This window comes from Mesorhizobium sp. B1-1-1, from assembly GCF_006442955.1.
Taxonomy (GTDB): Bacteria; Pseudomonadota; Alphaproteobacteria; order Rhizobiales; family Rhizobiaceae; genus Mesorhizobium.
Window position 1 is genome coordinate 57,672 of sequence record NZ_VFWW01000007.1, and the last position, 227,707, is coordinate 285,378.

The 227,707-nt window shown below is 63.3% G+C and carries 215 protein-coding genes, 1 tRNA gene, 2 pseudogenes and 1 riboswitch (1 of these 219 running past the window's edge); of the genes and pseudogenes, 107 read left to right on the plus strand and 111 right to left on the minus strand.

Features of this window, described 5'->3' with window-relative positions; genetic code table 11:
* Positions 1-709 carry the 5' portion of a glycosyltransferase family 2 protein gene (locus FJ986_RS15580; RefSeq protein ID WP_140675190.1) on the minus strand. Its footprint begins 323 nt before the window's first position, so 709 of the gene's 1,032 nt are visible here — the first part of the coding sequence; the start codon lies at positions 707-709; its stop codon lies beyond the left edge, outside the window.
* Positions 710-911: 202 nt separating this feature from the next.
* Between FJ986_RS15580 and FJ986_RS15585 the strand changes: the two genes are divergently transcribed.
* Both FJ986_RS15585 and FJ986_RS15590 read left to right on the plus strand, forming a co-directional pair.
* Positions 912-2,036, plus strand: coding sequence for a glycosyltransferase family 1 protein (locus FJ986_RS15585; protein ID WP_140674920.1), 1,125 nt, complete (start codon positions 912-914; stop codon positions 2,034-2,036).
* The gene (locus FJ986_RS15590) at positions 2,033-3,151 is read left to right on the plus strand and encodes a glycosyltransferase (RefSeq protein ID WP_140494864.1); all 1,119 of its coding nucleotides are present in this window, start codon (positions 2,033-2,035) and stop codon (positions 3,149-3,151) included. The genes FJ986_RS15585 and FJ986_RS15590 overlap by 4 nt, the downstream gene beginning before the upstream one ends.
* 75 nt (positions 3,152-3,226) lie before the next feature.
* On the opposite strand, the gene rfbD is transcribed toward FJ986_RS15590, so the two are convergent.
* The 6 genes from rfbD to FJ986_RS15620 are packed head-to-tail and all read right to left on the minus strand — an operon-like array spanning position 3,227 to position 8,944.
* Positions 3,227-4,105 carry a dTDP-4-dehydrorhamnose reductase gene (rfbD, locus tag FJ986_RS15595; protein WP_140674923.1) on the minus strand — a complete coding sequence of 293 codons (879 nt, stop codon included), beginning with the start codon at positions 4,103-4,105 and terminating at the stop codon, positions 3,227-3,229.
* Positions 4,102-5,172 carry a dTDP-glucose 4,6-dehydratase gene (gene rfbB / locus FJ986_RS15600; RefSeq protein WP_140564240.1) on the minus strand — a complete coding sequence of 357 codons (1,071 nt, stop codon included), beginning with the start codon at positions 5,170-5,172 and terminating at the stop codon, positions 4,102-4,104. Before rfbB ends, rfbD begins: the two co-directional genes overlap by 4 nt.
* A gap of 31 nt (positions 5,173-5,203) precedes the next feature.
* Positions 5,204-5,758, minus strand: coding sequence for a dTDP-4-dehydrorhamnose 3,5-epimerase (gene rfbC / locus FJ986_RS15605; RefSeq protein ID WP_140564241.1), 555 nt, complete (start codon positions 5,756-5,758; stop codon positions 5,204-5,206).
* Complete coding sequence (gene rfbA / locus FJ986_RS15610) at positions 5,759-6,640, minus strand: glucose-1-phosphate thymidylyltransferase RfbA (protein ID WP_140514965.1); 882 nt, start codon at positions 6,638-6,640, stop codon at positions 5,759-5,761. It abuts the gene before it with no gap.
* A 19-nt stretch (positions 6,641-6,659) separates the two neighbouring features.
* The gene (locus tag FJ986_RS15615; RefSeq protein ID WP_140674926.1) at positions 6,660-8,114 is read right to left on the minus strand and encodes an O-antigen ligase family protein; all 1,455 of its coding nucleotides are present in this window, start codon (positions 8,112-8,114) and stop codon (positions 6,660-6,662) included.
* The gene (locus FJ986_RS15620) at positions 8,111-8,944 is read right to left on the minus strand and encodes a hypothetical protein (protein WP_224680324.1); all 834 of its coding nucleotides are present in this window, start codon (positions 8,942-8,944) and stop codon (positions 8,111-8,113) included. Before FJ986_RS15620 ends, FJ986_RS15615 begins: the two co-directional genes overlap by 4 nt.
* Before the next feature lie 54 nt (positions 8,945-8,998).
* On the opposite strand from FJ986_RS15620, the gene FJ986_RS30830 reads away from it, so the two are divergent.
* A complete protein-coding gene (locus FJ986_RS30830) occupies positions 8,999-9,274 on the plus strand; it encodes a hypothetical protein (RefSeq protein ID WP_224646749.1) in 276 nt (91 codons plus the stop codon).
* Here the strand turns inward: FJ986_RS30830 and FJ986_RS15625 are convergent.
* From FJ986_RS15625 to FJ986_RS15695, 15 genes and pseudogenes are all read right to left on the minus strand, one after another.
* Positions 9,258-11,636 carry a polysaccharide biosynthesis tyrosine autokinase gene (locus tag FJ986_RS15625; protein ID WP_140674929.1) on the minus strand — a complete coding sequence of 793 codons (2,379 nt, stop codon included), beginning with the start codon at positions 11,634-11,636 and terminating at the stop codon, positions 9,258-9,260. The genes FJ986_RS30830 and FJ986_RS15625 overlap by 17 nt on opposite strands.
* Positions 11,637-11,683: 47 nt before the next feature.
* Entirely contained in the window at positions 11,684-12,574 is an 891-nt protein-coding gene (locus tag FJ986_RS15630; protein ID WP_224680325.1) for a polysaccharide biosynthesis/export family protein, read from the minus strand.
* Positions 12,575-12,595: 21 nt separating this feature from the next.
* Positions 12,596-12,964, minus strand: coding sequence for a hypothetical protein (locus FJ986_RS15635; RefSeq protein WP_140624474.1), 369 nt, complete (start codon positions 12,962-12,964; stop codon positions 12,596-12,598).
* Positions 12,965-13,201: 237 nt separating this feature from the next.
* Positions 13,202-13,687: a hypothetical protein gene (locus tag FJ986_RS15640; RefSeq protein ID WP_140494880.1), complete on the minus strand. Its 486-nt coding sequence runs from the start codon at positions 13,685-13,687 to the stop codon at positions 13,202-13,204.
* Between the two features lie 353 nt (positions 13,688-14,040).
* Complete coding sequence (locus tag FJ986_RS15645) at positions 14,041-15,195, minus strand: glycosyltransferase family 4 protein (protein WP_140624473.1); 1,155 nt, start codon at positions 15,193-15,195, stop codon at positions 14,041-14,043.
* A gap of 29 nt (positions 15,196-15,224) precedes the next feature.
* Positions 15,225-16,484 (minus strand): glycosyltransferase family 4 protein, encoded by a 1,260-nt coding sequence (locus FJ986_RS31085; RefSeq protein WP_281406979.1) that lies wholly within the window; start codon positions 16,482-16,484, stop codon positions 15,225-15,227.
* A gap of 320 nt (positions 16,485-16,804) precedes the next feature.
* Positions 16,805-17,692 (minus strand): annotated as a pseudogene (locus FJ986_RS31090) (oligosaccharide flippase family protein); the annotation flags it as partial.
* Positions 17,685-18,929 carry a hypothetical protein gene (locus FJ986_RS15660; protein ID WP_140674938.1) on the minus strand — a complete coding sequence of 415 codons (1,245 nt, stop codon included), beginning with the start codon at positions 18,927-18,929 and terminating at the stop codon, positions 17,685-17,687. The gene FJ986_RS15660 and the pseudogene FJ986_RS31090, both read right to left, overlap by 8 nt.
* Positions 18,930-18,972: 43 nt before the next feature.
* Positions 18,973-20,223: a glycosyltransferase gene (locus FJ986_RS30840; protein WP_224646759.1), complete on the minus strand. Its 1,251-nt coding sequence runs from the start codon at positions 20,221-20,223 to the stop codon at positions 18,973-18,975.
* Positions 20,105-21,355: a glycosyltransferase gene (locus FJ986_RS15670; RefSeq protein ID WP_348640447.1), complete on the minus strand. Its 1,251-nt coding sequence runs from the start codon at positions 21,353-21,355 to the stop codon at positions 20,105-20,107. Before FJ986_RS15670 ends, FJ986_RS30840 begins: the two co-directional genes overlap by 119 nt.
* 63 nt (positions 21,356-21,418) lie before the next feature.
* Complete coding sequence (locus FJ986_RS15675; protein ID WP_181168414.1) at positions 21,419-22,114, minus strand: methyltransferase domain-containing protein; 696 nt, start codon at positions 22,112-22,114, stop codon at positions 21,419-21,421.
* A 103-nt stretch (positions 22,115-22,217) separates the two neighbouring features.
* Complete coding sequence (locus FJ986_RS15680; RefSeq protein ID WP_140514855.1) at positions 22,218-23,243, minus strand: NAD-dependent epimerase; 1,026 nt, start codon at positions 23,241-23,243, stop codon at positions 22,218-22,220.
* Positions 23,243-24,517, minus strand: a complete 1,275-nt coding sequence (locus FJ986_RS15685; protein ID WP_140674944.1) for a nucleotide sugar dehydrogenase — start codon at positions 24,515-24,517, stop codon at positions 23,243-23,245. Before FJ986_RS15685 ends, FJ986_RS15680 begins: the two co-directional genes overlap by 1 nt.
* Positions 24,518-24,558: 41 nt before the next feature.
* Positions 24,559-25,836, minus strand: coding sequence for a sugar transferase (locus FJ986_RS15690; protein WP_181168415.1), 1,278 nt, complete (start codon positions 25,834-25,836; stop codon positions 24,559-24,561).
* Positions 25,837-26,230: 394 nt separating this feature from the next.
* Positions 26,231-26,821 (minus strand): biotin transporter BioY, encoded by a 591-nt coding sequence (locus tag FJ986_RS15695; protein WP_140520792.1) that lies wholly within the window; start codon positions 26,819-26,821, stop codon positions 26,231-26,233.
* Between the two features lie 117 nt (positions 26,822-26,938).
* Between FJ986_RS15695 and FJ986_RS15700 the strand changes: the two genes are divergently transcribed.
* Entirely contained in the window at positions 26,939-27,847 is a 909-nt protein-coding gene (locus tag FJ986_RS15700; RefSeq protein ID WP_140564248.1) for an MBL fold metallo-hydrolase, read from the plus strand.
* 10 nt (positions 27,848-27,857) lie between these two features.
* Here FJ986_RS15700 and FJ986_RS15705 read toward each other — a convergent pair whose 3' ends face one another.
* Both FJ986_RS15705 and FJ986_RS15710 read right to left on the minus strand, forming a co-directional pair.
* The gene (locus FJ986_RS15705) at positions 27,858-28,643 is read right to left on the minus strand and encodes a DUF1499 domain-containing protein (RefSeq protein ID WP_140494907.1); all 786 of its coding nucleotides are present in this window, start codon (positions 28,641-28,643) and stop codon (positions 27,858-27,860) included.
* Positions 28,644-28,818: 175 nt separating this feature from the next.
* Positions 28,819-30,447 carry a fatty-acid--CoA ligase gene (locus FJ986_RS15710; RefSeq protein WP_140559391.1) on the minus strand — a complete coding sequence of 543 codons (1,629 nt, stop codon included), beginning with the start codon at positions 30,445-30,447 and terminating at the stop codon, positions 28,819-28,821.
* Positions 30,448-30,752: 305 nt separating this feature from the next.
* Here FJ986_RS15710 and FJ986_RS15715 point away from each other — a divergent pair, with 305 nt between their 5' ends.
* Positions 30,753-31,109 carry a hypothetical protein gene (locus tag FJ986_RS15715; RefSeq protein ID WP_140494911.1) on the plus strand — a complete coding sequence of 119 codons (357 nt, stop codon included), beginning with the start codon at positions 30,753-30,755 and terminating at the stop codon, positions 31,107-31,109.
* 140 nt (positions 31,110-31,249) lie between these two features.
* Positions 31,250-31,639, plus strand: coding sequence for a DUF427 domain-containing protein (locus tag FJ986_RS15720; RefSeq protein WP_140520795.1), 390 nt, complete (start codon positions 31,250-31,252; stop codon positions 31,637-31,639).
* A gap of 38 nt (positions 31,640-31,677) precedes the next feature.
* Here the strand turns inward: FJ986_RS15720 and FJ986_RS15725 are convergent, their stop codons facing one another.
* Entirely contained in the window at positions 31,678-32,418 is a 741-nt protein-coding gene (locus FJ986_RS15725) for a polysaccharide deacetylase family protein (RefSeq protein WP_140559390.1), read from the minus strand.
* Positions 32,419-32,561: 143 nt separating this feature from the next.
* Entirely contained in the window at positions 32,562-35,240 is a 2,679-nt protein-coding gene (gene ppdK, locus FJ986_RS15730; RefSeq protein WP_140559389.1) for a pyruvate, phosphate dikinase, read from the minus strand.
* Positions 35,241-35,454: 214 nt separating this feature from the next.
* Between ppdK and FJ986_RS15735 the strand changes: the two genes are divergently transcribed.
* From FJ986_RS15735 to FJ986_RS15745, 3 genes are all read left to right on the plus strand, one after another.
* Positions 35,455-35,799, plus strand: a complete 345-nt coding sequence (locus FJ986_RS15735; protein ID WP_140494922.1) for a VOC family protein — start codon at positions 35,455-35,457, stop codon at positions 35,797-35,799.
* Positions 35,800-35,932: 133 nt separating this feature from the next.
* Positions 35,933-36,007 (plus strand) — tRNA-Gln (locus FJ986_RS15740).
* Between the two features lie 66 nt (positions 36,008-36,073).
* Complete coding sequence (locus tag FJ986_RS15745; RefSeq protein WP_140555925.1) at positions 36,074-36,442, plus strand: VanZ family protein; 369 nt, start codon at positions 36,074-36,076, stop codon at positions 36,440-36,442.
* 78 nt (positions 36,443-36,520) lie between these two features.
* On the opposite strand, the gene smc is transcribed toward FJ986_RS15745, so the two are convergent.
* The 3 genes from smc to FJ986_RS15760 form a co-directional block, all read right to left on the minus strand.
* Complete coding sequence (smc, locus tag FJ986_RS15750; RefSeq protein WP_140674950.1) at positions 36,521-39,979, minus strand: chromosome segregation protein SMC; 3,459 nt, start codon at positions 39,977-39,979, stop codon at positions 36,521-36,523.
* A 114-nt stretch (positions 39,980-40,093) separates the two neighbouring features.
* Positions 40,094-40,837 (minus strand): DsbA family protein, encoded by a 744-nt coding sequence (locus FJ986_RS15755; RefSeq protein ID WP_140494928.1) that lies wholly within the window; start codon positions 40,835-40,837, stop codon positions 40,094-40,096.
* A gap of 142 nt (positions 40,838-40,979) precedes the next feature.
* A complete protein-coding gene (locus FJ986_RS15760) occupies positions 40,980-41,480 on the minus strand; it encodes a DUF721 domain-containing protein (protein WP_140555929.1) in 501 nt (166 codons plus the stop codon).
* 55 nt (positions 41,481-41,535) lie between these two features.
* On the opposite strand from FJ986_RS15760, the gene mutY reads away from it, so the two are divergent.
* Both mutY and FJ986_RS15770 read left to right on the plus strand, forming a co-directional pair.
* Positions 41,536-42,777: an A/G-specific adenine glycosylase gene (gene mutY, locus FJ986_RS15765; protein ID WP_140671828.1), complete on the plus strand. Its 1,242-nt coding sequence runs from the start codon at positions 41,536-41,538 to the stop codon at positions 42,775-42,777.
* Positions 42,770-43,381, plus strand: a complete 612-nt coding sequence (locus FJ986_RS15770) for an HAD family phosphatase (RefSeq protein WP_140558189.1) — start codon at positions 42,770-42,772, stop codon at positions 43,379-43,381. Before mutY ends, FJ986_RS15770 begins: the two co-directional genes overlap by 8 nt.
* A gap of 66 nt (positions 43,382-43,447) precedes the next feature.
* On the opposite strand, the gene FJ986_RS15775 is transcribed toward FJ986_RS15770, so the two are convergent.
* Complete coding sequence (locus FJ986_RS15775; protein ID WP_140558191.1) at positions 43,448-44,581, minus strand: site-specific DNA-methyltransferase; 1,134 nt, start codon at positions 44,579-44,581, stop codon at positions 43,448-43,450.
* 165 nt (positions 44,582-44,746) lie between these two features.
* On the opposite strand from FJ986_RS15775, the gene FJ986_RS15780 reads away from it, so the two are divergent.
* Positions 44,747-45,436: an HAD family hydrolase gene (locus FJ986_RS15780; protein WP_140494937.1), complete on the plus strand. Its 690-nt coding sequence runs from the start codon at positions 44,747-44,749 to the stop codon at positions 45,434-45,436.
* Between the two features lie 34 nt (positions 45,437-45,470).
* Here the strand turns inward: FJ986_RS15780 and FJ986_RS15785 are convergent, their stop codons facing one another.
* Positions 45,471-46,196: a hypothetical protein gene (locus FJ986_RS15785; RefSeq protein WP_140494939.1), complete on the minus strand. Its 726-nt coding sequence runs from the start codon at positions 46,194-46,196 to the stop codon at positions 45,471-45,473.
* Positions 46,197-46,325: 129 nt separating this feature from the next.
* Between FJ986_RS15785 and thrC the strand changes: the two genes are divergently transcribed.
* The 4 genes from thrC to FJ986_RS15805 are packed head-to-tail and all read left to right on the plus strand — an operon-like array spanning position 46,326 to position 52,534.
* Positions 46,326-47,723 (plus strand): threonine synthase, encoded by a 1,398-nt coding sequence (gene thrC / locus FJ986_RS15790; protein ID WP_140674953.1) that lies wholly within the window; start codon positions 46,326-46,328, stop codon positions 47,721-47,723.
* Positions 47,724-47,737: 14 nt separating this feature from the next.
* The gene (locus FJ986_RS15795; protein WP_140494943.1) at positions 47,738-49,030 is read left to right on the plus strand and encodes a pitrilysin family protein; all 1,293 of its coding nucleotides are present in this window, start codon (positions 47,738-47,740) and stop codon (positions 49,028-49,030) included.
* 15 nt (positions 49,031-49,045) lie between these two features.
* The gene (locus FJ986_RS15800) at positions 49,046-49,642 is read left to right on the plus strand and encodes a GNAT family protein (RefSeq protein WP_140494945.1); all 597 of its coding nucleotides are present in this window, start codon (positions 49,046-49,048) and stop codon (positions 49,640-49,642) included.
* 3 nt (positions 49,643-49,645) lie between these two features.
* Positions 49,646-52,534: an EAL domain-containing protein gene (locus FJ986_RS15805; RefSeq protein WP_140514838.1), complete on the plus strand. Its 2,889-nt coding sequence runs from the start codon at positions 49,646-49,648 to the stop codon at positions 52,532-52,534.
* 22 nt (positions 52,535-52,556) lie between these two features.
* Here FJ986_RS15805 and FJ986_RS15810 read toward each other — a convergent pair whose 3' ends face one another.
* Entirely contained in the window at positions 52,557-53,165 is a 609-nt protein-coding gene (locus tag FJ986_RS15810) for a YqgE/AlgH family protein (protein ID WP_140494949.1), read from the minus strand.
* Between the two features lie 169 nt (positions 53,166-53,334).
* Here FJ986_RS15810 and FJ986_RS15815 point away from each other — a divergent pair, with 169 nt between their 5' ends.
* The 3 genes from FJ986_RS15815 (at position 53,335) to FJ986_RS15825 (ending at position 55,191) form a co-directional block, all read left to right on the plus strand.
* Complete coding sequence (locus tag FJ986_RS15815) at positions 53,335-54,141, plus strand: protein-disulfide reductase DsbD domain-containing protein (protein WP_140674956.1); 807 nt, start codon at positions 53,335-53,337, stop codon at positions 54,139-54,141.
* Positions 54,142-54,226: 85 nt separating this feature from the next.
* On the plus strand, positions 54,227-54,709 hold the full coding sequence (locus FJ986_RS15820) for a peroxiredoxin (RefSeq protein WP_140514835.1): 483 nt from the start codon (positions 54,227-54,229) through the stop codon (positions 54,707-54,709).
* A gap of 2 nt (positions 54,710-54,711) precedes the next feature.
* Positions 54,712-55,191: a DUF2938 domain-containing protein gene (locus tag FJ986_RS15825; protein WP_140674959.1), complete on the plus strand. Its 480-nt coding sequence runs from the start codon at positions 54,712-54,714 to the stop codon at positions 55,189-55,191.
* Between the two features lie 172 nt (positions 55,192-55,363).
* Here FJ986_RS15825 and rnhA read toward each other — a convergent pair whose 3' ends face one another.
* The 12 genes and pseudogenes from rnhA to coxB all read right to left on the minus strand — a co-directional run bounded on the left by rnhA (position 55,364) and on the right by coxB (position 64,769).
* A complete protein-coding gene (rnhA, locus tag FJ986_RS15830; RefSeq protein ID WP_140494956.1) occupies positions 55,364-55,897 on the minus strand; it encodes a ribonuclease HI in 534 nt (177 codons plus the stop codon).
* A complete protein-coding gene (locus FJ986_RS15835) occupies positions 55,894-56,856 on the minus strand; it encodes a homoserine kinase (protein WP_140520805.1) in 963 nt (320 codons plus the stop codon). Before FJ986_RS15835 ends, rnhA begins: the two co-directional genes overlap by 4 nt.
* A gap of 5 nt (positions 56,857-56,861) precedes the next feature.
* Positions 56,862-57,872: a 4-hydroxy-3-methylbut-2-enyl diphosphate reductase gene (gene ispH / locus FJ986_RS15840; protein WP_140494960.1), complete on the minus strand. Its 1,011-nt coding sequence runs from the start codon at positions 57,870-57,872 to the stop codon at positions 56,862-56,864.
* Between the two features lie 87 nt (positions 57,873-57,959).
* A complete protein-coding gene (locus tag FJ986_RS15845; RefSeq protein WP_181169779.1) occupies positions 57,960-58,712 on the minus strand; it encodes an SURF1 family protein in 753 nt (250 codons plus the stop codon).
* Entirely contained in the window at positions 58,709-59,095 is a 387-nt protein-coding gene (locus FJ986_RS15850) for a DUF983 domain-containing protein (RefSeq protein WP_140494962.1), read from the minus strand. Before FJ986_RS15850 ends, FJ986_RS15845 begins: the two co-directional genes overlap by 4 nt.
* Before the next feature lie 3 nt (positions 59,096-59,098).
* A pseudogene (locus FJ986_RS30845) lies at positions 59,099-59,283 on the minus strand (L,D-transpeptidase family protein); the annotation flags it as partial.
* Positions 59,284-59,359: 76 nt separating this feature from the next.
* Positions 59,360-60,238, minus strand: a complete 879-nt coding sequence (locus tag FJ986_RS15860; protein WP_140674962.1) for a cytochrome c oxidase subunit 3 — start codon at positions 60,236-60,238, stop codon at positions 59,360-59,362.
* A gap of 1 nt (position 60,239) precedes the next feature.
* Complete coding sequence (locus FJ986_RS15865) at positions 60,240-60,872, minus strand: cytochrome c oxidase assembly protein (RefSeq protein WP_140514826.1); 633 nt, start codon at positions 60,870-60,872, stop codon at positions 60,240-60,242.
* 8 nt (positions 60,873-60,880) lie between these two features.
* On the minus strand, positions 60,881-61,042 hold the full coding sequence (locus tag FJ986_RS15870) for a hypothetical protein (RefSeq protein WP_140494968.1): 162 nt from the start codon (positions 61,040-61,042) through the stop codon (positions 60,881-60,883).
* 2 nt (positions 61,043-61,044) lie between these two features.
* Positions 61,045-61,989: a heme o synthase gene (locus FJ986_RS15875; protein WP_140494970.1), complete on the minus strand. Its 945-nt coding sequence runs from the start codon at positions 61,987-61,989 to the stop codon at positions 61,045-61,047.
* Positions 61,990-62,061: 72 nt separating this feature from the next.
* Positions 62,062-63,714: a cytochrome c oxidase subunit I gene (gene ctaD, locus FJ986_RS15880; protein ID WP_140494972.1), complete on the minus strand. Its 1,653-nt coding sequence runs from the start codon at positions 63,712-63,714 to the stop codon at positions 62,062-62,064.
* 38 nt (positions 63,715-63,752) lie between these two features.
* On the minus strand, positions 63,753-64,769 hold the full coding sequence (gene coxB / locus FJ986_RS15885) for a cytochrome c oxidase subunit II (protein WP_181171573.1): 1,017 nt from the start codon (positions 64,767-64,769) through the stop codon (positions 63,753-63,755).
* 258 nt (positions 64,770-65,027) lie between these two features.
* Here coxB and FJ986_RS15890 point away from each other — a divergent pair, with 258 nt between their 5' ends.
* Complete coding sequence (locus FJ986_RS15890) at positions 65,028-65,573, plus strand: invasion associated locus B family protein (protein ID WP_140494976.1); 546 nt, start codon at positions 65,028-65,030, stop codon at positions 65,571-65,573.
* Positions 65,574-65,737: 164 nt separating this feature from the next.
* Positions 65,738-67,150, plus strand: a complete 1,413-nt coding sequence (tldD, locus tag FJ986_RS15895; RefSeq protein WP_140494978.1) for a metalloprotease TldD — start codon at positions 65,738-65,740, stop codon at positions 67,148-67,150.
* Between the two features lie 21 nt (positions 67,151-67,171).
* Here tldD and FJ986_RS15900 read toward each other — a convergent pair whose 3' ends face one another.
* From FJ986_RS15900 to FJ986_RS15910, 3 genes are all read right to left on the minus strand, one after another.
* Entirely contained in the window at positions 67,172-67,456 is a 285-nt protein-coding gene (locus tag FJ986_RS15900) for a hypothetical protein (RefSeq protein ID WP_140494980.1), read from the minus strand.
* Between the two features lie 150 nt (positions 67,457-67,606).
* Positions 67,607-68,842 carry a class I SAM-dependent RNA methyltransferase gene (locus FJ986_RS15905; RefSeq protein ID WP_140674965.1) on the minus strand — a complete coding sequence of 412 codons (1,236 nt, stop codon included), beginning with the start codon at positions 68,840-68,842 and terminating at the stop codon, positions 67,607-67,609.
* Entirely contained in the window at positions 68,839-69,603 is a 765-nt protein-coding gene (locus tag FJ986_RS15910) for a TlyA family RNA methyltransferase (protein WP_140674969.1), read from the minus strand. The genes FJ986_RS15905 and FJ986_RS15910 overlap by 4 nt, the downstream gene beginning before the upstream one ends.
* A gap of 174 nt (positions 69,604-69,777) precedes the next feature.
* On the opposite strand from FJ986_RS15910, the gene FJ986_RS15915 reads away from it, so the two are divergent.
* Complete coding sequence (locus tag FJ986_RS15915) at positions 69,778-70,179, plus strand: GFA family protein (protein ID WP_140674972.1); 402 nt, start codon at positions 69,778-69,780, stop codon at positions 70,177-70,179.
* A gap of 26 nt (positions 70,180-70,205) precedes the next feature.
* Here FJ986_RS15915 and FJ986_RS15920 read toward each other — a convergent pair whose 3' ends face one another.
* The 6 genes from FJ986_RS15920 to FJ986_RS15945 all read right to left on the minus strand — a co-directional run bounded on the left by FJ986_RS15920 (position 70,206) and on the right by FJ986_RS15945 (position 75,170).
* Positions 70,206-70,499: a hypothetical protein gene (locus FJ986_RS15920; protein WP_140674975.1), complete on the minus strand. Its 294-nt coding sequence runs from the start codon at positions 70,497-70,499 to the stop codon at positions 70,206-70,208.
* A gap of 148 nt (positions 70,500-70,647) precedes the next feature.
* Positions 70,648-72,585, minus strand: a complete 1,938-nt coding sequence (gene dxs / locus FJ986_RS15925; RefSeq protein ID WP_181167649.1) for a 1-deoxy-D-xylulose-5-phosphate synthase — start codon at positions 72,583-72,585, stop codon at positions 70,648-70,650.
* A 77-nt stretch (positions 72,586-72,662) separates the two neighbouring features.
* Positions 72,663-73,583, minus strand: a complete 921-nt coding sequence (locus FJ986_RS15930; RefSeq protein ID WP_140498066.1) for a pirin family protein — start codon at positions 73,581-73,583, stop codon at positions 72,663-72,665.
* Positions 73,584-73,623: 40 nt separating this feature from the next.
* Positions 73,624-73,890, minus strand: a complete 267-nt coding sequence (locus FJ986_RS15935; protein WP_010914875.1) for a DUF2277 domain-containing protein — start codon at positions 73,888-73,890, stop codon at positions 73,624-73,626.
* A 98-nt stretch (positions 73,891-73,988) separates the two neighbouring features.
* Positions 73,989-74,240, minus strand: a complete 252-nt coding sequence (locus FJ986_RS15940; RefSeq protein WP_140498064.1) for an exodeoxyribonuclease VII small subunit — start codon at positions 74,238-74,240, stop codon at positions 73,989-73,991.
* A gap of 3 nt (positions 74,241-74,243) precedes the next feature.
* Positions 74,244-75,170 (minus strand): histone deacetylase family protein, encoded by a 927-nt coding sequence (locus FJ986_RS15945; RefSeq protein ID WP_140514813.1) that lies wholly within the window; start codon positions 75,168-75,170, stop codon positions 74,244-74,246.
* 121 nt (positions 75,171-75,291) lie between these two features.
* Positions 75,292-75,472: riboswitch (cobalamin riboswitch) on the plus strand.
* A 48-nt stretch (positions 75,473-75,520) separates the two neighbouring features.
* Between FJ986_RS15945 and bluB the strand changes: the two genes are divergently transcribed.
* Entirely contained in the window at positions 75,521-76,273 is a 753-nt protein-coding gene (gene bluB, locus FJ986_RS15950) for a 5,6-dimethylbenzimidazole synthase (protein WP_140520811.1), read from the plus strand.
* A 45-nt stretch (positions 76,274-76,318) separates the two neighbouring features.
* On the opposite strand, the gene FJ986_RS15955 is transcribed toward bluB, so the two are convergent.
* Positions 76,319-76,924 (minus strand): TetR/AcrR family transcriptional regulator, encoded by a 606-nt coding sequence (locus FJ986_RS15955; protein WP_140498058.1) that lies wholly within the window; start codon positions 76,922-76,924, stop codon positions 76,319-76,321.
* Between the two features lie 120 nt (positions 76,925-77,044).
* Here FJ986_RS15955 and FJ986_RS15960 point away from each other — a divergent pair, with 120 nt between their 5' ends.
* Positions 77,045-78,268 (plus strand): MFS transporter, encoded by a 1,224-nt coding sequence (locus tag FJ986_RS15960; RefSeq protein WP_140674977.1) that lies wholly within the window; start codon positions 77,045-77,047, stop codon positions 78,266-78,268.
* Positions 78,269-78,318: 50 nt separating this feature from the next.
* On the opposite strand, the gene ribB is transcribed toward FJ986_RS15960, so the two are convergent.
* Together ribB and aroC are read right to left on the minus strand one after the other, a co-directional pair.
* Positions 78,319-79,419: a 3,4-dihydroxy-2-butanone-4-phosphate synthase gene (ribB, locus tag FJ986_RS15965; protein ID WP_140514808.1), complete on the minus strand. Its 1,101-nt coding sequence runs from the start codon at positions 79,417-79,419 to the stop codon at positions 78,319-78,321.
* Between the two features lie 125 nt (positions 79,420-79,544).
* Positions 79,545-80,666, minus strand: a complete 1,122-nt coding sequence (aroC, locus tag FJ986_RS15970) for a chorismate synthase (RefSeq protein WP_140514806.1) — start codon at positions 80,664-80,666, stop codon at positions 79,545-79,547.
* Positions 80,667-80,848: 182 nt separating this feature from the next.
* Here aroC and FJ986_RS15975 point away from each other — a divergent pair, with 182 nt between their 5' ends.
* On the plus strand, positions 80,849-81,109 hold the full coding sequence (locus FJ986_RS15975) for a DUF1344 domain-containing protein (RefSeq protein ID WP_140498049.1): 261 nt from the start codon (positions 80,849-80,851) through the stop codon (positions 81,107-81,109).
* Between the two features lie 106 nt (positions 81,110-81,215).
* On the opposite strand, the gene FJ986_RS15980 is transcribed toward FJ986_RS15975, so the two are convergent.
* The 4 genes from FJ986_RS15980 to FJ986_RS15995 form a co-directional block, all read right to left on the minus strand.
* Positions 81,216-81,803 carry a histidine phosphatase family protein gene (locus FJ986_RS15980; protein ID WP_140559375.1) on the minus strand — a complete coding sequence of 196 codons (588 nt, stop codon included), beginning with the start codon at positions 81,801-81,803 and terminating at the stop codon, positions 81,216-81,218.
* A 51-nt stretch (positions 81,804-81,854) separates the two neighbouring features.
* A complete protein-coding gene (fabI, locus tag FJ986_RS15985; RefSeq protein ID WP_140514802.1) occupies positions 81,855-82,673 on the minus strand; it encodes an enoyl-ACP reductase FabI in 819 nt (272 codons plus the stop codon).
* A gap of 105 nt (positions 82,674-82,778) precedes the next feature.
* Positions 82,779-83,726, minus strand: coding sequence for a DnaJ C-terminal domain-containing protein (locus tag FJ986_RS15990; protein WP_140580765.1), 948 nt, complete (start codon positions 83,724-83,726; stop codon positions 82,779-82,781).
* A 98-nt stretch (positions 83,727-83,824) separates the two neighbouring features.
* The gene (locus FJ986_RS15995; RefSeq protein ID WP_140514798.1) at positions 83,825-84,286 is read right to left on the minus strand and encodes an RT0821/Lpp0805 family surface protein; all 462 of its coding nucleotides are present in this window, start codon (positions 84,284-84,286) and stop codon (positions 83,825-83,827) included.
* A gap of 40 nt (positions 84,287-84,326) precedes the next feature.
* Between FJ986_RS15995 and pdxH the strand changes: the two genes are divergently transcribed.
* A complete protein-coding gene (pdxH, locus tag FJ986_RS16000; RefSeq protein ID WP_140498039.1) occupies positions 84,327-84,944 on the plus strand; it encodes a pyridoxamine 5'-phosphate oxidase in 618 nt (205 codons plus the stop codon).
* A gap of 135 nt (positions 84,945-85,079) precedes the next feature.
* Here pdxH and FJ986_RS16005 read toward each other — a convergent pair whose 3' ends face one another.
* Both FJ986_RS16005 and FJ986_RS16010 read right to left on the minus strand, forming a co-directional pair.
* Positions 85,080-85,829 (minus strand): crotonase/enoyl-CoA hydratase family protein, encoded by a 750-nt coding sequence (locus FJ986_RS16005; protein WP_140674980.1) that lies wholly within the window; start codon positions 85,827-85,829, stop codon positions 85,080-85,082.
* A gap of 19 nt (positions 85,830-85,848) precedes the next feature.
* Positions 85,849-87,618 carry an acyl-CoA dehydrogenase gene (locus FJ986_RS16010; protein WP_140559372.1) on the minus strand — a complete coding sequence of 590 codons (1,770 nt, stop codon included), beginning with the start codon at positions 87,616-87,618 and terminating at the stop codon, positions 85,849-85,851.
* 227 nt (positions 87,619-87,845) lie between these two features.
* Here FJ986_RS16010 and FJ986_RS16015 point away from each other — a divergent pair, with 227 nt between their 5' ends.
* From FJ986_RS16015 to FJ986_RS16030, 4 genes are all read left to right on the plus strand, one after another.
* Positions 87,846-88,082, plus strand: coding sequence for a hypothetical protein (locus FJ986_RS16015; RefSeq protein ID WP_140674983.1), 237 nt, complete (start codon positions 87,846-87,848; stop codon positions 88,080-88,082).
* 49 nt (positions 88,083-88,131) lie between these two features.
* Entirely contained in the window at positions 88,132-88,428 is a 297-nt protein-coding gene (locus tag FJ986_RS16020; RefSeq protein WP_348640448.1) for a DUF1778 domain-containing protein, read from the plus strand.
* An 8-nt stretch (positions 88,429-88,436) separates the two neighbouring features.
* The gene (locus FJ986_RS16025) at positions 88,437-88,928 is read left to right on the plus strand and encodes a GNAT family N-acetyltransferase (protein ID WP_246681805.1); all 492 of its coding nucleotides are present in this window, start codon (positions 88,437-88,439) and stop codon (positions 88,926-88,928) included.
* 127 nt (positions 88,929-89,055) lie between these two features.
* Positions 89,056-90,171 carry a glycoside hydrolase family 25 protein gene (locus FJ986_RS16030; RefSeq protein ID WP_140580949.1) on the plus strand — a complete coding sequence of 372 codons (1,116 nt, stop codon included), beginning with the start codon at positions 89,056-89,058 and terminating at the stop codon, positions 90,169-90,171.
* 24 nt (positions 90,172-90,195) lie between these two features.
* On the opposite strand, the gene purD is transcribed toward FJ986_RS16030, so the two are convergent.
* Positions 90,196-91,479 (minus strand): phosphoribosylamine--glycine ligase, encoded by a 1,284-nt coding sequence (gene purD, locus FJ986_RS16035; protein ID WP_140674989.1) that lies wholly within the window; start codon positions 91,477-91,479, stop codon positions 90,196-90,198.
* A 158-nt stretch (positions 91,480-91,637) separates the two neighbouring features.
* A complete protein-coding gene (locus tag FJ986_RS16040; RefSeq protein WP_140671809.1) occupies positions 91,638-92,459 on the minus strand; it encodes a phytanoyl-CoA dioxygenase family protein in 822 nt (273 codons plus the stop codon).
* A gap of 91 nt (positions 92,460-92,550) precedes the next feature.
* Here FJ986_RS16040 and FJ986_RS16045 point away from each other — a divergent pair, with 91 nt between their 5' ends.
* Together FJ986_RS16045 and ubiA are read left to right on the plus strand one after the other, a co-directional pair.
* Positions 92,551-93,462 (plus strand): LysR family transcriptional regulator, encoded by a 912-nt coding sequence (locus FJ986_RS16045; protein ID WP_140674992.1) that lies wholly within the window; start codon positions 92,551-92,553, stop codon positions 93,460-93,462.
* A 69-nt stretch (positions 93,463-93,531) separates the two neighbouring features.
* Positions 93,532-94,515 (plus strand): 4-hydroxybenzoate octaprenyltransferase, encoded by a 984-nt coding sequence (ubiA, locus tag FJ986_RS16050; protein WP_140674995.1) that lies wholly within the window; start codon positions 93,532-93,534, stop codon positions 94,513-94,515.
* Positions 94,516-94,590: 75 nt separating this feature from the next.
* On the opposite strand, the gene FJ986_RS16055 is transcribed toward ubiA, so the two are convergent.
* The 3 genes from FJ986_RS16055 to FJ986_RS16065 all read right to left on the minus strand — a co-directional run bounded on the left by FJ986_RS16055 (position 94,591) and on the right by FJ986_RS16065 (position 97,755).
* Complete coding sequence (locus FJ986_RS16055; protein WP_140498020.1) at positions 94,591-95,157, minus strand: DUF6101 family protein; 567 nt, start codon at positions 95,155-95,157, stop codon at positions 94,591-94,593.
* 182 nt (positions 95,158-95,339) lie between these two features.
* The gene (locus FJ986_RS16060; protein ID WP_140674998.1) at positions 95,340-96,770 is read right to left on the minus strand and encodes an FAD-binding oxidoreductase; all 1,431 of its coding nucleotides are present in this window, start codon (positions 96,768-96,770) and stop codon (positions 95,340-95,342) included.
* A gap of 10 nt (positions 96,771-96,780) precedes the next feature.
* Positions 96,781-97,755, minus strand: coding sequence for an L-threonylcarbamoyladenylate synthase (locus FJ986_RS16065; protein WP_181181894.1), 975 nt, complete (start codon positions 97,753-97,755; stop codon positions 96,781-96,783).
* A gap of 162 nt (positions 97,756-97,917) precedes the next feature.
* Here FJ986_RS16065 and FJ986_RS16070 point away from each other — a divergent pair, with 162 nt between their 5' ends.
* Positions 97,918-98,367, plus strand: a complete 450-nt coding sequence (locus FJ986_RS16070) for a hypothetical protein (protein ID WP_140559365.1) — start codon at positions 97,918-97,920, stop codon at positions 98,365-98,367.
* Positions 98,368-98,454: 87 nt separating this feature from the next.
* On the opposite strand, the gene glyS is transcribed toward FJ986_RS16070, so the two are convergent.
* Together glyS and FJ986_RS16080 are read right to left on the minus strand one after the other, a co-directional pair.
* The gene (gene glyS, locus FJ986_RS16075) at positions 98,455-100,755 is read right to left on the minus strand and encodes a glycine--tRNA ligase subunit beta (RefSeq protein ID WP_140558229.1); all 2,301 of its coding nucleotides are present in this window, start codon (positions 100,753-100,755) and stop codon (positions 98,455-98,457) included.
* A 338-nt stretch (positions 100,756-101,093) separates the two neighbouring features.
* Positions 101,094-101,579, minus strand: coding sequence for a DUF559 domain-containing protein (locus FJ986_RS16080; protein WP_140675004.1), 486 nt, complete (start codon positions 101,577-101,579; stop codon positions 101,094-101,096).
* Positions 101,580-101,809: 230 nt separating this feature from the next.
* On the opposite strand from FJ986_RS16080, the gene FJ986_RS16085 reads away from it, so the two are divergent.
* A complete protein-coding gene (locus FJ986_RS16085) occupies positions 101,810-101,989 on the plus strand; it encodes a hypothetical protein (RefSeq protein ID WP_140675007.1) in 180 nt (59 codons plus the stop codon).
* Positions 101,990-101,991: 2 nt separating this feature from the next.
* Here FJ986_RS16085 and FJ986_RS16090 read toward each other — a convergent pair whose 3' ends face one another.
* Positions 101,992-102,912, minus strand: a complete 921-nt coding sequence (locus FJ986_RS16090; RefSeq protein ID WP_181181898.1) for a glycine--tRNA ligase subunit alpha — start codon at positions 102,910-102,912, stop codon at positions 101,992-101,994.
* 210 nt (positions 102,913-103,122) lie between these two features.
* Here FJ986_RS16090 and FJ986_RS16095 point away from each other — a divergent pair, with 210 nt between their 5' ends.
* Positions 103,123-103,584, plus strand: a complete 462-nt coding sequence (locus FJ986_RS16095) for a GNAT family N-acetyltransferase (protein WP_140558231.1) — start codon at positions 103,123-103,125, stop codon at positions 103,582-103,584.
* A 62-nt stretch (positions 103,585-103,646) separates the two neighbouring features.
* On the opposite strand, the gene FJ986_RS16100 is transcribed toward FJ986_RS16095, so the two are convergent.
* The 5 genes from FJ986_RS16100 to FJ986_RS16120 all read right to left on the minus strand — a co-directional run bounded on the left by FJ986_RS16100 (position 103,647) and on the right by FJ986_RS16120 (position 108,533).
* On the minus strand, positions 103,647-105,419 hold the full coding sequence (locus FJ986_RS16100) for a tetratricopeptide repeat protein (protein WP_140559361.1): 1,773 nt from the start codon (positions 105,417-105,419) through the stop codon (positions 103,647-103,649).
* Positions 105,420-105,578: 159 nt separating this feature from the next.
* Positions 105,579-106,046, minus strand: a complete 468-nt coding sequence (locus FJ986_RS16105; protein ID WP_140675012.1) for a DUF1284 domain-containing protein — start codon at positions 106,044-106,046, stop codon at positions 105,579-105,581.
* Positions 106,047-106,054: 8 nt separating this feature from the next.
* On the minus strand, positions 106,055-106,636 hold the full coding sequence (locus FJ986_RS16110) for a biotin transporter BioY (RefSeq protein ID WP_140675015.1): 582 nt from the start codon (positions 106,634-106,636) through the stop codon (positions 106,055-106,057).
* 105 nt (positions 106,637-106,741) lie between these two features.
* A complete protein-coding gene (locus FJ986_RS16115; RefSeq protein ID WP_140497988.1) occupies positions 106,742-107,410 on the minus strand; it encodes a GntR family transcriptional regulator in 669 nt (222 codons plus the stop codon).
* Positions 107,411-107,516: 106 nt separating this feature from the next.
* Positions 107,517-108,533, minus strand: coding sequence for a polyprenyl synthetase family protein (locus FJ986_RS16120; RefSeq protein WP_140514769.1), 1,017 nt, complete (start codon positions 108,531-108,533; stop codon positions 107,517-107,519).
* 165 nt (positions 108,534-108,698) lie between these two features.
* Here FJ986_RS16120 and FJ986_RS16125 point away from each other — a divergent pair, with 165 nt between their 5' ends.
* From FJ986_RS16125 to FJ986_RS16155, 7 genes are all read left to right on the plus strand, one after another.
* The gene (locus FJ986_RS16125; protein ID WP_135901951.1) at positions 108,699-108,923 is read left to right on the plus strand and encodes a DUF2007 domain-containing protein; all 225 of its coding nucleotides are present in this window, start codon (positions 108,699-108,701) and stop codon (positions 108,921-108,923) included.
* On the plus strand, positions 108,923-109,723 hold the full coding sequence (locus tag FJ986_RS16130) for a methyltransferase (protein WP_140514767.1): 801 nt from the start codon (positions 108,923-108,925) through the stop codon (positions 109,721-109,723). Before FJ986_RS16125 ends, FJ986_RS16130 begins: the two co-directional genes overlap by 1 nt.
* Before the next feature lie 87 nt (positions 109,724-109,810).
* On the plus strand, positions 109,811-110,674 hold the full coding sequence (locus tag FJ986_RS16135) for a S49 family peptidase (protein ID WP_140675018.1): 864 nt from the start codon (positions 109,811-109,813) through the stop codon (positions 110,672-110,674).
* 137 nt (positions 110,675-110,811) lie between these two features.
* Positions 110,812-110,997, plus strand: coding sequence for a hypothetical protein (locus FJ986_RS16140; protein ID WP_140497980.1), 186 nt, complete (start codon positions 110,812-110,814; stop codon positions 110,995-110,997).
* A gap of 26 nt (positions 110,998-111,023) precedes the next feature.
* Entirely contained in the window at positions 111,024-111,926 is a 903-nt protein-coding gene (locus FJ986_RS16145; protein ID WP_140675021.1) for a 4-(cytidine 5'-diphospho)-2-C-methyl-D-erythritol kinase, read from the plus strand.
* Positions 111,913-112,467, plus strand: a complete 555-nt coding sequence (moaB, locus tag FJ986_RS16150) for a molybdenum cofactor biosynthesis protein B (RefSeq protein WP_140564282.1) — start codon at positions 111,913-111,915, stop codon at positions 112,465-112,467. The genes FJ986_RS16145 and moaB overlap by 14 nt, the downstream gene beginning before the upstream one ends.
* Positions 112,468-112,789: 322 nt before the next feature.
* Positions 112,790-113,035: a hypothetical protein gene (locus FJ986_RS16155; protein WP_140675024.1), complete on the plus strand. Its 246-nt coding sequence runs from the start codon at positions 112,790-112,792 to the stop codon at positions 113,033-113,035.
* Between the two features lie 148 nt (positions 113,036-113,183).
* Here the strand turns inward: FJ986_RS16155 and FJ986_RS16160 are convergent, their stop codons facing one another.
* A complete protein-coding gene (locus FJ986_RS16160) occupies positions 113,184-113,708 on the minus strand; it encodes a glycosyltransferase (RefSeq protein WP_140675199.1) in 525 nt (174 codons plus the stop codon).
* 150 nt (positions 113,709-113,858) lie between these two features.
* Here FJ986_RS16160 and FJ986_RS16165 point away from each other — a divergent pair, with 150 nt between their 5' ends.
* Together FJ986_RS16165 and FJ986_RS16170 are read left to right on the plus strand one after the other, a co-directional pair.
* Positions 113,859-115,013, plus strand: a complete 1,155-nt coding sequence (locus FJ986_RS16165; RefSeq protein WP_140514951.1) for a PA0069 family radical SAM protein — start codon at positions 113,859-113,861, stop codon at positions 115,011-115,013.
* A 142-nt stretch (positions 115,014-115,155) separates the two neighbouring features.
* Entirely contained in the window at positions 115,156-115,851 is a 696-nt protein-coding gene (locus FJ986_RS16170; protein WP_140675027.1) for a ribonuclease HII, read from the plus strand.
* Between the two features lie 321 nt (positions 115,852-116,172).
* Here FJ986_RS16170 and FJ986_RS16180 read toward each other — a convergent pair whose 3' ends face one another.
* The 7 genes from FJ986_RS16180 to FJ986_RS16210 form a co-directional block, all read right to left on the minus strand.
* Complete coding sequence (locus tag FJ986_RS16180; protein ID WP_140514758.1) at positions 116,173-116,664, minus strand: F0F1 ATP synthase subunit B; 492 nt, start codon at positions 116,662-116,664, stop codon at positions 116,173-116,175.
* A 10-nt stretch (positions 116,665-116,674) separates the two neighbouring features.
* Entirely contained in the window at positions 116,675-117,274 is a 600-nt protein-coding gene (locus FJ986_RS16185) for a F0F1 ATP synthase subunit B (RefSeq protein WP_140675030.1), read from the minus strand.
* Between the two features lie 94 nt (positions 117,275-117,368).
* On the minus strand, positions 117,369-117,593 hold the full coding sequence (locus tag FJ986_RS16190; protein WP_140497964.1) for a F0F1 ATP synthase subunit C: 225 nt from the start codon (positions 117,591-117,593) through the stop codon (positions 117,369-117,371).
* Positions 117,594-117,677: 84 nt separating this feature from the next.
* A complete protein-coding gene (locus FJ986_RS16195; RefSeq protein ID WP_140497962.1) occupies positions 117,678-118,436 on the minus strand; it encodes a F0F1 ATP synthase subunit A in 759 nt (252 codons plus the stop codon).
* 87 nt (positions 118,437-118,523) lie between these two features.
* Entirely contained in the window at positions 118,524-118,922 is a 399-nt protein-coding gene (locus FJ986_RS16200) for an AtpZ/AtpI family protein (RefSeq protein ID WP_140558291.1), read from the minus strand.
* Between the two features lie 256 nt (positions 118,923-119,178).
* Positions 119,179-120,360 (minus strand): cell wall hydrolase, encoded by a 1,182-nt coding sequence (locus tag FJ986_RS16205; protein WP_140671794.1) that lies wholly within the window; start codon positions 120,358-120,360, stop codon positions 119,179-119,181.
* A 100-nt stretch (positions 120,361-120,460) separates the two neighbouring features.
* Positions 120,461-121,789 (minus strand): MFS transporter, encoded by a 1,329-nt coding sequence (locus tag FJ986_RS16210; protein ID WP_140675033.1) that lies wholly within the window; start codon positions 121,787-121,789, stop codon positions 120,461-120,463.
* A gap of 116 nt (positions 121,790-121,905) precedes the next feature.
* Here FJ986_RS16210 and FJ986_RS16215 point away from each other — a divergent pair, with 116 nt between their 5' ends.
* A complete protein-coding gene (locus FJ986_RS16215; protein WP_140497956.1) occupies positions 121,906-122,826 on the plus strand; it encodes a LysR substrate-binding domain-containing protein in 921 nt (306 codons plus the stop codon).
* A gap of 74 nt (positions 122,827-122,900) precedes the next feature.
* On the opposite strand, the gene der is transcribed toward FJ986_RS16215, so the two are convergent.
* Entirely contained in the window at positions 122,901-124,334 is a 1,434-nt protein-coding gene (der, locus tag FJ986_RS16220; RefSeq protein ID WP_140497954.1) for a ribosome biogenesis GTPase Der, read from the minus strand.
* A 3-nt stretch (positions 124,335-124,337) separates the two neighbouring features.
* A complete protein-coding gene (locus FJ986_RS16225; protein WP_140675036.1) occupies positions 124,338-125,003 on the minus strand; it encodes a tetratricopeptide repeat protein in 666 nt (221 codons plus the stop codon).
* A gap of 191 nt (positions 125,004-125,194) precedes the next feature.
* Here FJ986_RS16225 and FJ986_RS16230 point away from each other — a divergent pair, with 191 nt between their 5' ends.
* Positions 125,195-126,208, plus strand: coding sequence for a polysaccharide deacetylase (locus FJ986_RS16230; protein ID WP_140675202.1), 1,014 nt, complete (start codon positions 125,195-125,197; stop codon positions 126,206-126,208).
* Between the two features lie 36 nt (positions 126,209-126,244).
* Here FJ986_RS16230 and sbmA read toward each other — a convergent pair whose 3' ends face one another.
* The 3 genes from sbmA to FJ986_RS16245 all read right to left on the minus strand — a co-directional run bounded on the left by sbmA (position 126,245) and on the right by FJ986_RS16245 (position 129,057).
* Positions 126,245-127,504, minus strand: a complete 1,260-nt coding sequence (sbmA, locus tag FJ986_RS16235) for a peptide antibiotic transporter SbmA (RefSeq protein ID WP_140675039.1) — start codon at positions 127,502-127,504, stop codon at positions 126,245-126,247.
* A gap of 115 nt (positions 127,505-127,619) precedes the next feature.
* Positions 127,620-128,780: a YbfB/YjiJ family MFS transporter gene (locus FJ986_RS16240; RefSeq protein ID WP_140514745.1), complete on the minus strand. Its 1,161-nt coding sequence runs from the start codon at positions 128,778-128,780 to the stop codon at positions 127,620-127,622.
* Between the two features lie 76 nt (positions 128,781-128,856).
* On the minus strand, positions 128,857-129,057 hold the full coding sequence (locus tag FJ986_RS16245; RefSeq protein ID WP_140520836.1) for a hypothetical protein: 201 nt from the start codon (positions 129,055-129,057) through the stop codon (positions 128,857-128,859).
* 93 nt (positions 129,058-129,150) lie between these two features.
* Here FJ986_RS16245 and FJ986_RS16250 point away from each other — a divergent pair, with 93 nt between their 5' ends.
* The 3 genes from FJ986_RS16250 to FJ986_RS16260 are packed head-to-tail and all read left to right on the plus strand — an operon-like array spanning position 129,151 to position 131,773.
* The gene (locus tag FJ986_RS16250) at positions 129,151-130,143 is read left to right on the plus strand and encodes a LysR substrate-binding domain-containing protein (protein WP_140675042.1); all 993 of its coding nucleotides are present in this window, start codon (positions 129,151-129,153) and stop codon (positions 130,141-130,143) included.
* Positions 130,140-131,396, plus strand: a complete 1,257-nt coding sequence (locus FJ986_RS16255; RefSeq protein ID WP_140514741.1) for an aminopeptidase — start codon at positions 130,140-130,142, stop codon at positions 131,394-131,396. The genes FJ986_RS16250 and FJ986_RS16255 overlap by 4 nt, the downstream gene beginning before the upstream one ends.
* Positions 131,397-131,419: 23 nt before the next feature.
* Positions 131,420-131,773 carry a DUF488 domain-containing protein gene (locus tag FJ986_RS16260; protein ID WP_140514740.1) on the plus strand — a complete coding sequence of 118 codons (354 nt, stop codon included), beginning with the start codon at positions 131,420-131,422 and terminating at the stop codon, positions 131,771-131,773.
* A gap of 186 nt (positions 131,774-131,959) precedes the next feature.
* Here the strand turns inward: FJ986_RS16260 and FJ986_RS16265 are convergent, their stop codons facing one another.
* The 3 genes from FJ986_RS16265 to FJ986_RS16275 form a co-directional block, all read right to left on the minus strand.
* Positions 131,960-132,313, minus strand: coding sequence for an ArsC family reductase (locus tag FJ986_RS16265; protein WP_140675045.1), 354 nt, complete (start codon positions 132,311-132,313; stop codon positions 131,960-131,962).
* Positions 132,314-132,530: 217 nt separating this feature from the next.
* Positions 132,531-132,884 (minus strand): nuclear transport factor 2 family protein, encoded by a 354-nt coding sequence (locus FJ986_RS16270; protein ID WP_140497937.1) that lies wholly within the window; start codon positions 132,882-132,884, stop codon positions 132,531-132,533.
* A gap of 131 nt (positions 132,885-133,015) precedes the next feature.
* The gene (locus FJ986_RS16275; RefSeq protein WP_140514736.1) at positions 133,016-133,648 is read right to left on the minus strand and encodes a 2'-5' RNA ligase family protein; all 633 of its coding nucleotides are present in this window, start codon (positions 133,646-133,648) and stop codon (positions 133,016-133,018) included.
* A 274-nt stretch (positions 133,649-133,922) separates the two neighbouring features.
* Here FJ986_RS16275 and FJ986_RS16280 point away from each other — a divergent pair, with 274 nt between their 5' ends.
* The 5 genes from FJ986_RS16280 (at position 133,923) to FJ986_RS16300 (ending at position 139,327) form a co-directional block, all read left to right on the plus strand.
* A complete protein-coding gene (locus tag FJ986_RS16280; protein WP_140520842.1) occupies positions 133,923-135,080 on the plus strand; it encodes a fumarylacetoacetate hydrolase family protein in 1,158 nt (385 codons plus the stop codon).
* A gap of 271 nt (positions 135,081-135,351) precedes the next feature.
* The gene (locus tag FJ986_RS16285; protein ID WP_140497931.1) at positions 135,352-136,287 is read left to right on the plus strand and encodes a substrate-binding domain-containing protein; all 936 of its coding nucleotides are present in this window, start codon (positions 135,352-135,354) and stop codon (positions 136,285-136,287) included.
* A 119-nt stretch (positions 136,288-136,406) separates the two neighbouring features.
* Positions 136,407-137,393, plus strand: a complete 987-nt coding sequence (locus FJ986_RS16290) for an ABC transporter permease (RefSeq protein ID WP_140497929.1) — start codon at positions 136,407-136,409, stop codon at positions 137,391-137,393.
* A 3-nt stretch (positions 137,394-137,396) separates the two neighbouring features.
* Positions 137,397-138,188 carry an ATP-binding cassette domain-containing protein gene (locus FJ986_RS16295; protein WP_140497927.1) on the plus strand — a complete coding sequence of 264 codons (792 nt, stop codon included), beginning with the start codon at positions 137,397-137,399 and terminating at the stop codon, positions 138,186-138,188.
* A 116-nt stretch (positions 138,189-138,304) separates the two neighbouring features.
* On the plus strand, positions 138,305-139,327 hold the full coding sequence (locus tag FJ986_RS16300) for a LacI family DNA-binding transcriptional regulator (RefSeq protein ID WP_140514733.1): 1,023 nt from the start codon (positions 138,305-138,307) through the stop codon (positions 139,325-139,327).
* Positions 139,328-139,659: 332 nt separating this feature from the next.
* Here the strand turns inward: FJ986_RS16300 and FJ986_RS16310 are convergent, their stop codons facing one another.
* A complete protein-coding gene (locus tag FJ986_RS16310; protein WP_140497923.1) occupies positions 139,660-140,253 on the minus strand; it encodes a TetR/AcrR family transcriptional regulator in 594 nt (197 codons plus the stop codon).
* A 245-nt stretch (positions 140,254-140,498) separates the two neighbouring features.
* On the opposite strand from FJ986_RS16310, the gene FJ986_RS16315 reads away from it, so the two are divergent.
* From FJ986_RS16315 to FJ986_RS16360, 10 genes are all read left to right on the plus strand, one after another.
* Positions 140,499-140,747: a hypothetical protein gene (locus FJ986_RS16315; protein WP_140497921.1), complete on the plus strand. Its 249-nt coding sequence runs from the start codon at positions 140,499-140,501 to the stop codon at positions 140,745-140,747.
* Entirely contained in the window at positions 140,741-143,917 is a 3,177-nt protein-coding gene (locus FJ986_RS16320; protein WP_140675205.1) for a multidrug efflux RND transporter permease subunit, read from the plus strand. The genes FJ986_RS16315 and FJ986_RS16320 overlap by 7 nt, the downstream gene beginning before the upstream one ends.
* Before the next feature lie 15 nt (positions 143,918-143,932).
* Complete coding sequence (locus FJ986_RS16325) at positions 143,933-145,087, plus strand: efflux RND transporter periplasmic adaptor subunit (RefSeq protein ID WP_140675047.1); 1,155 nt, start codon at positions 143,933-143,935, stop codon at positions 145,085-145,087.
* 176 nt (positions 145,088-145,263) lie between these two features.
* Positions 145,264-145,956: a GntR family transcriptional regulator gene (locus tag FJ986_RS16330; protein ID WP_140675050.1), complete on the plus strand. Its 693-nt coding sequence runs from the start codon at positions 145,264-145,266 to the stop codon at positions 145,954-145,956.
* 29 nt (positions 145,957-145,985) lie between these two features.
* A complete protein-coding gene (locus FJ986_RS16335) occupies positions 145,986-147,092 on the plus strand; it encodes a mandelate racemase/muconate lactonizing enzyme family protein (RefSeq protein ID WP_140520847.1) in 1,107 nt (368 codons plus the stop codon).
* The gene (locus tag FJ986_RS16340; protein WP_140520848.1) at positions 147,089-148,273 is read left to right on the plus strand and encodes a mandelate racemase/muconate lactonizing enzyme family protein; all 1,185 of its coding nucleotides are present in this window, start codon (positions 147,089-147,091) and stop codon (positions 148,271-148,273) included. Before FJ986_RS16335 ends, FJ986_RS16340 begins: the two co-directional genes overlap by 4 nt.
* A 233-nt stretch (positions 148,274-148,506) precedes the next feature.
* The gene (locus FJ986_RS16345; protein ID WP_140497911.1) at positions 148,507-150,171 is read left to right on the plus strand and encodes an ABC transporter substrate-binding protein; all 1,665 of its coding nucleotides are present in this window, start codon (positions 148,507-148,509) and stop codon (positions 150,169-150,171) included.
* A gap of 70 nt (positions 150,172-150,241) precedes the next feature.
* Positions 150,242-151,195 (plus strand): ABC transporter permease, encoded by a 954-nt coding sequence (locus FJ986_RS16350; RefSeq protein ID WP_140498118.1) that lies wholly within the window; start codon positions 150,242-150,244, stop codon positions 151,193-151,195.
* Complete coding sequence (locus FJ986_RS16355) at positions 151,192-152,070, plus strand: ABC transporter permease (RefSeq protein WP_140497909.1); 879 nt, start codon at positions 151,192-151,194, stop codon at positions 152,068-152,070. Before FJ986_RS16350 ends, FJ986_RS16355 begins: the two co-directional genes overlap by 4 nt.
* Positions 152,063-154,114 carry an ABC transporter ATP-binding protein gene (locus tag FJ986_RS16360; protein ID WP_140675053.1) on the plus strand — a complete coding sequence of 684 codons (2,052 nt, stop codon included), beginning with the start codon at positions 152,063-152,065 and terminating at the stop codon, positions 154,112-154,114. The genes FJ986_RS16355 and FJ986_RS16360 overlap by 8 nt, the downstream gene beginning before the upstream one ends.
* A gap of 22 nt (positions 154,115-154,136) precedes the next feature.
* Here the strand turns inward: FJ986_RS16360 and FJ986_RS16365 are convergent, their stop codons facing one another.
* Positions 154,137-155,039 (minus strand): LysR family transcriptional regulator, encoded by a 903-nt coding sequence (locus FJ986_RS16365; RefSeq protein ID WP_140520850.1) that lies wholly within the window; start codon positions 155,037-155,039, stop codon positions 154,137-154,139.
* A gap of 114 nt (positions 155,040-155,153) precedes the next feature.
* Between FJ986_RS16365 and FJ986_RS16370 the strand changes: the two genes are divergently transcribed.
* From FJ986_RS16370 to FJ986_RS16400, 7 genes are all read left to right on the plus strand, one after another.
* A complete protein-coding gene (locus FJ986_RS16370; protein WP_140520851.1) occupies positions 155,154-156,809 on the plus strand; it encodes an ABC transporter substrate-binding protein in 1,656 nt (551 codons plus the stop codon).
* Positions 156,810-156,982: 173 nt separating this feature from the next.
* Positions 156,983-157,852, plus strand: coding sequence for a DUF427 domain-containing protein (locus tag FJ986_RS16375; protein WP_140497901.1), 870 nt, complete (start codon positions 156,983-156,985; stop codon positions 157,850-157,852).
* A gap of 80 nt (positions 157,853-157,932) precedes the next feature.
* Positions 157,933-158,697 carry an SDR family oxidoreductase gene (locus FJ986_RS16380; protein WP_140514719.1) on the plus strand — a complete coding sequence of 255 codons (765 nt, stop codon included), beginning with the start codon at positions 157,933-157,935 and terminating at the stop codon, positions 158,695-158,697.
* 450 nt (positions 158,698-159,147) lie between these two features.
* Entirely contained in the window at positions 159,148-160,122 is a 975-nt protein-coding gene (locus tag FJ986_RS16385) for an ABC transporter substrate-binding protein (RefSeq protein WP_140520852.1), read from the plus strand.
* Positions 160,123-160,198: 76 nt separating this feature from the next.
* Positions 160,199-161,284 (plus strand): glycine betaine/L-proline ABC transporter ATP-binding protein, encoded by a 1,086-nt coding sequence (locus FJ986_RS16390; RefSeq protein WP_140497895.1) that lies wholly within the window; start codon positions 160,199-160,201, stop codon positions 161,282-161,284.
* The gene (locus FJ986_RS16395; protein ID WP_140663111.1) at positions 161,281-163,257 is read left to right on the plus strand and encodes an ABC transporter permease subunit; all 1,977 of its coding nucleotides are present in this window, start codon (positions 161,281-161,283) and stop codon (positions 163,255-163,257) included. Before FJ986_RS16390 ends, FJ986_RS16395 begins: the two co-directional genes overlap by 4 nt.
* Positions 163,258-163,291: 34 nt before the next feature.
* Positions 163,292-163,669 (plus strand): GFA family protein, encoded by a 378-nt coding sequence (locus tag FJ986_RS16400; RefSeq protein ID WP_140514715.1) that lies wholly within the window; start codon positions 163,292-163,294, stop codon positions 163,667-163,669.
* Positions 163,670-163,675: 6 nt separating this feature from the next.
* Here FJ986_RS16400 and FJ986_RS16405 read toward each other — a convergent pair whose 3' ends face one another.
* Complete coding sequence (locus FJ986_RS16405; protein ID WP_140558273.1) at positions 163,676-165,034, minus strand: NAD(P)/FAD-dependent oxidoreductase; 1,359 nt, start codon at positions 165,032-165,034, stop codon at positions 163,676-163,678.
* A gap of 261 nt (positions 165,035-165,295) precedes the next feature.
* Here FJ986_RS16405 and FJ986_RS16410 point away from each other — a divergent pair, with 261 nt between their 5' ends.
* Positions 165,296-166,018, plus strand: coding sequence for an XRE family transcriptional regulator (locus FJ986_RS16410; protein ID WP_140497887.1), 723 nt, complete (start codon positions 165,296-165,298; stop codon positions 166,016-166,018).
* Between the two features lie 112 nt (positions 166,019-166,130).
* The gene (locus FJ986_RS16415; RefSeq protein WP_140675056.1) at positions 166,131-166,499 is read left to right on the plus strand and encodes a DUF559 domain-containing protein; all 369 of its coding nucleotides are present in this window, start codon (positions 166,131-166,133) and stop codon (positions 166,497-166,499) included.
* A 129-nt stretch (positions 166,500-166,628) separates the two neighbouring features.
* On the opposite strand, the gene FJ986_RS16420 is transcribed toward FJ986_RS16415, so the two are convergent.
* The 4 genes from FJ986_RS16420 to FJ986_RS16435 are packed head-to-tail and all read right to left on the minus strand — an operon-like array spanning position 166,629 to position 170,410.
* Entirely contained in the window at positions 166,629-167,669 is a 1,041-nt protein-coding gene (locus tag FJ986_RS16420) for a DUF3445 domain-containing protein (protein WP_140675058.1), read from the minus strand.
* A gap of 9 nt (positions 167,670-167,678) precedes the next feature.
* A complete protein-coding gene (locus FJ986_RS16425) occupies positions 167,679-168,644 on the minus strand; it encodes a PDR/VanB family oxidoreductase (protein WP_140675061.1) in 966 nt (321 codons plus the stop codon).
* Positions 168,641-169,237 carry a dimethylamine monooxygenase subunit DmmA family protein gene (locus FJ986_RS16430; RefSeq protein WP_140675064.1) on the minus strand — a complete coding sequence of 199 codons (597 nt, stop codon included), beginning with the start codon at positions 169,235-169,237 and terminating at the stop codon, positions 168,641-168,643. Before FJ986_RS16430 ends, FJ986_RS16425 begins: the two co-directional genes overlap by 4 nt.
* A 39-nt stretch (positions 169,238-169,276) precedes the next feature.
* Entirely contained in the window at positions 169,277-170,410 is a 1,134-nt protein-coding gene (locus FJ986_RS16435) for an aminomethyltransferase family protein (protein ID WP_140675067.1), read from the minus strand.
* A 282-nt stretch (positions 170,411-170,692) separates the two neighbouring features.
* Here FJ986_RS16435 and FJ986_RS16440 point away from each other — a divergent pair, with 282 nt between their 5' ends.
* The 16 genes from FJ986_RS16440 (at position 170,693) to FJ986_RS16515 (ending at position 188,462) form a co-directional block, all read left to right on the plus strand.
* Positions 170,693-170,974 carry a hypothetical protein gene (locus FJ986_RS16440; RefSeq protein ID WP_140497875.1) on the plus strand — a complete coding sequence of 94 codons (282 nt, stop codon included), beginning with the start codon at positions 170,693-170,695 and terminating at the stop codon, positions 170,972-170,974.
* 15 nt (positions 170,975-170,989) lie between these two features.
* The gene (locus tag FJ986_RS16445) at positions 170,990-171,367 is read left to right on the plus strand and encodes a hypothetical protein (protein ID WP_140497873.1); all 378 of its coding nucleotides are present in this window, start codon (positions 170,990-170,992) and stop codon (positions 171,365-171,367) included.
* A 15-nt stretch (positions 171,368-171,382) separates the two neighbouring features.
* Entirely contained in the window at positions 171,383-171,544 is a 162-nt protein-coding gene (locus tag FJ986_RS16450) for a hypothetical protein (RefSeq protein WP_140551131.1), read from the plus strand.
* Positions 171,545-171,558: 14 nt separating this feature from the next.
* Entirely contained in the window at positions 171,559-172,962 is a 1,404-nt protein-coding gene (locus FJ986_RS16455; RefSeq protein ID WP_140497869.1) for an amino acid permease, read from the plus strand.
* Between the two features lie 43 nt (positions 172,963-173,005).
* Positions 173,006-173,695: a hypothetical protein gene (locus FJ986_RS16460; RefSeq protein WP_181165153.1), complete on the plus strand. Its 690-nt coding sequence runs from the start codon at positions 173,006-173,008 to the stop codon at positions 173,693-173,695.
* Entirely contained in the window at positions 173,692-174,021 is a 330-nt protein-coding gene (locus tag FJ986_RS16465) for a hypothetical protein (protein ID WP_140629160.1), read from the plus strand. The genes FJ986_RS16460 and FJ986_RS16465 overlap by 4 nt, the downstream gene beginning before the upstream one ends.
* 86 nt (positions 174,022-174,107) lie before the next feature.
* On the plus strand, positions 174,108-175,004 hold the full coding sequence (locus tag FJ986_RS16470; RefSeq protein WP_140497865.1) for a glutamine amidotransferase family protein: 897 nt from the start codon (positions 174,108-174,110) through the stop codon (positions 175,002-175,004).
* Between the two features lie 4 nt (positions 175,005-175,008).
* Positions 175,009-175,740 carry a GXGXG domain-containing protein gene (locus FJ986_RS16475; RefSeq protein WP_140497863.1) on the plus strand — a complete coding sequence of 244 codons (732 nt, stop codon included), beginning with the start codon at positions 175,009-175,011 and terminating at the stop codon, positions 175,738-175,740.
* Positions 175,741-175,746: 6 nt separating this feature from the next.
* Positions 175,747-177,075 carry an FMN-binding glutamate synthase family protein gene (locus FJ986_RS16480; RefSeq protein ID WP_095771140.1) on the plus strand — a complete coding sequence of 443 codons (1,329 nt, stop codon included), beginning with the start codon at positions 175,747-175,749 and terminating at the stop codon, positions 177,073-177,075.
* 63 nt (positions 177,076-177,138) lie between these two features.
* Entirely contained in the window at positions 177,139-178,446 is a 1,308-nt protein-coding gene (gene glnT / locus FJ986_RS16485) for a type III glutamate--ammonia ligase (RefSeq protein ID WP_140675070.1), read from the plus strand.
* Between the two features lie 35 nt (positions 178,447-178,481).
* Positions 178,482-179,735, plus strand: coding sequence for a sarcosine oxidase subunit beta family protein (locus FJ986_RS16490; protein WP_140497859.1), 1,254 nt, complete (start codon positions 178,482-178,484; stop codon positions 179,733-179,735).
* A gap of 10 nt (positions 179,736-179,745) precedes the next feature.
* On the plus strand, positions 179,746-180,021 hold the full coding sequence (locus tag FJ986_RS16495; protein WP_140520863.1) for a sarcosine oxidase subunit delta: 276 nt from the start codon (positions 179,746-179,748) through the stop codon (positions 180,019-180,021).
* Between the two features lie 202 nt (positions 180,022-180,223).
* Complete coding sequence (locus FJ986_RS16500) at positions 180,224-183,205, plus strand: sarcosine oxidase subunit alpha (RefSeq protein WP_140675073.1); 2,982 nt, start codon at positions 180,224-180,226, stop codon at positions 183,203-183,205.
* The gene (locus tag FJ986_RS16505) at positions 183,198-183,824 is read left to right on the plus strand and encodes a sarcosine oxidase subunit gamma family protein (protein ID WP_140675076.1); all 627 of its coding nucleotides are present in this window, start codon (positions 183,198-183,200) and stop codon (positions 183,822-183,824) included. The genes FJ986_RS16500 and FJ986_RS16505 overlap by 8 nt, the downstream gene beginning before the upstream one ends.
* Positions 183,825-184,131: 307 nt before the next feature.
* Positions 184,132-186,501: an aminomethyltransferase family protein gene (locus FJ986_RS16510; RefSeq protein WP_140675079.1), complete on the plus strand. Its 2,370-nt coding sequence runs from the start codon at positions 184,132-184,134 to the stop codon at positions 186,499-186,501.
* A gap of 251 nt (positions 186,502-186,752) precedes the next feature.
* Positions 186,753-188,462, plus strand: a complete 1,710-nt coding sequence (locus FJ986_RS16515) for an APC family permease (RefSeq protein ID WP_140564312.1) — start codon at positions 186,753-186,755, stop codon at positions 188,460-188,462.
* Between the two features lie 77 nt (positions 188,463-188,539).
* Here the strand turns inward: FJ986_RS16515 and FJ986_RS16520 are convergent, their stop codons facing one another.
* The 4 genes from FJ986_RS16520 to FJ986_RS16535 all read right to left on the minus strand — a co-directional run bounded on the left by FJ986_RS16520 (position 188,540) and on the right by FJ986_RS16535 (position 195,813).
* The gene (locus FJ986_RS16520) at positions 188,540-191,689 is read right to left on the minus strand and encodes an efflux RND transporter permease subunit (RefSeq protein WP_140520868.1); all 3,150 of its coding nucleotides are present in this window, start codon (positions 191,687-191,689) and stop codon (positions 188,540-188,542) included.
* A gap of 248 nt (positions 191,690-191,937) precedes the next feature.
* Entirely contained in the window at positions 191,938-193,083 is a 1,146-nt protein-coding gene (locus FJ986_RS16525; protein WP_140520869.1) for an efflux RND transporter periplasmic adaptor subunit, read from the minus strand.
* Positions 193,084-193,139: 56 nt separating this feature from the next.
* Complete coding sequence (locus FJ986_RS16530; protein ID WP_140497843.1) at positions 193,140-193,748, minus strand: TetR family transcriptional regulator; 609 nt, start codon at positions 193,746-193,748, stop codon at positions 193,140-193,142.
* 412 nt (positions 193,749-194,160) lie between these two features.
* Entirely contained in the window at positions 194,161-195,813 is a 1,653-nt protein-coding gene (locus FJ986_RS16535; protein ID WP_140520870.1) for an acyl-CoA synthetase, read from the minus strand.
* Between the two features lie 193 nt (positions 195,814-196,006).
* On the opposite strand from FJ986_RS16535, the gene FJ986_RS16540 reads away from it, so the two are divergent.
* The 4 genes from FJ986_RS16540 to FJ986_RS16555 all read left to right on the plus strand — a co-directional run bounded on the left by FJ986_RS16540 (position 196,007) and on the right by FJ986_RS16555 (position 199,722).
* A complete protein-coding gene (locus FJ986_RS16540) occupies positions 196,007-196,972 on the plus strand; it encodes a sugar-binding transcriptional regulator (protein ID WP_140497839.1) in 966 nt (321 codons plus the stop codon).
* 79 nt (positions 196,973-197,051) lie between these two features.
* Complete coding sequence (locus tag FJ986_RS16545; RefSeq protein WP_140559477.1) at positions 197,052-199,106, plus strand: bifunctional aldolase/short-chain dehydrogenase; 2,055 nt, start codon at positions 197,052-197,054, stop codon at positions 199,104-199,106.
* Positions 199,107-199,190: 84 nt separating this feature from the next.
* Positions 199,191-199,448 carry a type II toxin-antitoxin system RelB/DinJ family antitoxin gene (locus FJ986_RS16550; protein ID WP_140559323.1) on the plus strand — a complete coding sequence of 86 codons (258 nt, stop codon included), beginning with the start codon at positions 199,191-199,193 and terminating at the stop codon, positions 199,446-199,448.
* Between the two features lies 1 nt (position 199,449).
* Entirely contained in the window at positions 199,450-199,722 is a 273-nt protein-coding gene (locus FJ986_RS16555) for a type II toxin-antitoxin system YafQ family toxin (protein ID WP_140559322.1), read from the plus strand.
* A gap of 74 nt (positions 199,723-199,796) precedes the next feature.
* Here the strand turns inward: FJ986_RS16555 and FJ986_RS16560 are convergent, their stop codons facing one another.
* The 3 genes from FJ986_RS16560 to FJ986_RS16570 form a co-directional block, all read right to left on the minus strand.
* Positions 199,797-200,849 carry a substrate-binding domain-containing protein gene (locus tag FJ986_RS16560; RefSeq protein ID WP_140520874.1) on the minus strand — a complete coding sequence of 351 codons (1,053 nt, stop codon included), beginning with the start codon at positions 200,847-200,849 and terminating at the stop codon, positions 199,797-199,799.
* A gap of 40 nt (positions 200,850-200,889) precedes the next feature.
* Positions 200,890-201,885, minus strand: a complete 996-nt coding sequence (locus FJ986_RS16565) for an ABC transporter permease (protein ID WP_140520875.1) — start codon at positions 201,883-201,885, stop codon at positions 200,890-200,892.
* Positions 201,886-201,977: 92 nt separating this feature from the next.
* Positions 201,978-203,489, minus strand: a complete 1,512-nt coding sequence (locus tag FJ986_RS16570) for a sugar ABC transporter ATP-binding protein (RefSeq protein WP_140559476.1) — start codon at positions 203,487-203,489, stop codon at positions 201,978-201,980.
* A 134-nt stretch (positions 203,490-203,623) separates the two neighbouring features.
* Between FJ986_RS16570 and mtnK the strand changes: the two genes are divergently transcribed.
* Together mtnK and mtnA are read left to right on the plus strand one after the other, a co-directional pair.
* A complete protein-coding gene (gene mtnK / locus FJ986_RS16575; protein WP_140559321.1) occupies positions 203,624-204,895 on the plus strand; it encodes an S-methyl-5-thioribose kinase in 1,272 nt (423 codons plus the stop codon).
* Positions 204,892-205,986 carry an S-methyl-5-thioribose-1-phosphate isomerase gene (gene mtnA, locus FJ986_RS16580; protein WP_140559320.1) on the plus strand — a complete coding sequence of 365 codons (1,095 nt, stop codon included), beginning with the start codon at positions 204,892-204,894 and terminating at the stop codon, positions 205,984-205,986. The genes mtnK and mtnA overlap by 4 nt, the downstream gene beginning before the upstream one ends.
* A gap of 37 nt (positions 205,987-206,023) precedes the next feature.
* On the opposite strand, the gene FJ986_RS16585 is transcribed toward mtnA, so the two are convergent.
* The 4 genes from FJ986_RS16585 to nanR all read right to left on the minus strand — a co-directional run bounded on the left by FJ986_RS16585 (position 206,024) and on the right by nanR (position 209,858).
* A complete protein-coding gene (locus tag FJ986_RS16585; RefSeq protein WP_181172718.1) occupies positions 206,024-206,824 on the minus strand; it encodes a sugar phosphate isomerase/epimerase in 801 nt (266 codons plus the stop codon).
* Positions 206,825-206,884: 60 nt separating this feature from the next.
* On the minus strand, positions 206,885-207,730 hold the full coding sequence (locus tag FJ986_RS16590; protein ID WP_140559318.1) for a phosphogluconate dehydrogenase C-terminal domain-containing protein: 846 nt from the start codon (positions 207,728-207,730) through the stop codon (positions 206,885-206,887).
* 46 nt (positions 207,731-207,776) lie between these two features.
* Positions 207,777-209,039, minus strand: coding sequence for a ribulose-bisphosphate carboxylase large subunit family protein (locus FJ986_RS16595; RefSeq protein WP_181172717.1), 1,263 nt, complete (start codon positions 209,037-209,039; stop codon positions 207,777-207,779).
* 105 nt (positions 209,040-209,144) lie between these two features.
* On the minus strand, positions 209,145-209,858 hold the full coding sequence (gene nanR, locus FJ986_RS16600) for a transcriptional regulator NanR (RefSeq protein WP_140675082.1): 714 nt from the start codon (positions 209,856-209,858) through the stop codon (positions 209,145-209,147).
* Between the two features lie 359 nt (positions 209,859-210,217).
* Here nanR and FJ986_RS16605 point away from each other — a divergent pair, with 359 nt between their 5' ends.
* The 10 genes from FJ986_RS16605 to FJ986_RS16650 all read left to right on the plus strand — a co-directional run bounded on the left by FJ986_RS16605 (position 210,218) and on the right by FJ986_RS16650 (position 223,182).
* A complete protein-coding gene (locus tag FJ986_RS16605; protein WP_140520883.1) occupies positions 210,218-211,240 on the plus strand; it encodes an ABC transporter substrate-binding protein in 1,023 nt (340 codons plus the stop codon).
* Positions 211,241-211,314: 74 nt separating this feature from the next.
* On the plus strand, positions 211,315-213,795 hold the full coding sequence (locus tag FJ986_RS16610; protein ID WP_140514658.1) for an ATP-binding cassette domain-containing protein: 2,481 nt from the start codon (positions 211,315-211,317) through the stop codon (positions 213,793-213,795).
* A complete protein-coding gene (locus FJ986_RS16615) occupies positions 213,792-214,841 on the plus strand; it encodes an ABC transporter permease (RefSeq protein ID WP_140655654.1) in 1,050 nt (349 codons plus the stop codon). The genes FJ986_RS16610 and FJ986_RS16615 overlap by 4 nt, the downstream gene beginning before the upstream one ends.
* Before the next feature lie 95 nt (positions 214,842-214,936).
* Positions 214,937-215,764 carry a phosphogluconate dehydrogenase C-terminal domain-containing protein gene (locus tag FJ986_RS16620; protein ID WP_140655651.1) on the plus strand — a complete coding sequence of 276 codons (828 nt, stop codon included), beginning with the start codon at positions 214,937-214,939 and terminating at the stop codon, positions 215,762-215,764.
* 275 nt (positions 215,765-216,039) lie between these two features.
* The gene (locus tag FJ986_RS16625; RefSeq protein ID WP_140497809.1) at positions 216,040-216,981 is read left to right on the plus strand and encodes a D-ribose ABC transporter substrate-binding protein; all 942 of its coding nucleotides are present in this window, start codon (positions 216,040-216,042) and stop codon (positions 216,979-216,981) included.
* Between the two features lie 76 nt (positions 216,982-217,057).
* Complete coding sequence (locus FJ986_RS16630) at positions 217,058-217,702, plus strand: DUF2291 family protein (protein ID WP_140514654.1); 645 nt, start codon at positions 217,058-217,060, stop codon at positions 217,700-217,702.
* On the plus strand, positions 217,699-219,246 hold the full coding sequence (locus FJ986_RS16635) for a sugar ABC transporter ATP-binding protein (protein ID WP_140559313.1): 1,548 nt from the start codon (positions 217,699-217,701) through the stop codon (positions 219,244-219,246). Before FJ986_RS16630 ends, FJ986_RS16635 begins: the two co-directional genes overlap by 4 nt.
* Complete coding sequence (locus FJ986_RS16640) at positions 219,246-220,310, plus strand: ABC transporter permease (RefSeq protein ID WP_140675085.1); 1,065 nt, start codon at positions 219,246-219,248, stop codon at positions 220,308-220,310. The genes FJ986_RS16635 and FJ986_RS16640 overlap by 1 nt, the downstream gene beginning before the upstream one ends.
* A gap of 2 nt (positions 220,311-220,312) precedes the next feature.
* Positions 220,313-221,347: a Gfo/Idh/MocA family oxidoreductase gene (locus tag FJ986_RS16645; RefSeq protein ID WP_140675088.1), complete on the plus strand. Its 1,035-nt coding sequence runs from the start codon at positions 220,313-220,315 to the stop codon at positions 221,345-221,347.
* Entirely contained in the window at positions 221,344-223,182 is a 1,839-nt protein-coding gene (locus FJ986_RS16650) for a hypothetical protein (RefSeq protein ID WP_140675091.1), read from the plus strand. Before FJ986_RS16645 ends, FJ986_RS16650 begins: the two co-directional genes overlap by 4 nt.
* 2 nt (positions 223,183-223,184) lie before the next feature.
* Here the strand turns inward: FJ986_RS16650 and FJ986_RS16655 are convergent, their stop codons facing one another.
* Entirely contained in the window at positions 223,185-223,898 is a 714-nt protein-coding gene (locus FJ986_RS16655; protein ID WP_140514647.1) for a transcriptional regulator NanR, read from the minus strand.
* Between the two features lie 282 nt (positions 223,899-224,180).
* Here FJ986_RS16655 and oiaX point away from each other — a divergent pair, with 282 nt between their 5' ends.
* Together oiaX and FJ986_RS16665 are read left to right on the plus strand one after the other, a co-directional pair.
* Positions 224,181-225,431 (plus strand): 3-oxo-isoapionate-4-phosphate decarboxylase OiaX, encoded by a 1,251-nt coding sequence (gene oiaX / locus FJ986_RS16660; protein WP_140555486.1) that lies wholly within the window; start codon positions 224,181-224,183, stop codon positions 225,429-225,431.
* 8 nt (positions 225,432-225,439) lie between these two features.
* Positions 225,440-226,762 carry a four-carbon acid sugar kinase family protein gene (locus FJ986_RS16665; protein WP_140555488.1) on the plus strand — a complete coding sequence of 441 codons (1,323 nt, stop codon included), beginning with the start codon at positions 225,440-225,442 and terminating at the stop codon, positions 226,760-226,762.
* Here FJ986_RS16665 and FJ986_RS16670 read toward each other — a convergent pair.
* Positions 226,759-227,571 carry a class I SAM-dependent methyltransferase gene (locus FJ986_RS16670; protein WP_140555490.1) on the minus strand — a complete coding sequence of 271 codons (813 nt, stop codon included), beginning with the start codon at positions 227,569-227,571 and terminating at the stop codon, positions 226,759-226,761. The genes FJ986_RS16665 and FJ986_RS16670 overlap by 4 nt on opposite strands.
* Positions 227,572-227,707 lie beyond the last annotated feature (136 nt).

Sequence of the window (227,707 nt, forward strand, 5' to 3'; positions counted from 1 at the left end):
TGAAAATCGAGCGCTTCAGGTAAGATGGAATGCTCTTCACCAGTCTCGACGGCCGCAGGTCGTCGTTGACGCGGACCGGCACCGAAACCACGCGCATATTCTTGCGGCCTGCCTGAATGATGGTTTCCAGCGTGTAGGTGTAGTTGTTGAAGACGGCAAGACGCTGGGCCGCGTTTCGCGAGATCGCGCGAAATCCGCTTGGGGCGTCCTGGACATCGGTGCCGCTGCTGACGCGAACCACCCAGCTGCCAATCTTCTGCAGAAGCTTCTTGACCGGCGAGAAATGCTCTATCTCCGATATCGGTCGGGCGCCGATGACCATATCCGCACGCCCTTGCAGAACCGGCCGGGTCAACGCCGGCAGGTCGGCCGCGTTATACTGATTGTCGGCATCGGTGTTGACGATGACATCCGCGCCCCGCGCGAGGCAGGCTTCAATGCCAGTCATGAAAGCATAGGCGAGACCGCGATTGCTGGTATGGCGCACAATGTGGTCGACGCCGTTTTCCTCGGCAACCCTCACCGTCTCGTCGCTGCTTCCATCGTCGATGATCAACCATTCGACGCCGTCAAAACCAGCAACGGTCCGCGGCAGATCATTCAGCGCTATCGCGAGCGTTTCCGCCTCGTTATAGCAAGGGATCTGGATAATCAGCTTTGGCAGCGGCGTACTCTCGAATTGGGACCCTGATACGCATGCATCTACCATTCTCAGACTGAGGCGCAAGCAGTTTTCCCCTGGCAGAAACCTCACCCACTATTGAGCAACGGAGTCGGCGAAATGTGTATTGGCGTTTTTTCATAATGAGTTGTCGCCTGATCGCTCCTCGAAGCGTTGTCTCTGCTATCACCGCAAAAATGTCCGGAATCCTTTCCCCAATTCGCTGCTCAATTCGCTTCCGGAGAGAAGATTGAGAATCGGGATCGATGGCAGGAATTTAGGATCGGCCTCCGACGGAATTGGGCGGTTCGTCCACAATGCCGTGAAAGCGCTGACGGCTCTCGGCGCTGATGTCTTTCTGTACGCACCGGGCAAGATCAATGCAGATTACGATATTCCGCATGGCGTTTCCGTGCGGACCGCCAACTTCAAGGGTTCTGTCGCCCGAACCTATTGGGGACAGGCCGTGGTGCCCTCCTGGGCCGCGCGCGACAACGTCGAGATCTTCTGGGGCCCATCGCACCGCCTGCCCTTCCTGCTCGACCGCCACATCGGGCGGGTGGTCACCATCCATGACCTCGTCTGGTTGCACGCTGCGCAGACCATGCGAACCCGGACCTGGATGGGTGACCGCCTGCTGATGAAGCCGGCGTTGAAGACCGCTGATGTCGTGGTCGCGGATTCGATGGCCACCGCCACTGCCTTGACGAACGAATTCCCCTGGCTGAAATCACCGATCAAGACAGTTGCCCCCGGTACGGTGGCATTGCCGCCGCCCGGCGATGTCGGGAGCCTGGAACCGCTCGGCATCGTCAGGCCCTATGCGCTTTTTGTCGGCACAATCGAGCCACGCAAGAACCTCAGCAATCTGATAAAGGCCTACGGTCTGTTGCCGGCTACTGTCCAATCCGGCTGCGACCTGGTCGTGGTCGGCGCGAAGGGCTGGAAACAAACGGGCTTGGCCGACCAGGTCCGCAGTAGCGGCCTCGGGACAAATATCAAATTTACCGGTTTCGTCGACGACGCGACGCTCGCGACGATCTATGCGAATTGCCTGTTTCTCGTGATGCCATCGCTTTATGAGGGGTTTGGTTTTCCGATCGTCGAGGCCCAATCTTTCGGCAAGCCAGTGCTGACGTCGAACACCTCGTCAATGCCCGAAGTCGCGGGGAACAATGCCGTGCTCGTCGATCCGAAGAATCCCTCGGCAATTGCTGATGCATTTCACCGGCTCTGTGTCGATGCGAAATTTCGAGACGGGATCGCTGCGGACGCGAAGAAAAATGCCGCGCGTTTCACCTGGGAGAATTACGCCAAGGGTATGCTTCAGATTTTTGAACTGGCCATCGAGCGAAGACGGAAGACCAACATTTGAAAGTGCTGCATTTCTTCAAGACGTACTGGCCCGATACCTTTGGCGGGGTGGAGCGGACGATACATGCCATCGCTCAAAGCACCGCCAGCCGCGGCATTGAAACCGAAGTGCTCTCGTTGAGCCGTGCTCCGAACGAGAACACGCAGCATCTCGACGGGCACATGGCCCGAAAAGCCAGGCTGGATTTCGAACTGGCGTCGACCGGGTTTTCGCTCGAGGTCTTTCGGAAGTTCGGGGCGCTCGCCGGGAAAGCCGACCTCATACATTACCATTTCCCATGGCCATTCATGGACATGGTGCATTTTCAATCCCGTCATGGCAAACCGACCGTCGTCACCTACCATTCCGACATCGTCAAACAGCGGCTTTTGCTGCCTCTTTATCGGCCGCTGATGCTGCGCTTCCTCAGGGATGTGGACGCTATCGTCGCGACATCTCCGGACTATTTGAAATCGAGCCCCGTTCTCAGAGCCTTGGAGGGCAAATCGGCGATCATCCCAATCGGCATCAATGAAACCGATTATCCCACGCCGACCGAAGCCGACAACAGATGGTGCCAAGCGGCGGTGACGGAGCCTTTCGTGCTCTTCGTCGGCGTCTTGCGCTACTACAAGGGGCTGGACGTGCTGATTCAGGCGGCCGACAAAGTCAGGTGCAAGATCGTTATTGCCGGATCAGGGCCTATCGAAGAGCGCCTGAAGCTTCAGGCCAAGACGTTGCGTCGCAACAATGTGATATTCCTCGGCGAGGTGGCCGAGCGGCACAAGATGGCGCTCCTCCACAACTGCCTGGGGTTCGTTTTTCCGTCAAACCAGAGGTCGGAAGCCTACGGGCTTTCTCTCGTCGAGGCTGCGATGTGCGGTAAACCGATGATCTCCTGCGAGATCGGAACGGGAACAAGTTATGTGAACAAAGCCGGCGAGACCGGGTTGGTCGTACCGCCTTCCGATCCAGCACGCCTTGCCGAAGCCATCAACCAGGTCGTCGATTCGCCGGTCGAGGCAGCGAACTGGGGGCGAGCTGCTCGCGATCGCTACGTTCGCCTCTTTACAGCTGACAGGATGGGAAAAACATACGCCGATCTCTATCACCAACTCGATAACCGCCGACGCTGAATACGGTTTCGCACTGTGGCAGCCGGTGAATCCCCGCGATTTGTTGGTTGTTGATGCAGTCAAATCCCCGTCAGGTCACCTGCTCAGGAGACGACGGACCACCTCTCGCGCCGATTTCCGCAGTACCGGCGCACTCCATCCAAACACGGAGGCAAACTTCGCGCTCGACAGCCGGGAATTGACGGGGCGGCGCGCCTTGGTCGGATAGTCCGTCGCAGCAATATCGCGCACCCGCGCGGAGGGGCCACCGAGCCCACCGCTTATGTCCAGGATATGGCGGGCGAAGCCGCTCCAGTTGGTCTCGCCCGTGCCGGCCAGATGATAGATGCCCCACGCGGCGAAATCCTCGTTGCGGTGCAGCCGTGCTGCCGCATGCAGGATCGCGTCAGCGATATCAAGCGCGGAAGTGGGATTTCCCCATTGGTCGGCCACAACCGGTATCTCGTCGCGGTCGCTGGCCAGCCTCAGCATGGTTTTGGCGAAATTCTTGCCGAACGGGCTGTAGACCCACGCCGTGCGCAAGATCAGGTGGCGCGAATTGGCTGATGCCACCGCCTGTTCGCCGGCAAGCTTGGAGGCGCCGTAGACGCCAATCGGCGCGGTCGCGTCGGTTTCCAGATAGGGACCGTCCTTGGTGCCGTCGAAGACATAGTCGGTCGACAGATGGATGACGGGCACGCCGAGCCGAGCCGCCGCCTGCGCCACCTCGCCGGCGCCGGCGGCGTTCACCGCAAAGGCGAGCTCGGGTTCGTCCTCGGCCTGGTCCACCGCCGTGTAGGCGGCGGCCGACACGACGATATCGGGCTTAGCGGCGGTGATGGCCTCGATCACAGTCCCGCGCCGCGCGAGGTCGAGTTGCGGCCGGCCGATGGCGATGACCTTGACGTCTTCGCGCCCAGCCTCCAGAAGGCTTGCCGCAACCTGGCCCTCGCGTCCGGTGACAACGAGCCTCACACCGCCTCCTTGCGCGCTTCGCCCAGTCTTTCGCCGGCATAGCGCTGTTCGCGGATCGGTCCCCACCACCATTTGTTGTCCAGGTACCAGTCGACCGTCCTTGCCAGGCCGCTGTCGAAATTCTCCCTCGGCGTCCAGCCGAGCTCGCGGCCGATCTTGGACGCGTCGATGGCGTAGCGGCGATCATGGCCGGGACGGTCGGTGACGAAAGAGATCAGGTCGCGATAGCTTTTGCCGGCGGCCCGGGGGCGCCTGGCGTCGAGCAGATCGCAGATCGTCTCGACGACACCCAGATTGGTGCGTTCCGAATTGCCGCCGACATTGTAGCTCTCGCCCGGCTGCCCCTTGGTGGCGATCAGTTCCAGCGCGCGCGCATGGTCCTCGACGAACAGCCAGTCACGCACATTGGCGCCGGCGCCGTAGACCGGCAGCGGCTTCTCGTCGAGCGCGTTGAGGATGACCAGCGGGATCAGCTTTTCGGGAAAATGGTAGGGCCCGTAATTGTTCGAACAATTGGACAGCACCACCGGCAGGCCATAGGTCTCGTGCCAGGCGCGCACCAGATGGTCGGAGGCCGCTTTGGAGGCGGAATAGGGCGAGGACGGCGCGTAAGGCGTCTCTTCCACGAACATGCCGCCATCGAAGGGCAGGTCACCGAACACCTCGTCGGTCGAGACGTGATGGAAGCGGAAACGGCCCTTCCTGTCGTCGGAAAGGCCGCGCCAGTATTCCAGCGCTGCATTGAGGATCCGGTAGGTGCCGACGATGTTGGTCTCGATGAAGGCGCCCGGCCCATCGATCGAGCGGTCGACATGGCTCTCGGCGGCGAGGTTCATGACGATGTCGATATCGCCGCGGCGCAATATGTCGAGCACCGCCCGCTCGTCGCAGATGTCGGCCTGGGCGAAGCTGTAATTTCGTGCATTTTCGATCGGCCGCAGCGAGGCCAGATTGCCGGCATAGGTCAGCTTGTCGAGATTGGTCACCCGGTAGGCCGGGTTGGCGCACAGATGCCGGCACACCGCCGAACCGATGAAGCCGGCCCCGCCCGTCACCAGAAAATTCATGCCGCTATCCCCGCGCATCTGGCAATGTTCATCAGGCAAACACCTCGGCGGCGGCGAGCAGCGGCGCCTTGAGGTCCTTGTCAGAAAGCTGAAACCCGCCGGCCGGCGGCGGCCATTCGATGCCGATGGCCGGATCATCGAAACGGATCGAGCGGTCGTGTTCGGGCGAATAGGTGTCGGTCACCTTGTACAGCACCTCGGTATCGGGCACGAGCGTCATGAAGCCGTGGGCGAAGCCCTTGGGCACCAGGATCTGGTTGCCCTTCTCGGCCGAGACCTCGAGGGCAACCCATTTTCCGAATGTCGGCAAGGAGCGGCGGATATCGACCGCGACATCAAGGACACTGCCTCTGACAACGCGCAGCAGCTTGTCCTGGGCGCGTGGCGGCAACTGATAGTGCAGCCCCCTGACGACACCGGCCGCGGCGGAATAGGAGTGATTGTCCTGGACGAAGGCGAGTTCGAGGCCGGCCTCGGCGAAGCGTGCGGCGTTCCAGGTTTCGGTGAAGTAGCCACGGGCATCGCCGTGCCGCTTCGGAATGATTTCGAGCAGACCTTCGATGCCAAGGGGTCTCACCTCCAGCATCTAGTCCTCCGACAACTCGACCACCCGGCGGCGCAGATAGGCGGCATATTCATTTTTTCCCAATCGGGTTGCGCGCTGCAACACTTCGTCAGCCCGCAGCCAGCCCTGTTCGAAGGCGATTTCCTCCGGACAGGCGACCTTGATGCCTTGGCGACGTTCGATTGTACGCACGAACGAAGAAGCATCGTCCAGGCTGTCATGAGTGCCGGTATCGAGCCAGGCATAACCGCGCCCCAACCTATGCACCTGCAACTGGCCACGCTCGAGGTAGGCATTGTTGACCGCCGTGATTTCGAGCTCGCCTCGAGCCGAGGGCCGAATCCTTGAGGCGATATCGACAACCTGGTTGTCGTAGAAATAAAGGCCGGTGACGGCCCAGTTGGATTTCGGCTTCTGTGGTTTTTCCTCAATCGTGAGCGCGGTTCCAGTGGTCTTGTCGAAGGACACCACGCCATAGCGCTCCGGATCCTCGACATGGTAGGCGAACACCGAAGCGCCGCTTTCGCGCGATGCCGCGGTGCGGCAAAGCTTGGACAATCCGTCGCCAAAATAGATGTTGTCGCCCAGTATCATCGAAACGCTGTCCGCGCCGATGAAATCGCGGCCGATAATGAACGCTTCCGCAAGCCCGTTGGGCTGCGGCTGCTCGGCGTAGGACAACTCAAGCCCGAATTCCGATCCATCGCCCAACAGCTCGCGGAAAACCGGCAGGTCCCGCGGCGTGGATATGACCAGAATCTCTCGAATCCCCGCAAGCATCAAAACGCTCAGCGGGTAATAGATCATCGGTTTGTCGTATACCGGGAGGATTTGCTTGGAGACCGCCAACGTTAGCGGATAAAGGCGCGTTCCACTGCCCCCAGCAAGGATAATTCCTTTCAAGAAACTCTCCTTGACATGCCTAAGTCCCCTCCCCTGACACAAGCCGCCCGTGCTTAGGTTTCATGCCGTGGCTTGTCAATCTGGTGCCCGACGAAGGGGCCGAGCGAGTGTCCCCGGCCCCCGCCAACCGCCCTTGCCTTGCCGGGCCCGAGGTCCTGGCCGGGACAAGCAGATCGTCTTCATCGTGATGGCCTATCTCGCCCATCTCGCGCCTTTGGTTCAGCCGCTCGGCAAAACCCTTGTGAAAGACGATCGCATTCAAATAGGCAAACGTCATCGCGAGTGCTGCGGTTCGCAAGGGATAGTCGACAAGAGAGTGAACGAGCAAAAACGACACCGACAGAAATGCAGCCTTCTGTAACGGCTCCCGGCGAATCCGGACCGACGAGGCGAAAAGCAATATGGCATACACAATCATTAACAAAACGACCGGTATGCCGCCCTCAAGTGCCAATTCGAGGTAGTCATTGTGGGCATGATTTACATAAGTTCTGAAAATCATTCCGGCTTTTTCGTATATCTGATAGACCTTCGGAAAGCTGCCGAAACCAACGCCAGTCACCCAGTTCTCTTTCATTCCATCGATCGTGGTGCGAGCAAACTCCGCCCTGCCGAAAGCCGGATCGACCACTTTCGCATCGATCTTCGCCCATGCGCCGATCGTGTAGACGGAAAGCCCGATGAAAACCGCAAGAATGCCATATCCGCCCGCCCTTGAGCGAGCGGACAGGAAGACAACTGATATCGCGGTGATCACCAGTCCGATCAGAATGCCGGCGCGCGAGCCGGCTGCCAGAAGAAGCAGCAAGAGCATCGTCAGCCCAAGCGATCCGGACAGAAAATGTCCACGGAACAAGCCATAATAGACCACGAATGGGATGGAGACGAAGAGCAAGGCCGAAAAGTGATTTTGATTGGCAAACAGGCCCGCATTGATCGTAAACGGCAGCAATCCTCCTATGGCGACGGTATCGGAGAGCGAATACTGGATCGCTGCGGCCAGGCCATTGCAGATGACGCCCATGAAAAAGAAGGGAACAAGGCCGTAGACCTCCTCGGTGCGCAGGCGGGTGACGCCGAGGAAAAATGCCGCGGCGGCGGCGAAATACAACATGCACTCGATCGTGCGCCCGACGCCGACGCTGACGAAGCGCGATTGCGTTTCACCATCCAGCCAGGGTCTGACAAGCAGCACCTCGGGCCGCAAGCCGTCCAGCAAGGCCCCGGGCAGCGGAACGATCTGGAAGCAGAACACGGCTAGGCCGAGAGCAATCAGCCACAAGATCGCCCGGGGAATTGTTTGTCCGCTGGGCCGCGACAAGATGGCCGCGGCCGAGAGAATCGCCGCGATCTCGATCAGCGTTTCGGTGTAGAGGCCGCTCGCGGTGCCGCCGCCAATCAGCAGGGACAGGAAAAGAACCGACCCAAGCAGGTATTTGTCCCACTGCCCGGGCTGCCGTGACCGTGCTCTCACGACGACACCCTCTCGATGCTCAATCTGTGCATGACCAGCGTGCCGACGTATCGAAACCGCCAGCTCTCGGCAATTGCGGCTGTTTCCAGCCTCAGCAACTGTATCGGACACGCAGCCGGTCCGACGGTGAAATCCAGGCTCAGGCTTCGCCGGTTGAATGTACCTTCCGGTATGTTGAAGCGCGCTACCTCGCTTGACGGGTCCGCGCATCTGACGGACCAGAACAGCTGCTTTGGCAGTTTGAGATTTGTCGCGGACACGGTCATGGACATCCGGTAAGAACCGGGGGGCAATTCGACATATTGCTGAAGCGCAGCGTTCTTGACCGGCGTGTTTAGAAATCGAACCGTCGCCCCGCTGTCGCTTTCACTTTCACCCGCGCCCTGCGATCCGGCAAAGGTGATCTCCAGCCCAGATCGGTCGTGTATCACCCAGTCGAACGGCTTGCCGCTGAAGAGCGGCTCGAAGCCGCCATTGAAGATATAGCCGCCCAGCTTCCGCTCCCGATCGGACAGGCTGAAAAGAAACAGCCGATAGGCCGGGCCATAGTCCTTCTGCTTGATGTAACCGGTGATAACGGCGGACAATTCGCTGGATGTCGGCGGCGCACCCGTGCGCCCGAGATCGAGCAGCAGCTGGTTTGCAGGTCCCAGGCTTTGCGGGTTCTGGCCAAGGGCGAGAAAAAGCTTACCACGCCACGGCGCCTCTGCCTCCAGGGCTGCCAGCACGGCCTGATAGCCGTCGGAATTGGAAAGGATGGCAGGCCAGCCTGGGGCGATGGCCGAAAACTGGTCTGGCCACCGGCGCAGCAAGGTGTCGATCTCGCCCACGGCCCTCGCCAGATCGCCTGCCGCGATCGAGCGATCGATGGACCTCTGCAGCGCATGGATTTCAGTCTTGGACAGTTTTCGCGCCTGGTCGAAAAGTTCGAAAGCCTGGGCCTGTTCGCCTTGCCGATATCTGATCTCACCGATCAGGCTGTAGAGACGGGCGTCCGCGACATTGAAGCGAAGCGCATTCTTGGCCTTGGCGGCCAAGGCGCCGAGATCGACGCTCGTTTCGTTCAGCTCGCCGGCAATTTCGTCTATCAAGGCATCTGCGTTCAGCGGGTCCAGTGCCAGAGACACGCTCGGCGTTCCCTCCTCAAGGAGCCGACTTAGCCCGATCGACGAAGCCATCAACACCAGAACGGAGGCGACGAACCAAACGCTTGAACGCAGGAGATTTTGCATGAGAGGGCTGGCCTGCTCCGTCATCGACTTTGCCCTCAATCTTCGGCGTGCCCGCGCCATGTTCGTAATATTGGTAGTTCATGTATTTATAGGCGTAGTTGTAGTCGAACTTGTTCACCGCGAATTTCGACATTGCCGCCCCGATCACGTTCGCTCCGGCTGCGCGCAGGCGTTTCAGCGCCGTCTTGGCCGCCTTGCGCGTCACCTGGTTCGTGGAAATGACCACCAGTGTGCCCTCGGCAAGCCGGCTGAGAATGGGCGCATCGGACAGGCCGACGATCGGCGGAGCGTCGATGATGACGAGATCGAAACGCTTGCCGAGATTGGTGACGATCAGCGCCATCTTCGGCGATGAAAGCAGATCCGCAGGGTTGGGCGGGATCGTTCCGGACGTCAGCACGGTCACGTTGGGATATTTGGTCGTCCTGAATATGCCCGCCACATCTTCCTTGCGCACGGTATTCGTCAGGAGATTGCTCAACCCGATCGTGTTGTCGAGACCGAACAGCCGATGAAGATTCGGTTTGCGCAGATCGCCGTCGATAAGCAAGACCTTCGCACCGAGGGCGGCAAAATCCTGGCCGAGCTTGAACGAGGTCGTCGACTTGCCTTCGGAAGGCTCGGAGCTGGTCACCAGCAGCGAACGCGGCGCGCCCTCCGCGCCGGAGAATTGCAGCGACGTTCGCAGCGAACGATAAGCTTCCGATAGCCCGGACTTCTGGTCGGCGATGCTGGCCGTCAGTTCGCGGTCATCGACGAGCGGCAGGATACCGAGCATGGCCAGCCCCAGCTCCCTTTCGACCTGCTCGGGGTTGGTGAAGGTGTTGTTCAGCAACTCGATGATGTAGATGATCGATGCAGTGAGAGCCATGAACAGCGCTAGCGCGATCGCCAGATTGATGATCAGGCGCGGAGAATAGGGACTTACGGGCAGGGTCGCGAAATCGACGATGGCTGCGCTTTGCGTCTTGAGCTCGGAGCTGACGCCTACTTCATTCAGCTTGGTGATGAGGCTATCATATTGCGACCGGTTGGAATCGACCTCGCGCTTGAGGATGGTGTATTTTATATTCTTGTCATTGAAGACAACCTGCTGCTTTTCCATCTCGGCGAGCTTGGATTTGAGGTCGGCTTCCTTGTTCTGCGCTTCCTGGTACTTCAGGCGCAGCGAATCGGTTATCGCCAGGACGCCGTTGTTATAGAGCCGCGTCAGCTCCTTGATCTGCGACTGGAGCTGCTGCATCTCCGGAAAGCCTGGCTTCAGGATGCTCAGTTTCTGCTGGTATTGGCTCTTGAGGTCAGCGAGTTTTTCGCTGAGCTTTTGCAAGCCATCACTCTCCAGGACCGGCGACAGGCTGGAGCCCCGCCCTTTGTCTATCTGGTCCACGACACGACCGGCATCAAGACGATCCTGGATAGCGGTGGCGAGCGCTGTGTTCAGCGCCTCGATGTTCGATCCGATCAGCGATTTGTCGTCGCCGGTGACGGTGATGCCGGCATCCTTCGCATAGGCGACCAGTTCCTCCTCAGACTTCTGCAGCTTCTGCTTGACCTGCAGGACCTGTTCCTGGATGAACTGTCTCGCCAGATCCGACGTCTCGCTGGTCTGGTCGAGACGTTGATCGATAAAGCTCTGCGCGACCTGGTTGGCGACGTCACTTGCGTATCTGGGCTTCTGGTCGACGAAGGTGATCGACAGCAAGCTGGTGTTGGTCACAAGGTTGACCGTCAGATCCTTCAGAACGCGCTTGATCGCCATTGCCTCTCGCTCTTCGGGGGTCTTTTCCTGGATCGAAGGCGATTTGGAAATTCCAAATGCACGGTAGAAGATGTTGCTGAGCGAGAAGCTCGGGGTTGGGAACAGGAAATCCGGTTTTTCGGAGAGCCCCAGCTGAAACACGACGCGCTGGGCCAGCGCCCGGCTCTTCAGTTTCTCGCGAGCAGTCAGAAACGCGCGTAAGTCGCTGTTTTCGGAAACCACTTCGATGTCCTGAAAAACCTTTGCCGAAGGGACCAGGACTTCCAGCTGCGTCGTTGCCTGATATTTCGGCGTCTGCATCATTGTCACTATGATACCGGCAACTAGGCCAGCCACCGCCATCATGACGATCAGCCAGCGATATTGCACGACATAGAAAAGCAGCTTGAGCGGATTGAATCTCTCGTCGTGAGCGGCATAGTCTCGACCGTAAGGACTATAATTCTGCGCCCCGTCATAATAGAGGTCCGCGGATAAAGCCTGGTCATGTCGAGGACCGGCGATTTGGGACTGCCTGTTGCGATCGAGCATGCGCGAGGTGATCCTGGTTGTCCGTACCCTGGCCGGCCAGGCCTCCCTTACGGAATGACCGCAATTCGGGCCGCGCTCGACGCGAGGCCCAGGGCATCCTTCAAATTGTTCATTGCGATTTTCGACTTCGAAGCGAAAACCACGACCACGTCGCCGCCATAGATACGCGGGTTGCGATTCTTGCCGGCGCGGATTTCCTCGACATTGTAGTTTGCGACCAGCTTGTTTTGACCGACATTGCGGTAGACGAAGACCTTGCCGGCATCGCCGATGGCGTTGAAGCCTCCGGCAAGGGCGATCGCATCCAGCAAGGAGGCGCTGCTGGACACCGGATAGATGCCGGCCCTGTTGACCTCGCCGTCGACCGTGATGCGCTGGCCTATCGATTCCTTGACGAAAATCGTCACATCCGGCGATTGCAGATATTTTGCGCCATAGGCGGTCTCGATATCCTTTTCGAGCTGGCGGACCGTCTTGCCGGCCGCTGTCATCGTCCCGATAAGCGGAAGGGAAATCTGGCCGCCGGCATCCACCTGAACCGTCCTGTTCAGGTTGTCGACCTGGAATACGCTGACTTCGAGTACATCGTTGGCAGACAGCGGCTGCTCGCTGCCGTTTTGTGTATTCTGCGGTGCCGGCAGATCCGTCACCATCCGTAGCGCGCCGCCCCCGGCAAGCGCCGTTGAGGACGATGTCGGCTGCAGCGCATCGACAGAGCTCGTGGACGATGATGAACTGCTCGCGCAAGCAGAGAGGGCGAGCAATACAAGCAGTGCCGGCATTCCCGCGCCAGTTCCCTCAAGATCGAGAATGCCCATCACAGAGCCCCACTTTTGAACAGCTTGGGCAGTCCATCGAAATGGCCCGCACAGCTGGCCCGGCTTTTTTCCGATGGCGTGAGCAACTGGTTCTGCACTATCGCGCCCGAGCTTGCGCAAACCGGCGAGACCAGACCTTGGCTAGCGGCTGACTGCGTCGTCGTCATCCTGTAGTCCAATAGCCAGTGCGGCGCCGCCACCAACCGCGCCGGCGCCCAACAGCACCGGCAAAATGCCAGGTCCGGAATTGGCAGGTCCGATGGCAGCCTGCTGCGCATCAAGCGAGACGCACATACCGTCTTGCACTGGATCGATGCTGACGGTCGCGTTGGCCGGAACATCAAGCGCGCAATTGGCGCCGATGGCCAAGGAAGCCGATGCTTGCGGCCCGGTCATGATGCGCGCGCCTGGATAGATCGGCGCTCCCGCGTCCACCCCGGCGTAACCGCCGGCCTGCGACATCTGCACATCACCCTGGACTTGGGTGAACTGGCCGACAATGCCAGACACGGGCGCAGCGGCCAGACACGAACATGCCTGTGCCGACTGGGCAACAGCATCGGACGCTGCAAACAAGGCACCTCCCCCGGCGAGCGCGACAAAAGCGAAAACAATCCCAACCCGATGACGCCCGGTCATTTCTACCCCCCTTTCGAATCAACGACCCGCCCCCGGAACGAATCGCTTACGCACCCCTTCGATCAACAACACTCAAAGAACTCACCAGCACTCATGGTGGTCCGCCCCTCAGCGACTGACCGCTTTGTCGTCATCCTGCGTCGCCGCCAACACACCGCTGGTGACAAGCGCACCGGCGAAAATCCCTTCGGGCAGGCCAAACCCACTTGTGCCACCGGACGGCTGGATGGCCGCCGTCCGTTCTGAACCCACGAGTTTCAGACAGATGTTGCCGCCCACGCGTGAAACATCCAGACTGGAATTCGCCGGTACATTCATGTTGCAGCCGCCAACAAGTACGGATGCCGAACCCTTGGTACCGACTACCACCCGACTGCCAAGGCCGAGAGTGCTCCCCGCCTTTGCAGGACCATAGCCGACCGACTGCGAGACCATCACGTCGCCATCGGCGGAACGAATGGATCCAATCGCACTCGCCGGGCCGCGATAGGCGGCAGCGCAGCTGCAGGATACGTCCTGGGCGAAAGATGAAACCGAAGTGAAACCGCTCGCGGCAACCAACGCGCTCACTGCGGTTCTAATGATGACATTCATCCGTTTCGCCTTTCCTTCAAATCATCCCGGATATGCCAGATCAAAAGGTGGTGACATCAGCGCCTAACATTTTTTTGCCACAATTCCAACCCGTGTCGCACGATGCGGAGAAGTTTGACCTGAACAACGCGCCATTTTAGCAATTACGTATAAATAATCCCGAGCTGTCGGCGATGGATGTCTGGCCCTCCAAAGAGAAATTACGGTTCCCTTTTCATCCTGATTACACCGAGCCCAACTTGATCAAAGCCGAGCCCCCTCGAAAGCCGAGTCCCGATCTGCAATGCAGCAAGACAAGCTTAGCGCCTGCTTGAATGCCTGATCTCCTCGGCTCGAACTTCAACCGCGTTCAACTACACGCCGGCCGGTTCATCGCCTGGCGAGGCATTGAGCTTCCCTATCTGCGTCATGTAGCACTCTATGACGATCCGTTCCGAAAACTGCCGCTCCACTTTGCTTCGGCTCTCCATGCCCATCCTGTTCCTGGATGCGGCGTCCATCGTTGCGAATTCGAGCATCTTGCTTGCCAGGTCGCCTGCGTCTTTCACCTTGCACAGCAGGCCGTTGACGCCGTGGTCCACCACCTCCCTGCAGCCGGGCACATCTGACGCGATCAGCGGCTTGCCCATCGCGGCTGCTTCCAGCAGCGAGCGCGGCGTTCCTTCCCTGTAGGAGGGCAAGACGACGCAATCGGCCGCGTCCAGGAAGGGACGGACGTCGTCGGTGGTTCCGAGATACTCGACCAGGCCTTCGCCTGCCCATCGCTCGACCTGCGCACGGCTGACCGCTGTGCGGTTCTCGACATCGAGGAATCCAAGAAGCTGGAAGTGCGCGCCAGGCATGTTGCGGCGCATCTGACGAGCTGCCTCGACGAACTCGCCCACGCCCTTGTCCCAGAGAAGCCTGGCCACCAGCAGAAAGACGATCGCGCCGGACGATTGGCTTTGGCGGGGCGCCGGAGAGAAGCGAATAAGGTCGACCCCGGAGCCCGGCAGCAGCGCGGTCAGTTCCTTGCGGACCAGGCGCTCGCTGACGAACAGCATCCTGTCGTCGTCATTCTGAAAGAAGACTATTTTCGAACGGGCCAGCGCCAGCCGGTACAGGACCTTGGCAATTTTCTGGAGAAGGCCGCCACGGACGAAAACCGTGCCGAGCCCTGAAACATTGTTTATGACCGGGATGCCATTGAGGTTTGCCGCCAGCGATCCGAACACGTTGGGCTTGATGGTGAAGCCGACAAACGCCAGCGGCCTCTCGCGGCGCAGCAGGCGCCAGTAGCGCCACAGAAGCACCATGTCGCGAAACGGCGAGGTGCCGGAATTATCCATCTCGATTTCGACATACCGGCAGCCCATCGGCGGGATCAGGCGCGAATACTCGTCCCTGGGCGCCGCAACCACCACTTCATAGCCCCGCCCTTGCAGCGCCTCGATGAGGCCTTTGCGGAAATTGACGACATTCCAGGACGTGTTGATGGAGATGATTATCTTTCTTCCGATCCCAAGCATCGTCCCCGCCTCCCCCAATGCCGTTTCGCTCACTGTCTTGTATGCAGTCGTGCCCTGCCCGGCCCAAAGGTCTCGAACAGCCGCAAGATCTCGTCGTCACTGGCGAGCGATGAGATGCGGGCGAAGCAGGCGTCCCTTGCAGGCCCCAGATCCTGTGGCCGAGCGATCAGCCTCGCGACCGCGCGTGCGATGTCTTGCGGATCGTCGGGGTTGAAATCGAAAGCGGCCCCCTCGGGCATGTAGTACCTCGTGCCGCTGTCTCGCGACATCAGCACGGCACATCCCGCCCAGGCCGCCTCGATGGGAGACACCGCCGCGGGTTCAGCCCGCGAGGGCAGTATCAAGAGATCATGAACGGAGAAGACCGAGATCATGTCGTCATGCGCAATGTTGTTTTGAAACCGAAGCCTGTCCGCCACGCCAAGCGCCTGAGCCTCGCGCCGCAAGGCCTGACAGAAAGCCGTGTCGGCGTTCGTTGCCTCCTCGCCGCAGAATGTCAGGGAGAAGGGCATGGATGAAATCGCGGACAACGCCCTCAGAAGCAAACTGTGCCCCTTGCGCTCCCGGTATTTTGCCACCATCAGGATTCGAGGCGGCCACTGCAATGGCCTGCTTTCCAGGCCTTCAGTCCGGGCCGGCTCGAAAGGGCTCCCGAATGGCAGGGACATGGCATCGCCGAGCTTGGCCGGGCCAAGATTTGGCGAAAGCCGTGAGGTGAAATGCGGGATGCCTAGGCCATGAAAGACGGCTCTTCGAACCCATGTGCCACTCCATGCGCTGGGCTTGGCGTCCTCCTGGTCGTAGATGACCAGCCTGCGCCCTTGCAGAATTGAACAGAGTGCCGCGACCCTGCAAAACCATCGCGTCACTCCGCGGATGATCACCACGTCGGGGTCTTCGGCCTGCAAACGCTTCCAGTAGGAAAAGACGCCGGGAAAGGAAAAAGGCGAATTCGGAATGTTGCTCGAGCGCCGACGCATGATCATCCGGGACAGCGCGGATGGAGCCATCACGTTGGGAGAAACAAGAGCGTGATTCTCGGTGACGCTCGTTTCGACTACGTCGACCGCAACATGGTGCCCCGCCGAAGTCAGAATGCGAACCCAGGGTACCGCATTGGTGTGGTATCTTGGCAGGCAAAACAAGTATCTCAAAACATCCGCCTTCAGATATCTTCCGCCAGGCGGATTCGCCTTTTCAACAATAGATGCGAAACCACTATCATCGCCGCGTAGACCACCGCCGATACGAGCAAGCCGGCCCAGGCGATGCCTGAAATTCCGATCCATCCGGACAAAGCCAGGCAAAGCGGAACATAGATGGCGATCGCCAGCGCCGTGATTTTCAAAAGCGGCTTCGTCCCCGCCAGGACCTGGATCAACGGATTGAGATGCATTCCAGCCAGGCCGAAGCATTCTGAAGCGAACAAAATGGCAAAGAGCAGCGAAGCTTCGGCGTAGGCCGAACCGCCAGCCAGAAGGACGATGGGGTTTTCCAGCAACACCCCCCCAACCGCCATGCCGGCGGCGGCGCATGCCGAAACCACGGTGATGCGGGCGTTCAAGCGGTATAGACGAGAAGAAGGCTCTTGCTTCGACAGTTTCGCGATTTCGGGAAAGATCACCTGGTTCAAGGGACCGGTCAGCCGGGAAACCATCGTCGCCAGGCGCGATGCGAGCGAATAAGAGCCCGCGGCGACCTCTCCCAGCAGGCCCGCGACAAGGAACAATGCGAGATGCCGCCTGGCACTTATCATTGTCGAGAGCAGACTCGTCCCCGTGGCCATGGCAAGAAATGCCCAGAAGAAACGGCGTTTGGACCGGGAACGGAGCGGGTTGAACAATTCGATATCTTCCCGCCCGGCATAGAGAAGCAGGCGTACGAACAGCGTCAGGTTGTAGAATGCGCCGACCGCTGCCAGCACGATTACATAAGCCGGCAATGAGGTATCGAGGATCCAAAGGACGAGAGAGGCAACCACCACGGCAACCCCTTGCATGAGTTGATTGCCGGCAATGACGTCGTACCGGCCGTTCAGCCGAAGCACACCTTTCGGCGTACCCGAAAGACTCGCCAACAAGGTGAGGCTGTAGATAATCGCCAGAAGGCGATTATCCCGCGACACGCCAACAGCTTCTCCAAACAGCAAGATCCCGCCTATCGCCAGGACCGTGGCGAGAAGGGCGGCTGAAACATCGAGGGCAATTCCGCAAGATGCCGCCGGTCCCAGACGCAAAGGCGACCTCGCGCACAGCCTGATCACTAGCTGCCAGCTCTCGAACGTGCATAGGCCGGAAACGAACGCCACATAGGCCTGAATTACGGCGAGTGTGCCAAAATTCCCCGGACCCAGCGACCGTGCGTTGAGCGCCAGTGCAAGGATGGAGCACAACGCGGCCACTCCGCTTGCGGACGTCGTAAACGTAACGTCGCGGGCAATCCGCCGCGCGCGCATCCATCCGGAAGGCTTGGCGACCGCCGTCACGTCCTCAGCCATTGTCTCGGCGCAAGGCCCGCGCCCCCTGCGGCATCACCTCGGCGGAGGCCGGTGGAAAACACTTCCGGTGCACATAAACCAAGCCAAAAATGAAAAGCGCAACGAGAACGGCTCGCTTGGCGGAGATGAAGGCGCCAAGCAGCTCCTTGCGCTGGATGTAGAATGTGAGATGGACGATGGCCACGATCAGCCCGGCCTTGAGCGTCGCGCTGCGCACATTGCGGATTATCGCCTCGACGGCAACACACACGAGCGACAGAATGACAACGAGCAGCGGAAATCCGGCATACCCGAAATTGGCAAAGAACTCCGCCCAGATGTTTGCAGCGACGCCACCACTGTAACCCGGAAATAGGAACGGCTGAACCTGCTCGTTGTAGGTGCATCCGTCCTTGCCAAAGACCGTATCCGAGAACGGAAACAGAGAAAGAGGCACCAGCCAAAGATTCGAGCACGGCAAGGTGTAGTCATATTTCACGACCAGATCCAGGTGAGCCAATGTCACGAACTGCTCCAGCCCCACGAGAGCGGAATCGGACAATTGGTCGAATTGTATTTTCTGACCTACAAGTTCAAAATTTCCTGCTTTTATTGCTGCATATACTGCCTTGTACACTGCAAGAAAAAAGAATGCGCCAATTCCTCCAATTATGTATCTTTTCCTGATCAAAAGCAGGGAAATGTTCCTGTACCTTATGTACAAACAAGCTAAAATCGCGATGGCAACCGAAGAGCGATGCCCGATATAGAGCGTAAGCATCAGTCCCAGGCAGCTCAAGATGATGACCAGCCTGGATTTCTTCCACCCCGACAGGGCTCCGAACACCATGCCGATGATGCAGCTGTTGTAAAATACATACTGGATCCGCCCGGTAGATGACAAAACATCGGCCTTTGCGGCCGAAAAAAGTGCCGGATTTGCTATCGAAATCCCACCGAACACCACCAGCATCACAATTATTACGATCGACTCCCCCCGAACGTCGCCTTCGACTTCGAAATCTTGACGCCTTGGCATGAAGACCAGCATCGCGGCAGCAATGCAAGAAAGAGAAAGCGCAATGGCATATCCAGTGCCCGCGTGATATATGAAATCATACTTCCTTCTGCTGACATCAACATACTGAAATCTCCCGGTGACGAATGGCACAAAGTAGACCAAGCTCGACAAAAGCAACAACATTTGCGGCGTGAGCGCAAATGGCGAAACAAAATAATCTCGTTTGAGGTGCTTCACTTTCGTTCCATCGCCATCTGAATATTCGTATTGTTCTCACCCCTTAGCGGCCCAGGGACGATTTCTCCCACAGCAAGCCATACGAGTGCGCCATCCGCTCAAGCGAGAAATCCGCAGCGATGCGGTCGCGACATGCTTGCCGCCTGCTCGCCCAAGACCGGGTATCCTGAATTTCCGAAACCATAATCTCGATGGAACGCGATAACGCGTCAGGGTTCCGCGGCGGAACGATCAATCCCGTGTTGCCGACAAGCATCGCGATGTCCCCGACGTCCGTTGCCACGCATGGCGTGCCGCATGCCATCGCCTCAGCAACCACGTTCGGAAAGGCTTCGCTGCTGGAGGCCAGCACATGAATGTCGAATGCATTCATCAAACCGGCAATGTCGTCGCTCGGCCCAAGAAGCTTCACCTTGTGGCGAACATCGTAGCGCTCCAACAGCACGGCAAGCGCAGTGTTTTCAGCCGTCATACCCGGGCCGGCAAGAACACATTTGAAGGGAAGGCTCTTGTGCATCGACAGCCTGGACAGGGCAGCGAAGAGATTCTGGTGGTCCTTGTCGGGATGCCAGCGAGCGACGTTTCCGATCACGAACTGGCCATCACCTATCGACCAATCCCGACGGAGCCGCGCGCGCGCCCGGTCGTCCGGCTCGAACACGGCCAGATCGTAGCCATTCGGTATGATCGTCCAGTTCGAGCTCGAATATCCTGCATGGATGTGGCACCGCGATGCATTTTGCGAGCAACTGACAATCCGAGCCGGGATGATACCGGATATGAGAGCGCATATCCTGTCCACTGTCCTGGTCGTAAAGGAGGCCGCCCGCGGATCCAGTCCGCAATTGTGCATCCCCCAAAGAACCGGGCTGATGCCGCCAAGCCGCGCCAGGACGCCTCCGACGAGGTTGGCGTGATACATCCAGCACTGAACCACGTCCGGCCGATAGGTCGAGAACACGCGCCTGAGCGAGGCGAGCCCCTTGAGACTCAACCTTCCCTTTGGCATCGCCAGGCAGGCGAGCGGTATTTTGGCCGCGCGAAGCAACGGGCCATATTTTCCGTCACCCGAAAGCGAAACGACAAAATGGGAATGGCTGCGCTCGGCCGTGCACAGGCGGTATAGCGCTGCCTCGGCGCCGCCGTTCTCAAGTCCGGTGATGACGTGCAGGATCTTAATACGACCGCTCCTTCCCCACGGCGTTCGTGGGATCGACACCCATCGCGAGCAGGTAGGCGTCGGCCACCTTTTCGACACTGAAATCCCGCGCCCGACGCCTGACGTCTGGAGGATCAGCTTCATCAAGGGCGGCCATCACTTCTGCCGCAAAACCCTGGGCATCTCCGACCGCGGCGAGACGCCCCCACTTGCCGTCCTCGAGTATCTCGGCCGGACCGCTTTCGCAGTTGGTGCTCACCACGTTGGTCCCGCAAGCCATTGCTTCGATGATCGTGTTTGGAAATCCCTCCCTGCGGGAGGATTGAAGAAACAACGCTGCCCGCCGCATCCACGGATACGGATTCTTCGAAAAGCCGACCAGAGCGACCGAAGAATTCAGCTCGAGTTCGTCGATCAGGGTTTGAAGCGATCCCCGCAGCGGTCCTTCCCCGACAATGGCCAATTTGACGGGTCTCTTCCTCGCAATCCGCGCGAAGCTGCTTATGAGCGTGGCATGGTCTTTTGCGAAATCAAGCCGCCCAACGGCCACCAGCAAGATCCTGCCATCCTCGACCGCGAAGGGGTGATCGAGCGGTTCATCCGCCTGCTCTTCAACATGTTTGATGTCCAGCGGATTGTAGATCGTTTTGACGGAACTCCGGTGGACCCCGATGCTCTGGATCAGGTCTTCCGCGACGCCATGCGATACAGTGATGATCGTGCTGGCACGACCATAGGTCAGCCGCATGAGAAATGGCAGAAACTTCTCACGAACCAGCTTCGTATCCGCGACGGTCCTGGAAAGATTGCTCCTTTCGGATATCACGATCGGTATCCGGCGCAGCGACAGCATGGACGAGATGATGCCAACGATATTTGCATGGGGTAACGCCGTCAGCATCACCCGCGGCTGCTCCCGCCTCAAATACCGGATCAAGCCCAACACGGAAAACAGCAACCGCGAGGCTCGGAGGTCCTGTATCCTTATCGTCTTCGGAACCAAAGCGAGATACTCGCCCGTCGCACACCCAAGCACCAGATCGATCGGCAAGCCGCGCCGGCCAAATTCGCTGGCCAGGGTGAGCATTGCCCGCTCGGTGCCGCCAGCACGAAGAGAGGGAATGAAGATAGCAATCCGAGCGTCTGGGCTGCCTGGTGATCTCTTGTCTTGGCGCGTGCACGTCACTCGGTTCGCCACCTTTCCTGGCCGGTCACGGCGAAAGCTTTTTTGCTTGCGCCTGACCGTGCGCGATGAGCGATGCTCCACCCGGATACCGGGGAGACAGCCGTCGCACTCGGGTCCACGAAAGCGGAGAATATCTTCGGGTGATCAATGTCTTCGCCGAAAGACATAGGCGTAGGTTTCAGCCGCATCCTTCCCGATGAGAAGAGCCGAGAGACCTAGCCAGAGGCGCCAGACAAGGAAGGCCGGCACGAAAGCATAGAAGTATGAACTCCTCCAGAACAGATGACGCTGGACAAGCTCCAGGCCATTTTGCGCTGCGATCCTTTCCACCTCGCTCGGCAGGCATCTGTCATAGAAGGCTGGGAAGCCGTCGTGCCCCCTGCCCTTGTCCGGATAGACCGCAAACAGCAGGCGACGCTTGATCGCCTCGGGCAAGACCCGATTGAGCCTGGCGAAAACGGCGTTGCGTGAAGGCGAGAAAATGGCGACCGTGCCGCCCGGCCTTACGCAGCTGGCAATGCCGCGAAATGCGCCTTCGCCGTCGCGGACGTGCTCCAGAGTGGCCTGGCATATGACCAGATCGGCATCTCCCTTCCCCCTGAACGAAGTAAGGTCCGCCTCGATCCGCTCGTCATAGATCTCGCCCGGAGCCTTCGACAGTTCCTTGGCATCGCGGTCCACTCCGACGACAACCAGCCCCAGACGACGCTTCTCGGCTAGGCTTACAAGCGGCCTTGCTCCTCCGCCCAGATCATAGACCAGTGCGTTAGGTGTAAAGAGCACCGGTGCGATTTCCGCAGCAAAGGCGTGGTTGCCATCCACGCGCAGCCGTAGCGGCAAGGCTCGGTCCAGACACTCTGAGACCGCCACGTTCGTGCGAACAAAACCCCGCAGCAAAGACGCTATCCCGTCATCGATTTCGTGGACAAGACGTGACCTCCCCCTACCTCCGCTCAAAATAGGCCTGGTACCATTCGACGAACCGCCCGACGCCCTCCGTCACGGACGTGCCGGGACGATAGCCGACCGCCGCCTGCAGCGCCGAAGTATCGGCGAAAGTGTCAGGCACGTCGCCGGCCTGCAGCGGCAAGAGCTCCACGATGGCCTTGCGGCCAAGCGCGTTTTCAAGCGCCTCGACATAGGCGGTCAGCTTCACCGGGTTGTTGTTGCCGATGTTGAAAATGCGCCAAGGCGCGCTGCTCGTCGCAGGATCCGGATGACCGGAATCCCAGGCGGGGTTAGCCGCGGCGGGGCTGTCGCTGGTGCGGATCACGCCTTCGGCGATATCTTCGACATAGGTGAAGTCGCGTGTATGATTGCCGTTGTTGAACAGCTTGATCGGCTCGCCGGCCAGGATGTTCCTGGTGAACAGGAACAGCGCCATGTCGGGACGTCCCCAAGGGCCGTACACTGTGAAGAAACGCAAGCCCGTGGTCGGCAGCCCGAACAGGTGGCTGTAGCTGTGCGCCATCAGCTCGTTGGCGCGCTTGGTTGCGGCGTAGAACTGCAGCGGATGATCCGCCGGGCGATGCTCGGAAAACGGCATGTCGGTATTGGCGCCATAGACGCTCGACGTGCTGGCATAGGTCAGGTGGCCGACACGGCTATTGCGGCAGGCCTCCAGCATGTTGGCGTAGGCGATAATGTTGCTCTCGACATAGGCGTGCGGGTTTTCAAGGCTGTAGCGGACGCCGGCCTGGGCGGCGAGATGGATCACCCTGTCGAAGGCGTGATCGGCAAAGCAGCCGTCCACCACGTTTCGCTCTGCGAGATTACCGTGGATGAAATGGTAGCCCGCATTGGTGTTGCGGCTTGCTTCGGCCAGAAGCCGCAGCCGCGCCTGCTTGATCTGCGGATCATAGTAGTCGTTGATGCTGTCTATGCCGACGACCTCGTCGCCGCGTTCGAGCAGCCGCCTGGCGACGTGATAGCCTATGAAGCCGGCAGCGCCGGTGACCAGAACCTTCATCAGAACCGCCCGTCCGTAACATCCCTGGGGAACAGACCCTTGATGTCGTAGACGACGCTAGGGTCCTTGCAAAGCGCCCGAAGACCGGCAACGCCCAGGGTGTGAAACTGCCCGTGCCCCACGGCGACGACAACGCCATCGTAACGCGCGGCGGGCATCTCTTTAACGCTCGTTACGCCAAAGGCGCGCGCGCATTCCTGCGCATCAACCCAAGGATCCCAGATATCGATGCCGGCATTGTACTGCCTCAGCTGCGCGACAATGTCGGCGACCTTGGAGTTTCTCAGGTCCGGACAGTTTTCCTTGAAGGCCGCGCCCATGACCAGAATCCGGCTGCCAACGACAGGTATGCCCTTGCGCATCATAAGGCGGGCCGTCTGGTCCGCTGCATGCCGGCCCATGCCGTCGTTGATGCGGCGACCGGCAAGAATCACCTCAGGATGATAGCCGAGTTCTTGAGCCTTGTGGGTCAGATAATAGGGATCGACGCCTATGCAGTGGCCGCCGACGAGACCAGGGCTGAAGCGCAGGAAATTCCATTTGGTGCCGGCCGCTTCCAGCACCTCCGATGTGTCGATGCCCAGTTTGCCGAAGATCAGCGACAATTCGTTCATCAAGGCGATATTGAGATCGCGTTGCGTGTTCTCGATGACCTTGGCTGCCTCGGCGACCGCGATGCTCGAGGCACGGTGCGTGCCGGCGGGAACGATCGAGGCATAGAGCGCGTCGATAGCGTCCGCCACCTCCGGCGTGGAGCCGCTGGTGACCTTGACGATCGTCTGCAGCCGGTGCTCGCGGTCGCCGGGGTTGATGCGCTCAGGACTGTAGCCCAGGAAGAAGTCTTCGTTGTAGCGCAGACCGGAATGTTTCTCGATCAGCGGCGCACACACCTCTTGCGTACAGCCGGGATAGACGGTCGATTCAAAGATTACCACCGCACCGGGGGAGATCACCTCGCCGACCGTGGCGGACGCCATGACAAGGGGCTTCAGGTCCGGCCGGTTGGCCCTGTCGATCGGAGTGGGGACAGTGACGATGAAAACTCCGCAATCCCGCAGATCGGCCTTGTCGCTGGTGAACCGCAGCCGCGTGGCGGCGCCGATTTCATCTCTGCTGGCCTCAAGCGTGTGATCTTCGCCACGCCTCAGCGCATCCACGCGCGATTGGCTGATGTCGAAGCCGACGACGTCCCTGATCGCTCCGAGGGCCACCGCCAGCGGCAAACCCACATAGCCAAGCCCGATGACAGCTATTTTCCTGGAGCCGAGGTCCATTTGCTTCCTGTCCGGCAAGCCTTAATCAGCCACGGCCTCCGCTATCGCGCACCATGGCCGGTAATCATCGTCTTGATGGTTCTGAGGGTGATGAGAACATCAAGCCAAGGCGAGAAGTTCTTTATGTAGTAAAAATCGTAGTGTAATTTCTCCATCACATCGTCGACCGCCGCAACATGCCCCTGGTTTACTTGCGCCCACCCGCTCACACCTGGCCTGACGATGTGCCGGTAGCGATAGAACGGCAATTCCGCCTCATACCAGTGCGACAGGACGACAGCCTCGGGCCGTGGCCCGATCCAGCTCATTTCGCCGCGCAGGATGTTGATGGCCTGCGGCAGCTCGTCGATCCTGAACTTGCGTAAAAAACGCCCTATCCGGGTGATGCGATCGTCGTCACGTTTCGTGATCGCCTTGTCCTTGTCGCTGCCAATGCCGGCTTGCTGCCTCATCGAGCGAAACTTGTAGACCGTGTAGATCCGGCCCCTGTAGCCAATGCGGGGCTGGCGAAACAGCACCGGGCCCTCCGAGTCCAGCCGGATCAGCAGCGCGATCAGCACCACGAAAGGTGAAAGAGCCACGACCATGACAAGCGCGGAGATCCAGTCGATTGCCTGCTTGATCTTGAGATAGGCCTGGTTCGGATTGAGCGAGCCGAGCGTGTTTTCCGACAGGTGTTCGATCTCGACGCGGCCGGTCAGCGACTCGCTGACCTGCTTGACGTGGTAGACCGGCGTGCCCGAAAGAGCCCGGTCCGCGATGTATCGTTCCCATTCGGCGTCAAGGTCGGCCCGCAGATCGACAACCACGCCATTCGCCCGTTCGATGACGGTGCCAGGCGAAGTGATCCAGAACCAATGCACTCCCGGCAGTGTCCTTAGGCGCTCTACGTTCCCGCCGGGAATGACGACCAGCCGGTACGGTTCGAGATGCCGCGTTATGATGCTCAGGCCAAAATACCAGAGCGTGGACTGGGTGAAGCTGGCAGCCGCCTGAAACCGGCTGTACTCGAAACGAAAAAAGAAAATAGTCAGGAAAACAAGCCCGTAGGACAGCACAAACGTCGGCAGGATGTAGCTGGCAGCGGCCACGCCGGGGAAATTCCCGATACGCCGATAGGCAAGGAAGCCTGCTACATGCGCAATGACCGCGGCAGCGACGGTTACCTGGAGATTGGCGACGTAGACCGCATCGGGTTTGAAGGCGATCCGGATGAGGGCCGGCGCGACGATCGCGAACGTCAGTCCGCCAATAAGTTGAAAGCGAATTTTGAACAGGAAGTGCCGGCTTCCGACAAGAGTTGATGTTGCGACATTCAACTTCTTCCCCCCTCGAAGCTGCCATGTCGGCGATTGCCATTGCAATAATGCGCTTGGCTTGGCCGTTCATTCGCAAAGCGGAATCAGGCCTCTCGCTACTGGCTGTTCGACTCAGTCGAAGATCAAGAGCTACGACACTGTAACGATACCAGCAAGTATCTATTTACACTGTAGCAACCGGCAGGATTTTTTGATCAATCGCATCGCTGAATGCGGTTCAAAAGCTATCGCTAATAGATAGGCTTACTGCCGGCCGTCGAGAATGTCTGGACGCATGAAGGTAAATGGATGTTCGTATCACTGGTGACTGGCTGACTGCTTGGGCACGACCTGCCAGTCACATCTGTCCGACCCGGACCAATGACCAGGTACTTCCCCGGAACCTCGTTTAAATTCAGGAGCGCTTCAGCAGCGACCAGACGGCTGGCACCAGGCTTGCGGCCAGAGCAACCTTGATCAGATCACCGACGATGAACGGCACGACGCCGAACTGCCAGGATTTTTCCGGACCGATGAGCATCGCCAGCCAGGCAAAGCCCATGGCCATCATGACGAACTCGGCAACCAGCATCGCGTTGAAAAGCTTGATCGGATGGCGATCCCAGCCGCGATCGGCGGCCCAGCCGGCGATCGCCGCCATGACCACGAAGCCGGCGAGATAGCCGCCGGTCGAGCCGAGCATGTAGGCAATGCCAATTCCCTTTTCCGGCGTGCTCTGGAAGACCGGGAAGCCCATCGCGCCCTCGGCCATATAGAGCAGCAGGGTGGCGACGCCGAGCCGCAGGCCGAAAGCGGCCCCGATCAGCAGGACGGCGAGCGTCTGCATCGAAATATCGACTGGCCCCAGAACCACCTTGGTCTTGGCCGACAGGGTCAGGAGCAATGTCCCGGCTATCGCCAGGAAGAACTGCGTTGCCAGCCGCGCCGCGCCATCTTGCGGCAGAGCCAGAGAAACAAGCGGGCGCATCGTCGTTGCAGTTGCCATGGTCTTCCCCATCCGAGTGCCGCCATCCGATGATCGCGGTCTTGCGTTTTCCTATATTGGCTTGCGTGCTATGCGGCAATCGGTTTTGCCATTCCCGCAACAGGCATCGACACCGTCATGGCCCTCGAATTCGATACCAGCTTCGATCCCTGCTACGGCGGGGGCGTCAGCGTCGCGCCCGACGTGCAGCGCGTCACGGCCCGAAATCCAAGTCCCTTCACCTTTCACGGCACCAACAGCTACATCGTCGGACGCGATACGCTGGCAGTGATCGATCCGGGGCCGGATGACGAAGCTCACCTTCGCACCTTGCTCGACGTCATCGCCGGCAGGCCGGTCAGCCACATCTTCGTCAGCCACACGCATCGCGACCATTCACCGCTGGCGGCACGGCTGAAGCAGGAGACCGGAGCCCAGGTGATGGCGGAAGGGCCGCACCGGCCGGCAAGGCCATTGCATATTGGCGAGATCAACGCGCTCGATGCCAGCGCCGATACCGCTTTCGTTCCCGATCTCGCGCTGCCGGACGGCGCGCTGGTCGCCGGCGACGGCTGGGCAATCCGCACGGTCCTGACCCCCGGCCATACCGCCAACCACGCGGCATTCGCGCTGGAGGGCACCGGCATCCTGTTTTCGGCCGACCACGTCATGGCGTGGGCGACCTCCATCGTCGCGCCGCCGGACGGGGCGATGGCGGACTACATGGCCTCGCTGGACCGGCTGATCGAACGCGGTGACCGCCTGCTGCTGCCCGGCCACGGCGGGCCGGTGACGGCACCGCGAGGCTTCATGCGCGGATTGAAGACCCATCGCAAAATGCGCGAACGGGCCATATTGGAGCGGATCCGCGCGGGCGACCGCACGATCGCAGACATGGTCAAGGCGATCTACAGGGATACCGACCCGCGGCTGCATGGCGCCGCCGGGTTGTCGGTGCTTGCCCATCTGGAGGATCTGGTGGCGCGCGGCCTGGTCGCGACAGACGCCGCGCCGGCCATAGACGGCATTTTTAGGCCAGCCCCTTAGGCCCGAGCATCTATTCGGCCGGAGCCGCGCCGACCTGGCCGGCGACTTCCTGGTCCAACTCCGCCAGAAAGTCGGTGATGCGCGCAGCGTTGTCGCCGAGGTCGTAGCGGCCGTAGCGGGAAGCCGACCGCATGTCGACGAGAACCGTATCCCCGTCGTCCGTGATGCGAATTGCCACGTCTGCGGGGAGGCCCAACACGAAGCTCCTGGCGACAGCGGTAATCGTCACGTCGCTTTGCCCGGCGAGTTCGGGATAGGGTCCGGTAAGATCCCAATTGCGGCGGTCGAGCACGGTTTCAACGGCAGTGACGACGGTCTCGAACGGCAGGTCGTAGCTACGCGCGGTGACAAGCGGATAGCTGTCGGTCTGCAACCGCTGCTCGCCGGGCGTCGGGGGCGAGAGCACGTTCATGTCCTTCGTGCGACCGGTGACGTCGAGTGCCGGCGGTTCGTCGAAATCGGTCGAAATATCCCTGAGCGGCGGAAAGATTGTCGCCCAATAGGCGGCGATGCCATAGGGGGTCAGCACCAGCACTGCCAGCAAGACGCCGACCGTGATGTCGCGGCCGCCATAGTCGCCAAAATTCCACACCCTCGAGAAGGCAAATCCGGCGAACAGCAGCGCCAGCGCCGCCAACAGCGCGACGATAGCCAACACCCACAGGAACACCGGCGTTTCAACGAGGTTGAAATAATGGCCGACGAACACGGTCAGCAAAAGCACCGCCGAAAAAGCAGCGGTGCGCCGCGACCATCCGGCAGCCTTCGACGTTTGCCGTTCCGAAATGCTGACCATGTTTCTCTGCGTCATCCCAAGCCGAAGAAGACTTAGCGCATGGCCACCAAAATCGGAATCGATTTTCGAGGAGGATCGTGCGCCAGTTGGAAATGCTATCGTGCCCTGCCGGAAAGGTGCACGTCGCTGCACTGTCCTTTTACGACCGCATCAGGCCGAGACACGCAATATCCCGTCAATCCGTCGGCAAGCGATAGTCGCTGAATTGCTGGCGCAAGGTGATCTTCTGGATCTTGCCGGTGGCGGTGTGCGGAATTTCGCCGACGAAAGCGACGTCGTCGGGCATCCACCATTTGGCCACCTTACCGTCGAGAAAACCAAGGATATCGGTTTTGGTCGGTTCCTTCCCCGGCTTGCGGACAACCACCAGCAAAGGCCGCTCGCCCCATTTCGAATGAGGGACGCCAATGGCGGCTGCCTCGGCGACATCGGGATGGCCGACGGCCAGATTCTCCAGGTCGATGGTCGAAATCCATTCGCCGCCGGACTTGATGACGTCCTTGGCGCGATCGGTGATCTGCATATAGCCGCCAGCGTCGATGTGGGCGACATCCCCGGTATCGAACCAGCCGTCCTCGTCGAACTGCTCCGAGCCGGCGCCGCCGTAGTAGGCGCTGGCCACCGCGGGGCCGCGCACCTTCAGCCGCCCGAATGTCTTGCCGTCCCAAGGCAGCGCGTTGCCGTCGTCGTCCGTCACCTTCATCTCGACGCCGAAGGGCGGGTAACCCTGCTTGCCCTGGACATCGAGCCGGGCGTCACCCTGAAGGCTTTCATAGTCCGGCTTCAGCGTACACAGTGTGCCGAGCGGCGACATTTCGGTCATACCCCAAGCGTGGACGACCTGGACATCATAATTGTCCTGGAATTTCTTGGTGATGATCCGTGGGCATGACGAGCCGCCGATGACGACCTTGTTCAGGTAGGGCAGCTTCCTGTCGGTCTCCTCCAGATATTGCAGCAGCATCATCCACACGGTCGGCACGGCGGCACTGAAGGTTACTTTCTCAGTGTCGAGCAATTCATAGATGGAGGCGCCGTCCATCTTGCAGCCCGGCATGACAAGCTTGGCGCCGATCATCGGTGCGCTCTGGCCAAGGCCCCAGGCATTGGCGTGGAACATCGGAACCACCGGCAGGATCGTGTCGCGCGAAGACAGGCCCATCGCGTCGGGCATGGCGGCGATCATGGCGTGCAGGACATTCGAGCGGTGACTGTAGACGACGCCCTTTGGATCGCCAGTGGTTCCAGACGTATAGCACATGCCGGCGGCGGTGCCTTCGTCGAAGCTCTTCCAGGCGAAATCGCCATCGGCCTCGTCGAGCCATTCTTCGTAGGCGACGACGTTGGGCAGCGTGGTCTGCGGCAGATGCGCCCTGTCGGTCAGCACGATCACCTGTTTCAGGGACTTGACCGCGCCGGCGATCTTCTCGAGCAAAGGGAGGAAAGTCAGGTCGACAAAGACCGCCTTGTCTTCGGCATGGTTCATGATCCAGACGATCTGCTCGGGAAACAGCCGCGGGTTGAGCGTGTGATAGATCGCGCCGATGCCCATGATGCCATACCAGGCCTCGATGTGGCGCGCCGTGTTCCAGGCCAGCGTCGCAATGCGGTCGCCCAGCCGATAGCCGTCACGCTCCAGGCGCTGGGAGACCTTCAGGGCGCGACGATGGATGCTGGCGTAGGTTGTGCGCACAATCGGACCTTCGATCGAGCGTGATACGATCTCTCGCGCGCCATGCTGCCGCTCTGCGTTGTCGATAAGCTTATGGCAAAGAAGCGGCCATTCCTGCATCAGCCCCAGCATTCGTTCCTCCCTTACGCTCCTCGCTTTTGTTGCCATTGTGAAGCGAACCGGTGGATTGTCCAGCCACCGCCGGGTGGCGAAGCAAATCCGGATGCCGGTCGCGCAGGCAAGCGATCGAATCGCGTCTTTCTTGGAGGTCCGAATGCCTGGCGCTCATGTCATAGGACCGGCGGCCTTGAAATCCATTATATCAGAGAAGTCTAAATTACTCGACCGAGAGGAGAATCCGCCACAATCCGGCCATCGTCGGCATTAAGTTTCGTTAATGGGCAAAGGGGTGCGATTGGCGACTGAAAGAGGTTCGCATGGACACGCAGCTCGACGATAAGGCACTGGAAAGTACGCTTGCCGAAAGCCTGGGCGATCTGGTGCCGGACACAAAGACTGTTTCCGAAGACGAATTTGTTGAAGTTGTCGGCGGTGCGCTCGAAGCGGTGGGCGGCACGCTGCTGTTCAAGATGTGCGTCCAGAACGAAGGGGAAGGCGAGCACGTCGCCGCGGCGTCCGTGGGCGATGGCGGCAATCGTCAATTCCTGCTGCTCACTCTGCCGACCGGCGGCGGCCACTTGAAAGTCGAGACCGCATCCAGGAGCAGCAATCCCGTGGCCGGTATCGCGGCCGCCTATGCCGGGTTGATGGACGCGTTCAGAACCGCCGCCTGAGCCTCGCCGGACAAGGTCTTCGCTAAAAATGCCGTCGGTAGCGCCTACGGCTGGAGACCGATTGCGGAATTGCCGGCGACAGTCGCCCTTGCGCAAACCACCTCGTCGACACACTTAAAGTTGAGACGAGGAGAAACAGCATGGACAAGATCGCCAACCCGGCACCCGGCTTCCAGCGCAATCCCGATAAGGTCATCACCGTCGAACCGTATAAGGGCACCGTCACCGTGCGTGCAGGCGACACTGTTATCGCCTCCTCGACGAACGCCAAGGTGCTGACGGAAGCGCCCTATCCGGCCGCCTTTTACATCCCGTTCGCAGACATCGATTTCAACAAGCTGAGCGGCACGCAATCCTCCACCCATTGTCCCTACAAGGGCGACGCAAGCTACTGGAGCGTGCTGCCTGCCGGCGAGGCAGGCAAGGATGCGATGTGGGCCTATGAGCAGCCTTTCGACGAAATGGCTGAAATCCGCAACCACGGCGCGTTCTACGCAAGCAAGGTCAGCATCGAAGCCAAGCCAGGCTGAACGGACGAACGAGGAGGCCGGACCTGCCGTCCTGCCGGTCAGTCGGTGGTGCCGTTATTGCCGAAGCCTTCGGCATCGTCGAGCCGCACGAAGGTCAGACCCTTCTGCTTGAGCGCCAGCAGGCCCTGCACGACGCCCTCCCCGGCGGCATGGGTCGGCTGGTTGATATGGGCGATGATGACGTCGCCATCCTTGGCCGCTTCTATGCGCCTTGTGGTTTCCCTGGCGCCGAGCAGCGAACCGCCGTCGCCATTGATCGAGAAGCCGGCGATCTTGAAGCCCAGCTTGCGGATCATGGCGATCGCCGACGGACTATACTCCGCGGTCGCGCCACGAAACCATTTCGGCGCTGGCTCGCCAGTCCCGGCTAAGGCGACGGCGCCCGACTCGACCTCGGCCAGAACCGCTTCCGGACTGCCGGCGCTGCGTATGCCATAGATCTTCTGCGGCGTGTCGACGGCCGGGATGTGACGGCCGCCGTGGTTTTCCAGTTCGAACAGGTCGGGATGTGCCCGCATGATCTCGACGGCGGCGGCGTTCCGCTTCAGCCAGATGCCGGTGACGAAGATGGTCGCAGGTATCCTGTTTTCCACCAGCGCCGAGAGGATGCGGTTGTCGGTCCGTCCGCCGCAGGCGTCGAGGGTCAAGGCAATGCGCCCGGTTCCGCCTGCATCCGGCTTGATGTGCAGGATGGGTTCGACCAGCGATGCGGCATGGCCGCTGGACACGACGGCCAAAGACATGGCGACAATGCAGAGATTTTTTTGCAGCAGGCGCATCAAATCCAATTCCAATCGGGCGTTTCACGGAGGCATCCCAAGACCCGCATGAGGCGAAAATCGGAGCTGGATAGCAGAAAAGCACCAGACGCGACAATCTGACCGTCTTGCGGCAGTTCCTCGTTCCGATCGGCGGCAGGCGCTCAGCCGCGGCCCGCCTTTGCCACCTGAACGGCCGCCTGCGCGGCCGCCAACCTGGCGATCGGCACGCGGTAGGGCGAACAGGACACATAGTCCAGTCCGACCTCCTCGCAGAAGCGGATGGAGGCCGGATCGCCGCCATGCTCACCACAAATGCCGAGCTTGATCCCTGGCCGCGCCGCCCTGCCCTTCTCGGCGGCCATGCGCACCAGTTCGCCGACGCCATGGATGTCCAGCGATACGAACGGATCCTGTTCGATGATGCCTTTCTGGCGATAGGTTTCCAGGAACGAGGCCGCGTCGTCGCGCGAGATGCCGAATGTCGTCTGGGTCAGGTCGTTGGTGCCGAAAGAGAAGAACTCGGCCGATTCAGCGATGACATGGGCGCGGATCGCCGCGCGGGGGAGCTCGATCATGGTTCCGGTCAGGTAGTCGATCTTGACGCCGCTTTCGTCCATGACGCTCTTGGCCACCGCATCGATGCGCGCCTTGACATAGTCGAGTTCCTTCACAAGCCCGACCAGCGGCACCATGATCTCGGGTACCACCAGCGCGCCGGCCTTGCGGCCAGCCTCGACGGCGGCTTCGAAAATGGCGCGCGCCTGCATCTCGGCGATCTCGGGATAGGACACCGCAAGCCGGCAGCCGCGATGGCCGAGCATCGGGTTGAATTCGTGCAGCGCCTCGGTGCGCTGCCTGAGCTTGTCCGGCGCGACATTCATCGCCGCCGCGACTTCGGCTATCTCGGCCTCGGTCTTGGGCAGGAATTCGTGCAACGGCGGATCGAGCAGGCGGATGGTCACCGGCAGGCCGGCCATGATCTCGAACAGCTCCAGGAAATCCGCTCGCTGCATCGGCAGCAACTTGGCAAGCGCGGCGCGCCGGTCCTTTTCGGTGTCGGCCAGGATCATCTCGCGCATGGCGATAATGCGGGCGCCATCGAAGAACATGTGTTCGGTGCGGCACAAGCCGATGCCTTCGGCACCGAAGGAGCGCGCCATGCGCGCGTCGAGCGGGGTTTCGGCATTGGTGCGCACCTTCATGCGCCGCACCGCGTCCGCCCATTCCATGATCGCGGCGAAATCGCCGGAAAGCTCAGGCTGGAGCATCGCCACTGCGCCCTTGAGCACCTGCCCGTTGCCGCCGTCGATGGTGATGATGTCGCCCTTGCGGAAGGTCTGCCCCATCGACATCAGCGTAGCTGCCTTATAGTCGACGCGCAGCGAACCGGCGCCCGAAACGCACGGCTTGCCCATGCCGCGCGCCACGACCGCGGCATGGCTGGTCATGCCGCCGCGCGTGGTCAGGATGCCCTCCGCCGCATGCATGCCGTGGATGTCCTCGGGACTGGTCTCGACACGCACCAGGATAGCCTTGCGTCCTTGTGTCTTGAGATCCTCGGCGTCCGCGGAGGAAAAGACAATTTCGCCGGTGGCGGCGCCTGGAGACGCCGGCAGGCCGACGCCGATGACGTCGCGCGCGGCCTTCGGATCGATGGTGGGGTGCAGGAGCTGGTCGAGCGAGGCGGGATCGATGCGGGCGACCGCCTCCTCTTTCGAGATCAGGCCGTCCCTGGCCATCTCGACGGCAATCTTCAGCGCCGCCTTGGCGGTGCGCTTGCCGGACCTCGTCTGCAACATCCACAATTTGCCGCGCTCGATGGTGAATTCGAGGTCCTGCATGTCGCGGTAGTGCTTTTCCAGCCTGTCCGAGATGGTGACGAAGGACTGGAAGGCGTCCGGCATCAGTTTCTGCAATGACGGCTTGTCGGAGCCGGCGGCGATGCGGGCCGCCTCGGTGATGTTCTGCGGCGTGCGGATGCCGGCGACGACGTCCTCACCCTGCGCATTCACCAGGAACTCGCCATAGAGCTGCTTTTCGCCGGTCGACGGATTGCGAGTGAAGGCGACCCCGGTGGCCGAAGTTCCACCCATGTTGCCGAACACCATGGCCTGGACATTGACCGCCGTGCCCCAGCTTTCGGGAATATCGTGCAGGCGCCTGTAAGTGATGGCGCGGTTGTTCATCCAACTCGAGAACACGGCACCGATCGCCCCCCAGAGCTGTTCGTGCGGATCCTGCGGGAACGGCCTGCCGAGCTCCTCTTCGACCTTGGCCTTGTAGAGCGCGATGACGCCTTGCCACTCGATAGCCGTCAGTTCCGTGTCGAGTTCATGGCCGAGGCTGGCCTTCTGATCCTCGAGGATCTCCTCGAACACCTCGTGGTCGAGCCCCATGACGACATCGGAATACATCTGGATGAAGCGCCGGTAGCTGTCATAGGCAAAGCGCGCATCGCCGGAATCGGCGGCCAGCGCCTCGACGGTTTCGTCGTTGAGGCCGAGATTGAGCACGGTGTCCATCATGCCAGGCATCGAGGCGCGGGCGCCGGAGCGCACCGACACAAGCAGCAGTTTCGACGGATCGCCGAAACGGCGGCCGGTGAGCCGGCCGATATGGTCCAGCGCCACGGCGACGTCCGCTTCAAGCCCTGCCGGATAGGCGCGGCCGTTGGCATAGTAGGCGTTGCAGACCTCCGACGTGATGGTGAAGCCCGGCGGCACCGGCAGGCCAAGGCTACACATCTCGGCCAGATTGGCACCCTTGCCGCCCAACAGATTCTTGTCGCCAGCCCGGCCTTCGGCCGCACCATCGCCAAAGGTGAAAACCCACTTGGTCATGCTTTGCTCTCCGGTTGCAGGAGATTGGAAAGATTGACGAAACAGAAAGCCCCGCCATATCCCGACTTTGGACGGATATGATGCTGCAATGCGAAAGGCAAGGCGTCGGCAAAGCCGTTTGGCCGCTACAATCGATTAAGCAAAAGCTGCGGCAAAAGGACTTGCCAGTGCAACGGTCCAAGACTAGAACATACAGGGAACGAAGAGGTGCATCATGAAGCTCACCGGAAAACTCGACTATCTGGAACTGCCGGCAACCGGCGCGACGCTGGACAGTGTGAAAGCCTTCTACAGCGCCGCCTTCGCCTGGTCGTTCACCGACTATGGACCGACTTATTCGGCCTTTAGCGAGGGACTGGACGGCGGTTTCCAGGCCGACAGCGGCGACGCCACCGCCAAGCCGTTGCCGGTGCTCTACTCCCAGGATCTGGAAGAGACGCTGGCAGCCGTCGAGAATGCCGGCGGCACGATCATCAAACCGATCTTTTCGTTTCCGGGCGGCAGGCGGTTCCACTTTGCCGACCCGGCTGGAAACGAGATGGCGGTGTGGGGAGAATAGGCGGCGCGACCGGCGCATGAGGCGACCGTCGCCAATAGAGTGGTGGATCAGCAGGAAAGTCGCAATCTCCAGGCATTGAGCTTTCCACCGGCACAGCCTATAAGGCCGCGCGCAGTCGACGCATGTCAGCTGCTGGGGCGTCGCCAAGTGGTAAGGCATCGGTTTTTGGTACCGACATTCCCAGGTTCGAATCCTGGCGCCCCAGCCAAGCGCACAAGGTCCGTTCCGGACACATAGGTTACGGTTTATACCGGAGACATGTTGTTGGAGCAGAATGAGAATCTATTCCGTCGCCGAGCGGATTGCCTTTGTCGTCACGCTCCTGGCCGTCCTCGTTCTCGCGCTGCTGCCGGCACATCGCCTCAAGCAATTCGGAATCGATATCGGCTTCCATTATGACAAGCTCAATCACGCCAGCGCATTCGCCGTGCTGGCTTTCCTGGGCAGCCTCGGCTGGCCGCGGCACAAGCCGGCGCTGATCGTCTTCCTCGCCTTTGTCGGCGCTGCCATAGAAGTTCTCCAGGGCACCACGGCGATAGGCCGCGATTTCGACGTGCTCGACTGGGTTGCCGATTGCATTGGCATTGCATGCGGTCTGCTGGCCGCGATCTGGGCGACCTGGATCGTGCAACGCGCAAGGTGAGAAGAAGCCGAACCGACTGCCTTACCGCGAAAGACAACGCTCAAAATCAGGCTTCAGCACGGCACGTTGAAGGTGAAGTCAGCTTGCCTCGCGCATGGCTTCGGCTGCCTGCAGATCGACCGAAACGAGCTGGCTGACGCCCTGCTCGGCCATGGTCACCCCGAACAGCCGGTCCATGCGCGCCATGGTGATGGGATTATGGGTGATGATGACGAAGCGCGTCTCGGTGGTCTTGGCCATCTCGTCCATCAGATTGCAGAAGCGTTCGACATTGTGATCGTCGAGCGGCGCATCGACTTCGTCGAGCACGCAGATCGGCGCCGGGTTGGTGAGGAACACGGCGAAGATCAGCGACATCGCCGTCAGCGCCTGCTCGCCACCGGACAGCAGCGTCATGGTCTGCGGCTTCTTGCCGGGCGGACGGGCAAGGATTTCAAGTCCTGCCTCGAGCGGATCCTCGGATTCGATCAGCTGCAATTCCGCCGTGCCGCCGCCGAAGAGATGCGAGAATAGCCGCTGGAAATGACCGTTGACCACGTCGAAAGCGGCGAGAAGCCGCTCGCGGCCTTCGCGGTTGAGGCTCTGGATCGCTTGCCTGAGCTTGCGGATCGCCTCGATGATGTCCTCGCGCTCCGAGACGATGGTCTCCAGCCGGTCCGAAAGCTCCTTCTGCTCCTCCTCGGCGCGCAAATTGACGGCGCCGAGCCGCTCGCGCTCGATCTTCAGCCTGTCGAGCTGGCGCTCGATCTCGGCCATTTCGGGCATCGGATCGTCGGCCTCCAGCCCGGTATGGCGGATGACCAGATGTGGCGGCGTGTTCAGCGTCTCCTGGATGCGCGCCTCGACCTCCAGCCGGCGCTCGTCGGCCGCGGTCAAGCGCTCCTCGGCGCGGACACGGGTCTCGCGCGCCTCGGCCAGCGACTGGATGGCGCTGGTGGCCGCCTTGTCCAGTTCGGCCTGCCTGTTCTCCGCTTCCTGCAGACGGTCGGCCGCCGCCTTGCGCAAGGTCTCGGCCTCGGTGAGCTGTGACAGCAAGGCGCGCCGCTTGGCATCGATCTTGTCGGGTGCGTCGGCCAATCTCTCGCGTTCGGCCTCGGCCTCTGCCTTGCGTTCGCCCAGCGAGGCGATCTGCGTCGAAGCGTTCTCGCCGCGCTCCAGCCAGTTGCTGCGCTCGGCGCCGATCGCATCGAGCCGGCGCGACCGCGCCTCGGCCTCCCGCCGCAACCCTTCATGGACGGCACGCGCATCGGCGAGCGTGGCGCGGTCGCGGGCGACATTGGCCGAGGATTGCTCGAGCTGTATCTGCAGGTCGCCGAGATCGGGCGCGTCCTGCAGCAGCATTTCCGCCTCGGCAAAGGCGGCCGAAGTTTCTTGATGACTGTCGACAATACGGGCGCGGGCCTCGTCCAGGGCGGCGCGCCGGCTCGCCAACTCGCCGCCGGCCTTTTCGGCTTCGGCCAGCGCGTTGCGGGCGGCGTCCAGCCCGTGCTGGGCGTCGCGTCCGGCCTGACGCGCGGCGCGCTCGGCCTCGCTGGCCTCGCGAAGCGACTGTTCGGCCTGTGCGAGCACCGCCTCGGCCTCGCGCAGCATAAGCGTCGCCTGCACCGCTTCGGCATCGAGCTCGGCCAGCCGGTTCTTTTGCGCCAGGCGTTGCGCGGCCGCGGTCGGCGCGTCGGCGCTGGCGGTCAGCCCGTCCCACCGCCACAGCGCGCCCTCAGGGCTGACCAGCCTCTGGCCGGGCGCGAGCAGCCCTTGCAGGCGGCGGCCGTCGGCGGCTTCGACAATGCCGATCTGCGCCAGCCGGCGGGCAAGCTGCGCCGGGGCACGTACCACGCTGGCCAGGCTCTTGATGCCTTCGGGAAGCGTGGCGTCATCGGCCTGGATCGCGCTCTCGCCCCAATGCACCGGGGCGCTGCGGTCGAGCGGCACGTCAAGGTCCTCGCCGAGGGCGGCGCCCAAGGCCGTCTCATAGCCGCGCTCGACGCTGATCTGTTCCAGCACGGACGGGAAGAGATCGCCGCTGGCTGCGTTCAGGATCTTGGCCAGCGTGCGGGCTTCGGTTTCGATGCGCGCCAGTTCGGCCCTGGCGTCCTGTAATGGCGGGCGGGCGGCATTTTCGGCGGCGCGCGCCTCGGCGACCGCCTGTTCGGCGGCAATCGCGCCGGCCTCGCTCTCTTCGAGCCGCGCCAGCGCGTCCTCGACCAGAAGTCGCTTCTCGGCCGGGTCGGGCAAGCCCGCGACTTTGGAGAGTATTTCCGACAATTCGCGGTCGACATCGGCGAGTTGGCGGGCGAAACGGTCCCGACGCTCGGCGGTCTCGCGCAGCGTCCGCTCGACCTGATTGCGCGAAGCGGCGGCCTCGGCCCGCTCGGCGGTAAGTGCTGCAAGCCTGGCTTCGCTCTGCGAGAGCGTCGCGGCTGCCTGTTCGAAGGCGGCGCGGGTGGTTGCTTCACGCTCGGCCGCGCCGGCATTTTCGGAGTTGAGCGCTGCTTCCTCGGCGCGCAGGCGTTCGAGGATATCCGCATTGTCGCGCACCATGCGCTCCTCGCGGGCGATGTCACCGTCGAGCTGCTGGAGCCGGCGCTCGAGTTCCGCCTGACGGGCGCGGATGCGGCCGGCTTCTTCCTCGATCTGCGATCTGGCGATCGACAGGCGCTGGAAGGCCGCGGCCGCCGCAGCTTCGGCGTCACGCAAATCGGGCAGCCGATGCGCGCCGATACCTTGCTCCCTGGCGGCCGCCATCTGGGCGGCGGCGCGGTCGCCAACCAGGGCGGTGGCGACGGCCAGCGCCGAACGTGCCTCGCCTTCCTGGGCCTTGGCCAGCGTCCAGCGCAGATGGAGCAGCGTCGCCTCGGCCTTGCGGATGTCGGCCGACAGGTTCTTGAAGCGGGAGGCCTGGCGTGCCTGGCGCTTCAGGCTTTCGATCTGGCTTTCCAGCTCGCCAACGACGTCATCCAGGCGCTCGAGGTTCTGCTCGGCGGCCTTGAGCCTGAGTTCGGCCTCGTGGCGGCGCGTATGCAGGCCGGAAATGCCGGCCGCTTCTTCCAGCAGGGCGCGGCGCGCCTGGGGCTTGGCCTGGATCAGCTCGCCGATGCGACCCTGGCCAACCATCGAGGGCGAACGCGCGCCGGTCGACTGGTCGGCGAACAGAAGCTGCACGTCCTTGGCGCGCGCTTCCTTGCCGTTGATACGGTAGAGCGAGCCCGCCTCACGCTCGATGCGGCGCGAGACCTGCAATTCGTCGGCGTCGTTGAAGGCTGCCGGCGCCGAGCGATCGCTGTTGTCGAGGAACAACGTGACCTCGGCGGTATTGCGTGCCGGGCGCGTGCCCGAGCCGGAAAAGATCACGTCGTCCATGCCGGACGCGCGCATGTTCTTGTAGGAGCTTTCGCCCATCACCCAGCGCAGCGCCTCGACAAGGTTAGACTTGCCGCAGCCGTTCGGCCCGACAATGCCCGTCAGGCCGCGTTCGATCACGAACTCGCCTGGTTCGACGAAGGATTTGAAACCGAGGAGGCGAAGGCGCGAAAACTTCATTCACGCCGCCCTGAAAGCGACTTTTGCGAAAACGCGCCGCGGGTTTGCGGCGGCGCGCAGCACGGCCAAAGGCCACGCATGCCGAAGCGCTGCCGCTTCGGCATCGCCAAGACGTCAGAGCTGAGGGTCGATGATGGCCGACATTTCCTCAATCGACATCGCCCCTTTGTAGGTCTTTCCGTTGATGAAGAAGGTCGGCGTCGAGTCGACCTTGAATTCGTCGGCGCCGCGTTTCTGGACCGCCCTCACATCGTCCAGAAGTTTCTGGTCCGTCAAGCAGGCTTCGAAGGACTCCTGTGTAAAACCGGCGAGCTTGGAGATTTGCAGCAGCGCATCCTTGGTGTTGGACACGCCCACCCAGTTCGCCTGCTGCTTGAACAGGACATCCACCATCGGGAAGTAGTTGTCCTTGGCGCAGCGCGCCAGCATGAAACCGGCCTCGGCGCTCGGATCGAACGGGAATTCGCGCAGAATATAGCGCGCCTTGCCGGTATCGATGTATTTCTTCTTCAATTCCGGAAAGGTGGTTTCGGCAAAATGCGCGCAATGCGGGCAGGTCATCGAGGCGTATTCGACGATCGTGACCTTGGCGTCGTCCTTGCCGAGTTGCTTGTCGGGCAATGCGCCGGGCTTAAGCAGTTCGGCCATGTCGACGGTGCCTTGAGCCTCCGGCGCCTTGACGGCGGCCGGCGTGGCCGATGTCGCGGGTGCGGCGGGAGCGGCAGGCTTCACATCGGCCGCCTTGGCTTCCTCACCAGAGTCGCTGCATGCCGCAAGCACGGCCACCACCGGAATGGCGGCCAGCGAAGACAGCAGGTTTCTGCGGGACAAGCTTTTGCCGAACGGAGGACGGTTCATACGAATCACCTGACAGGGGTTGGATTTTGCAACGCAAAGGCACGAAAAGGCGAGAGTTGGCGCGAATTAAGGCATCGCCGTCCCCAATCCAATCGTGAAACTTGAAGCTTATAATCACGAAATCGCGAGATTGGCGACGGTGCTATGACTTTCTTTGTCCCAGAATAGTGGCGCCGAGCCGCTCCAGAGAGGCACGCAGGCCATCGTCTTCTATCTTGCCGACGATGTGCGACAGTCTTGATTTTTCCGCCTCATTGAGAGGCCTGACGGGTGGTTTCGGCCGCGCCTTTTCACTTAGAACCGGCTTCTGCACTATCCTGATGCGGCCGATGGCCGTGAAGCCGAGAAATGCATTGACGCGATTGATGATCTCGCCGGCCTCATGCTGCAGATGGAGCGCCGCCATGCCCTCGCAGGCGATCACCAGCACGGCCGGCTCGAACGGGTCGTCTTCGTGCAGCCGCCGAGGCCACTGGATCTTTTCAGGGCGCGAATGGCCGGCCAGGCGCGAACCGGCAATCTCTTCCCACGACTGGACCAGGCTGACCGAAATGCCCGCCCGCTTGCGCAGCACCGGGTCGAGGATCGCGGTGGCGAGATCGCTCACCGGAACGGGATTGCCGAAGGGCCTTTTCCCTGCCATGTGCGTTCTCCAGCCACCACCTCCACTCTTCCCGGCCGAGGCCGATACGAGATCAATGGCACCGCACGAGCAGACCCGCAAGGCCATATCAGAGGACAGCAGCAGCAAAGCTGCGTCTAGTGACAGCAGCAAAGCTGCGTCTAGTGACAGCAGCAAAGCTGCGTCTAGTGACAGCAGCAGAGCTGCGTCCGGGGACAGCAGCAAAGCTGGCGATACCGCATCCCGCCTGCTCGCATGGTACGACGTGCATCATCGCGAGTTGCCGTGGCGCGTGACCCCGCGCGACAATGCCCGTGGCGTGCGGCCCGATCCTTACCGGATCTGGCTGTCGGAGGTCATGCTGCAGCAGACCACGGTTGAAGCCGTGAAGGCCTATTTTCGCGCCTTTGTCGAGAAATGGCCTGATGTCGCGGCGCTGGCGGCGGCGCCCGTCGAGGACGTGATGAAAGCCTGGGCAGGGCTCGGCTACTATTCCCGTGCCCGCAACCTCAAGGCCTGCGCCGATCTGGTGGCCGGGCGCGACGGCCGGTTTCCGGATACGGAAGCCGGCTTGAAGGAATTGCCGGGCATCGGCGCCTATACTTCGGCGGCGATCGCGGCGATCGCTTTCGACCGGCCGGCTGCCGTCGTCGATGGCAATGTCGAACGTGTCGTGACCCGCCTGTTCTCCATTGCCACGCCGCTCAGCGAAGCCAAGGCCGACATTCGCGCCCGTGTCGAGCGCATGGTTCCCACGACGAGGCCCGGCGATTTCGCCCAGGCGATGATGGACCTCGGCGCCACGATCTGTACCCCGCGCCGACCGCGCTGCATGCTTTGCCCGCTGCGCGAGGGCTGCAGCGCGGTCGTTTCAGGCGATCCTGAACAATATCCCGTGCGCCTGCCCAAGGCCGACAAACCGCTGCGGCGCGGCGCAGCCTTCGTCGCCGTGCGAAGCGACGGTGCCATTCTTCTGCGCAAACGCGCCGACAAAGGGCTGCTCGGCGGCATGACCGAGGTGCCGACGACCGGCTGGACGGCGCGGCTGGACGGCGCGACCACAGCGGCGGCCGCACCCTTTCCCGGCGACTGGCGACAAGCCGGCCGGATCGCGCATGTCTTCACCCATTTTGCGCTCGAGCTCGAAATCTTCCTCGCCCGAAGCACCGGCGAGACGCCCGCCGGGCATTTCTGGTCGCTGCCATCGGACATTTCGGGTGAAGCGCTGCCCACTGTCATGAAAAAGGCAATCGAGGCTGCGATACCCGGCGCGACGAAAAAGCCGTCACCGAACAGTGCAGAGAGGCCCCATGACTGAAATCCGCCACATCGTGTTCGACATCGGCAAAGTGCTGATCCACTACGACCCGAACATCCCGTTCAGCCGGCTTATTCCCGATGCCGAGGAGAGAAAGTGGTTCTTCGACAATGTCTGCACGCATGACTGGAACATCGAGCAGGACCGCGGCCGGACATGGGAAGAGGCGGAAACGCTGCTGATCGCGGACCACCCGGATCACGCGGATAACATCCGCAATTTTCGCCGCCACTGGCACGACATGGTGCCGCATGCCTATGACGACAGCGTCGCCATCATGGTCGGCCTGATCGACAGCGGCCACGATGTCACCATGCTGACCAACTTCGCCGCCGATACGCTGGCCGAAGCGCGCAAACGCTTCGATTTTCTCAATCGTCCGCGCGGTGTCACCATTTCGGGTGAGATCGGCAAGATCAAGCCGGATCGCGACATCTACGACCATCACGTCGCCGCGTTCGAGCTCGAACCGTCCGCGACGCTGTTCATCGACGACAGCCAGAAGAATGTCGACGGCGCCAAAGCGGCCGGCTGGCAAGCAGTGCTGTTCACCGATGCCAAGACACTTCAAGCAGACCTTGAGCGGCTCGGAATCAAGGCGTGATTTGAATCGCTTCCAGTACTTCGTTGAGACTTTGAACCAACGCCAAAGCCGCGGCAATCGGCAGGGTCAGCCCCCTGCCCTTTCCATGCCGAGACGCGCGATGCGACGCAGTTCGTCGATCGGGGTCAGGCCGCCGCTGCGTTCATAGTGCCAGAAGGTCCAGCCGTTGCAGGCATCCAGGCCCTGAACTTCGGCGCCGATTTTGTGGATCGATCCGGCACTGTCGCCGATCGCCACCGTGCCATCGGCGCGAACCTTGGCCGCCCAGCGCTTCTTGGCGTCGTAGAGCGTAGCACCGGGCGTCACCAGCCCGGTGTCGATCAGGCTGACGAAGGCGACGCGAGGCTCGGCGCGCTTGCCAGTGAGCACGGTCAGGTCCGCGCCGTCGAGCGGCCGCACCGCGTCGATGCGTTCATTGGCGGCGTCGATATAGGCCTGCTCGCGCTCTATGCCGACAAAATGCCTGCCAAGGCGCTTGGCCACCGCGCCTGTCGTGCCGGAGCCGAAGAAGGGATCGAGCACGACGTCGCCCGGCTTGGTCGAGGCCATCATGATGCGGGCGAGCAGCGCCTCCGGCTTCTGCGTCGGGTGCAGTTTATCGCCATTGTCGTTCTTCAGCCGCTCGCCACCGGTGCAGATCGGGAACAGCCAGTCGGAACGCATCTGTATGTCGTCGTTCGACGCCTTCAACGCTTCGTAGTTGAAGGTATAGCCCTTGCCCTTCTGGTCGCGGGAGGCCCAGATCATCGTCTCATGCGCGTTCTGGAAGCGGCGACCGCGAAAATTCGGCATCGGATTGGTCTTGCGCCAGACGACGTCGTTGAGGATCCAGAAGCCGAGATCCTGCATCTTGGCGCCGACCCGGAAGATGTTGTGATAGGAGCCGATGACCCAGATGGTGCCGTTGGGCTTCAACACCCGGCGCGCGGCCAGCAGCCAGGCGCGCGTGAAGGCATCGTAGGCCTCGAAGCTCTCGAACCGGTCCCAGTCGTCGTCCACCGCATCGACCTTGGATTGGTCGGGCCGGTGCAGGTCGCCGTCGAGCTGCAGATTGTAGGGTGGATCGGCGAAGATGACGTCGATGCATTTTTCGGGCAGCCGGTCGAGCGCCGCGACGCAGTCGCCCTTCAGGATCGTGTCCAGCCATTCGGATTGCTGGGGAGCATGGGAAAGCTCGTCGACAAGACGCACGGCTGACATTTTTACACCCAAGGCACGCGTTACTGTTTACTCCCGGTTATGGTTACCGATCAGCGTAAATATTCGGTGAAGGGCAGCGATCGGACGCCGCCGGTTTGCGCCGACGTGCCCGTTGGTGTATGCCGCGCCGCCTGAAGCCTGCCCGTTCTCATTGCCCGGATCACCATGCCCCAGCCAGACCTTGTCATCTTCGATTGCGACGGCGTGCTCGTCGATTCCGAAATCATCGCCGCGCGCGTCGAGGCCGAGCTCCTGACCTTGTCCGGGTACGAAATCTCGGCCGAGGAGATTGCCGAGACTTATGCGGGGCTGACGTTCAAGGACATTCTGATGCGGGTTGAGGAGAAGTCCAACATCCCGTTCCAGGTTTCGCTGATCGATCGCGCCGAAGAGCTGGTCGACCGGAAACTGCGCAGCGACGTTCGTGCCATCGAGGGCGTGCGCGAAGCGGTCGCCTCGGTGACGGCGCAACGTTGCATCTGCTCCAACTCACGCTCGGAGCGGATAGAATTCATGCTGGAGAAGGTGCATCTGCTGCCATTCTTTGCCGGGCGCATCTTCTCCGCGATGGAGACGCCGACCGGAAAAACCAAACCGGCTCCGGACGTGTTCCTGTTCGCCGCCGAAAAGCTCGGCGCCCATCCGGCAAACACTTTCGTCATCGAGGATTCCGTGCACGGCGTGACCGGCGCAAGGTCGGCAGGAATGCGTGTCATCGGGTTCACGGGCGCCGCCCATAGCTATCCCGGCCATGCCGATGCGCTGACGGAGGCGGGCGCCGAGACGGTGATCCGCCGCTGGGCGGATCTGAGCGGCACGCTGGTCGCCCTATCAGAATGGTCGGCGGACGTGTGAGCGTCCGCTAGGCCCCGACGAGCACCCTGCGGATTTAGTTGGTCGCGGCGGCTTTCTTCCTGTTTTTCTTCGATTTGTCGGTCGCGGCCTTCGGCGCATTTTCATCATAGCCGGCATAGGCCTGATAATCCTGCGCCGTCGGCGCCGGCACGACGATGTTGGAATCGGTGAACACGAACTGCGTGGCGACCGAGGGGTCGGTAACCTGGACCTGATATTGGTGGATCTGCGAATAAAGCACCTCGGTGCCATGCATCACCGCGGTGCGGATCGGCATGGTGATGGTGCCGGGCGTGAATTTCGGCCCTGGCACGATCTTGCCGGCGACGGCGATCTTCATCGTCAGCTGTCCGTCGGCGCGGCTGCAATCGCGGGTCACGTCGCTGATCGAGGCCTGATAAATGACCCTCGCCGAATCGTCCGGCGGAGTAGCAGCGGCAGCATCGGCCGCAGCCTGGGCCGCGGCATCCTGCGCGGCGTCGCCGGTCTTCTTGAGCTTGGGCCTGGGCTTCCGGGCTTCGTTGGCGTAGGTGTTGAAGAATGCCGTGCCGTCGCGAAGCATCACCCTCGGGCAATAGGCATTCAACTGGCTGGCCAGAATCTTGGGGTCCTGCGGCGGCGGTGGCGCGGTCGGGTCCTTCTTGCCAAAACCCAGGTTCAGCATACCGTTGTCGCCTGATTGGCAGCCGGCGGCGGCAAGCATAAAGCCGGTGAGCGCAAGACCCGCGAAAAAGCGACCGCTGAATGTATGAAACGCCATGAAACTGCACTTCCCTCTCGCAAAGCTGGTGACGTATATCAACCGCGCGGCAAAAATGCGACTGAGCCAGCGTAGAAATTAACCACCTTGCGTGGGTCGAAAACCCAAGGCAGTAACGGAATTGTGACGATGCAATATGTGAGTACCCGCGGCGAGGCGCCCGCGCTTGGGTTTTGCGATGCCGTCCTGACAGGCCTGGCACGCGACGGCGGGCTCTATGTGCCGCGCCAGTGGCCGCAATTCTCGATGGCCGAGATCCGCGCCATGCGCGGCCTGGCCTATCCCGAACTGGCCATCCGGGTGCTGTCGCCGTTTCTTGGCGACGAAATCCCGGCCCCCGTGTTCGAGCGTCTGGTGCGGGAGGCCTATGCCACCTTCCGCCACGAGGCTGTCTGCCCGCTGGTCCAGACCGGCCCCAACGCTTTTATCCTCGAACTCTTCCATGGACCTACGCTCGCCTTCAAGGACGTCGCGATGCAGTTGCTCGCCCGGCTGATGGACCATGTGCTCGCCGAACGCAACCAGCATGCCACCATCGTCGGAGCCACATCGGGCGACACCGGCGGAGCAGCGATAGACGCCTTCGCCGGGCGCAGCCGCACCGACATCTTCATTCTCTTCCCGCATGGCCGCGTGTCGCCGGTGCAGCAACGGCAGATGACGACATCGAAGGCTGAGAACGTGCATGCCCTGGCGATCGAAGGCAATTTCGACGATTGCCAGGGCATGCTCAAGGACATGTTCAACGATCACGGCTTTCGCGACCGTGTCTCGCTGTCGGGGGTGAATTCAATCAACTGGGCCCGCATCATGGCCCAGATCGTCTATTATTTCTCCTCGGCCCTGTCGCTCGGCGCGCCCGATCGCCCCGTCTCCTTCACCGCGCCCACAGGGAATTTCGGCGATATCTTTGCCGGCTACGCCGCCAAAAAAATGGGCCTGCCGATCGATCGGCTGGTCATCGCCACCAACGACAACGACATACTGGCACGCACTTTCGCGACCGGCGAATACCGCACCAAGGGCGTGTTCGCGACCACCTCGCCTTCCATGGACATCCAGGTGTCGTCGAATTTCGAGCGCCTGCTGTTCGAGGCGTCGGGCCGCGACCCGGCGACCGTGCGGCGCTACATGGCCGGGCTCAAACAATCCGGCGCCTTCACCATAGAAGCCGCGGAAATCGCGGGGATGCGGGCCGAATTCGATGCCGGCCGCGCAGCTATGGACGAGGTCGCCGCGACGATCCGCTCGACGCTCGCGGCCAGCAACTACCTGCTTGATCCGCATACCGCGGCAGCCGTGCATGTCGCGGCCGGCAAGGCTTCGAATGCCGTGCCGATGGTGGTGCTGGGCACTGCGCACCCAGCAAAATTCCCGGCCGCCGTCGAGGCCGCCAGCGGCGTGTCACCCGCACTGCCCGCATGGCTAGGTGGATTGATGACATCGGAGGAAAAATACACGGTACTTCCATCCGACCTGAAAATGGTGGAAGATTACGTCAGCCGCCGTGCGCGAGCGGCGCGTTAAGGAGTACGAACCATATGGGTGTTGAGGTAAGCCGTCTGTCGAACGGCCTGACAGTCGCCACCGAAACCCTTCCAAGCATCGAATCGGTTGCCCTGGGTGCCTGGGTCAAGTCGGGTGCCCGCAATGAACGTGACGAAGAGCATGGCATGGCCCATCTGCTCGAGCACATGGCGTTCAAGGGCACAAAGCGGCGAACAGCCTTCGAGATCGCCTCGGAAATCGAGGACGTCGGCGGCGAGATCAACGCCGCCACCAGCGTTGAGACCACATCCTACTATGCCAGGGTGCTCTCCGACGACGTGCCGCTGGCCGTCGACATTCTTGCCGACATCCTGCAGGAATCGGAATTCGATCCGCAGGAGCTCGAACGCGAGCAGCACGTGATCCTGCAGGAAATCGGCGCCGCGCACGACACGCCCGATGACATCGTGTTCGACCGGTTCACCGAGACCGCCTTTCGCCACCAGACCATCGGCCGCTCGATTCTGGGCACGCCGGAAACCGTCAAATCCTTTACATCGAAGCAATTGCACGATTTCATCGAGCGCCAATACGGCGCCGAGCGCATGGTGATCGTGGCTGCCGGCGACATCAAGCACGACAATTTCGTGCGCGAAGTGGAAAAGCAGCTCGGCGGCTTCCGCACCAAGGCCGACAACACCATCCCGCAATATGCGCAATATGTTGGCGGCGATTTCCGCGAGGACCGCGACCTGATGGACGCGCAGATCGTGCTGGGCTTCGAAGGCCGCGCCTACCATGTGCGCGATTTCTACGCCTCGCAGGTGCTGTCGATGATCCTCGGCGGCGGCATGTCGTCCAGGCTGTTCCAGGAAGTCCGCGAAAAGCGTGGCCTGTGCTATTCGGTCTATGCCTTCCACTGGGGCTTTTCCGATACCGGCATATTCGGCGTCCATGCCGCGACCGGGCAGAGCGACATCGCCGAACTGGTGCCCGTCATCATCGAGGAATTGCAGAAGGCCGGCGAGAACATCCTGCAGGAAGAGCTCGACCGGGCGCGCGCGCAATACCGCGCAGGTCTGATCATGTCGGCGGAAAGCCCGGCCAGCCGCGCCTCGCAGATCGCGCGACAGCTGCTCTTGTTCGGCCGGCCGATCGCCAAGGAGGAACTGATGGAGCGGCTCTCGGCGCTGACGGTCGATCGTTTGACCGACCTGTCGTCACGGCTGTTCTCGACCAAACCGACGCTTACCGCTGTAGGGCCCGTGGGTACGCTGGCGCCATACGAAGCGATCCTCGATTCGCTTCCGGGCACGCCCACCACGGCCCGCAAGCTCGCCGTCTAAGCCCGCACAAGCGCCGTGTTCGCGCTCCCTTTCTTTCGCCGCGACCTGCCGGCACTGAAGGGCGACCGCGTGACGCTGCGCGTGCCGTTCACCAATGACTACCGGGAGTGGTCGACTGTGCGCGGCGAGAGCCGGGCATTCCTCGAACCATGGGAGCCGCGCTGGGCGCCGGACGAGCTTGATCGGGCGGCATGGCGACTGCGCATCAGCCGCTACCGCGAGGACTATGCGCAAGGGACGGCGATCGCCTTCTTCATATTCGAGAAATCGAGCGGCAGGTTGGCTGGCGGAATTACGCTCGGCAACATACGCCACGGGGTCTCGCAAAGCGGGCATGTCGGCTACTGGATCGGCGAGCGCTTCGGCGGCCGTGGCCTGATGACCGACGCCGTCAAGGTCGTGACCCGCTTCGCCTTCGATACGCTGAGGTTGCACCGGATCGAAGCGGCCTGTATTCCCGACAATATCAGGTCGATCCGTGTGCTTGAAAAAGCCGGATTCCGGCGCGAAGGACTTCTGCGATCCTACCTCAGGATCAATGGCATCTGGCAGGACCACTACCTCTACGCCCGGATCGCGGACGATCCGCCAGGCGCTGGAACGAAGGACTGATTTTTGACGAAATTCCTGCGCAACGGGCCGCTGTTCGCCTTTGTCCTCGCGACGATCCTGACGCTGTGCGCGGCGTCCTCGGCCTTTGCCGTCGAACCGATCAAGATCGCTCGCGACGATGTCGCGCTCGATCTGTCCGGCGCCGTGGAAATCTACCGCAACCAGGGCGAAAACTTCCAGGTTTCGACCGCGCCCGGGCCCGACGGCATCGTACGACGCATCGAGGTCGAGGCCAATGACGCCCGTTCCACCGGCGACTGGGCCGTGTTCGCGCTTGCCAACACCACCGACCAGCAACTCGATCGGCTGATCGTGGCGCCGCATTTCCGACTGGTCAATTCCGGCATCTTCTGGCCGGATCTCGGCTCGACCCGTATCGCCGCCATCACGCCCAGCGAAGGCTTTGCGCTCGACCGCCAGAGCAGCCCCGACGCCGACGTCTTCCGGGTGACGCTGAACCCGGGAACGGTGATCACCTTCATCGCCGAACTCGCCTCGCCCAAGCTGCCGCAGGTCTATCTCTGGGATCCAGAATCCTACAAGGACTCGGTCAATTCCTACACGCTGTTCCGCGGCATCGTCATCGGCATCGCCGGGCTTCTCGCGCTGTTCCTGACCATCCTGTTCGTGGTCAAGGGAACCTCCATGTTCCCTGCGACAGCGGCACTCGCCTGGGCCGTGCTTGCCTATATCTGCGTCGATTTCGGCTTCCTCAACAAAATCATCGAGATATCGCCCGGCAACGAGCAGATGTGGCGGGCGGGAACGGAGGTGGCCCTGGCGGCGACCTTCGTGGTGTTCCTGTTCGCCTATCTCAACCTCAACCGATGGCACGGCCATTTCAGCTATGGGGCGCTGGTCTGGATCCTCGGGCTGCTCTTGATCGCCGGCGTCGCCATCGTCGACCCGGCGGTCGCCGCGGGCATCGCCAGGCTGTCCTTCGCCGCCACCGCGCTGACCGGGCTCGGCCTGATCATCTTCCTCGGCATACGCGGCTATGACCGTGCCATCATGCTGGTGCCCAGTTGGGTGATGGTGCTGTTGTGGCTATGCGGATCGTGGATGGCGATAACCGGCATGCTCGACAACGACATCGCCCAGCCGGCGCTTGGCGGCGGTCTGATCCTCATCATCCTGCTGATCGGCTTCACCGTCATGCAGCATGCCTTTGCCGGCGGCGCGCTGCACCAGGGTCTGTTCTCCGACCTCGAGCGGCAGGCGCTGGCGGTGGCCGGCTCGGGCGACACGGTGTGGGACTGGGACGTGCTGCGCGACCGCGTCGTCACCAAGCCCGACGTCAGCATCCAGCTCGGCCTCGCCCCTAACAGCCTGGGGGGTGCAGCCCGCAACTGGCTGCCGGTGCTGCATGTCGATGACCGCGACACGTTCCGCACCACGCTCGACGTGGTGCTCGAGCACCGGCGCGGCAAGGTGGCGCAGAACTTCCGGCTGCGCGGCGCCGACGGCCATTATCACTGGTTTGCGCTGCGCGCGCGCCCGGTTATCGGATCGGACGGCGAGGTCATCCGCTGTGTCGGCACCATGGTAGACGTCACCGAGCAGAAAAAATCCGAGGAGAGGCTGCTGCACGACGCGGTGCACGACAACCTCACCGGCCTGCCCAATCGCGAATTGTTCATGAACCGCCTCGAGGCGATCATCTCGATCGCACGGACCGAAGAGAAGGTGCGCCCGACCGTCTTCGTCATCGACATCGACCGCTTCAAGCAGGTCAATGACGGGCTCGGCATCTCGGCCGGCGACACCATCCTGCTCACCATCGCGCGACGCCTGCACCGGCTCTTGAAGCCGAAGGACTCGCTGTCACGCTTCGCCGGCGACCAGTTCGCCTTGATGCTGCTTTCCGAGCAGGACCCGGCCCGCATCGCGGCGGTGGCGGACGCCATCAAGCATGCCATCAACGCCCCGATCACCTTTGCCAAGCGCGAGATCGTGCTGACCGCCTCGATCGGGCTGATCACCTGGACCTCGGCGCAGACCTCGGCCGAGGACATGGTCAAGGACGCCGAGCTTGCCATGCATCAGGCCAAGCGCTTCGGCGGCGACAGGATCGAACCGTTCCGCCCGGCCTTCCGCACCGTCGGCACCGATCGGCTGCAGTTCGAATCCGACCTGCGCCGTGCCATCGAACGGCGCGAATTCACGCTTGCCTACCAGCCGATCGTTCGGCTGGAAGATGGCAGCGTCGCCGGCTTCGAGGCATTGCTGCGCTGGGACCATCCGCGCCGCGGCATGATCCCGCCGGCGGATTTCATTCCGGTCGCCGAAAGCTGCGGGCTGATCGTACAGCTTGGGCTGTTCGCCATGCAGCAGGCCGCCGAGGATCTGGCGGCATGGCAAAAGCAGATCGGCGACGCGCCGCTGTCGGTTTCGGTCAACCTTTCCAGCCGCCAGCTCATCCGCCGCGACCTGGTCAGCGACGTCCGCTCCGTGATTGCGCGGGCCAATCTGAAGCCGCGCTGCTTCCGGCTCGAGCTCACGGAATCGCTGGTTATGGACAATCCCGAGCAGACTGCCCATGTGCTGACCAAGCTGAAGCAGCTCGGCATCGGCCTGTCGCTGGACGATTTCGGTACCGGCTATTCTTCGCTCGCCTATCTGACGCGCTTTCCCTTCGACACGATCAAGATCGACAAGAGTTTCGTGGACGACAGCACGCCCAAACGCGCCGTGCTGCTCAAATCCATGGTCAGCATGGCGCATGAGCTCGGCCTGTCGGTGGTCGCCGAAGGCATTTCGGACGAGCGCGACGCGCTAGAGCTGCGCCAGATGGGCTGCGAATATGTGCAGAGCTTCATGTTCGGCGCCCCGATGCCCGGGGATCAGGTGCTGAAGACGCTGAAGGAACAGTATCCGCTGACGCAGGCGTAGTTGGCTTTCACGCCGCTGGAGCTCAGGCGTGGCCGGCCGCTACACTCAAATGCGCGAGGTCGATGCCGATCGAGGCGAGAATCCGGTCGTATTTGCGCTCGATGTCGGTATCGAACAGAAGCTCCGGAGTGGCCGGACAGGTCAGCCAGCCGTTTTCGGCTATCTCGGTTTCCAACTGGCCGGCGCCCCAACCCGAATAGCCCAGCGCCATCAGCGCGTGACGGGGTCCCCGGCCCGACGATATGGCGCGCAATATGTCGACGGTCGCGGTCAGGCAGACATCGTCGGAAACGGTCAGCGAAGACTCCACCCGGTAATCGCCCGTATGCAGCACGAAGCCGCGGCTGCGGTCGACGGGCCCACCATTGCGAACGACGAAATCACGGGTACGGGCGGGCAACCGGATCGCCTCGTGCTCGTTCATGATGCCAAGTTGCACCAAAAGGTCCGGAAACAGCATCTGCTGCGTCTGGTTGATGATCAGGCCCATCGCGCCCTCATCGCTGTGGGCGCAGATGTAGATGACCGAGCGCGTGAAACGGTCGTCCTTCATGCCGGGCATGGCAATGAGGAACTGATCGTCGAGAAAGCCGCTGCCGGCGGCTGTCTTCTTGTGGCGCAACAAGTCCATAATCAGAGGGTAACGCGTTTCCCGGGCGCCGAAAAGATGTACCGCGCCGGTTTTCGACCAAGCCCGTGCCGCCGGCCGATCATTACCTGCGGCAAAGGTCACGCAAATATGATACCGGCAAGACCATGAAATCATTGCACGGCCATGAACGGACGATCAAATCATCACCATGCAAAGCTTGAAAATCCTGTTGCTCGGCGCCGCTGTCGGATCGGCAATCACACCCCCAGCCGCCGCCTCTTCGTCCGCCTGGTACAACAGCGAAGGCGGCAAGGTACGGCTGGTGACGAGCGGCAAGCCCGACGATGCCGGCCGCATCCGGGGCGTTCTCGACATAGCGCTCAAGCCTGGCTGGAAGACTTATTGGCGCGACCCGGGCGACGCGGGCGTGCCGCCGCAACTCGATATCTCGGCCAGCACCAACATTTCCGATGCCAGCCTCTCCTTCCCGGCGCCGAAGCGTCATGACGACGGCTACGGCAAATGGGCGGGCTACGACTATCCGGTCTCGCTGCCGGTGACGTTCACGCTGTCGGCCGCGAAGGATCCGTCCGTCATCGACGCCGACATTTTCCTTGGCATTTGCGAGACGATCTGCATCCCTGTGCAGACGCGGTTGACCGTCGACCCCGGCTCCGACCCGGACAATGCCGAGGACGCGGAGCTGGTCAAGGCGAGCTTCGCCGCCTTGCCCGCGCCGGCAAGATCCGACTTCGGCATCAACGTGCTGCCAGGCGACCATGAAACGCTGGTTGTGGAGGCGAGCTTTCCCGGCGATCCGGAAGCGGCGGACTTCTTCGTCGCAGGAGACCGCGACTACATGTTCGGTTCGCCGGCCCGCAGCCAGAAGGATGGCAAGCTGATCTTCACCGTGCCGATCCTCGACCGGCCCTCGACGACCCCCACGGATGGCGGACTTCACTATACACTGACGAGTTCGGCAGGCGCGGTCGAAGGGCTCTTGCCTTTCCCTTGATCCAGCCCTCCGCGATGGTTGCGGGAAACCGCATAGTTCGCTACCCAAGGCTACGTCCTTCCCCATTCTCCCAAGCGAGGAACTCATGACCATTTCCGCTGGCGACAGACTGCCCGATACGACGTTCAAGACGATGACTGCCGACGGTCCCAAGCCGATCACGACGGCCGAGATTTTTGCGGGAAAGAAAGTCGTGCTGTTTGCCGTGCCTGGCGCCTTCACGCCGACCTGCAGCAACAATCATTTGCCCGGCTACCTGGAGAACCGCGACGCCATCCTGGCGCGCGGTGTCGATACGGTCGCCGTGGTCTCGGTCAACGACGTCCATGTCATGGGCGCCTGGGCACGCTTCACCGGCGGTGAAGGCAAGATCCTGTTCCTCGCCGACGGCAATGGCGACTTCGCCAAGGCGATCGGCCTCGACGCCGACTTCTCCGGCGGAGGCATGGGTCTTCGGTCGAAGCGGTTTTCAATGATCGTCGATGACGGCAAGGTCACCGCCCTCAATGTCGAGACCAAGCCCGGCGTCGATGAATCCGGCGCCGCCAAGATCCTCGAACTGCTCTGACCATGACGTTCGACATCGTCTGGCGTAGCGTGGCGATCGGCGTCGGCGCCACGCTGCTGATGGATATCTGGGCCTTTCTTCTCTACAAGATGTTCGGTCAAGCACGGCCGAACTGGACCCCCGTTGGCCGCTGGGTCTGGCATTTACGGGAAAAAGTCTTTCACGACGATATTGGCGATGCGACGCCCTATGTACACGAATCGGCTTTGGGCTGGGCCTTTCACTATTTTGTCGGCATCGTCTACGGCATCATCCTTGTCGTGGTGGCCGGAGCGGGCTGGCTTGTCGCGCCGACTTTCCTGCCGGCTTTCATCCTCGGCATGGTCACGGTCGGCGCCGGCTGGTTCCTGCTGGCGCCCGGCATGGGCGCGGGCTGGGCAGCGTCGAAGCGGCCCAACCCGATGAAGGTACGGGCGCTGAATCTGGTGTCACACACAGTGTTCGCTTTCGGACTCTACGGTACGGCGCTGCTGATCCGCTGAGGATCTGCGGCTGTGCCGGCCTGCCGATCGGCCGCCACCCGTGGACAATTCGGCGCGCGTCGTCCCATTCCGGCACCGGAATCTTGGCGTCCACCTGAACCTGGGGATGCGTCACATAGTGCAGGCCCGGCATGACAGAGATCCCAGCCTGGGGATGGTGCCGCCCCGGAATTCAATAGCTTTGGGTCGAACGCCGCGCCTTTGCCACCGCCGGCTGCTTGGACTGCGAGACCGGCTTGGGTGGGGTAGAAACAAGCCTGACCGGGCCCTTCTTGAACGGCGCCATGCCCTCACGAGCGAGTTCGTCGGCGCGTTCGTTCTCGGTATGGCCGGCATGGCCCTTGACCCAGATCCAGGTGACCTTGTGACGCCGATTGGCTTCATCCAGCGCCTGCCAGAGTTCGCCGTTCTTGACGGGCTTCTTGTCGGCGGTCTTCCAGCCGTTCTTCTTCCAGCCATGGATCCACTTTGAAATGCCGTCCATGACATATTTGCTGTCGGTGTGAAGATCGACGGTGCAAGGCTCCTTGAGCGCATTCAGCGCCGAGATGGCGGCAAGCAATTCCATGCGGTTGTTGGTCGTCTCGGCCTCGCCACCCGATAGTTCCTTGGTGGCGCCGTTGAAGCGCAGGATCGCGCCCCAGCCGCCCGGGCCGGGATTGCCCGAACAGGCGCCATCGGTGAAGATCTCAACGTGTTTGCTCATGCCAGCCCATATTCCGAAGCAGATTTGATCGTCCGATGAAACCGCATTCTCCTGATGTATTCGGTCGGATCGCGTTTCATCACCAGCCCGCCATCGGGAACGGTCAGCCAGTCATACAGCCGGGTCAGCATGAAACGCAGCGCCGAGCCCCGTGCCAGCATCGGAAGTGCTGCCTTTTCCTGATTACTCAGAGGCCGCACATCCTGGTAGCCGGCAAGCAACGCCTTGCCCTTGGTGAGATTGAAGGAAAAATCCTTCTCGAAACACCAGGCGTTCAGGCATGTGGCGACGTCATAGGCGTAGAGGTCGTTGCAAGCGAAATAAAAATCAATCAAGCCGGAGAGCTTCTCGCCGAGAAAGAACACATTGTCCGGGAAAAGATCGGCATGGATGATGCCTTCCGGGAGACCCTTCGGCCAATTCCGCTCGAAGTCGGCGAAGTCGACGTCGACTTCGGCCGCAAGGCCCGGCTCGACCTCATCGGCACGGTCGCGAGCTGCCGACCAGAGCTTGCGCCAGCCGTCGATGGCGAGCGCATTGGGGCGGGTCATCGGAAAGTCGGCACCGGCCAGATGCAGGGAGGCCAGCGCCTTGCCGACCTCGGCGCAATGGACCGATGTCGGCCGCCGGAGCGAGAGACCCTCGAGGAAAGTGATGATGACGGCCGGCCGGCCCGCCAGCGTGCCGATGACGCTGCCGTCATGCGCGGTTACCGGCAGCGGGCAGGACACGCCCTTTTTGGCGAGATGGCCCATCAACCCGAGGAAAAACGGCAGATCCGCCTTTTCGACCCGTCTTTCATAGAGCGTCAGGATGTAGGAGCCGCTGGAGGTGTGCAGCAAAAAATTCGAGTTCTCGGTGCCCTCCGCGATCCCCTTGTAGGAGAGGAGATCGCCGACTGGGTAGTGCTTCAGGAATGCGCCGAGTTCGCCTTCCGCAACGTCGGTGTAGACCGCCATGTGCCTTACGGCGCCCCGTTGACGAAAGCCATGTCGGCCGCCGTCAGTTCGACATCGCGCAGTACCCGCATGACGGGAAAATCCTCCGTTTCGGTGGCCGTGATGGCCAGGTCGATCGTGACATCGAAGCGCTGGCGGAATGCATCGATGATCTCGTCGACGATGATCTCCGGGGCGGATGCCCCCGCCGACAGACCGAGCGTCGAGATGTCGCCGATGTCATCCCACGGAATCTCGGCGGCGCGCTGCACGAGAAGCGACATCGCAGCCCCCGCACGCTCAGCCACTTCGACAAGACGCCGCGAATTGGAGGAATTGGGCGCGCCGACGATCAGGTAGAGATCGGCGCCCGCGGCTGTATCCTTGACCGCTTCCTGACGGTTCGTGGTGGCATAGCAGATCGATTCCGCCGCCGGCGCCTTCAGGTCGGGAAAGCGGTCCTGCAGCGCGCGGATGATGCCGGCCGTGTCCTCGACCGATAGCGTGGTCTGGGTGACGAAGCCGAGCGCCTTCGGGTCCGCCGGCGCAAGCCTCGCGGCATCGGCTTCGGTCTCGATCAGCGTTACCGCACCCTCCGGCAATTGTCCCATCGTGCCGATCACCTCGGGATGTCCGGCATGGCCGATCAGGAGCACGTGGCGGCCGAGCCGCTGGTGGCGCATCGCTTGCTTGTGGACCTTGGAGACCAGCGGACAGGTGGCGTCGAGATAGAACAAATTGCGCGCCTGGGCATCCGCCGGTACCGACTTCGGCACGCCATGCGCGGAAAAGACGACCGGCGACTGCCGATGTTCGGCCGGAATCTCGGAAAGTTCCTCGATAAAGACGGCGCCAAGGCTTTGCAGACCCTCGACGACATAGCGGTTGTGCACGATCTCATGGCGGACATAGACCGGCGCGCCATATTTCTTCAGCGCCAGCACGACGATCTGGATAGCACGGTCGACGCCGGCGCAAAAACCGCGCGGCTGGCAGAGGCGGATCGTCAGAGAAGGCTTTGTCGTGGTCTGAAGCATGAATCCGGGCCGTTTGATCAGAGCCGAAATGAGGTGCCTACCCCCGTCCTGTCAAGGGCGATGGCCCTTCAAGCGGGTCGGTCGCGCTCATTCCTCTTTCGCTGGCCTGCGAAGCCGCAGGATGAGAACGGCGGCAAGTGCCGCGGCAAGCCCATACCAGGTCACGGCATATTGCAGATGGCTGTTCGGCAGGTCGATGATGGTGACACCGCCGATGGGCAAACCGCCCGGATTCGGCGTCTTGTCGGCGTCGATGAAGATTGGCACCAGCTTGGCGCTCGCCGGCAAGCCAGCGCTCGCCGCCATCACGTCACGGTCCTTCCAGTAAAAGATGTTCTTCGCCACGTCGTTGTCGGGAAGCATCATCGACGGCTTTGCCGGCAGCGGATTGCGAGCGAGGCCGGTGACCGTGACCTTGCCCGCGACCTGTCCCTTGGCGCGCTTGGCGGCATCCTTCAGATCGTATGGCACGAAACCGCGATTGATCAGGACGAAGCGGCCATCGTCGAGGGCCAGCGGCGTGTAGACGTTGAAGCCGGCTTCGCCTTCCCATGTTGCGTAGAAATGCCGCTCGCCGGAATGCAGGAACGTGCCGGTCACCGTCACCGGCGTGTAGTCGACGTCCCCAGTCGAGGCGAATTGTTTCTCCACCTCGGCCAGCGGGAGCGGCGGCGAGTGGGTGCGCTGGTCGATGGTCTGGATAAGACCTTCCTTCCAGTGCAGGCGCTGGACCTGCCAGGTGCCGAGCGCCAGCAGGATCAGGAGCAGGACGAGGCCAATGCCAAGCAGCAATACCGATCCTGGCCGCGAACGACCGCCCTTGGCGGACATGTCGGTCATTCGCCGCGATCCAGCCGGCCCTCGGCCGCCTTGTTGCGGTACTGCAGCGTAAGCAGCACCCCCTTGATCAGCCGGAGCGCCGTCAGGCACAGCACCAGCGCCAGCGGGATCCAGACCAGCAGATGCAGCCAGAGCGGCGGGCTCAGCGTCACTTCGACCCAGAGCGCCAGGCCGACGATGATGAAGCCGATGATCAGGATGACGAAAACCGCGGGCCCGTCGCCGGCATCGGCATAGGAATAATCAAGACCGCAATTGGTGCAGCGTTTGCCTACGGTGAGAAAGCCGGAAAACAGCCGCCCCTCGCCGCAGCGCGGGCAGCGTCCATGCAAGCCCGCGGAAATAGGGTCGATCGGAGGCCAGATCGCCTTGTCGTCGCTCATTGCTTACCGCTCAATCCTGATGGGTGTTCCATCGATCACCACCGCCCAGACTTCGTCCATGCCGGAGTCCGTAACGGCAATGCCGCCGTCGGTCCAGCCGACCAATTGAAGCAGCCGCCGAATCCGTTCGGCTGGCCGTGGATCATGATCATACCGCCGGCATCGACACTGTGCGCCCTCGCAACCGCCCGGATCGCATTGGACCGAAAAGAAGAAGGGCGGCCACGTTGCCGCAGCCGCCCCTTCAAAGTCATCAGACCGGTATCAGTGGGCTTCGATTACCGCGCCGATCGATCCCCAGACATAGATCGAGGCGAACAGGAACAACCAGACCACGTCGACGAAATGCCAGTACCATGCGGCAGCCTCGAAACCGAAATGCTGCTTGGGCGTGAAATCGCCCTTCATGGCCCGGATCAGGCAGACGGCCAAGAAGATGGTGCCGATGATGACATGGAAGCCGTGGAAGCCGGTCGCCATGAAGAAGGTGGCGCCGTAGATGGAATCCTTGAAGGCGAACGGAGCATGCATGTACTCGTAGGCCTGCACCATGGTGAACAGCATGCCGAGGCCGACGGTCAGCACCAGCCCGTTGATCAGCCCCTTGCGATCGCCGTGGATAAGGGAGTGGTGCGCCCAGGTGACCGTGGTGCCCGACAACAGCAGGATCACGGTGTTATAGAGCGGCAGGTGGAAAGGATCGAGAACCTCCATGCCCTTCGGCGGCCAGACACCGCCGGTGAACGCGGTGCGGGCATATTGGTGGGCTTCGCTCGGAAACAGGCTGGCATCGAAATAGGCCCAGAACCAAGCGACGAAGAACATCACCTCGGAGGCGATGAACATGATCATGCCATAGCGCAGATGCAACGACACGACCCGCGTGTGATGGCCCTCATGCGCTTCCTTGATCGTGTCCGACCACCAGGCGAACATGGTGTAGAGGACGATCGCGAGGCCGATGAAGAACAGCCACGGATTGGCGATGTTGAAGCCGAAGATCGGGAACGAGCCGCCCTTCAGGTATTCCATGAGGCAAACGCCGCCAAAGGCGGTGACGAGCGCCCCTATCGATCCCAGGAAAGGCCACGGGCTCGGGTCGACGAGATGATAGTCGTGATGTTTTGCGTGCGCGTCTGCCATATCAACCCCCGAGATTTCCTTCGGTATTTGAAATTGTCTTGCTGTTGCCCTGGACCGGCTCTGACGATGCGACCGGCTTGTTCTTCTCGACCGGAAACATCGTGTAGGACAGGGTGATCGTCTTCACGTCCTTCAGTTCCGGCACGTTGACGATATCGGGGTCCACGTAAAACAGGACCGGCATGTCAAGCGTTTCGCCGGGCTTCAGCGTGGTGTCGGTGAAGCAGAAGCATTCGACCTTGTTGAAATAGGGACCCGCCAGTTCAGGCTGGACATTGAAGGTGGCGCGGCCGGTGATGGGGCGATCGAACTTGTTGGTCGCCTGATAGTGCGCCTGCACCGTCTCGCCGATCTTCATGGTCATCGAGCGCTGGACCGGCTGGAAATCCCACGGCACGCCGGCGATATTGGCATCGAAGCGGACGGTGATCTCGCGATCGAGCACGCGGCCGGCATACTGCTTCTCGACGCGTTGCGTCGTGCCGCCATAGCCTGTCGCCTGGCAGAACATCTTGTACAGCGGCACCGCGGCATAGGCCATGCCGATCATGCCGGTGAAGAAGGCAAGGCAGACGGCCGCAACAAGGCGGTTGCTGTTGTGCCCGGCCGGTTTGGCGCTCGTGTCGACACCCATCTCCCGCCTCACATCGTGCCAGAGAGGTTATGACCGAACTTCACGATCGTCGCGATATAGAAGATAACGACCAGCACGGCCAAGGCTACGCCGATGGCGACCGAGCGGTTGCGCCGGGCCTTCCGCTGGCGTTCGGTCAAGGTGACCGTTTCGAGCTTGTCTTCGATCATGCTCATGCTCCACCCACCGCAAGTGCACGTTCGACGACGCTGTCGGCGAGATAGACGGCGAAGATGGCGAAGAGATAGAGCAGCGAATAGCCGAACAACGCCTTGGCTGGCTTCATCGCGCGATCGTCGTCGGACATGCCAAGCACTTTCCACGCATACCAGACAAAGCCGAGCCCGAGCAGCAGGGCAGCCACGCCATAGAACGGCGTGGTGTAGCCAAGCAGCCACGGCAGCACACCGACCGGGGCCAGCACCAGAGCATAGGCGAAGATCTGACGGCGGGTCGACGCCGGGCCGGCGACATTGGGCATCATCGGGATGCCGGCGCGTTCATAATCCTGCGACTTGAACAGCGCCAGCGCCCAGAAATGCGGCGGCGTCCACAGGAAGATGATGAGGAACAGGACGACGCTCTCCAGGCTGACCGTGCCGGTCACCGCGGCCCAGCCGATCACGGGCGGAATGGCGCCGGCAGCACCGCCGATGACGATGTTCTGCGGCGTCCAGCGCTTCAGCCACATTGTGTAGACGACGGCATAGAAGAAGATGGTGAAGGCCAGCAGCGCCGCCGACAGCCAGTTGACCAGCACGCCGAGCGTCATCACCGACAAAACCGAAAGCACCAACCCAAAGCTCAACGCCTCGTGGGGCTGGATGCGGCCGGCCGGCACCGGGCGGGTGGCGGTGCGTGTCATCACCGCGTCGATATCGGCATCGTACCACATATTGAGCGCGCCGGAGGCACCAGCCCCGATGGCAATAGCCAGGATCGCGATCACCGCCAGCAGCGGATTGATGGTCACGGGTGCCGCGACCAGTCCGACAAAGGCGGTGAACACCACCAGCGACATGACGCGCGGCTTCAGGAGGGCGAAGAAATCACCCGCCGTCGCTTCCGACATGCGGAAGCCCGCTTCGTCAATGCTGGTTTCGTCGACAAGGGCCATGCGTACTCAAATCCATATTCCGTTTGGCCGAAACCGCCGGCAGGCCGGCGGTTTCGATTCCGGGCTGCCGCCTTATTTGATCTTCGGCAGCTGCTCCCATTGGTGGAACGGCGGCGGCGACGGCAGCTGCCATTCCAGCGTCGTTGCGCCCTCGCCCCATGGATTGGCGCCAGCGATCCGCTTCTTCTGGAAGGCTTCGAACACGCCATAGAGGAAGATCACCACGCCGACGGCCGAAATGTACGAACCGTAGGACGACACCATGTTCCAGCCCGCAAACGCGTCCGGATAGTCGATGGTGCGGCGCGGCATGCCGGCAAGGCCGAGGAAGTGCTGCGGGAAGAAGACAAGGTTGACGCCGACGAACATGACCCAGAAATGGGTGTTGGCGATGACAGGCGAATACATGTAGCCGGTCATCTTCGGGAACCAGTAGTACCAGCCGGCGAAGATGGCGAACACCGCCCCCAGCGACAGCACGTAGTGGAAATGCGCGATCACGAAATAGGTGTCGTGCAGCGACCGGTCGAGACCGGCATTGGCCAGTTGAACCCCGGTGACGCCACCGATCGTGAACAGGAAGATGAAGCCCAGCGCCCACAGCATCGGCGGCTTGAACGATATCGATCCGCCCCACATCGTCGCGATCCAGGAGAAGATCTTTACGCCCGTCGGCACCGCGATGACCATGGTGGCGAAGACGAAGTAGCGCTGCGTGTCGAGCGACAGGCCGGTCGTGTACATGTGGTGCGCCCAGACGATGAAGCCGACCGCGCCGATCGCGACCATGGCGTAGGCCATGCCGAGATAGCCAAACACCGGCTTGCGCGAGAAGGTCGAGACGATATGGCTGATGATGCCGAAGCCCGGCAGGATCAGGATATACACTTCCGGATGGCCGAAGAACCAGAACAGGTGCTGGAACAGCAGCGGATCGCCGCCGCCGTCGGGAGCGAAAAAGGTCGTGCCGAAATTGCGGTCGGTAAGCAGCATGGTGATGCCGCCGGCAAGGACCGGAAGCGACAACAGCAGCAGGAATGCGGTGACCAGCACCGACCAGGCAAACAGCGGCATCTTGTGCAGCGTCATGCCTGGCGCGCGCATGTTGAAGATGGTGGTGATGAAGTTGATGGCACCCAGGATCGAGGACGCGCCGGCGATGTGGATCGACAGGATCGCCAGATCCATGGCCGGACCGGGCTGACCGGAGGTCGAAAGCGGCGGATAGAGCGTCCAGCCGCCGCCGACGCCGTAGGCGCCAGGCGCGCTCGGCACGAACATCGAGATAAGCAGCAGGATGAAAGCCGGCGGCAGCAGCCAGAACGAGATGTTGTTCATGCGCGGGAACGCCATGTCCGGGGCGCCGATCATGATCGGCACCATCCAGTTGGCAAAACCGCCGATCAGGGCCGGCATGACCATGAAGAAGATCATGATCAGCGCGTGCGCCGTGGCGAAGGCGTTGTACATGCTCTTGCCGCCGTCGATCGCGGCGTCACCGTTCATGCCGTAGACCATCTGCGCCAGACCGCTGAAGATCTGGATGCCAGGCTCCTGCAACTCCATGCGGATGGCGACCGACAGCGCGCCGCCGATGATGCCGGCCATGATCGCGAAGATCAGGTAGAGCGTACCGATGTCCTTGTGGTTGGTCGAATAAACCCAGCGCACCCAACCATGATAAGGCTTGTGGTCGTGCCCGTCGTGAGCTGCAGCGTCTGCCATGTTCCGCTCCGTTCCCTAAATCTTGCTAACCCGCGGCATCAGTTGCCGGCGGCCGCTACCTTGTTCTGGCCATCGACCTCGGCCATCAGCGTCTTGTTGGCGCCGGGCAGATCGGTCTTGGCCGCAGCCAGCCAGGTCTTGAACTGCGCGTCGGAGACGACGCGGATGGCGATCGGCATGAAGGCATGGTCCTTGCCGCAGAGCTGCGAGCACTGGCCGTAGTAGAGGCCTTCCTTCTCCGCCTTGAACCAGGTCTCGTTGGTGCGGCCGGGAATGGCATCGATCTTGATGCCGAAGGACGGCATGGCGAAGGAATGGATCACGTCGGTCGCGGTGACGAGCACCCGGGTCATCGTGTGGACGGGCACCACCATCTCGTTGTCGACGGCAAGCAGGCGCGGATAGACCTTGCGATCTTCCTTGCCGGCGGCGGCACGGTCGCCATCCTGGAGGATCGCCGAGTTGAACGAGAGCGTGTTGTCGGTCTGGTATTCGTAATCCCAGTTCCACTGGTTGCCCGTCGCCTTGACGGTGAGCTTAGCTTCTTCCGGCGGCGTGTACTGCGCGGTCAAGAGCTGGAACGAGGGGATGGCGAGGCAGAGCAGGACGACGACAGGACCGACAGTCCAGATCACCTCGATGAGCGTGTTGTGGCTGGTCTTGGACGGAACCGGGTTGGCGCTCGCGCGGAATTTCACGATGCAGTAGATCAGAAGGACCAATACCAGGGCGGTGATCGGGATGATGAACCACATCGTGTAGTTTCCGAACCACTCGATCTGGCGCATCATGTCGGTTGCCGGCGCCTGGAAGGTCGTCTCCCACTCGACGGGCTGATCGGCATGGGCGGCCGTGCCGGCGAAAAACGTGGTAACGGCACAAGCGCTTAGAAACTTGGCACTTGCTGGAAACTTGGCGTTTGCCAGGAAATTTCTCATCGCCCTCTTCGTCTCCCAGTTCCTCGCGGCTGTGTCCACGAGAATAACGAACAATGCCGGGACGGGAATCCCGACTGTCTCAAGCTGGTTCAAACCATACTCTTTTTCCCTCCGCAAGAAAGGAGCGGAGGAAACCGTGCGGCATTTTTGCGCGCAAGCCGGAATGCATCTTTGAAGGCGGCGGCCGCCATGGCGAATCGGCTATGTTCGACGGATTGGCTGCTTGCTGCCGGCCGGCGCGCCTGGCGTCGTAATTCGGGCGAAATTGGCTAGGAAAAGCGCCGCATGGGCATTTTCGTGGCGGCTCGGCCGCTGTCTCGTCCTTTACTTGGCTTTGGCGCGGCTTAAAGTGCCGTGATTCGCAATGGAGCCGTCATGAACTCTTGGCTGTCGGGATTTGGGCTTTCGAGCCCCTTGGCGAAGGTCATCTTTCTCGCCGCCTTGTCCGTCGCCGGCTTGTCGGCCGCCGGCCAGGCCAACGCGGCCCAGCCGAGCGGCACGGTGCGCTCGACCCATGGCGCGTGGTCGATCATCTGCGACACGCCGGCCGGCGCCACGTCCGAACAATGCGTGATGATGCAGAACGTCGTCGCCGAGGACCGCCCCGAGATGGGGCTGTCGGTCGTGGTGCTGCGCACCGCCGACAACAAGGCGGAGATCCTGCGCGTGCTGGCGCCGCTCGGCGTGCTCTTGCCCAACGGGCTCGGCCTCAATGTCGACGGCAAGGATATCGGCCGCGCTTATTTCGTGCGCTGCTTCCAGGACGGCTGCTACGCTGAGGTCATTCTCGAGAAGCCGCTGCTCGATACGCTGAAGACCGGCACGTCGGCCACGTTCATCGTCTTCCAGACGCCAGAAGAAGGCATCGGCATCCCGGTGGACCTCAAGGGTTTTGCCGACGGATTTGCGGCCCTGCCGTAGACTCCCGCGCCTCGACCCGGGAGCTGCCGATCAACGATAGGTTTTCCGGACCTGGGATAGATCCGGGACGCCGCCGCCCTGCATTTGAATGACGATTGGCGATTGTCTGGGCGCGGCTTCGCGCCTACATCCCGGATATAACCATTCATCCACGGACATACGCCATGAACAGCCTTATCGGCCAATTCGATATTTCCGACGATCGCGTCAAGGAGATCGTCGCAGAGACCATCAACGGCGCCGACGATGGCGAGTTGTTCGTCGAATACAGCGAGAGCGAAGCGCTGATGTTCGACAACGGTCGGCTGAAGACGGCCAATTTCAACACCGACCAGGGTTTCGGCCTACGCGCGGTTGCCGGCGAAGCCAGCGGCTATGCCCACTCCAGCGACCTGTCCGAGGCTTCGCTGCGACGCGCGGCTAACGCCGTCTCGACCGTCAAGGGCGGTTATTCCGGAACGCTTGCCGCCGCGCCCGCCCGCACCAACCGCCATCTCTATGGCGATGAGAACCCGATCCCCTCCCCTTCCTTCGAGGCCAAGGCGAAGCTGTTGCAGGAAGTCGACGCATGGCTGCGCGCCGAGGATCCGCGCGTGCGCCAGGTCTCGGCATCGCTGACCTCGTCCTGGCAGCATGTCGAGATCGTGCGCGCCGACGGCCAGGTGGTGCGCGACATCCGGCCGCTGGTCAGGGTGAACGTGTCGGTGGTGGTCGGCGACGGCGACCGCCAGGAAAGCGGCTCCTACGGCATGGGCGGACGCAAGGCGTTCGGCGACTTCCTCGTCGAGGACAGCTGGAAGCACGCCGCCAAGGAGGCGCTGCGTCAGGCGCTGGTCAATCTCGAAGCCGTACCGGCGCCGGCCGGCACTTTCGACATCGTGCTCTCCAGCGGCTGGCCCGGCGTCATGCTGCACGAGGCCGTCGGCCACGGGCTGGAAGGCGACTTCAACCGCAAGAAGACATCCGCTTTCGCCGGCCTGATGGGCCAGCAGGTGGCGGCAAAGGGCGTCACCGTCGTCGATGACGGCACGATCGCGGAACGACGCGGGTCGCTCACCGTCGACGATGAAGGCACGCCTTCGGCGCGCAACGTGCTGATCGAGGACGGCAAGCTGGTCGGTTACATGCAGGACCGCCAGAACGCCCGGCTGATGGGCATGCGGGCCACCGGCAACGGAAGGCGCGAGGGCTACGCGCACCAGCCGATGCCGCGCATGACCAACACCTACATGACATCGGGCGACATGGAGCCGGACGAGATCATCGCCTCGGTCAGGAACGGCATCTATGCCGTCTCCTTCGGCGGCGGCCAGGTCGACATCACCTCCGGAAAGTTCGTGTTCGGCTGCACCGAAGCCTACATGATCGAGAACGGCAAGGTGACGCAGCCGATCAAGGGCGCAATGCTGATCGGTAACGGGCCCGACGCCATGCACCGCGTTTCGATGATCGGCAATGACATGAAGCTCGACAACGGCATCGGCATGTGCGGCAAGGCTGGACAGGGCGTGCCGGTCGGCGTCGGCCAGCCGCACCTCAGAATGGACCAGATGACGGTCGGCGGCACAAGGGTTTGAAGCCGCCTCGTGGCCAGTCTGCTAGGTCTTGCTCACAGACCGGCGCGACGTGGCATACAGGATCAGGAAGCCGATAACGCCGCCGATCGCGTACTGGGTCCATGCACTCAGGTAGTCGACGGTCCCATCATGGCCCGAGACATAGAGCGCAGCGCCGACAAACGTCATGACCGCGACGCCAAGCGCATAGGATGGCACCAGCCCCACACGCGTGAATTTTCTCAAGATCCAAGCGAGCACCGCACCGGTGAGCGCCATGATGAGAGCCGAACCAAAAATCTCGGCAACAAAACCTGGTGAAATCATCTTCTCCCCCTTATCCCAACTTGGATTATGCCTTTTTCGAGGGCAGATTCAACTGCAGTGGCGATGATCCACAACTTTAGCGATAAATCTGGCTGGGATTTCGGGGCAGACTGCATGACGCGACCAGTCTCGCTGAGCAGGGCTAAGCGCCTAACGTCTTTTCCGCGGCTTCTCCAGCAAGGCAACAGCCTCGACATGGGGCGACCACAGAAACTGATCGATCGGCGTCACGCTTTTCACCGCGTAGCCGCCGTCGATGAGGATGCGCAAATCCCGCGCGAGCGTCACCGGGTTGCAGGAGACCGCGGCAACGAATGGAACATCCGAGCGGGCGATCTGCTTCGACTGATCCTCCGCGCCCGCGCGGGGCGGATCGAAGACAACGCCATCAAAGGCGTTTAACTCCTTGAACGTCAGCGGACGGCGGAACAGGTCTCGGCGCTCGCCGGTCACGCGTTTCAGGCCGGTGGCGAAGCGTGAACCCCGATCGAGCGCCGAAAGTGCGGCCGCATCGCCCTCCACCGCATGCACTTCCGATCTCGCGGCCAACCGCAGGGCGAAGCTGCCGCAGCCGGCGAAGAGATCGGCAATTTTTTTGGCACGTTTCAGATGTCCGCCGACGATATCGGCCATGGTCCGTTCGGCTGCCTCCGTCGCCTGCAGGAAGGCGCCCGGCGGCACCGCGACGGCAACGCTGCCGAACATGACGACAGGCTTCTGCGGCTCGATGATGATCTCGTCATCGATGGACAGTCTGGCAAAGCCCTGCGCAATGACAAAATTGGCGGCTATGCGGCGCTGGTTTTCGCCGAGCTTGCCCGATTCATGCACCGCCACGTCGAGGCCGGAATCCGTCACTGTGACCGCCATGCGAAACGATTTCGGGGTGGCGCAGATCAATTCGGCGAGTGCCCTCAAGCCGTCGAGCGCGCTGACGATCCCAGGCAGCGAGATCGGGCATTCGGAGATGGAAATGATTTCCGGCGACAGATGGCGATTGAAGCCGAGCAGCATGCCTGTTTCGGTGCGCCTGGCGGCGAGCACGACGCGGCGGCGCGTGTGCGGCGCGCAGGCGACCAGACCGCCTATTTCGCAATCGATGCCTCTCAGCGCATGCACGACCTTCTCGCGCTTCCACTGCTGATAGGCTTGCGCCTCCAAATGCTGGAGGGCGCAGCCGCCGCACTCGCCGAAATGTCGGCAGGCGGGTTCGATGCGCAGGGGCGAGGCCTCGATCAGCGCCATCAGCGTGGCGCGATCCCTTTCACGCGCCGCGGTGACGACCTCGCCTGGCAGCGTGAAAGGAATGAACAGATCGCCGCTTTCGGTGTCGGCGATGCCATCTCCCTGGGCGCCAAGCTTTTTGATGGTGAAGCGTGCGCTCATCGGTCCTTGACCCCACCAAGCAGGAATTCGCGATTGCCGTCACCGCCCTCGATCGGCGACAGATGCAAGCCGAGCGAGCGCCAGCCGGGCACGGCATCCAGCCAATCCTGCAACAAGCCAGCGACACGGGCGGCATGATAGGGGCCTTTCAGCAGGCCGCCCTTGCCGATCGCCTCGCGACCCGCCTCGAACTGCGGCTTGACCAGAAACATCGCTGCGGCACCGGGCTTGGCGATGGCAAGCGCAGGCGGCAGGGCCAGTTTCAGTGAAATGAAACTGACGTCGGAGACTATGAAGTCCGGACTGCGGCCGCCAAGATCGGCGGTTGAGAGATCGCGGGCGTTCAGCCCCTCGATGACCGTCACGCGCGCGTCCTTGCCGATATCAGCATGCATCTGTCCGTGACCGACATCGATCGCCGTGACATGGGTCGCGCCGCGTTCGAGCAGGACCTGGGTGAATCCGCCGGTCGAGGCGCCGATGTCGAGCGCCTCACAGCCGGCCGGATCGAGGCCGAAATGGTCGAGCCCGGCGATCAGCTTCAGCGCCGCGCGTGAGACATAGCCTTGGGCCGGGTCATCAACGGCGATGACGCATTCCGGTTGCACGGCCTGACCAGGCTTTCGGGCAATAGCGCCGTCCACCGTTACCGTGCCGCGCTCGACCGCGTCGCGGGCACGCGAGCGGCTGGCAAACAGGCCGCGCTGGACGAGCAGATCGTCGAGCCGCTGGCGCGTGCTGGCTGGCGGGGGAAAATTCATCGGTCTTCCTTGGCGAAAGCCGGCGGCGAAGGCAAGGATATTGGAGCGGGAGAAGCAACATCCCCCAGGGCGGCGACCGCAGGGAGCCGCTCGCGGCCAGTCGCATATCGCATCAGGTCGGCCACGATGATAAGGAAGAAACGCCGTTTTGCTGCCGAAGGCGAAGGAGAACGGATGCTGACGGGAACCTGCCATTGCGGTGCGGCCCACTGGACCTTGAAGGGCGATCCCGGGCCGATCACCGCTTGCAACTGCACGCTGTGCCGACGTTACGGCACGCTCTGGGCCTACGACTTTGTCGATGAACGTATCCGCGTCGCGGGGCCGACAAAAAGCTATAAACGTGCAGGCAAGGCCGAACCCACGCTCGAGATCCTGTTCTGCCCCACATGCGCGTGCGTGCTTGCCTGGCGCGGTTTGCGCCCAGCCGAGTCCGGCCGCACGCGGATCGCCGTCAATGTAAGGCTTGCGCCGCCGGAAGCCGTGGCCGGCCTGCCGATCGACCATTTCGACGGTCTCGATACCTACGATGATCTGCCGCGCGACGGCCGCTGCGTGCGCGACATGTGGTTTTGATTTGGGTGCTTTTGATTTGGGCGAGATCAGAAGATGGTGCGGGGAGCCTGACGCTCGACGGCGGGAGACAGGCCGTCATCCCGATCGCGGGCAACTTCCCTGCGCGGGCGCTCGACTGGCGCGGCGGATGCCGATGCGGCGTCCGGCGGGACAACAAGCTGCGGCAGCTGCTTGTAGGAGAAGCCGCCCCTGATATGCCCCATCCTGCTGGCGACTATATCCACGGCCGCCTTCTCGAGATTGCGGTGGTAGCGCGTTCCGGCGATGGCCGGCGCTGCGATGGCGGTCAGGATCGCCATGCCGCACAGAAGCGTCTTCACTGTTGTTGTCTCCCTGCCTGGCCAGAACCTAGCAGCGTGCCGTTGAAAAACGGGCAAGAGACACGGTAAGCAAAACGCCAAACCGCAATGTCAACAATGCGTTACGACATCGAGCCGGCAAACCGATTCAAGCGCTTGATGTGTCGAGTCAGGCGCGCTGGGCGCGGACCGCCTGCCCGAGGGCGGTGAAAACCGTATGGACGATGCCGGCGGCATCGAGACCGGCATCGGCATACATCTTTTCCGGCTTGGCGTGGTCCGCAAACACGTCCGGTAGCACAAGCGGGCGCACTTTCAGGCCGCTTTCCAGCAGGCCCTCATGGGCGAGGAACTGCAAAACGTGACTGGCGAAGCCGCCGACGGCGCCCTCCTCCACCGTGACCAGAACCTCGTGCGAGCGGGCCAGCCGTCGGATCAGGTCCTCGTCGAGCGGCTTCGCGAAGCGCGCATCGGCGACGGTGGTCGAAAGCCCGGCCGCGCCCAGCTCCTCGGCCGCGATCAGGCAATCCTGCAAGCGCGTGCCGAAGGAGAGGAGTGCCACCTTGCCGCCTTCCCTGATGATGCGGCCCTTGCCGATTTCGAGCACCGAGCCGCGATCGGGCATGTCAACGCCGACGCCATTGCCGCGCGGATAGCGGAAGGCGATCGGGCCGTCATCGTAGGTTGCCGCGGTGCGCACCATGTGGCGCAGTTCCGCCTCGTCGGCCGCCGCCATGACGACGAAGCCCGGCAGGGAGGCCAGGAAGGTGGTGTCGAAGGCGCCGCAATGGGTGGCGCCGTCGGCTCCGACGAAGCCGGCGCGATCGATGGGGAAGCGCACCGGCAATTTCTGGATCGCCACGTCGTGCACGACCTGATCGTAGGCACGTTGCAAGAAGGTCGAATAGATCGCCGCGAACGGCTTGTAGCCTTCGGTCGCGAGGCCGGCCGCGAACGTCACCGCATGCTGTTCGGCGATGCCGACGTCGAAGGTCCTGGCCGGAAACACTTCGCCGAACAGGTCAAGCCCGGTGCCGCCCGGCATGGCGGCGGTGACGGCGACGATGCGCTCGTCCTCCTGGGCCTCCCGGATCAGGCTTTCGGCGAACACCTTGGTATAGGCCGGCGCGTTGGCCGGGGCCTTGGCCTGAGCGCCGGTGATGACGTCGAACTTGTTGACGCCGTGATATTTGTCGGCCGCGGCCTCGGCCGGCGCGTAGCCCTTGCCCTTCTGGGTGACGACATGGATCAGCACGGGGCCCTTGCCATTGTCACGGACATTTTTCAGCACCGGGATCAGATGGTCCAGATTGTGGCCGTCGATCGGACCGATATGGTAGAAGCCGAGCTCCTCGAACAGCGTGCCGCCGGTGACGTAGCCGCGCGCATGCTCGACCGCCCTGGTGATGGCACGGTCGGCACGCTTGCCAAGATACGAGGTCAGTTTCTTGCCGAAGTCGCGCAGGCCGACATAGGCCTTGCCAGAGGCCAGGCGCGCCAGATAGGCGCTCATGGCGCCGGTCGGCGGGGCGATCGACATGTCGTTGTCGTTGAGGATGACGATCAGGCGGGCATCGAGCGCGCCGGCATTGTTCATCGCCTCGTAGGCCATGCCGGCCGACATGGCGCCGTCGCCGATGACAGCGATGACATTGTTGCGGCCGCCGGCAAGATCGCGGGCCGCCGCCATGCCGAGGCCGGCCGATATCGACGTCGAGGAGTGGGCGGCGCCAAACGGATCGTATTCGCTCTCGGTGCGGCGGGTGAAGCCGGAGAGGCCGCCCTCCTGGCGCAGGGTGCGGATGCGATCGCGGCGCCCGGTCAGGATCTTGTGCGGATAGGCCTGGTGGCCAACATCCCAGATCAGCCGGTCATCGGGGGTATTGAAGACATAGTGCAGCGCCACGGTCAGTTCGACCACGCCAAGCCCGGCGCCGAGATGACCGCCGGTGCGCGACACCGCGTCGATCAGTTCGAGGCGGAGCTCTGATGCCAATTGCGGCAATTCGCTTTCGGAAAGCGTGCGCAGCTCGGCCGGGATGCGGACCTTGTCGAGAAGCGGCGTATGCGGCGTTGCGTTCACGGGTAGGCCCAAGCTTCTGTTCATGCGCGGGATAGGCCGCCGGCAGGCGAAAGTAAATGCCTGCCAAATGACGCGAAAGGCACGCCCCGTCGTCGACTTCCTCAGCCTTCCGGCAGTGGAATGAACTCTTCCTCATCGCCGGGAACGATGTCGAAGCGGCCGGTCTTCCATTCTTGCTTGGCCTGTTCGATGCGCTCCTTGGAGGACGAGACAAAATTCCACCAGATGTAGCGCTTCGAGCCCAGCGAGGCACCGCCGAAAAGCATGAAATGGGCACCAGCCTGTGAGGATACGACGATCTCGTCGCCGGGCCGGAACACCAGAAGCCGTTCCGCCGGAAACACGTCGCCGGAAATCGAGACCTCGCCTTCCAGCGTATAGATGGCGCGTTCTTCCGCGTCAGCAGGGATTTTCACGCTGGCGCCGGGCGCCAGCCTGAGGTCGGCGTAGAGCGTCTCGGAATCGGCTCGCACCGGGGAACGCAGCCCCTGGAAATCGCCTATAACGATGCGGCCGCTGACGCCTTCCGCGTCGATGTCGGGAAGCCGCGCGACAGCGGTGTTTTCGAAAACCGGCGCCACTTCCTCCTTGCCGTCCGGCAGCGCCAACCATGTCTGCAGCCCCGAGATCGACATCGGCGCGCCGCGCAGTTCTTCCGGCGTGCGCTCCGAATGGACGATGCCGCGGCCGGCGGTCATCAGGTTCACGTCACCCGGCTCGATCACCATCTCGGTGCCGAGCGAATCGCGATGCCTGATCCTGCCGTCGAACAGGTAGGTGACCGTCGACAGGCCGATATGAGGATGCGGCCGGACGTCGAGCGCCTGACCGGCACGCAGGATGGCCGGGCCCATGCGGTCGAAGAAGATGAAGGGACCGACCAGCCGCCTTTTGGCAGTCGGCAAGGCGCGGCGAACCTGAAAACCGCCAATGTCCTTGGCGTTCGGAATGACCATCAATTCGATCTGGTCGCTGGCAAAGGCATCGCCGGCTTCAGGATCCTTCCCGGGAAAGAAGCTCATGAACTCTCCTTGTCAGCGGCCGATGGCTGCTTTGGCCAGATCAGGCAAAGCGGATCGCCGCCTTCGCCCGCAGCTTGGCCGCAACCTCCTCGCGATTGCGCGGATGCTGGTTGGTTTCAAGCGAATCGAGAAGCTCGCGCGCCGACGCCGCGATGGCCTCGACGGCATGGTCGAATGCGTGCTGGTTCTGCTTCGAAGGCCGCGTCGTTCCGCTCAGCTTGCGAACGAATTGAAGGGCTGCATCGCGCACCTCGTCGTTGGTCGCCGGCGGATCAAAATTGAACAGGGTCTTGATGTTTCTGCACATCGCTTCCGTATCTCCTCTTGTCCTGGAGCCGTTTCAATCGGGACGCGTTCTATCCTCAATCATGATCGTGTCAAAAACCAGAGAGACGGCTGCGTGCCTCAATCCGCGTCCAGCGGCTCCGTCCCGACCGGCTTGCCGTCGCGGGACAGCCTGATCTTCTCCACCTTGTCCTCGGCCGCCTTCAGCAGCCGGTCGCAATGCACCTTCAGCGCCTCGCCGCGCTCGTAGATCCTAATGGACTGGTCGAGCGGCACATCGCCACGCTCCAGATCATCGACGATCTTCTCCAGCGCGTCGAGAGCCTGTTCGAAGCTCATCGCCTTGACGTCTTCGTTGGTTTCACCAGCCATCATTCATCCTTTCATCAGTCGCCCGACATGGGCGGCGACCGAAAATGCCAATCCTTGCAGATCGTAGCCGCCCTCGAGCAGGCTGACGAGCCGGTTGCCGCTGTGGCGCGCCGCGCGCTGCATGAGTTGGCCGGTCGCCCAGTCGAAATCATCCTCGGTCAGGTTGATCTCGGCCAGCGGGTCGCGATGATGCGCATCGAAGCCGGCCGAAATAATGATCAGGTCGGGTGCAAAATTGTCGAGCGAGGGCAGCACGCGCGACAGGAAGGCATCGCGGAACGCCTCGCTGCCGGTCTGCGGCGCAAGCGGCGCGTTGACGATGTTGCCGGCGCCGGTTTCGTTCTTTGCTCCGGTGCCGGGGTAGAGCGGCATCTGGTGCGTCGAGCAATAAAGCACGGACGGATCGTCCCAGAAAACATCCTGCGTGCCGTTGCCGTGATGCACGTCCCAGTCGACGATGGCGACACGTTCGATATCGTGTTTGCGCTGTGCATAACGTGCGGCGATGGCCGCCGTGTTGAACAGGCAGAAGCCCATCGCGGTCGCTTTCTCGGCATGATGGCCGGGCGGCCGGGCGGCGACGAAAACGTTGTCTGCCCTGCCGGCAAAGACGTCGTCGACGGCGGCGTTGGCGGCTCCGATCGCGGTGATCGCCGCCTGCCAGCTCTTCGGGCTGGCCGTTGTGTCGGCATCGATGCGGGCGATGCCCGTCTCGGGAATGGCGGCGCGTACCCGCTCGACGAAATCCTCGGGATGCGCGTAGAGAATGGTGGCCTCATCGCCTTGTGGCGCCTCGAGGCGGTCGAGCGCGGCAAAAGCCTCGTCGTCGAGCACGCGCTCAATGGCGCGCAAGCGGTCCGGCCGCTCCGGATGGCCGGGTGGCGTGATGTGCTCGAGGAAGATCGGATGGGTGTAGAGACGAGTGGCCATGCTCCCTATCTAGTGCCCCGGCGCGGCGATGGCCATGCGTTGCGGCCTGATGGTTGGGGAAAATCGCGCTTGCGTCCGTTCGCGTCGCCGCGGGGATTGGCGGCGCAGGGGCTTCGTCGTAAAGTCCCCGCCACTGCCTGGTGCCCGCCGCGAGCGGGAGAATCGGGAACACGGTTTGATACCGTGGCGTGCCCAACGCTGTAAGGGGGACCGCGCCGGTAAATGCCACTGTCGATGACGGGAAGGCGCCGGATGCGGGTTGATCCCGAGCCAGAAGACCGGCCTGGCAGGCATCGTCATCCGCATGGTCAGGCGGACGGCAGTTGATTGCAATCGCAAGGGGACAAGCGATGCCGGACAATATGACCATCCCCGTGGGTGACGGATTCGACCAGATGGCGCGCGATGCGGTCTACCGCGCCATGTTCACGCGGCGCGATGTCCGCAGCCATTTTACATCAGAGGCCGTCGACGACGAGGTCTTGGCGCGGCTGCTGCTTGCCGCCCATCACGCGCCATCGGTCGGCTTCATGCAGCCATGGAATTTCATCGTCATTCGTGGCACCGAACGACGGGAACAGGTGCGCGACCTGTTCCTCGCGGCGCGCGAGCAGGAATTGCCGGCGATCGAGGAAGAGCGGCGGGCGCTCTACCGCAAGCTCAAGCTGGAAGGCATCTGCGAAAGCGCGCTCAATATCTGTATCACCTGCGACCGCCGACGCTCACAGGGTTCGCCGCTGGGACGCTGGCACAATCCCGAGATGGATCTCTACAGCACGGTCTGCGCGGTGCAGAATTTCTGGCTGGCGGCGCGCGCCGAAGGCGTCGGCGTTGGCTGGGTCAGCATTATCGAGGCGCAGGCGTTGAAAGGCCTTCTGTCGATTCCCGAGCATGTGACGCCGGTGGCCTATCTCTGTGTCGGCCGTGTCTCGGAGTTCGCGCCGAAACCGGACCTCGAAACACATGGCTGGGGGCGGCGGCTGCCGCTGCCCGAGCTGATCATGAGCGAGACGTTTTGCGGACAGGGCGAAGTTCCGCTCAAATCAACGATCGCACGCCTCAAGGCGGCAACATGCGAAAAGTCTGACAAACCCTTGATTTGATTGCCGATACGGCATGCGCAGCGCGCTGCCGGCGGCCTGCCGTCGTCAGGCGGCTCCGGCATCCTTCCTCAACAATCCTTCGAGCAGTTGCTTGAATGCCGCCACCACGGTCTTCGACGTCGCTTCCGGGTCGTTCGAATTGGCGATCCGCTGCGCCGCCTGGCTGCTCGCCCCGTTGATCAGCCGTGCCGCGGTCTCGGGGTCTACGCCCGGGACAACCACCCCGTCGCCCTGCAGCGTCGTCAGGTGATCGGTCATCGACGCGACGCAGGCATTGGCGTTCGGCCATTGCGCGGGATCCCCCAGCACGGCCGGACCGTCCCGAAACATGATGCGCTGGATTTCCGGCTCCAGCGCCATTTCGATGTAGCTCGTGCATTCGTCGACGAAGCTTTGCCAGCGGGTCGGTGCTTTCGCTGCAACCTCATTCACCCGTGCCGCCATCTCGGCGTCTATCTCGGCGATGACCGCCTGCAAAAGCCCCTTCTTGTCCCCGAAATGATGATAGAGCGCACCGCGCGTCAGCCCTGCCGATGCGGTGAAATCATCCATCGATGCCTCGGCATAACCGATCGTTCCGAACGCATGCCGGGCCGCGGCAATCAATTTGGCGCGCGTTTCGGCGATCATTTCCCTGCGGGGCTTGTGCATCTCTTCTGGCCTTATCTACATACGTCACGTATGCCAATTGACATACGCGACGTATGATCTATTTAGTATTCATACGCATCGTATGTAATTTCCGAATCGCCTTTTGTCGAGGAACGGATCATGCAGAACCCCTATTCCGAGATCTTTCGAGCCCCTGGCGCCAAGGGCTTTGCCGCTGCAGGCTTCATGGCGCGCCTGCCGATCGCCATGGCGCCGATCGGCATCGTGGCGATGCTGTCGCAGACGCGTGGCGAATACTGGCTGGCGGGTGCCGTCTCGGCGACATTCGCGCTGGCCAACGCTTTCCTGGCGCCGCAGATCTCCAGGCTGGTAGACCGCCTCGGCCAGACATGGATCGTCGTGCCCACCACCATCATCTCCGTGCTGGCATTCCTGCTGCTGATTGCGTCGGCCAACCAGGATTGGCCGGTATGGACAATGTTCGTGTCGGCGCTGCTGGCAGCGGCCATGCCCAGCATGCCGGCAATGGTGCGCGCGCGCTGGACCGAGCTTTTTCGCGGCCGGCCGGAGATGAACACCGCCTTCGCCTTCGAATCGGCGGCCGACGAGCTGGTCTATATCGCCGGCGCGTCGCTGTCGGTGGGCCTCAGTGCGGCGCTGTTTCCGGAAGCAGGCATGCTGGCGAGCACGTTGTTTCTCGCTTTGGGCTCGATAGCATTCATCCTGCAGCGATCGACGGAGCCGAAAGTGCGGCCGGTGGACCATGGTTCGACTGGCTCGGCAATCCGCCTGCGGCCGGTACAGATCATCACCTTCGCCCTAATCTTCATCGGCGCGACCTTCGCGACGACGGAAGTGAGCACGGTGGCGATCACCAAGGAGTTCGGCCAAGCCGGTGCCGCAAGCCTGGTGATCGGCGTCTATGCGCTGGGATCGTTCGTGTTGGGCATCGTGGTCGGCGCGCTCAACCTCAAGACGCCGCTACAGCGCCAGCTGACCGTCGCGGTCGCCATCATCGCAGTCAGCACGATTTTGCCGCTCACCGCCGACAGCGTGCCGATTTTGGCGCTGACCGTCTTCATCAGCGGCGTGGCGATCTCGCCGACTTTCATCACGGCATTCGGCCTGATCGAACGGCATGTGCCGGAAGCGATGCTGACCGAGGGCATTACCTGGGTGACAACGGGAATCGGCATCGGCATGGCGCTGGGCTCTTTCGCCGCCGGCGCGGTGGTGGATGCGTTCGGCGCCCAGAACGGGTTCTGGGTCTCGGTGGTCGCGGGCGGCATCGCGCTGGTCACGGTGCTGCTCGGCCAGCGCAGTCTTGCCACTCACAAATGCGAGTTGGATGGGTGTGAAGCGGCCGTCGCTGCCGCGGAATGAACCATGACGCGTCCGGTTCAGCGGATCGGACGCTATTGCCGCCGTCGAACCTAGAGAATCTCGGTCTTGGCGATGTGGATGCCAAAACCTTCGAGGCCGACATAGTGGCGCTCGCGCGAGGCGATCAAATTGATCGAGGAAATGCCGAGATCCTTCAGGATCTGAGCACCGAGCCCGATCTCGCGCCATTCATTCTCGCGGCGGCGCGCCTCTTCGTGGTCCTCCCGGTCGCCGCTCGCCGGCCGGTTGCGCTCCTGGTGGGCGACACCGACCGAGCCCTCGCGCAGATAGACGATGACGCCGCGCTTGCGCTCGCCCATCGCCTTCATGATGGCGTCCAGCCGGTGGCTGGTGCCGAAGACGTCGGTCACCACGTCCTCGGAGTGCAGACGCACAGGCACCTCTTCCCCATCGCGGATGTCGCCGAAGACGACGGCGACATGATGCATGGAATCCCAGGGCAGCGTGTAGGTGAAGACTTGCGCCTTGCCGCCGAGCGTGTCGATCTCGGAGCATGCCACGCGTTCGACCAGTGTTTCCTTGCGTTGCCGATAGGCGATGAGGTCGGCGACCGAGACCTGCTTGAGGCCGTGCTCCTCGGCAAAAGCCGCGACCTGCGGGCCGCGCTTGACGGTGCCGTCATCATTGACCAGTTCCGAGATCACGCCGATCGGCGGCAGGCCGGCGAGCTTGCACAGATCGACGGCCGCCTCGGTATGGCCCGAACGCATAAGCACGCCGCCTTCGCGCGCGATGAGCGGGAAGATGTGGCCGGGGCGGACGAAATCGGAGGCGCCGACATTGCCGTTGGCGAGATTGCGCACGGTCAGCGTGCGGTCGTCAGCTGAAATGCCAGTCGTGGTGCCGTGCTTGAAATCGACGCTAACCGTGAAGGCGGTGGTGTGCGCCGAATCATTGTCGGCGACCATCGGCGCAAGGTTGAGGCGCTTGGCCTCCTCGCGCGGCATCGGCGTGCAGACGATGCCCGAAGTGTTGCGCACGATGAAGGCCATCTTTTCCGGCGTGCAATGGACGGCGGCGACGATCAGGTCGCCCTCGTTCTCGCGCCCGTCATCATCCATGACGACGACGATCTCGCCCCGCTCGAAGGCGCGGATTGCTTCGACGATCTTTTTCTGGTCGTAAGACATGGAAATGCTCGCTTCGCTCGCAAGGGAGTAGGGGAATAGGGCAGTAAGGGAGTAAGGGAGTAAGGGAGTAAGGGAGTAAGGGAAAGGAAAAATTGCTCGTCTCGCGGGCAGCTTAACAGACTGCCCTACTGCCCTACTGCCCTACTGCCTTCCTTGCCTGTCTGTCCTCGGTGCCGCAGATAATGGTCGGCGATTGCGCAGGCAACCATCGCCTCGCCGATCGGTACGGCGCGAATGCCCACACACGGATCATGGCGACCCTTGGTCATCACTTCGACGTCGTTGCCGTCCTTGTCGATCGACTTCCGGGGCGTCAGGATTGAAGACGTCGGCTTGACGGCGAAGCGGGCGATGATCGCCTGGCCGGTCGAGATGCCGCCAAGGATGCCGCCGGCATTGTTGGACAGGAACACCGGCTGGCCGTCATTGCCGATACGCATCTCGTCGGCATTCTGTTCGCCGGTGATGCGGGCGGCCTCGAAGCCGTTGCCGATCTCGACGCCCTTGACGGCGTTGATCGACATCAGGCCTGACGCGATATCCTGGTCGAGCTTTGCGTAGATCGGCGCGCCGAGGCCGGCCGGAACGCCGTCGGCGACGATCTCGATCACGGCGCCGACGGAGGAACCCGCCTTGCGGATGCCGTCGAGATAGCTCGTGAAAACGGGAACGGACGCCGGATCCGGCGTGAAGAACGGATTGTCCGCGTCGCCAATGAAATTCCAGTTCCAGTTGGCGCGGTCGATCGACTTCTCGCCCATCGATACCAGTGCACCGCGCACCACCATGCCCGGCACGACCTTGCGGGCGAGGGCTCCGGCGGCGACCCGAGCCGCGGTCTCGCGCGCCGAGGATCGGCCGCCGCCGCGATAGTCGCGCACGCCGTATTTGACGTCATAGGTGTAGTCCGCATGGCCCGGCCTGTACTGGCGGGCGATCTCTCCATAGTCCTTCGAGCGCTGGTCGACATTCTCGATCAGCATGGAGATCGGCGTACCTGTCGCGATCATCGTCTCGCCGTCATCGTCAAGGATGAAGCCCGACAGCACCTTCACTTCGTCAGGCTCACGGCGCTGCGTGACGAAGCGCGACTGGCCGGGCCGGCGCTTGTCGAGTTCGGCCTGGATTTCGTCACGCGTGAAGCGGATGCCGGGTGGGCAGCCGTCGACCACGCAGCCCAATGCGGCCCCATGGCTTTCGCCCCAGGTGGTGACGCGGAAAAGATGGCCGAACGTGTTGTGAGACATCGCAAAGTGCCCTGCCCGGCATCGGAGCCGACTGAAGCCTGCCTTCTATTGGCGTTTTCCACAGGGGTCAAACCGTGATCTTCGGATTTAGTTTTGACACATTCGATTGGTTTCTGCTCTGCTCCATTCGCCGTTGAGGATCCGCCGCTACCCATGCCGGCGCAATACCAAAGAGGACGATGATGCGTACCCTGATTGGCGCTGTTGCCGCCACATTCCTGCTTTGCACCGCCGCTTTCGCCGGGCAGACCGAAGGCCTGATCAAGAAGATCGACAAGGACGCGCTGACCCTGACGCTGGACGACGGCAAATCCTACAAGCTGAACGCGGAAACCGATCTCGACGCGCTGAAGCCCGGCATGGACATCGTCATCGCCTATGACGTGACCAATGGCGAAAACGTGGTCACCGATATGCAGTTGCCTGACAGCGACTCCGACTAGGCTTCCAATGCAAATCGGCTGTTCGGCGTTTGTTGAGCCGTTACAGCCGTTTTATGCACCCCGCAACCGGCAGCCTGCATGAGCCTTCCTGGATCGTGCCGGGTCCCTAAAGCCACCCCAGGCTGTCGCCTTCCAGCTTGAGCACGCGGTCCTGCGGTATCGCCAGCTTCGCCGCATCGTTCTCGGCCATGTCAAGCACGAAGCGAAACAAGGTGCGCATGACGCCGCCATGCGTCACGCAGACTGTCTGGCGCTCGAGCGCGTCGAACCACGGCTTTACCCGCTCGAGCAGCATCTGGTAGCTCTCGGCATCTTTGCCCGGCGGCTGAAAGTTCCATTTGTCCAGCGCACGCGTCCTGCTCGCACCCGGAAATTGCGTCTCCAGCTCGGCAAAGGTGAAACCCTGCCAATCGCCGAAATTCACTTCAACAAGGCGGGGGTCGGTCCCGTAGGCAGCCGGGTCGAGCTTCATGGCGGCGCGAATGCGCTCCATGGTCTCGCGCGTGCGCCGCATCGGGCTGGCGACGAAATCGAACTCTGCGGGATTGGAGATCAGGTCAGCCAGCCGATGCCCGTTTGCGCTCGCCTGCTCGCGGCCGAGCGCGTTGATGTCGGTATCGGCCTGCCCCTGAAGCCGGAATTCGGCATTCCACGCGGTCTGGCCGTGGCGCACGATATAAACCAGCGGGTACATCAGGTCTTCCGGAGGTCGGGCCAGGGCCTGGGCGGAGGATAGGCGGAGGAGTTAATCCTTGACTGTCGAAATGTCAGGTGCGTCGACCGCCTTCATGCCGACGACGTGATAGCCGGAATCGACATGATGCACTTCGCCGGTGACGCCGCGCGACAGGTCGGACAGGAAATAGACGCCGGAATCGCCGACCTCTTCCTGGGTGACCGTCTGCTTCAGCGGCGAATTGTACTCGTTCCACTTCAGGATGTAGCGGAAGTCACCAATGCCGGAAGCGGCCAGCGTCTTGATCGGGCCCGCCGAGATCGCGTTGACGCGGATCTTCTTGGCGCCGAGATCGACGGCGAGGTAACGCACGCTGGCCTCGAGTGCGGCCTTGGCGACGCCCATGACGTTGTAATGCGGCATCACCTTTTCGGCGCCGTAATAGGTCAGCGTCAAAAGCGAACCGCCATCGGTCATCAGCGCCTCGGCGCGCTTGGCGATGGTGGTGAAGGAATAGACCGAAATATCCATCGTGCGCAGGAAATTATCGCGCGTCGTCTCGACATAGCGGCCGGTCAGTTCGTCCTTGTCGGAAAAAGCGATGGCATGGACGAGGAAGTCGAGCTTGCCCCAATGATTGGCGACATTTGCGAAAACGTCGTCGAGGCTCGCCGGATCGGTCACATCGCAATGGCCGGCGACAAAGGCGCCGAGTTCCGCAGCCAGTGGCTCGACCCGCTTCTTGAACGCTTCACCCTGATAGGTCAGCGCGATCTCGGCGCCGTGGTCGACGCATGCCTTGGCGATGCCGTAGGCGATCGACCTGTTGTTGGCGACGCCGAGGATCAGGCCGCGTTTGCCGGCCATCAGGCCCTGTCCACCCGCCATATGCGTGCTCTCCGCAAGATTTCTTATTTGTGGAGAGCCCTATCGCACAGGCACAGAGCCCCTTCAAGCGCTCAAACGGGACAGTTCGGGGACAAGAGCCGCCAATCAGCCTTTTTGGCTGCGCAACAGCCCTTCGAGCGCGCTGTCGCCGCCTTCTGGCAGCATGATGCGCACATGGGCGTAGAGATCACCGTGGCCGCCGGCCTTTTCCGGCAGGCCCCTGCCCTTCAGGCGCAGGACCTTGTCCGAGCTCGACCAGGCGGGAACGTTGACCGCGAGCTTGCCGGTCGGCGTTTCTACGGCCACCTTGGCGCCAAGCACGGCATCGGCCAGCCCCACCGGCAAATCGGCATGCAGGTCGCGGCCCTCCAGGCGGTAGCGCGGATGCCGGCGGAAGCGGATCTTGACCAACGCGTCGCCGGGCTGGCCCGGCCCTTGCTCGCCCTGCCCCTTCAGCCGGATGGTCTGCCCGTCCTCGACATAGGCCGGCAGCTTGACCGCCACCTTGCGGCCGTCAGGGAACATCGCCGTGACCTTTTCAGCGTTCGCCGCTTCCTCGATGGTGATGTCGAGCGTGACATTCAGGTCGGCGGCGGTTGCCGGCTGGCGGCGGTCACCCATTCCTGCCCCGCTTTGGCCGGGGCCGCGCGAGCCGGAGAAGACGTCGCCAAAAATCTGGCTGAAGATATCGCTGTTGCCGTCGAACGGATCGCCGCCCGGGCGTCCGGAGCGGAACTCGAATCGCGAACCGCCGGCTCCCTGCTGCTGGCGACGAAAACCGGCGAAGGGGTCACCGCCACCGGGGGCGCCCTCGAAGCCCTGGAAACGCGGCTTGCCGTCGGCGTCGATCTCGCCCCGATCGAAAGCGGCGCGGGTCTTCTCGTCCCCGACGATCTCATAGGCCTGATTGGCCGCGGCAAAACGGTCCTTCGCCTTGGGATCATTCGGATTCTGGTCCGGATGGTGCTTCTTGGCGAGTTTGCGGTACGCCGATTTTATGTCCTTGGCCGATGCGTTCTTTGCAACGCCCAGCACCTCATAGGGGTCGCGCATGCTTCCTGCCCTGGAGAAAGAGTGAGTCCATAGTCGCCTCTTATATGCGCTCGCATAGGAAGAAATTCCAGTGCTGGACGTTATTCAAAGGTGGAAGCTCAAAGCGCCCTGAAGTCCTGCATGCGCCAGCCGCCGGCGCTGGCCAGGCAAAGTTCGCCCGCGAACATGGCAACGCCGTCAAAGCTTTCGCGCGAAGCCTTGAAGCGGCGGCAGGTCTGGCCCCCGTCCTTCAATTCCGCCAGTTCGGTAATTGAGCCGCGCGAACCCGTACCGGCATTGGCCCACGGCACGGCTTGACCGCCGAGCTGCTCGATGTCGGCGGAGGACACCGCGTTGCCGATCGTCGTCTGGTCGGAATCGCGGTCCGAATCGGCCGGCGCGGCTGGAGCCGAAATGCTGCCGGTCAGGATCGAGCGATCGACCTCGGCCTTTTGCAGGCTGAAGCCGCCCGCGCCACATGCGGCAAGCGGCAAGGCAATCATCATGATCGCGGCTTTGGCGCTGGCTGAAGCAAATAGGCTGCCTTGCCTGCTGTCAAAAGCTTGCGCGATACGCGACAATCGGCAACCTCCCCTGTTTGATGAAAATTTGAGAAAAACTATGAGTGAGACTGAGTTAACAAGCGGTGACTTTACCGAGGCCGCCGAGCCGTTTCGCCTTTTTGCCGCATGGCTGGACGACGCCACCAAAAGCGAAATGAACGACCCCAACGGCGTGGCGTTGGCAACCGTCGATGCCGAGGGCATGCCGGATGTGCGGATGGTGCTGCTCAAGGGGTTCGATGAGAGCGGCTTTGTGTTCTACACGAATTTCGAAAGCGCCAAGGGCCGGGAGATCCTAGGCAGCATGAAGGCGGCGATGTGCTTCCACTGGAAATCGCTGCGCCGCCAGGTGCGCGTGCGCGGGCCGGTGGAGATCGTCAGCGATGCCGAAGCCGACGCCTATTACGCGACACGGCCGCGCGGCAGCCGCATCGGCGCCTGGGCCTCGAAACAGTCGCGGCCGCTGGAAAGCCGGTTCGCGCTGGAAAAGGCGGTGGCCGAATACACGGCCCGCTACGCCATCGGCGAGATTCCGCGCCCAAAACACTGGTCGGGTTTCCGCATCGTGCCGAAGACGATCGAGTTCTGGCACGACAGACCGTTTCGGCTGCATGACCGCGTGGTGTTTTCGCGCAATGCCGGGGGCGGTTGGGAGAAGACGCGGCTTTATCCCTGAGTTTGTAAACTAGCGCCGACATCCTCACTGCGCCTAGCCCGGGCTGGCCAGTGGCGACCGAGGCACGCGGGATAGGTCGGCGCTCCACCCCACCCTGCGGGCCGACCTCCCCATCTAAGGGAGGCGGGGGCCGAACTATTTTTTTCTGGTCATGAATGCCGTCAGTGCAGCGCGGGCTTCGTCCGATTTCAGCCGCTCGCGAAAATGCTCGCTTTCCACGTTGATGCGGGCGACGAGGTCCTCGCGAGAGCCGCGCATCAGGTCGCGCGCGATCCTGAGCGCCTGCGGCGGCTTGGCGGCGATCTGGCCGGCGGCCGCCAGAACCGACGCCTCCAGCGCTCCTTCCTCGACAACTTCGTAGATCAGACCAGCGGCCTTGGCGCGTTCGGCCGACAAGCCTTCGCCAAGGCCGAGCAGCGCGAACGCGCCCTGCTGGCCCAGGATGCGCGGCGCCAGCAGGCTCGATCCCGCTTCGGGCACAAGGCCGAGGTCGACGAAGGGTGTCCTGAACACGGTGCGCGGCGTGGCGAAGGTCAGGTCGCAGTGCAAATTGAGCGTGGTGCCGATGCCGACCGCGATGCCGTCGACACCGGAGACGATGGGTTTTGCGACCCTGGCCAGCGCCGTCAGGAAATCCCAGACTTCCGTGCCGCCTTCGCCGCCAGTCGCGACGACCATGAAATCGGCGAGGTCGTTGCCGGAGGAGAAGGCACCGGGCACGCCGAGAAAGACATGGACGCGAATTGCCGGATCCGCATCCCCTTCGGCCAAGGTTTGCGACATCTTGGCGTACATGGCGCGCGTCAGCGCGTTCTTCTTGTCCGGGCGGTTTATGCGGATGATCTGCATGGCGCCCTGGCGCTCGACGAGGATATGGTCTGTCACGGTTCTTTCCTTGTGAACGTCAGGCGGAAATCAATGTCTTGCCGGCAGCGGCGAGGCTTGCGGCGCCGTCGACAACGCGCTCCTTCAAGGCACTTGTCTCGCCGAGCAGGTTTTCGGCGAAAAAGCGGCAAAGGGCGACGCGGCCGTGATCGGCAACGGCGCCCCGCGCCAAGTAGGCGCCGCCGGCTGCAAGCGAGACCAGCCGGAGATAGGGTGTCGCGCCGGCAAGCGCCTCGCCAGTCCGGCCATCGGCCGACAGTTTTTGCAGGAAACGTGTCGCTTGCGTCAGATCGTCGAGCCCGCGGTCGAGAGCATCGGCCGTATGGCCAAACCCTTCGAGATTCGATGTCCGCACGGCGCTGGCGACAGCGGCAAGCTCGGCGATGAAGCCGTGCACATGCTCGCCGCCGCCGAGCGGCAGTTTTCGGGTCACCAGATCGATCGCCTGGATGCCGTTGGTGCCCTCGTAGATCGGCGCGATGCGGGCGTCGCGATAGAGTGCCGCAGCCCCCGTCTCCTCGATGAAACCCATGCCGCCATGGACCTGGACGCCAAGCGAGGCGACCTCGACGCCGATATCGGTCGAAAAAGCCTTGGCAAGCGGCGTCAACAGGTTGGCCCGGTCGCGCCAATGCGCCGCCTGGTCACCAGACGATACGCGCGCCAGGTCGATGGCATGGGCACAGGAATAGCTGATCGCCCGCGCGATCTGCGTCAGCGCCTTCATGGTCAGGAGATTGCGCTGCACGTCGGGGTGATGGACGATCGGCGCCATGCCGGCACCGGCGTAATCCGCCGCCTTGCCCTGGCGGCGCTCATTGGCATAGGCAATCGCCTTCTGGGTCGCGGCTTCCGCGACCGCCACGCCCTGCATGCCGACGGCGAGGCGGGCATTGTTCATCATGGTGAACATGCAGGCCAGCCCCTTGTTCTCCTCGCCGATCAGCCATCCGATGGCGCCGGGCTTGGCGCCCTGAAAACCGTCGCCATAGATCATGGTGCAGGTCGGCGAGGCATGGATGCCGAGCTTGTGCTCGAGGCCCGAACAGAAGACGTCGTTGCGTGCGCCAGGCGAGCCGTCCGCGCCGACCAGGAATTTCGGCACCAGGAAGAGCGAGATGCCGCGCGTGCCCGCAGGCGCGTCAGGCAGCCGCGCCAGTACCAGATGGACGATATTGTCGGTGAGATCATGCTCGCCATAGGTGATGAATATCTTCTGGCCGAAGATGCGGTAGGTGCCGTCGCGGGCCGGTTCGGCGCGCGTGCGCAAGGCAGCGAGGTCCGAGCCGGCCTGCGGCTCAGTCAGGTTCATCGTGCCCATCCACTCGCCGGAGACGAGCTTTGCGAGATACTTGGCCTTGAGCTCTTCCGAAGCGTGCTTGTCGAGCGCCTCGACCGCACCCATGGTCAGCGTCGGGCCAATGCCGAAGGCCATGGCGGCGGAATTCCACATTTCGAGCGCGGCGACGCCGAGCATGGTCGGAAGCGCCTGCCCGCCATATCCTTCCGGGCCGGAGAGCGCGTTCCAGCCGCCGTCGATCCAGCGGCGATAAAGTTCCTTCCAGCCCGGCGGCATGGTCACTGCCGCGTCCTTCAGCACCGCGCCGTGCTCGTCGCCGATCTTGTAGAGCGGCGCGACCTCTTCGGTGGCGAAGCGGCCGGCCTCGCTAAGAACGGCGTCGACGAGATCCTCGCCGAGATCGCCGAACGTGCCGTCATCGAGGGCAGGCTTCAGGCCGGCCACATGCTTGAGGGTGAACGCGATGTCCTCGACCGGTGCCAGATACATGCCGCTCGCTCCTCCTGATGCATCGGCCAGGCTGATCCTAGGACCTGAGTGGGACCTGCTTGCCACACACCGTATTCGCCTTTGGGCGATCGCCCATCTTCTTTTTACGTAAACGTCAAATTTTGTCACGCTGATTTTGTAATCGCGCCGGCTCGTATTAAATGCGATGGACGCCGGGTCAAAATCGACCGGCAACAGACCAGAACCAGCCGACTGGAAACCAACTCATGCTTGCCAGACCTGACGCCTACCGTTGTATCGAGTGCGGCCTGCCCTACCGGGCGGCGGGGTTCTCGTACTATCATGGCGAATTGGAAAACGGCGCCGCCTATTGGTCGGATCGCGGTATATTGTGCTCGCCGAAATGCTCGCTCGCCCATCATCGCAAACGCGCGGCCGAAGGCACGTTGCAACAGGGCCCGGCGCCGGATCCGTTTGAAATTCAGCCATTCGGCCGGCGCTGACCGTCGCACTTGATATGTACGGGTAAATCCCGTACATACTGTGCTAGAGGTGATCGCAAGGACAAACCAACTGACCCGTACCTCCCGTCTCGAAGCTCGGATATCCCCGGATATGCTGAGTGTGGTGAAACGTGCCGCCGAAATCCAGGGCCGCAGCGTCAGCGACTTCGTCGTCTCCGCAGCGCAGGAAGCTGCACAACGCACCATTGAGGAGACCGCTATCATCCGCCTGTCCATCGAGGATCAGCTCGCTCTGGCAGAGGCCATTCTCAATCCGCCCGAACCTAATGAAGCGCTGCGCAAAGCCGCCGACGCCTACAAGCGAGTTGTCGTCGAATCCCGGTGAGTCTAGGCTTGATCATCGAGCCGCTGGCCGGATCGTATGATCGTAAGGCATTCAGCTGCGGCGTGCTGGCACTCGACCAATATCTACACGAGCTGGCAAGCCAGGACGTCAAACGCCGAGTTAGCAACTGCTTTGTCGCCGCGGACCGTGATGTCGGTCTCATTGCCGGATACTACACTCTTGCAGCGTCAAGTGTGCCCATCACTTCCCTGCCGGAAGACCTGACAAGACGCCTACCGCGTTACCCGGTCCTGCCCGCCATATTGATCGGAAGGTTGGCAGTCGATACCCGATATCAGGGACAAAGAGTAGGATCGATACTGATCGTGGATGCACTTCGGCGCTGCGCCCAAGCTGCTCCTGCTTCCTTCGCACTGATCGTCGACGCAAAGGACGACAAGGCCGCCGCCTTCTATTGCAAATATGGTTTCAGGCCATTTCAAGACCGGCGGTTGTCGCTGTTCCTATCGGTAGCGACGGCGTTGAAGCTGTTCGGCTGACGGACCGCATTGCCTTGAAAGCGAATCCTTAACCATAGCGGTCCAGGATTTGCCTTTGATCAACGGGGATTCCTGTTTGAAGAGAACGGCGCATCTTCTTCGCCGCCCAGCGATCGCTCTCGCGGCGATGATGGCGCTGACAACGGCGGCAAGGGTCTCGGATTTCTCCGAGCCGTGGAAAAGTGCCGACCGGGCGCTTGTCGTCGATGCTTACGAATACAATTCCATCGACTGGGCGCAGCTTGCCACGGACAAGCGCGTCGTCGGCTTCATCAACAAAGCCTCCGATGGCATGTCGCCGCCCTATTCCTGCTCCGGAGACGATACCGAGGTCAAACTCTGCAAGGCACTGTGGAAACGCCATGCGGTGACGCGCGAACTGTTCCAGACGCGCAAGGTGGTCGCCAAGGCGCTCGGCCTGAAATGGGGCGCCTATCACCTCGCCCGCCCCGGCAATCCGGTCGAGCAGGCCAATAATTTCCTCGATTTCGCCGATCCCGCGCCGGACGACCTCATGGCCCTCGACATCGAAGGCATTGATCCCGCGCAATGGATGTCGCTCGACGACGCCGAGGCGTTCGTGCGCCAGGTGCATCGGCGCATCGGCCGCTTCCCGGTACTCTACACCAATGGCAAGACCGCCCAGTATATCGCCGACAACAGCTACAAATACCGGCTGCTGTCGCGGCTGCCGCTCTGGTACGCGCGCTACAAGCCTGACATCGACGTGCATTTTCCCATCGGCAACTGGCAAGGCTATGCGCTCTGGCAGTTTTCGGCGCAGGCCAATTGCGGCCGCTTCCGGTGCCCCTACAGGGTAGCCGGCACGCCCGACGACATCGACGTCAACGTCGCGCCGACAGATGCCGCCACGCTGCGCCAGCAATGGCCGTTCGGCGGGCTGATCGACGTGCCCGCGGATTATCTCGCCAGCGTACCGGTGCCGCTCTCGCGCGAAGCCGCTTTGGCCGGCAAGACCACCCTCATCTACGCCGATGTGGCGACGCCGCCGAGTTTCGGGGAAATGGTCGCGGTGCTTGGTTCGCGCTGGTCGAAATTCCGCGACGGGTTCCGCATGCCTGTCGTGAAGACGGTGCCGCGGCGGCCGATCTTCGGCATCGTCCAATATGTCTCCTGGAAGCGCACCGGGCAGCGTACCCCAGCGCAACTCGACGCCGCCTTCGCTGCGGCGGCGGACCCGGTGAGCACCGCTTCTACCGAACCCGACCGCGGCAAACGCTGAATTTGTGCGACCGGATGCTTGCGGTCAGCTTGCTCCTGCCGCTTCGCGCGCCACGGCCTGCCAGCCAATGTCGCGGCGGCAGAAGCCCTGCGGCCAGTCGATACGGTCGAGCGCGGCATAGGCCTTCTCCTGCGCCTCGCCGACAGTCGCGCCGACCGCGGTGACGTTCAAGACGCGACCGCCATTGGCGACCAGCGCACCGCCATTGATGGCGGTGCCGGCATGGAAAATCTGGGCGCCCTGGCTGGCAGCCTCATCGAGCCCGCGAATGACCGAGCCTTTTTCGGGCGTCCCGGGATAGCCCCTCGCGGCCATGACGACGGTCAGTGCCGCCTCGTCGCTCCAGCGCGCCGATATGTGCGCGAGCTGGCCATCGACGGCGGCATTGAGCAGCACCAGCAGGTCGTCCTTCAGCCGCATCATCAGCACCTGGCATTCGGGGTCGCCGAAGCGGGTGTTGTATTCGATCAGCTTCGGCCCTTCGTCCGTTATCATCAGCCCGGCGAAGAGAATGCCGGCGAAGGAGGCACCCGTTAAAGCCATGCCGCGCATGGTCGGTTCGATGATCTCGCGCATGGTGCGCTCTACCATCTGCGGCGTCATTACCGGGGCCGGCGAATAGGCGCCCATGCCGCCGGTGTTGGGGCCGACATCACCGTCGCCGACGCGTTTGTGATCCTGCGCGGTGCCGAAGGGCAGTGCTGTAGTGCCGTCGCACAGGCAGAAGAAGCTGGCCTCCTCGCCGGTCAGAAACTCCTCGACCACGACTTCCGCGCCGGCCGTGCCGAAAGAGCCGTCGAAACAGGCGTCGAGCGCGGCCAGCGCCTCATCCATCGTCATTGCGACCGTGACGCCCTTGCCCGCGGCAAGGCCATCGGCCTTGATGACAATCGGCGTGCCCATCTTCTCGACATAGGCCTTGGCCGATGCCAGGTCTGAGAAACGGCCATAGGTGGCGGTGGGGATGTCATATCTGGCGCAGAGATCCTTGGTGAAGCCCTTCGATCCTTCGAGCCGCGCCGCCGCACGCGACGGGCCAAAGACGCGGATGCCCCAGCCACGCAGATCGTCTGATATGCCGGCCACCAGCGGCCCTTCCGGCCCAACCACTACGAGGTCGATCTGCTTGTCCTTGCAGAAGGCGGCGACAGCGGAATGATCGGCGATGTCGAGCTTGACCAGCTCCGCCTCGCGGCCGATGCCAGGATTGCCGGGCGCAGCATAGAGCTTGGTCAGCAACGGCGACGCGGCGATCTTCCAGGCGAGCGCATGTTCGCGGCCGCCGGAGCCGAGAAGAAGAACGTTCATGGCCACCTCTTGATGCCTGTAATCTTCCAAAGAACCCGCTATTGCTCTCTGGACGACGGGTCAAGGCATCCGGGCGATTTGGTCGAAATTGCGCACGGGAACGTTACCCCTGCCAGAAAATCGGCGGCGTCCTCCGCCGCCGATTTCGGGCAAGCGCCTCAGCTCTGGAAGACGATCGGGAACCAGTCCTCGCGCAGCTTCTGCCCCGGCTGCATGCCATGGCCATGATAGGGCGGCGAGGTGCGCCCCGGCCGTTCGACATAACGGGCGTCGTCGCCGACCCAGCGCAGCGAAAGCGCCCGCCGCCGCGCCGCAGTGAGGTTGCCGCGTGCGCCATGCGCTGTCCTGAAATCGAACAGGATAGCATCGCCCGGCTCCATTTCCCATTCAAGCACCTCCAGCGAGGAGTCCGTGTCTGGATCCGGCACCGGCAGGTAGTCACCCTCGTCGCCATAGAAATTGCTGTCGTCGAGCCAGCGCACCGGCAGGATCATCTTGTCCCATTTGTGCGAGCCGGCAATCAGCCGCAGCGTTGCCTCCTTTACAGGGTCGATAGGGATCCAGAAGCTCACTGTCTGCCGGCCGTCGACAAAATAATAGGGGATGTCCTGATGCCAGGGCGTCGGCTTCTGCGTGCCCGGTTCCTTGACCAGGACATGATCGTGGAAGAACTGCGCCGTGCGCGACCGCATCACCGCGGCCGCCAGTTCGGCCGCCGGCGATTCGCGCACCAGCTCGACGAATTCTGGAATGCGTTCCCAGTTGCAGTAGTCGTCGAAGAAGCTGCCTCGCCCATTGGCGATATCCGACGCGGTGGCGCTGCGGTTTTGCATGTTGCGCTCGATGCCGGCGGCGATCGTTTCGACCCAGTCCTTGAAAGCGCCGCGGATGCAGACAGCGCCGTCGCGCTGGTAATCCGCTATTGTCCGCGCATCGATCAAGCCTGTGTCGATCGCGCGAGGTGCGGTCTGGGAAGCCATGGCATTCTCCTTTCAGGGATCGATGCCACTATCGCAAGCCTCTTTCATTCAGTAAAATAATAACTTCTCATCTGTCACATAGTGCCACTCTATGAGTCTGACCCTAACGCAGCTGCGCTATTTGGTTGCCGTCGCTCGCCACGGCAACGTTACCGGCGCGGCCAGGGCGCTGAACGTCTCACAGCCGTCCATTTCGGTGGCGATCGACGCGGTCGAACAGGATTTCGGCCAGAAACTCTTCGTGCGCCAGCGCGGAAGCGGCGTTTCGCTGACATCCTTCGGCCGCGCCGTGGTGGCCAAGGCGAAACAGGTCCTTGCCGAGACGGACGAGCTCATCGGTCTCGGCTCGCGCAAGTCGGCGCTCGGGGGCGAACTGGTGCTCGGATGCTTCGAAGATCTGGCGCCTTATTTCGCGCCGGCCCTGATCCGCGCCTTCTCGGAACGCCATCCTGAGGTTGCAGTGATCGTGCGCGACGAGACCTTCGAGACGCTCGGGCGGCGCCTCGGCGATGCCGCCGTCGACCTCGGGCTCACCTATGATCTTGGGCTGCCTTCGCATTTCGCCCGCATCCTGCTGCATGAGCTCAGGCCGCACGCGCTTTTGCCGGCTGGACACGCGCTGGCGGATCGTCCCGATGTCAGCCTGGCCGATCTGGCCGCCTATCCGCTGATCACGACGGACCAGCCGCATAGCTGGCAGCACATGCTGGACCTGTTCCGCAGCCGTGGCCTGTCGCCGGTCGCCGACAGGCAGACAAGCTCGTTCGAACTCCAGCGCAGCATGGTGGCCAACGGCTTCGGCGTCGCCGTCAGTTACACGAGGCCGCATGGCGACCGCAGCTATGACGGCTTGCCTCTCGTCTGCAAGCCGCTTTCCGATCCGCTGCCCATGCAGCGCATCCTCCTCACCCATGACACGCACCAGCGCCTGCCCAATGCCGTGCTGGCCTTCGTCGACGTGGCAAAGAGCTGGTTCTCCGCCCGCGACATCTTCGCCTCCTGAAGCGCTGACGAATGCCACTGCCCTGCTCGCCGCTTGACGGTTTGCGCGGCTGCTGCCACTCCATCGTTCATGGAAACGGTTCAGTCGAAAGCAGCCCAGGGCCGCGTCGCCGACGCGCCGAACGGCCATTGGGTGTACCGCGTGCTGCCGCGGCCGATATGGCCCTATGCGCAGCTTGCCCGATGGGACAGGCCGATCGGCTGGCAGTTGCTTCTGTGGCCGTGCTGGTGGTCCGCGGCTCTCGCGGCCAGCGCCTATCCGCGCCCGGGCGATCCGCTGCCTTCGCTGCTGCCGGCGCCCTTGTATCTCGTGCTGTTCCTGGCCGGCGCCATCGCCATGCGCGGCGCCGGTTGCACCTATAATGATCTGGCCGACGAGGACATCGACAATCAGGTCGAGCGCACGCGCTCGCGGCCGCTTCCGTCGGGCAAGGTCACGCGGCGGGGGGCATGGCTGTTTGTCATCCTGCAGGCACTGGTCGGACTTGCCGTGCTCTTGCAGTTCAACAGCTTCGCCGTCCTGCTCGGCGTCTGTTCGCTGGCCATCGTCGCCATCTATCCATTCATGAAACGGATCACCAACTGGCCTCAACTGGTTCTCGGCCTTGCCTTTTCCTGGGGCGCGCTGATGGGATGGGCGGTTGAGTTCGGCGACCTGGACGGGCCGGCCGTCATGCTCTATCTCGGCTCGATCCTGTGGGTGATCGGCTACGACACGATCTATGCGCACCAGGACAAGGAAGACGACGCCATCGTGGGCGTACGCTCGACCGCGCGCCTGTTCGGCGACAATACCAAATCGTGGCTGGTCGGGCTTTATGGCGGCGCGCTTGTCTGCTTCGCCATCGCCTTCGCTTCGGCGCAGGCCCCTGTCGTGGCTCTGGCCGGACTTATCGCCGCCGGCGCCCACATGGCGCGGCAGATCCTGGTGCTGGATATCGACAATCCGGATCAATGCCTGCGGCTGTTCAGGTCGAACAACCAGGTCGGCTGGCTGATCTTCCTCGGCCTCATCGGCGGCGCGCTGTGGGTGGCGCTGAAGCCGCTGGTATAGTTTTCTTTCCCTTCTCCCCGTTTACGGAGAGAAGGTGGCGGCAGCCGGCGCCAGCCTTCCAGACAGAATTTCAGCCTATTCGCGCGCGATGATCTCCTCGCCGCCGATCACCAGCCTGAGACCGAGGTCACCCGCCCTGCGGCGGGCGAGGAAGCGCGGGCGGCGCATGGTCGAAACGCGGCCCTTGCGGCGATCCTGCGGCGGCAGCGTCTTGATGGCCGCGCCGAGCGATTCCTCCAGCGTGCGGGCGATGCCGTCCGATTCGATCAACAGCATCGGCAGGCGATAGGCGTCGGCCCAGGCGCGCCAGTCGGCGGCGACGTCGTCGAGATCGTCGGCCACCAGCAGCGGCACCGACAGCATCGGATCATTGTGCAGGAGTTCCAAAGTCACCGTGACGTTACCTTCCGGGTCCTCCATCGCGCGGGCGGCAACGCCGCGGAACGCATTAGCGGGCAGAGCGATGATCGCCGGTACGCCGCTCATCTCGAGCAGGCGGCGGATCACGGCGCCACGGTGGTCGATGGTGAAGGTCACGTCGCCATAGTCGTCGCGCGTGGCGTAGCTTACCACCTGCGGCAGGCGGAATGGGTCGAGGCGCATGTTGCGTCCCGCCCAGACTGGCTTCAGTCCAGTGTTCATTGAATGCCTTCCTGTTTCTCCTGAGAGCCGGTGTCCGGTTCTCTCCGGGCCAGTTTTCCCGGCCTCGTTATGGGGAAACAGTAGCGCGGCCTCCTTACCGCCGCGCTTAAGAAAGTCGGTTAAATTTTGCTGATCACGGGGATGGTTATCGGAATGCGACCGAGCGCTTGAATCCGAAAGGATCAGATAACCTTACCAGGATTCATGATGCCGGCCGGGTCGAAGGCCTGCTTGACCCTGCGCATCAGGTCTATCGCCATCGGCGGGGCGGTGGCGATCAGTTCGTCCCGCTTCAACTGGCCGATGCCGTGCTCGGCCGAGATCGAGCCGTGGAAGGAGCGCACGACGTCGTGCACGGCCTTGTTCATGGGGTGGTAGAGATCGAGGAACGCCTGGTCGTCGCCGTCAACTGGCCGCGAGATGTTATAGTGGAGATTGCCGTCGCCCATATGGCCGAAGCAGACCACGCGCGCTCCGGGGCTGACCGAAGCCACCGCGCCGGCGGCCTCTTCGATGAAACGTGGGATCGATGCCACCGGGACCGAAATGTCATGCTTGATCGAGGCGCCCTCGGGCTTCTGCGCGTCGGGCAGCACCTCGCGAAAATTCCAGAAGGCATCGCCTTGCGCAAGGCTGGCCGCGATCACCGCATCGCCGACGACTTCCTGTTCCAGCCCGGCCCCGAGCACGTCCTCGATCAAGGCCCTGGCATCTTCCGGTGAACGGCCGGACGAGATCTGCATCAGCACATACCACGGCCAATCCTGCGCCAGCGGCCGCACCACGCCCTGGGCATGCGCCAGCGTGAAATCGTAGGGCCGCTTGCCGATCAGTTCGAAGGCGGTGAGCGCGGCGCCGGCGCGGTCCGTCGCCAGGCTGAACAGCGACAGCGCCGCCGCGGCCGACGGCAGGCCGACGAACGCGACCTCGCGACCTTTCGGCTTCGGGAACAGTTTCAGCACCGCGGCCGTGATGATGCCGAGCGTGCCTTCGGCGCCGACGAACAGGTTCTTGAGGTCGTAGCCGGTATTGTCCTTCTTCAGCTTGCGCAGATCGTCGAACACTTCGCCCGTCGGCAGCACCACCTCGACGCCAAGGCAAAGCTCGCGCGCATTGCCATAGGCCAGCACGCCGGTGCCGCCGGCATTGGAAGAAAGGTTGCCGCCGATCTGGCAGGAGCCCTGCGCGGCCAGCGACAGCGGAAACAGCCGGTCGGCGGCATCGGCCGCTTCCTGCAACGTCTGCAAGATGACGCCGGCCTCCGCCGTCACGGTGTTGGACAAGACATCGATCTCGCGGATGCGGTTCAGCCGCGACAGGGACAGCACGATCTCGCGGCCGGAGTTGTCCGGCACCTGGGCGCCGACCAGCCCGGTATTGCCGCTTTGCGGCACGACCGGCGTTGCCGTCTCGGTCGCCAGCCGCATGATCCGGCTGACCTCCTCCACACTGCCTGGCCGCAGCACAAGCGATGTCGCGCCATGCCACAGCCCGCGCCGTTCGGTGATGTAGGGTGCTATATCGCGCTGGTCGCGCAGCGCGTATTTCTCACCGACGATCGCCGCGAAGCGGTCGAAGAGAGCGGTGTCGGGAATCTCGGCGATGTCGGTCATGTGCGCGAAACTATGTTGGCGGCAAGCTATTGTCACGCGGCGCGGCGGCCCGCGAAAGCCGATCGTTGATCGCTTCGCCGAGCCCGTCGAAGGGAACGGGTTCGACGGCGATGATCCGCGCGCCGCTGCGATCGAGTTCCTGCATGTAGGCGAAAAGATTGCTCGCCGCTTCGCGCAGGTCGCCAGCCTCGGACAGATTGAGGCAGGCGGCCGCGTTTTGCCAGCCTTCAGCGCGACGTTTGCCGAAGGCCAGCAGCGCCTCGCCTTCGCCGACGGTCCCGGCGTTGAGCCGCACCGCGGCGTCAGGCGCATAGTGCGAGGCAAGCATGCCCGGCGCCTCGACACCGGCGTCGGCGCCGCGCAACAACTCCATGCCGACGACCGCCTCGATTTCCTGGGCGGCAATCCCGCCGGGCCTCAGCAGACGCAATTTTCCCTCTTCGGCCTTGACGATGGTCGATTCCAGCCCGACCGGCGTCGCCCCGCCATCGACGACCAGCTTTATGCGTGCGCCGAGATCAGCCGCCACGGCTTGCGCCGTCGTCGCGCTGATCCTGCCGGAGGAATTGGCGCTCGGGGCCGCAAGCGGCCGGCCGAGCCTTGCAATCAGGTCGCCGCCAAAGCCCCTCGGCATGCGCAAGGCGATCGTGTCGAGCCCGGCGCTGACCAAAGGATGGGTGCCGTTGCCGGGCCGCTGCGGCAGCACCAGCGTCAAAGGACCTGGCCAGAACGCAAGCGCCAATTTCCTCGACAGCGGATCGAACACAGCGATGCGCTCGGCCATCTCCATATCGGCGATATGGGCGATCAGAGGGTTGAAGCGCGGCCGCCCCTTGGCCTCGAAGATGCGCGCCACGCCGATGCCGTTGGTGGCGTCGCCGGCGAGCCCATAGACGGTCTCGGTCGGAATGGCGACCACCTCGCCGCTTTCAAGCAGCGCCAATGCCCGTTCCATCGCCTCGCCGACGGCAAGAATTTCAGCCACTCTGGTCACCTCACGAATGCCGGCTGCGTAGTACGATGGCGTCCAAGGGGCAAGCCCGGCCCTTGGCGATTTAACAATCCCTAAAATGCTACGGTTCCGCGAAAGCCGGCATCAATTCCGACCCGCTATCGTGGGGCTTCCGGGCAATGGGGAGCTTTCATCGTGTCTGTGCGTATTTGGGGAACGCTGGGTGTCACTCTGGCGGCGATGGCCGGCGGGGCCCAGGCCTCGTCACTGGTCTTTCCCGGAGCGCCGTCCGCAACGCCGTCCATTGTCACGCTGGAGGCAGCCGACGCTGCCCAGGCAGGCGATACGCGGTCGGTCACCGCACTCGGAGACCCTGACGTCACCTATGAAAAGGTGGCGGCGATCCCGAACGCGCCTGAGGCGCGGCACGGCTTCCTGCAAAACCCGATGATCATTCGCGGCGGTATCGTCGGCAGCGCCTTCTCGACGCCCACGCAGGCCAAGGTGCCGGCCACTGCCCCTGCAACCGCCACCGCTTCGACGGCACCGGCGGCGAATGGGCAGAAGACCCCGGCGACATCACCGGCAGCCGCGCCGGCGGCGGCAGCGCAGCAGCCCGTCCCTGGAGTCGGCAAGCTCAAGTAGCGGCTGTCTTGACGTCGGTCCGGCGTCCGGCACCATTGCCGGACAGGCCGCTTTTGCGCCGTGGACGAGTGTCGCCGCCTGAAGTCTCTAGCCCGCGATCTTGGAGAAATCCGCAACCTGGTCGGTGGCCGCGCGGATGCGGGCGAGCAGCGCCAATCGATTGGCGCGCACGGCCTGATCCTCATCATTCACGAGAACGCGTTCAAAGAATGAATCAACCGGTTCGCGCAAAACGCTAAGCGCCAGCATGGCGGCGGAAAAGTCTTCGTTTTGAATCGCTTCGCCGGCTTGCTTCTCGGCCTGATTCACCGCCGCGAACAGCGATTTCTCGGCATCCTCGCGGAACAGCGCGGGCTCGACGGTTTCGGCGATCGCCGTTTTCTTCTTCTCCTCGGCAGCCAAAATATTGGCCGCGCGCTTGGTGCCGGCAAGCAGGTTCTTGCCGTTCTCGGTGTCGAGGAAAGTGCCGAGCGCCTCGACGCGGCGTACGATCTGCAGCAGGTCATCCGACTGCGGCGTGATGACAGCGTCGATCAGGTCGTGGCGAGCGCCCTGATCGCGCAGGTAGACTTTCAGGCGGTCGTGGAAGAAGGCGAGGAGGTCTCGGACCTGATCCGTACTGCCAACCGTGTAATTCATGGAGGCGCTGCCGAAGATCGTCGTCAGCCCCAGTCGAATGCGGTTCTCGACCAAAATCCTCACCACGCCGAGCGCAGCGCGGCGCAGCGCGTAAGGATCCTTCGAGCCGGTCGGTTTTTCATCGATGGCCCAGAAGCCGACAAGCGTATCCAGCTTGTCGGCGAGCGCGACGGCGATCGACACCGGATCGCTCGGCACGTAATCGGACGGCCCCTGCGGTTTGTAGTGCTCTTCGATGGCTGCCGCCACGGACGGATGCTCGCCCTGGAGCAACGCGTATTTGCGGCCCATGGCGCCCTGCAATTCGGGAAACTCGCCGACCACTTCGGTGGTCAGATCGGCCTTGGCGAGAACCGCGGCGCGAGCGGCGAGCGCGGGATCGGCGCCGACGAGCGGCGCCAGTTCCTCCGCCAATCGCCTGATCCGCTCCACGCGCGCGCCCTGCGTGCCAAGCTTGGCATGGAAGGTCACATTGAGGTGGTCGAGGCGCGCGATGCGCTGGTCGAGAGGCTTCTTCAGGTCAAGCCCGAACTTTCTCGCCGACGCCTCGAGCTCGGCGAGATCGGGCAGATCGCCCTGGTCGGTCGTCCAGAAATAGAGCGCGTCGGAGAGGCGCGCGCGCACCACCTTGCCGTTGCCCTGGGCGATCTCCTTGCCGCCGTCGCTCGCCTCGATGTTGGCGGTGAGGATGAAGCGGTTGGAAAGTTCGCTGATCTCCCCCCTTGAGGGGGAGATGCCCGGCAGGGCAGAGGGGGTCGTCTCATGTGGAGCGCCGGCGTCCTCTGTGTGCGAAAGGGAGTCGCGTCCCGTCGTGCCGACCCCCTCTGTCGGCTTCGCCGACATCTCCCCCTCGAGGGGGGAGATTGGGCGCGATGTCACAAAGCACTTCTGGTTGGCGCGGATGGTCAGGCGGATCACCTCGGCCGGAATGGCCAGGAAAGCGTCTTCGAACGCGCCCATCAGCACGACAGGCCATTCCACCAGCCCGGACACCTCTTCCAGAAGCCCCTCGTCCTCGACCAGATCCAGCCCGTTGGCGAAAGCGAGGTTGCGGGCATCGGCAAGGATGATCTCCTTGCGCCGGTCGGCGTCGAGCACGACCTTGGCCGCTTCCAGCTTGCTTACATAATCGTCGAAGCGGCGCACGGTGATTTCGCCGGGCGCGTGAAAGCGGTGGCCGTAAGTGACATTGCCCGAACGGATGCCGTCGATCTCGAAATCGACCACGACCGGCTCCTCGGTTTCCGGACCGAAGGTGCACAGGATCGATTGCAGCGGCCGTACCCAGCGCAGCGAGCCGGGCTTGGCCGAGGCCGGCCCCCAACGCATCGATTTCGGCCACGGGAAATTGCGGATGATGTCAGGCACCAGTCCGGCGATGATCTCTTCCGCCGCCCTGCCCGGCTTCGAGACATGGGCGACGTAGAAATCGCCTTTCTTCGGGTCGGAATGGACGTGTGCCTCGGCGACCGAGGAAAGCCCGGCCTTGCGCAGGAAGCCCTGGACCGCCTGTTCCGGCGCCGTCGTCGACGGCCCCTTGATCTCCTCGCGGATATCCTTCGAGCGCGCGGTCAGGCCCCTGATGTCGAGCGCCAGTCGCCGCGGTGTCCAGTACTCGCGCGCCGCCTCGTAGGTCAGCCCTGCCTCGACCAGGCCGTCGGTCAGCATCTTCCTCAGATCGCCCGCCGCCTTGCGCTGCATGCGGGCCGGGATTTCCTCGGAGCGAAGTTCGAGCAAAAGATCCGGCATCAGAGTGTCTCCGCCCGCATGCCATTTTCCTGTTCGCGCGTCCTCGTGCCTCCGGCGCTGCGGGCGCGCGGCTGGGCCGGGATTTCCTCGGAGCGAAGTTCGAGCAAAAGGTCCGGCATCAGAGTGTCTCCGCCCGCATGCCATTTTCCTGTTCGCGCGTCCTCGCGCCTCCGGCGCTGCGGGCGCGCGGCTGGGCCGGGATTTCCTCGGAGCGAAGTTCGAGCAAAAGATCCGGCATCAGAGTGCCTCCGCCCGCATGCCATTCTCCTGTTCGCGCGTCCTCGCGCCTCCGGCGCTGCGGGCGCGCGGCTGGGCCGGGATTTCCTCGGAGCGAAGTTCTAGAAGCAGGTCAGGCATGGATAGCTCCTCACCCTCCCCTCGATGGGGAGGGTCGGCGCGTCAGCGCCGGGGTGGGGTGGCGGCGTCTCAATCTCAAGCGCCTTCGGCGTCTGGCGGGCGAAGGTCTGATTTCGTTCTTCCACCGCCGCATAGATCGTATCGAGCACGGAATCCAGTTCGTTTTTGATTTCGTAGTTCCAGAAACGGATGACACGATAGCCCTGACTTTCGAACCATTTTGTCCGAACTTCATCGTGTCGTTGCTGACGATCGAAACTGTGGTGAGCGCCGTCCACCTCGATGATCAGCTTCAGGCGGTGCGAGATGAAATCAGGGAAGTAAATACCGACCGACGCCTGCTTGCGAAAATGCGTGCCTTCCACCGGGATGCGCCATAGGTGCCGCCACAAGATGCGTTCTTCGTCGGTCATCGCCGCACGAAGCCGTTGCGCCGACCGCAGTTTGAACCGATCGAGTTTCGGCATGAGAAGTCGCGCTGTCACCCCCCACCCGCCGCTTCGCGGCGACCTCCCCCATCCAGGGGGAGGTAAAGAGGCCATAGCAACTCGGCTGGCCGCTGTCACCCTTTCCAGAAATTTTGGGCGTCCTGTCGGGACGGGATGATCCCACCCGTCCTTGGATCAAAGATTTCCATGAACCGAACGCAGCGCTGAAGCGACCCACGCTCAGGCAGAGAGCTATTGGCTGAACGACCATGAAAACGGCATCCAGACTTTTGCAAATCCTGGCGCTCAGCGCTTGCTTCACCGCTCAGGCCCATGGCGCCTTCTCGATGCCGGGCGTGCGCCAAGCATTGCGCATTATGGCCGGCCCGAGCGGCCAGATTCTATCGCCGATCAACGCTTCCCTCGATTTGATGAGGGAGGGTGCCTGAGCTCAGGCCGCCAATCCGCCGGCCTGCGTCTTCAAGAACGCCTCGCCACAGGCTTTCGCCAGATTGCGCACGCGCAGGATGTAGCTCTGCCGCTCGGTGACGGAGATCACGCCGCGCGCGTCGAGCAGGTTGAAGACGTGACTGGCCTTGATGCACTGGTCGTAGGCGGGAAACACCATGCTGTGCACAGGCAGATTGTCGTTCGATGCGGGCGCACCGGCATCGAGCAGTGCCTTGCATTCGGCCTCGGCATCGTCGAAGTGGCGCAGCAGCATCGTCGTGTCGGCGTATTCGAAATTGTGACGCGAATATTCCTGCTCGGCCTGCAGGAAGACATCGCCGTAGGTGACCTTGTCGGCGCCGTCGCGGCCGTTGAAATTGAGGTCGTAGACATTGTCGACGCCCTGCACATACATGGCCAGCCGTTCCAGACCATAAGTGAGCTCGCCCGCAACCGGCGCGCATTCGATGCCGCAGACCTGCTGGAAGTAGGTGAACTGCGACACCTCCATGCCGTCGCACCAGCATTCCCAGCCAAGGCCCCAGGCGCCCAGCGTCGGGCTTTCCCAATCGTCTTCGACAAAGCGGATGTCATGCAGCAGCGGGTCGATGCCGATCGCCGCCAAAGAGCCGAGATAGAGCTCCTGCAGATTGGGCGGATTGGGCTTCAGGATCACCTGATACTGGTAGTAGTGCTGCAGCCGGTTCGGATTCTCTCCGTAGCGGCCGTCCTTGGGGCGGCGCGAAGGCTGGACGTAGGCGGCGTTCCAGCGCCTCGGTCCAAGCGCCCGCAGCGTCGTGGCCGGATGGAAGGTGCCGGCACCGACCTCCATGTCGTAGGGCTGGAGGATCACGCAGCCATAGTCCGCCCAGTAATTGTGCAGAGTCAGGATCAGCCCCTGAAAGGAGCGGCTGGGATGCATATGGGCGGGGATTTCAATCGTCACGGTGGCCTCGGCTGCAAGGGCTGACTTGCGGCCCCGTCCTAGAGACACGGCGGCGAAGCGTCAAGCAAGGCGCGGGCGTCGCGAGGCATGTCGAAGGCTTTGCGAGCGGCTGGCCCATTGCCGGCGATGAGCACGTGCCTTCTGGTGAACGCTCACAACTCCGCCTCGCCAGACAACAGCTCAGCCATGCCCAACTCCATCACCGTCCGCCCGGTCACGCGCCAGGATTTCGCGCAATGGCTGCCGCTGTGGGACGGCTACAACGCGTTTTACGGGCGCTCGGGCGAGACGGCGCTGGCAGGCGAGATCACCGCCATGACATGGTCGCGCTTCTTCGACGCCTATGAGCCGGTGCATGCGCTGGTTGCCGAAAGTGAAGGACGGCTCGTCGGCCTCGTGCACTACCTCTTCCACCGCAGCACCACGGCGATCGCGCCAAACTGCTACCTGCAGGATCTTTTCACCGACGAGACCTTGCGCGGCAAGGGCATCGGCCGGGCTCTCATCGAGGGCGTCTACGAGCGGGCGCAGGCGGCCGGTTCGGGCCGGGTCTACTGGCTGACGCACGAGACCAATCACACCGCCATGAAGCTCTACGACAGGATCGGCGAACGCTCGGGCTTCGTCGTCTACCGCAAGCTGTTCTGACACGGCTGCCAACGAAAACGGAGCCCGACAAGGGCCCCGTTCGCGAGCAACATCATTTCATCTTAGCCCTTCGGCGCAGCCGGTGCCGGCTTGACCTTGGGGGTTTCCTGCGCCGTGTTGGACTCGATCGGCGGCAGGCCCTTCATCAGCTTCTGCTGCAAGGCGGCAAGCACGTCGGGATCCGGCTTCAGGTCGCGCGCCTGGTTCCACTGGAAGGTGGCTTCCAGCTTGCGGCCGACGCGCCAATAGGCGTCGCCGAGATGGTCGTTCAGCACCGGATCTTCCGGCTTCAGCGACACCGCGCGTTCCATTTCGCGCACCGCGTCATCGTACCTGCCGAGGCGGAAATAGGCCCAGCCCAGCGAGTCGACGATGTAACCGTCGCTCGGCCTGAGATCGACGGCCTTCTGTATCATCGCCAGGCCTTCCTTCAGGTTCATATTCATGTCGACCCAGGAATAGCCGAGATAGTTCAGCACCTGCGGCTGGTCGGGCTGCAATTCCAGCGCCTTGCGGAAATTCGGCTCGGCCTTCGGCCATTCCTTCAGCCGCTCATAGGCGATGCCCCGCTGGTAGAAGATATTCCAGTTGGCGGCGGTCGGCGTCTTCAGCGCCTCGACGGCCTTGTCGTAGAGATTGGCGGCGGAACGGAAATCCTCCTTCGACGAATAGACCCCACCAAGCGCCAGATAGGCGCGCATGTCGTTGGGATGCTTATCGACGAAGGCCTTCAGATGCGTGATCGCCTCGTCATGGCGATCGAGATCGGCCAGGTTGAGGCCAAGCTGTAAGTCCGAAAGCTCCTTCAGCGGCGAGGTATCCGGTATCCGTCGGTAGAGCGCGATGGCCCCCTCGCCGTCCTTCAGCTGTTCGGAAACGGCGGCAAGCTGCACCAGGGCGGCATCGCTGTCGGGTTTCAGCGCCAGCGCATATTGCAGATAGAGCCTGACGAAAGGCTCACCGCCGCCGCGATTGAGCGCGGTTGCCAGATCGAGCAATATCTCGGAGGCGCCGTCGGATGGGCCGGCTATGAAGGGCGGGATCTTGTCGCCCTTGCTGATCCTGTCGCGCAAGGCGACAATTTCCAGCTTGCCCGGCGAAAACGCCTCGGCCTGGTCGAGCACCGATACCGCCTTGGCCGTGTCGCCCTTGCGGGCCAGGAACGAGGCATAGGCCTGCGCATTGCGCATCCATGTTTCGGGAGCCGCGCTGCCGGCGGCGGTGTCCTGCATGGTCGCGGCATAGATCGCGTCGGCCTTCTCAGGCATGTTGGACGCGTCGGCGATCAGCGCGCGGTGGAAGGATTTGAACAGGCCGAACCAGTCCGGCCCCTGCAGCTTGTCGATGGATGCCATCGCCTCGCTGGGGTCGCCGGCGCCCTCTTGGGCCCAGCCGGACATGACGCCGGAGATCAGCCGGTCGAGATCGGATTCCAGCGACAGCTTCAACCAATACTGCGCCTTGGAAAAATCCTTCTTGTGGAAGGAATCGACCGCCAGCGCCAGGCGCGAGAACCGTTCGACGTCGGGAACTTCCTTGAGCTTGTCGGCATAGACAAGGGATTCGTCGAAGCGGCCTTGCGCGATCAGCGACAGCATCAGGCTCTGCTGCAGGCCCGTATCGCTTGGATCGAAGGCCAGGGCCTGCTTGTAGTAGGCAATGGCATTATCCAGGTCGTTGTCACCCTCGGCGATCCGGGCAGCCAGATAGGCTCCCGAGAAAGATGTGATCTTCACCGGTTCGGTGGTCTGCTTGGCATAGGCCGGCAGCGCCGAAATCGCCATGCCCGTCACAAGTGCCAGCCTTGTCAGCCAGCGCACACGTCCCTGCTGCATCGTATCCCTTTCAGCCAGGCGCCATCTCCGCGTCAGCGGGATCGACGTAGATTCGATCTTTCGGAGAAAAGCATGGCCTTTTTGGGGTCACGCTTCAATCCGCCTCGAATTCACAATCGGGTCACCCGATTAACAAACCATGCCGGCAAAGAACGGCTTTCAGCCCGAAACCGGCGCATCGGCGTCAGGAGTGCCCGGAAGACCGGAGGGCCGCAGGCGCGCGCCCTGATATCCGCCTGACGCCACCGCGCTGCACAGGCCGCTCCATTCACAGCCTCGGCAGGCCTCGCGCGTGAGGCCGGCCGAGAAGGCCTGCCGCATCCGCGCCAGCATGTCCGCACCGGGATCGAGGCGCGCACCGGCCCGGATTGGTCGCCCGAGCAAGGCGCCGGCATCGTGGGCGGCAACCCGGTCCCGCTCGGCGGCGCTGTCCCGCAGGCAATGTGGCTCCTGTTCATCCAGCAACGGTGCGCAGATGTCGTCCGGGCCGGACACGACCAGTATGTCCTCGCCCCGGCCAAGGCGCTGCGCGATACCGTCGTAGTTGGCCGTGAATGCGGGGCTGTATCCCTTGCCCACATAGGTGAGCAGGCAAAGGAGGTGATGAGCGCGCAGCCTTATCGTCACGGCTGGCGCTATTTCGCCTTGCCGCGCGGGAGCGCCATCAGCGTGGCGGCGCCAAGCGCCGACTTGAGCAGGCCACCGAGGACAAACGGCAGGAAGCCGAAGGCAACAGCCTTCTCGGCGCCGATGATGACGGCGAGCCACGCCGTGCCAAGGGCTAGGCACAGCAGGTTGCCGAGCAGCATGGCGGCAAAGGCAAGCACGACCCTGCCGCCGTTCCAACCGCGCTCCGCCAGCCAGCCGACCAGTACGCCGACAACCGGGAAGGCGAAGAGGTAGCCGCCCGTCGGACCAATGAAATGTTGTACGCCGGCAGCCCCGCCGGCCAGAACCGGGAAGCCGACCGCACCCTCGGCCAGCCAGGCGGCGATGGTGATCGCGCCCAGCCGCCAGCCGTAGAGCGCGCCGACCAGCGTCACGGCAAAGGTCTGCATCGTCACCGGAACCGGCACCATCGGCACCTCGATGTAGGAGGACAGCGCCAGGAACAGGGTGCCGAGCACGACGGCGCCCGCCTGCCAGCCGAGCGATCGCTCCTGAAGCCGGAGCGGGCTGAAGGACGGTTTTGCGGACGAGAACGCGATGTCGGTCATAGGGGCTCCCTTGGTCGATCCAAAATTATAGATAATTTTTGCCTTCGATCTATTATCGAAGCCACAATTTTCGGACGATGGCAAGGCACGCCTTGCGCAAGGCGGTTAGCCCACGATCGCGAAGGCCTCTCGCGTGGTGCCGGAGGCTGTCCTGACCGGCTTGCGGCCAATCCATTGCACGTGCCGCCCCAATGTCGCCGCGGCCGATTCGGTGTTGCCCTGCCGCAAGGCGGCCAATATCGCCCGGTGGTCCTGGTCGGTACGGGTCTCCCATTCCGAGCGCCATGCGGCGAACAGGAAACGGGCGCTTGCGGCGTGCAGGTCATCGATGGTGGCGAGAAGACGCGACATGCCGCATGGCGTCAGGATCAACCGGTGAAAGGCGCGGTTGGCTTCTTCCCACGACCTGACGTCCCGGGATTTGTCGCCGGCCTTGCTGGCCTCCTCGGCCCGATCGAGAATAGCGGAGGTCAGATGCGGCGCCGCGTGGCGCAGCGCCAGCACTTCGAGCGCCGCCCGCATTTCGGCGACCTCCTTGACCTCGCCGAGGTCGAAAGCCGCCACGCGCACGCCGCGGCGCGGTTCGCTGACGGCGAGGCCTTGCGCCTCGAGGCGGCGAAAGGCCTCGCGCACGGGCACATGGCTGGTATTAAACTCCTCGGCGACATGGTCCTGCCGCAACCGGGCGCCAGGCTCGATCGCGCCCGAGATGATGCGATCCGCCAGAACCTTGCCGATGCGCACCGCGATGGTGTCGTCCGTGCCCTTTGCCATGTTTTATAGATAATTTGCAGCCGGGCAGCTTGTCGAGGCGGCGGAGACGGATTCACGGATTTCTCCCCAGCACGAGCCAGAGGAGAGCTGCGTGAAAGGCAGCGGCTCAGTTCACCCGGCTGATGCAGAAGTCGATGACGTCGATCAGCGCCGATTTCTGCGGCGTCGCCTCCAGCGGCGCCAGCGCGTCGCGGGCGATCTCGCCGAAATGACGGGCGCGCCCGATCGTGTCGGCGATCGCGCCGTGGTGGGTCATCAGCCCGATCGCCTTTTCGAGGCCGGCGTCATCGGTGACATTGTCCTCGATGGCCCGCTTCCAGAAGGTGCGCTCGGCCTTGCTGCCGCGCCGGTAGGCGAGAATGACCGGCAGCGTCACCTTGCCCTCGCGAAAATCGTCGCCGACATTCTTGCCCAGATCCTTGCTGGTGCCGCCATAGTCCAGCGCATCGTCGATCAGCTGGAAGGCGAGCCCGAGATTCATGCCGTAGGAGCGCAAGGCGGCGCGGTCGTTGCGCGTCGCCTGGGCGATGACGGGGCCGACCTCGGCGGCAGCCGAGAACAAGGCCGCGGTCTTGGCCTTGATGACGGCGAAATGCTCGTCCTCGGTGGTCTCCAGGTTCTTGGCGGCGGCAAGCTGCATGACCTCGCCCTCGGCGATGATCGAGGCCGCGCTCGACAGGATGTCGAGCGCCTCCAGCGAACCGACATCGACCATCATGCGGAATGCCTGGCCAAGCAGGAAGTCGCCGACCAGCACGCTCGCCTGGTTGCCCCAGATCATGCGGGCCGTCTTCTTGCCGCGTCGCATGCCGCTCTCGTCGACGACGTCGTCGTGGAGCAGCGTCGCCGTGTGCATGAACTCGACCGATGTAGCGAGCTTGACGTGGCCCTCGCCGGCATAGCCGAACATCTGTGCGGCGGCGAGCGTCAGCATTGGCCTGAGCCGCTTGCCGCCCGACGAGATCAAGTGGTTGGCGACCTCCGGGATCATCTCGACATCGGATCCGGCCTTCGACAGGATCAATTCGTTGACGCGCCCCATGTCGGCCGCCGTCAGGTCGATCAGATCCTTGATGGAGGCGGGTTCCCGCTTTCCGTTTTCGATGTTGAGAACGACACCCACGACAAACTCTCCCGTCTGATGTAACGCGTGCGACGGCACCCTTAGTTCCGTTACGGACTCTAGGGCGGCGAACGCGGCCACGGCAAGTGGCGAATTGGCGCGGCTTCTCTGGTTTCGGGCCTCGCATGCGTTTACATGAACGCGGCAAACTGAGAGTTTCGTCAGATGATAGAGCTCATTCGCACCAACGACGCCGTCATCATCTCCTTCGTCGAATCGCTGATGCGCGATGCCGGCATCGGCTGCTTCGTGGCCGACCAGAATATGAGCGTGCTCGACGGCTCGCTCGGCATCCTGCCGCGGCGCGTCATGGTCGACGCCGACAAGGCCGACGCGGCGCGGCGCATCCTGACGGATGCCGGCATCGCCAACGAGATCCGCCAAAAATAATGTCCGCCGCGCCAGCCGCCCTCGCCCCGGACACGCCAGCCCACACGGTCGATGCCTTCCATCGCGGCCGGTTCTGGCTGGTGCAGCCCAAGCATGGCGGCCATCGCGCCGGCATGGACGCCATGATGCTGGCGGCTGCCGTGCCGTCCTCCTTCGGCGGGCGTCTCGCCGATTTCGGCGCCGGCGCCGGTGCCGCGGCACTTGCCGTTCTGGCGCGCTGCCCGACGGCCCGGGCCGTGCTGGTCGAACGCGCGCCGGAAATGGCGGCTTTCGCCGCGGCCACGCTCGCGCATCCCGGCAACGCTCACCTCGTCGACCGCGCTTCGGTGCTCGTCGCCAATGTCGCGCTTTCGGGCCGCGCCAGGACGGCGGCCGGCCTCGGCGACAATGATTTCGATTTCGTCATCATGAATCCGCCCTTCAACGCCGCGCAGGACCGCGCCACGCCCGAGCGCTTGAGAAAGGAAGCGCATGTCATGGAGGACGGGCTGTTAGAGGGCTGGATCCGCAGCGCCGCAGCAGTGGTCAGGCCGCGCGGCGGGCTTGCCGTCATCGCGCGGCCCGAGCAACTCGGTTCGCTTCTCGATGCGATCGCGGGCCGTTTCGGCGACGCCGAGATGCTGGCCGTGCATCCCCGCCCCGATGCCGCGGCGATCCGCATCATCGTCAGGGCAACGCTCGGGGCGCGCGGCAAACTCGCTATTCGGCCGCCTTTGATGCTTCACGCGCAGACGGGCGACGGCCCGTCGGAACGGACGGAGATGATCAACAACGGCCTCGCCTCCTTGTTCGGAGATTGAACACAACCTGGCCGCGATGGCCGCGGCATTGCCGTTGGCCTTGAAATTCCTACATGCTGGCAACCCATCGAGCGGAGATCGACCTCAGTGAAACGCCTTTTCAACCGCCTGCTGCCGAAATCCTGGCGTTCCACGGTCGTCACCATTCCGGTTATCCGGTTGCACGGCACCATCCTGGCGGGCGGCGGCCCGTTCCGTCCCAGCCTGTCGCTTGCCTCCACCGCCGGGCTGATCGAAAAGGCGTTTTCCTTCGATGCGCCTGCCATCGCCATCTCCATCAATTCGCCCGGCGGCTCGCCGGTGCAGTCGCGGCTGATCTTCAAGCGTATCCGCGACCTGGCGACCGAGAAGAACAGAAAGGTGCTGGTCTTCGTCGAGGACGTCGCTGCCTCGGGCGGCTACATGATCGCGGTCGCCGGCGATGAGATTTTCGCCGACCCGTCGTCCATCGTCGGCTCGATCGGCGTGGTCTCGGCTTCGTTCGGCTTCCCGGAGCTGATGAAGAAGATCGGCGTCGAGCGCCGCGTCCACACCGCTGGCCAGAACAAGTCGGTGCTTGATCCATTCAAGCCCGAGAAAAAGGAAGACATCGAACGGCTGAAGGCGCTGCAGCTCGAAGTGCACGAAACCTTCATCGATCTGGTCAAGGAGCGGCGCGGCACCAAGCTCAAGGACGATCCCGACCTGTTCACGGGCCTGTTCTGGACCGGCAAGCGCGGCCTGGAGCTTGGGCTTGTCGATGCGCTCGGCGACATGCGATCCGTGCTCAAGACGCGGTTCGGGGCGAAAACCCAACTCAAGCTGATCTCGGCGCCGCGCGGTTTGTTCGGCCGCTTCGGGCTGTTCGGCTCGAGCAAGGGCTTTTCGGCGCCCGACATTGCCGCCGCTGCCACCGGCGGCGTGCTCGATGCGGCGCAAGAGCGCGCTCTGTGGGCGCGCTTCGGGCTTTGAAAACCCGGCAAAACCGTCTAGCATGAACCTCGAAGTTCCATGCATGTCGTTTTTCTCCAGAAACCGCCTTTGGACGACATGCGCCAACCGACCCGACCGGCCGCCCTTCGCCGGCCCAGCGTGGGAGGAGTTTTGATATGCCGCAGATCATTTTCTTCGCCGTCGTCGGGATCGCCGCCTATTTTGGCTACCGCACCTTCATCCGCGAGGCCGAGCGCGTAACCGCCAAGGTGCGGCGCACCGAAAAGCAGACGGCAAACGGCGCGATGGGGACGCTGGTGAAGGATCCGAAGACCGGCGAGTACCGGCTGGCCAAGGACTGATCCTCATTTCACTCGCAATCGAGAGCCTGGAATCCGGCCAGCGCGTCCGGATATGGCGGGCGCCCGCCAAGATAAACCTCGCTCTGCATGTCACCGGCAGGCGCGATGACGGGTATCATCTGATCGAAAGCCTGGCGGTGTTCACGCGCTTTGGCGACAGGATGGAGATCGCGCTTGCCGAGCGAGACGATTTCAGCGTGTCCGGCCGCTACGCTCCGGATGTTCCCGTCGACGGCAGCAATCTGGTGCTCAGGGCGCGTGACGCGCTGCGGCAGGCAGCCGGTCCTCGCGGCACGCCGCCGGTCGCCATCAAGCTTGAAAAGAACCTGCCCGTCGCTTCCGGCGTCGGCGGCGGATCGAGCGATGCGGCAGCCGTTCTGCGCGGGCTTGCGGCGGGCTGGCAACTCGACATCGACGATGCCGCGCTGGCGCGGATCGGGCTTTCGCTTGGCGCCGATATTCCCATGTGCCTGGCGGCCAGGCCGCTGATTGCACGCGGCATCGGCGAGGTGCTGTCGATCGTGCCTGATTTCTCGGCGCTCGGACTGGTGCTGGTCAATCCCGGCAAGGCGGTCTCGACGGCCGACGTATTCAACGCGCTGTCGCGGCGCGACAATGAAGCGCTGCCGCCGCTGCCGCGCGTGGTCGACTTCCACAGCCTGCGCAACTGGTTGGAGATTACGCGCAACGACCTCGAGCCGGCGGCCCGCGCCATCGAGCCCGCCATCGGCAAGGCACTTTCTGTTCTGAACAAGGCCGGAGCCGGTTTTGCCCGCATGTCGGGTTCCGGCGCCACCTGCTTCGGCTTGTTCGAGACCGGCAACGTCGCCAAGCGCGCGGCCGCCGATATCCGTGCCCGGCAACCCGATTGGTTCGTCGCCGCGACGCGCAGCATGACGGCGGAGGCAGATGCCCATGGCCAGGACTGACGAGAGCCGTTCCTTCATTCCGGTCCGCATCGCGGTGCTGACCGTTTCCGACACGCGCAGCCTTGCCGACGACAGGTCCGGCCAGACGCTGGCCGACCGCATCGCGGAAGCCGGCCACATCCTTGCCGCCCGCGATATCGTCACCGACGATGGAGACAAGATCCGCAACAAGGTGCTCGGCTGGTCGAAGGATGATGGGATCGATGTGGTCATCACCACCGGCGGCACCGGCTTCACCGGGCGCGACGTGACGCCGGACGCGCTGGAGCCGATCTTCGAAAAGCGCATGGATGGTTTTTCCGAGGTGTTCCACCGCATTTCCTACGACAAGATCGGCACCTCCACGATCCAGAGCCGGGCGACCGGCGGCGTCGTCAACGCCACCTTCGTCTTCGTGCTGCCGGGCTCGCCCGGCGCCTGCAAGGATGCCTGGGACGGCATCTTGAAGGCGCAGCTCGACTACCGGCACATGCCCTGCAACTTCGTCGAGATCATGCCGCGCCTGGACGAGCACCTGCGGCGCGGCATGTCGGCTCCGTGAAAGCCGAGGCAAGGCGCTGGTTTCACGCCGCGTTTGCCAGGCAGAACACCGCCTTCGCCTTCGAAAGACCATTCCAAACCGGATGCGGCAGGACGTATCGTCTCGCGGCGGCGGCCATCGCCGTTGAAGACGGGCGGACGCGATGACAGTGCATAATGGCGGGTGCCATTGCGGCAACATACGCCTTCGATTTTCAACCGAGCTCGATCCATCGAAAATCGAGGTTCGCGCCTGCCAGTGCTCGTTCTGTACCAAGCATGGCTCGCGCGCCGTCGCCGATCCGGACGGCAGACTGGTCATCTCAGTCAAGGACATCCAGCGATTGAAGAAATACCGTTTTGGATTGGGGACGGCCGACTACCTGATCTGCGGTGAATGCGGTGTCTATACCGCCGCAATCGCCGGAGAGGACGATGCCAGGGCAATCGTCATCATCAACGCCCTGGACGATCAAAGGTCGTTCAGTCAGGAACCGATCCCGGTCGACTACGACGCGGAAAGCAAGACACAGCGTCAAGCCAGACGTCGTCTTCGCTGGATGCCTGTGGAGATGCGTTTTAGCGAATGACCGGCTCGCCGTGGAAGCGCCGGCGCGAGGACCGCGAGACACCGAAACCACTTCCATCATCAGCCGCGGCCTGCGCGCCGGCACCCGCGTGATCGGAAGCTAGCTGCGCGTCACATGTGCAACGCACGTAGACAGAGCAGCTGCAAAATCATTTGGGCGGGCGGTGCTCTTGTGTTGCCGGAGCGGCCCAGATTTCGGCATCCAGCCGCTTGGTCGCCAGGCCGCGAGCGAGGGCCTCGGCGCTGCCGGCTCTTTTCGACAAGGATGTGGCCTGGCGCTTGCTGATCAGCAGCCCGTCGGCCAAGGCACGGTTTCCCGAGAAGATACGGGCCAGGAATGGCGCGCGGCCGGCGCGTGTGCGTGAAAACCGCGCCGCCATGGTTTGCCTCGCTGTATGCGCAACGACCTCGTCGATCCATCCGTCGACCAGCCGCGCGCCCGGTTCCAGCAGCAACAGCCAATCGCCTTTCGCGTGCCGGATGGCCGCCGCGACGCCGTCGGTCGCATACTGGCACCCGGCATGCTCGGCGACGCGATGGGTCTGGTCGGTGGAACCGGTGTCGCAGACGATGACCTCGCGCACCACGCCCTCGACCGCGCCGCCGATCAGCGTCGCCAGGGTGCGAGCGAGGCCCTCCTCGTCATTGTGGGTCTCTATGAGAACGGTGAGCATCATTTGCCGAATAGCGGAAAGCGGAACGCAGCGCCAGTTTTTGCGGCGCACCATAGAAAGTTCTTGCTTTGTTCTCGTTTGGCAAATAGGATTAAATTCATGAGCAGAGCGATTCGAAACAACATGGACAGTCCCTGGGAGCGGGCGAAGATGGAACCGATCATGCGCGCCGACATTGCCGCCTTCGGAGCAGGACGAGCCGAAATGGCCAACGCGATGATCGAGCAGAGCGGCATGCGCGTGCGTCCGGACCGCAACCGCGGCCGGTCGGCAGGCATCAACCCGTCCGGCCGGTTCGAGCCGGTCAGCCGGCATGTCTTCGACGATGGCTGGAACTCGCTGGAGGAACTGCCTCCCTTCAAGACCGAGGTGCAGGTCGAGAAGCCGCGTACCATAATCACCCGCAATGAATCGCCCGACATCTCCTTCGACCGCTCGATCAATCCCTATCGCGGCTGCGAGCATGGCTGCGTCTATTGCTTTGCGCGGCCGACGCACAGTTTCATGGGCCTGTCGCCGGGGCTGGATTTCGAATCCAAACTGTTCGCCAAGCCCGACGCGGCGCGCCTGCTCGACAAGGAACTGTCGAAGGACGGTTACCAGCCGCGAACCATCGCCATCGGCACCAATACCGATCCCTACCAGCCGATCGAGAAGCAGTATCGGATCATGCGCGAGATCCTCGAAGTGCTGGAGGCGCGCGGCCACCCGGTCGGCATCGTCACCAAATCCGCCCTGGTGACGCGCGATATCGACATCTTGTCACGCATGGCCGAACGGGGCCTCGCCAAGGTGGCGTTGTCGGTGACCACGCTCGACCGCATGCTGGCGCGCACCATGGAGCCACGCGCCTCGACGCCGGCCAAGCGGCTGGAGGCGATCAGGCAGCTTGCGGATGCCGGCATCCCTGCTTCGGTCATGGTGGCACCGATCATCCCCGGGCTGACCGACCAGGAGATGGAACGCATCCTCGATTCGGCGCACCATGCCGGCGCACGCGAGGCGGGCTATGTCGTGCTGCGCCTGCCGCTCGAGGTCAGCCCGATCTTCAAGGACTGGCTGCTGCGCCACTATCCCGACCGCTATCGCCATGTGATGTCGCTGATCCGCTCGATGCGCGAGGGCAAGGATTACGATTCGGAATGGGGCAAGCGCATGAAGGGCGCGGGTCCTTACGCCTGGCAGATCGGCCGGCGCTTCGAAATCACCGCCAAGCGGCTCGGTCTCAATGCCGAGCGGCGCACGCTGCGGACCGACCAGTTCGTCGCCGCCGGCAAGGACCAGGAGCAGTTGATGCTGCTTTGAACGACCGCGGCTGTTTGCCGCCGTGGCGAAAAAATCCCGTCCGGCCTGCCCCGGCCTGCAGACGGTGCCCTCCCGGTCCGGCGCCCCACCCGACCCGGAGGGACTTGCGGAGAATCAGAGCCGATGCGAACCTCGCCGCAACATGGCTCGCGCGCGTTCTGATTCTCCGCCTCTCTTCGAAATCATCGAGAAACCCGATTTCTCCTTCGAGACGAAGGCGATGGCCGAAGGCCTGTGGCCGGTCGCGGGGATGGACGAGGCCGGACGCGGCCCGCTGGCCGGACCGGTGGTGGCGGCTGCGGTCGTGCTCGACCCTGCCAACATCCCCGACGGCCTCGACGATTCCAAACGGCTCAGCCATTTGCAACGCGAGGCGCTGTTCGTGCGCATCATCGGCTCCGCGCTCGGCGTGTCGATGGCCTCGGTCAGCGCCGAGGGCATTGACGGCAGCAACATCCTCAAGGCGAGCCTGGAGGCGATGCGCCGTGCGGTCGCCGGCCTGCCGGTGCAGCCGAAGCTCGCGCTTGCCGATGGGCGCGACGTGCCGCCGGGCCTGCCTTGCACGGGGCGCGCGCTGATCAAGGGCGACCAGCGCTCGCAATCCATCGCCGCCGCCTCGATCGTCGCCAAGGTGATGCGCGACCGCATGATGTGCGGCTGCGGCAGCCATCACCAGCACTATGGCTTCGAAGTGCATATGGGCTATGCCACGGTCCGCCATCGCACCGCGATCGAGACGCACGGGCCGGTGGCGCGGCTGCACCGCGTGTCGTTCGCGCCATTCAGGCTTGAAGGTGCCGAGGTGGTGGAAGAAGAGAGCTTCGCCGGGCTGGATTAGGGCGGCTCGATCTATCTTGCGTTGGTAGGATTGGCGAAAGCGGCGGTGACAGCCAATCTCCCCCCTCGTGGGGGAGATGTCCGGCAGGACAGAGGGGGGCGCTGTCCCTCCAGCCTATCAGTTAGTCTTGCCCAGGTTCCCTGCACTATCGGCACCCAATTCAGCTGATTTTGAATCGAGCGCTGGCGTTCCTTCGCGCCCCCCTCTGCCCTGCCGGGCATCTCCCCCACGAGAGGGGAGATCGGCAGCGTTGACCTCCGCGCCACAACAAAAAGCCGCCGGGTTTCCCAGGCGGCTTTTTTCATTTCTGTTGTTTTCAGCTCAGTTCAGCTTCGCCTTCACATCGGCGAGCGAGGTCTTGAACAGGTCGGCTCCCGCCTTGGCGTCGATCTTGCCGGCGAGCAGCGTGCGAGCGGCTTCGACGGCAATGTCGACGGCGCTGGCGCGCACTTCGCCGATCGCCTCGCGCTCGGCCTGGCCGATCTTCTGTTCGGCAAGAGCGGTGCGCCGCGCGACGTAGTCCTCGGTCTTCTTGTGCGCCTCGGCGGCGAGCAGTTCGGCTTCGCGCTTGGCCGCGGCGACGATGTCTGCGGCCTCCTGCTCGGCTTCCTTGCGCTTGCGCTGGTATTGGCCAAGCAACTGCTGGGCCTCCTCGCGCAGCCTGCGCGCCTCGTCAAGCTCGCTGCTGATCCTGGCGGCGCGGGCATCGAGCGCCTTGGCGATCAGGCGGGGCACCTTGATGTAGATGGCGATACCCAAAAAGATGACCAGGGCGATCGTGGCCCAGAGCGTTGCAAGAGATGTGGCGTCCATGATGCGCTCCTCACCCGGCCACGGACTTGACCGCGGCCGCGATCTCGGCCTTGCTGGCCTTGCCGCCGACCAGCGCCTCGACGATCGCCGAAGCAGTGTCCTCGGCGATGCTGCCGACTTCCTTCATGGCGTTGGCCTTGATGGAAGAAATGCGCGCCTCGGCCTCGCCGAGCTTCTCGTCGAGCGCGGCCTCGATCTTCTTGCGCGCGGTCTCGGCTTCCGCCTTGGCCGCGTCATTGGCCTGCTGGCCGATGGCGTTGGCGTTCTTCTTGGCTTCCGCCAATTCCTGCTCGTAAGCAGCAACGGCAGCGTCGGCCTCGCCCTTCAACCTCGCGGCCTGATCGAGATCCTGGCTGATGCGGTCGTTGCGGACATCGATGATGCCGCCGACGCGCGGCACCACCACCCTCTTCAGGAAGAGGTAGAAGAGCCCGAACGTGATCGCCAGCCAAAGAAGCTGCGACGGAAACGTCGCCGGATCGAATGGCGGAAACATGCCATGAGCTTCGGCAGGCACGCTGGTGCCGGAATGCGTGTCGCCTTCCGTCGCAGCGTGGCCAGCCTCGGTGGCAGGCGCGGACTCTTGCGCAAAGGCAGATGTCACGAACATGGACTATCCCCTGATATCAGACCCGCCGCTCTCGCGGCCGGCCTGTCCAATCTTCCCATAGCTTAGCCAAATAGCGGCTCAGCCAAACAGGGGCTCAGCCGAACAGGGCCAGCAGCGCGATGAGAAGCGAGAAGATGCCCAGAGCTTCGGTCACGGCGAAGCCGAAGATCAGACGGCCGAACTGGCCATCGGCGGCCGACGGGTTGCGCAGCGCGCCCGAGAGATAGCTGCCGAAGATGTTGCCGAGGCCAATGCCCGCGCCGCCCATGCCGAGGCAAGCGATGCCGGCGCCGATGTACTTTGCTGCTTCTACGTCCATTTGTTCAACTCCTTTGGATCTGAAATTCCGTTGCGATTCCATTCCGGCGGCAATGTTGAAAACTCTTGCGCCGGAAATTTTTTATCAGTGCCCCGGGTGCAGGGCGTCGTTGAGATACATGCAGGTCAGCACCGCGAAGACATAGGCCTGAAGGAAGGCGACCAGCAGTTCGAGCGCGGTCAACGCCACGGCCATCGCCAGCGGCAGCACCGAGCCAGCGACGCCGACCGCGCCCAGCGCCGAGAGGCTGACGACGAAGCCGGAGAAGACCTTCAGCGTGATGTGCCCGGCGAGCATGTTGGCGAACAGACGAACCGAGAGGCTGACAGGGCGCGAGACGAAGGAGATCACTTCGATCAGCACCACCAGCGGCAGCAGGAACACCGGCACGCCTTGCGGCACGAACAGCTTGAGGAAACCAAGGCCGTGCTTGCCGAAACCGTAGACGATCACGGTGCCGATAACCAAGACGGCGAGGCCGAAGGTGACGATGATGTGGCTGGTGACGGTGAAGAAATAGGGGAACAGGCCAAGCAGGTTGGCGACCAGCACGAACATGAACAGGGAAAACACGAAGGGAAAGAACTTCATGCCCTGCGTGCCGGCGGCGTCGCGCAACATGTTGCCGACGAATTCATAGGCCATTTCGGAGATCGATTGCAGCCGGCCGGGAACGAGGCTGCGGCTCGACGTCGTCAGAAACAGGAATGCCGCGGCGACAACCACGGTCGCGACCATGAACAGCGCCGAATTGGTAAAGGACAAGTCGTAGCCGCCGATATCGATCGGTATCAGCTTGTTGATATGGAACTGGTGGATCGGATCGACCTTGTCAGCTGCCACGTTCAAACCCCGTCAGTGCCGCATGCGGCCTTGTTACCATGCCGCCCGTCGAAAGGCGGCTATTTCCAAATGCCGCCTGAAGAGCGGTCACTTGCTGTCGTTGCGGCCAGAGCGCGATTTGTCGCCCTGTCCGAATTCCGCCACAACGCCTGCCGAACGCATGACATTGAGCACGCCCGCGCCAAAACCAAGCAGCAGAAACACGATCAGACCCCATGGCGATGTCCCCGCCAGACGGTCGATGATCCAGCCGATGGCGGCACCGACCACCACCCCGGCGATGAACTCGCTGGACAGCTTGAGTGCCTGACCGTACCCGGTCACTGGTTTCGCGTCTTTCCCCTCGAGCCGGTCCGGCCGTCTTGTCGCAAGCGATGCTTCAAGTTCACGCCGGCGGCGCTCAAGTTCGTCGTCGCGGATGGCGGCTTCGTGCTGCTTGCCGCGGCCGGTTTCTCCGGTTCCGCCTGGCCCAGTTTCATCGGCCATCGCAACCCCCCTGCCCGGGCAGACCGTCACCGTCCGTCCGCTTCTAAAGTCGCCGGCAACATAGTTAGAGGGTTTGCGCCCGTCAAGCCACGGGCGGAAGTTCGTTACCATGTATTTTATACAATGAAATCAATATAATAGAGAGGTGCGACATCGTGCCCGCCATGGCGGCGCGGACGCCTTGAGCGAATCCTCCGCGCGACGGCTCTTCGAGAGACCGCGCAGCCGCGCAAAAATATGGACGCCTATCGGGCGTTCAGCTCCAGCCGCCGCCATAGGTGCGGTAGAAGATATGCAGGCCGATCTTGGTCATCTTCTGCATCGTACGCGCCCAGTTGGGATGGACGTAATTGGCATAGTAGTGGGTCGACGATCCGACTTCGGGAATGAAGACCTTGCCGGCGGTCACCGCCATGCCGACATCCTGCGCGGTCTTGTAGGCGACCGGGTTGTCGATGCGCTTCTTCCTGCCATCGCAGGCGAAGGAGAACTGACAACGGTTGAACCAGCTGTCGTTCTGGTAGACGACGCCGCAGATCGAATTGGGATAGGCCGGATTGCGGACACGGTTGAGGATGACCTGGGCGACGGCGGCCTGGCCGCGCACGGATTCGCCCCGCGCCTCGAAATAGATGCCGTTGGCCAGGCATTTTTGCTCGGGCTTGGAGAAGACGCTCGCCGGAAGCGGATTCTGGATCCAAGAATGGTCGCCCTTGGCCATCGGCGGGATGAAACGGCCGCTGTTGGGCTCCTCGTCCTGGAGCAGGGCCTCGAAGGGCGACGCCTTGGCATAGTCGGGCGCGGCCTGCGCATAGGCCGTCGCCAGCACATCCGGATGATCGTTGTTGACCAGGGCGGCAAGCATGGGCGACACGCCGGGATCCGGCTTCTTGTCCTCACGCGCGTGGAATGCCGCGGCGATCTGGATTTCCTTGCCTTTGATCTGGGGTTTGGCGAAAGCCATCTTCAGGCCGCTGTCCATGCTGGGCCGCAGCAGGGATGAGGTGCGCTCGAAGATCGAGCCGGCGTTGAAGTTCTTCGGCGGGGCGACGGGAGAGATCTGGACGATGCGGCCCTTCTTGTCGGCGCGCACAATGCGGTCCTCATCGGGCGTCGTGCTGACCTTGCCGCCCTTGCCGCGAAAGGAGACGGCGCCGACGCCGGGCAGGCGCACCCCCGATCCGGAGAGCGAACCCGTCACAGCGTCGTCGACAAACGGCATCTCGGCGGCATGGACCGATCCGGCGACGGATTTCTCGACATAGGAATTCCAGCGGGTCGGCGCCTCGAGGCCGGAAACGAGGCTCGTCATATCCTGGTAGGCGGAAACCGTCGGAAATCCGATCCAGATGCCGAGGCCGACGATGAAAGGTGCCACGAGGCTGCGTTTCTTCTCACCGGCGACGGCAACAAGGCGCGTCAAGACACGTCGATGCACGGAACTCTCTCCAGGAACGCTACTGACCCCACTGGAGAGCAAAATGATGCATTAACCTTGATGGGACGTTAACAGCTTCGATCGGGTTTTCCCGGTCGGCTCAGGCTCGTGGTTGCGAAGTGGGGCGGTTTTGCGGCGGGACGGACATGGAGGCCGGCCGCAGGAAGATGGGCCACGCGATCAACGCGCACGCCGCCGCCGACAACCAAACGCCGGGCCAGGACCAGAGATGCAAGAGCCCCGGAATGGCCACCGGAACCAGGAAGAAACCTATGAAAACGAAGCTGTTGGCCAGGCTGAGCGCGGTGCCGACATGGCCAGCGCCGGCAAGCGTGGCAAGCTCGGTGTAGGCGACGCCATGCCAGGCGGAGACCAGGATGCCTGCGACAATCAGCATCACGGGAAGCGTGGCCATCGCGACGGGTTGGCCGCCTGATATGGTCGGGCCGGCCAGGACCAGCAGCCAGAGCAGCGTGAAGGCAAGCGCGCTGAGCGCACTGCACAGGCGCAGGAACGGCCGGCGGTTGCCGTGGCGGTCGGTGAAGCGGCCGCTCCAGACGCGCATCGCCATGGCGCCGGCCTGCACGGCGGCGAGGCTTGCGCTGGTGGCCAGGGTCCCCATGCCGGCGAGGTCGTGCAGGAAGACCGATGCGAAGGTGAGTACGGCCACTTGCGGAAAGCACAGCAGGCCGATGGCCGCTGCGATGCGCCAGACCTCGACATTGCGCAGCGGCCGGGGCCCGGCCAGAACGGTCGGCGCGGCCGAACCCTGTGTCGGCGGTTCGTGCAGCCAGCGCCAGGCGAAGATAGCGGAGATCACGGAGAAGGCGGCGAGCAGGCCATAGACCGCCGCGAAGCCATGCGTGGCGGCAAGCAAGGGCAGGACAAGAGCGCCCAGCCCGCCGCCAAGCGGCACCGCCGTCTGCCGGATGCTCATGGCGAATCCGCGTTCGCCTTCGCGGAACCAGCCCATGATGGCGCGGCCGCTCGAACCGTTGACGCTGCCGCCGAGCAGGCCGGTGGCGAGCAAGGCGGCGGCCAGGACATGAACGCCCGGCACGCCGGACGGGGATGGAACGACAAGCAACGCCATCAGGAACAGCCATGCCGCCGTGGCGCCGAGCCCGGTCAAAAGCACACGGCGATCGCCCCAGCGATCGGTGAGCAGGCCCCAGGGCAGTTCGCTGAGCGCAACGCCCAGACCGAGAAGGCCAAGCGCCAGGCCGAGCTGAGCATTGCCGAGATGATAGCCCTGCCGCATCAGCACCGCGGTTGCCGGTATGCCGGAGAAAGTAGCGGAAAAACCGGCATTGGCGGCGACGCCGATGCCCAGCACCTTCCAGCGGTGATTGGGCGTGAAGGTCCTGGAGCCGGAGCCTTCGGCCCGTGGCGTCGACTGACAATCGGTGCGGGTGACGATGGCGGACATGGTTTCATTCCCGTTTGCGGCCCGGTGACCGGCCTTGACGGCGCATGTCTATCGCCATAGCTTTGTCCATAAAATCAGGAAGTTTTTGACGCACAATCCTAAAAAACGGGATTATCATGCGACGCGTGACATTCGACCTCGACGTCCTCAGAAGCTTCGTCACCGGAATGGAGCTTGGCAGCTTCGCCAAGGCGGCCGACCGGCTTGGCCGCTCGACCTCGGCGGTCAGCGCGCAGTTGAAGAAACTGGAGGAGCAGGCGGCGACGCCTATCTTCCGCAAGTCGGGACGCGGGCTGGCACTGACGGAAGCTGGCGAGACCATGCTCGGCTATGCGCGGCGGCTGGTCGAGCTCAATGACGAGGCGGCCGCCGCCATCCATGATGTCGAGCTGGAAGGCTGGGTGCGGCTCGGCCTGCAGGAGGATTTTGGCGAGGCGGTGCTACCTGACGTGCTCGGCCGCTTCGCCCGTGCCCATCCCAAAGTCAAGATCGAGGCCCGCATCGCGCGCAGCCATGAGCTCGCGGAGCGGATCATCTCGGGCAGCCTGGACATCGCACTTGCCTGGCACAGCGGCGCGACGCTGCCATACAGCCAGCATGTCGCCGACGTGCAGATGCGCTGGATCGGCCCGGCAAAGCGCATCGAGACCAGCCTGCGCCATGGCGAGCCGCTGCCGCTGGTGGCGCTGGAAGCACCTTGCCTGTTGCGCACGGTCGCAACCGAAACGCTCGACCGCGCCGGCCTGCCCTGGCGCATGGCCTTCTCCAGCCCGAGCCTTGGTGGCATCTGGGCGGCTGTTGCAGCCGGGCTCGGGCTGACGATCCGCACCGACATCGGCCTGCCGGCCAGCGTCAGCGCGATGACGCCGGAGATTGCCGGTCTGCCGGCGCTGCCCAGGATGACGCTGTTCCTGCACCGCAGGGATGCCGAACCCGAACCGGTGGCCGCCCGCCTCGCCGATATCCTGCTGGAAGCGGCGCGGCAGGCGCTACCGGAGGGCGCGCGGACGGATGAGAACCTGCTGAAGGTCGCCTAGGCCCTGGTCGCAACCCCTCTTCGTCATTCCAGGGTCTACACCGCGTCGAAGGGTTGGCACCCTTCCCCCGGACGTCAGCGCTTCTTGGCCCTGCCGGCAAAGGGATTGTCCGAAGTCCTCAACGCCATGCGGATCGGTACGCCCGGCATGTCGAAGGCTTCGCGCAGGCTGTTGGTGAGATAGCGGACATAGGATTGCGGCATCGCATCCGGGCGCGAGCACGAGACGACGAAGCCCGGCGGGCGCGTCTTGGCCTGCGTGACATATTTGACCTTCAGCCGGCGACCGGCAACCGCGGGCGGCGGATGATGCGCAAGAATGCCTTCCAGCCAGCGATTGAGCCTGCCGGTCGAGACGCGGCTGTTCCAGACCTTGTGCGTGCGGATGACGGCTTCCATGAGCTTGTCGAGGCCCCGTCCGGTCTCGGCCGAAACCGTCACCGCCTGCATGCCGCGCGCCTGCGGCAAAAGCCGTTCGGTCTTTTCGCGCAGTTCGGCCAAGAGTTCCTGCGGATTGTCGATCAGGTCCCATTTGTTGAAGGCGATCACCGGCGCGCGGCCCTCGCGGATGATCAGGTCGGCGATCTGGAGATCCTGCTTCTCGAAAGGGATGGTGGCGTCGAGCACGATGATGACGATCTCGGCGAAGCGGATGGCGCGCAGGCCATCCTGCACCGACATGACCTCGAGCTTTTCATGGATCCTGGCCTTGCGGCGCATGCCGGCGGTGTCGAACAATTTTATACGGCGGCCGCGCCAGTCCCAATCGACCGAGATGGAATCGCGGGTGATGCCGGCTTCCGGTCCGGTCAAAAGCCGCTCCTCGCCGATCAGCGCGTTGATCAGCGTCGACTTGCCGGCATTGGGGCGGCCGACGACGGCAATGCGCATCGGCTTGGTGTCGTCATAGGCCGGCACCTCGTCGGCGTCGGGATCGGCGATATCCTCGCCGATCAGCACCTCGCTGGAGGCGATCTCCTCGTCGTCGTCCTCATCCTCGCCAAAGGCTCTCGCCTCGCCAAGTGCGGCGATCACCGCGTCGCGCAGGTCGGGCATGCCTTGGCCGTGTTCGGCCGAGACCGGAACCGGCTCGCCAAGCCCGAGCTCCCAGGCCTCCAGCATGCCGCCCTGCGCGCCCTTCGCCTCGGCCTTGTTGGCAACCAGCACGACCGGCTTGCCGGATTTGCGCACGATCTCGGCAAAGGTCCGGTCGTCCGGCAACAGGCCGGATTTGGCGTCGACGGTGAAGAAGATCAGGTCGGCCTCACGGATAGCGATCTCGGTCTGCGCACGCATGCGGCCGGGCAGCGTCGAGGCGGCGGCATCCTCGAAACCCGCAGTGTCGATGACGTCGAAATGCAGGTCGTAAAGCTTTGCCGCATGGACGCGGCGATCGCGGGTGACGCCCGGCGTGTCATCGACAAGCGCCAGCTTCCTTCCCACCAGCCGATTGAAAAGAGTCGATTTGCCGACGTTAGGCCGGCCGATGATGGCAACTTTGAAGCTCATATGTCACGACGCGCTGCCCGAGCCGCGGATCAGCTCGGACATCAGGGTCGCCCGTTCGCGGGTGTTGCGCGGGGCACCGTCATCGGCGGCGATCTGGTCGAACAGCTTCAGCGCATCCTGGGTCTTGCCTTCCTTCCAGGCGGCCAGCCCGAGCGCCTCGCGCGCGGTGTGGCGCAGCGTGTTGGTGTCCGAGGTCAGGGCCTCGACGCGGCTCGACACATCGGCGAAGGAGCCGCGATCGACCAGCAGCAGCGCCGCCCTCAACCGCGCCATGTCGCGAATGCCCTGGGGAATGGCGGCGTCGGCCGCCACCTCGTCGAAATCCTTGACGGCTGCGTCGACATCGCCCTTGTCGGCCTTGACGGTGGCCGCGCGCATGCGGGCGAGCAGCGGATAGGCGCCGTAGCCATCCTTCTCCAATTGATCGAGCGCGGCCAGCGCCTCGTCGTTCTTGCCGTCATTGGCCAGCTTCAACGCTTGCGAGAAGGCATCGCCCGAACGGTTGGCGCGGGTCTCGTCCCAGTAGCGGTAGCCGACGAAGGCGGCGGTGCCGAGCACGACCAGCACCGCGACCACAAGCAGGGCCGGGCCGAAACGGTCCCACAGCTTCTGCGCCTGTTCGCGACGGATCTCGTCGTTGACTTCACGGATAAAACTGTCGTCGGACATCAATAAAACCATTCCTGCCCCGGGCCGGAGCGTTCGCGAGCCCGCGTTTTAGCGAAATTTTGTCGGCATGGAAGGGGTTCGACCGGAAAAACACCCATTCGCGGGGCAAACGGACGAAAAGCCCACCGCACCCACGCCACATTTGCGCTATAGCGGGGCCGAAACCGCCCCGGGGTCAGTAGCTGTTGCCAATATCCTTTTCGTCTCGCGTTGCCGCGTTCTGTCTCGCTTCGCTTGCCACGGCCGGTGCGGCTTTCGCCGATCCACCCGGCTCGCGGGCGCCTTTGCCGGCAAGGCCGAAGCAGGTCGTCATCATCTCCTTCGACAGCGCCCGCGACATCTCGCAATGGAAGCGCAGCCGGGCGCTGGCGAGGCGCACCGGAGCGCATTTCACCTATTTCCTCTCCTGTGTCTTCCTGCTGTCATCGGAAACGCGCAGCCAATACACCGCGCCGGGCAAGACATCGGGCAAATCCAACATCGGCTTCGCCGCCTCGACGCAGGAAGTGAGCCAGCGGCTGGAGCAGATCGGGCTTGCGGCATCGGAAGGCCATGACATCGCCAGTCATGGCTGCGGCCATTTCGACGGCAAGGACTGGAGCAAGGCCGACTGGCTGAAGGAGTTCGCCTCGTTCGAGCACATCCTCGAAAACGCCTATGCGATCAACGGCATCGAGCCCGAGCCGACCGGCTGGCGCGATTTCGCGCGGCATGCGGTGGTTGGCTTCCGCGCGCCCTATCTGTCGACGAGCAAGGCGCTCTACGAGGCGCTGCCCGCCGCCGGTTACCGGTTCGACGCCAGCGGCGTCTCGCGCGGCCCGGTCCAGCCGCCGACCACCGCCGGCCTCGCGCGCTTTTCACTGCCGCAGATCCCGGAAGGACCGAAATCGCGGCCGGTGATCGCCATGGACTACAATCTCTATGTCAGGCATTCCGGCGGCTTCGAGCGGCCGAGCAAGGCAGGCGAGTTCGCGGACCGCACCTACCAGGCTTTCCGCGCCGCCTTCGAGGATCAATACCGGGGCAAGCGCGTTCCGCTGCAACTCGGCTTCCATTTCGCGCTGATGAATGACGGCGCCTACTGGAACGCGCTGGAGCGTTTTGCCGGCGAGGTCTGCGTCAAATCAGACGTCGAATGCATCAGTTTTCGCGATTACATCTCGCGGCAGGGTTCTGGCCAGAAGCAGGCTTCCGTCGGCGGCTGAGCCGCCGACCCGTTTCGCACCCAGGTCTTTCCTGACTTAAGCGGGATCCTCGGCGCCTTGCCGCGCCAGATAGCGCTGGTCGATTTCCGGCAGCGGCTCGCCCTGCAGCGTCGCCTCGAACGCGCGCAGGCGCTTATGCACCGATTGCAGTTCGACGATGGTCGACCAGGAGGTGAGCAGGAACTGCAAAGAACCCGTCACCTTGCCGAATGCATTCGAAATCTGGTTCAGCGCGCCGAACGTTATCTTGTGGGCGACCAGCGACGGCCCGAGGATCAGCAGCGAGAAAATATTGTCGGCCTGCAGGTAGGTGTACCGGACGACATTGAAATAAATGTAGTGGAAATACAGCCGGAAATAATTGTGGCGAACATTGGCGAACAGCGCGGCGGTGGTGGCGGGCTGGGCCCGGTCGGCATGATCCTCGCCGTAAACGAGCTCCTTGCGGTAGGCCGCCTCCACGCGCTGGTTGCGGAACTGCAGCCCTGGAAGCTTCATGCCGGCGATCATGACCGAAATCGTTCCGAACAGACACCAGGCCAGTGCCGCGACCACCAATGGCTGGGGGATCGCGCCGATGATCGGCAACTCGGTTATATGGGCCTGCAACTGGATCATGACCGGCAGGAAGGCAATCAGCGTCATGATCGACTGGACGAAGCTGGAACCCAGATCTTCCATGATCTGGGAAAACCGCATCGTGTCCTCCTGGATACGTTGCGAGGCGCCCTCGATGTGGCGCAGCCTGCCCCAGTTCTCGACGAAGTAGTTGTTCATCGCCGTGCGCCAGCGGAAAATCCAGTGGCTGACGATGAAGGCGTTGACCACCTGCACGTTCATGCCGACCAGCGCAAGCCACGAGAAATCGGCCAGCCCTATGTAGAATTCGGCGTTGGTCGATTTTCCGGTGCCCGACATCAGCCCCTGCACATAGTCGAAGAAGGGGCCGTACCAGGCGTTGACGGCGACGCTGACCTGCACATTGAAATAGATGAAGAACAGGATGACCGCAGTCATCAGGATCGACCAGCGCTGCCACGGATGCGGCGAATACCAGCTCCAGAACGCATAGAAAGCGACCACGCAAAACGCGAAGTAGATGTAGAACCAGAGAAACGGCTTCGAGACGAGGACGGCGATGCCGATAATGGGCGGTGCACCGGCTGCTGCCGGCGGCAGGCCGAAGACGGCGCCCAGTTGCTCACCCCCGAAAAACCAGAACAGGATCGCCGCAAGGCTCCAGATAGCGGCCGAAGAGAAAAACAGCTTCGGCTGCGGGAAGAAGGATACGAACACTGTGGCGAATTCCTCGATTTTTGCGCAAATCAGCTGAGTTCAGCGGGCATAAAGTCACACATTAGGGGGAAAGAAAATGCCCATGCCCGATGCCCGGCACCGAGCAAACCCACAATCATGGCGATTTTGGCGCGGCCGACCATATGATGACGCCGGAGGCGACCAGAACGGCCGCGGCGGCGATCGAGGCAAGGAAGAAATCGCCCGACGCCTGCGCCAGGAGCCCGGCGGCAATCGGGCCGATGATCTGGCCAAGACCGAACGAAGCCGTCATCAAGGCGAAGGTCCGCCGGGGGGCCTGTGGCGCCAGTTGCCGCGCGGTCTGCAGGCCAAGCGCGGTGATGGCGATGAACGTGCCGCCAACGAGCAGGCCGCCGAGCAGCGGCCCGGTGCGCCCGCCTACCGCCACGCTCGCGACAATGCCGACGACCTCGACGAAACATCCCAGCGCATAGGTCGCGTATAGGCCGATCCGCGCCGATATCTTCTGCCAGAGCCAGACCGAGGGAAAGCCGGCAAGACCGGTGACCATCCAGACCACCGCCTCGAACACGCGTCCGCCGCCGCCTTGCCGGACAATGGCGACCAGGAAGGTCGCCGTCACCACATAACCGAAGCCGAACAAGCCGTAAGCGACGATCACCTTGGTCAGCGAGCGGTCTTTTGGCAGCGCCGGCTCGCGGCCGGTATCGCCGCTGGCCAGCGGACCGCTGTCCACCAACAGCGCCACGACGACGAAGCCACAAGCCGAGATCGCCGCCGACCACAGCCAGCCCGCCGCCCAGCCGGCATGTTCGCTGACCAGGGCCGCCATCAGCACCGAGGACAGGGCGATGCCGAGGCCGACGCCGCCGAAATGCCACGCCTGCAGATCGCTGCGGCCGGCCGCGGCAAGATGGCTGAAAACAATGCTGGCCAGGAACACCATGACAAAGGCGCTGGCCAGGCCTGCAAGAAAGCGGATGACGAGAAAGGCGGCGATCGTATCCGACAAGCCCATCAGCGCGGCAAGCAAGGCGCTGGCGCCGAGGCCGGCCAGCATCAGCAGGCGCTCGCGTCCATGCGCCCAGCCGCCCGCCGCGGCGAAGGCGCCGGCGAGGTAGCCGAGATAATTGGCTGACGCGATCCAGCCCGCATCGGCCGCCGACAGATGGAGTTCTTCCATCATGCCGGGCAGGATCGGCGTATAGACGAAACGACCAATGCCCATGGCGACAGCCATGGCGATCATGCCGGCGAAAGCGAACCGCAGCGCTGTTGAGGTGGCGGATGTCATCGCGGTGCACAATAAGTGCGAAGACCGGCGACACAACGCGCTTGCGTTGGGCCAGGCGCCGGACCGTCAGCACCAATCAGCGGCAGCCCGCTTGCGCCGTCTCGTGGGCGGTGCGTCGCGCCGTCAGCCGGAACGGCATGTCGCCGAGCTCACGCTCCGACATGGCGTCGAGCACGGGATGCGCAAGCGGATCGGCCAGCCAGGCGACCATTTCGCAGCCGTCTGGCGGCTCGTGCACAGGGAATACTATCTTGAGCGACGATAACAGCCTCAACATGTCAGCCTCCGCAGGCCTGTCCCGTGAATAAAGTCTGCGCTTTCGGCATCACTTTCAATTGAGATTTCAGCCCCGCTGGTTTAGAAAAACTCAATGGCCATGCTCAACCGCGTCCACCTCAACGGCCTTCGCGCCGTGGAGACCGTCGCCCGTCTCGGCTCGCTCGCCGCGGCCGCCGGCGAACTCAACGTTTCGGCCAGCGCCGTCAGCCAGCAGATAAAGCGCGTGGAGCAGCAGCTCGGCCAGGCCGTGTTCGAGCGAACGACCAAGGGGCTGGTCCTGACGGAATTCGGCGCCATGTTCGCGATGCGCCTCGGCGCGGGTTTCCGCGAGCTCACCCAGGCCGTGGCGCTGGCCGACGAGGCGCGACAATGCACGCTGGTGGTTTCCGTGGCGCCGGCATTCGCCTCGAAATGGCTGCTGCCGCGGCTGTCGCATCACTTCACCCGGCATCCCAACGTGCTGTTGCGCATCGACGCCTCGGTGCGGCTGGCCGACCTCGACCATTCCGATATCGATATCGCCATCCGGCTTGGCGACGGCACATGGCCGGGCGGCAAGGCGGAGTTGCTTTTGGCACAAGAGGTGTTCCCGGTCTGCGCGCCCTCGATAGCGAAGAAACTGAAATCGATCGAAGACCTTGCCCAGACCTGCGCGATCACCGACGAACGGGCGATGATCAACTGGGAAAGCTGGTTCGACGCCGCCGGTGTCGAACCCGTCACCTTCCTGAAGGGCGCGCGCTTCACCGATCCGATGCTTTGCCTGGAATCGGCGATTGCCGGCCATGGCGTGATGCTGGGCTGGCAGTTGCTCGCCGCCGACGCGCTGGCCGACGGGCGGCTCGTCGCGCCGTTCGGGATCCGCGCCCAGAGCGGGCTTGGTTATTGGCTGGTGACCTCCGCCGCCAAGGCCGAAAGCTGCAAGGTCCGGGATTTCAAGCTCTGGATCAGGGAAGAGATCGAGGCGACGATGGCGCGGTTCGGCTCCGCGAAGACGGGCACGACCGATGCGATCACGGTGGAAAGCACCGTGGCGCCGGTCTATGTAGAGTCCGACATCAAACTACGGCAGGCAGGATCATGACCACACATTCGCGCGGCGTTTCCGCAACGATCGACCCGGTGAAGCTCGACAGGCTGGCCGAAGTCGCCATCAAGGTGGGGCTGCAATTGCAGCCCGGGCAGGACCTGGTGCTGACCTCCTCCATCGCCGCGCTGCCGCTGACCCGGCGCATCGTCGAGCATGCCTACAAGGCCGGCGCGGGGCTGGTGACGCCGATCTTCAACGATGACGAGATCACGCTGGCGCGCTTTCGTTATGGCGCCGACGCCGGCTTCGACCGTGCCGCAGGCTGGCTTTACGAAGGCATGGCCAAAGCCTTCTCCAACAATGCGGCGCGACTTGCCGTGCGCGGCGAAGATCCCTCGCTCCTGTCGGCGCAGGACCCGGCGAACGTGGCGCGCGCCAACAAGGCCAATTCGATGGCCTACCAGCCGGCGCTGGAAAAGATCACCGGCTTCGACATCAACTGGAACATCGTCGCCTATCCCGATCTCGCCTGGGCCAAGCAGGTCTTCCCCGATGATGCCGACGACGTTGCGGTGGCCAAGCTCGCCGACGCCATCTTTGCCGCCTCGCGGGTGGACGTGGAAGATCCGATCGGCAACTGGAAGGCGCACAATGCCGCCCTTCGCAGCCGCACCGAATGGCTCAACGGCCATGCTTTCCATGCGCTTCATTTCACCGGGCCGGGCACCGACCTGACGGTCGGGCTGGCCGACGGCCATGAGTGGATGGGCGGCGCCTCCACCGCCAAGAACGGCGTCACCTGCAATCCCAACATCCCGACCGAGGAGGTCTTCACCACGCCGCATGCGCGGCGGGTTGAAGGCCATGTTTCATCGACCAAGCCGCTCTCCTACCAGGGCACGCTGATCGACGAGATCTCGGTGCGTTTCGAGGGCGGCAGGATCGTCGAGGCGAAGGCTTCGAAGGGCGAGGACGTGCTGAAGAAAGTGCTGGACACCGACGAGGGCGCACGCCGGCTTGGCGAAGTGGCGCTGGTGCCGCATTCCTCGCCGATCTCGGCGAGCGGCCTGTTGTTCTTCAACACGCTGTTCGACGAAAACGCCGCCTGCCACATCGCGCTCGGCCAGTGCTATTCGAAGTGCTTCGTCGACGGCGCCTCGCTCAGCCAGGCCGAGATCGCGGAGCGCGGCGGCAACAAGAGCTTCATCCACATCGACTGGATGATCGGCTCGGACAAGATCGACATCGACGGCGTCGGCAGGGACGGCAGTCGCGTGCCGGTCATGCGCAAGGGCGAGTGGGCCTGACGGGAGCGCACGAAGGAGAGCGGATGGCCTTCGAGATCGCGGTCAAGCGGGTGTATGAACCACCCTCGTTCGATGACGGGCAGCGGGTCCTGGTCGATCGAGTCTGGCCACGTGGCGTCAGCAAGGAGCATGCCGCGCTGGCGCTATGGCTGAAGGACATCGCGCCGAGCACCGACTTGCGCAAGTGGTTCGGGCACGAGCCCGAACGATGGGCCGAGTTCCAGAAGCGGTATCGTGCCGAACTGGAAGGCAATGGCGAGGCCGTGGCGCAACTGCGCGCCCTGCTCCGCGACGGCAAGGTGACGCTGCTCTACGGCGCCCATGACGAGGCGCACAACAATGCCGTGGCACTGGCGGGGTATCTGAGAGGACAGTGACCTGTCCCTTAGTCATCCTCGGGCTTGACCCGAGGATCCATGCCGTGACGTCCGTCCGGAAATGCAACGGAGCAGAATCAGCACGGCTGCGACGCCCAAAAGTAACGGCATGGATCCTAGGGTCTGCGCCGCGTCGCTTCGCTCCTTGCTCCGCCCTAGGATGACGAATTGAGAGTGTACCGCGCCCTACTTCCCGACCACCGCCGCCTCATAAACATCCGGCTTGAACCCGACCAGGATGCGGTCGCCAACCTCGAGCACAGGCCGTTTGATCATCGTCGGCTTGGCCAGCATCAGTGCCTGGGCCTTCCTTTCATCCAGGCCCTGCTTATCCTTGTCCGGCAACTCGCGGAACGTGGTGCTGCCCTTATTGAGCAGCTTTTCCCAGCCGACCTTGCGGACCCAGCCATCCAGCCTGCCCGCCTCGATGCCTTCGGCCCGATAGTCGTGGAACCGGTAAGGCACGTCGTGGCCATCCAGCCAGACGCGGGCCTTCCTGATCGTGTCGCAGGTGGTGATGCCGTACATGGTGATCGTCAAAACAGGTGCCTTCCGGACTTCGAATCTGGCCGCAGATTAAGCAGCCCCGGCGCGCTTTGCCAGCGGCCCGGCAGAACCATCGAAGAGTAAGTTTCTTCAATGGCGGGCGCGCGGTCGCCGATCCGTGACGACGATGTGCATCAGGTCGGATAGCGGCCAGGACATGATCCTGGCCGCTCAGGATGCGGCGAAATGTGCCGACAGCCGAAAACCCGTCTCAATAATAGAAGCGCTCTTCGGCAATCTTGCCGTTCTTGACCGTGTACAGGCCAACCTCGTCCATGGTGACACGCTGGCCCGTGGCCTTGGGCGTTATGTCAAATGTAAAGCGCACGGCGAACTGGTCGCCGTTGACATAAGGGCCCTCGACCGAGCCGCCATGGACTTCGTTGTTTTCCTGCCACCACTGGCCTTTCTGCTTGACGGCGTCCTTGCCGCGGCAGACGGCCATCGGCCCCTCCATGGCCTCATAGCTGACGATGTCGTCGGCGTTGTATTTCTCGGCAGCACTTTCGTAGTCACCGCGCTTGAGAAGCTCCGTGAAATCCTTGGCAATTTCCGTGTTGGTCATGTGTTCCTCCTGTTCAGACGCATTGCAAATAGGGAAAGGTTGGCGGCCTGCCATCGTCGTGCCGTCTGGTAGCTGACATGCCATGTCAGGATGATGGACCGCGCGGACTATGCGAGGACGATTCCAGGCTCTCACATGGCGGGCAGTGCATCGTCCTGGCCGGTCAGCCGCCAACGTCCGGGTTGCTTGTAGGCGCCCTTCCCAATGAGACTGTGGATCAGCACAAAATCCCGGACAGTCCAGCCGATCGGATCGATCGACCGCTCGCGAATGCTGGGAACGCCCACTTCATCACGAAGCAATGTAACATGCGGTTCGATGGACCTGGTGAGAAAGGGTTTTAGCGGGCTGTCCGAGATCACCGCCGTGAGGTCACGCCAGAACTTCTGCAGCGGCGGATTGCCATCGCTGCCGCGCAGGACCAGTGCACCACCGCCAAAAGCCGACAGGCGATCGAACGAGACCTCGAAGGGCTTCGCAACGATCATCGATCCGATATGACAGGCGGCCTCTGCCAGCTCCTGCGGGTACTCCTCATGGTCGCCGAGCCCGACAAGCGAGATGTGGATGTGATTTTCCGGAACCAGCCAGCCTTGCAATCCGAACTCACGGTTCAAGGCAATGGCCTTTCGCGCGAGACGACCAGCAATCGCGCTGCCGACGAGGATGGCAAAGAACAGCCGGTGGAAATGCTTCCCGGCCTGTTCCCATCGGAAAAAGGCCTGGCCGTTCTTCGCGGTTCCGAATGCGGGTTGCCCACTCATACTGATCTCGTCCGCCAATTGACTCAGGTTGGGCATATTAGAACAAAACGAGAACAACCGCAAGCCGAAAAATGACGCAGGCGTTGGGGCTCCCGCACCGCCGCATGCATCCAACCCCTGAAGGAGTGCTTCCTTGCGGTACGCCAATCGCCGACGACGCCGGCAGATATGGCGCCTGGCTCACCACAAACGGGATAGACCTTTGACAGGAATCCGGTGAAAGTGCCGCGCCGAACCAGCGAGCCGCATTTTTAATGATCAGAGGACCGTACGCATGACAAACCCGATGCATCTGCCCGCCGAAGGCCTTTTTGTCGGGCGCGCCAGAAGCAGCGACGCCTCGCATCCCCTGGTGGTCACGGTGCGTGATGGCACCGTCTTCGACATCACGTCGAGCACGGCGCCGACCGTGCGCGATATCTGCGAGATGGCCGATCCGGCCGGTTATGTGCGCTCGGCCAAGGGCAAGCCGATCGGCTCGCTCGACGGCATCGCGGCCAACAGTTTCGAAGCCACGCGTGATCCGGCAAGGCCCTATCTCATCTCCCCCGTCGACCTGCAGGCGATCAAGGCCTCGGGCGTCACCTTCGTCGTCAGCCTTTTGGAACGCGTCATCGAGGAACAGGCGCGCGGTTCGGCGGAAAAGGCCGACGCCATCCGCGCCGACATTGCCGGGCTGATCGGCCACGATCTGTCCAAGCTCAAGCCCGGTTCGCCGGAAGCGATGGAGATCAAGGCCAAGCTCATCGCACGCGGCGCCTGGTCGCAATATCTGGAAGTGGGCATCGGCCCCGACGCCGAGATCTTCACCAAATGCCAGCCGATGGCCTCGGTCGGCTTCGGCGCCGATGTCGGCCTGCATCCCGTCTCGACCTGGAACAATCCGGAGCCGGAGATCGCCATGATCGCCGCCTCAAGCGGCAGGATCGTCGGCGCCACCATCGGCAACGACGTAAATCTGCGCGATGTCGAAGGGCGCTCCGCGCTGCTGCTCGGCAAGGCCAAGGACAACAACGCCTCCGCCTCGCTCGGCCCCTTCATCCGCCTGTTCGACGGCACGTTCTCCATCGACGACGTAAAGCGGGCCGTGGTCCGGCTGAAAGTGGAAGGTGAGGACGGGTTCTCGCTGGAGGGCGCGAGCTCGATGGCCGAGATCAGCCGCTCTCCCGAAGAGCTCGTAGCGGCTGCCATGGGCCCGCATCACCAGTACCCGGACGGCCTGGCGCTCTATCTCGGCACCATGTTCGTGCCTTCGAAGGACCGCGGCGAGAAGGGCAAGGGTTTCACCCATAAGGTCGGCGACATCGTCACCATCTCGTCGGAGAAATTCGGCGCGCTGGTCAACCGGGTGCGACTGTCGCCGGACTGCCCGCACTGGACCTACGGCGCCAGCCATCTGATGCGCGATCTTGCCAGGGCCGGCCTCCTCTAGCTCTGGGTTCGCCCGAGGGCGGTCAATCATCGCTCCGGCGACCCTCGAGGCCGGTATCGCCTGCCGCGAAAATCATCCGAACTGATGCAATCTGATGGGACCGCTGATGGCGCCCCGTCAGGCGCCGACTACGACTGACAGGCGGAGGCTTGCCATTTGTCGAAAAAGAGGATGCTCTGATCATCCAACACGGCGTTGGCGGGGAGGACGCGGTCTTGCCCGATCAAGAGGGCGGTTTCGAACTGATCAGTTTCAAACGGGAGGAAATCAAATGCTGACACGGCTAAGAGTGGTTCTATACGGCCTGCTGGTCGCGCTGACGGTCATTCCGGCGGCGGCGCAGGCCAAGACGTTCTACTGGATTTCACATGGCGGCCCGGCCGATCCGGTCTGGACCTACTTCCTTGCCGGCGCCAAGCAATGGGCCAAGGACACCGGCAATACCGTCAACACCTCGTTCCACAATGGCGACGTCGCCTCGCAGCAGGAGGCGGTGCGGGCCGCGATCTCGGCCAAGGCCGACGGCATCACCACCACCAGCCCCGATCCGGGCAGCCTTGTCGAGATCGTCAAGGAAGCCCGCGCGGCCAACATTCCGATCATCAATTTCAACACGCCCGATCCCAAGGCCAATTTCAACGCCTATGTCGGCGGCGACAATGTCACCTTCGGCAAGCACTGGGCGCAGTATCTGGTCGACAAGGGCCTGGTGAAGAAGGGCGACTTCGTCTGGATGCCTGTCGAGATTCCCGGCGCCACCTATGGCGTGCAGGAAGAGGAAGGCATCAAGAGCGTGTTCGAGCCGCTCGGCATCACCTATGAGGTGACCGAGGCGACGCTCGACCAGGCCGAGGTGATCAACCGCATGGTCGACTATCTCACCGCTAACAAGGCCAAGGTGAAGGCGATCATCGGCCTTGGCGACCTCGTCACCGGCTCGATCAAACGCGTGTTCGACCAGGTCGGCGTCAAGCCCGGCGAAATCCCCGTCGTCGGCTGGGGCAACTCGCTCGACACCACCCAGGAAGTGCTGAACGGCTACGTCAATGCCGGCCAGTGGCAGGACCCGCAGGCGACCAGCTATGTCGCGCTGTCGCTCGCCAACATGGCCGCAAGCGGCATTCCCCCGGGCTTCAACGTCATCACCGGCGCGCTCTATGAGAAAGACACCGCCGAGATCTACGACAAGATCCTGTCCGGCAAATAGCCCCTGATCTCCAGCGCCGCGCGTCCACCGGGCGTGCGGCGTCCCGCCCTTTCGCCTGGTATCGAGCCGTTTGATGCGGCCCGATGGTCCGGCCCATTCCAACCAGTCGCGGGTTACACGTGGAAAATCGTTCGCTTGTCCAAGGCCTGATCGCGCGGCCGGAATTCGGCCCCTTCGTGCTGCTCGTCGTCGAGATCGCCGTCTTCTGGGGTTTCAACCACGACTTCCTGTCACCCCAGAACATCTCCAACACGTTGGCCTTCACGGTCGAGCTCGGGCTGATCGCGCTGGCGATGACGTTGCTGATGACGTCGGGCGAATTCGACCTTTCCGTCGGCTCGCTGTTCGGCTTCTCGCCGGTGCTGATGTGGACGCTGTTCAACAGCGGCCTCACCTCGCTGGAGATGGGCTTCGTCCTCGCGCTGCTGGTCGCCGCCTTCATCGGCCTAGTCAATGGCTGGTTCGTCACGCAGCTCAAGATCCCGTCCTTTCTGGTCACGCTCGGCATGCTCCTGGTGGTGCGCGGCACCGCGCTGTTCGTCACCGACGGCTTTCCGCAGCGCACCTGGAGCGCCGAGGGCAGTTGGCTGGCGGAGGCGCTGGTCGGCGATTTCTTCATCGGCCCGTTCCGCATCTACATGTCGCTGTTCTGGTTCATCGCCGCGGCCATCGCGCTGGGCTATGTGCTGACGCAAAGCCGCACCGGCAACTGGATCCAGGCCGCCGGCGGCAACCCGAACGCTGCGAGGGCGCGCGGCGTCAATGTCAGCCGCGTCAAGATCGGCCTGTTCGTGCTGTCCTCGGTCATGGCCTCGCTTGCCGGCGTCATCTCCTCGCTGCGCACCTCGGCGGCCAACCCCAACAGCGGCACCGGCTACGAACTCGAGGTCATCGCCATGGTGGTGATCGGCGGCACGGCGCTGACGGGCGGGCGCGGCACCATCATCGGCACCGTGCTCGGCATCCTTATCCTGCGCGTCATGCGCAACGGCATCGTGCTGATCGGCGTGCCCGGCCTTGCCTACAACATCTTCATCGGCGCGATCATCCTTGGCATGATGGCGCTTCATTCATGGCTGGAACGCCGGCATCAGGCAGGGACGTGAACCATGGCCGAGCCACTGATCCGCATGCAGAACATCCGCAAGTCCTACGGGCGCGTGCAGGCGCTGGTGGACGCCAATTTCCATGTCAACGAGCGCGAGATCGTCGGCCTGCTCGGCGACAATGGCGCCGGCAAGTCGACGCTGATCAAAGTGCTGTCGGGCGCGGTGCCGCTGACCAGCGGCGACATCTTCATCCGCGGCAAGAAGGTGAACCTGCGCAACACCAGCGACGCCATCGCCAACGGCATAGAGACCATCTACCAGGACTCGGCGCTGGTCACGCAGCTGTCGATCGCCCGCAATCTGTTCCTCGGGCGCGAGCCGATCAAGCCGCCGCGCTTCCTCAACCGCATGGACCAGGAGGCGATGAACACGGTCGCCCGCGACCTACTCAAGCAGGTCGGCATTTCCAAGAACATTCCGCCGACGACGCCGATCGGCTCGCTCTCCGGCGGCGAGCGCCAGGCGGTGGCGATAGCGCGCGCCATGCATTTCGACAGCGATCTCATCATCCTCGACGAACCGACCAACAATCTCGGCGTCGCCGAAACCCAGGGCGTGCTGAGCTTCGTGCGCAGCGCGCGCGATTCCGGCCATTCCTGCATCTTCATCGCGCACAACATCCACCATGTCTTCCAGGTGGTGGACCGCATCGTCGTCATGCGGCGCGGCAAGGTGGTGGCCGGGGACATCGACCCCAAGACGACCAGCGTGGCGGAGGTTGAACGCGTCATCACCGGCATGTCGGACAAGGAGATCCGCGACGCCATCGCCGATGGCAAGGGGTCGCATTGAGGACGAGCGCAACATCCCTGGCGAAACAGCAGAATGGGCATCCGGGCGATGGGCGCGATCGGCGCCGCTCAAATCGCCCGTCTGGCGTGCCATCGCATCGGCAATAGGGTTGCGGCATGAAAGCCACCGTCTCTGACATCGCCAGGAACTGCGAACTGTCGACGGCGACGGTCGACAGGGTGCTCAACAACCGGAAGGGGGTCAGCGCGGCCAACCGGCAGCGCGTCATGGAGGCCGCCAAGCAGCTCGGCTATCTGCCGGTCGCCGATCAGGTAACGCTCCCCTCGCGGCCGGCCAATCTGGAATTCTTCCTGCCGATCGGCAGCAACGCCTTCATGCAGGATTTGGCCAGGCATATCGAGGATTATGCCTCGCGCCTGCCGCTCGTTGCCTCGTGCCGGATCCACAACCTCGCCGGAATCTCGCCGAACGCTTTGCAGACCGCCGTCGAAAACCTGTCGCTGAAAGCCAACGGCGTCGGCGTCATCGCCGTCGATCATCCCAGGACGCGCAACATCCTGCGCGACATCGTCGAGGCCGGCATTCGCCTGGTGACGCTGGTGTCCGATATTCCGGCCGCACCACGCTCGGCCTATGTCGGCATAGACAACCGGGTGGCGGGACGGACCGCCGCACTCCTGATGGGGCGCTTCCTCGCCGACCGCGAGGGCCAGTTGGCGATGGTGGTCGGCTCGCGCTCCTATCGCGGCCATGAGGAACGTGAGATGGGTTTCCGCTCCGTGCTCGGCGAGGAGTTCCCCAACCTGAGCGTCAGCAGCGCCGTCGAGATCAACGACGAGACCGGTGCCAGCTATGCCGAAACCATGAAGGCGCTGCGCAACGAGCCGGAACTGCTCGGCATCTATTGCATTGGAGCCGGACGCTCCGGCGTTGCCAAGGCCATCCGGGAGGCCAGGCCCAACCGCAAGCCGGTATTCATCTGTCACGACCTGACGAGGGAAACGCGCGGCTATCTCGTCGACGATCTCGCCGACGTCGTCATCGACCAGAATGCCAGGCTGATCGCCGAGCAATCGGTCATCCGCCTGCTTGGCTCGATCGCATCATCGGCGCCCTACCTGACGCGGAAATTCATCGAGCCGCGGCTGATCTTCCGGGAAAACGTCCCGGTGCAGTGACGCGGGCCGCGAGGCCTTCCGATCACGTCGCGAGCGATACGGCGAATCTGCACAGCTGCTATGCACGATTCACGATTGCCGAATCATTGGGCAACTCATAGCTTTTGGTTGTCGGCCATCTACTCCTCCCAGATGCGATGCCGGCGCTGAGTGGGGTGCACCTCCTCCCGCACCACATTCGAAATCGAGCCCGCTGCCACCTCCTCCCGGCAGCGGGCTTTTTTATTGCATGCCGGACATTTCCGGGAACGGCAGGGAATCCACGCAACATCAAAGCCACGGCAAACCGGAAGCGCACGCGCTGTCCGGCGCCAATGAGCCTTGCCGATGGATCAGCCCGCGGCGGCTCCGCCCCTGAAGGACTGGATCAACCCTTCCGCCATGCGCACCAATTGCGCGCTGGGACCTTCGGTGCCAACGGTCTGCACGCTCACGCGCGCGCCTTCGCACAGCAGCGAAAGCGTATCGGCCAGAAGTTCGGCCTGGCCGATGCCGGCGCCCCGGCAGAGCGCCACCAGGCGCTCGCGCTGGGCTTCCTTGAGTTCCTTGATCACGCGCCTGGCCGGATGGTCGGGTTCAGTCAGCTCAACCGCGGCGTTGGCCATGTCGCAGCCGCGGCAATCGGCCGTAAGCATCTCGGCCGCCTTGCGAACCCAGGCATGCAGTTGCGCGAGCTTGTCGCCCGGGTGCTCGGCTTCGAATGCGTCCCACATCGCGCCGGCCTTTGATGCGGTGGCGCGCAGGCATTCGATGATCAGATCGTCCTTGGATTCGAAATGACGGTAGAGCGTCATCTTGTTCGTGCCGGCAGCCTCGGTGATGGCGTCGACGCCGACGCCCTTGATGCCGTGCTTGTGGAACATGTCGCGCGCCGTCTCCAGGATCCGATCCCGGGGACGAGGACGCTCCACGACGCCGTCTGTCATCATTGATCTCCTTCGTTTCCAAAAATCCCTCGGCCACCTCTTGACTAGGGTGTTACCGGTCTGTAACTTCCAGAATGTTACTTACTGGTAACACCTATGGCGTCCGCCGTCAATAACAAGACCGTGATCTGGTCCGGCCAGATCGGGGCGGGCGAAAAATTGCATTTCATGCGGCTCCGGCCGGTGAAGAGATGAAAAACGGTTCGCGAGCATGGGCTGCGAATCGACAGACAAGGAGCCGGCCAATGCCACAGCGCCGCGATCTTACCATAGATGAAGCCGTCCGGGATCCGATGATCCGGCTGGTCATGAAAGCCGACGGGGTCGATCCGCGCGCTTTCGAAACAATGCTGCGCACGCTTGCCGGTTCGCAGCGCGGCGAGGTGCCGTTGCTCCGTTCGTCGGAAGAGTTCGGACGCGGCCAGAGGCTGTCCAGGGTTGCCACTGCGTTCGGCAGGGCAAGAGCAGCCGGAGAGGCGTGCGTGTCGTGGTAAACTTCTTCATTCACCGCCCGATCTTCGCCTCGGCGATCGCCATCATCATGGTGCTCGCCGGGACGATTTGTTATTTCCTGCTGCCCGTCTCGCAGTTTCCCGACATCACACCGCCGCAGGTCGTGGTCAGCGCCCACTATCCGGGAGCCAGCGCGCAGGTGGTCGCCGACACGGTGACGACGCCGCTGGAGCAGCAGATCAACGGCGTGCAAGGCATGACCTACATGTCGTCGACCAGCTCCAACGACGGCTCCTCGACGATCACCATCACCTTCGATGTCGGCTATTCCCTGAGCACCGCCGCCGTCGACGTCCAGAACCGCGTCTCGCAGGCTGCCTCGTCGCTGCCGGCGATCGTCAATCAGGGCGGCGTGACGATCAAGAAGCAGAATCCGAACTTTGTCCTCATCGTCAACCTCACCTCGCCCGACGGTTCCGTCGATCCGGTGGCACTGTCGAACCTTGCCTATCTGCAAGTGGTCGACCCGCTGAAGCGGCTGCCCGGTGTCGGTGACGTGCAGATCTTCGGCGAGCGGCGCTATTCGATGCGCGTCTGGCTCGATCCGGACAAGCTCGCCAATCTCGGCATCACCGCCGTCGACGTCCAGAACGCCATTGCCGAGCAGAACGTCCAGGTGGCCGCCGGCAAGATCGGCCAGTCTCCGGCGCCTGCCGGCACCGCTTTCGAGATGCAGGTCAATGCCGTCGGCCGGTTGAGCGATCCCAAGGAGTTCGGCGACATCGTCGTGCGCGCCAACACCACCACCCGCTCGCTGGTGCGGCTGCGCGACGTCGCCCGCATCGAGCTCGGCGCCCTGCAATATTCGTCGTCGGCCTTTTTCGGCAAGGACCCGACCGTGGTGCTCGCCGTCTATCAGATGCCCGGCTCCAACGCGCTCGATCTGCAGCAGCGCGTCAAGGACAAGATGCAGGAGCTGTCCGCCCGCTTCCCCAAGGGCGTCAGCTATGCCATGCACTACGACACGACGCGCTTCGTCTCGGCCTCCATGCATGACGTGCTGATCACGCTCGGCGAGGCTCTGGTCCTCGTCGTCGCCGTGGTTTTCATCTTCCTGCAAAGCTGGCGCACCACAATCATTCCGACGATCGCCATCCCGGTGTCGCTGGTAGCGACGCTCGTCGTCATGGAGATGATGGGCTTCTCGCTCAACATGCTCTCCCTGCTCGGCATGGTGCTGGCGATCGGCCTTGTCGTCGACGACGCCATCGTGGTGGTCGAGAATGTCGAACGACAGCTCGAGGCCGGGCTGAAACCGTTGGCGGCTACCAAGGCCGCCATGGCCGAGGTCACCGGTCCGATCATCGCCACCACAGCCGTGCTGATGGCCGTCTTCGTGCCGGTCGCCTTCATCCCCGGCGTTTCGGGACGGCTCTACAACCAGTTCGCGCTGACGGTGGCGATCTCGGTCGGCATTTCCGCCTTCAATTCGCTGACGCTGAGCCCGGCGCTGAGCGCCGCCTTCCTGCGCCATCGCCAAGGCACGCAATTCGTGCTGTTCCGCTGGTTCAATACGGGCTTCGACAGGCTGTCGCATGCCTATGCCAATGGCGTGCGCATCCTCATCCGTTTGCGCTGGATCATGCTCGGCCTGTTCGCGGCCGGGCTGGTCGCCACCTATTTCGTCTGGGCGAAGCTTCCCTCGACCTTCCTTCCGGTCGAGGACCAGGGCTATTTCTTCGTCGTCATCCAGTTGCCCGACGGCGCTTCGCTGGAACGCACCGACGCGGTGGCGCAGAAGGCGCGCGACATCCTGCAATCGACGCCCGGCGTCGACATCGTCGGCTCGATCAGCGGCCTGAACTTCCTGACCAGTGCCGCGCAGTCGAATTCCGCGGTCGAATTCGCCATCCTAAAGCCGTGGGAAGAGCGTGGCCCCGACCAGAGCGCCTCCAAGCTCGTCGCCGACGTGCGCGGCAAGCTGATGCAGATCCCGGAGGCGTTCGCGCTCTCCTTCGATCCGCCCTCGATCCCGGGTATCGGCACCACGGGCGGCTTCGAATTCGTCGTCGAGGACCTTACCGGCCGCGGCAGCACCGCGCTCAACGACGCAACGCAAGCCGTGATCGCCGAGGCGCGCAAGCAGCCGGAAATCAACCCGCAGCAGCTTTTCTCCCCGTTCTCGACCTCGACGCCGCAGTTCAACTACGACCTCGACCGCGCCAAGGCGAAGCTGCTCGGGCTTAACCTGCCTGACGTCTTCAACACGCTGCAGATCTATCTCGGCTCGCTCTACGTCAACGACTTCAACCTGTTCGGCCGCACCTTCCGGGTGACCATCCAGGCCGACAAGGATGCACGCGCGGGTGCGGCCGACATTTCGCGGCTCTATGTGCGCAATGCCTCCGGCGGCATGGTGCCGCTCAGCACGCTGGGCAAGCTGGTGCCGTTCGTCGGCCCGGAAACGGTGCCGCACTACAACAACAACGCCTCGGCCTCGATCAATGGCGGCGCCGCGCCCGGCTATTCGTCGGGCCAGGCGGTCGCCGCCATGGAGCGGGCCGCCGCCACGGCTCTACCAAGGGATTTCGGCTTCGAATGGACCGGCATCACCTTCCAGGAGCTCAAGGCGGGATCGATTGCGTCGGTCGTCTTCGGCCTCGCCATCGTCTTCGTCTTCCTGATCCTGGCGGCGCAATATGAGAGCTGGGCGATGCCGTTCATGGTGCTGCTGGCAGTGCCGCTCGCCTTGTTCGGCGCGTTCGTGGTGCTGTGGGTGCGCGGCATGCAGATCGACGTCTACTCGCAGATCGGCTTCGTCATGCTGATCGGCCTGGCGGCGAAGAACGCCATCCTGATCGTCGAGTTCGCCCGGCGACGGCGCGAAGAAGGCCTCAGCATCGTCGAAGCGGCGATGGAAGCGGCACGGCTGAGGCTGCGGCCGATCCTGATGACGGCCTTCGCCTTCATCCTGGGCGTGCTGCCGCTGATGTTCGCGACCGGCGCCGGTGCTGCCAGCCGTCAATCGATCGGCACCACCGTCTTCGGCGGCATGGTGGCGGCGACCATCCTGTCGCTGGTGTTCGTGCCGGTCTTCTATGCGGTCATCGAACAACTGCGCGAACGGCGCGGCGGCGACGAGCCCGCTTCCCTGCATTCCGAACCAACTGCCGAACCCGCCTTGCCGCCCATGGCGCAAGCGGCCGAATAAGATTGGAGACTGAACATGCGTAAATGGAAAATCGCTTTGGGCGCCGCTGTCGCGCTGGGTGCAATCTCGGTGGCGAGCGTTCACCTGCTCGATATGGGCAGCCTCAGCCTCAATGCCGGCACGGCCGGAGCGGCAACGCCCGCTCCCGCGGCATTCGTCATGCCGGTGCCGGTGACCAGCGTGGTGAAGAAGACGATCCCGATCTATCTCGACTATGCCGCCCGCACCGAACCGATCCGCAGCGTCACGCTGCAGGCCAGAGTGCCGGGCTACCTGGAAGAGCAGGCCGCCGAAGACGGCGCCGACGTCAGGAAGGGCGACCTCCTCTACAAGATCGCGCCGCAGGACTTCCAGGCGGCGCTCGACCAGGCGAAGGCGCAGGTGCAGCGTGATACAGCGACGCTCGACTATGCCCGCTCCAATCTCGGCCGCGGCACCGAGCTCGCCAAGAGCGGCTATCTGGCCAAGGACAGCTTCGACCAGCGCACCAGCACCTTGCGCGAGGCGCAGGCGTCGCTGGCGCTCAACCAGGCGGCGGTCCGCTCGGCCGAGCTCAATTTGAGCTATTCGGAGATTCGCGCTCCCTTCGCAGGCCGCATCGGCCGTAACCAGGCCTCGATCGGCACGCTGGTCAGCGTCGCCGGCACGGTGCTCAACACGCTGGTGCAGCTCGACCCGATCTATGTAACCTTCAATCCGAGCGAGAGCGATCTGGCGCAGATCGAGGAAGCTCGCGCCGCCCGCCCGATCGAGGTCGAGGTGCTGCTCCCGGGCGAGACCGAAGCCCATCAGAAGGGCGAACTCACCTTCATCGACAACACGATCGACCATTCGACCGGCACCATCACCGCGCGCGCCACCATCGGCAACGCCAAGTTCGCGCTGCTGCCTGGCCAATATGTTCGCGTCCGGCTGCACGTCAAACAGCAGCCCGATGCGCTGATGGTGCCGCAGGTCGCACTGGGTTCGAGCCAGCTCGGCAAATATCTCTACGTCGTCGGCAAGGGCAACACGGTCGACCAGCGGCTGGTTTCGACCGGGCCGACCAGCGGCGACCTGGTCGCCATCCTGAGCGGAGTCGCGGAAGGCGACCAGGTGATAACAGGCAATCTGCAGAAGATCGGCCCTGGAATGCCGGTTTCGCCACTGCCACAGAAACCGGCCACCTGACTCCCCCGCAGGCCCGGTTTCAGCGCGGCGCCCCGGCCTTCCCACAGGTCGCGGGCGCCGCTTTTGCGAGCAGCTCCGCCCGGCCAGTACCGGCGATGTGAAAAAAGCCGCAAAAGCTCTTGTTAGATTGTCGACAATCTGCTTGTCTTGCCCTTGTTTCGTCGGGAGTGGCCGGGATGGCAAAGGCGGATTTCAGTCCAATCGCGGATACGACACGACGCGCGGAGATCGTGGCGCTGCTGCGACGGGCAATCCTGACCGGCCAGTTGGAGCCGGGCCAAAAGCTCAACGAGCTCAGGATTTCCGAACAGATGCGCGTCAGCCGCGCGCCTTTGCGCGAAGCGATGCGCGAGCTGGTGCAGGAAGGTATCCTGACCAGCATCCCCTATGCCGGCACCTTCGTCATCGATGTCACCGCCAAGGACATCGACGATGTCTACTCGCTCAACAAGGTGCTCGACGAATTCGCCATCGAGCGGACATGGGAGCTGCGCGACCAGCGCTTTTTCGATGAGCTCGACCGGCGCCATGAGGCGGTGAAGCAGGCGACGCGCGACCGCGACACCACAAGGCAGATGGAAACCGCGCTGCAACTGCATGGCCTGATTCACGAATGGGCCGACAATTCCGTTCTTTTGGAAACATGGCAGCGACTGACCAGCCGGTTGCAGATGTATTTCGCCCTGCACCAGCAGGCACGCAACGAAGCCGTGCCCGCCGAGGACGTTCACGAGACCTACGTGCGGCTGCTCAAGGGCAACGACATGCGTGCTGCGCAGCGCCACGCCCGTCAACATATCGACCAAGATTTCCAAGAGCTTCTTGCCTACGCGCGCGCTCTCGAACGGCGCCCGTCGAAAGGCGCCTGATCCTTCCCCAGCGGACAACGGACATCAACGTGCAGATCGCAACCATCAAAGCCTACCATGTCGTGCAGCCCTTCGTGGACGGCCCCTACCGTATGTCCAAGGGACGCGTCGCCGACGCCTTCGACGCGGTGATCGTCGCCATCACCTCGGACGATGGCATCACCGGTTGGGGCGAGATGGCGCCGCTCGGTAATTTCTATTCGGCCGCCTTCCCTGCGGGCGCCCGTGCCGGCGTTATGGAGATCGCCCCGCACCTCATCGGCCACGACCCGCGCGGCCTCGCCGGCATCGGCCGGCTGATGGACATCGTGTTCAAAGGGCATCCCTACATCAAGTCGGCGCTCGACATGGCCTGCTGGGATCTCGCCGCGCGCGCCGCCGACGTGCCGCTGGTGACGATGCTGGGCGGCAAGGAGAGCGATACGGCCGAGCTCTACAAGGTCGTCACCCATGGCAGCGTCGATGCCATGGCCGCACTTGCGAAGCGCATCGTCCAGGACGGCTTCCACCGGCTGCAGGTCAAGGTCGGCGGCAACGTTCGCGACGACATCGAACGCGTCACGGCGGTCGCCGCCTCAGTGCCGAAAGACACTGTCATCTTCTGCGATGCCAATGCCGGCTGGACGCACTACCAGGCGCGCCAGTTCGCTGATGCGACGCGCTCGATCGATTACACATTCGAGCAACCCTGCACGACGATCGAGGAAAACATGTCGGTGCGCCGCATGCTCGACAAGCCGATGGTGCTCGACGAATCCGTCACCTCGCTGGAGGACATGCTGGAAATTCATCGCCGGGGCGCGGCCGACGGGCTGACGCTGAAGATCTCGCGGCTCGGCGGCGTCGGCAGGACCCGGCTGATCCGCGATGTCGCCGTCGACCTCGGCTTCATGATCACCGTCGAGGATACCGGCGGCGCCGAGATCGACACGGCGGCCATGGCGCATCTGTCGCTGTCGACGCCGCAGGAGCGCCGCCTGCACGCCATCGCCTTCCACGAATGGGTGACGGTGCGCACGGCGTCGAACAAGCCGCCGGTCACCGGCAGCCGCATGGGCGTTCCGGATGGTCCGGGCCTCGGCATCGACGTCGTCCCGGATCTGCTCGGCAAGCCCTTCTTCGAGGTCGGCCGGTGAAAATCCGCGGCATCAACGCGACGCCGATCAACCTCAGGCTCGAGGCGCCTTATGCCTGGGTGTTCGGTGAACTCGACGGCTTCTCGCCGACCATTGTCGAAGTGGAGACCGAAGATGGCCTGATCGGCCTCGGCGAAGCACCGATGCCGGCAGCAGCCGCGATCATCAACGACATCCTGGCACCCCGGCTCGTGGGCCGCGACGCCTTCGACATCGCCGGCGCCGAGCATGTCTGCCTGCCCTACTGGACCGGCGTGCAGTCGATCAACGACCGCACCCGCATCATGGCCTTCGGCGCGATCGAGATGGCGCTCTGGGACCTGCGCGGCAAGGTGTGGAACCAGCCGCTCTACCAACTGCTCGGCGGCGCCGTGCGCAAGGAGATCCCGTTCACCGATTACTTTTCGCTGCGCGGCGACGGGCCAAGGGTGAAAGGCGAGACGACGCCGGAGGAAGTCGCCGACTACTGCGTCGAGCTTCATGAGACCCACGGAACGACCTTCTTCGAAGGGAAGTTCTCGACGCAGGATCCAAAAATCTCGCTGAAGATGATCGAATTGATCCGCAGGAAGCTCGGCGACGATGCAATGATCCGCATCGATTCCAACCAGGCCTATTCGCTCAGCACCGCCCGGCGACTGACGCGGCCGCTGGAAGAGCTTAGCGTGCGCAATTGGGAGGATCCAGTGGCGACGATCGAGGAGATGCGCGAACTCAGGCGCCATTGCTCGATCCCGTTCTCGACCCACAACATCGACATCGCCCGCGCCATGGACCTCAAGGTGCCCGACGCCTTCGTCGGCAATCCAACCGCGCATGGCGGCATCGGCCGCATGCTGCGCTTCGTCGGCGCCTGCGAGCACGCCGGCATCGATTTCTGGTGCTACAGCGGCGACAGCGGCATCGGCAGCGCCGCCTACCTGCATCTGTGCGCGGCGCTCGGCTGGATACGGGAACCGAACCAGTCGCTGTTTCGCATGCAACCGACCGACATCACCGAGGAAGGACCGTTTTGCCCGAGGAATAATGTCGTGCCTGTGCCGGAGGGGCCCGGTCTCGGCATCACATTGTCGCGAGAACGGCTCGCTGCCTGCCATCGCGACTTCGCCGAGAACGGGCCCTGCAACAAATATCACGATCCGGCAAAGCCCGGAACTTACCGTCGTTTGCCGCTGAACTAGATGAGGGCGGCCGGCCACAACAGCAGAAGCCAGCCGCCGCGATCCCGGTCGGAAAGGGTGGCCACGGACTAGAGGAAGCAGTGCAGCCCAGAAACCGGCACGTCCGCGCCAAGGACTGGATGGACCGGACAAAACCGCGTGCTACAGTCCCGGTCTACAGGCCTCTGGCGACCGGAAACGGTATAGTCGCGAATTTTCGTCAACCATAAGAAACAGGGGAAAGGGTCAAACCCATGAGCAAGAATTATCGCATTCTCGACCTCATCCGGCGCAATCGCTCGCCGCTCGAAAATCACCTCATCGACGGTCTCGTCGACGGCCGTGTCAGCCGCCGCGACTTCATCCGCCATGGCAGCCTGCTCGGCCTGTCGCTGCCGCTGCTGGGCGGCATCACCACGGCCGCGGGCCTCGGTGCCATGCCGTCGCTCGCCCGGGCGCAAGGCGCGCCAGGCGCCACGATCCGCGTCGCAAGCAGCGTGCCGGCGGCGACGATCGACCCTGTCACCATCGCCGATGCCGGCGGCCTGCTGATCATGCAGCAAGTCGCGGAGTTCCTCTGCGTCGACGGCCCCGATCTCGTGCTCAAGCCGGCGCTGGCTGAAAGCTGGAAGCCGAACGACAACGGCTCGGTGTGGACTTTCAAGCTGCGCAAGGGCGTGAAGTTCCACTCAGGCGGCGAAATGAAGGCCGACGACGTGGTGGCCAGCATCGACCGGATCGCCGACCCGGCCAACTCGTCCAACGCATTGTCGGTGTTCACCGGTATCCTGTCGAAGGGCGCCAGCAAGAAGGTCGACGACTACACGGTGGAATTCCACCTCGACGCCCCGAACGGCAACTTTCCCTACATGGTGTCGTCCGATAATTACAACGCCGTCATCGTGCCGGCGAGCTACAAGGGCGACTACGAAAAGAGCTTCGACGGCACCGGGCCCTTCAAGATCGACAAATACACGCCGAAGGTCGGCGCTTCCTTCGTCCGGAACGAAGGCTACTGGGGCGAGAAGGCGCTGCCGGAACGCACCGAATTCACGTTCTTTGCCGACATGCAGCCAATGATCCTGGCGCTGCAGGGCGGGCAGGTCGACATCATCAACCAGATGCCTGTCCTGTCTGGCGTGGCGCTGCTCAACGATCCCAACATCGACATCATCAGCCTGAAATCGTCGGCGCACCAGCAACTGCACCTGCGCTGCGACGACGGGCCGATGAAGGATGCGCGCGTGCGCCGCGCCATCGCGCTCAGCCTGGACCGCGACAAGCTAGTCGCGGGCCTGATGAAGGGGCGCGCCGTGGCCGGCAACGACAGCCCGTTCGCCCCGGTTTATCCCTCGACCGATGCGAGCGTGCCGCAGCGCAAGCAGGACATCGCGCAGGCCAAGCAGCTCATGGAGGCGGCGGGCGCGGGCAAGGGCTTCAAGATGACGCTGACCACCGAGCGCTATCTCGAAATCCCCGAATACGCCCAGCTCATCCAGAACTGGGTCAAGGAAATCGGCATCGAGCTCGAGCTCAACATCCTCGACCAGAGCGCCTATTACGGCGACGCCGTGTTCGGCAAATCGAACTGGCTGGACTCGGAAATGGGCATCACCGACTACGGCCACCGCGGCGTGCCGAACGTCTATCTTGCCGCCCCGCTGAAGAGCGAAGGCACATGGAACGCGGCGCACTTCAAGAACAAGGACTACGACGCGCTGGCGACCAGCTATATCGCGGCCCTCGATCTCGAAGCGCAGAAGGCGACGGCAGGCAAGATCCAGAAACTTCTGCTCGAGGAGACGCCGGTCATCTTCGGCTATTTCTACGACTATCTGACGGCGACGGCGAAGGGCGTGGCCGGCGTGCAGCCGACCGCGATGTCGCAGCTGTTCCTCGAAAAGGCGTCGAAGGCCTGAGCGGAAGGGAAAGCCAATCCTATAACAGCCAGCTTCCTGACGGGAGCTGGCTACTCAGGGAGTGTTAGCCATTCTCTCCTTCCTTGTCCGGCGCGTCTCGCTTTCGCTCGTCACGCTGTTCCTGCTCAGCATCATGGTCTTCCTGGGCGGCCAGGTGCTTCCAGGCAATGTCGGGCGCGCCATATTGGGGCCGTTCGCCGACCAGCGCGCCGTCGATGCGCTCAACCATTCGCTCGGCGTCGACCGGCCACTGCTTGCCCAGTACTGGAGCTGGATTTCAAACTTCGTCCAGGGCGACATGGGCACGTCCTACATCTTCCGCTCGCCGGTCGCCCCCTTCGTTATCGATGCGCTGGGAAATTCGATGAAGCTGGCGGCGGTCGCCTTCGTGCTGGTGGTGCCAATCGGCATCCTTGGCGGCGTCGTCGCGGCTCTCAATCTCAACCGGCCGCTCGACCGCATCATCAGCCTTGGCGGCCTGTCGGTGACGGTGCTGCCGGAGTTCGTCACCGGCATCATCCTGATCCTGATCTTCGGTGTCTGGCTGCGCTGGCTGCCGATCTCGGCGGCATGGCCGCGTGATGCCGGTTTCTTCACGCAGCTTTACTACCTGATCCTGCCGGCGCTGCCGCTGTTCCTGGTGCTGTTCGGCTATATCGCGCGCATGGCGCGCTCGGGCATGATCGAGGCGCTCGATTCCGACTATACGCGAACCGCGGTGCTCAAGGGCCTGCCCTGGCGCACGGTGATCTGGCGCCATGTGCTGCGCAATGCGCTGCTGCCCACCATCACCGTCATTGCCACCCAGACCGGCTATCTCATCGGCGGCCTCGTGGTGATCGAGACGCTGTTCCGCTACCAGGGTATCGGCTCGCTGATCTTCACCGCTGCGCGCGGCAAGGATTTCCCGATGCTGGAATCAGGCATCCTGACCATCGGCATCGTGTATGCCGTGGCCACCCTTGTGGCCGACTTCCTCTATTCCGTGCTCAATCCACGCATCCGGCTGGGGTCAGAACAATGAGCGCCGTCCAGACCAGTCCCGCCAGACAGGACGACACCCGCCAGCGCAGCCCCCTGGCGGAGGTTTTGTCCTCGCTGCTTCGCTCCGGCACCTTCCTCGTCGGCATCACCATCGTGCTGTTCTGGGTCGCCTGTGCGCTGTTCGGCGAACATTTCGCGCCCTACGATCCGCTCGCCGACGACATCATCAACGCGCTGGCGCCGCCTTCGGCCGAACACTGGTTCGGCACCGACCAGATCGGCCGCGACGTCTTCTCGCGCGTCATCGTCGGCTCGCGCGACATCCTGACCGTGGCGCCGCTGGCGACATTGCTGGCGACGGTGGCCGGCACGGCGCTCGGGCTGCTCACCGGTTACTTCCGCGGTATCGTCGACGATGTCGTCAGCCGCATCCTGGAAGCCTTCATGGCAATCCCGGTGGTGATCGTGGCGCTGCTCGCCATCGTGGCGCTCGGCACGTCCAAGACCACCGTCATCGTGGTCATCGGCCTGAGCTTCGCGCCGATCATCGCGCGCACCGTGCGCTCGGCGGTGCTGGCTGAGCGCGAGCTCGACTATGTCGCCGCGGCCCAGCTCAGGCATGAGAGTGCGCTGCATACGATGTTCGTCGAGATCCTGCCCAACGTCATTCCGCCGATCCTGGTCGAAACCACCGTGCGGCTTGGTTATGCCATTTTCGCGGTTGCCACGCTTTCCTTCATGGGCTTCGGCATCCAGCCGCCGTCGCCGGACTGGGGGCTCTCGATTTCCAGCAATTACGGCATGATCGGCGGCGGCTTCTGGTGGACCGTGCTGTTCGACGCGCTCGCCATCGCCTCGCTGGTGATCGGCGTCAACCTGGCGGCCGACGGCGTGCATGGAGCCTTCAATGACTGAACCCTCCAAGACCCGGAAGGCGCAGGCCCAGAACGCACTCGACCTCAACGACCTGTCGGTCGCTTATCGTGTTTCCGGCCGAAACCGGGCGGTGCTGCGCAATCTCAGTCTCACCATCGGCCAAGGCGAGGCCTATGGGCTGGTCGGCGAATCCGGCTGCGGCAAATCCACGGTCGCCCTTTCCGTCGTGCGCTACCTGCCGCGAAACGGTTCCATATCAGGCGGCGCGATCTCGCTCGACGGACAGGACGTCATGAAGCTCGATGCCGAGGCGCTCAGAAAGATGCGAGCCGAAAGCGTCTCAATGGTCTATCAGGACCCCGGCAAGGCGCTGAACCCGTCGATCCGCATCGGTCGCCAGCTGACCGAGATCTTCGAGCTTGGGGGCAAAACGGGGCAGGCAGCCGAGGATCGCGCAATCGCCATGCTGAACCGGGTGCGGATCTCCGATCCGGTCAGCGTCATGCAACGCTATCCGCACCAGCTTTCCGGCGGCATGCAGCAGCGCGTGGCGATCGCCATGGCGCTGGCCAACGATCCTTCGATGCTGATCCTGGACGAGCCGACGACCGGCCTCGACGCGACCGTCGAAGCCGAGGTGCTCGACCTGATCGCGCAGCTGCGGCAAGAATTGTCGGCCTCGATCCTGTTCATCAGCCACAATCTCGCCGTCGTCTCCAACATGTGCGATCGCGTCGGCGTGCTCTATGCCGGCATGCTGGTCGAGGAAGGGCCGACGGAGGCCGTCTTCAACGATCCGCGCCATCCCTATACGGTAGCGCTGCTGCGCTGCCTGCCGCGCGGCGGCCAGCGCAAGGACCAGGGCCGCCTCGACACCATCCCGGGCTTTTTGCCCGGCATCGGGGCCGACATCAAGGGCTGCCCCTTCACCGACCGCTGCGCTCTCGCTACCGATCGCTGCCGCAACGAGTTGCCGCCGCTCTACGAACTGGGCGGCCGGCTGTCGCGCTGCCACTATCACGAGAAGGCGCAATCCCTGCCGCGCGCGACGCCCAGCGACGCGCCCGCCGCGCCGAAAGCCGCAGCCGCGCCGGTATTGCGGGTCGCCGGGCTGAACAAGACCTTTGCCAGCCATGGCCATTCGCTGCGCGCGGTGAAGGACGTGTCGCTCGATCTCAGGCCGGGCGAAACGCTCGGGCTGGTCGGCGAATCCGGCAGCGGCAAGACCACTTTCGCCAGGCTGCTGCTCGGCCTTGTGCCGCCCGACGACGGCGGCAGCATCGAGCTCGAGGGCAAGGCGCTGGCGCCGCGGCTGGGGGACCGCAGCGACGACCAGGTCAAGGCGATGCAGATCGTCTTCCAGAATCCGGACTCCGCACTCAACCGGTCGCATTCGATAAGGCATCTGATCGGCCGCGCGCTGAAGCGGCTGGCGGGCTTGAGCGGCAAGGCGCTCGAGGCGCGCCTCGACGACCTCGTCCGCTCGGTGCGGCTGACCGACCGGCATCTGGTCGTGAAGCCGCGCCAGCTGTCGGGCGGACTGAAACAGCGCGTTGCCATAGCGCGCGCCTTCGCCGGCGATCCACGCATCGTCGTGTGCGACGAGCCGACCTCGGCGCTCGACGTGTCGGTGCAGGCCGCGATCCTGAACCTGCTCGCCGATCTGCAAGCGAAGGAAGACGTCAGCTACATCTTCATCTCGCATGACCTTGGCGTGGTGCGCTACCTCTCCGACAAGATCGCCGTGCTCTATCTCGGTCGCATCATGGAGCTTGGGCCGTCGGAAGAGGTTTTCTCCGGCCCGCATCATCCCTACACCGAAGCGCTGCTGTCGGCCGTGCCCAGGCTCGACCAGACCGAGACGGCACGCATCCGTCTCGACGGCGAAATCCCCAGCGCCACCAATCCGCCGCCGGGCTGTGTCTTCCACACGCGCTGCCCACGCAAGATCGGCCCGATCTGCGAACAGCAGGAACCGGCGCTGGCCGAGGCGCGCCCCGGACACTCGATCCGCTGCCATATTCCCTACGCGGAACTCGCCAGGCTGCAGAGGCCGGCAGCGGTCGATACCGAGCCGGCGTAGCCGAACATACGGCCCCTGCCCTTCACGGATGGCCGGCCATGCTGAAGGACCGGTCGCCCTCGGCGAAGCCCTGCTCGCCGGCCCAATCCCTCGTCAGTGCCCGCAATCCCGCCAAGGCCACGTCGAGCACATCCGACGAGGCCGGATTGCTGGGATAGGCAAGATAGATCGGCCGCTGGAACACGGGCGTGTTCGCGACGCGTTTCATTTCGCCGCGCTCGATATGGGCGCTGACGGCGCTGAGCGGCAGATAGGCGGCGGCTTGCTGCGACAGCACGTGCTGCAACCCGATGAAGACTAGGCCGGCCGAAATGGCCGGCTTGACCATGCCGGCAAACGCCCGATCATGCTCGATGCGGAATTCGAGCCCCCAGTCCATCAGTATGTAGTTCTCGGTCCACGGCTTCGTCTGGGCGGCATGCTGGACAAGCACCACCTGGTCGACGGCCAGCGTTTCGTAAACGATGCCGGGATGCGGCCGCGGCAGATAGAGGATGCAGATGTCGAGCAGGCCTTCGGCCAGTTGATCGATCGCCAGATCGGGAAAACTGCCCTCGAGCCGCAACGCAACGTTCGGCCGCTCGGCGCGCATCCATTCGACCCATGGCGAAGTGATGCGCTCCCACAGATAGGCGGGCGCGGTCAGCCGCAGCAGTGTTTCGTAGCCATCGGGAACGGCGATGTCCTGCCTCGATTGCTCCCAGGTACGGGTGATGGCGGATGCATGCGGCAGGAACTGGCGGCCGGCCGGCGTCAGCGTGATGCCATCGCGGTCGCGGATGAAAAGCCGTCGCCCCAACTGCTCCTCCAGCACTCTTATCCGCGCACTGACGGTGGACTGGGCAAGGTTCAGCCGATTGGCCGCGACGGTGAAGCTGCCATGCTCGGCAATCTCCAGGAAACTGCGCAGGTTTTCGGTGTCCATGCCTTGGCTCCCCGCATCGAAAATTCCGATGCCCCCTATCAAAAAATATCGCTTTCCGCTCGCGGTCAACGATGAACTAGATGGCCTGTCCCAAGACAAGCGAGGATTGCAGCCATGCCGAAGCATTTCGAGAGGATCGACATCGCCCGCAGGAATCTGACTGCAATCGAAAATTCCGCTGTCGACGAGTTGCTGGCCGGCCGGCTCGACCGGCGCGATTTCCTGCGTCATGGCAGCGTTCTCGGCCTTTCGCTGCCGTTCTTGGGCAGCCTTGTCGCCGCCGCCGGTCTCGACACGCAAGAAGCCCGCGCCGAAGGCAAGCCGGGCGGCACGGTGCGCGCCGGCGTGGCGACGCCAGGCGGGGCCATCGATCCCGTCACCTACTACGACAGCGGCAGCTACCAGCTGGTTTTCCAGACCGCCGAATTCCTCTGCGTCACACAGCCGGACCTCACGCTGAAGCCGGTGCTGGCGGAAAGCTGGTCGCCGAACGAGGACGGCAGCGTCTGGACGTTCAAGCTGCGCAAGGGCGTGAAATTCCACAATGGCGAGGACTTCAAGGCCGACGACGTCGTCGCGACCTTCGACCGGCTGGCCGACCCGGACGGGGCCTCGAACGCGCTTTCGGTGTTCAAGGGCCTGCTGTCGAAGGGCGGCACCCGCAAGGTCGACGACCACACCGTCGCCTTCCATCTCGACGTGCCGAACGGCAGCTTTCCCTATTCGGTGTCGATCGACAACTACAATGCCGTCATCCTGCCGGCGAGCTACAAGGGCGATTACGAAAAGACTTTTGAAGGCACCGGCCCATTTCGGCTGGAGAGCTACACGCCGAAAGTCGGCGCGACGTTCATCCGCAACCCCGATTATTGGGGCGAGAAGGCGCTGCCCGACCGGCTCGAGTTCAAATTCTACGGCGATGTCCAGCCGCGCATCCTGGCGCTGCAGGCCGGCGAAGTGGACATTCTCGACGCCGTTCCGCTCGATGTCAGCCAAGTGGTGCTGAACAGCCCCGACATCACCGTGCTGCGCGTCGCCTCGACCGCGCACCGCCAGCTCCACATGCGCTGCGACATGGCGCCTTTCACCGACAAGCGCGTGCGCCAGGCGCTGGCGCTGTGCATCGACCGTTCCAAGCTGGTGGATGGGCTGTGCCGCGGGATGGCGGCGACCGGCAATGACAGCCCGTTTGCGCCGGCCTTCCCCGCGACCGACAGAACGGTGCCGCAGCGCGCCCAGGACATCGCCAAGGCCAAGCAGCTTATGGAAGCCGTGGGCCTCGGCAGCGGCTTCGACATCACGCTGACGACGCTGCGCTACTCCGACATTCCCGGCTACGCGCAGCTGTTCCAGAACTTCGCCAAGGAGATCGGCGCGCGCGTCTCGCTCAACATCGAGGACCAGGACAAATATTACGGCAAGGCGGTGTTCGGTCAATCGGACTGGCTGGACAGCCCGCTCGGCATCACCGACTACGCCCATCGCAGCGTGCCGAACGTGTTCCTGAAAAGCCCGCTGGTCAGCGACGGTCCGTGGAACGCGGCGCATTTCAAGAGCCCAGCCTATGACGGCATGGTCACTTCCTATCTCAAGGCGCTCGACATCGGCGCACAGCGCGCGGCGGCGTCAGACATCCAGAAGCTGCTGCTCGACGAGACGCCTGTCATCTTCAGCTATTTCCCCGACCTCCTGGTGCCGGTGCGCAAGAATGTCAGCGGGCTGCCGCCGATCGCCGCCGGCCTGCTGCTCGACCGGGTGTCGCTGGGATAGGGGCTGGATGGACAATTTCTGATTTCGGGCGGCGAGGCTATCCGCCAGCGGGCTGCGAAGGGCGATGGGGGGCCATTGTTCGAGCCGCTCGACTCAGGAGAAGCCCGCCGCCCGGAAACCCACTCCGATACGATGACTCAATCCAGCTCCATCTCGCTTTGCGCGAACACTCGATGACAAAAGAAAAGAAACGGGAGACTACCATTCGCAAGCCTCATTTGCGCGGCCGCGGGCCGCATTTTCCCTTGCTCGACACGATCGTGCAGTATGAGTTCGAGCCCGGCTACGTCGCCTTCACCATGCCGATGCAGAAGCGGCTGCGCGTGCAAGTGGGATCGATGATCGTCGCCGACACGACCAGGGCGCTGGTGTTCTACGAATCCGATCACCTGCCGGTCTACTACTTCCCGATGAGTGACGTGCGCGAGGAGTTCCTGCTGCCGAGCAGGACGACGACGGAAGATCCGTTCAAGGGCCTGGCTACGCACTACTCGCTCAACACCGGCATCACGCTGGTCGAGGATGCCGCCTGGCGCTATCTCGACCCGGTCAAGGGCTGTCCGCCGATCGCGGACTACATGTCCTTCTACTGGCCCAAGATGACGCACTGGTATGAGGAGGACGAGGAGATCTTCGTCCACGCCCGCGACCCGTTCCGGCGGGTCGACTGCCTGCCGTCCTCACGGCGGGTGCAGGTCATCCTGGACGGCGAGCAGGTCGCCGATTCACGGCGCGGCGTGTTCCTGTTCGAGACCGGCCATCCGGTACGCCATTATCTGCCAATCTCCGACACGCGGCTCGATATGTTCGCGCCCAGCCGCTACATCTCGCGCTGCCCCTACAAGGGCATCTCCAACTACTATCACGTGACGACGGGCAAGAAGCGCCACGAGAACCTCGTCTGGTATTATCCCGAGCCGGTGCATGAGGCGGAGCGCATCAAGGGCCTGGTCTGCTTCCATCACGAACTGGTCGACAAGATCCTGGTCGACGGCGTCGAGATCCCGAAAGAAGCCACGGCCGCCTCCGACGGCTATTTCTAGCCGTGTCGCCATGCCCGCGCTGAAGGCTTGATCGGAACGCGGGACAGCGCATACCCTCCCTGAAGCAGGGAGGGCTATCGATGGATCTTTTCAAGCTGGACGGCGATGTCGCGCTGGTTACCGGTGCCGGCAGCGGCATCGGCCAGGCAATCGCGATCGGATTGGCGCAGGCCGGCGCCGACGTCGCCTGTTTCGGCCATGCATCGAAGGGCGGGCTGGAGGAGACCGCACAGCGTATCACCGCGCTTGGGCGCAAGGCGCTGGTGCTGACGGGCACGGTGACGTCCGAGGGCGATCTCGCGGCGGCGACCGACCGCGTCGAGAGCGAACTCGGCGCCCTGACGATTGCCGTCAACAATGCCGGCATCGCCGGATCGGAGCCGGCCGAGACAATGGCCCTGGAGACGTGGCGGAAGGTGCACGAGGTCAATGTCGCCGGCGTGTTCCTGTCCTGCCAGGCCGAAGCGCGCAAGATGCTGGCGCGGCGCAAGGGCTCGATCGTCAACATCGCCTCGATGTCGGGCACCATCGTCAATCGCGGGCTGACGCAGGCGCATTACAATTCCTCGAAGGCCGCCGTCATCCACATGTCGAAGAGCCTCGCCATGGAGTGGGCCGACCGCGGCCTGCGCGTCAATGTGGTCAGCCCGGGCTACACGCTGACGCCGATGAACAAGCGGCCGGAGGTGGCGGAAGAGATAAAGATCTTCAAGCGCGACACGCCGATGGGGCGCATGGCGGCGCCCGAGGAAATGGTCGGGCCGACCGTGTTCCTGGCCAGCCGCGCGTCGAGCTTCGTCACCGGCCTCGACCTGATCGTCGATGGCGGCTACGTCTGCTGGTAAGGTGGCTCGGCAGGTGGGTTGGGTGCGACCTCGCCTGCGGTCCGAATTATGCATCCAGCAAAGCCTTAGTCGTTGCGCGCGATGAACGTTGGTATATATAATTTCATCCCATGAAACCGTCCTGGCGATGGGGCTTGCCGGGCCGATAGCCGAGGTCAGGGGACCCTGATGGCTCGCATTTTGCAGGGCGCCATAAGGCTGGCAATCGACCGGCAGGTGATCGCTGTCGTAGCGATGCGTCGGCAGCTATGACGCCGACCCTCTCAGCACCATTTCCGCAAATCAAAAACTCAGCACAATCCCGCCTGCGCCGGTTTTGGCCGCGCGATGGCGGAAACGGCCTTGCGCAAAGGCAGGTCTTTCCAACACAATCAAGAAAAAACCCAACAAGGGCAGAAAGACGCAAGAAGGGAACGAACGATAACCGTCACAGCTTGAAGGAGAACAAGCATGTCATTTCGGAGCAGAGTTTCTAAACTGTCCCTGGGCGCCGCCGCGCTCGCGGCACTGAGCCTGCCAACGCTTTCCGTCCACGCCGCAGCCCCTGAATCCAACGACCCCATCAAGATCGCGCTGTTCGACTGGACCAGCGTCAACCTCAACGCCAAGATTCTCGGCGGCATTCTCGAAAAGCTCGGCTACACCGTCGAATATCCGACCGCCGATTACCTCTCCAGCCTGACCACCGGTCTCACCAATGGCGACCTCGATGTCGGCCTGGAATTCTGGGACACGACCGCCGGCGAGGCGATGAAGGCTTCCGATGCCACCGGCCAGACCGAGCGCCTCGGCAAGCTCGGCCCCAAGGCCAAGGAAGAGTGGTGGTTCCCCGAATATATGAAGGAGAAATGCCCGGGCCTGCCCAATTGGGAAGCGCTGAAGGATCCGAAATGCGCCGAGGCCTTTTCGACGGCCGAGACGGCGCCCAAGGGTCGTTATCTCGGCGGTCCGGTGACCTGGGAGGGTTTTGACGACGAGCGCGTCGAGGCACTCAAATTGCCATTCACCGTCATCCACGCCGGCACCGACGCGGCGATGTTCGCGGAGCTCGATTCCGCTTACCAGCGCAAGGCGCCGATCATGCTGTGGATCTATTCGCCGCATTGGGCGCCGGCCAAATACAAGGGCGAGTGGGTCGAATTCCCCGAATACACGCCCGAATGCTACAGCGACCCGAAATGGGGCACGAATCCCGATGCCAAATATGATTGCGGCAAGCCGCATGGCGAGATCTGGAAATATGCCTGGAACGGCATGAAGGACAAATGGCCCGTCGCCTACAAGGTGGCCAAGGCCTACACGGTCGACACCGACGAGCTCAACAAGATGAGCGGCGAGATCGACCTCGGCGGCAAGACGCCGGAGGACGTCGCCGCCGCCTGGATCGCCGCCCACGAAGCCGACTGGAAAGCCTGGGCACAGTGATCGCTCCGACTGGAGAATGAGACCCGGCCGTCGATCGGCCGGGCCTCAATCGTCGATATTCCAGAAGGACGCTTGAATGCCTGACAAGACCGAACACGGACCGAACGCTGCGGGCGCGCCAAAGGATGCCCGCCCGATAAAGCTGGCTTGCCGCAATGTCTGGAAACTGTTCGGTTCGAGCGCGGCGAGTTTCATCCGCGAGCGCGACGGCAAGGCCAGCATGGCCGATGTCGCCGCTGCCGGACTGGTCGGGGCGGTACGCGGCGTCGATCTTGAAATCCGCCAGGGCGAGGTCTTCACCATCATGGGGCTCTCGGGGTCGGGCAAGTCGACCCTGGTGCGCTGCATGTCGCGTCTGGTCGAGCCGACGCACGGCAAGGTCGAGTTCGAGGGCAAGAACCTGCTCAAGATCTCGGATGCAGCGCTCATCGAACTCAGGCGCCACCGCATGGGCATGGTGTTCCAGAATTTCGCGCTGCTGCCGCATCTCAACGTGCTGGACAACATCGCCTTTCCGCTCAGCATCCAGGGGCAGGACCGTGCGACGCGCGAAGCACGCGCCCGCGAAGTCATCGAGCTTGTCGGCCTGCGCGGCCGCGAGCATTTCTATCCGCGCGAACTTTCAGGCGGCCAGCAGCAGCGTGTCGGCATCGCCCGCAGCCTGGCGACCAAGCCGGAGATCTGGTTCCTCGACGAACCGTTCTCGGCGCTCGACCCGTTGATCCGCCGCGAGATGCAGGACGAGTTGATGCGATTGCAAACCATGCTGCACAAGACCATCGTCTTCATCACCCATGATTTCGACGAGGCGACAAGGCTGGCCGACCGCATCGCCATCATGAAGGATGGCGAAGTCATCCAGATCGGCACGCCGGAGGAACTGGTGGTTAATCCCGCGACAGACTATGTCGCCGAATTCACCCGCGACGTCGACCGCGCCAAGGTGATCTCGGCGAAGAGCCTGATGCGCGCCTGCGACGGCGCCGAGCATGGCGGCACGGTGGCGCCGGAGGCCAAGATTGCCAGCTTCTCGGCCAGCATCGTGGCGGGCGGCAGACCGTTCGCGGTGATCAACGGCAGCGGCAAGCCGATCGGCGAAGTCACGCCGCAAGCGGTGATCGACCTGCTCGCCGGCATCGAGCGGTCAGGAGCCGGTGCATGACAGTAACGGCAAGCGCCAGTGGGACGAGGCCGCGACCGGCGCAGACCCGGCTGCTGGTCTGGGCCGCAGCGCTTGCCGTGGTGCTGGTCGTGTTCCTGCTCCAGGACAGTCTCCCCTGGGCTGCCAACTATCCGGCCGAGGCGATCGTGCCGGTCGCCGATTGGGTCAGCGCCCTGATGCGCTGGATAAAGATAAACCTGTCATGGCTGACGCGGTCGATCACTGCCGTGCTCGGCGTGCCGCTCGATTTCGCGCTCGACCTTCTGGCAAAGAATTTCAAGATCGGCCACGGTGCCGACGCCTATATGCTGCCGCGCCTGTCCTGGATCGGCGTCTGCGCGGCGGCGTTTGTCGCCGGGCATGCCGCTGGCGGCCGCAAGCTCGGCATGCTGGTCGGCGGCTGTTTGCTCTACATCGCGCTGTTCGGCCAATGGACCAGCGCCATGCTGACGCTGGCGCTGATTTCCATCGCCGTGCCATTCTGCATCGCCACGGGATTGTTCGTCGGCATCTGGGCCTGGCGGAAACCCTGGGCGGAGCGGCTGGTGGTCTCCCCTGCCCTCGATCTGATGCAGACCATCCCGACCTTCGCGTACCTCATCCCGATGCTGCTTCTGTTCGGCAACAGTCCGGTTTCGGCGATGATCGCCACCGCCATCTTCGCCGCGCCGCCAATGGTGCGGGCAACGATGCTCGGCCTGTCGCGGGTGCCGTCCGAGATCGACGATTTCAGCGAGATGGCCGGCTGCACGGCGCGGCAGAAACTGTGGCGCGTGCTTTTGCCGTCGGCGCGGCCGACGCTGATGGTCGGCGTCAACCAGGTGATCATGCTGGCGCTGAACATGGTGATCATCGCCTCGATGATCGGCGCCGGCGGGCTAGGCTATGACGTGTTGCTGGCGCTGCGTGCGCTGAAGGTCGGCGAAGCCATGGAAGCGGGGCTGGCCATCGTGGCGCTAGCCGTCGCGCTCGACCGGCTGAGCCAGGCCATCGCCGCCAACCATGCAAAAGGTCACGTCCACCGGCAAGTCCAGCCCGCCTTCTGGCGGCGCAATCTGACGCTGGCCGTCGCCATCCTGATCGCCACCACACTGCTTGGCCTCTTCGTGCCTGCCTTCGCGGCGGTGCCGAAGGCGATCACCTTCACCACCGCGCCATTGTGGAAAGCGGCGGTGAATTGGGTGACGATCAACTTCTTCGATATCATCGAGGCGTTCCGCGTGGCGCTGATCCTTAACGTGCTGAACCCGGTGCGCGCCTTCTGCGAGGGCTTTCCGTGGCTGGGCGCGGTGTTCCTGCTCGGCCTTGCCGGCTATCAGCTTTCCGGCCTGCGCCTGGCCGCTCTGGTGGCAGTGCTGACCGCCTTCTGCGCCGTCACCGGGCTGTGGGAAAAGACCATGGCGACGGTCTATCTCTGCGGCATCTCTGCTTTCATCGCTTGCCTGATCGGCATTCCCATCGGCCTGATGGCCGCGCGCAGCGATCGCGTCGAGAAGGTGATCACGCCCGTCATCGATACGCTGCAGGTGCTGCCCTCCTTCTGCTTCATCATTCCGGTGGTGATGCTGTTCCGCGTCGGTGACGTCACCGCGATGATCGCAACGATCGCCTTCGCCGTGGTGCCGGCGATCCGCTATACCAATCACGGCATCAGGCAGGTGCCGCCGGCGCTGATCGAGGCGGCCAAGGTTTCGGGCTGCACGCAGCGCCAGACCTTTTTTCGCGTGCAATTGCCGCTCGCGCTGCCCGAGATCATGCTGGGCGTCAACCAGACGATCCTGATGGCTTTGGCGATGATCATCATCTGCGCCATGGTCGGCACCCGTGATCTCGGCCAGGAGGTGTTCATCGCGCTGTCCAAGGCCGATTCCGGCCGCGGCATCGTGGCGGGCCTCGCCATCGCCTTCATCGGCATCGTCGCCGATCGGCTGTTCAATGCCTGGACGGCCAAGGCACGGGCGAGGCTGGGTTAAAGCTCAACCGGCGAACTTATCCAGGGAGGAAGACATGACCAGCAGGATTGCCCGCTGCACCTGTGGCCAATTGCAGATCCGCTGTCCGCAACAGCCGGCCAAAATATCGCTTTGCCATTGCCTGGACTGCCAGCGGCGCACCGGCAGTCCGTTCGGGATAGCGGCTTTTTTCGATGCCGACGCGATCGACATCGACGGCTCATCCCAGACATTCCGGCGCAATTCCGACAGCGGCTTTCCCGTCACGTTCCACTTTTGTGGAAACTGCGGCTCGACGGTGTTCTGGTATCCGTCGCGCAAACCGGAGGCGGTCGCTGTCGCGGTCGGCTGTTTCGCCGATCCGTCTTTCCCTGCGCCGACGCAAGCCGTCTATGGCGAAAGCCGCCACGACTGGGTCGTGTTGCCGGCCTGAAAGCCGCTACTCCGCCGCGACGCCCTTCACCTCCAGATAGCTCTCCATCGAATCGTCCAGCGCCTGAAGCCAAGGCGTATGGTGCAGCGGCGCCATGGTGCCGGTCATCAACGAGCGGTAGGAATGGTCGCGGAAGCTCATGATGTCTTCCACCTTGTGATGCTCCCATTCCATGAAGGTCTGGTTGACCGCCTCGACGTCGAAGCCGGGATAGTCGGTCTGGTCCATCAGTTCCTTGGTGTAGTCGCCCTGGAACCAGATCATCTGCTCGGCGTCTTCCAGCGTCTCCTCGCGCGCCCGCCATCTGGCGCCGTGCTCGGCCATTGCCTGCGCGGACGGCAGCTTGATGCGGCCCATGATGACGTCGCGCGCGAACCAAGCCTGCGCGTCGAACATGTTGAAAGTGTAGAACTGGTCCTGCATGCCAATGTAGAAAAGCTTCGGGTTCTTCTCCCAAACGACGCCTTCATAGAGATCCAGCGGCCACATGCGGTTGGCGGTCTTGAGCTTCAGGTCGTCGGTGAGGAAGGGGAAGGAATGGAGATAGCCGGTGCACAGGATGATGGCGTCGACATCCTTGGTTGAACCATCCTTGAAATGCGCGGTCTTGCCGACGACCTTCTGGAGCAGCGGCACCTCTTTCCAGTTCTCAGGCCATTTGAAGCCCATCGGCTTGGAGCGGTAGCTCGAGGTGATCGACTTCGCGCCGTATTTGTAGCATTGCGAGCCGATGTCCTCGGCCGAATAGGAGCGTCCGATGATCAGGATGTCCTTGCCCTTGAATTCCATCGCGTCGCGGAAATCGTGGCTGTGCAGGATGCGGCCGTTGAAGGTCGAGAACCCCTCGAAATAGGGAACGTTTGGCACCGAGAAATGCCCGGAGGCGACGACGACATTGTCGAACTCTTCCGAATAGGTGACGTCATTGGTGCGGTCATGCGCGGTGACGGTGAATTTCTTCGTCTCGTCCGAGAAGGTCACCATGCGCACAGGACTGTTGAAGCGCACCCATTTGCGCACGCCTGACTTTTCGACGCGGCCCTTGATGTAGTCCCACAGCACGGCGCGCGGGGGATAGGAGCCGATCGGTCGGCCGAAATGTTCCTCGAACGTGTAGTCGGCGAATTCCAGGCATTCCTTCGGCCCGTTCGACCAGAGATAGCGATACATCGAGCCGTGCACCGGATCGCCATGCTCGTCGAGGCCGGTGCGCCATGTATAATTCCACAGGCCGCCCCAGTCGGACTGCTTTTCGAAGCAGACGATCTCGGGAATGTCTGCCCCTTTGTCGGCCGCTGACTTGAAGGCCCTGAGCTGTGCCAGGCCGGACGGTCCGGCCCCGATGACGGCAACGCGAGTGTTCATGTCCGGGCCTCCATTTTTTTGATTTCCCCAGCGAAACAAATTTCACTGGCAGTGACAGTAATTGGCCCTCCGGCACTGTCAACAGCCATCTGCGGGAACGGCGTTTGCGCAAGGCGGATTCCTGGCGAAGAACCCGCATTGGCCGAAATCGCGGGATTGGCGCATGCGGCATAAGACGGCTTGCCGACGCGGCTGCGCTCATGTATCGCCACCGAATATGTTCACCTTGAGTGAAATAAATCCGCGAAGTCCGGGGGCGACATGGCGAAAAACGCTTCAAATCCAAAGGCCGGTGCTGGAGCCGGCGGCGCAAAGGCAAAGCCGCTGCCAAAGGTCTCGGTGGACGGGAAGACCATCCGCGCGCCGCTGACCCAGAACCCGCACGCCATCCGCGACACGCGTGAAAAGGTGCTGGAAGTGGCGATCGGCCGCGAGGTGCGCGCGTTCCGCAAGAAGCTCGGCATCACCGTCGCCGATCTGGCGGTCGCCACCGACATTTCGCTGGGCATGCTGTCGAAGATCGAGAACGGCATCACCTCGCCGTCGCTGACCACCTTGCAGGCGCTGTCGCGGGCGCTGGGTGTTCCCGTCACCGCCTTCTTCCGCCGCTTCGAAGAGGAGCGCAGCGCCGTTTTCGTCAAGGCGGGCGAAGGGTTGGACGTCGAGCGCCGCGGCACGCGCGCCGGCCACCAGTACAATCTGCTTGGCCATATCGGCTCAAACACCAGCGGCGTCGTCGTCGAGCCCTATCTGATCACGCTGACCGAGGATTCGGACGTGTTCCCGACCTTCCAGCACGAGGGCATGGAGTTCCTCTATATGCTGGAGGGCGAGGTCGTTTACCGACACGGCAGCAATCTCTACCCGATGAAGCCCGGCGACAGCCTGTTCTTCGACGCCGACGCCCCGCACGGACCGGAGCAGCTGACGAAACTGCCCATGCGCTATCTGTCGATTATTTGCTATCCGCAGAGCGCGGGTTAACGGGGCTCTATTTCCTTTTTTACAGCATTGGCGATTGGCGAAAGCCGAAGTGACATCCGATCTCCCCCCTTGAGGGGGAGATGTCCGGCAGGACAGAGGGGGGCGGACCGCGATGACGCATAATCTCGTATCCTCCAACAACCGCCGCGATGCGCGCAGGATGCGCAAGGTGATGACCGACGCCGAACTCAAGCTCTGGAATGAGATCAGGGCACATAGGTTGATGGGACTGGGGTTTCGGCGCCAGATGCCTATCGCCGGCCATATCGTCGATTTTGCATGCCCGGACAAAAAGCTGATCGTCGAGCTTGATGGTTCCCAGCATGGCCAAGCCGAAGCGTTGGAATTGGACGCTGCAAGAACCGCCAAGTTCGAAGCCCTGGGCTGGACCGTCCTGCGCTTCTGGAACGACGATGTTATCCGCGACATCGACAGTGTCTGCCAGCATGTCGTGATTGTGGCCGGGCTGGGCGGCGGGTGAGTTTCGCGGAGCGTTAGAGGTTGGACATTGGGCAAGGCCTGCGCTCCACGGCGCCCCCCTCTGCCCTGCCGAGCATCTCCCCCTCTTGGGGGGAGATTGGCTGCTTGGAGGGCAGCGTCAATACAGCAATCAATCCGGCCCGAATCCCGGGCTCGTCGCACTGCCATCATCCAATTTCGACAGCCACTCGACCAGTGTCGGGCGGTAGCGCGTCAGCCCCTTGTAGGTGGCAAGCTCCTCGGGCAGGTCGCGGACGACGCGGTGCAGGCGGCGCGCCCATTTCGGTTGCGTCACCAGCTCGTCCATCTTGATCAGGTAGCAGCGGATCGGGAAGACGATGGCGTTGGAGCGCGGCAGGCGCCAGAAGCTCTGCAACTCGACGCGCAGATGCACCTTGTCGCCGACATTGTCGGGCGTCACCGTCGCCCGGTCCGGGCCCCATTTGTGATAATTCTCGGGGCTGGTGTCGAGGCGCGGATTGACGGTCATGGTCCAGTTCAGGCGACGCGCCGGCTTGCCCTGCTGGATGTTGATGAGGAACTTCAGCGCCCTGACGAAAATCCCCTTTTCATGTGCCAGCGGTACCGGCGCGTGCCACTCGAAGAAGTTCATGCCGATGTCGAAGTCGAGCGACCAGTCGGCCTGGGTGGTGACCATTCCGGCATCCATCCAAAGATTGCCGTCGCGCTGGTCGAGGATGCAGAAATCGCCCTGGCTCTGGCGGGTGATGTATTCCATCGGCCCGTAAGGCAAAGTCGAGGTGTCGCCGAAGGTGAAGGTGTTGTCGATGCCGAGCGGCCGGTTGATCCAGCGCCAGCGATCGCCGTCGCGGGTCAGCGTGAAATGCTCGGGATAGCCCAGCGCCTGCTGCTCCATCAGAAGTTCGAGCAGGTCCCAGCCGGCGAGCGTCATGTGCGGCAGCGACTGGCAGCGCAGTGGATCCTCGGCCAGGACCAGAGCACGGTCCTGCATCTCGGCGACATAGTGCTCGTCGACATCGATCAGGTTTTCCAGCACGCTGCCCTTCGGACCGACGACATGCGGCTCGATGTTGACCGCATACATGTAGCTGTCTTCATGGAACGGAAACGGGAACCGCCTGATGTGCTCAGGGCTGTTCCTGAAGGTGAAGTCGTCGCGAAACGTTTCCTTGCGAAAGGTGATGCCCAAGCTCGCCTCCTATCTTTCCAAGACCAGCGATTTGCCTTCGAAGCGCGACACGCACGGCATGATCTTGCAGCCGGAGCGATGATCTTCCTCGCTCAGCCAATGGTCGTTGTGGATGAACTTGCCGTCGGACGCGATGACGTTGGTCTCGCACTGGCCGCAGACGCCGCCGCGGCAAAGATAGGGCGGATCGACGCCGGCCGCCTCGATCGCCTCGAGCAGGCTCTGCTGCTCGCCGACGCGGATGGTCTTGCCGCTGATTGCCAGCGTCACGTCGAAGGGCAATCCCGGCTGCGGCGCCGCGAAATGCTCGAAATGCACGGTCTCCGGTGGCCAGCCAAGCGCGGCGGCGCGCTCGCGCACCCAGCCGATCATGCCGGCCGGACCGCAGACATAGAGATGCGTACCGAGCGGCTGCGACGACAGCAGCCGGTCGAGATCGACGCGTTCCCCGCGGTCGTCGTGATAGAGCCGGACCCGGCGGCCGTAACGCTGTTGCAGCACATCGGCATAAGTGCCGAGCGAAGCCGTGCGGCAGGTGTAGTGCAGTTCGAAATTGCCGCCCTCGCCCGCCAACTGCGCGGTCTGGGCCATGAAGGGCGTGATGCCGATGCCGCCGGCCAGCATCAAATGTTTCTTCGCCCTGAGATCGAGTGAGAACAGATTGACGGGATAGGAGATCACCATCTCCAGCCCGGGCCTGACGCTCCGGTGCATAAACAGCGAGCCGCCCCGGCCGACATCGTCGCGACGTATCGAGATCGTGTATTCGCGCGTGTCGAGCGGCGAGCCCATCAGCGAATAGGGATTGAGCCTTGTGCGGTCGCCGTCGCGCATCTCGACCACGACATGGGCGCCACCTGAAAAGGTCGGCAACAGCTCGCCGTCGCGGCGGCGGAAATGAAAGCGGGTGACCAGCTCGTTGACGGGAACAACATCGCTGACGACGACGTCGAGCTTGGTGGTGCCGGTGCTCATCGGAAGACCTCCTCGATCGGAGGAATTTCGCTGCGATCCTCGGCATTGATGCAGACGCCCTGGAACGCCGCCAGCCGCCGCGAATAGTGGTCGCGTACCAGAAGTAGCAGGCCGCAATGCGAGCAGGTGGCGGGTTGCGTCGTTACATTTTCGGTGATGCCCTTGCAATGTACGCACTGCACGCGGCGCGCCAGCGAGCCGCGATGTTCGGTCTGGATCGCGGTGTGGTCGATGCCGGCATCGAGCGCCACCTGCATGGCCTGGCCGATCAGCCCTTCGGTACCGGCGAGATAGAGGCGCAGGCCCATATGCGCGTTATCAAGCGTCTGTTTCAGCCGCGGCAGCAGGCTGGCGAAGGACGGCGCCTGGTGGAAGCGCGCTGGTTTCAGCGCTTCGAGAGCGGCGACATGCCTGTCGTCCGGCACGGGAATGAAGACGATTTCGGCACCGTCGAAGAACCTGTCCGGAGCCGTTCTGGCCATGTCCGCTATCGCGAGCGCACCCTCGGCATCGGCGATGAAAAGATGATGCTTGCCGGGCTGCGGAGACAAGCTTCCGTAGACGGGCCGGCTGATGATCGACTTGGCTGCCATTCTCTGCTTCGCGCCTCGAACCCTCGCTTCGACTATGCCTCAGCCTTTCGCCGTGCGCTTGGTCTTCTTTGGGTCGTCGAACGGCAATGGCTGCGCCGTCGCCTTGATCGATCCGCTCCTGTTGCGGATCTCGAGCCTTGTGTCCTTGACGGCGCAGTCGACGTCGAGGCGGGCGATGCCCATCGATTTCTCGACCAGCGGCGAATACATGGCGCAGGTGACGACGCCGACTTGTCTGCCATCGCGATAGACCGGAGCGCCCTCGTCGGCCGGCTCCTTGCCGTCGAGCAACACGCCATAGATCTTGAAGCGCTCCTTGCCCTTGAGACGGTAGTGCTCCTCGGCGCCGCGAAAGCCGGTCTTGCCCGGGCTGACGGTGAAGTCGAGGCCGAGTTCCCACAGCGTGTCGCCGGGGCCTTCATTCTCGAACGGATATTTCTGCGAATTGTCGTAGGGATAGAACAGGAGATAGCTCTCGACGCGCAGCATGTCGAGCGTAGTGAAGCGGCACGGGATGATGCCGGCGCTCTTGCCCTCGTCGAGGATCCTGTCCCAGATCGTGCCGGCATCCTGGCCGCGGCAGAAGATTTCATAGCCGCGCTCGCCGGTATAGCCGGTGCGCGAGATCATCACCGGAAAACCGAAGAGCTGCGTCTGCATGTGATGGAAATAGTTGAGGTCGCGAATGCCCGGCACGTGCCTGGCAAGATAGTCGACCGCCGCCGGCCCCTGCAGCGAGAGGTCGTGCAGATTGTCGTCGAAGCGCAGCGACACGTCCCTGCCCATCGCCGCCCGCTGCAACTCCTCATGTCCGGTTCCCGAGCCATGCACCACCATCCAGCTATTCGGCCCGGTGCGGTAGAGGATGCAGTCGTCGGTGAATTTTCCCGCCTCGTTGAGCATGCAGGCATAGGCCGATTTGCCGGGATAGATTTTTTCGACGTCGCGCGTGGTGGCGAGATCGATGAGGTGCGAGGCGTGCGGGCCTGTGATGTGGACCTTCTTCAGGCCCGAGACATCCATCAGCCCGGCCTTGGTGCGGATAGCGATGTATTCCTCGTCGGCATCCTTGTCGTAGGTCCAGGCGGTGCCCATGCCGCTCCAGTCTTCGAGTTTCGAACCCAGCGCGCGATGGCGATCCGCCAGGGTTGAAAATCTCCAGGATGCCGTCATCCGATCCTCCGTTTGATATTTTGATTATGTTCCCTGCTCCTGTGCGCGTGGGCTGGAGCTTTGAGCGAATATTGATCGCAAACGCGGGAGGCCTGCAATCCCCTGAAAGCAAATAATTTCATTGTCAGGCAAATTCGTCATCCGAACAAGGCGGTTAACTCTGCGTAAATTCGTCTTGACAATTTCCGAATTCGGTCTGAATTTATGAAAAAAATTTCACTCTCTTGAAAGAGAACGGCGGGCGGTGGATTCGGAACCGGACGTCGAAAAAGGGGAAAACCGATGTCAGACCTGCAGCAGCGCATCGAGGCGCTGTACCGTTCCGACTTGCGCGGATCCGCGCTCCTGATCATCTGCCTGTGGGCGACGATCCTCTTCGTCCTCTTCATGACATGGCCGCATATCCCGCATGACGGCATCAAGGCCGTCGTCGCGATTGCCGCCGCCGCGGTGCTGATCTTCAACACGGCGGCGATCCTGGCCATGGTCAACCACTACAAGGAAGACAAGGAGTTCATCTACGGGCTCGACATCAAGAATTACGACCGCAACCGCAAATCCTGAGGGGGGGAGAGAAGCATGTCCCGCTACACGCCGCCGCAACAGAGCAAGGCCGGGCAGGTCTTCGATATCGCCGTCGTCGTGGTCGCCATCTTCGTGGCGCTGTGGCTGCCGCTGAAACTGGGATTGGCGGGAGCAGCCAAGTCCATCGATGCGCTCGACGCCAAGACCTGGGAGGCGCTCGGCCAGAACCCGACCATGGCGTCGATCTGGGAAAGGCTCGGCTATACGCCCGAGACCGCGCACGACATCATCCAGAACCGTTTCCACTACATCATCGACTGGCCGACGCTGGTTGTCATGGCAGCCGTGTTGATCGGTTATTTCGTGTTCCTGTTCCGGGCATCGGACCGCGAATATCGCGACGTCATCAACGAGAAGTTCGACGAGAAATAATCCGGGGACAAGACCATGTGGATAGCGCTCTCTTACGCATGCTGGGGCATCTCGATCGTGCTTGCGCTGTGGATGCTCTACGATTGGTTCAAGGTCGATACGACCTACTCCGAGGATGTGCTGACGTCCTCGCGCGAAGGCGAACTTGAAGCCGCTTCCGAAAAACACCGGATCTGAGTGGGGATTGATCGATGACGGTCGTGGTTGAAACTGCGGGTTCGGCAACAAATGGCGACAGGGTCTCGCTGCTTCGGGTGCTTGGCCCGGCCCATGTCTGGGCGTTGGGTGTGGGCATCGTCCTGGTCGGCGAGTTCACCGGCTGGAATTTCTCCGCCGACAAGGGCGGCGCGCTTGCCGCGCTGATCGTCTGCTGGGTCGTCGGGCTGCTCTATACCTCGGTCGCCATGATCGATTCCGAAGTGACGTCGACGGTCGCCGCCGCGGGCGGCCAATATGCGCAGGCCAAGCACATCGTCGGGCCGCTGATGGCCTTCAACGTCGCGCTGTTCCTGGTCTTTGCCTACACCATGCTCGAAGTGTCGGACGCCATCCTGCTCGGCGACACGATCGTCGCCAAGGCGGGCGTCGAGGGCCTCACCCACAACTCCTTCATCGCCGCCACCATCGTCGTCCTGGCATGGCTCAACTATCGCGGCGTGCTGATGACGCTCAACGTCAACTTCGTCATCACCGCGATTGCCTACATCTCCATCGTCATCCTGTTCTTCTCGGTCAGCCCGTGGACGCAAGGCGCGGTGCTCAAGCTCAACGAGTTGGTCACCCCAGAGAACGCGCTGCCCTATGGCTGGATCGGCGTCATCGCCGCTTTCCAGTTCGGCATCTGGTACTATCTCGGCATCGAGGGCACCACGCAGGCGGCCGAGGAAGTGCGCTCGCCCGCGCGCTCGCTGCCTTATGGCACGATGGCCGGCATGATCACGCTTCTGATCGCCGCCGCCATGACCTGGTATGTCTGCGCCTCGCTGATGCCCTGGGAATATCTCGGCATCACTTATTATCCGCTGTGGGACGCCGGCAAGCTGACCGGCAACCCGCTGCTGGAAAACCTGCTGTTCATCGCCACGCTGCTTGCCGCACTGGCGTCCGCCAATGGCTGCATCAACGACGCGGCGCGCGCCTGGTTCTCGCTCGGCCGCGATCGCTACCTGCCGAGCTGGTTCTCGGCGGTGCACCCGAGATACCGCACACCCTACCGCTCGATCCTGTTCCTGCTGCCGATCGCGCTCGCCTTCGCCTTTATCGCCGACCTCAACCAGGCGATCACCTTCTCGATCCTGTCCGGCGTGCTGCAATATACGTTCATGAGCATCAACATCATGATGTTCCGGAAGAAGTGGCCTCTGGGTTCGATCCGCCGCGGCTACACGCATCCCTTTCACCCGCTGCCGGCGATCGTCTTGTTCTGCCTGTGCGTGGTCACCTTCTTCGCCATCTTCCTCGGCTTCGGCTCGCAGCTCATCGCCATGGTCGCGTTCTATTTCCTGATCTCGCTGTGGTTCCATTTCTACCGCTACAAATTCGTGCGGCGCGGCGACCAGTTCACCATGCCGTGGCCGAAACCGCAGGGCTATTGATGGGAGTAGGCCCGTCCAAATTGGGCGGGCCTGGCATGACGAAATGTCCGAGGTGACGTCAGCACTGCTTGCCGGGGCGGCTGTCCTGGCTCTCGTCCTGCACTTTGCCTGGCTGGCACGCCGCAGCCGCGACAGGGCTGCCGTGGCGCGCGCCGCCGACCAGGCCAGCATCCGCGCCGTCATTGCCGACGCCGAAGATGTCTCGGACGGTACTGCCGGCGTCGTTACGTGGGAAGGCTCGTGGAACGGCCAGCGCGTGCAGTTGCGCACCATCGTCGACACGCTGGCGACGAGAAAGCTGCCGGCGCGCTGGCTCAGCGTATCGATAACGGAGAAAACAGCCGTGCCCGGCACCTTCGACATGATGATGCGGCCGGGCTCGCCGACGACGTTCTCCAATTTCGACCATCTCGACCACACGCTGCCGAAGGCGCCCGGCTTTCCCGCCGAGGCGGTGCTTCGAACGGACCGCAGAGGCGTGCGCTTCCCGCAAAACATCATCGCCGACCATCTGGAGCCCTTTTCAGAAGGACGCGCCAAGGAGCTACTGATCACGCCAAAGGGTGTGCGTATCGTCTGGCTGCTGGCCGAAGCCGAGCGGGCCCGCTACGGTGTCTTCCGGCAAGCCGCTTTCGGTGACGCGCAAATCGACCCGGCGCTGATCTCGCGGCTGCTCGTATCCCTTTCGGGACTGCGCGACGCGATCAACAGGAACGAACGGAAAGCGGCATGACCAGCGCAACCCCCTCGCCCGGACCTACCAGCCCATATATCGTCCTGGGCGCGGCAACCCTGCTGCCGGGCAGCGGCCACGTCATGCTGGGCGTTCCCACGCGCGGCCTGCAGTTTCTTTTCTTCATGGTCATCCTGGCCTGGGTGACGGCGAAGATCGCCCCGCCCGACGCCAGCTTTGTCGGCCGCCACGCCGGCGGCTTCCTGATCTATGCGCTGTCGATCCTCGACGCCTACAAGATGGCTCGTATCCGGACCGCCAAATGGGCCCATTCCATGCGCCGACAAGGCGATGGGCCGCCGGATGGGACAAAACACAACGCGTAACGAGAGGAATATTTTTTTCATACCAATTGAATTCCCCGAACTCATTCGATACATCATTTTTAGCTACAAAGGGTCTGGAGGCTGGCATGTGCGGAATCGTTGGACTTTTCCTCAAGGACAAGGCGCTGGAGCCGCAGCTCGGTGCGATGTTGTCGCAGATGCTGGTATCGCTCAGCGATCGCGGACCCGACAGCGCCGGCATCGCGATCTATGGCGCGCCGTCCCGCAACGAGGCCAAGATCACCATCCAGTCGCCGAGGCCGGAGCGTGATTTCCGTGGACTGGACGCCGAACTCACCAAGGCGCTCGGCGTGCCGGTGAGCGTCATGGTAAAATCGACGCATGCCGTCATCAGGACCACGCCCGAAAAGGTCGATGCCGCGCGTGAGACCATCCAGTCGCTCAGGCCCGACATCCGCATCATGGGTGCCGGCGAAGCCGTGGAAATATACAAGGAAGTCGGCTTGCCCGAGGCTGTGGTCGACCGCTTCGACATCCGTGGGATGACCGGAACGCATGGCATCGGGCACACCCGCATGGCGACGGAATCGGCGGTGACGACGATGGGCGCGCATCCGTTCTCGACCGGCGCCGACCAGTGCCTGGTGCACAATGGCTCGCTGTCCAACCACAACAACGTTCGCCGCGAACTGGTCCGCGAAGGCATGAAATTCGAGACCGAGAACGACACCGAAGTGGCGGCCGCCTATCTCTCCTCGCAGATGGCGCATGGCAAGAACCTCGGCGAGGCGCTGGAGGGCACCCTCTCAGATCTCGACGGTTTCTTCACCTTCGTCGTCGGCACCAAGAACGGCTTCGGCGTGGTGCGCGACCCGATCGCCTGCAAGCCCGCCGTGATGGCCGAGACGGACCAGTATGTCGCCTTCGGCTCGGAATATCGCGCGCTGACCAAACTGCCCGGCATAGACAATGCGAGAGTCTGGGAACCGGAACCCGCAACCGTCTATTTCTGGGAGCATTGAGTTCATGCCGGCAACAAAACTTTCAACCGCGGCGGCGAGCGACCATGCCTCCCGGGTGTTCGACCTGGACCAGATGTCGCTGCGCGAGCTCAACCAGGCACTGCACAATCTGACGCCAGGCTCGAACGAGACCGCCTGGGAAGTGTTGAACCCGAAGGGCAGCCATTCGGTCGCCGTTGGCGTCGACCAGCCGGTCAGCATCGATGTGCGCGGCAGCGTCGGCTATTACTGTGGCGGCATGAATTCCGGCAGTGCCATCACCGTGCATGGTTCGGCGGGACCCGGCGTTGGCGAAAACATGATGTCGGGGTCGATAACAGTCAAAGGCGACGCCAGCCAATATGCCGGCGCCACCGGCAAGGGCGGGCTGCTCGTCATCGAGGGCAATGCGTCCTCGCGGTGCGGCATTTCGATGAAAGGCATCGACATCGTCGTGCACGGCAATATCGGCCATATGTCGGCCTTCATGGCGCAGTCCGGCAATCTGGTGGTGCTGGGCGATGCCGGCGACGCGCTCGGCGATTCCATCTACGAGGCACGGCTGTTCGTGCGCGGCAAGGTCGGCAGCCTGGGTGCCGACTGCATCGCCAAGGAAATGCGGCCCGAACACCTGGAATTGCTGCAGGGCCTGCTCGACCGCGCCGGCGTCACCGGTGTCAAGCCGTCTGAATTCAAGCGCTACGGCTCGGCGCGCACGCTCTACAATTTCAATATCGACAACGCCGACGCGTATTGAGGCAGCATGACCTATCGCAACCCGCCGACGACGCCGCGCAAATCCGCGACTTTCGACGACTACACGCTTTCCGAGATCCGCCGCGCCGCGGCCACCGGCATCTATGACATCCGGGGCGCCGGCGCCAAGCGCAAGCTGCCGCATTTCGACGACCTTCTGTTCCTGGGCGCATCGATCTCGCGCTATCCGCTCGAAGGCTATCGCGAGCGCTGCGACACATCAGTCGTGTTGGGCTCACGCCATGCCAAGAAGCCGATCGAGCTGAAAATCCCGATCACCATCGCCGGCATGAGCTTCGGCTCGCTGTCGGGCCCGGCCAAGGAAGCGCTCGGGCGCGGCGCGACGCTGTCGGGCACCTCGACCACGACCGGCGACGGCGGCATGACCGAGGAAGAGCGCGGCCATTCCAAGCAGCTCGTCTACCAATACCTGCCGTCGCGCTACGGCATGAATTTGCGCGATCTGCGCCGCGCCGATGCCATCGAGGTCGTCGTCGGCCAGGGCGCCAAGCCCGGCGGCGGCGGCATGCTGCTCGGCCAGAAGATCTCCGATCGCGTCGCCGAGATGCGCACGCTGCCCAAGGGCATCGACCAGCGCTCGGCCTCGCGCCATCCCGACTGGACCGGGCCGGACGATCTCGAGATCAAGATTCTCGAACTGCGCGAAATCACCGACTGGGAAAAGCCGATTTACGTCAAGGTCGGCGGCGCCCGCCCCTATTACGACACAGCGCTTGCGGTGAAGGCCGGCGCCGACGTCGTCGTCGTCGACGGCATGCAGGGCGGCACGGCGGCGACGCAGGAAGTGTTCATCGAGAATGTCGGCCAGCCGACGCTCGCTTGCATCAGGCCGGCGGTGCAGGCGCTGCAGGATCTCGGCATGCATCGCAAGGTGCAGCTGATCGTCTCGGGCGGCATCCGCAACGGCGCCGATGTCGCCAAGGCGCTGGCGCTCGGCGTCGACGCGGTCTCCATCGGCACGGCTGCCCTTGTCGCGCTCGGCGACAACGATCCCCGCTGGGAGGCGGAGTACAACGAGCTCGGCACCACATCAGGCGCCTATGACGATTGGCACGAGGGCCGCGACCCGGCCGGCATCACCACGCAGGATCCCGAACTGATGAAGCGGGTCGATCCGGTGGCCGCCGGCCGCCGGCTGGCGAACTATCTCAAGGTGATGACGCTGGAGGCGCAGACCATCGCCCGCGCTTGCGGCAAGAACAGCCTGCACAATCTCGAACCCGAGGATCTCGTCGCGCTCACGATCGAGGCCGCCGCGATGGCCGGCGTGCCGCTGGCCGGCACCAACTGGATACCGGGGAAGAACGGCTTCTGATCAACAAAGGGCCGAAGGCCATATGCTCTAGGGCCAACAATCGACAAAAAATGGGGAACTTCCGTGACAGTTGATCTTGCAGAGTTCGCAAGGGCGAAAAACGTCAAATATTTCATGATCTCCTACACCGACCTGTTCAGCGGGCAACGCGCCAAGCTGGTGCCGGCGCAGGCGATATCAGATATGCAGAAGGATGGCGCCGGCTTCGCCGGTTTCGCTACCTCGCTCGACCTCACGCCGGCACATCCCGACATGCTGGCGGTGCCGGATCCGAATTCGGTTATCCAGCTGCCCTGGAAGCCTGACGTCGCCTGGGTCGCCGCCAACTGCATCATGGACGACAAGGAGGTCGACCAGGCACCGCGCAACACGCTTAAGCGACTGATCGCGGAAGCCGCTAACGACGGCATGCATGTCAAGACCGGCGTCGAGGCGGAATTCTTCCTGATCTCGCCCGACGGCAAAACGATCTCCGACGAATATGATACGGCGGCGAAACCATGCTACGACCAGCAAGCGTTGATGCGCCGCTACGACGTCATCGCCGAGATCTGCGACCACATGCTGGCGCTCGGCTGGGGCGCCTACCAGAACGACCACGAGGATGCCAACGGCCAGTTCGAGATGAACTGGGCCTTCGACGATGCGCTGGCGACCGCCGATAAGCATTCTTTCTTCAAGTTCATGGTCAAGTCGATCGCGGAAAAGCACGGCCTGCGCGCCACTTTTATGCCCAAGCCCTTCCAGGGACTGACCGGCAATGGCTGCCATGCGCACATCTCGGTGTGGGACAAATCAGGCAAGACCAATGTCTTTGCCGACAATTCGATGGAGCTCGGCCTGTCGGCCAACGGTAAGCACTTCCTCGGCGGCATCATGAAACATGCCTCGGCTCTCGCCGCCATCACCAACCCGACCGTCAATTCCTACAAGCGCATCAACGCGCCTCGCACCATTTCGGGCGCCACCTGGGCGCCGAACACGGTGACCTGGACCGGCAACAACCGCACCCACATGGTGCGCGTGCCCGGCCCCGGCCGCTTCGAGCTGCGGCTGCCTGATGGCGCGGCCAACCCTTATCTGCTGCAAGCCGTCATCATCGCCGCCGGCCTCGACGGCATCCGCTCCAAGGCCGATCCCGGCAGGCGCTACGACATCGACATGTACCAGCATGGTCACACGGTGGAGGGCGCGCCGAAATTGCCGCTCAACCTGCTCGACGCGTTGCGCGAATTCGACAATGACAAATCGCTCAAGACGGCGCTGGGTGAGGAATTCTCGTCGGCTTATCTAAAGCTGAAGCACCAGGAATGGAATTCCTATGCTTCGCACTTCACGCAATGGGAGCGCGACCACACGCTGGATATCTGACCGGCGCAGCGTGCGAGCGACCTCGGAATGAACGTATGAAATATTCGATCTTCTCGCTCGCCCGCGCCGCCTTCTCCGGCCACAAGAACTGGCAGCGCACCTGGCGCGACGCCAGCCCGAAGGACCGCTACGACGTGGTGATCATCGGCGGCGGCGGGCATGGTCTGGCCACCGCCTGGTTCCTCGCCAGCGAGTACGGCATCAGGAATGTGGCCGTGCTGGAAAAGGGCTGGATCGGCTCCGGCAATGCCGGCCGCAACACCACCATCATCCGCTCCAATTACGGCCTGCCCGGCAACACCGGCTTCTACGAATTGTCCATGAAGCTGTGGGAACGGATGGAGCAGGACCTCAACTACAACACGATGGTCAGCCAGCGCGGCGTCATCAATCTCTACCATTCCGATGCGCAGCGCGATGCCTATGCGCGGCGCGGCAACACGATGCGCATCAACGGCATCGATGCCGAATTGCTCGACCTTGCCGCGGTCAAGAAGATGATGCCGTTCCTGAATTTCGACAATGCGCGCTTTCCCGTGCAAGGCGGGCTCTTGCAGCGGCGCGGCGGCACGGCGCGGCACGACGCGGTGGTCTGGGGCTACGCCCATGCGGCGAGCGCGCTCGGCGTCGACATCATCCAGAATTGCGAAGTGACGGGCTTCGTGCGCGACGCCAACGGCAAGGTGACCGGCGTCGAGACCTCGCGTGGCAAGATCGGCGCCGGGAAAGTCGGCATGGCCGTCGCGGGCTCCTCCTCGCGTGTCGCCGCGATGGCGGGCCTGCGCCTGCCGATCGAAAGCCATGTGCTGCAGGCCTTCGTCTCCGAGGCGATCAAGCCGCTCATCCCCAATGTGATGACGTTCGGCGCCGGCCATTTCTACGTCAGCCAGTCGGACAAGGGCGGCCTGGTCTTCGGCGGCGACATAGACGGCTACAATTCCTACGCCCAGCGCGGCAATTTGCCTGTGATGGAAGACGTCTGCGAAGGCGGCATGGCGCTGATGCCGATGATCGGCCGCGTGCGCCTGCTGCGCCAGTGGGGCGGCATCATGGACATGTCGATGGACGGCTCGCCGATCATCGACAAGACGCCGGTCGACGGGCTCTACCTCAATGCCGGCTGGTGCTATGGCGGCTTCAAGGCGACGCCGGGCTCAGGCCTCGTCTTTGCCCACCTGCTGGCCCGCGACCAATCCCACAAGGAGGCCGCCCGCTTTCGCCTCGACCGGTTCCGGTCTGGTGCGATGATAGACGAAAAGGGCCAGGGCGCCCAACCGAACCTGCACTGAAGGCCCTGCCATGCGCATCACCTGTCCCTTCTGCGGCGAACGCGACCTCGGCGAGTTCACCTATCTCGGCGACGCCAAGCCGATGCGTCCGGAGGCTGGCGCTTCGGAGGACGACGTCTTCGACTACGTTTACCTGCGCGACAATGTCGCCGGCGTGATGGACGAGAATTGGTACCACGGCGGCGGCTGCCGAGCGTGGCTGAAGGTCACCCGCAACACGCTGACGCACGAAATTTCGGCCGTGGAGCCGGCGGCGGGCGCCGGGGCGAGGCAGGTTGCGAAATGAATTTTTCTGTCCAGCTCAGCGCCGCGGTGAAGGCCGGTACGTCTTTACCTCCCCCTTGTGGGGAGGTCGGACCGCAAGTCCGGGTGGGGGTCGGTGCCGCCCCCCCACCCCGCTGCTTCGCAGCGACCCTCCCCACCAGGGGGAGGGTAAGAAGCGGCAGGGCGATGAGGGGCAGCGCGACGCCAGTGCATGGGGCTGCATCGTGATTTCCTCCCAGTCCAATCGTCTCTCCACTGGCGGCCTCGTCGATCGTTCGTCACCGCTGAGCTTCCGCTTCGATGGCAAGACGTTCTTCGGCTTCGAGGGCGACACGCTGGCGTCGGCGCTGATCGCCAACGGCGTCAAGCTGGTCGGCCGCTCGTTCAAATACCACCGTCCGCGCGGCATTCTGACCGCCGGCTCGGAAGAGCCCAACGCGCTGGTCGAACTGCGCACCGGCGCACGCCGCGAGCCGAACACCAAGGCCACGACCGCCGAGCTCTATGAAGGGCTCGAGGCAGCCAGCCAGAACCGCTGGCCGTCGCTCCATTTCGACGTGATGTCGGTCAACCAGCTCTTCGCGCCGATCTTCGTCGCCGGCTTCTACTACAAGACCTTCATGTGGCCGGCCAAATTCTGGGAGGCGATCTACGAGCCGGCGATCCGCCGCGCCGCAGGCCTCGGCCGCGCCGCCGGCGTTGCCGATCCCGACCACTATGACAAGGCCTGGGCGCATTGCGACGTGCTGATCGCCGGCTCCGGCCCGACCGGGCTTGCGGCGGCCCTTGCCGCCGGCCGCTCCGGCGCCCGCGTCATCCTGTGCGAAGAGGATTTTATTCCCGGCGGCCGCCTGCTCTCGGATGGCGGCACGATCGACGGGCTGCCGGCAGCCGAGTGGCTGTCGCGAACCCTGGCGGAACTCGAGGCAATGCCCGATGTCCGCATCATGACCCGCACGACGCTGTTCGGCGTCTACGATGGCGGCACCTATGGCGCGATCGAGCGGGTCAACGACCATCTGCCCTCGCCGCCCGAGCACCAGGTGCGCCAGCGCATGTGGCGCATCGTGGCCAGGCGTTGCGTCGTCGCGGCCGGCGCCCTCGAGCGGCCGGTCGTCTTTGCCGGCAACGATACGCCCGGCGTGATGATGGCTTCGGCCATGCGGACCTATGTCGCGCGCTATGCCGCCGCGCCGGCAAAACGCATCGCGCTGTTCACCAACAATGAGGATGGCTGGCGCACGGTCGAGACAGTACTCGGCGCAGGCTTGCAGATTGCGGCGGTCATCGACGCACGGCCTGACGTCTCGCCCGCCCATCGTTCGCTCGCCTCGAAGAGCGGCTTCCCGGTGCTGCATGGCGCCGTCAGCCGTGCGGACGGCGGCAAGGACGGTGTGAGGAAAATCTCCGTCTCTCTCACCGGCGGCGCGCGAGCCGAAGTGGAAGCGGACGGGCTTGCCGTCTCCGGCGGCTGGAACCCGGCGGTCGGGCTCACCTCCTATCATCGCGGCCGGCCGAAATGGCGCGACGACATCGCCGCCTTCGTGCCCGACGGAGCGCCTCCCGGCATGGTCGCCGCCGGTGCAGCCAATGGCTCGTTCGGTCTCGGCGCCTGCCTGGCGGGAGGGTTTGCAGCAGGCGCGGCGGCCGCGCTCGACGCCGGGCGCAGCGGCAAGGCCGGCACAGCGCCGATCGCCGATGACGAGGCGTTCTCGTTGACGCCGCTCTGGCATGTCGCCGGCAAGGGCAAGGCGTTCGTCGACCAGCAGCACGATGTCACTGCTTCCGACATCGAACTAGCGCAGCGCGAGGGCTTCGAGTCGGTCGAGCATCTGAAGCGCTACACCACGCTCGGCATGGCGACCGACCAGGGCAAGACCTCCAATGTCGCCGGCCTTGCCATCATGGCCGCGGTGTCGGGCAAGTCCATTCCCGAAACCGGCACCACGATCTACCGCCCGCCCTATGTGCCGGTCGCGATCGGCGCCTTTGCCGGCCATCACCGCGACGAGACTTTCCACGCCACAAGGCTGACGCCTTCGCATCACTGGGCCGTCGAACAGGGTGCCGTCTTCGTCGACACCGGCCTGTGGAAGCGCGCGCAATGGTATCCGCGCACGGGCGAGAAGGACTGGCTGGAATCCGTCACACGCGAGGTCAAGGCGGTGCGTTCCGGCGTCGGCTTCTGCGATGTCTCGACGCTCGGCAAGATCGACGTGCACGGCCCCGATGCCGGCGCCTTCCTCGACCGCGTCTACATCAACACCTTCTCCAGCCTCGCCGTCGGCAAGGCGCGCTACGGGCTGATGCTGCGCGAAGACGGGTTCGTCTACGACGACGGCACGACCTCGCGGCTGGCCGAGGATCATTATTTCCTCACCACCACCACCGCCAAGGCCGGACTGGTGATGCAGCATCTCGAATTCTGCCGGCAGGTGCTGTTTCCCGAATTGGACGTGCAACTGGCCTCGGTCTCCGACCAGTGGGCGCAATTCTCGATCGCCGGGCCGAAGACCCGAGATCTGCTGAAGGAGATCGTCGACCCGACAGAGGATCTGTCGAACGAGGGCTTCCCGTTCATGGGCGCGCGCGAAGTTGCGTTGCGCGGTGGCATCAAGGCACGGCTGTTTCGCATTTCCTTCTCCGGCGAAATGGCGTTCGAAATTTCGGTGCCGGCGCGCTATGGCGAGGCGCTCGTGCGCAATCTGATGCTGGCCGGCAAGCCGTTCGGCGTGACGCCATACGGCACCGAGGCTCTTGGCGTCATGCGCATCGAAAAGGGCCATGTCGCCGGACCGGAACTGAACGGCACGACCACGGCCGCCGCCCTCGGCCTGGGCAAGATGATGTCGACCAAGAAGGATTTTGTGGGCCGCGTCATGGCCGGGCGCGAGGCGCTGGTCGCGCCGGACCGGCAGGTCGTCGTCGGCATCAAGCCGACCGACAAGGCGCGGCGGCTGCGCTCCGGCGCGCACATCGTTCCGAAGGGCCAGACGCCCGGACCTGACAACGACCAGGGCTATGTGACCTCGGTCTGCTTCTCGCCGACATCGGATCAATGGATCGGGCTTGCTCTTGTCGAGCGTGGCCGCGAGCGCATCGGCGAGATCGTGCGTGCGCACGATCCGCTGCGCGCAGAGGAGTATGATGTCGAACTGTGCAATCCCGTCTTCTACGATCCGGATGGAGGGCGCCAGCGTGGCTGAATTTACCTGGGACATCCGCAGCCCGCTCGACCGAACGCTGGTCGCGGGGCCATATGGCGCGCATGGCGAGGCCGGTGTGTCGCTGATTGAGATCCGCAATTTCGACCTCGTGCAAGTGATGGCGCGGCGCGGCAAGGCGGGTGACCTGGCCAAGGCGGCGAATGCGCGTTTCGGCATTGCCGCTCCGGATACGCCCAAGGCGGTGCGGATTGCGGATGCCACGCTGATCTGGTCCGGGCCGGATCAGTTTTTCGTGCTGTCGAAGAGTGGCAAGCACGGGATGAAGGCGCTTGCTCCTCTGCTTGCCGGATCGGCTTCGCTGTCCGACCAGTCGCATGCGCGGGCGCTGATCAGCATCTCCGGTGACAAGGCGCGGGCGATGTTGGCCAAGCTTTCATCGCTCGATCTGCATGCCGGTGTGTTCGCGGTCGGCTCTGCCGCCGCAACCTCGATGGATCACACCAGCGTCTCGCTCTGGCGTGGGAATGATCGGGCGGACGGACAGCCGATGTTCAACGCTCTGGTCTTCGCGACCTTTGCCGAGAGCCTGTGGCACACGATGCTCGATGCGGCGGCGGAATATGGTGTGGATATCAGCCATTCCGAGGAAGTGACGTAGCCTTGCGCGCGCCCTTCCCTTCTCCCCTTGTAGGAGAAGGTGGCCGCGCGGAGCGAGGTCGGATGAGCGGTGCTCCAGCTTGGCAATGACGGCACTCCGTCACCCACCCTCTCAACCGTCTCGGCGCCGGGCACTGATCCATCGCCCTGGGGCGAGCCACGGATCTCGCCCCGTCCTTCAGACCCCACAAGGGGAGAAGGAAGAACCCAGTCCACCACCGCCTTGCCAAACCCACCCGCACTGCTATTCTTGCTGCTAAAATAATTTCACACACAGGCAAACTTGTTTCTCGAACCGCAAGGCTGAGATGAGCCAGTCGCCCTACCCTGCCGTCGCATCCGGACCACCCCGGCCGAGCCTGATCCTGCGGCCCGGCCAGATCGCGCTGCCGCCGGGCATGGAGCGCTATACGGTCCAGGGCAATGGTGCGGTGCTGATCGAGGTCGAGGCCGGCGACACCATCACTGTGCGCAATGTCGAGGGCGGCCAGGCTTGCGAACTGCTGGCATGGGATGGCACCGGTGCGACCGATCCCTCCATCCTCGGGGAAAAATCCAACAGCAATGCCGCCGGCATCAAGGCACTGCTTGCCGAGGGCGATGACAGCCTCGCGTCCCTGCGGCGCGGGCTCGCGCGCCGGCAGGTGCGGCTCGACCAGGCCAAGGCGGTGCGCGTATTCGGCGGCGCCACGCCGGCCGGCACCGAACAGGCTTTCACCATCGTGCGCGTCGGCTCGGTGGTGATTGCCGCGCCCGGCGGGCCGATGCTGGTCGACGGCCATGATACGGCGACGCCGCTTACCGTGATCGTGCGGCGTGCCACCATCCGTCCGGCGGCGAAGTCGCTATTGGCTGACCCGCTCGCCGATCCGGTGCTCGATTTGCGCGTCCATTCGGCGACGGCGGAATCCTACTTCGTCAAAGCCGGCGACTATCTGCAGATCATCGACGTCGACGGGCGCCAATGCACCGACTTCCAGTGCTTTTCGGCGCGCAAGCTGGACAAGGGGCTCGACCATCCGCTCGATGTGACGACGACACGCACGCTGATGGGCGCGAGCTATCCGACGCCGGGGCTGCACTCGAAATATTACGACCAGGACATGGAGCCGCTGGTCGAAGTGGTGCAGGACACATGCGGCCGGCACGACGCCTTCGCGCTCGCATGCGCCGCCAAATATTACGATGACATCGGCTATCCCGGCCATGCCAACTGCTCGGAGAACTTCAACCGCGCGCTGTCGGACAAGGGCGTCACGCCACGCGCCGGCTGGATGGCTATCAACTTCTTCTTCAACACGGCGATCGACGCGCATGGCATCATGGTCTCCGACGAGCCATGGTCGCGGCCCGGCGACTATGTGCTGCTGCGGGCCCTGACCGACATCGTCTGCGTGTCCTCCGCCTGCCCCGACGACACGACGCCGGCCAACGGCTGGGACCTGACCGACATCCATGTGCGCACCTATTCCGGCCAGCACAAATTCTCGCGTGCGATCGCCAGACGCATGACGCCCGATTCGGAACCGAAAATGACCCGCGAGACCTCCTTTCATTCGAGCTTTGCCAAGCACACCCGCGACTTCGTCGAGTACAGGGGCTATTGGCTGGCCAACTCCTTCGCCAGGGAAGGCGCGATCGCCGAATACTGGGCCTGCCGGCAGGACGCCGTGATCATGGACCTGTCGCCGCTGCGCAAATTCGAGGTCACCGGCCCGGATTCCGAAGCGCTGCTGCAGTACACGCTGACCCGCGACGTCAAGAAGCTCGGCGTCGGCCAGGTCGTCTATTCCGCCATGTGCTACGAGCATGGCGGCATGATCGACGACGGCACGCTGCTCAGGCTCGGCAAGGACAATTTCCGCTGGGTCGGCGGCGACGATCTGTCCGGCGAATGGCTGCGCGAGACGGCGACAAAGCTCGGCCTCAACGTGCTGGTACGCTCGTCCACCGACCAGATGCACAATATCGCCGTGCAGGGGCCGAAGAGCCGCGATATCCTGAGGAAGGTGATCTGGACCTCGCCGCTGCAGCCGTCGATCGAGGAACTGGAATGGTTCCGCTTCGCCGTCGCGCGCATCGGCGGCGGCAATGGCGTTCCGGTCGTCGTCTCGCGCACCGGCTATACCGGTGAACTCGGCTACGAGATCTGGTGTCATCCGCGCGACGCCGAAAAGGTCTTCGACGCGATCTGGGCCGCCGGCCAGCCGCATGGATTGAAGCCGATGGGCCTGCAGGCGCTGGACATGGTGCGCATCGAGGCCGGGCTGATCTTCGCCGGTTACGAGTTCTCCGACCAGACCGACCCGTTCGAGGCCGGCATCGGCTTCACCGTGCCGCTGAAGTCCAAGACCGACGACTTCATCGGCCGCGAGGCGCTGATCCGGCGCAAGGAGAACCCGCAGAACAAACTGGTCGGGCTCGACATCGATGCCAACGTCGCGGTCGGCCATGGCGATTGCGTGCATGTCGGCCGCGCCCAGATCGGGGTCGTCACGTCGGGCATGCGCTCGCCGGTGCTGAACAAGACCATCGCGCTGGCGCGGCTCGATGTCACCCACGCCGCCATCGGCGCGCGAGTTGAAATCGGCAAGCTCGACGGCCACGCCAAGCGGCTGCCGGCGCGAGTCGTGGCCTTCGCCCATTACGATCCGCAGAAGACCAGGCCGCGTTCCTGACCGCGGCCTTCCGGGCATACGGGATTGCCCGTCGGCGGCGCCGCGGGGCACATTTGTGCGCCCGCCCGCAAGCGTGATGTGCACGGCGCGACAAAACGCTTGACGTGAAAGCGCGCCGGATCAATCTTCACTCCTAAGAAAAAAATACGACTGAGTGGAAACACTGAAGTCGCGGCGATATTGGCCGGGAGCAAGCTTCGCACAGCCGAGGCGTCGCCGGCGGGGAACATCAAAAAGGGGAATTCACCGACATGAGCACCATAAGCACGGTCCTGGACCAGCCTGCCGAAAGCAAGCTGCTCAGGCATATCGACTGGCGCGGCGCCTTCTGGGTGGCGAGCGGCGTCCCGGCCCTCGTCCTGTTCTCGATCGGCGGCATTGCCGGCACGACCGGGACGCTCGCTTTCCTGATCTGGACGGTGTCCATGGTCATGGGCTTCCTGCAATCCTTCACCTATGCCGAGATCGCCGGCCTGTTCCCGAACAAATCGGGCGGCGCCTCGATCTACGGCGCCACCGCCTGGCTGCGCTACTCCAAGTTCATCGCGCCCTTGTCGGTATGGTGCAACTGGTTCGCCTGGTCGCCGGTGCTCTCGCTCGGCTGCTCGATCGCCGCCGCCTATATCCTCAATGCGCTGGCGCCGGTGCCGATCTTTACCGACACGTCGCCCGAGGTCGCCGCCTATATCGCGGCACATGCCGGAACGAGCGCCGGCGACGCCATTACCGCGGTGACCGCGGCGGCGACCCCGGCGATCCGCACGTGGTCGGCGTTCAGCCACACGCTGGGTCCGGTGTCCTTCACCTTCAACGCCACCTTCTTCATCGGCGCCGTGCTGATGCTGATGATCTTCTCGATCCAGCATCGCGGTATCCTGGGCACCGCCAATGTGCAGAAATATATCGGCCTGCTTGTCATCGTCCCGATGCTGATCGTCGGCGTCGTGCCGATCTTCACCGGCCAGATCAACTGGGCCAATTTCTCGCCGCTGGTTCCCTTGGCCGCCGCCTATGCGCCAGAGCCCGGCGCCTGGAACATCGCCGGCTGGACGCTGGTGCTCGGCGGCATGTTCATCGCCGCCTGGTCGACCTACGGCTTCGAAACCGCCGTCTGCTATACGTCCGAGTTCAAGAACCCGGGCACCGACACCTTCAAGGCCATCTTCTATTCCGGCCTGCTCTGCATGCTGCTGTTCATCCTGGTGCCGTTCACCTTCCAGGGCGTGCTCGGCCTCAACGGCATGCTGGCGACGCCGATCGTTGACGGCTCAGGCGTGGCGGATGCTCTCGCCGGCATGGTCGGCGGCGGCGGGCTTATCCACAGCCTGCTGGTGATGCTGATGATCCTGGCGCTTGTGCTGTGCATCATGACGGCTATGGCCGGCTCCTCGCGCACGCTCTACCAGGGCTCCGTCGACGGCTGGCTGCCGCGCTACCTCAGTCACGTCAACGAACATGGCGCGCCGACGCGGGCGATGTGGACCGACCTGTGCTTCAACCTGATCGTGCTGGCGATCGCCTCGGCCGACGCGACGAGCTTCTTCTTCATTCTCGCCGTATCCAATTGCGGCTACATCATCTTCAACTTCCTCAACCTCAATGCCGGCTGGATTCATCGCATCGACAACGGCCATATCGCGCGGCCATGGAAGGCCCCGACGTGGCTCTTGGGGATCGGGGCGATCTTCGCCTATGTCAACGCGATCTTCATGGGCGCCGGCGCCAAGGTGTGGAACCCGATGGCGCTGTGGGCCGGGCTGATCACCGCGGCGCTGATCATCCCGGTGTTCTGCTTCCGCCATTACATCCAGGACGGCGGCAAGTTCCCCGACCACATGCTGGCCGACCTCGGCATGGCGGGAGCGGACCTCTCGGTGAAAAAGGCGGGCATGCTGCCCTATCTGACGCTGGTCGCCGGAGTGGCGGTAATGCTGATCGCCAACTGGTTTTTCGTCATCTGATTGCCTGACGGGCAAGCGGCCTTCGGCTCCGCAAGAACAGAAATCGGCCGGTCTCAAATGAGACCGGCCGATTTGGTTCATTCAGCCGCCAAAGCGAGTTGCGGCCTCTCGACGCCTTCGACGGTTTCCGGTTCGGGCGTCTGTTCGTCGGTCGGCACCTTCTTTCGCTCACGGCCGAAGAACAGGGCGTAGCCAGCGGGCAGCACCAGGATGGTGAGCACGGTTGCAACCAGAATGCCGCCCATCATGGCGTAGGCGAGCGGCCCCCAGAACACGCCGCGCGAGATCGGGATCAGCGCCAGAACCGCGGTCATTGCCGTCAACACGATCGGCCGGAAACGGCGCACAGCCGAGCCGATGATCGCTTCGGAGCGTTCCATGCCTTTCGCGATGTCCTGGTCGATCTGGTCGACGAGGATGATGGAGTTTCGCATGATGATGCCGAGCAGCGCGATGACTCCGAGGATGGCGACGAAGCCGAACGGCGCGCCGCTGATCAAAAGGGCCGCGGCCGCACCGATGATGCCGAGTGGACCGGTGGCCAGAACAAGCATAGCCTTGCCGAAATGCTGCAGCTGGACCATCAGCAATATGACGATGACGGCCAGCATGATCGGCGCCTTGGCGGCGATGGAAGCCTGGCTTTCCGCCGAATCCTCGGCACCGCCCTGGATCTCGATCTTGTAGCCGGGCGCCAGGCCGTCGCGCAGGCCCTTCATGTCGTTGTACATCTTGGTGACGACGTCGTTGGACTGCACGCCGTCGGGCAAGGTCGCCCGCACGCTGATGGTCGGCAAGCGGTCGCGCCGCCACTCGACGCCTTGCTCCAGCACCGGCACAACCTTGGCCACCTGCGACAGCGGCACGAAGCCACCGAAATCGGTCGGGATGTAGATGGAATCGACCGAGGACAGCAGCGCGCGGCTGGCATCCGGCTCGCGGGCGACGATGGACACCGTTTCTTCGCCGTCGCGGAAGTCGCCCAGCGGCGCGCCGGACATGGACGCCTGCAGCATCTGGCGAATGCGCTGCGAGGTGACGCCCAGCGCGCGGGCGCGGTCCTGGTCGATGACCAGCTTCATCGCCGGCACAGGTTCCAGCCAGTCGTCATGGACGGCGCCGAGCAGCGGGTTGGCCTGGAATTTCGCCTTCACCTGGTCGGCAATGCGCCGCACTTCCTGGCGGTCCGGACCCATGACGCGCATCTGCACCGGCCAGCCTGTCGGCGGCCCGAGGAACAAGCGGTCGACCTTGCCGCGGATGGAGGGGAAGTCCTGCGCCAGGATGGTACGCAGCTTGACGATCAGCCGCTCGCGCGCCGGCTCGTCATTGGCCATCACAAGAAGCTGGGCGAAGTTCGGATTCCTGAGCTGCTGGTCCAGCGGCAGGAAGAAGCGCGGCGCGCCTTCACCGATATAGGTGGCGATGAAGCGCTTGTCCTTGTCGTCCATCATCTTGGCTTCCAGCGCCTTGGCCTGCGTCTCGACTTCCTTGATGCTGGTGCCTTCCGGCAGCCAGAGATCGACGAGGATTTCCGGGCGAGACGATTGCGGGAAGAAGTTCTGCGGAATGAACTGGAAGGCCCACAGGCTGGCGGCGAAGGTCACCAGCGTCATCGTCAGCACGATGATGCGATGGCGCACGGCCCAGGTAACGGTCGAGCGAAGCCGGCGATAGAAGCTGGTGTCGAAGACGTCGTGGTGGGAGCCGGCATGCTTGCGCTGCTTGAGGATCATATATCCCAGCCATGGCGTGAAATAGACCGCCACGAACCAGGACACGACGAGCGCGATGCCGACGACGTAGAACAGCGTGCGGACATATTCGCCGGCGGTGGAGGCGGCGAAGCCGACCGGAATGAAGCCGGCGGTGGTGATCAGCGTGCCGGTCAGCATCGGGAAAGCGGTCGAGGAATAGGCGAAACCCGCCGCCTCGATCTTGACCAGCCCCTCCTCCAGCTTGCGTTCCATCATCTCGACGACGATCATGGCGTCGTCGACAAGCAGGCCGAGCGCGATGATCAAGGCGCCGAGAGAAATGCGCTGCAGGTCAATGCCGATCTCGTACATGATGGCGAAAGTGGCGGCCAGGACCAGCGGGATGGCGATCGCAATGACAAGTCCGGAGCGCCAGCCGATCGACAGGAACGAGACGACGAGCACGATCAGCAGCGCTTCGCCGAGCGCATGCATGAACTCGCTGACAGCGTCCCTGACGACCTCGGGTTGGTCCGATATCTGGTCGACGGAGACGCCATAGGGCAGCGCCTCCTCGAATCGCTTGTAGGTCGCCTCGACGTCCTTGCCGACATCGGTGACGTTGAAGCCCTTGGCCATGACGACACCGAGCTGGACGCTCTCGTGGCCATTGAACCGGTACTTGCGCTCGAAAGGATCCTCCAGCCCCGAGCTCACGGTGGCGATATCGCCAAGGCGCGTCACCTGGTTGCCGGCGCGCAAGCGCAGCTCGCGAATGTCGGCCGCCCTGGTGACGTCGCCCTCGACCGAAATGCGGACCGAGCGCAGGCCGGTGTCGACAGAGCCTGCCGGGTCGACATTGTTCTGTCCCTTGATCGCGTTCTGCAGGTCAGTCAGCGTCAGGCCGCGCTCGGCCAGCGCCTTGGACGAGACGTCGATATAGATCTTCTCGGGCTGGTCGCCGATGATGACCGCCTTTTCGACGCCGGGCGTCGTCAGCAGCATATCGCGGGCCTGGATGGCGAACTTCTTCAATTCGGGATAGCTGAAGCCATCGCCGCTGATCGAATGCAAGGTGATGAAGGTGTCGCCGAATTCATCGTTGAAATAGGGGCCGAGCAGGCCCTGCGGCAGATCGCCTGCTATGTCGCCGACCTTCTTGCGCACCTGATAGAAGGCGTCGTTGACCTGGGCAGCATTGGTGTCGCCCTTGATCTGAACCGTGATGATGGCGCTGCCGGCGCGCGTGTAGGAGCGCACGAAGTCGAGATGCGGCGTTTCCTGCAGCTTGCGTTCGATCTTGTTGACGACCTGGTCTTCCATCTCCTGGATCGAAGAACCCGGCCAGATCGCCTGCACGACCATGACGCGGAAGGTGAAATCGGGATCTTCCTTCTGGCCCATGCGCATCAGGCCGAGCGCACCGGCAAGGATGATCAGGCCGAACAGGAAACGTGCGATGCTCGGATGCCCGATCGCCCAACGCGAGAGGTTGAAAGGCCGCTTTTCAGTGTTGCTGTCGGTGGTCATGGCGCCAGTCCAGTCCAATTGATCTGCAGGGCAGGTTCATCATGCCGTTCATGCGTTCTTCGTCTGGCTTCCGGGCGGCGAAGCTCCCTCAAGCGGAGAGACTCGCATCGCGTGTGACGCGACAATGATGCGGGGGAGCCATCTTGCCGGCGTCTCGACGATCGGGCGCCTGCCGCCCGGAAACCATGGCCTGCCCGGTCTTGCGGCTCGCGCCGCCAAGACAGGGGGGCTTTCGTAGTGCCTGGCTGTCAGCGCAGGCTGCTGGTGGCAGCGTCGTCCGCCGCCGAGGCGGACTGCTGGAGACTATCGCCGGACAGCTTGACCTTCAGATTGTCGGTCATGAACTGGGTGCCAGCGGCAACCACGACGTCGCCCTGCTTGAGGCCGTCGGCAACCGCGACGCCATCGGCGGTGAAGTTCGCGATCTTGACCGGACGCGAATGCACGGTGTCGCTGCCGCGGTCCACGGCCCAGACGATCTTCTGGCCGTCCTTTTCAGCCAGGGCGCTGAGCGGGATCGAGACCAGCTGGGTCTTGCTGTCGATCGAGGCCTGCACGTTGGCGGTCATGCCGAGCAGCACGCGCGGATCGTTGGGAAGCGAGACGCGAACGGCGAAGGTACGCGACTGCGGGTCGGCGCTGCCGGCCACTTCGCGGACCTTGCCGGCAAGCGTCAGCGCATCGTCCGCCCAGAAGCTTGCCTTGACCTCCTTGCCCGGCCTGAAGCCGGCAATATCCATTTCCGGCACCGCGATCAGCACTTCCTTCTCGCCATCGACGGCAACCGTCATCACGGGCGTGCCGGCACCGACCACCTGGCCGACATCGGCACTGACCGCGGTGACGATGCCGTTCTCGCTCGCCTTGAGGTCGGTATAGTGGACCTGGTTCTGAGCCTGGGCGAGGGTCGAGCGGGCGGCATCGCGCGTCGCGACCGCCTGGTTGTAGGCCAGCGTCGCCTGCTCGAGCTGCGATTTCGGCGCGAAATTCTTGGCATAGAGCTGCTCGGCGCGCTTCCTGGCGAGATCCATCGTCTCGACCTGGCGCTCGGCGGCGTCAAGGCTCGCCGCGGCGCTTTTGACCGAAAGCTCGTAATCGGAGGGATCGATGCGGGCGAGGACGTCGCCCGAGGTGACATGCTGGCCGATGTCGACGAGCCTCTCGGTGACCTTGCCGGCAACGCGGAAGCCGAGATTCATCTCGGTGCGGGCACGCACCGAGCCGGAATAATCGAGCTGGCGGGTGGTCTGCGCCGCGCCGATCTCGACGACCTTGACGGGGCGGATGATATCCTTGACCTCCGCCTTCTCCTGGGAACAACCGGCAAGGCCGAGCGACGCGACGATCAGGCCGGCAACCGGCAGCCAGCGGATAATGGAATTGGACGAAGACACCTTAGCACTCCCAAACTGGAGATTGATTGTCGTTACCGGCGCCCGGCGGGCGGCGGCTACTTCTTCAAGGCCTTGATCGCATAGTCGATGAGGTCGTCGGGCATTGCCCGGTTGGTCTTGGCAAGACACTGGGCCACCATCTGCGGGTGGCACAAAATGACCGTGGCCGCGCCGAAGCAGCGCGACGCAATCACCGGATCCTGCTCCCTGAATTCGCCGGCCGCGATGCCCTCGCGGATCACCTCGGCAAAAAGATCATGGATACTGTCGACATGCTTGTCGATAACGCCCCAATCGCGCTCGAGGGCGACGATGACCATCTCATGGACCTTCTGGTCGTCGAGCATGACCTCCATGGTCATCTTGTACTGCGCGTGCACGTAGCGCCGCAGCCGTTCCTCGGCGCTGATCGGCAAATGCATGATCTCGTAGGCCATCCTGTAGCTGGCCCCGAGCATCCGGCCGCAGACCGCCTGGTGGATTTCGACCTTGGAAGCAAAGAAGCGATAGATGTTGGCTGGCGACATGCCGAGTTCGCGGGCAATGTCGGCGACATTGGTCTTGCCGTAGCCATAGTGCCGGAACAGGCGCTCGGCGCAATCGAGAATGCGCGTTACATTCTCCTGGCGGGCGGCATCGGCGACGAGGTTGGCGGTTTCGGACATAGCCTCTTTCGATTTACTAGTGATGAATTTTGATTTTCGTCACTCGTAAATCGAAAGGAACGCGATGTCAACACGGATTCGGCGTACGCGTACAAAATGGTGACAGATGGTGACAGTCGCAGGTGTGCAATGACCGACGTTGCCGATTGCGAATGGCGCTCATCCCGTCATCATCAAGGGCGTAGCAAGGAGCGGAGCGACGCGCAGACTCTCAGAATCCATGCTGCGACCTCTGTCGGAAAAAATAACTCGCTCAAAGGGTTAGGCCGACCAGCATCCACAATCTTGGAGGGCCATTGTCGGCCGTCGGATCACGGCTGCCGGGTCGCGGCATGGAGCCTAGGGCTCCGCGACGGAGCTTCGCTCCTGCAACGCTCTGGGATGACCAACTCGCGGATGCTGGTGCAAACTGCTACGAGTTGGCGCTGCCACTCTTCGCCATCTCCCTTAGCCGGAATTTCTGGATCTTCCCCGTCGAGGTCTTGGGGATCTCGGCGAACACCACCGCTTTCGGCAGCTTGAAGCGGGCAAGCAGCGCGCGGCAATGCTCGATGATCTCTGCCTCGGTCGCCGTCTTGCCAGGCTTCAGCTCGACATAGGCGACCGGCACCTCGCCCCATTTCTCGTCCGCCCGCGCCACCACGCCGCAAGACGCAACGGACGGGTGCTTGTAGAGCGCGTCCTCGACCTCGATCGAGGAAATGTTCTCGCCGCCCGAAATGATAATGTCCTTGGAGCGGTCCTTGAGCTGGATATATCCATCCGCATGCATGACGCCGAGATCGCCGGAGTGGAACCAGCCGCCGGCGAACGCCTCGTCGGTGGCCTTGCGGTTCCTGAGATAGCCTTTCATGACGATGTTGCCGCGAAACATGACCTCGCCGATGGTCTGGCCGTCGGCGGGCGTCTGCGTCATCGTTTCGGGATCCATCACCGTGAGGCCTTCGAGCGCGGCGTAGCGGACGCCTTGCCTGGCCTTCCTCGTGGCCCTCTGCCCCTTCTCCAGATGATCCCACTCATTGTGCCATTCGTTCACCACCGCCGGGCCGTAGGTCTCGGTCAGACCATAGAGATGCGTGACGGCGAAGCCGGCATCGGCCATGCCGGTGAGCACCGCTTCCGGCGGCGGCGCGGCGGCCGTGTTGAAGGTGACGGCTTGCGGGAACTGGCGCTTGTCCTCATCCCTGGCGTTGATCAGCACCGACATGACGATCGGCGCGCCGCACAGATGGGTGACGCCATGGTCGGCGATGGCGTCGTAGATCTGCTTCGGCCGAACCCAGCGCAGACAGATATGGGTGCCGGCCTGGACGGCCAAGGTCCACGGAAAGCACCAGCCATTGCAGTGGAACATCGGCAGTGTCCACAGATAGACCGCGTGCTTGGCCATGCCGGCATGGACGGTGTTGGCGTAGGCCATCAGCGCAGCACCCCGATGATGATAGACGACGCCTTTCGGGTTGCCTGTCGTGCCCGAGGTGTAGTTGAGCGAAATGGCGTCCCACTCGTCGTCTGGCATCGACCAGGCGAAATTCTCCTCGCCCTCGGCAACGAAGGCCTCGTAATCAAGAGTGCCGATGCGACCACCCTTCGGATAGGGAGCGTCCGCGGCGTAGTCGGGATCGTCATAGTCGATGACCAGGGGCTTCACCTTGGCCAGATCGAGCGCTTGCCGAACCACTCCGGAGAATTCGCGATCGACAATAAGCACCCTGGTCCCGGCATGGTCGAGCTGGAAAGCGATCACGGCGGCGTCGAGGCGAGTGTTGAGCGAATGCAACACCGCCTTGGTCATTGGCACGCCGAAATGTGCCTCCAGCATCGGCGGCGTGTTCGACAGCATCACCGTCACCGTGTCGCCCTTGCCTATGCCGCGCCTGGAGAGCGCCGAGGCGAGCTGCAGCGAACGCCGCCAGAAATCGCGATACGTCACGCGCTGCCGGCCATGGATGATGGCGACATGATCGGGATAGGTCTTGGCTGCCCGCTCCAGATAGGTGAGCGGCGTCAGCGGCTGGTGGTTGGCAGCGTTCCTGTCGAGATCCTGTTCGTAAGGGTTGCCCATCGTGTCCTCCCCGTATGTCCCTTTGCCGACATGTTCTAACCACAGGCTGGGGCCGCGTCACCAGCAACGATGCCACGACAAAGCGCGTCTGGCGCAATGATGATCTAGATTTGGCGCGCGTAAAGGCATCGCGTACCTCCGCGCGGTTTGACTTTTGTCGAGAGCCGTGACTAATGTCAGCCGAGGAGAAGGCATGGCAATCCGACCGGCAGAACAACTTATCCACAAGGCCGCCTGGCTCTATTATGCGCATGGCCTGCGCCAGGACCAGGTGGCGAGCCAGCTTAACATTTCCCGCGCCTCGGTTGCCATGTATCTGCGCAAGGCGCGAGAGACCGGCATCGTCAACATCTCGACCTCGACCCAGCTTTTCACCGACGACGTCATGGCGCGTAAGCTCGAGGATGCACTCGGTCTCGACGCGGTCTGGATCGCGCCGGAAAACGGCCATATCGCCGATCCCGCCACCGACATCGCGGTGCTGGCGGCGAGCGTCTTTCTCGAACTGGTGAAAAAAGGCGACCGCATCGGCGTCGCCTGGGGACGCACCGTCTACATGATCGCCGACATCATGTCCTACGCCGATCTCCAGGATGTCACCGTGGTGCAGCTCTGCGGCAATCTCGGCGCGCCCTATTCCTATCGTCCCGACCAGTGCACGATGGAGATCGCCCGGCGGCTCAACGCCAAGGGCATCAATTTCTACGCGCCGCTCGTGCTGACCACCGAAGAGCTGGCGCGCGGCCTGCGGGCCGAGCCTGTAATCCGCGAACAGCTGTCGAGCATCCACGAATGCGATCTGGCGCTGTATTCGGTCGGCGCCGTCGATGCCGACAGCCATCTGGTCAAATGCGGCGCGCTGACATCAGACGAAATGGCCGACCTGCGCAAGGCGGGCGCGGCCGGCGTCATTGCCGGGCAGATCATCGATGCCGAGGGCAAGGTGCTCGACTGCGGCTACAACCGGCGGGTGATCTCGGCGGAGCTTTCCTCGCTGCGCGCCATTCAGAAGCGGCTGATGGTGGTGCAGGAGAACAGCAAGTTCGAACCCCTGCTCGCTGCGATCGCCGGCGGCCTTTGCACGCATCTGGTGGTCGGCGCCGATATGGCGCAGCGGCTTCTGGATCATGCCGGAGCGCCAGGCAAAAAGGTATCCTAGAGACCATTCCTGCCGCGCCCGTCATCAAGGCGTCGTGGCATTCCTGTTTCACCACTATGACAGCAACTGGACGAAGCTAATGAAGAACCTGTGGAATGACGGCGACGCGGAGAAGATGGTTGCCGACTATGCAAAGAAAGGCGTCGGACGCGATCTCGCGCTGCGCGTCTACACGACGCGCCTGCTGGGCGGCGAACCGCGACTGGTGCTGCATGGCGGCGGCAACACTTCCTGCAAGACCAAGGCGACCGACCTCGTCGGCGACGAATGGGACGTGCTGTGCGTCAAGGGCAGCGGCTGGGACATGGCCGTCATCGAGCCGCAGGGCTTGCCGGCGGTGAAGATGGGCGCGCTCATCAAGGCGCGCGCGCTGAACAAGCTCTCCGACGAGGACATGGTCGCGCTGCAGCGGGCGAACCTCATCGATCCGTCCTCGCCCAATCCTTCGGTCGAGACTTTGCTGCATGCCTTCCTGCCGCACAAATTCGTCGACCACACGCACTCGACCGCCATCCTGGCGATCGTCGACCAGGAGGACAGCAAGCCGCTGGTGAAGACGGTGTTCGGGGCCAAGATGGGTTACGTGCCCTACATCATGCCGGGCTTCGACCTCGCCAAGGCGGCGGCCGATGTTTTCGACGCCGACCCTGATGTGGAAGGACTGATCCTCGACAAGCACGGCATCTTCACCTTCGGCGACGACGCCAAGCAGGCCTACGACCGGATGATCCATTATGTGAATGTCGCCGAGGAGTATGTTGCCAGCCACGCCAAGCCGAGGGCGGCAAAGGCCGCGCTTCCGGCGAAGCTCGCGACGCCGGCTTCCATCGCTCCTATGTTGCGCGGCGCCGTGGCGGTGGCACGCGGCGAAGGCCGCTTCGACCGCATGATCAGCGATTTCCGCACCTCGGATGCGATCGTCGATTTCATCAATTCGGCCGAGATCGCCGACTACGCCGCGCGCGGCGTGTCGACGCCGGACCTGTCGATCCGCATCAAGACCGGGCCGATGGCGGTGCCGGCGCCAGATGCGGACAAGGCCGGCGACTACAAGGCCGTCATCAAGAACCATGTCGACGCCTTCGCCAAGGAATACCGCGCCTATTTCGAGACCAATGACGCGCTCGACGACGTCAAACGCACCATGCTCGACCCGATGCCGCGGCTGACGCTGGTGCCGGGGCTCGGCATGTTCGGCCATGGCCGCACGCTGAAGGATGCCAGGATCGCTTCCGATGTCGGCGAAATGTGGATCGAGGCCGTGCGTGGCGCCGAGGCGGTCGGCCGTTTTCATCCGCTTTCCAAGGCCGACCTGTTCCCGCTCGAATACTGGTCGCTGGAACAGGCCAAACTCGCCTCCAACAAGCCGAAGCCGCTGACCGGCCAGGTCGTGCTGATCACTGGCGGTGCCGGTGCGATCGGTGCGGCGACCGCCAAGCTGTTTGCGGATAATGGCGCGCATGCGGTGGTCGTCGATCTCGATGGCGAAAAAGCCGCTGAAACCGCCAAGAAGGCCGGCAACAATTCGATCGGGGTCGCCGCCGATATCACCGATCCGGACCAAGTGCGTGCAGCCTTCGACAAGGCGGTCGCCGTGTATGGCGGCGTCGACATAGTGGTGTCCAATGCCGGTGCCGCCTGGGAAGGCCGGATCGGCGAACTTGACGACGCGCTGCTGCGCAAGAGCTTCGAGCTCAATTTCTTCGCCCACCAGTCGGTGGCGCAGAACGCGGTGCGCATCATGCTCGAACAGGGTACCGGCGGCGCTCTCCTGTTCAACACCTCTAAGCAGGCGGTCAATCCGGGTCCGAAATTCGGCGCCTACGGCGTGCCGAAGGCGGCGACGCTGTTCCTGTCCAGGCAATATGCACTGGATTACGGCGCGCATGGCATCCGTTCCAACGCCGTCAATGCCGACCGCATCCGCTCCGGGCTGTTGACCGACGCCATGATCGCCAGCCGATCGGGCGCACGCGGCGTGTCGGAAAAAGAGTACATGTCCGGCAATCTGCTCGGCCAGGAGGTGACGGCGCAGGACGTGGCGCAGGCTTTCCTGCACCACGCGCTGGCCGACCGCACAACCGCCGACGTAACGACGGTCGACGGCGGCAATATCGCGGCGGCGCTGCGGTAGCACGGTCACGCACAGCGCAGACGGCAGGCTTGCAAGAACACCCGTTTGTAGCTACATTGTGGCTCAACAGTAAGGAGTCGCAACATGGCTACGGATACGGTTGTCCGCGCTCGAATTGATGCCGCGACAAAGGACCAGGCTACCGAAGCCCTGGCGGCAATGGGACTGTCGGTCTCCGACGCCATTCGCCTGCTGCTGGTCCGCGTCGCCGCCGACAAGGAATTTCCCTTTCCGGTGAAGGTGCCGAACGCAACCACCCAAAAGGCCATTGCCGAATTGGAAAAAGGCAAAGGCAAGCGTTTCGCGTCAGCCGACGAATTGTTCAAGGATTTGGGCATCTGACATGCCGACGCCCGTTCACTCCGGGCAATTCCGCAGGGACGTTAAGCGCATGGAGAAGCGTGGCAAAGACCTCGCTAAATTGCGCGAGTTGTTGGGCCTGCTCATCGCCGGACTGGAACTGCCGGCGCGTTATAAGGATCACCCTCTAAAAGGCGACTGGAAAGACTATCGGGATGCGCATGTAGAACCTGATTGGCTCTTGATCTACCGCATTGCCGACGATGAGCTGCGGCTTGCCCGCACCGGCTCCTACTCCGATCTGTTCAACGAATGAAGACAGCAAAAAAGCCGCCTGCACTTGCTGCAAGCGGCTGTTCCAAGTGTGAGCGAATTGCAATATCGATTGGCCTACTTCGCGTTCGGGTTCGGCATCCAGGCCGGCATGGCGACATCAGCATGGGCGAACTGCGGCAGCTTGGCCGATAGGTCTTCCATGTTCTTGATGTCCTTGTCGAGAAGGTCCTTCTGGGTGATCAGCGTCGGCGGCACGACGACGTTGTGGCCGGGGTCTTCGCCGGCCAGCAGCTGCGCCAGCGCACGCACCGAGACCTGGCCGACGACGGCCGGGTTGGTGGCCGCGGTTGCCGCCCAGGCGCTGTCGGGCTCGCGCATCGCCGCAATGTCGGAGGTCGAGATGTCGGCCGAATAGATCTTGATGTCCTTGTTCAGGCCCGCCTCGTCGACGGCGATCTTCACGCCCTTGGCGAACTCGTCATAGGGAGCAAACATCACCTTGATGTCGGGATGGGCGGTCAGCACCGAGCGCGCCTGGTTGGCGACCGAGTTGGCGATCGGGTTGTCCAGCGTGCCGAACATGGCGACTTCGTTGATGCCCGAGTATTTCTTCTTCACGTCGACCCATGTTTCATTGCGGCGGTCGAGCGGGGCTATGCCCGCGACATAGACATAGCCGGCCTTCCAGCTCTCGCCATTGTCCTTGACCGCCTGCTCGAGCGCGAGGCGCGCAAGGTCGCGGTCTGACTGCTCGATCTGCGGGATCTTGGGGTTTTCGACGTTGACGTCGAAAGCGACCACCTTGATGCCGGCGTCGACCGCGCGCTGGGCGGCGTCCTTCATCGATTCCGTCAGGCCGTGCTGGATGATGATACCCTGCACGCCAAGCGCGATGGCCTGGTCGACCATGTCGGCCTGGAGGGCGGCGTCCTGGCGGCTGTCGAGCACGCGCAGGTCGACGCCGAGGGCCTTGGCCTGCGCCTCGACGCCGGACAGATAGGCCTGGAAGAAGTCACCGGTCGAGAGATAGCGCACCAGGGCGATCTTGACGCCAGGCTTGTCGAACGGTGCCGGGCGATCGGCAGCCAGGGCCGTCCCCTGCATCAGCAACGCCGCGCCGGCGAGCCCGAGCGCTGCCTTGCCCAAAAGTCTTCTTGTGATGTTCACGTCGTTTCCTCCACTTGTTGAAATGCAACCCGGTCGAAATCTATGTCCTGCCCCTGCCGGAAAGAGCGAAGGTGAAGACAAGGGCGACGACCAGAACGGCGCCCTTGATGAAATCTTGCGTGTAGTACGGCGCGTTCATCATCGTCAGACCCTGGAGAAGGACGCCTACGAAGACCGCACCGACGGCCGTGCCGAACGCGTTCGGCTTGGCGGCGCCGAGCACCGCGTAGCCGATCAGCGCCGCGGCGACAGCGTCGAGCAGAAGATTATTACCCGAGGCGATGTCGCCGCGTCCAAGCCGGGCGGCGAGCAAAATACCGCCGATCGAGGCAAAAACTCCTGAAATGATATAGGCCCAGATTTTGTATGCCTTGACAGGCGCGCCGGCGAGTTCGGCGGCGCGCTCATTGGAGCCGACTGCATACATCATGCGGCCGAAGCGGGTGTATTCGAGGAAGAACCAGATCAGCACCGCGAGCACCGCCAGGACGACGACCGAGACCGGAACGAGATTGGGAATGAAGAAGTCGAAGCGGTGGCGGCCGAGCGCCAGGAACGCCTCGCCGAACTTGCCGTTGGCGACCGAGCCATCGGGCATGGTCATGCCGGTGGCGATCGAGCGGCCTTCGGTCGGGATACGCTGCAGGCCGACCAGCAGGAACATCATGCCGAGCGTCGCCAGCAGGTCCGGCACGCGCATATAGACGATCAGCCAACCATTGATGAGCCCAACGATAACGCCGATCAGCAGGCAGACGATGACCGCGATGACAGCGTTCTGCTCCAGCACGACCATGACATAGGCCGCCGCCATCATGGCTGACGTGGCGACCGAGCCGATCGACAGGTCGAAACCCCCAACGACCAGCGTGGCGGTGACACCAAGCGCCAGCACGCCGGTGATGGCGACCGACTGGAAAATGAAGACCGCACTTTGCGGCGAAACGAAACCGTCGGCGGCGATCGCGAAATAAGCGACGAGCCCGAACAACAGGACGATGAAACCGTAGCGGATGGCGTGGTTGCGCTGCGTCATTCAGCGCCCCCGCGCGCCGCTGCCGTTTTTACCCAACTCGAACCCATGCTCTCCATTCCAATTGTCATCGTCAGCTCTTCAATTCCAGCCGGTCAAGCCGCGCGGTGCGGCAGCCCGCCGGCCACCTCGGCCAGCAGGCGATCGAGATCGATGTCCGCGTTGCGGTGTTCGCCGACGACGGTCTGCTCCGACATCACCAGGATACGGTCCGCCGTCTCCAGCGCCTCGTCGAGTTCGGTGACGAACAAAAGCGTCGCGCGGCCATTGGCGCTTGCCCTCAGCTTGGCGGCGATGTCGCGCCTCGCCGAGATGTCGACGCCCTGAAACGGCTCATCGAGAATGAACAGGCTTGCATCCTGCGCCATCCAGCGGGCGACCATCACCTTCTGCTGGTTGCCGCCGGACAATGCCGACATCTCGTCCTTCTCGGAGCGGCAGACGATGCCCAGTTCCTGGATCTGCCGGCGCGCCGTGGCGCGTTCGAGGCGGCGCTTGAGCACGCCCAGGTTCGACATCCGCCTCAGGAACGGCAGGCTGACATTGCGCTCGATGTTGAAGCCGCCGACGATGCCGCTGGTGGCGCGATCCTTGGCGATGAGGAAGACGCCGGCGGCGATCGCATCGCCGGCCGAGCGCGGCGCGTAGGGTTTGCCGTTCATCGTCATGGTGCCGGCGATCGGCCTGCGCACGCCGAATAGCGTCTCGGCAAGCGCTGTCTTGCCGACGCCGACCAGCCCGGTGACGGCAACGACCTCGCCGTCGCCAAGGGTCAGCGAGATCGGCCTGGCGCCCTGGGCGATGCGCAGGCCTTCGACGGTCAGCACCGCCTTGGCCGAGTGCCTGGCGACGATCTGGTCGAGGTGGATCTTGCGGCCGAGCATGGCATTGACCGCACCTTCGTAGTCGAGCGGCTTCTTGTCGAAGACGCCGGACACGGCGCCGTCGCGCATCGAGACGATGCGGTCGGCAAGCCGCCTTATGTCGGACATGCGGTGCGAGATATAGAGGATCGCCACGCCTTGCGCGCGCAGCCTGTCGACCAGCGCAAAAAGCCGATCGGCTTCGGCGCTCGATAGCGATGAGGTGGGTTCGTCGAGGATCAGCACTTTCGGCTGATGTGCCAGCGCGCGGGCAATCGCCACCATCTGGCGATCGGCCAGCGAGAGATCGCTGACGCGCGCCTTCAAGTCGATCGCCAGGTCCATGCGGTCGGCAACCGCCTTGGCCTCGCGACGCACACGGACCGGGTTGAAGAGCACCGGGGCGCCACTGCCGCTCAGCCTGTCCAATGTCAGGTTGGTGGCCACGTCAAGGTCGGCGACGACACCGTCATTGATGTTCTGGTGAACGGTGACGACGCCAGCGCGGATCGCTTCCGCCGGTCTTCCCGGCGCAAAGTCCTGGCCGGCCAGGGTCATGGTGCCGCCGTCGCGCTCGTAGACGCCGCTGACGATCTTGACGAGGGTGGATTTGCCGGCGCCGTTGGCGCCCATCAGGACGGTCACTTCACCGGCATGGAGTTCGAGCGAGACGCCGCCAAGCACCTCGTTGCGGCCAAAGGATTTCCTCAGTCCCTCTACGCGGAACACGGCATTGCCGACCATGCGTTCCTCCCTGACGGTGACGCTATGGGCTACGTCGGCAATTGTCAACACGATTGACAATTGCCAGAGCGCTACCTAGCTTGGCCCCGCCGCCGTGGCTCCGCTACTATAGGGGACGAGCAGGAGAGGTGAGGATGACCGGGAAGACGCCGTTCGAAGCACTGTCGGTGGAGACGCTCGCCACGCGGCTCGGCAGCAACGAGGCGCTCACCCAGCGCATCGGCGAGGACACCAGCCGCTGGAAGGTGCGCGAGGTCGGCGATGGCAATCTGAATCTCGTCTTCATCGTCGAGGGCGACAAGGGCGCGGCTGTCGTCAAGCAGGCCCTGCCCTATGTCCGGCTGGTCGGCGACAGCTGGCCGCTGCCGCTGAAGCGTTCCTTCTTCGAATATCACGCGCTGACGCGGCAGGAGGCGCGCGCGCCGGGCTCGGTGCCGGCCATCTACCATTTCGACGAGACCCAGGCGCTGATCATCATGGAGTATCTGTCGCCGCACATCATTTTGCGGCGGGCGCTGATCGAGGGCCGGCAATTGCCGAACATCGCCAGGGATATCGGGCTGTTCATGGCCCGCACCCTGTTCCGCGGCTCCGACTTCTCGATGGTGACCAAGGAACGCAAGGCGGATCTGGCGCTGTTCGCCGACAATGTCGAGCTGTGCGACATCACCGAGAACCTGGTGTTCTCCGACCCCTATTTCGACGCCAAGATGAACCGGCACACTTCGCCGCAACTCGACGCCCTGGTCGCCGAGTTGCGCGCCGACCGCGACCTCAAGGTGGAAGCGCAGCGCCTGAAGCATCTTTTCGCCGCCAATGCAGAGACATTGCTGCATGGCGACCTGCATTCCGGCTCGATCATGGTCACGGATACAGAGACCAGGATGATCGACCCTGAATTCGCCTTCTACGGGCCGATGGCGTTCGACGTCGGCATGTTGCTCGCCAATTTCTGGATGGCCTTCTTCTCGCAGCGGGGTCATGAGCAGAGCGGCAAGCGCGACGCCATGCGCGCTTATCTGCTCGATGTCACGGCGCAGACGTGGTCGGTGTTCCGCACCGAATTCTCGCATCTGTGGCGCACGGAGCGCAACGGCATGCTTTATCAAAAGAGCCTGTTCGAGGATCAGGGCGACAGGCTGGGCGCAGAACAGGCGCTCGACCATGTGCTGCACCAGATATGGGACGACCTCCTCGGCTTTGCCGGCATCGAGGTGCACCGGCGCATCCTCGGCCTCGCCCACAATGCCGATTTCGAAACCATTGCCGACGAAGACCTGCGCGCCACATGTGAAGCGAGGGCGCTGAAGTTCGGCCGCCACATCGCCGTCAACAGGCGTCATATTCACAGCATCGACGAGGTCAACAACCTGGCCGCGCTGATCGAACAGGAGAACCGCATTTGAACGTCGGCGAGCGCCACTATCGCACCATCTGGCTGAGCGACGATGGGCGCTCGGTGGAGATCATTGACCAGCGCTGGCTGCCGCATGACTTCCGTATCGTGAAGGTCGACACCGTTAATGGCATCGCCACCGCCATCCGCGACATGTGGGTGCGCGGCGCGCCGCTGATCGGTGTCACCGCTGCCTATGGCGTTGCCATGCAGATGGCGGACGATCCGGCGGATGCCGCGCTCGATGCCGTCTGGGAGACGCTCCACGAGACGCGTCCGACGGCGATCAATCTGCGCTGGGCGCTGGATGAGATGCGGCGGTTCCTGCGGCCGCTGCCGACGGAACAACGCGCCGCAGCCGCCTATCGTCGCGCCAGCGAGATCGCCAACGAGGATGTCGGGCTCAATCGCGCCATCGGCGAGAACGGTCTCGCCATCATCAAGGACATCGCGGCGCGCAAAAAGCCGGGCGAAACCGTCAACATCCTGACCCATTGCAACGCCGGCTGGCTGGCTACCGTCGACTACGGCACGGCCACCGCGCCGATCTACCTGGCAACGGAGGCCGGCATTCCGGTCCATGTCTATGTCGACGAGACGCGGCCGCGCAACCAGGGCGCCCAGTTGACGGCCTGGGAGATGGCCGGCCACGGCGTGCCGCATACGCTGATCGTCGACAATGCCGGCGGCCATCTGATGCAGCGCGGCGCAATCGACATGGTCATCGTCGGCACCGACCGCACGACGGCCGACGGCGACGTCTGCAACAAGATCGGCACCTATTTGAAGGCACTCGCCGCCGCAGACAACGACGTGCCGTTCTATGTCGCGCTGCCTTCGCCGACCATCGACTGGACGGTGGGCGACGGGCTTGCCGAAATCCCGATCGAGGAACGCTCCGGCGACGAGGTTTCGCTGGTGTGGGGCAAGACCGCGAGCGGCGAGATCGCCCAGGTGCGCGTCTCGCCGGAAGCGACGCCCGCGGCAAACCCCGCCTTCGACGTGACGCCGGCGCGGCTGGTCACCGGCCTGATCACCGAACGCGGCGTCGCCAAGGCCTCGCGTGAAGGGCTGAAGGCGATGTTCCCGGAGCGTGGATAGCCGGCTCTCGCAAAGGCAAGGAACCACCTTTCGCTGTTCAGAAGGTGCTGCTCTTTGCGATCTCCAGCGAATTGACGAAATCCAGTGAACGCCGCAGCGCGCTCCGAATGGTGGCGATATCCACCGGCGCGCTCCGCCGTTGGGGATCACGGCGCTGGGGGCGCTGCAGCCGCAATGGCAGTTCGATGCTGACCGGCAGCGTCGCGGGAAGCGCTGCCCAGTACGGTCCGTAGCCGATCGAGCCGTCGCCGATGGCGCAAAACGCCCATCCCTCGCCGGTGCTCGCGACATCCTTCAGATGGGCATGCCCAATCGCCTCGATGGCATCAGCGATATCTGGCGCCGGCTGCACCGTCTCGTTGCTGTAGGTAAAGACATTTCCGGCGTCGTGGTTCAGGCGCACGTGTCGCGATGCGATGTCCCGAATGAAGCTTGCCCCCATCCGGGCACTGCCGAGCAGATCGCCTTGGCCATGTCCGGGATTCTCGAGCGCCAGCACGATGCCGACTTCCTCCAGCCTCGGCAGGAGGGCGTCAATCGTTTTGCGGATCGCCGCGCTGTTTCTCGCCGGGCCGGCATTGGTAATCAGGAAGGACGCACCAAGACCGGCGGCAAAGCCGATGCGCCGGGACAAGGCGTCGGGGGCATCGGCCCCCGACAGGTCGAGATGAGCCGACACGGCATTGATCCCGAGCCCGGCATGTTCCGCTGCCTGGCGCAGCTTCGCGGCGTGCGCAGCCGCAAACATGCCTTCATCGAAATCGACATAGCCGCGAATGAAGGCCGGCTCGACATGGAGGGCGCCGGCCGCCGCAATCTCCTCGATGGCCAATTCCATGGAATAGCCATCGAAGAGCGCGGTCGATACCGATATGATCCGGGCCGGCGAAGGCAGGGCTCAGGCTCCCTTGCCGTAGACGATCAATTCCGAAGCTTCCTTCACCTTGGCCGGTGTGAGCGCTTCGCGCCAGTCGTCCCGGACCACGACGCCCTTGGCGAATCGCATCAGGCGCAGCGCCGCATCGGACGGCACTTTCGGAGAGAAGCCGAACCACATGGCGATCTCGACGTTCAGATGACCTATCAGGAAGTCCAGCGCCGCCTTCCTGGGAATGCCATATTTGCGTTCGCACTCCTCGACAGCCTCGACCATGGTGTCGACGAAGGGCATGGCCACCATTTCGGACAGGCCCGGCTCCAGGATCGCCAGTTGTTCGACCGTGACGCGATGGCTGTCGATGATCGGCGACCACATGGCCCTGCACACTTCCTCGCCAAGCGCATAGTGCTCTTCCGGACCTTGCATCAGGGCACAGACGATCGATTGCCTGGCGATGCCGCCATGGTAATCGCGACGCGCGGCCCATTCCGTCTCGTCGCCGAACAGCGGGGGGTGGCAGGGATGGCCGACAAAATAGGTGAGATCCGGCCGATCGCCGGGCAAGTCGCCGGCATAGGGCGCTGCCGCATCCAGAATGAGGATCATGGTGCCCGCGGCAAGCATCGGCGAGATCTGCCGCGCCACCTGGCCGATGACATTGTCCGGCAGGGCCATTACCACCACCTTGGCGCCGGGAATGCCCTCGTCCATGGCGACGGCGCCGATATCGGCCTCTCCCAGCCGCTTGCGGCCGGCCTCGCCGATCTCCACGGCGCGGACATCGTAGCCCGCTTCGATCAACTTGCGTGTCACGCGGAAGCCCATCTTCCCTCCGGCCCCAAGCACCGCCACGGATGTCGTCATTTGCTTTCTCTCCCATTTGCCTTGATGGCGCGCCGATGGCGCAGATTCAGCCGAACGCTTGCAGCGCGGCTTCGAGCTCCGGATGCGTGGCGGCATAGTCGCGTGCGGGAATCCCTGCCGCCGCGGCTTCGAAAGCATCATGCAGGCTTCGAACGCCGGCGGCCGGCCCGCCTGGATGCGCCATGATCCCGCCGCCGCAGCAATAGATGAAATCGTCCGAGCCGAGCCTCGTATAGGTCTCGGCTGCCTGCACAGCGGTCTGTCCAGACGAAAACACCGGCATGACCGTATCGGGACGGCCAGCCCGCTCGAACATCGGGGTGAGACAGCCATGGGCCGACGCCATCACCGATTCGTCCGGCTCGCAGAACTTGTTGGACAACCCGTTGACGTGCATGTGGTCGATGCCCGCCAGGCGCCAGAATTTCTGATAGGCGAGATAGCTCATGCCGAGATCGGGAGAGCGGCTGAAGAGGCCCCATCCGGCCCGATGGCCGTGCAGCGCAACGGCGGAGTGGCGGCGCATCTCGATGACGGCGGACAGGCCGACAGAATTCAGGACCAGCATGGCGCAGGTCCCGCCACGGCGCTCGATCAGATCCAGCTGGCGACGCATGGCGTCGATGTCCCCGGAAATGTTGGCCGCATACATGACCTTGCGCCCGGTCCTGTCGGCGTGCCTGTCTATCACCGCCATGACCGCTTCGAACCGGTGTTCGAACGGCGAATGCGGAGGGTCCCCCATCAATTCGTCGTCCTTGATGAAATCAAGCCCCGCGGCAATCAGCGTGTCGGCCAGGGCCGCCGTCTCCTGCGGGGTAAGACCAACGCTCGGCTTGACGATGGTGCCGATCAGCGGACGCCCGTCGACGCCGGTCAGGCGACGCGTTCCCTCGACGGCGAAGGCCGGCCCTGGGTAGGCATCCGCGAAGGCATCGGGAAAGGTAACGTCGAGGAGACGCATGGCCGAGAAATGATGCAGCTCGAATAGATTGCCGAGAACCGTCGACCAGACCGAAGCCAGCACTGTCCCCGTATTCTCGATGTTCCAGGAAAGGCCCACCTTGGCCCGGTGCGGCCTCACGGTCGCATTTTTTGGCGAGCGCGAGAACGGCAACGCCTCGCTGTCGACCTCGGCAACATCGCTGATGAATTCGACGCGGGCTCCGAACCTGCGCAGCAGCTCCGGCGTTTCTCCGGGTATGGCGCGGAAAGTCCCGCTTGATTGTTCGCCCGCCATCGCAGCCGCGGCAACCTCCAGCGGGTAGCGGGTTTCGATCAGATAGGTGGCGCGGAGGCGACCGGACAATGCAGGCTTCCCGACTGGAATGACGTTCACGGAGTGACCGTTAGCACCAAAAAGAAATCATGTCATCATATGAGTTTTCTCGGGCAAAAAAATTTCGGCGGCCGCTCAGCCGGCTCCGCCGCCGGCCAGTTTCGAATAGAGCTCGTTGGCGCGGCCAATGTGGTCGGCCATTGCCGCGCTCGCGCCTTCCGGATCGCCGCCGGCGATTGCCTTGTAGATCCGCTCATGCTCCTCGACCGTCAGCCGCTCGGCGCCTTTCATCGCCACCAGATCCCGCTTGAAACGGGACAGCCATTCGAGCATTCCCTTCGCCACCGCCGCTATCATCGAATTGCCGCTCATCTCCGCAATGACGGCGTGGAACTCCATGTCGGCAGCTACAAACCGGACTTGGTCGCCCTTTGCCTCGCGCAAATGACGCAAGGTCTCCGCGAGGCGTTCCAGACTCTTGGCCGTGGCGCGCCGCGTGGCTATCCGGACCAGGCCGGTTTCCAGCAAGAGCCTGACTTCCTTGAGTTCTTCGAGCCCGCGAGAGTTCGTCGCCAGCATCATGACCATCGCCGCTGAGACCTGATCGACGATGACATCAGGCGTCGGATTGATGACGCGGGCACGTTCTCCGTGCGAGATCCTGATAAGTCCCATCTGCTGCAGCGACAGCATCGCTTCCCTTATCGAGGGCCGGCCGACGCCGATCATCGTCATTAGTTCCTTTTCCGACGGCAATTGAGAGCCGGGCGGGAATTCGGACGTGGAGATTGCCGCCATCAACCGGTCAAGCACCTCCACATACAATTTCTTTTTCTGGACCGGCTCCATCCGTTCCTCCCTGGGTGTTCGCGGAACAATCGATCCCGAGTCGCGTCGGCAGACAAGGGTCGCGCCATCGATTGACATTACATATATGATGACCTAACGTCCGTCTACGGCCGACTTTGGACTGGTCACCAGTTGCTGGAGCAGGCCGGCTCCGTTTGGCCAAGGAAGAACGAAGCTGACGGCCGAGCTTCGTCTCGTCCTTAAATCGAAGGAGGTTTCGGCAATCGAGGTTTCGGTGCCCGCTTGCCTATTTGGTATGCTGGTATAACATGTAGCTGGTATGGCGTCTTTCGGAGGACGTCGTAACGGAATGGCAGAAGGCCGACGTATCGGCCGGTGTTTTTTGGGAGGAAAATATCATGAAGTTTTCAACCGTGGCGGCGCTTGCCGGCGCCGCGCTGGTCAGCGTCTCGGCTGTGCCGGCAATGGCGTCACCGGATGCGCCGGTGATCGCGCTCGCCAACGCCTATTACGGCAACACCTGGCGGCACCAGATGGTGGAGGCTTTCGAAGCCTCGGCCAAGGAAGCCAAGGCGGCCGGCCAGATTGCCGACTACATCGTCATGAACGGCGACGGCTCGGTGGCGCAGCAGAACAGCCAGATCGCCGAGCTGATCCTCAAGAAGGTCGACGTGCTCGCCGTCGATGCCGCGTCGGAAACCGCGGTCAACGGGATCATCGAAAAAGCCTGCAAGGCCGGCATCATCGTCGTTTCGTTCGATTCGGTCGCCTCGGCGCCCTGCAACTACCAGCTCAACTTCGACTTCAAGGGCTACAAGGCAGCCCAGGCCGAGGCCGTCTTCAAGATGATCGGCGGCAAGGGCAACGTCATCCAGGTGCGCGGCGTCAAGGGTTCGGCGCCCGACAACGACATGTTCAACGCGCAACAGTCGGTGCTGGCCAAATATCCCGATATCAAGGTTGTCGCCACGGTCTATGGCCAGGCGACCGCGTCGGTCGCACAGGCGGCCATCGCCAACGTGCTGCCCTCCCTGCCGCATGTCGACGCCGTGCTCGCACAAGGCGGCAGCGACGATGTCGGCATCGCCCAGGCGTTCGTCCAGTATGGCGGCGACTATGCCGGCAAGATGCCGATCATCGAAGGCGGCGGCGGCACCGACTTCGTCAAATGGTGGGCCGAGGAGAACGCCAAGAACGGCTACCAGACGGTCTCGATGAACACCACGCCCGGTATTGGCGGCGCCGCGTTCTGGCTCGGCCTGTCGCTGCTCAAGGGCGCCAAGGCACCCAAGATGATGATCATGCCGGTGGCCACCGTCGATGCCGGCAACCTCAAGGAATATGCAAAGCTGCCTGGCGGCCAGATCATCAGCCCCAGCTATTCGCTCGACTGGGTCAAGCAGAACCTGCTGAGCAAGTAAGGTTGGCAATGCCAGGGACCGGGCGCCGCGGAACGGCCGCGCCCGGTCCCTGCCCGTGAAGAAACGGAGGACGAATGTCCCATCTCGCCGTAGCCCCGGAAGGCGCAGCCGCCGCGGTGCTCGCCGATCCGACCCGGCAGAGCGTTGTTTCGCTTTCCGGGATCACCAAGAGCTTCGGACCGACGCTGGCGAATGCAGAGATCGACCTCGCCGTCTCCACCGGCGAGATCATCGGGCTGGTCGGCGGCAACGGCGCCGGCAAATCGACGCTGATGCGCATCCTGTGCGGGGCGATGTGGCCGACCCTGGGCTCGATTTCGTTTGCCGGCCAGAATATCGGCTTCGCCGGCTACGACACGGCGGAAGCACAGCGCCGCGGCATCCGCATGGTGCACCAGGAATTGTCGCTGTGCGCCAACCTCTCGGTGGCCGAAAACTTCTTCCTGGAAATTCCGGCGGATGCCGCCAACCGGCCGGGCTGGCGGGCACTCTACAGGGCGCGCGCCCGCTCGGCGCTGGACGCCGTCTTCCCCGCAAACGGCATCGATGTGAATGCCGAAGTCGGCCACCTCTCCATCGCCGAACGGCAAATGGTCGAGATTGCGCGCGCCGCCGCGACCCCCGGTGTCAAGCTGATCGTTCTTGACGAACCGACCTCCTCGCTCGATCTCGATCGCTCGAGACAGTTGCGGGCCTTCATCCGCGAGCGGGCCAAATCCGGCCTCGCCTTCATCTTCATCAGCCACAAGCTTCAGGAAATCATCGACATCGCCACCCAGGTGGTCGTGCTGCGCAATGGACGCACCGCCTGGCGCGGCGATGTGGCCGAGACGTCGATCGGCAGGCTGGTGCAGCTCATGGGGGGCGACGCCAACTCGATCCACCAGCATGGTACCGCCACCACCGGCAGCCGCGAAGCGCTGGTGCGATTGTCCGGGTTCCTGACGGCCGAACTCGGCCGCGACATCGAGATCGGCCGCGGTGAAATCATCGGATTGGCAGGCCTCGAAGGCAGCGGCCAGAAGGAGTTGCTGCACGCAATCTTCAAGCCCGATTCCGGAACGGATGCGGCCGTCGCCAGGAACGGTGAAGCCGGTTTCATCGCGGGCGACCGCCAGAAGGAAGGCGTGTTCCCCTTGTGGAGCGTGCTTGGGAACATCAGCATCGGCGCCCTGGCACGCCGCCCGGCGCTGGGCCTGGTCTCGGACCGCGCCAACCGCGCGGCAGCGGCGGATGCCGCCGGCCGGCTGCGGCTCGACGAAACCCGCTTCGGATCCAACATATTGGAGCTCAGCGGCGGCAACCAGCAGAAGGCGCTCGTCGCCCGGGCGCTCGTCGCCGACACGCCGATCGTCCTGCTCGACGACCCGACACGCGGCGTCGACATCGCCACCAAGCAGGACTTCTACCGCCTCTGCAACGACATTGCGCGAGGCGGGCGCACGCTCATCTGGCACACGACCGAAGATGCCGAACTCCTGGCCTGCGACCGCGTGCTGGTGTTTTCAGGCGGCTGCATCGTCAAGGAACTGGCCGGCGAGGCGATCACGGAATCAGCCGTCGTTGGAGCGTCCTTTGCCCAGCAGACGGACAAAGCCGCCAGTGCGGGACGCAGCGGCGCTGCCGGCGCCGGGCTTGCCCGCAGGCTGGTGAATGCTGCCCCCTTCATCGGCCTCGCCGCCGTGCTGGCGGTGATGATCTCGGCCAATCCGGCGGTCGCCTCCATTTTCGGGCTCGACCTCTTGCTGATGCCGGCGCTGTCGCTGGTGCTGGTGACCGCGGCGCAGATGTTCATCGTCGGCGGCAGCGAGATCGACCTCGGCGTCGGCGCGTTCGCGGGGCTCGTCAGCGTGCTCAGCGCCACGCTGCTCTACGACCAGCCGTGGCTCGGCGCGCTGGCGCTGGCTGCGGCGATCGCCGCCTATGCCGGCCTCGGCGGCCTGATCCAGGCGCGCAAGATCCCGGCCATCGTCGTCACGCTGGGCGCGTCCTTCATCTGGGTCGGGATAGGCTATGCGCTGCAGCCGACGCCGGGCGGCGCCAGCCCCGAATGGCTGTCGGCAATGTTCAACTGGTCGCTCGGCTTCGTGCCAACCTCGATCATCCTCATCGCCGCGGTGGCAATCGTGGTGTTCGTGATCGACCGGCTGCCGCTCGGCGTGGTGCTGCGCGGTTTCGGCAACAATCCGACCGCGATGATCCGTTCCGGCTGGTCGCCGACGCGCTACGCGCTGGTGCGCTACCTCGTCGCCGGGCTGTTCGCCGCCGCCGCCGGCCTGTCGCTGACGGCGATCAATACGGCGAGCGACATCAATTCCGGCAATTCATTCACCCTGCTCAGCGTCGCCGCCGTGGTGATGGGCGGCTGTTCGCTGTTGGGCGGCGTCATCTCGCCGGTCGGCGCCGTCGCCGGCGCGGTCACGCTGGCGTTGATCGGCGCCCTGCTCGGCACGCTGAGCGTGAGCAGCGACTTCAACGCAGCGACGCAGGGATTGATCCTCATCGCCCTGCTGACCTTGCGCAGCCTGACCGCGGACCGCAGGAGCGAACAATGAACGCGCTTGCCGCCTTCAGCCCTTGGGCGCAGAAAAACCGCTGGATCTGGTCGGCGATCGGGGTGCTGCTGCTCTGGCTGGTGCTGTCCATCGTCACCAACCGCTTCAGCCTCTCCAGCCTGTCGGGCATCGTTCTGTCGGCCTCGTTCCTAACGGTCGTCGGCATCGGCCAGATGTTCGTCGTCACCACCGGGCGCGGCAATATCGACCTTTCCGTGGCCTCGGTGATCACGCTCAGCGCTTTCGTGGCGCTGCTGACCATCAAGGGCCAGGACGCCAACCTCGCCGTCGGCGTCGGCGCCGCGATCCTGCTCGGCCTTGCGGTCGGCGCTCTCAACGCGCTGCTCGTCGTCGGGCTGAACATACCGGCCATCATCGCCACGCTGGCGACGGGCTATGTGCTGGCGACCGCAACGCTGCTGTCGAACCGCGCGATATCGGGCTTCGCCGTCAGTCCGCTGTTGAAGACGCTGGCGACGGGCCGCGTCGCGGGCGTACCGATCATGGCAGTCATCGCCATCCTGGGCGTCGCCGCAACGTCGTTCGTGCTACGCTATACCGTTTACGGGCAACTGCTCTCGGCAGTCGGCCAGAACCGCGCGGCGGCGCGGCTGGCAGCGATCCGCAACAACCGGGTCATCGCCTCGGCGTTCATCATCTCCTCGGTGCTGGCCTCGCTCAACGGGCTGCTGCTGGGCGCCTATATCGGCGGCGCCTTCCTTGAAATGGGCCAGCCCTATCTTCTGCAATCCATCGCCGCGGTGGTGCTGGGCGGGACGCTGATCTTCGGCGGCTCCGCGACGGCGCTCGGCACATTGTTCGCCAGCATCCTTTTGATCCTCATCGTCACCACCATGCAGATCATCGGTTTGCCGCCCGGCGCTCAGGACATCGTCCAGGGCATCGTGGTCATTTTCGTGCTGGCGCTGGCCGGCCGGCAGGTGCTGTCGCGGCGCGCCGCCATCGACCCTGCCGCCATCGAGAGCGCAGCCGGCGACGGCACGGCGAAACCTAAGGCGGGCGCTGCGGCAATCAGGCCGCAGTGACAATGATTTCTCTTGCCAAGATGGTAGAGTGATCATACCAGTATATAAGGTGACGATTGGCGAGACCATCGTTCAATATTTAGGAGCAAAGCTAGATGACGACGATCGCGCTGTTCGGTGCCGGCGGCAAAATGGGCTACCGCCTTTCGACCAATTTCCGCGGCTCGCCCTATACGATCCGCCATGTCGAGGTCAGCGAGGCCGGGCGCGAGCGGCTGAAGACCGGGCTTGGCTTCGATACGGTCGGTGCCGACGAGGCGCTGGACGGCGCCGAGGTGGTGATCCTGGCAGTTCCGGACACCCATATCGGCAAGGTCGCGGCAAGCATCGAAAGCAAGCTTGCGCCGGGCACGATGGTGATCGTTCTCGATGCCGCGGCGCCGTTTGCCGGCCATTTGCCTGATCGTCCCGACCTGACCTACTTCGTCACCCACCCCTGCCATCCGCCGATCTTCAACGACGAAACCGACATGGCGGCCAAGAAAGATTATTTCGGCGGCGTCAAGGCCAAGCAGCACATGGTCAGCGCACTGATGCAGGGACCGGAAGCGGACTACGCCAAGGGCGAGGCCATTGCCAAGATCATCTGGGCGCCGGTGATGCGCTCGCACCGCGTCTCCGTCGAACAGATGGCGCTGCTCGAGCCCGGCCTTTCGGAGACCGTGTGCGCCTCGCTGCTGGTGGTCATGAAGGAAGCGGTCGACGAGGTCGTGGCGCGCGGCGTCGACCAGCAGGCGGCCCTCGATTTCCTGCTCGGCCACATGAATGTGCTCGGCGCCGTAATCTTCGGCGAAACCAAAGGTGTGTTCTCCGACGCCTGCAACAAGGCCATCGAATTCGGCAAGCCGGTGCTGATGCGCGACGACTGGAAGCGGGTCTTCGAACCGGAAGAGATCGCAGCCAGCATCCAGCGGATTACCTGAGCGGGCCGCCGCTTAGATACAGATCACCTGAATTAGTGGTTGACTCATTATACCAGTTAGCTTTAGCTGTTCCCGGACTCGGATCGGTCATGCTTCGTTGGAAGTTTGAAGTTGATGCGAGTGAGGACGGCGGGAGCGGAGCGAGGAGCAGTTCGGATGACAGCCGGCGATCGGCTCTGAAATCCGGGCGGCGCGCTGCCGGCCCTGCCTGACGAATTCAATCGTAGATAGAGGCCTCGAAACGATCGAGGCATGGGTTTCAACGGGAGGACTTCATGAAACTGACACGCAGAATGACGCTTGCTGCCTTCGCAGGCGTGCTGGCACTCGGCACGGCGATGCCCGCCTACGCGGCGGATCTCATCGCCATCATCACCCCATCGCACGACAATCCGTTCTTCAAGGCGGAAGCCGTCGGCGCCGAAGCCAAGGCCAAGGAATTGGGCTACGAGGCGCTGGTGCTGGTCCATGACGACGACGCCAACAAGCAGTCCGAGCTGATCGACACTGCGATCGGCCGCGGCGCAAAGGCGATCATCCTCGACAATGCCGGCGCCGACGCCACCGTCGCCGCCGTACAGAAGGCCAAGGACGCCGGCGTCCCCTCCTTCCTCATCGACCGCGAGATCAACGCCACCGGCGTCGCGGTGGCTCAGATCGTCTCCAACAACTACCAGGGCGCCCAGCTCGGCGCGCAGGAATTCGTCAAGCTGATGGGCGAGAAGGGTAATTTCGTGGAGCTGGTCGGCAAGGAATCCGACACCAATGCCGGCATCCGCTCCAAGGGCTATCACGACGTCATCGACGACTATCCGGACCTGAAGATGGTCGCGCAGCAGTCGGCCAATTGGAGCCAGACCGAGGCCTATTCCAAGATGGAATCGATCCTGCAGGCCAATCCTGACATCAAGGGCGTCATCTCCGGCAACGACACGATGGCGATGGGCGCCTATGCGGCGCTTGCCGCGGCCGGCCGCAAGGACGTCATCGTCGTCGGCTTCGACGGATCGAACGACGTGCGCGATTCCATCACCTCGGGCGGCATCAAGGCGACGGTGCTGCAGCCTGCCTATGCCCAGGCGCAGATGGCGGTCGAGCAGGCCAACGACTTCATCAAGAACAAGAAGTCGCCCGAGAAGGAAAAGCAGCTGATGGACTGCGTGCTCATCAATGGCGACAATGCCGCTAAGCTGGAAACCTTCGCGCTGAAAAACTGAGCCGGCGCAACGCGAACAGCGAGGGGCGAACCGAGGTTCGTCCCTCGCTCCTTTTCACCAGGATGCCTCGACCGCCATGCAGAAAAAGCCGAGTTGGCCGATCCTTGCCCTGACCGCCGGCATCGCGCTCAGCGCCTGCAAGATCCTGCCGACGCCGTCGGCGCAAGGCGACGGCAATGCTTCCGCCTTCAACCCCGACAAGATGGTCGAGGACATATGGGCGGCGAAAGTCATCCCCTACCTGCAGCAGAAGGCGGGACCGTTCGCCGAGGTCCATGCGCTGGCGAAGACCGATCCGGCCGCGGCCGGCGCCAAATACGGCAATCCGAAGAAGCAGGCGAATTCGCCATGGACTTTCGCGGTCCGCGTCGAAGGCAAGATCGTCGCCGCCAATACGCAGTCGCGCGCGGCCACCATCGACGTCGACGCCGACGGTGACGGCAAGGCGGACGCGCGCGTCCAGATTGGGCCGGCGATGCGCGGCACGGCGCTGCGCGACAGCCTCGACTTCGTCCAGTTCAACGACTTCACCAACCAGATCGACTTCGCCCAGTTCGGCAAGGCTTTCAATGCCCATGCCGCCAAGACAGTGCTCGCCAAGCTGCCGCGCGAGGCGCTGGAAGGCCGCACCGCCAAGGTGCTCGGCGCCTATACGATCGAAGGCGGCCAGGACCTGCCGCTGGTGACGCCGGCGGAGGCCGAGATCGGGCCGAAGCCATGAGCCAGGCGAATGGCCATGACGTCATCCTCAAGCTGGAGGATGTCTCGAAAGTCTATGCCGGCACGGTCGCGGTCAAGCAGGCGAATTTCGAAGTGCGCAAGGGCGCGGTCAACGTGCTGGTCGGCGAAAACGGCGCCGGCAAGTCGACGCTGATGAAGATCATCGCCGGCGTCGAGCAGCCGACCGTAGGGCGCATCCTGCTCGAAGGCGAAGAGGTCTCTTTCTCGTCGTCGGGAGACGCGGTCGACCGCGGCATCGGCATGGTGTTCCAGGAGCTGAACCTGTTCGGCAACCTTTCGGTCGCCGAGAATATCTTCGCCACGCGCGAGATCACCAACCGCTTCCGCAAGATCGACCGCAAGGAACAGGAGCGCCGGGCCGGTGAATTCCTGGAGCGGCTGGAAGCCGGCATCCGGCCCGACATGCTGGTCGAGGATCTGCGCATCGGCCAGCAGCAACTGGTCGAGATCGCCAAGGCGGTTTCGCTCGACGCCAAGATCCTCATCATGGACGAGCCGACCTCGGCGCTGAGCGCCGCCGAAGTCGAGATCCTGTTCAAGGTGATCGCCGACCTCAAGGCGCGCGGCGTCGCCATCGTCTACATCTCGCACCGGCTGGAGGAACTGATCCGCATCGGCGACTACATCACCGTGCTGCGCGACGGCCGCATCACCGGCCAGGAGGAGATGAAAAACGTCGATACGCAGTGGATCGTGCGGCAGATGATCGGCTCGGACGCCAAGGACTTCGCCAAGGCCGACGGCCATGTGCCGGGCGCGGAAATCTTCCGCGCCGAGGAGATCTGCCTGCCACGCGTCACCGGCGGGCTGGCGGTCGACCACGTCTCGCTGTCGCTGCGCGCCGGCGAGATTCTCGGCATATACGGGCTGATGGGTGCGGGGCGCAGCGAGCTGTTCGACTGCATCATGGGCCGTCACGGCCATGCCAGCGGCAGGATCTTCATCGCCGGAAAGCAGGTGAAGGAGCGCGACACGACGCGCCGCATCCAGCGAGGGCTGGCCTTGATCCCAGAGGACCGCCAGCGCGAGGGCCTGGTGTCGATCCTGTCGGTCGCCAGCAACCTGACGATGGCGAGCCTGTCGCGCTTCGTGCGCCTGTTTCACATCCGCGGCGGTGCCGAGCGGCAGGCCGTGATGCAGATGGTGCGGGAACTCGCAATCAAGGTCGCCGACCCGGCGCAGGAGGTCTCGTCGCTGTCGGGCGGCAACCAACAGAAGGTGGTGATCGGCAAGGCGCTGCTCACCGGACCGAAAGTGCTTCTGATGGACGAGCCCAGCCGCGGCATTGATGTCGGCGCCAAGGCCGATGTCTTCCGCACCATGCGCAAGCTTTCGCGCGACGGGCTGGGCATCCTGTTCGCCACCTCGGACCTCGACGAGGTGATGGCGCTGTCCGACCGCATCGCGGTGATGAGCAATGGCAGATTGACCGGCATGTTCGACCGCGCCGAAGCGACGGAGGCGGCGATCGTCGCCGCGTCGGCGCTGGGCCACGGACCGGCCGCACATGGGGAGCAACGCTGATGACTGACATTCCGGCCAAGGCTGCCGCTTCCTCCGCCTCCAGCGGCTCGGCGCTGCTGACGCTGATGAAGCTCAGAACCTTCATTGCGCTGATCGCCGTGCTGGTGTTCTTCTCGATCGCGGCGCCGAACTTCCTGTCGGCCGCCAATCTGATCCTGATGGCCAAGCACGTGGCGCTCAATGCCTTTCTCGCCATGGGCATGACCTTCGTCATCATCACCGGCGGCATCGACCTTTCGGTTGGCTCGATCGTCGGCCTGTGCGGCATGGTGGCCGGCTACCTCGTGCTCAACGGCATCGACCTGCAGATCGGCTACACCATCTATTTCAATGTCGTCGAGATCGCCTTGATCACGCTCGCGGTCGGCATGCTGATCGGCGCCGTCAACGGGCTGCTGATCACCAGGCTCAACGTCGCGCCCTTCATCGCCACGCTCGGCGTGCTCTATGTGGCGCGCGGCTTCGCGCTGCTTTCCTCCGACGGCCGCACTTTCCCCAATCTCGTCGGCAAGCCGGAACTCGGCACCACCGGCTTCGGCTTCCTGGGTGCCGGCCGGCTGCTCGGCCTGCCGGTCTCGATCTGGATCCTGATCGTGGTGGCGGTGGGGGCGGCCTATCTCGCCCGCTACACGCCGCTTGGCCGCCACATCTTCGCCGTCGGCGGCAATGAGCGCGCCGCGCGCATCTCGGGCGTGCGCGTCAACATGGTCAAGATGTTCGTCTACATGTTCTCCGGCTTCTGCGCGGCAATCGTCGGGCTGATCATCTCGTCGGAGCTGATGGCCTCGCATCCGGCGACGGGCGAGAGCTTTGAGCTCAACGCCATCGCCGCGGCGGTGCTTGGCGGCACTTCGATGTCGGGCGGCCGCGGCACGATCGGCGGCACCATCGTCGGCGCCTTCGTCATCGGCATCCTTTCGGACGGGCTGGTGATGATGGGCGTGAGCTCGTTCTGGCAGATGGTGATCAAGGGCCTCGTCATCATCGTCGCCGTCGTCGTCGACCAGGCGCAGCGCCGGCTGCAGCAGCGCGTTACCCTGATGCAGATGGCAAAGGCGGGCTGAGCATGGCGGAGTTGCGTGGAGCGCTGATCGGTTGCGGCTTCTTCGCCGTCAACCAGATGCATGCCTGGCGCGACATAGAGGGCGCCTCGATCGTCGCCATCTGCGACCGCGATCCGGAGCGGTTGCGGATCGTCGGCGACCGGTTCGGCGTGGCGCGGCGCTACACCGATGCGGCGGAACTTTTCACCGCCGAGACGCTCGACTTCGTCGACATCGCCACCACTGTCGGCAGCCATCGACCGCTGGTCGAGATGGCGGCCGCGCATGGTGTTCCCGTCATCTGCCAGAAGCCGTTCGCGCCGACGCTTGGCGATGCCAAGGCGATGGTCGCGGCCTGTGCCACGGCCGGCGTGCCGCTTATGGTGCATGAGAACTTCCGCTGGCAGTCGCCGATCCAGGCGGTGCGCGCCCTGCTCGACAAGGGCGAGATCGGCACGCCGTTCTTCGGCCGCATCTCCTTCCGCTCCGGCTATGACGTGTTTTCCGGCCAGCCCTATCTGGCGACCGGAAAACGCTTCATCATCGAGGACCTCGGCATCCACATCCTCGACATCGCCCGCTTCCTGCTCGGCGACGTCACGAGCCTGACCGCGCGGACCACACGCATCAACCCCGCGATCGCCGGCGAGGATGTGGCGACGATGCTCATGGATCATGCCGGCGGCGCCACGTCGGTTGTCGATTGCAGCTATGCGACCAAGCTTGCCACCGAGCCGTTCCCGGAAACACTTATCGAGCTCGACGGCGTCGACGGCACGATCCGGCTGGCGCAGGGCTACCGGCTGACCGTCACCGGCAAGAGCGGAACCAGAGTGAGCGATGTCTCGCCGCCGCTCCTGCCCTGGGCCTCGCGGCCATGGCACAACATCCAGGAAAGCGTGCTGGCCATCCAGCGGCACTGGGTCGACTGCCTTGTCGGCCGCAAGGAGCCGGCGACCTCGGGCGCCGACAATCTGAAGACATTCGCCCTGGTCGAGGCCGCCTATGCGGGTGCTGCGAGCCGCGAACCGGTGCAGATCGAAGCCTTGCTGCAATGACGGCCGACGTGTTCGATCTTTACGGCACACGGGCGGCCGAAGCGGCACCGATCCTGCTGCAGGCGGGCGCGCTGAGTGCCGAGCTGGTCAATGGCAATCTGCGCACAATCCGGCATGCCGGCACCGAAGTGCTGCGCGCCATCGCCTATATCGTACGCGACCGCGACTGGGGCACTTATGAGCCGGAGCTCACGGACCTGACCATCGACCAGAAGGTCGACCGTTTCTCGGTAACCTATGAGGCGAATTGCACCGGCCCGGGCGGCAGCAGCCTGCGCTTCCACGCGACGATCGAAGGCTCCGCCGACGGCAGGCTGGTCTTCGATGTGGCCGCACTGCCGGAGAGCGATTTCGAGACCAACCGCTGCGGCTTCTGCATCCTGCATCCGATCGCCGGCCTCGCCGGCAGCCCGGTGACGGTGGAGCACACCGATGGCAGGGTGGTGGACACGGAACTGCCTGATCTGATCGACCCATGGCAGCCCTTCAAGGACCTGCGTGCCATCACCCATGCAGTGCGTCCCGGCGTCAGTGCCGAATGCCGGATGGAAGGCGATATTTTCGAGATGGAGGACCAGCGCAACTGGTCGGACGCCTCCTACAAGACCTATGTGCGGCCGCTGGCCTTGCCGTGGCCCTATGTGCTGCCGGCCCGCGAACCGCTGCGCCAGACGGTGAGCCTGCGCCTCACCGGCGGCGCCGGGATGCCCGCCGCGACCGCGAGTGCCGAACCGGTCCGCATCGAACTCGGCGAGACCGGGCCAAGGCTGCCCGATATCGGCGTGATCGTCTATCCCGAGGACGTCGAGGCAACGCTGGCCGAATTGCTGATGCTGGCAAGGCTCGGCCCGCGGCAACTCCTTTTCCATTTCGATCCGACGCGCGGCCACGGCCTGGACGCGCTGCGCGCCCATGCCCGGCTCGCCGCGGCGCATCCCGCCTCGACCACGCTCGAATGCGTGGTGGCCTGCACGGGCGACCTCGATGCCGAATTCTCCGATGTCGCCGATATGGTGCGCCGGGTCGGCCTGCGGCTCGATGCGGTTGCCGTCTCGCCTTCGGTCGACCGCCAGTCGACGCCGCCGGGCAGCGCCTGGCCGGCATGCCCGCCGCTGGAAGAAATCTATGCCGCGGCGCGGCGCGCCTTTCCCGGGATCCGCCTCGGCGGCGGCATGTTCAGCTATTTCACCGAGCTCAACCGTAAGCGCGTGCCCGCCGACCAACTCGATTTCGTCACGCACTGCACCTGTCCGATCGTTCACGCCGCCGACGATCTCAGCGTCATGCAATCGCTGGAGGCGCTGCCCTTCATCACCCGGTCGACCCGGGCGATCTTCGGCGACAAGCCTTACCGGATCGGCCCGTCGACCATTGCCATGCGACAGAACCCCTATGGCGGCGCGACCAAGGACAATTTTGCCGGCCAACGCATTGCCATGGCGAACCGTGATCCCCGCCATGCCGCGCAGTTTGCCGCCGCCTGGACCATTGGCTATGCCGCGCGCGTCGCGCCGGCCGGGCTGGAGATGCTGACACTGTCCAGCATCACCGGACCGTTCGGCGTGCTGGCCGCATCCGGCGAACCTGTCGCCGAGGGATCGCCGCGGCCGATTTTCCGGGCCGTCCAAGGGCTTTGCGAACTGGCTGGGCTCGCGCATGTTGCCGCGAAAACAAGCGACGAGACGCGTGTTGCGGCGCTGGCCGGTCGCGCCGCCTCGGGCGACATTGCCGTCTGGCTGGCGAACCTGACGGCGAACGACGTCCCGGTTGATGTTTCGGCACTGGGTCAGGGCCATCTTACGATGTCGCCCTACGCCATTGTCCGGGTTGGCTAGAGCTACTTATCGGAATTCATCACATAGAGCGCACGCGAGCGTTCGAGATGCTTGATCATCGCCTTTTCGGCGCCGTCGGCATCACGGTGCTCAATGCGGTCGATGATCTCCTCATGCTCGGTAAGCGTGTATTGTTCCTTGCCGGTCCAGATCAGCATCTCGGTGTGGTATTCCTTCAGCCAGCCGAGCGTGGCTTCGCTGACGGCGACATAGATCGGATTGCCCGATATCGCCGATATCTGGGTGTGGAACTTCATGTCGGCGGAGATGAAGGCTTCGGAATCACCGCGCGCGGCGCGCTGCTCGGCCACCGTTGCCCTGAGCCGCTGCACATCCTCGGCGGTCGCCTTTTCCGCGGCTTCCCTGACCATGCCGCGCTCGAAGAAGATGCGCGCCGTCTTCAGGTGCTCCAGCGTGTCCCTCGATGAAGACAGGATGATCTTGGCCGCGCCGTCGACCTGCTTGATGATCGATTTGGCGGTTAGTTGCAGCACCTTGGCGCGCTCGCCATGCGAGATGGCGACCAGTCCCATATTGCTCAGCGCCTGCATGGCCTCGCGGATCGCCGGCCGGCCGACCTCGAAGCGCTCCATCAACTCGCGTTCGGACGGCATGTCGTCGCCCGGCTGCAGCTCGCCGCTGGTGATCAGCCGCTTCAGCCTTGCAAAGACTTCGTCGGAAAGTTTGCGCCGGACGATCGGCTCCGAACGGTTCATCGTGACGAATCACTCCCTGGCCCGGTTCCTGTTTAGCATTCCAGGCAGGATTACCGGAATGCCTGCGCCTGGAGCGGTCCCGCGATTTCATGCAATCGCCAAGCCGCGCCAGCTGTTTGTTCCAGGCATTCCGAACGAAAAACGCCGCTCATTTCCCGGAATTGCCGAAGCCGGCCCTCTTGCCGAAGTCGGGATATTGCTTGCAATACTTAGGTACTCATTATACCAGATTTCCTGCGCGACAAAACTTTTTTCGAACCCTTTTCGAGCGGCCGACAGACCATGATCACGCTTACCTATCGCATCGAAACCTCTGGCAGCATCGAAGCGCTGGCGGCCAAGATCGCGAGCGACCAGTCGACCGGCACCTTCGTCCCACTGCCCGGCGAGACCGAGGAATTAAAGGCGCGTGTGGCGGCTCGTGTGCTGGCGATCAGGCCCCTGCCCGATGCCGAGCAGCCGTCGCTTCCCGGATCCGGGAACGGCCCCTTCCGGCGCGCCGATGTCGATATCGGCTTCCCGTTCGACGCCATCGGCACCGACCTGTCGGCGCTGATGACGATCGCCATCAGCGGCACCTATTCGATCAGGGGCCTGTCCGGTATCCGGGTCATCGACATGAAGCTGCCGGAACAATACCGGGGCGCCCATCCCGGCCCGCAATTCGGCGTTGCCGGCAGCCGCAGGCTGACCGGGGTCGAGGGCCGTCCCATCATCGGCACCATCGTCAAGCCGGCGCTTGGCCTCAGGCCGCACGAGACAGCCGCGATGGTGGGCGAACTGATCGAAGCCGGCGTCGATTTCATCAAGGACGACGAGAAGCTGATGAGCCCGGCCTATTCGCCGCTCGCTGAGCGGGTGAAGGCGATCATGCCGCTGATCCGCGACCACGAGCAAAAGACCGGCAAGAAAGTGATGTACGCCTTCGGCATCTCGCATGCCGATCCCGACGAGATGATGCGCAACCACGATCTGGTGCTGGAAGCCGGCGGCAATTGCGCGGTCGTCAACATCAACTCCATCGGATTCGGCGGCATGGCTTTCCTCAGGAAGCGCTCCGGGCTGGCGCTGCATGCGCACCGCAATGGCTGGGACATTCTCACCCGCCATCCCGGCCTCGGCATGGATTTCAAGGTATGGCAGCAATTCTGGCGGCTGCTCGGCGTCGACCAGTTCCAGATCAACGGTATCGGCTCGAAATACTGGGAGCCGGACGATTCTTTCATCCGCTCTTTCGAAGCGGTGACCACGCCGCTGTTTTCATCATACGATTGCGCGCTGCCCGTGGCCTGCTCCGGCCAATGGGGCGGCCAGGCGCCCGAGACCTATGAGCGCACCGGCCGCACGGTCGATCTCCTCTATCTCTGCGGCGGCGGCATCGTCAGCCATCCGGACGGGCCCGGCGCCGGGGTGCGCGCGGTGCTGCAAGCGTGGCAGGCCGCGGTCGAGGGCATTGCCCTCGACGAATTCGCGCGCGACCATGCCGAGCTGGCACGCTCGATCGAGAAATTCAGCGACGGCAAGGCGGCCTGAGCGAAGCCATGCAGAACCTGCTCCTGAGCTATTATGGCGACGACCTCACCGGCTCGACGGATGTCATGGAGGCGCTCGAGCTCGGCGGCGTGCCGACGGTGCTGTTCATGCGTCGGCCCGATGAGCGCCTGCTGGCGCGATTTTTCCATTGCCGCGCCGTCGGACTGGCCGGCACCAGCCGAAGCGAAACGCCGCAATGGATGGAGCAGAATCTGGCGCCTGCCTTCGAATGGCTGAAGAGCCTCGAAGCGGCGATCTGCCATTACAAGATCTGTTCGACCTTCGATTCCAGCCCGACGGTCGGCAATATCGGCCGCGCCATCGAGATCGGCCGGCGCATCTTCGGCCAGAGTAGCGTGCCGATGGTCGTCGGCGCGCCGCAGCTCAAGCGCTACACGGCCTTCGGCAATCTTTTCGCGGCGTTCCGCGGCGAGTATTTCCGCATCGACAGGCATCCGGTGATGAGCAGGCATCCGGTGACGCCGATGAACGAAGCAGACCTGCTCGTGCATCTCTCGCGCCAGACCAGTCTCAGCTCCGGCCTTGTCGACCTGGCTGCATTGCAGACCGACGATCTCGCGCAAACGGTCGACCAGGCCGTGCAAAACAGGGCGGTCATCCTGTTTGATGTCGAAAGCCGCCAGACACAGAGACGCGTCGGCGAACAGATCTGGCGCATCCATGACCAAGGCCATGGCTTCGTCGTCGGATCCTCGGGCGTCGAATATGCCTTGCTTGCCGAATGGGCCGGCAAAGGCATTGCCTCCGGGCAGGCGTCGTTCGCGCCGCCGGGACCGGTAGACCGCCTCGCGGTGGTCTCGGGCAGCGTGTCGCCGACCACCGAAAAGCAGATCCGCCACGCCCTTGCCCACGGTTTCGACGGCGTCGAGATGGATGCCATGCAACTGGTCACGGAGGGCGCCAAGGAGGCAATCGAGCGCGCCGTCGCGAGCGGATTGGCAAGCCTGGCTGCGGGGCGCAGCGTCATCCTCTACACCGCGCTTGGCCCACAGGCCGACCGTGGCGCCGAGATCGACCGGATCGAAGGTGCGCGAAACACGCTCGGGCGAGCGCTGGGAACAATCCTGCGCCGGTTAATCGTGGAACAGAAACTCAAGCGCGCGGTGATCGCCGGTGGCGACACCTCCAGTCACGCGCTCGGACAATTGGCCATCGACGCGCTGACCGTGCGCATGCCGTTGCCGCAATCGCCGGGATCACCGCTCTGTGTCGCTCATGGCGGGGGCGCGATCGATGGACTCGAAATCGCGCTCAAGGGCGGCCAGGTTGGCACCGACGCCTATTTCGAGACGATCCGGCTGGGAAGCTAAGCCGTTGCCATGATGACGTGAGCCTGAATTTTGGCGGCCACCGCGCCGCTGCCATGTCTGTCTGCAATCGCGGATGCGGCGTAGTCGGTCGCGGCTTGCAGCTTCCCAGCCTCCCGGGCCTCGATTTCGGTGCGAAGCACAGTTCCCTGGCAATAAGCGACGGCGGGAAGGCGCGGCGAGGATGCACGGCTTTGTTCGGCTCTCGTCTCGATCATTACACCGGAGAACCCAGCATCCTCCAGCTCGTGACGGATCACTGCCTTGTCGTGGTAGCCATGGGGTGTGCGTGCCAGAAAGCGCGGCGGATCGTCGGGGAAGATCCTTGCGAGAGCATTCGTCACATCATCGGCAAAGACGTTCTCCTCGATGCGATCCCATACGCTGAACAGGAAATGTCCGCCCGGCCTCAGGACACGCCTGGCTTCGCGGTAGGCCGATGGCCGGTCGGGAAAGAACATCGCACCGAACTGACAGCAAACGAGGTCGAAGGTCGCATCTTCAAACGGCAGCGCCAAGGCGTCCGCTTGACGCCATGTGATGCGACCGTCGGGAGGTTGTCGCGAAGCGGCATAGTCGAGCATCGGCTGGTTGAGGTCGGTTACCGTATAGCTTGCGCCGGGAGACAGTTTCGGCGCCAATGCACGGGTAACGACCCCGGTGCCGGCGGCCGTCTCCAAAACGGCGGCGGGCGACAGGGACGCTGCTCGTCCTGCAATATCCGCAGCGAAGGGCTCGAAAATCAACGGCACCATATAGCGGTCGTAGTTTTCCGGTATGGAGCCAGCGAATACCTTGTCCGTTTCCAGCATTGCCACCACCCGCCCTCTGCCTAGAGGCTCGGGAGATTAGCATATCATTCCTTGTTTTGCGGCGTTTTCGGCGGAGGCGGCGAGTCCACCTCCAAATCAAAGAGATAGAGCATGATGTCGTCCGAAAACCGCTTCG

What these genes read in the sequence shown, in the direction of transcription:
- FJ986_RS16450 (WP_140551131.1), top strand. Translation starts at nt 171,383, where the DNA reads ATGTGGATAGCGCTCTCTTACGCATGCTGGGGCATCTCGATCGTGCTT.
- FJ986_RS15935 (WP_010914875.1), bottom strand. Translation starts at nt 73,890, where the DNA reads ATGTGCAGAAACATCAAGACCCTGTTCAATTTTGATCCGCCGGCGACC.
- FJ986_RS15870 (WP_140494968.1), bottom strand. Translation starts at nt 61,042, where the DNA reads ATGATCGAAGACAAGCTCGAAACGGTCACCTTGACCGAACGCCAGCGG.
- FJ986_RS15720 (WP_140520795.1), top strand. Translation starts at nt 31,250, where the DNA reads ATGGACAAGATCGCCAACCCGGCACCCGGCTTCCAGCGCAATCCCGAT.
- rnhA (WP_140494956.1), bottom strand. Translation starts at nt 55,897, where the DNA reads ATGAGCAAACACGTTGAGATCTTCACCGATGGCGCCTGTTCGGGCAAT.
- FJ986_RS16635 (WP_140559313.1), top strand. Translation starts at nt 217,699, where the DNA reads ATGAGCCAGGCGAATGGCCATGACGTCATCCTCAAGCTGGAGGATGTC.
- FJ986_RS31085 (WP_281406979.1), bottom strand. Translation starts at nt 16,484, where the DNA reads ATGGATCGGAATTTCAGGCATCGCCTGGGCCGGCTTGCTCGTATCGGC.
- ispH (WP_140494960.1), bottom strand. Translation starts at nt 57,872, where the DNA reads ATGCTTCAGACCACGACAAAGCCTTCTCTGACGATCCGCCTCTGCCAG.
- FJ986_RS15755 (WP_140494928.1), bottom strand. Translation starts at nt 40,837, where the DNA reads ATGAACCGTCCTCCGTTCGGCAAAAGCTTGTCCCGCAGAAACCTGCTG.
- FJ986_RS16060 (WP_140674998.1), bottom strand. Translation starts at nt 96,770, where the DNA reads ATGACCGACATCGCCGAGATTCCCGACACCGCTCTCTTCGACCGCTTC.
- nanR (WP_140675082.1), bottom strand. Translation starts at nt 209,858, where the DNA reads ATGGAGCCGGTCCAGAAAAAGAAATTGTATGTGGAGGTGCTTGACCGG.
- FJ986_RS15865 (WP_140514826.1), bottom strand. Translation starts at nt 60,872, where the DNA reads ATGGGTGTCGACACGAGCGCCAAACCGGCCGGGCACAACAGCAACCGC.
- FJ986_RS16130 (WP_140514767.1), top strand. Translation starts at nt 108,923, where the DNA reads ATGTCCGCCGCGCCAGCCGCCCTCGCCCCGGACACGCCAGCCCACACG.
- FJ986_RS16110 (WP_140675015.1), bottom strand. Translation starts at nt 106,636, where the DNA reads ATGACCGACATCGCGTTCTCGTCCGCAAAACCGTCCTTCAGCCCGCTC.
- FJ986_RS16460 (WP_181165153.1), top strand. Translation starts at nt 173,006, where the DNA reads ATGTCCGAGGTGACGTCAGCACTGCTTGCCGGGGCGGCTGTCCTGGCT.
- FJ986_RS15940 (WP_140498064.1), bottom strand. Translation starts at nt 74,240, where the DNA reads ATGGCTGGTGAAACCAACGAAGACGTCAAGGCGATGAGCTTCGAACAG.
- FJ986_RS16285 (WP_140497931.1), top strand. Translation starts at nt 135,352, where the DNA reads ATGCTGACACGGCTAAGAGTGGTTCTATACGGCCTGCTGGTCGCGCTG.
- FJ986_RS15890 (WP_140494976.1), top strand. Translation starts at nt 65,028, where the DNA reads ATGAACTCTTGGCTGTCGGGATTTGGGCTTTCGAGCCCCTTGGCGAAG.
- FJ986_RS16210 (WP_140675033.1), bottom strand. Translation starts at nt 121,789, where the DNA reads ATGTCCGCCATCGTCACCCGCACCGATTGTCAGTCGACGCCACGGGCC.
- FJ986_RS15645 (WP_140624473.1), bottom strand. Translation starts at nt 15,195, where the DNA reads ATGCTTGGGATCGGAAGAAAGATAATCATCTCCATCAACACGTCCTGG.
- FJ986_RS15640 (WP_140494880.1), bottom strand. Translation starts at nt 13,687, where the DNA reads ATGAATGTCATCATTAGAACCGCAGTGAGCGCGTTGGTTGCCGCGAGC.
- FJ986_RS16415 (WP_140675056.1), top strand. Translation starts at nt 166,131, where the DNA reads ATGACGCATAATCTCGTATCCTCCAACAACCGCCGCGATGCGCGCAGG.
- FJ986_RS15715 (WP_140494911.1), top strand. Translation starts at nt 30,753, where the DNA reads ATGGACACGCAGCTCGACGATAAGGCACTGGAAAGTACGCTTGCCGAA.
- FJ986_RS16255 (WP_140514741.1), top strand. Translation starts at nt 130,140, where the DNA reads ATGACCACACATTCGCGCGGCGTTTCCGCAACGATCGACCCGGTGAAG.
- rfbC (WP_140564241.1), bottom strand. Translation starts at nt 5,758, where the DNA reads ATGCTGGAGGTGAGACCCCTTGGCATCGAAGGTCTGCTCGAAATCATT.
- FJ986_RS16165 (WP_140514951.1), top strand. Translation starts at nt 113,859, where the DNA reads ATGGAACCGATCATGCGCGCCGACATTGCCGCCTTCGGAGCAGGACGA.
- FJ986_RS15910 (WP_140674969.1), bottom strand. Translation starts at nt 69,603, where the DNA reads ATGAATTTTCCCCCGCCAGCCAGCACGCGCCAGCGGCTCGACGATCTG.
- ubiA (WP_140674995.1), top strand. Translation starts at nt 93,532, where the DNA reads ATGGAAACGGTTCAGTCGAAAGCAGCCCAGGGCCGCGTCGCCGACGCG.
- FJ986_RS15695 (WP_140520792.1), bottom strand. Translation starts at nt 26,821, where the DNA reads ATGGCAACTGCAACGACGATGCGCCCGCTTGTTTCTCTGGCTCTGCCG.
- FJ986_RS16260 (WP_140514740.1), top strand. Translation starts at nt 131,420, where the DNA reads ATGGCCTTCGAGATCGCGGTCAAGCGGGTGTATGAACCACCCTCGTTC.
- FJ986_RS16045 (WP_140674992.1), top strand. Translation starts at nt 92,551, where the DNA reads ATGAGTCTGACCCTAACGCAGCTGCGCTATTTGGTTGCCGTCGCTCGC.
- FJ986_RS16295 (WP_140497927.1), top strand. Translation starts at nt 137,397, where the DNA reads ATGGCCGAGCCACTGATCCGCATGCAGAACATCCGCAAGTCCTACGGG.
- FJ986_RS16115 (WP_140497988.1), bottom strand. Translation starts at nt 107,410, where the DNA reads ATGGCAAAGGGCACGGACGACACCATCGCGGTGCGCATCGGCAAGGTT.
- FJ986_RS15845 (WP_181169779.1), bottom strand. Translation starts at nt 58,712, where the DNA reads ATGACCGACATGTCCGCCAAGGGCGGTCGTTCGCGGCCAGGATCGGTA.
- FJ986_RS16185 (WP_140675030.1), bottom strand. Translation starts at nt 117,274, where the DNA reads ATGTTCGTGACATCTGCCTTTGCGCAAGAGTCCGCGCCTGCCACCGAG.
- FJ986_RS16610 (WP_140514658.1), top strand. Translation starts at nt 211,315, where the DNA reads ATGTCCCATCTCGCCGTAGCCCCGGAAGGCGCAGCCGCCGCGGTGCTC.
- FJ986_RS15785 (WP_140494939.1), bottom strand. Translation starts at nt 46,196, where the DNA reads ATGGCGTTTCATACATTCAGCGGTCGCTTTTTCGCGGGTCTTGCGCTC.
- FJ986_RS16385 (WP_140520852.1), top strand. Translation starts at nt 159,148, where the DNA reads ATGTCATTTCGGAGCAGAGTTTCTAAACTGTCCCTGGGCGCCGCCGCG.
- FJ986_RS15625 (WP_140674929.1), bottom strand. Translation starts at nt 11,636, where the DNA reads ATGCTCGATCGCAACAGGCAGTCCCAAATCGCCGGTCCTCGACATGAC.
- FJ986_RS16465 (WP_140629160.1), top strand. Translation starts at nt 173,692, where the DNA reads ATGACCAGCGCAACCCCCTCGCCCGGACCTACCAGCCCATATATCGTC.
- FJ986_RS16650 (WP_140675091.1), top strand. Translation starts at nt 221,344, where the DNA reads ATGACGGCCGACGTGTTCGATCTTTACGGCACACGGGCGGCCGAAGCG.
- FJ986_RS16590 (WP_140559318.1), bottom strand. Translation starts at nt 207,730, where the DNA reads ATGACGACATCCGTGGCGGTGCTTGGGGCCGGAGGGAAGATGGGCTTC.
- FJ986_RS16140 (WP_140497980.1), top strand. Translation starts at nt 110,812, where the DNA reads ATGCCGCAGATCATTTTCTTCGCCGTCGTCGGGATCGCCGCCTATTTT.
- FJ986_RS16380 (WP_140514719.1), top strand. Translation starts at nt 157,933, where the DNA reads ATGGATCTTTTCAAGCTGGACGGCGATGTCGCGCTGGTTACCGGTGCC.
- FJ986_RS16620 (WP_140655651.1), top strand. Translation starts at nt 214,937, where the DNA reads ATGACGACGATCGCGCTGTTCGGTGCCGGCGGCAAAATGGGCTACCGC.
- smc (WP_140674950.1), bottom strand. Translation starts at nt 39,979, where the DNA reads ATGAAGTTTTCGCGCCTTCGCCTCCTCGGTTTCAAATCCTTCGTCGAA.
- FJ986_RS15780 (WP_140494937.1), top strand. Translation starts at nt 44,747, where the DNA reads ATGCCCCAGCCAGACCTTGTCATCTTCGATTGCGACGGCGTGCTCGTC.
- FJ986_RS16425 (WP_140675061.1), bottom strand. Translation starts at nt 168,644, where the DNA reads ATGAGCACCGGCACCACCAAGCTCGACGTCGTCGTCAGCGATGTTGTT.
- FJ986_RS30830 (WP_224646749.1), top strand. Translation starts at nt 8,999, where the DNA reads ATGGATTTCAGTCTTGGACAGTTTTCGCGCCTGGTCGAAAAGTTCGAA.
- mutY (WP_140671828.1), top strand. Translation starts at nt 41,536, where the DNA reads ATGGCACCGCACGAGCAGACCCGCAAGGCCATATCAGAGGACAGCAGC.
- purD (WP_140674989.1), bottom strand. Translation starts at nt 91,479, where the DNA reads ATGAACGTTCTTCTTCTCGGCTCCGGCGGCCGCGAACATGCGCTCGCC.
- FJ986_RS16395 (WP_140663111.1), top strand. Translation starts at nt 161,281, where the DNA reads ATGACAGTAACGGCAAGCGCCAGTGGGACGAGGCCGCGACCGGCGCAG.
- FJ986_RS16645 (WP_140675088.1), top strand. Translation starts at nt 220,313, where the DNA reads ATGGCGGAGTTGCGTGGAGCGCTGATCGGTTGCGGCTTCTTCGCCGTC.
- FJ986_RS15860 (WP_140674962.1), bottom strand. Translation starts at nt 60,238, where the DNA reads ATGGCAGACGCGCACGCAAAACATCACGACTATCATCTCGTCGACCCG.
- FJ986_RS16200 (WP_140558291.1), bottom strand. Translation starts at nt 118,922, where the DNA reads ATGGCCGATGAAACTGGGCCAGGCGGAACCGGAGAAACCGGCCGCGGC.
- FJ986_RS15760 (WP_140555929.1), bottom strand. Translation starts at nt 41,480, where the DNA reads ATGGCAGGGAAAAGGCCCTTCGGCAATCCCGTTCCGGTGAGCGATCTC.
- FJ986_RS16625 (WP_140497809.1), top strand. Translation starts at nt 216,040, where the DNA reads ATGAAACTGACACGCAGAATGACGCTTGCTGCCTTCGCAGGCGTGCTG.
- FJ986_RS16190 (WP_140497964.1), bottom strand. Translation starts at nt 117,593, where the DNA reads ATGGACGTAGAAGCAGCAAAGTACATCGGCGCCGGCATCGCTTGCCTC.
- FJ986_RS16080 (WP_140675004.1), bottom strand. Translation starts at nt 101,579, where the DNA reads ATGCCGAAACTCGATCGGTTCAAACTGCGGTCGGCGCAACGGCTTCGT.
- FJ986_RS15810 (WP_140494949.1), bottom strand. Translation starts at nt 53,165, where the DNA reads ATGGACTTGTTGCGCCACAAGAAGACAGCCGCCGGCAGCGGCTTTCTC.
- FJ986_RS16515 (WP_140564312.1), top strand. Translation starts at nt 186,753, where the DNA reads ATGAGCACCATAAGCACGGTCCTGGACCAGCCTGCCGAAAGCAAGCTG.
- ribB (WP_140514808.1), bottom strand. Translation starts at nt 79,419, where the DNA reads ATGTCTTACGACCAGAAAAAGATCGTCGAAGCAATCCGCGCCTTCGAG.
- thrC (WP_140674953.1), top strand. Translation starts at nt 46,326, where the DNA reads ATGCAATATGTGAGTACCCGCGGCGAGGCGCCCGCGCTTGGGTTTTGC.
- FJ986_RS15745 (WP_140555925.1), top strand. Translation starts at nt 36,074, where the DNA reads ATGAGAATCTATTCCGTCGCCGAGCGGATTGCCTTTGTCGTCACGCTC.
- FJ986_RS16540 (WP_140497839.1), top strand. Translation starts at nt 196,007, where the DNA reads ATGGCAATCCGACCGGCAGAACAACTTATCCACAAGGCCGCCTGGCTC.
- FJ986_RS16655 (WP_140514647.1), bottom strand. Translation starts at nt 223,898, where the DNA reads ATGAACCGTTCGGAGCCGATCGTCCGGCGCAAACTTTCCGACGAAGTC.
- FJ986_RS16435 (WP_140675067.1), bottom strand. Translation starts at nt 170,410, where the DNA reads ATGACGGCATCCTGGAGATTTTCAACCCTGGCGGATCGCCATCGCGCG.
- FJ986_RS16440 (WP_140497875.1), top strand. Translation starts at nt 170,693, where the DNA reads ATGTCAGACCTGCAGCAGCGCATCGAGGCGCTGTACCGTTCCGACTTG.
- FJ986_RS16330 (WP_140675050.1), top strand. Translation starts at nt 145,264, where the DNA reads ATGGCAAAGGCGGATTTCAGTCCAATCGCGGATACGACACGACGCGCG.
- FJ986_RS15770 (WP_140558189.1), top strand. Translation starts at nt 42,770, where the DNA reads ATGACTGAAATCCGCCACATCGTGTTCGACATCGGCAAAGTGCTGATC.
- FJ986_RS16055 (WP_140498020.1), bottom strand. Translation starts at nt 95,157, where the DNA reads ATGAACACTGGACTGAAGCCAGTCTGGGCGGGACGCAACATGCGCCTC.
- FJ986_RS16300 (WP_140514733.1), top strand. Translation starts at nt 138,305, where the DNA reads ATGAAAGCCACCGTCTCTGACATCGCCAGGAACTGCGAACTGTCGACG.
- fabI (WP_140514802.1), bottom strand. Translation starts at nt 82,673, where the DNA reads ATGGCGGGTGGACAGGGCCTGATGGCCGGCAAACGCGGCCTGATCCTC.
- FJ986_RS15775 (WP_140558191.1), bottom strand. Translation starts at nt 44,581, where the DNA reads ATGTCAGCCGTGCGTCTTGTCGACGAGCTTTCCCATGCTCCCCAGCAA.
- FJ986_RS15915 (WP_140674972.1), top strand. Translation starts at nt 69,778, where the DNA reads ATGCTGACGGGAACCTGCCATTGCGGTGCGGCCCACTGGACCTTGAAG.
- FJ986_RS16470 (WP_140497865.1), top strand. Translation starts at nt 174,108, where the DNA reads ATGTGCGGAATCGTTGGACTTTTCCTCAAGGACAAGGCGCTGGAGCCG.
- FJ986_RS16325 (WP_140675047.1), top strand. Translation starts at nt 143,933, where the DNA reads ATGCGTAAATGGAAAATCGCTTTGGGCGCCGCTGTCGCGCTGGGTGCA.
- FJ986_RS16565 (WP_140520875.1), bottom strand. Translation starts at nt 201,885, where the DNA reads ATGACGCAGCGCAACCACGCCATCCGCTACGGTTTCATCGTCCTGTTG.
- FJ986_RS15795 (WP_140494943.1), top strand. Translation starts at nt 47,738, where the DNA reads ATGGGTGTTGAGGTAAGCCGTCTGTCGAACGGCCTGACAGTCGCCACC.
- FJ986_RS16010 (WP_140559372.1), bottom strand. Translation starts at nt 87,618, where the DNA reads ATGTATCTGGCACCGGTCGAGGACATCGCGTTCACCCTCAAGCATGTG.
- FJ986_RS15955 (WP_140498058.1), bottom strand. Translation starts at nt 76,924, where the DNA reads ATGCACAAGCCCCGCAGGGAAATGATCGCCGAAACGCGCGCCAAATTG.
- FJ986_RS16240 (WP_140514745.1), bottom strand. Translation starts at nt 128,780, where the DNA reads ATGACATCCGCCACCTCAACAGCGCTGCGGTTCGCTTTCGCCGGCATG.
- FJ986_RS16370 (WP_140520851.1), top strand. Translation starts at nt 155,154, where the DNA reads ATGCCGAAGCATTTCGAGAGGATCGACATCGCCCGCAGGAATCTGACT.
- FJ986_RS16360 (WP_140675053.1), top strand. Translation starts at nt 152,063, where the DNA reads ATGACTGAACCCTCCAAGACCCGGAAGGCGCAGGCCCAGAACGCACTC.
- FJ986_RS16555 (WP_140559322.1), top strand. Translation starts at nt 199,450, where the DNA reads ATGCCGACGCCCGTTCACTCCGGGCAATTCCGCAGGGACGTTAAGCGC.
- dxs (WP_181167649.1), bottom strand. Translation starts at nt 72,585, where the DNA reads ATGAACAGAAGCTTGGGCCTACCCGTGAACGCAACGCCGCATACGCCG.
- FJ986_RS15875 (WP_140494970.1), bottom strand. Translation starts at nt 61,989, where the DNA reads ATGGCCCTTGTCGACGAAACCAGCATTGACGAAGCGGGCTTCCGCATG.
- moaB (WP_140564282.1), top strand. Translation starts at nt 111,913, where the DNA reads ATGGCCAGGACTGACGAGAGCCGTTCCTTCATTCCGGTCCGCATCGCG.
- FJ986_RS16550 (WP_140559323.1), top strand. Translation starts at nt 199,191, where the DNA reads ATGGCTACGGATACGGTTGTCCGCGCTCGAATTGATGCCGCGACAAAG.
- FJ986_RS16530 (WP_140497843.1), bottom strand. Translation starts at nt 193,748, where the DNA reads ATGTCCGAAACCGCCAACCTCGTCGCCGATGCCGCCCGCCAGGAGAAT.
- FJ986_RS16615 (WP_140655654.1), top strand. Translation starts at nt 213,792, where the DNA reads ATGAACGCGCTTGCCGCCTTCAGCCCTTGGGCGCAGAAAAACCGCTGG.
- tldD (WP_140494978.1), top strand. Translation starts at nt 65,738, where the DNA reads ATGAACAGCCTTATCGGCCAATTCGATATTTCCGACGATCGCGTCAAG.
- der (WP_140497954.1), bottom strand. Translation starts at nt 124,334, where the DNA reads ATGAGCTTCAAAGTTGCCATCATCGGCCGGCCTAACGTCGGCAAATCG.
- FJ986_RS16030 (WP_140580949.1), top strand. Translation starts at nt 89,056, where the DNA reads ATGATGGCGCTGACAACGGCGGCAAGGGTCTCGGATTTCTCCGAGCCG.
- FJ986_RS16545 (WP_140559477.1), top strand. Translation starts at nt 197,052, where the DNA reads ATGAAGAACCTGTGGAATGACGGCGACGCGGAGAAGATGGTTGCCGAC.
- FJ986_RS16665 (WP_140555488.1), top strand. Translation starts at nt 225,440, where the DNA reads ATGCAGAACCTGCTCCTGAGCTATTATGGCGACGACCTCACCGGCTCG.
- oiaX (WP_140555486.1), top strand. Translation starts at nt 224,181, where the DNA reads ATGATCACGCTTACCTATCGCATCGAAACCTCTGGCAGCATCGAAGCG.
- FJ986_RS16095 (WP_140558231.1), top strand. Translation starts at nt 103,123, where the DNA reads ATGCCCAACTCCATCACCGTCCGCCCGGTCACGCGCCAGGATTTCGCG.
- FJ986_RS16480 (WP_095771140.1), top strand. Translation starts at nt 175,747, where the DNA reads ATGACCTATCGCAACCCGCCGACGACGCCGCGCAAATCCGCGACTTTC.
- FJ986_RS15900 (WP_140494980.1), bottom strand. Translation starts at nt 67,456, where the DNA reads ATGATTTCACCAGGTTTTGTTGCCGAGATTTTTGGTTCGGCTCTCATC.
- FJ986_RS15820 (WP_140514835.1), top strand. Translation starts at nt 54,227, where the DNA reads ATGACCATTTCCGCTGGCGACAGACTGCCCGATACGACGTTCAAGACG.
- FJ986_RS16430 (WP_140675064.1), bottom strand. Translation starts at nt 169,237, where the DNA reads ATGGCAGCCAAGTCGATCATCAGCCGGCCCGTCTACGGAAGCTTGTCT.
- rfbB (WP_140564240.1), bottom strand. Translation starts at nt 5,172, where the DNA reads ATGAATTTTCTGGTGACGGGCGGGGCCGGCTTCATCGGTTCGGCGGTG.
- aroC (WP_140514806.1), bottom strand. Translation starts at nt 80,666, where the DNA reads ATGTCTCACAACACGTTCGGCCATCTTTTCCGCGTCACCACCTGGGGC.
- FJ986_RS16310 (WP_140497923.1), bottom strand. Translation starts at nt 140,253, where the DNA reads ATGACAGACGGCGTCGTGGAGCGTCCTCGTCCCCGGGATCGGATCCTG.
- FJ986_RS16535 (WP_140520870.1), bottom strand. Translation starts at nt 195,813, where the DNA reads ATGGGCAACCCTTACGAACAGGATCTCGACAGGAACGCTGCCAACCAC.
- FJ986_RS16520 (WP_140520868.1), bottom strand. Translation starts at nt 191,689, where the DNA reads ATGACCACCGACAGCAACACTGAAAAGCGGCCTTTCAACCTCTCGCGT.
- ctaD (WP_140494972.1), bottom strand. Translation starts at nt 63,714, where the DNA reads ATGGCAGACGCTGCAGCTCACGACGGGCACGACCACAAGCCTTATCAT.
- FJ986_RS16445 (WP_140497873.1), top strand. Translation starts at nt 170,990, where the DNA reads ATGTCCCGCTACACGCCGCCGCAACAGAGCAAGGCCGGGCAGGTCTTC.
- glyS (WP_140558229.1), bottom strand. Translation starts at nt 100,755, where the DNA reads ATGCCGGATCTTTTGCTCGAACTTCGCTCCGAGGAAATCCCGGCCCGC.
- FJ986_RS16270 (WP_140497937.1), bottom strand. Translation starts at nt 132,884, where the DNA reads ATGACCAACACGGAAATTGCCAAGGATTTCACGGAGCTTCTCAAGCGC.
- ppdK (WP_140559389.1), bottom strand. Translation starts at nt 35,240, where the DNA reads ATGACCAAGTGGGTTTTCACCTTTGGCGATGGTGCGGCCGAAGGCCGG.
- FJ986_RS16245 (WP_140520836.1), bottom strand. Translation starts at nt 129,057, where the DNA reads ATGTTGAGGCTGTTATCGTCGCTCAAGATAGTATTCCCTGTGCACGAG.
- pdxH (WP_140498039.1), top strand. Translation starts at nt 84,327, where the DNA reads ATGAGTGAGACTGAGTTAACAAGCGGTGACTTTACCGAGGCCGCCGAG.
- FJ986_RS15700 (WP_140564248.1), top strand. Translation starts at nt 26,939, where the DNA reads ATGGCCCTCGAATTCGATACCAGCTTCGATCCCTGCTACGGCGGGGGC.
- bluB (WP_140520811.1), top strand. Translation starts at nt 75,521, where the DNA reads ATGCCGGACAATATGACCATCCCCGTGGGTGACGGATTCGACCAGATG.
- FJ986_RS15975 (WP_140498049.1), top strand. Translation starts at nt 80,849, where the DNA reads ATGCGTACCCTGATTGGCGCTGTTGCCGCCACATTCCTGCTTTGCACC.
- mtnK (WP_140559321.1), top strand. Translation starts at nt 203,624, where the DNA reads ATGACCGGGAAGACGCCGTTCGAAGCACTGTCGGTGGAGACGCTCGCC.
- FJ986_RS15960 (WP_140674977.1), top strand. Translation starts at nt 77,045, where the DNA reads ATGCAGAACCCCTATTCCGAGATCTTTCGAGCCCCTGGCGCCAAGGGC.
- FJ986_RS16015 (WP_140674983.1), top strand. Translation starts at nt 87,846, where the DNA reads ATGCTTGCCAGACCTGACGCCTACCGTTGTATCGAGTGCGGCCTGCCC.
- FJ986_RS16570 (WP_140559476.1), bottom strand. Translation starts at nt 203,489, where the DNA reads ATGGTCGGCAATGCCGTGTTCCGCGTAGAGGGACTGAGGAAATCCTTT.
- FJ986_RS15735 (WP_140494922.1), top strand. Translation starts at nt 35,455, where the DNA reads ATGAAGCTCACCGGAAAACTCGACTATCTGGAACTGCCGGCAACCGGC.
- FJ986_RS15850 (WP_140494962.1), bottom strand. Translation starts at nt 59,095, where the DNA reads ATGAGCGACGACAAGGCGATCTGGCCTCCGATCGACCCTATTTCCGCG.
- FJ986_RS16405 (WP_140558273.1), bottom strand. Translation starts at nt 165,034, where the DNA reads ATGAACACTCGCGTTGCCGTCATCGGGGCCGGACCGTCCGGCCTGGCA.
- FJ986_RS16670 (WP_140555490.1), bottom strand. Translation starts at nt 227,571, where the DNA reads ATGCTGGAAACGGACAAGGTATTCGCTGGCTCCATACCGGAAAACTAC.
- FJ986_RS16160 (WP_140675199.1), bottom strand. Translation starts at nt 113,708, where the DNA reads ATGCTCACCGTTCTCATAGAGACCCACAATGACGAGGAGGGCCTCGCT.
- FJ986_RS15835 (WP_140520805.1), bottom strand. Translation starts at nt 56,856, where the DNA reads ATGGCGGTCTACACCGACGTTGCGGAAGGCGAACTCGGCGCATTCCTG.
- FJ986_RS15710 (WP_140559391.1), bottom strand. Translation starts at nt 30,447, where the DNA reads ATGCTGGGGCTGATGCAGGAATGGCCGCTTCTTTGCCATAAGCTTATC.
- FJ986_RS16630 (WP_140514654.1), top strand. Translation starts at nt 217,058, where the DNA reads ATGCAGAAAAAGCCGAGTTGGCCGATCCTTGCCCTGACCGCCGGCATC.
- FJ986_RS15990 (WP_140580765.1), bottom strand. Translation starts at nt 83,726, where the DNA reads ATGCGCGACCCCTATGAGGTGCTGGGCGTTGCAAAGAACGCATCGGCC.
- FJ986_RS16475 (WP_140497863.1), top strand. Translation starts at nt 175,009, where the DNA reads ATGCCGGCAACAAAACTTTCAACCGCGGCGGCGAGCGACCATGCCTCC.
- FJ986_RS16585 (WP_181172718.1), bottom strand. Translation starts at nt 206,824, where the DNA reads ATGGAATTGGCCATCGAGGAGATTGCGGCGGCCGGCGCCCTCCATGTC.
- FJ986_RS16390 (WP_140497895.1), top strand. Translation starts at nt 160,199, where the DNA reads ATGCCTGACAAGACCGAACACGGACCGAACGCTGCGGGCGCGCCAAAG.
- FJ986_RS16365 (WP_140520850.1), bottom strand. Translation starts at nt 155,039, where the DNA reads ATGGACACCGAAAACCTGCGCAGTTTCCTGGAGATTGCCGAGCATGGC.
- FJ986_RS16250 (WP_140675042.1), top strand. Translation starts at nt 129,151, where the DNA reads ATGGCCATGCTCAACCGCGTCCACCTCAACGGCCTTCGCGCCGTGGAG.
- FJ986_RS16355 (WP_140497909.1), top strand. Translation starts at nt 151,192, where the DNA reads ATGAGCGCCGTCCAGACCAGTCCCGCCAGACAGGACGACACCCGCCAG.
- FJ986_RS16180 (WP_140514758.1), bottom strand. Translation starts at nt 116,664, where the DNA reads ATGGACGCCACATCTCTTGCAACGCTCTGGGCCACGATCGCCCTGGTC.
- FJ986_RS15680 (WP_140514855.1), bottom strand. Translation starts at nt 23,243, where the DNA reads ATGAAGGTTCTGGTCACCGGCGCTGCCGGCTTCATAGGCTATCACGTC.
- FJ986_RS16225 (WP_140675036.1), bottom strand. Translation starts at nt 125,003, where the DNA reads ATGTCCGACGACAGTTTTATCCGTGAAGTCAACGACGAGATCCGTCGC.
- FJ986_RS16100 (WP_140559361.1), bottom strand. Translation starts at nt 105,419, where the DNA reads ATGCAGCAGGGACGTGTGCGCTGGCTGACAAGGCTGGCACTTGTGACG.
- FJ986_RS15815 (WP_140674956.1), top strand. Translation starts at nt 53,335, where the DNA reads ATGCAAAGCTTGAAAATCCTGTTGCTCGGCGCCGCTGTCGGATCGGCA.
- FJ986_RS16410 (WP_140497887.1), top strand. Translation starts at nt 165,296, where the DNA reads ATGGCGAAAAACGCTTCAAATCCAAAGGCCGGTGCTGGAGCCGGCGGC.
- FJ986_RS16090 (WP_181181898.1), bottom strand. Translation starts at nt 102,912, where the DNA reads ATGCATCCCAGCCGCTCCTTTCAGGGGCTGATCCTGACTCTGCACAAT.
- FJ986_RS16375 (WP_140497901.1), top strand. Translation starts at nt 156,983, where the DNA reads ATGACAAAAGAAAAGAAACGGGAGACTACCATTCGCAAGCCTCATTTG.
- FJ986_RS16455 (WP_140497869.1), top strand. Translation starts at nt 171,559, where the DNA reads ATGACGGTCGTGGTTGAAACTGCGGGTTCGGCAACAAATGGCGACAGG.
- FJ986_RS16125 (WP_135901951.1), top strand. Translation starts at nt 108,699, where the DNA reads ATGATAGAGCTCATTCGCACCAACGACGCCGTCATCATCTCCTTCGTC.
- FJ986_RS15725 (WP_140559390.1), bottom strand. Translation starts at nt 32,418, where the DNA reads ATGCGCCTGCTGCAAAAAAATCTCTGCATTGTCGCCATGTCTTTGGCC.
- FJ986_RS16170 (WP_140675027.1), top strand. Translation starts at nt 115,156, where the DNA reads ATGGCTCGCGCGCGTTCTGATTCTCCGCCTCTCTTCGAAATCATCGAG.
- FJ986_RS16280 (WP_140520842.1), top strand. Translation starts at nt 133,923, where the DNA reads ATGACAAACCCGATGCATCTGCCCGCCGAAGGCCTTTTTGTCGGGCGC.
- FJ986_RS16605 (WP_140520883.1), top strand. Translation starts at nt 210,218, where the DNA reads ATGAAGTTTTCAACCGTGGCGGCGCTTGCCGGCGCCGCGCTGGTCAGC.
- FJ986_RS16640 (WP_140675085.1), top strand. Translation starts at nt 219,246, where the DNA reads ATGACTGACATTCCGGCCAAGGCTGCCGCTTCCTCCGCCTCCAGCGGC.
- FJ986_RS16495 (WP_140520863.1), top strand. Translation starts at nt 179,746, where the DNA reads ATGCGCATCACCTGTCCCTTCTGCGGCGAACGCGACCTCGGCGAGTTC.
- FJ986_RS15825 (WP_140674959.1), top strand. Translation starts at nt 54,712, where the DNA reads ATGACGTTCGACATCGTCTGGCGTAGCGTGGCGATCGGCGTCGGCGCC.
- FJ986_RS15980 (WP_140559375.1), bottom strand. Translation starts at nt 81,803, where the DNA reads ATGTACCCGCTGGTTTATATCGTGCGCCACGGCCAGACCGCGTGGAAT.
- FJ986_RS16040 (WP_140671809.1), bottom strand. Translation starts at nt 92,459, where the DNA reads ATGGCTTCCCAGACCGCACCTCGCGCGATCGACACAGGCTTGATCGAT.
- FJ986_RS16215 (WP_140497956.1), top strand. Translation starts at nt 121,906, where the DNA reads ATGCGACGCGTGACATTCGACCTCGACGTCCTCAGAAGCTTCGTCACC.
- FJ986_RS16400 (WP_140514715.1), top strand. Translation starts at nt 163,292, where the DNA reads ATGACCAGCAGGATTGCCCGCTGCACCTGTGGCCAATTGCAGATCCGC.
- FJ986_RS16490 (WP_140497859.1), top strand. Translation starts at nt 178,482, where the DNA reads ATGAAATATTCGATCTTCTCGCTCGCCCGCGCCGCCTTCTCCGGCCAC.
- FJ986_RS15685 (WP_140674944.1), bottom strand. Translation starts at nt 24,517, where the DNA reads ATGGACCTCGGCTCCAGGAAAATAGCTGTCATCGGGCTTGGCTATGTG.
- FJ986_RS15945 (WP_140514813.1), bottom strand. Translation starts at nt 75,170, where the DNA reads ATGGCCACTCGTCTCTACACCCATCCGATCTTCCTCGAGCACATCACG.
- FJ986_RS16510 (WP_140675079.1), top strand. Translation starts at nt 184,132, where the DNA reads ATGAGCCAGTCGCCCTACCCTGCCGTCGCATCCGGACCACCCCGGCCG.
- FJ986_RS15905 (WP_140674965.1), bottom strand. Translation starts at nt 68,842, where the DNA reads ATGAGCGCACGCTTCACCATCAAAAAGCTTGGCGCCCAGGGAGATGGC.
- FJ986_RS16345 (WP_140497911.1), top strand. Translation starts at nt 148,507, where the DNA reads ATGAGCAAGAATTATCGCATTCTCGACCTCATCCGGCGCAATCGCTCG.
- FJ986_RS16085 (WP_140675007.1), top strand. Translation starts at nt 101,810, where the DNA reads ATGAAAACGGCATCCAGACTTTTGCAAATCCTGGCGCTCAGCGCTTGC.
- FJ986_RS15705 (WP_140494907.1), bottom strand. Translation starts at nt 28,643, where the DNA reads ATGGTCAGCATTTCGGAACGGCAAACGTCGAAGGCTGCCGGATGGTCG.
- FJ986_RS15930 (WP_140498066.1), bottom strand. Translation starts at nt 73,583, where the DNA reads ATGAGCTTCTTTCCCGGGAAGGATCCTGAAGCCGGCGATGCCTTTGCC.
- FJ986_RS16315 (WP_140497921.1), top strand. Translation starts at nt 140,499, where the DNA reads ATGCCACAGCGCCGCGATCTTACCATAGATGAAGCCGTCCGGGATCCG.
- FJ986_RS16275 (WP_140514736.1), bottom strand. Translation starts at nt 133,648, where the DNA reads ATGAGTGGGCAACCCGCATTCGGAACCGCGAAGAACGGCCAGGCCTTT.